Origin of the sequence: Petrimonas mucosa (assembly GCF_900095795.1) — a bacterium.
In the GTDB taxonomy this organism is placed as follows: domain Bacteria; phylum Bacteroidota; class Bacteroidia; order Bacteroidales; family Dysgonomonadaceae; genus Petrimonas; species Petrimonas mucosa.
Genome location: NZ_LT608328.1, coordinates 1,886,098 through 2,116,783, shown reverse-complemented (window position 1 = coordinate 2,116,783; position 230,686 = coordinate 1,886,098). Strand labels below are relative to the sequence as shown.

The window sequence follows — 230,686 nt, the reverse complement described above, 5'->3', positions numbered from 1 at the left end:
CGGTTGTTCGACGGGGTAGTCAGTCAATACCAGTTGCTGGTGCCCGATATGAAACCGCATATCTACGAAGGGGTTTATGCCGGACTTGAAAAACTGTCGTCGAGGTACCCCCTCTTCCTGTTGAGCAACTGCGAGAAAGGTGGTCTGGTAAACTTCATGAAGCATACCGGTACCGCACATCTCTTCACCGATTTCCTGGAACATGGTGAGAACCTGAAACCGAAGTCCTACAACATGAGGCTGCTGAAAGAGCGGAATCAGCTACAGGCTCCGTTCTACATCGGGGATACCGATTCCGACAGCAAAGCTTCGGCAGAGGCCGGACTCCCCTTTGTCTTTGTGACGTACGGATTCGGGAAGACAGAGAATTTCATTTGCAGTTTCGACTCGTTCCCGCAGCTGGTTGACTACTTTCTACATATATAATATCCATATGCAGAGCAGTTTTATTCTTGTCGTCATTGCCGCCTATTTCCTGATGCTGATGTTGATCTCCTACCTTACCAGCCGGAAAGGGAGTGACAACGATGCTTTTTTCCGGGCCAACAGATCCTCCAAGTGGTATGTCGTGGCGTTTGCGATGATCGGCACCTCCATCTCCGGCGTAACTTTTGTCTCGGTACCGGGGATGGTGCGCAATCACGACATGACCTACATGCAGATGGTATTGGGTTTCTTCTTCGGTTATCTGGTCATTGCCTATGTGCTGTTGCCGCTCTACTACAAGTTGAACCTCACCACCATCTACGGTTATCTCGGTCAGCGGTACGGCCGCAACTCCTACAAGACCGGTGCCTGGTTCTTTCTCCTTTCGAAGATTGTGGGGGCGGCCGCCCGGCTTTATCTGGTGGCCTTTATTCTGCAATCGCTGGTTTTTGATGCATGGGGTGTTCCCTTTGTCGTTACGGTTATCGGCATTATCCTGGTTATCTGGCTTTACAGCCACAAGAGCGGTATCAAGACGATTATCTGGACGGACTGGATACAGACGCTGCTCTTCCTCACTGCCCTGGTACTGATCATCTGGCAGGTTACGACGCGTCTCGGATTCGGTTGGGATGACACCTTCCGCGCGATAACCGCAAACCGGCATGCAAGGATTTTTGTCTTTGATGATTGGGCCAGCACGCAACACTTCTTCAAGCAATTTTTCAGCGGGATGTTCATTACCATCGTGATGACAGGCCTGGATCAGGATCAGATGCAGAAGAACTTGACAATCAAAAGTCTGAAGGATGCCAGGAGAAATGTGATCTCCTATGGCCTGGCCTTTGCCCCAATCAACCTGCTCTTTCTATCGCTGGGCGTTTTGCTGCTGATCTTTGCGGAGCAAAACGGCATCGCACTCCCCGACGTGTCGGACAACATTCTCCCGGTAATGGCCAGGGGGCACCTGGGGCAGGTGGTGCTGGGAATCTTCGTTACTGGAATTGTGGCGGCGGCTTTCTCAAGTGCCGATTCTGCGCTGACTGCCCTCACCACATCGTTCTGCGTGGATATCCTGGAGATGGGGAGGGCCGACAATCCCGAAGCCGAGCACCGTAACATTGCAACACGCCGCCACGTTCATCTGGCCATCAGCACTCTCTTTGTACTTATCATACTGCTGATCGAGGCTGTAGGTTCCGACAGCATCATCACGGCTATATACAAACTGGCCTCCTATACCTATGGTCCCCTGCTCGGATTGTATTTCTGCGGATTGTATACCCGGGTGAAGCCGGTCGACAAATGGGTGCCTTACGTCGCCGTTGCCGCACCGCTGCTCTGTTTCGTTTTCGAAACCGGAATGAAACTGCAGTTCGGTTACCAGGTAGGGTATGAGCTGCTGCTTGTCAATGCTGCACTTACCGTAACCGGTCTCTGGATTTTGTCGTTAAACCCCCGTAAACTCTAATCCTATGCTTATCAAATCTGCCCAGTTCATCATCAGTAACAGCGACTACCGGAAGTGTCCGCAGGACAATCGACCGGAATATGCATTTATCGGTCGCTCAAACGTTGGAAAATCATCGCTTATCAATATGCTGACCAACCGTAAAGGGTTGGCCATGACCTCCTCCACACCCGGCAAGACCATGTTGATCAACCATTTCCTGATTAACGACGAGTGGTACCTGGTAGACTTGCCGGGATATGGATACGCCCGGCGGGGAAAAGAAAACCGGGAGCGGTTGCAGCAGATTATTGAGGATTACATCCTGCAGCGTGAGTCGCTAACCTCCCTTTTTGTGCTGGTCGACAGCCGTCACGAACCACAGAAGATCGATCTGGCCTTTATGGAGTGGTTGGGCGAGAACGGAGTTCCGTTCAGCATCGTGTTTACCAAAATCGACAAGTTGGGACCGGTACGCCTGAAGCAGAACGTGGAGGAGTACAAGCAGAAGCTGTTGGAGAGATGGGAAGAGCTTCCACCTGTTTTTGTCACCTCTTCCGAAAAGCGGTCGGGCAGGGAAGAGCTGCTCGACTACATCGGGCAGATCAACGCATCCCTTCGCTGAAGGCCGTCCTCACCTTTTAATTAGAGACCTACGCTGTCGCGGTAGAAATCGAGAGACTGGAATATCAGCTCCTTGTCGACAACCTGGTTGATCTCGATCTTTCCGATGTCGGATAGAAGCGTGAAGTTTACCGACGAGGCGGTCTCGTTCTTCTTGTCGTGCCTCATGAAGTCGTAAAGCTTTTCATAATCATCACAACCGATCTCAAAAGCACCGTAGTTCCGGTGTATAAAGTGGATGGCCTGTAGCAGTTCCTCCTTCGGGAAGCCGCACAGGCGGTGTGATAGGTACAACTCCGAAATCAGTCCCCAGGCCACCGCATATCCGTGCAGAACTGGCCTGCCGCTCTCCAGGGCGAAACTTTCAAAGGCATGGCCCACCGTGTGTCCCAGATTCAACGCCTTGCGGAGATTGCGTTCAAAGGGATCTTTCTCCACAATCTCCTCCTTGATGGAGACCGAATGGAAAACCGTCTCGGTAAGCCAGTCGTAGTTGATATCTCCGGCATCGAAAGTGAGCAAGTTTTTCCACTCTTCAGTAGAGCTGATCAGGGCATGCTTCAGCATTTCGGAGTAGCCCGACAGGATATCTCCGCGTCCGAGCGTGTGGAAGAAACGGGAAGAGATCAAGACGCAAGCTGCCGGATAGAATGCACCTATCTCGTTTTTGAATCCCTCGAAATTGATGCCGGTCTTTCCGCCGACGGCGGCATCCACTGCCCCCAGCAATGTAGTGGGGATGTTGACATAGCTGATTCCGCGCTTGAATGTAGCTGCTGCAAATCCCCCGATATCGGTGATCATTCCGCCGCCGAGGTTGATCAGCAACGAATGGCGCGTGGCCCCGTTGCGGGTAAGGTGACTCCATATCCGCGCCAGGTTTTCGAGCGTTTTGCCTGTGTCGTTTGGCGGAATCACAATCTGGCCTGCCTCCTGTATCACCGGTAGTGATTCAATCAGCGGGAGACAGAGGCGGGCTGTATGTTCGTCTGTCAGCACGAAGAGCCTGTCGTGCCTGATCTCCGATATGATCGTTGCCAGGTCGGCTATCGGGTTGTTGCTTTTGATGATTCGTTGCATGGTTGACTCGATGTTTGGAGTGAAACGAGGGCCTTGTAAAGCTCGTCCTGGATTCGCTCCCTGATGTTTAGTGTGGATAATCGGTTGGGAGTACGCTCCGGATAGACCCGGTTCGACAGGAAGATATAGATCATGTTGTTGTCGGGATCGACCCAGAAGCTGGTACCGGTAAACCCTGTATGACCGTAGACGGAGAGAGGGGCAAGCGGGCTGGTGGGACTTGCATTGTTGTTCCGGGGATCGGGTTTGTCGAACCCCAGTCCACGGCGACTTTTACTACTTTTTGTCCCGGTGAAGAGGGTTACGGTCTCCTTGCTCAGGAGCCGCTCACCGCCATACTCTCCACCGTTCAGCCACATCTGGCAGAGCTTTGCCAGGTCGTTGGCGTTGGAAAAGAGTCCCGCATTACCCGATATTCCACCGAACAGTGCTGCTCCCTCATCGTGGACATATCCCCGTAGCTGCTGCTTGCGGAAGAAGGGGTCGTTCTCGGTGGGCGCAATCTTCTCCACCGGCATATGGTTTAACGGCAGAAATGTCATGTTGACCGCTCCCAGTTTCCGATAGAAGTTCTCTTTCACGTAGCTATCCAGGTCGGTTTTGGATAGTTGCTCCACCGCCTCCTTCAGCAACATGAAGTTGAGGCAGCTGTACCGGTAGGTTTTTGATCGGAGTTCAGTGGCGATGATATCTTTCAGGAGGGCCTGGTGCATCTTGTTGCTTGCGTAGAGATCGTTGGCTACGGGTCTGTGGAAGGTCTCGTCGCGCTTATCCGAGATGAAGGAGGGAATAAAGGTATAATCGGTTCTTCCCCATGCCCCGGCATAACGGGCGTGATAGAGTGACGACCTTTTCCCGAAGAGTGGTCCGTTGAAACTGTTGGGATCAATGGCCGTGTTGTAATAGGGAATATACGAAACGAGCCCCGATTCGTGAAATAGCGCTTCGCGGATGGTTATGTTTGCCTTGTTGCTCCCCCGGGTTTCAGGCACGAACTTCCCGATCGGATCCTGCAACCGGATCTTTTTTTCGTCGTACAGTTTCATGATTGCAGGAAGTGTTGCCGCGGCCTTGGTGATGGAGGCCAGGTCGTAAACGGTTTCAGCGTCGACTGCTGCCGTGGAGTTGTATTCCAGATTTCCGAATCCTCTGTCGTAGATGACCGTGCCATCTTTCACTACCAGCACATAGCACCCCGGGTAGGCCCGTTGGCGGATCCCCTCGAGCGCGATCCTCTCCACTCCCGCAAGGCTTTCAGTGGAGATTCCGACCTCTTCCGGAAATGAATAGGAGAGGCGGCACTTCCGGGTTTCGATTCCGCTGTTTGCGGCAAATCCACCGGCAGATACCGGCAGTCTACCCGAAAAGGGAATCCCGCCGAAAAGCGCCTGCGCACTACTTATCTGGGCAAAGTCGCTGTTGTCGTATGCAACCACTACAGCGCCCGCCTGGGTCACTACCGGTTTCAGCCGGTCGAGCGCATAGGGTGAGTCGAACAGCACCAGCACCGATTTCCCGGCACTGTTGATCACTTGCTGAAGTGCGGCGAGTTCACTTTTCGGTACGGCATGGAGGGAGACAATTACAGTTTCGAACTCCTTCAGTTTGGAGCTCAACAACCGGAGGCTGTCGACTGTTGCCACCTGGAAAGCGGTCACTTCGGCATATCTTTTCAACCACTGCTGGAATCTGTTCTGGTTTGAAACCCCGACGGCAACTGCGGCAATCCGGTTCCTGTCGAGTGCCGTTACCGGCAACAGGGTACTGTCGTTCTTGATCAGGGTAACCGCCTTGTCGTAGATCTTTCGTTGTACCCATTCACTTTCAGGAGTGTGTATGCTTCGGGATAGTGACCTGATATCTATCGGCTTGTTGTTGTGAACGCCGAGAATATATTTATAGGTCAGGATTTTTCTGACCTTCTCTTCAAGCATTGCCGGAGTGATAATACCCTTTTCGACAGCCTGTTTTACCTGTTGAAACTCCTTCTCCTGATTGATTACCCCCAAAATCACGTCGTTTCCTGCCAGCAGAGCTTTCACGCTCATGTCGGGCTGGTTGGATACCCCCTTCATTGCCATGCCGTCGGTGAAGGTAAGGCCCGTAAATCCCATCCGCTCTTTCAGCAATTTCTGCCCGACAGTTGCCGACAGTGAGGCAGGTAACCCGTTTGTGTTCAACGCCGGGACGTTAAGGTGACCGAGCATCATGCCGGATAGCCCTGCATTGATGAATTGTTGAAACGGATAGAGCTCCACCGAATCGAGCCGGTTCAGATTGTGTGAAAGGGTTGGCAACGTGTGGTGCGAATCTTCCGACGTGTCACCGTGACCGGGAAAGTGTTTGGCCACCGCCATCACGCCATTCTCTTCCATTCCAAGGGCAAAGGCGATTCCTTGCCTGGCTACGTTGGAGGGGAGCTCGCCGAAAGAGCGAGTGCCGATGACCGGATTGTCGGGATTGCTATGCACATCGATGGAGGGGGCAAAATTTATGTGGATCCCCATTTCACGGCATTGCCGGGCAACCTCTTTTCCGTAGAGCTTCAACGTCTCCTCGTCGTGAATGGCTCCAATGATCTGGTTTCGGGGAAAACGGGGTGCATCGTTCAGGCGCATCGATAATCCCCATTCACCGTCCAATGCCACAAATAGCGGTGTTTTGGCGATGCTCCGGATGTAGTTGGTCATTTCGGCCTGCGTTGCAAGTGAGCCCTTGGAGAAGAGCACTCCTCCGATTTTCTGGTTGTTGATATACCCTTCAATTTTTGTTTTCCAGCTGCTCTTCGATTCCACGATGGGCATGAAGAGCTGCCCTATCTTTTCATCCGGGCTCAGGCTGTTGTAGACGGAATCTACCCACTGCTCCAGTGCCTTTTTGTCGGCTTGCCGGTAAAGGTTGGTTTCGGTTTGTGCGGCAAGCGTCAGCGTAAGGAAACAATAAACAACAAGCAGCCTCTCTCTTGTTTTGAACATGATCACTCTCTTCTATTCACTTTTTCGAGTTCCACATCGATCCTCCCGATATGAGACCCTCTCCCTGCAGTTTGAAAAATCAGTACCTCCTCCTCATCGATATTTTTCACCATCTCGGGCGCCTTCATGTTGGTGTGGCTGTGACCGCCGATCACAATATCGATATTTCTTGTTTTACTCACAAATTGCTTGTCCGAGGTGTATCCCAGGTGCGACAGGCAGATGACCATGTCGCACCTGTAGACCGTTTTCAGCATCAGGGCCAGTTCGTTGGCCACCTTTTCGGGCGGGAGATACTTCATCCCATTGTAGTTGCCCGAAGCAATCAGCCCCTTGGGTTGAACATTGACGGCGATCACCCCGATCTTTACTCCATCCCTTTTAAGAATCAGGTAGGGTTTGATCAGACCCTTCAACGAGGTTTTGGAGAAGTCATAATTGCTGCTGATGATCGGAAACTTGGCACGGCGTACTACCTGTTCCAGGGTCTCCAGTCCATAGTCGAACTCGTGGTTCCCGAGCGTGGCCGCATCGTACTGCATCAGGTTCATCGCTTCGGTTTCAACCTCCCCTTTGAAGAGATTGAAGTAGGGGGTTCCCTGCAGAAAATCTCCCGCATCCAGGAGCAGAACGTTCCGGTTCTCTTTTCTTACCTGCCCGATAAAACTCATCCTGCGGACAACCCCGCCTTTATTTGCGGCATAACGGTCAGTTTCTGGAAGAGGTTCAATACGGCTATGTGTGTCGTTAGTATGGATGATGACAATCTTCTTTTGTCCAAAGAGAACGGTAACGCACGCAAAAAGGGCGAAAAACAAAAAGGTAAAATATTTTTTATTCATAGGATGTTGACGGTTATTCAATAACGGTTATTCTGCCATCTAGCCGGGAGGTGATCTCGCTCCCTTGTCGTGTCTGCTCCTTCACATAATCGATCATCACGTCGCGGAGCGTAATGCCCGTATGGGTAACTTTAATCGCGTTACGCAACGCATCCATGTCGTTATTGCCGTCGGCAAGATAGTCGAGCGTTGAAATCTTGTAAACCCTGTTTTCATCAACGGGCAAGCCGTCAACCGTAACCGAGCTGACCTTTCTCTCCTTGATCGTCAGTTTCACGTTGGAAGAGATTCCTGCTCCGCCAATCCAGGCATAGGCATCAAAGATCTTCTTCAGGTCGGAGCCTTTCAGTTCGAGAAAAGTGATGGAGTTGTCAAAAGAGTAGATCTCATAGAGGTCCCTGACCGTGATGTTCCCTTTCGGCATATTGGCCCGATGTCCGTGTACATTCATGATGGCTACGTCTACACCACCCGAAACCTGTTCGTCACCGTAGAGTTTCATCACATCGGAAGTGAGGTTGGTGAGCAGGCTTTCGGGACGGCCATAATCCAGCAACTGTGATGAAGTACCAATCACCTCGCTCATCTCGCGATCGAGTTCGGTTTTGTATTTCTGCACCAAAGCCACCATCTTTTTGTCTGGGTTGTTATCGAAACGGCTATCCATCTCCACAACGGTGCCGCTCATGTTACTTATCCTGTATTGGCGCGAACTGCATGAAATCAGCAAGGTAGCGGCAATAACTAGAGCAATGGGTTGTCTGTTCATCCTTTTGAGTAGGTTATTTTAATTTTATGTTGTCAAAAATACGCCAATTTTGTCACTTAAACAACGAGGGCAACTATTTTTACGAATAAAAAGAATCACCTCATTGTGATTTAAATAATTATTGTTACCTTTGCAACCGCTTTGCGCAATCTCTGTCGATTCGTTATCGTTATATTGCGTCCTGTGAGTTAAATATTAACATAAAGCTTTTAATAACAATGGATTTAATTAAAATTGCAGAAGAGTCTTTCGCCACGGGAAAGAAAGAATGGCCCAAGTTCAAGAGCGGCGACACCATAACGGTTGCTTACCGTATTGTGGAAGGTAACAAGGAGCGTATCCAGCAATACCGCGGAGTAGTTATCCGCATTTCTGGTCAGGGCGATAACAAGCGGTTCACGGTTCGCAAAATGTCGGATAACATCGGCGTTGAGCGTATCTTCCCCATCAACTCTCCCTTCATCGATAGTATTACGGTTAACAGCGAAGGAAAGGTCAGGAGAACCAAGCTCTACTATCTCCGTCAGTTGCGCGGAAAAGCAGCCCGCATCAAAAAGAAAACGTTTTAATAAAATTAGAACAAACACCCGAACGCTCCGAACTTTATCGGGGCGTTTTTTATCTTACTGAACTTTCTTACTGAACTTTCGCATGTTCAAAAAAATTGGGTAGAAACAGCTAAAGATGAGATCCACAAAACATTGTCACTCGATAATTTAGCTGTATACAGAGCATGCGAAACTTAAATTATCTTATCAACTTTCACCAGCATCACTGAAATGCTCTACAAGACAGAGGGCATTGTGTTGAGCAATGCCGGATATAACGACAAATATGCCATTACGCACCTCTTTACACGCGATTTTGGCCCTGTTTCCTACCTGCTGCCCAAAACACGCGGCCGGCGTTCAAAGATCAACACGGCGCTTTTTACGCCGCTCTCGATATTGAATATGGAGGTAGAACATCTTCCGCTGCGTGATATTCAGCGGCTGAAGGAGGTCGACCGGCAAACATTGCTGTTCGAAATCGGCTCAAACCCGGTCAAGGTTTCGCTGACGCTCTTCCTCTCTGAATTTTTGTCGAAAGTGTTGCGGGAGACCGACAACAATGAGGTGCTGTTCGATTACCTGAAACAGGCTATCGAGGTGCTTGAAAGGACGAAAAGGGGTCTGGCCAATTTTCATCTGACGTTTCTCTTGGGTCTTACACGGTTTTTGGGAATCTACCCCAATCTGGAAAATTATACCCGGGGGTGCTATTTTGATATGCTCAACGGGGAGTTTACCTATCGGAGCCCGACTCACCAGTATCTCCTGAACGAGCGGGAAAGTGCCTATCTCCATCTCCTTACCCGAATAAATTTCTCCAACATGCACCTCTTTCGCCTCTCGCGGAACGACAGGAACCTGATTATCGACAGGCTGCTGACCTACTACAGGTTGCACCTCTACGATTTCCAGTCGATCCGGTCGCTTGAAGTGCTCCGAGAGCTGCACTGATGCAGTCAGCAACCGAATACCTGAAAAACGATAACCTTACCGCAGCTATCCACCGTAAAACTGTCACCTAGCGATTCGTTCAACGTACCCTGCCACCAGTTGTCCAGGACCCTGTTCACTATGGGATATTTCAATCCGGTGGTGGTGATGGGTTTCCGGTCGATGGAAAAGAGGGAGACCTGCTCGCCGGCAAAACTGTGGAAGGTGGTTCTCGACCGGATAGGGGTAAAGATACCGTAATCGGTAATCATTTTCACATTGGCCTCCACCTGGTAATCGGCAAGGAGCGAGATGTTTCCCAAGGTGTGGTCTTCACGTAACCCGGTCCCCGCCACGATCACGATATTTTTTCTGCCCCGCTCCAAACAGAAACGGACCGACTTGGTCAGGTCGTTGCTCTCCTGTTCGCCGTCGGGAAATATCCGGTCTGCAAAACGGATCCTGTTTTCGAAAGAGATGGAGTCGCAATCGCCCACGATCGCATCAGGGGAGCCGCCGGCTTCTATAAAATGGTTGGCTGCCCCGTCGCAACAGACGATGTAAGGTGCCTGTTCAATTACCGATAACGGTAGAGGATGGCGTGGATAGTTGCCGTTTGCTACAATTATCGCCGTGGAACCGTCGTCTCTCTTTCCTGATCTCATTGTGGAAGGTTTGTTGCAAAGATAGCAACAGGAATCGGATTTCGGGATAAAAAAACGGCAAGAAATGTGGCTGGGAGAATAGCGGGTTGCACCTCCTACTGGTGTGAGCGGAGATACAACCCTTGGATGAAGCGGTTAATCAACTGGAGGCTTTTCTTTTCTGGTCGTCAGTTGATAAACGAACAGGAAAAGCGAAATCGAGCCGATGCCGAATATTGTGTCGCCGATAATCCGGGACCATTTGAACAGATTGACCACCGGTTGTTGCATGAATTCTGCCGAACGTGCATACCACATCCCGTGGTTTACGCTGGCAAATGTCTGCATCAACCCTACGGGCAGCAGGCTTACGACCACCATCAGCAGCAGTCCGATGTTCAGTGTCCAGAAGGTGAATCTGATCACCTTGTCGTTCCAGACCTGCTTGCGGTACATACCTCGAAGCACAAACAGCATCAATCCGATTCCCAACATGCCATAGACACCGAAGAGTGCTGCATGTCCATGAACGGGTGTCGTATTCAATCCCTGCATGTAGTAGAGTGCGATGGGAGGGTTGATGATAAAACCGAAAATGCCGGCTCCCAGGAAGTTCCAGAAGGCTACAGACAACAGGAAATAGATGGGCCATTTGTAGTCCGCCAGCCAGGCGGTCGACTTGCTCATCCGGTAATTGTGAAAGGCTTCAAACCCTATCAACACCAGCGGAATAACCTCCAACGCACTGAACGTGGCACCCAGTGCCATTACCGCCGTGGGCGTTCCGGTGAAATAGAGATGGTGGAATGTTCCCAGGATTCCTCCCGAAAGAAAGATGATGGTTGAGAAGAGCACGTTGTTGGTTGCCGATCCAATTCTTAGCAAGCCCATCCGGGTGAAGAGGAAGGCGGCAACCACAGTGGCAAATACTTCGAAAAATCCCTCAACCCACAAATGCACAACCCACCAGCGCCAATATTCGGCAATGGCCAGGTTGGTGGTCCTTCCCCACATCAAGCCTGCCGCATAAAATAGTGCGATGGCAAAACAGGAGATCAGGAAGAGTATCAGCAGCCCTCTTTCGTTTGTCCCTTTCGAGATGATAGGGATGATGGGGCGGATCATCAGTGTAAACCAGAGAAAGAGGCCCACAACAAGCAGCAATTGCCAGAATCTTCCCAGGTCGACATATTCGTAACCCTGATGTCCAAACCAGAAATTCTCTACCAGGCCCATCCGCTGCATGACGCCGAACCATTGTCCGGCCAGTGAACCGGCAACCACGATGAGCAGGGCGATAAAGAGGATATTTACCCCGAGTTTCTGGAATTTCGGATCTTTTCCGCTCAACGACGGGGCGATATAGAGACCGGTTGCCAGCCAGGCGCTGGCTATCCAGAAGATGGCAATCTGGACGTGCCAGGTACGTGTGATGGAGTAGGGAAGGAAGCCTGCAATGTTGATGCCGTATAGCGAATCACCCTCCACTCCGTAGTGGGCGGTGAGGATGCCCAACATTACCTGGACCAGTATCAGGATGTTCACCACCCAGAAATACTTTTTCGTTGCCCGCATCGATGGAGTGATAGCCAGATTCATCAAGGGGTCCTTTACCGGTTTCAACACCTCCTCCTGTTGCGAGCGCGCCTGTACGAAGACAAGAATACCGATGCCGATCAGCAGCATGATGATGCTGAATCCGGTCCAGATGATCAGATCGCCTGTCGGCACATTCCCAATCTGGGCATCGTTGGGCCAGTTGTGGGTATAGGTTATATTCTCGCCGGGTCGTTCCGTTACGCAGGCCCAGGATGCCCAGAAGAAGAATTGAACCATCCGTTCCATTCTCTTGTCGTCCCTGATGGCATTCTTGGGGATGGCATAGGCTGAACGGAGCGCGTCCAATGCAGGATCATCCATAAACAGCGAGGTGTAGTGTTGCTTGTTGTGTTCAAAGGCTTCAATCCTTTCTGCCGAAAGTGTCAGTGTTCTGGAGCGGTCGTCGTAGGTATTCCTCCGTAAAAAATTCTGGAGCCGCTTTTCCAACAGCGCTTTCTCTTCAGAACTTTTCGATTCAAAATTGCCACCCGACCACTTGTTCAGCAGGTATTGCGCTTCACGATGGAGATAGTCGGCCGTCCAGTCTGGTGCAACATAGGCTCCGTGTCCCCAGACCGTTCCCACCTCCTGTCCTCCCATACTTTGCCATACGTTCTGCCCCTCCCTGATGTTGTTTCCGGTGAAGAGAACGTTGCCAGATTCATCCAATACCTTTTCAGGGATTGGCGGCGCTTTCTGGTAGATCTGATTGCCGTAGAACAACAAGACGGCAAATGAGATCCCCACTACCAGAAAGAATGCAGTCCATAGTTTTCTGTGAGTCATAACTAAATGCGTTAAATCAACAGCTTGATCAATTTTGGATAAAAGTGCCGGAAGTTAGTTTAAAAAAACTACATCAGTAGAACCTGTAGATTCGTTTCTAGGTAGGTAACCAGTCAATATGATATCGCTCGCTCTCATTTATCGCCATTTGTTCCGGTGAAAATGAGTCAACCCCTTGAGAAAATTTGCGATGCTCTCTCTGCAAATATATCTCTCTATTTGATACAAACAAAAGAAAATATTTTTTTTTGTAAAAAACTTCACTCAACCAAGAGGAATGATAGAAGCGCCGATGATATGGCATGCCAGTCCCAAGAGAACAAAGAGATGAAATATGGCGTGAATAAACTCCCGCCCGGCCGTAGCGTAGATAATGGCACCGGCAATGTAGAAGAGCCCGCCCGATACCAGCCACCAGACCACCTCGATGCACCCTTTTTCATTTGCAGTTTCAATGAGCGGTTTAAAGGCAATTAGAATCACCAAGCCCATAATAACGTAAGATGCGGTTTTCAGGTGGCTGTTTCTCTTCAGTTGACCAAAACTGATGGCAATGCCTACAACAGCGATGCTCCAGACCAGTGCGAACAGCAACCAGCCCCAGAACTGCTCCTCACGTAGCAGAATCAGCGTAAAGGGCGAGTAGCTGGCCGCAATCAGCAGGTAGATACTTGCATGGTCGAAGTGACGATACTGCGCCTTTCGCTTAGGCTCCTTCACAAAATGGTATAAGGTGGAGGAGAGCATGCAGGCTACCATTCCGAAGCCGAAAATGGAGTAGGCGAGCATAGCCCAGCGGTTATCGGCAACGGTTGCCTTGTAGATCAGGATGATGGTTGCAACCAGCGCCATCACGACACCGGCAGCGTGGGTGAGGTAGTTTGCCTTCTCCTCTCTTGGAGTGTAGAATTTTTCGTTACTCATTGTTCGATAGTTTTACCATCTTCCTGCTCCGTTTCCAAACCCTGTTTTTCAACAGATCAGTTTCGGTTCACAAAAATAAGAAATTCGATCTCAACTCCTGCCAAATCGTCATAAATTTCTCTTTGGCAAGGTAATTGTCCTGAGCAGGTTGTAGACCGACGAGCCGACCGTAGCTGCGGTCAACCCATTATATAGAACAAATAAATATACAACATATGAACTTCAATAACTTTACAATCAAGTCGCAGGAGGCAGTGCAAAAGGCCATCGAACTGGCTCAGGCCAACAATCAGCAGATGATTGAGCCTGCGCACCTGCTAAAAGCTGTAATGCTGGTTGGTGAAAACGTTACCGGCTTTCTGTTTCAGAAACTTGGCGTGAACGTGAGAAACCTGGAGACAGCATTGAATAGGGAGATCGAATCCTATCCGCGTGTTTCGGGTGGAGATCCGATGTTGAGTCGGGAGACCAATGCGGTCTTCCAGCATTCTGTGGATGTTGCGAACAGGATGGGCGACCAGTTTGTGGCGCTGGAACATCTTTTACTGGCGATGATCAGCGAGAAGAACGGTGCATCGCAATTGATGAAAAATGCCGGAATCTCGCAGAACGGGCTTGAGACTGCAATCAGGGAGTTGCGCAAAGGCGAGAAGGTGACCAGCCCGTCGGCAGAGGACACCTATCAATCCCTGGGGAAATACGCCGTTAACCTGAACGACAGGGCCAGGAACGGCAAACTCGACCCTGTGATCGGCCGTGATGAGGAGATTCGCCGTGTACTCCAGATCCTGAGCCGCCGCACCAAGAATAACCCCATTCTTATCGGCGAACCGGGAACGGGAAAGACCGCCATCGCCGAGGGTATCGCACACCGTATCGTTCGGGGAGACGTACCCGAGAACCTCAAAAGCAAGGAGATCTATTCACTCGATATGGGAGCCCTCATTGCCGGTGCCAAATATAAGGGGGAGTTCGAAGAGCGGTTGAAATCGGTAGTGAACGAGGTGGTGAAAGCCGATGGGGAAGTTATTCTCTTTATCGACGAGATTCATACCCTTGTAGGGGCTGGAAAAAGCGAAGGAGCCATGGATGCCGCAAACATCCTGAAGCCTGCGTTGGCCAGGGGTGAGTTGCGTGCGATAGGTGCCACCACGCTCGACGAATACCAGAAATATTTCGAGAAGGACAAGGCTCTTGAACGACGTTTCCAGACCGTGATGGTGGATGAACCGTCCGAGCCTGACAGCATCTCCATACTCCGTGGTTTGAAGGAGCGGTATGAAAACCACCACAAGGTGAGAATCAAGGATGAGGCGATCATCGCGGCGGTACAGTTGTCGCACCGGTATATTACCGACCGGTTCCTGCCGGACAAGGCGATCGACCTGATGGACGAGGCTGCTGCCAAGTTGCGGATGGAGGTAGACTCGGTACCGTATGAACTGGATGAGATCATGCGCCGTATCAAGCAGTTGGAGATCGAACGTGAAGCGATCCGTCGCGAAAACGATACGGCAAAGGAGGAGATGCTCACCAGGCAGATTGAGAACCTTCGCGAAGAGGAGAGTGTGCTGAAAGCACGGTGGCAATCGGAGAAGGAGCTGATCAACCGTATTCAGCAGAACAAGATCGACATAGAGGATGCCAAGTTCCAGGCAGAAAAGGCCGAGCGTGAAGGAGACTACGGAAAGGTTGCCGAACTGCGGTATGGAAAGATCAAGGAAAAGGAGGCCGAGATTGAAGAACTGAAGAACCGGTTGCATGAAACACAGGGCGACAGTGCCATGATCAAGGAGGAGGTGGATGCTGAAGATATCGCCGGCGTGGTTTCGCGTTGGACTGGAATCCCGGTGACCCGGATGCTGCAGAGCGAACGGGAGAAGCTGCTTCACCTGGAGGAGGAGTTGCATAAGCGGGTTGTTGGACAGGAAGAGGCCATTACAGCTGTTGCCGATGCCGTGCGCCGTAACCGTGCCGGATTGAATGATCCGAAACGGCCAATCGGCTCGTTCATCTTTCTGGGGACGACCGGGGTGGGTAAGACCGAGCTGGCAAAGGCGCTGGCCGACTACCTGTTCGACGACGAGAACATGATGACCCGTATCGACATGAGCGAGTATCAGGAGAAGTTCAGTGCAACCCGGCTGATCGGGGCACCTCCCGGATATGTCGGGTATGACGAGGGTGGACAGCTGACCGAGGCGATCCGGAGAAAACCCTATTCAGTGGTACTGTTCGACGAGATCGAAAAGGCTCATCCGGATGTCTTCAACATCCTGCTGCAGGTACTGGATGATGGCCGTCTGACCGACAACAAGGGGAGGGTGGTGAACTTCAAGAACACCATCATCATCATGACCTCCAATATGGGTTCAGCCCTGATCCGGGAGAACTTCGAGAAGCTGACCGAACGGAACCGCGAGGAGGTTGTGGAGAACACCAGGAACCTGGTGTTGAGCATGCTGAAGCAGACCATCCGTCCCGAGTTCCTGAACCGGATCGACGACATCATCATGTTTGCCCCGCTCAAACAGGAGGAGATCAAACAGATCGTCCGCATCCAGCTGGATGGGGTGAAAAAGATGCTTGCCGGCAACAGCATTACGCTGGAGTATACCGATGAGGCGGTAGAGAGCATCGCGGAAGCGGGCTACGATCCCGAGTTCGGGGCACGTCCTGTGAAACGGGTCATTCAGCGGAAGGTGCTGAACCAGTTGTCGAAGGATATCCTCTCAGGCAAGGTGGACAACTCCAGGCCGATTGTGATCGACGCTATAGACGAGAATGTCTATTTCAGGAACTAAGGTTCTGCCGGACCTTTACTGGGAGACTCTTTTTCGTGTGCCAGGCTTCTGTTCGCCGATTTTTTTGTAGATTTGCGTTTTGTAAACAGTAAACAGATGATCGATCTCAGTAAAATTCCTTCCCCATGCTATGTGATGGAAGAGCAGTTGCTGCGCAACAACCTGCAACTGATAAAATCGGTAGAAGAGCGGGCGGGGGTGACCGTCATACTTGCATTCAAGGCGTTTGCCCTCTGGAAGTCATTTCCCATCGTAAGGGAGTACATTGCCCACTCCACGGCAAGTTCGGTGGCGGAGGCACAACTGGCTTTCGAAGAGATGGGGAGCCCTGCCCACACCTATGCACCATCCTATACCGATGCCGATTTTCCGCACTTTCTGAAATACAGCAGCCATATCACTTTCAATTCGCTGGCCCAGTTTCATCGGTTTTATCCGCAAGTGATGGCTTCACCCGGAACAATCAAATGCGGAATCCGTATCAACCCGGAATTTTCAGTAGTGGAGACCGACCTCTACAATCCCAGCATGCCCGGTTCACGTCTCGGTGTTACGGCAAAAAACATGGGGAATACCCTGCCGGAGGGAGTTACCGGCCTCCATCTTCACAACCTGTGTGAAAGCAACTCCTACGACCTCGAAAAGACCCTGGAGGTTGTGGAGCAGAAATTCGGGCACTTTCTGACCCGGGTGGAGTGGCTGAACCTGGGGGGAGGACATCTGATGACTCACAAGGATTACGATGTGGAGCACCTGATCGGGTTGCTGCTCCGTTTCAGGGAGAAGTATCCCAACCTGGAGATTATCCTCGAGCCCGGCAGTGCGTTCACCTGGCAGACCGGAGTATTGGTGGCGGATGTGGCAGACATCGTGGAGAACGACGGCATCCTGACCGCCATGCTTAACGTCTCCTTCGCCTGTCATATGCCCGATTGTCTCGAAATGCCCTACAAGCCGAGAATCCGTGGGGCGTACCATGAACCGGTACCCGGGAAGCCGACCTACCGGATGGGCGGAAACAGTTGTCTGAGCGGCGATTTCATGGGCGACTGGTCGTTCGATGAACCGCTGAAGGTGGGGGATAAGGTGGTGTTCGAGGATATGATCCATTACACCATCGTAAAGACCACCATGTTCAACGGAGTGTCGCATCCCTCTATCGGACTCTGGACAAAGGAGAACGAGTTTCTACTCTACCGGCGATTCGGTTATGAGGATTATAAAAACCGGATGAGTTAATATTCTGACCGATCAGGTAAAATAGTTGCACAGATTAAACAAATAGCCACATTTTTCTGTTTAGTTGTTGATGGGATCGTCTTGTCGATACAATATATCATTAACTAAAAACTGTTGCTTATGAGTTGGTTGTGGTTTATCATCGTCGGAGCAGTATCGGGCTGGCTCGCGGGAAACATTATGCGTGGAGGCGGCTTCGGGTTGCTGATGAATATCGTAGTAGGCGTTATCGGCGCACTTATCGGCGGCTGGGTCTTCGACCTGCTGGGAATAGGCGTGGGCAATGGATTGATCGGAAGCCTGATAACCGCATTGGTAGGAGCAATTCTTCTGCTTTGGATAATTTCCCTCTTGAAACGGAAGTAGTTCCACTGACAGCATAAGTGATCAGTTTGATGAAGAAAAAGCAGGTCGGCATCTTTTCAGGCTCCTTTAATCCGGTTCATACAGGCCACTTGATACTGGCAAACTATCTTTTGGAGTTTACCAGTCTCGACGAGATCTGGCTCGTGGTCTCCCCGCATAATCCAATTAAAGAGGCAGACAGCCTGCTGGATGAGAAGATCAGGCTGGAGATGGCGAGACTGGCGGTAGAGGAGTTCGACCGCCTGCTGGTTTCGGATATCGAGTTCTGCATGCCGAAGCCTTCCTATACCATCGATACGTTGACAAGATTAAGGAGTGAGAACCCGGATGTGGAGTTCACGCTTGTTATTGGCAGCGATAACTGGAGGAAATTCCCCCGGTGGAAAGAGCACCAACGGTTGATAGAGGAGTTCAGGATCCTGATCTATCCCCGACCGGGAGAGGAGGTGGGAGCAGACAGGCCGCTTCCGGAGAATGTACAGTTGATAGACGCCCCTATAGTGGAGATCTCTTCAACATTCATCCGTGAGAGCATACGGATGGGAAAAAACATGCGGGCATTTCTGCCCGCACAGGTGTATGATTATATCTTGTCCAACGGACTCTACCGGTGATGGAGGATTGTTTACTCCAGATAGGTATATCCGTACAGTCCTGAACGGTAGTTCGACAGGAACTCTTTTCCCTCTTCCACCGATATTTGACCCTTCTTCACCGAACTCATTACCCACGTCTCAACCGTACGAACCAGCTTCTTGGCGTTGTACTGTGCATATTCCAGCACTTCGGCAACTGTCTCGCCGTCGATTACCTGCTCGATTTTGTATCCGCTGTTTTCATCCGTCACGACGTGAACGACATTGGTGTCACCAAACAGGTTGTGCAGGTCGCCCAATATCTCCTGGTATGCTCCCACCAGGAATACCCCGATGTAGTAGGGCTCGTTTTTTTTGAGCGTATGGACCGGGATGAACGATCGATGGAAGCCGCCCTGTGCCGTGTAACTGGCAATCTTTCCGTCGGAATCGCAGGTGATATCCTGTAGGGTAGCCGTCCTCTCCGGCTTTTCGTCCAGCCGGTGAATGGGGATGATGGGAAATACCTGGTCGATTGCCCACGAGTCGGGCAGAGACTGGAACAACGAAAAATTACAGAAATATTTGTCGGGCAGCAGCGACGAGAGCTGGCGAAGCTCTTCAGGTGCATGTTTCGACCGGTTGATGGTGATGTTGATCTCCCGGATAATCGAGAAATAGAGCTGTTCCACCTGTGCCCTGGTCTTCAGGTCGAGCAATCCAAGGCTGAAGAGGTCTAGCGACTCCTCGCGGATCTGCTGTGCATCGTGCCACGCCTCCAACATTCGCGTCTGAGTGAGGTTGTCCCAGATCTTGTACAGCTCTTTTACCAGCTCATGGTCATTCTCCTGGATCTCCACATCCTCTTTCCATTCGGGGAGTGTGGCCGTCTCGAGCACCTCGAAGATAAGTACCGAATGGTGTGCCGTGAGAGCCCGACCCGATTCGGTAATGATTTTGGGGTGTGGTATCTCATTCTTGTTTGCAGCATCCACAAACGAGAAGATCGAGTCGTTCACATACTCCTGGATGGAGTAGTTGATACTGTTCTCGCTGTATGAAGATCGTGTTCCATCGTAATCGACGCCCAGTCCGCCGCCGATATCCACAAACTCCACGTTGAATCCCAGCAGGTGAAGCTGGACATAGAACTGCGATGCTTCCCGCAAGGCGGTCTTCACTCGGCGTATCTTTGTGATCTGGCTACCGATATGGAAATGGATCAACCGGAAACAGTCGGTCATCTTGTGCTTCTTGAGCAGATCGAGTGCCACGAGCAGTTCGCTGGAGTTCAATCCGAACTTGCTTCCATCGCCGCCCGACTCTTCCCATTTCCCGCTTCCGGAACTGGCTAGCTTGATACGGATACCGATGTTGGGCTTGACTTTCAGTCGCTTGGATATCTCAATGGTAAGTTCAAGTTCATTCAGCTTCTCAATCACGATAAAAACCTCTTTCCCCATCTTTTTCGCCAGCAAGGCCAGTTCGATGTAGCTTTCATCCTTATAGCCATTGCAGATGATGATGGAGTTCTCGCTGGTGTTGATGGCAAGAACAGCATGGAGTTCAGGTTTGGAGCCAGCCTCAAGACCTATGTTGAACCGTTTCCCGTACGTCACGATCTCTTCAACCACCTGACGCATCTGGTTAACCTTGATGGGATAGACAATGTAATTCTGCGAGGCATAGCCATACTCTTTTGCTGCAATCTCAAAACAGGTCGAGATCTTTTCGATCCGGTTGTCCAGAATTTGCGGAAACCGTACCAGAACGGGAGCTGAAACGTCGCGGAGATAGAGCTCACGCATCAGATCATTCAAATCAACAGCCCCTCCCGACGATTTGCGGGGAGTTACCTGCACGTTCCCCTTTTCATTAATTGAGAAGTATCCGTTTCCCCAACCGTCAATATTGTACAGTTCTTCCGAATCCTCAATGCGCCATTTTCTCATTATCGGTTCTGTAATTATAAAGTGGATAAATCAGGTTGCAAAAGTAATGATTTTATTTGTTATTCTGACCCTTTTCCTCAACATCCTTCTTCATCCCTCAATTACTCCTGTAAACTTAATCGAGAACGCTGCCGATCTCTTTCATTTCTGGCTCGGTTTCTGCAGGCAGATTGATCGGTTTTTTTATCGTGTAAGTTACTGATATGTATGGTAGTTCAACAAAATGGAAAACTTTTTCGACCCGGTAAAAACATAACATCTTGACAATAAATCAATTAAAAAATATTTTGGAAAACTTTTTATTTTGTTGAAAACTTTTATTTGTTTTTTATTGTTAACTCTGAAACATTTCTTAAACTTGTAGTTCCAAATTTAGACTATGAAAAAATTGCATGAGAGGAGATGTTTCATGCGTGGGAATAGTTAGTAGAATTAATTGGTCAAAAAGGTAAATAAATGAGAAAAAAGATTTATACTTTCGACGAGGCCTATAGTGCAACGTTGGAGTATTTTAAAGGAGACGAACTTGCTGCAAAGGTTTGGGTCAGCAAGTACGCCTTGAAGGACAGTGAGGGCAGGATCTACGAGAAAACACCCGAGGATATGCATTGGCGACTGGCCAACGAAGTGGGCAGAATTGAAAGGAAGTATGCCAATCCGTTGAGCGAGAAGGAACTGTTTGATCTGTTTGACCGTTTCAGGTATATCATTCCTCAGGGCAGTCCAATGACTGGGATCGGGAATGAGTTCCAGGTAGCATCTCTCTCGAACTGCTTTGTGATAGGTATGGGTAAAAACGCCGATTCATACGGGGCGATCATCCGTATCGACGAGGAGCAGGTCCAGTTGATGAAGCGGCGCGGCGGAGTGGGACACGACCTGTCTCACATCCGTCCCAAGGGTTCACCCGTAAAGAATTCCGCGCTAACCTCCACGGGGCTGGTTCCCTTTATGGAGCGCTACTCCAACTCCACCCGTGAGGTGGCTCAGGATGGCAGGCGCGGGGCACTGATGTTGAGTGTCTCCATCAAGCACCCCGATGCGGAGGACTTTATCGACGCAAAGCTGGAACAGGGAAAAGTTACCGGAGCCAATATATCGGTTAAGATCGACGATGACTTCATGAAGGCGGTCAAGGAGGGCACGGTTTACCGTCAGCAGTACCCCATCGACTCGGATAAACCGAAGTATGTCAAGGATATCGATGCCAAAAAGCTCTGGGAGAAGATCGTACACAACGCCTGGCGTTCGGCTGAACCTGGCGTACTCTTCTGGGATACGATCATCCGTGAATCGGTTCCCGATTGTTATGCCGATCTGGGTTTCCAGACGGTATCGACCAACCCCTGCGGTGAAATCCCGCTGTGTCCTTACGACAGTTGCCGTCTGCTGGCAATCAACCTCTACTCATACGTGGTGAATCCGTTCAAAAAGGATGCCTATTTCGATTTTGATCTTTTCGCAAAACATGTCCGCCTGGCACAGCGCATCATGGACGACATCATCGACCTGGAGTCGGAGAAGATCGACCAGATCCTGGAGAAGATCGACAGCGATCCCGAATCGGAAGAGGTGAAGTCGGCCGAACGCCACCTGTGGGAGAAGATTCGCAGGAAGACGCTCGAGGGCCGCCGTACAGGAGTAGGCATTACTGCCGAAGGCGATATGCTGGCCGCCCTAGGAATCCGTTACGGATCTGAAGAGGGTAACGATTTCTCGGAAAAGGTACACAAGGTGGTGGCACTCAATGCATATGCCTCTTCGGTGGAGTTGGCGAAAGAGCGCGGAGCGTTTGAAGTATACGATGCCGAGAGGGAGAAGAACAATCCGTTCATCAACAGGTTGAAGAACGAAGATCCCAAACTCTACGAGAAGATGGTGAAATATGGCCGTCGCAACATTGCCTGTCTGACGATTGCTCCAACGGGGACAACCAGTCTGATGTCGCAAACCACCTCGGGTATCGAGCCAGTCTTCATGCCGGTATACAAACGTCGGCGCAAGGTAAATCCCAGCGACAAGGATGTGAAGATCGACTTTGTAGATGAAAACGGCGATTCCTGGGAAGAGTATGTGGTTTTCCACCACAAGTTTGTGGACTGGATGGTGGCGAACGGCTATCCTACCACGAAGAAATATACCAACGAGGAGATCGATGAGCTGGTGGCAAAATCACCATACTACAAGGCTACCTCAAACGATGTGGACTGGCTCATGAAGGTGCGAATGCAGGGGCGTGTGCAGAAATGGGTGGATCACAGCATCAGTGTGACCATCAATCTGCCCTCAGACGTGACCGAGGAACTTGTGGGCGAACTCTACATGGAGGCATGGAAGAGTGGCTGTAAAGGGTGTACGGTCTATCGCGACGGCTCCCGTTCTGGCGTGCTGATCACAAATGACAATAAGGAGGAGGAGAAGAGAAACAACAACGAGGATTGTTACGAGCTGCCACCGGTGGTCACCTCCCGTCCGACCGAGCTGGATGCCGATGTGATCAAGTTCCAGAACAACAAGGAGAAGTGGATAGCCTTCATCGGACTGCTCAACGGCAGGCCCTACGAGATCTTTACCGGTCTCAACGACGAGGACGATGGCATTATTCTGCCCAAGAATGTCACCTCAGGAAAGATCATCAAGGCGTACGACAGCGACGGACGTAAACATTACGACTTCCAGTTCCAGAACCGCAAGGGCTACAAAGTGACCATCGAAGGACTGGACGGAAAGTTCAATCCCGAATACTGGAATTACGCCAAACTGATTTCGGGCGTGTTGCGCTACGGTATGCCGATCGACCAGGTGATCAAGCTGGTGTCGGGCCTCGAGCTGGACAGCGAGACCATCAACACCTGGAAGAACGGTGTGGAGCGTGCGTTGAAGCGTTATCTGCCCAACGAAACCGAAGCCAAGGGTCAGAAGTGCCCCGTCTGCGGAGTAGAGTCGCTGGTCTTCGAGGAGGGGTGTCTCAAGTGCCGCAACTGCGGAGCTTCGAAGTGCGGATAGTCCGGTAAACGTCTGGCGTTTTACAAAACCAAAAGAGCGATGCCAACCGGTATCGCTTTTTTGATGGTAATTTATTACTTTTGTCTTATGCAAGACACCTATAAAACGATCGAACAGGCGGCCGAAGGTTATATTACCGAAAAGAAGAGCAAGTTCTTTTCGTTTGTTTTTCACGTGGAATCACCTGGGGAGGTCAAGAGGATTGTGGAGGAGCATCGCAAGAGATATTACGATGCACGGCATGTCTGCTGGGCATATATGCTGGGTCCCGAGCGTGAGGAGTACCGGTCAAACGACGACGGGGAGCCTTCCGGTACTGCGGGGAAACCGATCTTGGGACAGATAAATTCGTACGGGCTTACCAACGTGTTGATTATCGTCGTCCGCTATTTTGGCGGAACGCTCCTGGGTACAAGCGGGCTGATCAAGGCCTACAGGGAGGCGGCCGAAGATGCCATCAGCCATGCGCAGATCGTTGAACGTACGGTGGAGAGTACCCTGACCATTCAATTCGGTTATCTCCTGCTCAACGATGTGATGCGTGTCCTGAAGCAATTCGAGAATGTGACTTGGGAGCAGGATTTTAAGGAGAGCTGCACGATGAAACTCCGCATCCGGAAATCGGAATTCCAGCGGTTATACGATATCCTTTCGCGAATTTACGGCGTAAAAATCGAAAAAGGGTGAAAAATTCTTTTTGCTGATGCAAAATTACTACTTTTGCTCCCGAAAATGAAGTGAAATATCCCGATGGGAGAATAAAACAAGATGAATGGCAAAAAATCTGGTAATCGTTGAGTCGCCTGCAAAGGCAAAAACAATTGAGAAATTCCTGGGCAGCGATTTTAAAGTGATGTCCAGCTACGGGCATATCCGGGATCTCAAGAAGAAAGATTTCAGTATTGATTTGGAGAACAATTTCGAACCCATTTACGAGATTCCAGCCGACAAGAAAAAGGTGGTCTCGGAGCTGAAAGCTGCTGCTCAACGTGCGGAAACCGTTTGGCTCGCTTCCGATGAGGACCGTGAAGGAGAGGCCATCTCCTGGCACCTCTATGATGTGCTGGACCTGAAGAACAAGGATACCAAACGGATTGTCTTTCATGAAATCACCAAGCCGGCCATTCAGGAAGCAGTAAAGAATCCACGGGAGATAAACCGGAACCTGGTCGATGCCCAGCAGGCACGACGCGTGCTGGACAGGATAGTCGGCTTTGAACTGTCGCCCGTTTTGTGGCGCAAGATTAAACCGGCACTTTCGGCAGGAAGGGTACAGTCGGTCGCCGTACGTCTTATTGTCGAGCGGGAACGGGAGATCCAGAATTTCCAATCTGAGGCTGCCTATCGGGTGGTAGCTATCTTTACCAAAGAGGAAAACGGGCAGCAATACGAGGTGAAAGCCGAGTACAACAAACGGCTGAAAACAAAGGAGGAGGCGCTGGCACTGCTGGAAAAACTGAAAACCTCAGTTTTCAGCGTGGAGGATATCTCCATCAAACCGGCACGGAAATCACCGGCACCCCCTTTCACCACCTCCACCTTGCAACAGGAGGCCTCACGGAAGCTCGGCTTCTCGGTAGCCCAGACGATGATGGTGGCACAACGCCTCTATGAATCGGGAAGGATCACCTATATGAGAACGGACTCGGTCAATCTCTCCTCCCTGGCCATCAATACCGCCAAAGCGGAAATTTTGGATCAGTATGGAGAAAACTATCTGAAAATCAGAAAATATACCACCAAATCTAAAGGAGCGCAAGAGGCTCACGAAGCTATACGGCCTACCTATATCAACGAGCATGAAGCGGGCGACACCGCACAGGAGAAGCGGTTGTACGACCTGATCTGGAAACGGACCATCGCTTCGCAGATGGCGGATGCCGAACTGGAGAAGACGGTGGCTACCATCGATATCTCCAATGCCGACGGAAAATTCATTGCCACGGGAGAGGTGATCAAATTCGACGGGTTCCTGCGTGTCTACCTCGAAGGGACCGACGAAGAGAACGGCGAAAATGAAGAGGGGCTGCTGCCTCCGATGAAGGTGAACGAACAGTTGTCGATGCGGGAAACGACCGCAACCGAGCGATTCACGCAACGGCCCCCCAGATACACCGAGGCTTCACTGGTACGGAAAATGGAAGAGTTGGGCATCGGGCGTCCATCTACCTATGCACCCACCATCTCCACCATCCAGAACCGGGAATATGTCGAAAAGAAAACCGTGGAGGGTGTTGAAAGGGTCTACAATATCCTTACACTTAAGAATGGGAAGATCAAGGACACCGACAAGAAGGAGACGGTAGGGACCGACAAGAACAAGCTGGTGCCCACCGATATCGGAATAGTGGTCAACGACTTTCTGGTGGAGTATTTCCCGAAGATTGTGGATTACCATTTCACTGCAAACGTAGAAAAGGATTTTGACACCATTGCCGAAGGTAAACAGCAGTGGAACAGTGCAATAAAGGATTTTTATAAAGAATTCCATCCGATTGTGGAAGAGACGATGGAGATGAGGATGGAGCATAAGGCGGGTGAGCGGGTATTGGGAACCGACCCCAAGTCGGGACGTCAGGTCTCGGTAAAAATCGGCCGTTACGGTCCGTTGGTACAGGTGGGTACTCCCGATGAAGAGGAGAAGCCGCTGTTCGCTTCACTGCAGAAAACACAGTCGATCGAAACCATAACATTGGAAGAGGCGCTCCGGCTGTTCGATCTGCCCCGTTCACTCGGTACGTTCCGCGACAAGGAGATGGTTGTCGGCGTTGGCCGCTTCGGTCCTTATATCCGTCACGACAACAAGTTTGTTTCGTTACCCAAGGGAGTCGATCCTTTGGAAATTACCGCCGAGGAGGCGATCGAGCTGATCGAGGCAAAGGAGCAGAAGGACCGCGAGAAGGTGATCAAGACCTTTACCGAAGATCCTGAAGTGCAGGTGTTGAACGGACGGTATGGCCCCTATATCGCCTATCGGAAGAAAAATTACAAGATTCCAAAATCACAGAAGCCGGAAGAGTTGACGCTTGAGCAGTGCCGGCAGATTATCGAGGGAACGACGAGTGCCGACACCCCGAAGGGGAGTGCCAGAAAAGGGTCGAAAACTGCGGCCAAGAAAACGAAAAAATAGAGATGAGGATCCGTCCTACACAGATCGATGATCTGCCGCAACTGTTGCAGATCTATGAGACCGCACGCCGTTTCATGGTGGAGACCGGCAATGGGGGACAGTGGGTGGATGGATACCCGAAAGAGGAGCTCCTGTTGGAAGATATTGCTTCGGAAAGGAGTTACGTTTGTCTCGACGGGGATAACGGAATTGTCGGGACATTTTATTTCAGGGTGGGCGAGGAGCCCACTTACCTTGAGATCTTTGATGGAGCGTGGCTCGACGATGCCCCGTACGGGGTTATTCACCGGATCGCCTCGTCCGGAAAACGGAAGGGTGTTGCGCAGGCCTGCATCGCCTGGTGCCTGGAGCAGTGCGGCAACATCCGGATCGATACCCATCGCGACAACAGGGTGATGCAGCATATCCTGAACAAGATCGGATTTAGCTATTGCGGCATCATCTACCTGGAAAACGGCGCCGAACGGCTTGCCTATCAGTACAGTATCAGGCCGGCCACCCCGGAGAACAGGATCAGCAGGATGGGATCCACCTTCTTGTAGGAGGCCAGAAAGACCGCTCCGAAAATTATCCAGCTTTTATAATCGACGAAGTTGTACCGGTTGACCAGCATCAGGGCGGCAGCCGCGATCAGTCCGATCACTGCCGGCTTGAGGATCGACAGCGAGGCGCGCATCCATGGATTGTTGTTCAGCCTGGCGAAAAAGGCGCAGACAACCGTCATGATGATCAGCGAGGGGATGCTGACTGCCAATGTACAGACAGCCGATCCGAAGATGCCTTGAAAGGAGCTAAACCCCATCTCGGTGACGGCAGTATAACCGATATAGGTGGCCGAATTGAAGGCGATGGGGCCCGGAGTGGTCTGGGAGATGGCGACAATGTCTGTAAAGTCGGCCACCGTGATCCAGTTATGGGTCTCCACCACCTCATGTTGAATGAGGGGTAGCATGGCATATCCGCCACCAAAGCCGAAAAGCCCTATCTTGAGAAAGGCGAGGAAAAGCGCCAGGTAGAGATCAAACAGTTCCATCGGTCACCCCTTCATTTTTCGTTTGAGATATGCGAACTGCACTATTCCAAGAAGAATGGCTGCCAGCACCACATAAACGGGAGAGAGGCCTGCGAGCCATACCGCAAGAGCTACTGCTAACGGAATCCAGAGCTTTTTCGCCGTGATTCCTGCCGATTTTCCCAACCCCAGCAATGGTGCCGCTATCAGTGCCACCACTGCCGGACGGATGCCCTTGAAAATGCGTTCCACAATGGGATTATCCTTGAACTGCGTAAAGAAGAAGGCGATGAGCAGAATGACCAGAAACGACGGCAGGATGATTCCCAGTCCCGAAAAGAGACTCCCCTTGAATCCCAGCCTCTTGTTGCCCACAAAGAGGGAGGTGTTGAGTGCGATCGGTCCCGGCATCGACTGGGCAACTGCAAGCATATCCATAAATGCATCTCCGTCGAGCCACTTTTTTTTCTCCACCACCTCGTTGCGAATCAATGGAACCATGGCGTATCCGCCACCAAAGGTAAATGCGCCGATTTTAAAAAAAACCAGAAAGAGTTCCCAATATTGCTTGTAAATAGATATCATAGCGGTTGTTGATCATCAGACCCGGAGAGACCCCTGCCGTGGCCTGGCGTGCTAACAGGGGCAAATTGAAAAAAGCAGACTGCAAATTGATCGGATCGTTTTGCAAATCTGCTTTCTATAGGAAGCCGCATCGGTGGAAAAAGTCGAAACTCCTTATGACAGGATTTGAGTGTCTCGGTATCTTTGTAATCCGCTGTTCCGATAAATCGGAAACCCGAAGGTTGCGGCCCGCCATTAATACCAAAAACGAGTCTCGGTTTGAAAAATGTAATTGATGAGTTTCCCAATCGACCAATGCGGCAATACTCATTCATTTTTCTATGTCAAAGATACAAAAGAGAAGTGTAACAGGCAAATTTTTTCCGCTTTTTTTTCACCAGGACCTCCTCCGGACATTTTATTCTTCCTGCAGGTTTTTCTCGATCTCCCCTTCCGGAATTTCGTAGTTCTTCAGGTCGCCCGCCAGGTATTGATCGTATGCGCTCATATCCACCAATCCATGACCCGACAGGTTGAAGAGGATCACCTTCGGTTTCCCTTCCTCCTTTGCCCTATTTGCCTCACGGATGGCTGCCGCAATGGCGTGTGTCGATTCGGGCGCCGGGATGATGCCCTCTGTCCGGGCAAAAAGAACGCCGGCTTCAAAGGTCTCCAGTTGCGGAATGGCTACCGCCTCGATCAGGTTCTCCTTCTTCAGCTGGCTGACGATGCTTCCGGCACCATGGTAACGCAATCCTCCGGCATGGATGTTGGCAGGTGAGAAGTTGTGCCCAAGCGTATACATCGGGATAAGCGGCGTAAAACCGGCTTCATCGCCGAAATCGTATCTGAATTTACCCCGGGTGAGCTTGGGACAGGAGGCCGGTTCTGCGGCAATGAACCTCATGCTTTTCTCCCCTTTTATGACGTGACGCAGGAATGGGAAGGAGATTCCGGAGAAGTTGGATCCGCCGCCAAAACACCCGATGATAATGTCGGGATACTCTTCAGCCATCTCCATCTGTTTTTCTGCTTCCAGTCCGATAATGGTCTGATGTAGCGATACATGGTTCAATACACTGCCCAGCGCATATTTGCAGTTGGGTGTCTGCATCGCCAGTTCTATCGCCTCCGAAATGGCAGTCCCCAGGCTTCCCTGGTAGTTGGGACGCTCCGTCAGTACCTTTCTACCCGACTTGGTGGACATGCTAGGCGAGGCAATCACCTGCGCACCCCAGGTCTGCATCAGCGAACGCCGGTAAGGTTTCTGTTCGTAGCTGATCTTGACCATGTATACCGCAATCTCCAGCCCGAAGGCCTTCCCGGCGAATGCCAAGGCAGTTCCCCATTGTCCGGCACCGGTCTCGGTGGTGAGGTTGGTTGTGCCGTCGATCTTGTTGTAATAGACCTGTGGAAGGGCCGAGTTGAGCTTGTGCGACCCTACGGGGCTGACACTCTCGTTCTTGAAATAGATATGGGCAGGCGTATCCAGCGCCTTTTCCAGGCCGTAGGCCCTTACCAGCGGCGATGGACGGTATATCTTGTACTTGTCGCGCACCTCTTCGGGAATCTCAATCCACCTGTCGGTCTCATTGAACTCCTGACGGGCAAGCTCTTCTGCAAACAAGGGGTAGAGGTCTTCCGGTTTCAATGGCTCCTTTGTCTGGGGGTGTATCAACCGTTGCGGTTTGTTTTGCATATCTGCCACCACATTGTACCAATGCGTGGGGATCTCTTTTTCGGGTAATAAGAATTTCTTTGTTTTCATCGGTTATCTAATTGATTTTCTGGATGCGAAAAAAAAGCCTGGAGCCATAAGGTCAGGCAGTAGTATCATCCCGATTCTGAAAGTCGGTTTTGATATGCAAAAGTATGATTATTTTTTTATTAAGCAAATAAAATGATAGTTTAATGGCGGATGGTGCGACTGCAGGAAAATTTTATTTGCCGATCATTTCATTTCTAAGAAACTTTGTGTTATTTTTGCACAAACGTATAAGAATTGTGCATATATGAGTGCTGCAATACCCAAAACTAAACGGAACCTCATTGAGATAGCCAGACAGCTTTTTGCAAAAAAAGGGGTGGACGGGACCACTATGAACGAGATTGCAGAAGCATCGGGATATGGGCGCAGAACACTTTACACCTATTTTAAAAACAAGAAGGATATCTACAAGGCGGTGATCGGGTCGGAACTCGAAAAGCTCTATGCATCGCTGGAGGATGTGATCAGGCGGGATTTGCCGGCCGACGACAAGTTGATGATCTTCACCTTTTCCAGGCTGAATGTCATCAAGGAGGTCGTTACACGCAACGGAACACTGCGGGCCGACTTCTTCCGGGATATTTGGTTGGTGGAGAATGTTCGCAAGGAGTTTGACAAGAAGGAGATCCACTACCTGGAGTCAATTCTTGACGACGGTGTAAAATCGGAGATATTTGCGGTCGCCGATATCCCCAGGACGGCAGAGATCCTCCATTTTGCGCTTAAAGGGCTGGAAGTGCCTGTTATTCGTGGGGTACTCAACCTGAGGCTCGACAGGCAGGAGGATAGAGAGATAGTATATAACCTGATATTTGAGGGATTAAACAAAAGATAGTCAACGGCAATTATTATAAACAATCCATAATTTATTTAATATGAAATTATTAGAAGGAAAAACAGCGCTCATTACCGGTGCGGCTCGCGGTATCGGAAAGGCCATTGCATTGAAATATGCTTCGGAAGGAGCAAACATTGCTTTCACCGATCTTAACATTGATGATGCCGGAAAGGCAACCGAACAGGAGATTGCCGCTTTGGGCGTGAAATGCAAGGGATATGCATCCAATGCTGCAAATTTCGACGAGACACACAGTGTGGTGGAGTCGATTCTGAATGACTTCGGGCGAATCGATATATTGGTGAACAATGCCGGAATCACCAAAGACGGACTGATGATGCGGATGACGGAACAGCAGTGGGATGCCGTGATCAATGTGAACCTGAAATCGGCGTTCAACTTCATCCATGCCGTCACTCCGGTGATGATGCGTCAGAAAACGGGAAGCATCATCAATATGAGTTCGGTCGTAGGGGTGTCCGGTAACGCCGGTCAGTCGAACTATTCGGCCTCCAAGGCAGGGATGATCGGTTTGACCAAATCGATGGCGAAAGAGGTCGGTTCGAGGGGTATCCGGGTAAATGCCATTGCTCCCGGTTTCATCATTACCGACATGACCGCCGCTCTCTCGGAGGAGGTCCGCAACGAGTGGGCAAAACAGATTCCGTTACGCCGTGGCGGCACACCCGATGATGTTGCCAACACGGCTCTCTATCTTGCATCTGAACTCTCTTCCTACGTGACTGGACAGGTAATTCACGTGTGCGGGGGAATGAACATGTAAAAAAGATGACGGTCCTATACGAAGATAACCACATCATAATAGTCAACAAGGCCCCGGGTGAAATTGTGCAGAGCGACAAGACCGGGGATAAACCACTTTCGGAAGCGGTAAAGGAGTATCTGAAAGTGAAGTACAACAAGCCCGGGAATGTTTTCTGCGGAGTAACGCATCGTCTGGACAGGCCGACAAGCGGAATTGTGGTCTTTGCCAAAACGAGCAAGGCTTTGACCCGCTTGAACGAGATGTTCAAAAAAAACGAGATCAAAAAAACCTACTGGGCAGTTGTAAAGAATCTTCCTGAAAAGATCGAGGCTACGCTGACGCATTACCTTATAAAGAACGAGCGTACCAATAAATCTAGGGCATACGACGTAGAGAAGCCCAACACGAAGAGATCGGTACTGCACTACAAGGTAATCGCGCGGTCGCAGAATTACAACCTGCTGGAGGTGGATCTCGAGACGGGCCGGCATCATCAGATCCGGTGCCAGTTGTCGAAGATTGGAAGTCCGATCAGGGGAGATGTGAAATATGGTGCAGAACGGTCCAATCCAGATGGAAGCATCAGTCTCCACTCAAGGAAGATATCATTTATTCATCCGGTTTCGAAGTTGAAGATCGAGGTTACCGCCCCAACTCCCGATGACCAGTTGTGGAAAGTACTTTCGGACGCAGCACTTGCCGAGCAGGGATGAGATAAAGGTCCAGATCACTATTGCCGGTTGTCGAGCTTCAAGGCGGACAACCGGCTTTTTATATGTAATCTTTTTTCACGCTTTCCGTTTTCATCCATCTTTTTTACGTAAATTTGTAAATCATAAATTAAACAATTTTACTTTCGTCAATGAAACCAACATTATTTGTATTGGCCGCCGGAATGGGCAGCCGTTACGGTGGCTTGAAGCAGTTAGACGGTGTGGGGCCAAGCGGTGAAACCATCATGGATTATTCTATCTATGATGCGGTGCATGCCGGATTCGGAAAACTTGTCTTTGTCATACGGAAAACGTTTGAAGAGGATTTCAGGGAAAAGATTGTCAGGAAGTATGAGAAGCTGATTCCCGTAGAGCTCGTTTTTCAGGAGCTTGACGCGCTTCCTGAAGGATTTACCGTGCCCGAAGGCCGTGTGAAACCCTGGGGTACCAACCATGCGGTGATGATGGGCAGGGATGTGATCCGTGAACCGTTCGCAGTAATCAATGCCGATGATTTCTACGGTCGCGAAAGTTATGCCATATTGGCCGACTACCTGAAGGGATTGTCAAATTCGGAGAACAGCTACTGCATGGTCGGGTATCGGGTAGGGAACACGCTTTCCGAAAGTGGTACGGTTGCCCGTGGCGTTTGTGAAACCGATGAGTCGGGAAACCTGACAGGGGTTGTGGAGCGTACTCAGGTTAAACGCATCGACGGTGCAGTTTGCTATTGCGATGAAGATGGCAAATGGGTGGCGATCGACGACAATACGCCGGTTTCGATGAATATGTGGGGGTTTACTCCCGACTATTTCAACCATTCGGACAACTATTTCGTGCAGTTCCTCAAAGAGAATGCCGGAAATATAAAAGCGGAGTATTTTATTCCGTTACTGGTCAACCACCTTATCGTTAACGGAGTGTCCAAGGTGAAGGTGCTGGATACGCCATCAAGATGGTTTGGTGTCACTTATGCGGAAGATCGCCCCGGGGTGGTCGATAAGCTGCAGCAACTTGTAAATCAGGGAACCTATCCGTCGCCATTGTGGTAGACAAACATGATTGACCTGCTGATCATACTCTTTCTGATCATCCTCAACGGCTTCTTTGCCATGTCTGAAATTGCCGTGGTATCGGCAAAAAAGACCAAGCTGGAGACGGAAAGGAGGAGAGGGAACAGGGGGGCGGAGAGGGCATTGAAATTGCAATCCGACCCCGACAGTTTTCTCTCTTCGGTACAGGTTGGGATCACACTCATCGGAATCGTTAACGGTGCCTATGGGGGTGTGACGCTTTCGGTCTACCTGACCCCATTTTTCGATCAGTTTGCCTGGAGCGGGCCATATGCGGAGACCATCTCCATGATAGTGGTGGTGGTAGGTATCACCTATCTCTCGATCGTTGTCGGCGAGCTGGTTCCCAAGACAGTTGCCTTGAACCATGCCGAGAAGGTGGCGATGGCCGTTTCCAGGCCCATGCATGCCATCAGTGTCGTCTTTTATCCCTTTGTCACCTTCCTGGCCTTCTCTACCAGCCTGGTCAACAAGCTGATCGGACTGAAACCCAAGGATGACGTGGTTTCGGAAATGGAGCTCAGGGCAATGTTGAAAACCGCATCAAAGGAGGGAGTTATCGAAAAGGAGGAGAATATCATCCATGAGCAGGTCTTCTACTTTTCCAACAAACGTGCCCGCCACCTGATGACCCACCGCACCGATGTGGAGTGGGTGGATATTTCGAAGGAGAAGAGCGCGGTGATCGACGATCTGCTGCATACCCGGCACGGGAGGGTACTCGCCTGCAACAAGACACTCGACGAGTTTGTGGGTATCATAACCATGAAGGAGCTCTTTTCGGAACTTTACCGTCAACGTGATATCAATATCCAGGCGATAGTCCAGGAGCCGCTTATCATTCCTGCTACCCTGCGTGCACGAAAGGTGCTGGAGCAGTTCCGTCAACACCATATGTACTTTGCGGTTGTTGTGGATGAATACGGCAGCCTCGATGGTATCATCACGCTTCACGACATCATTGAGAATCTGGTTGGATCGATTCCCGACGAGAATGAATCTGAAGAGCCCGACATATTCATGCGCAATGAAAATTCCGCATTGATCAATGGCGAGGCTCCCATTGAAGTGCTGACCCACTTTATCGACGACTTTATCATCGATTTTGAGGAGATCGACTACTCAACGGTAGCCGGTTTTGTATTGTCCAACATCAATAAGATTCCGCAGGTGGGCGACCTCTTCACTTACGAAAACACCACATTTGAAGTGGTGGATGTGGACGGGCACAAAATCGACAAGGTGATGGTTACCAAAAATGCAAATGGAGGGAAAGAGGTTTGATACGGTTAACCCATCAATTGTCAGGGTATTGTATTCAATTGTCGTTAAGGTATATTTCAAAAAATAAAATTTATGTCAAAAAATATGTTTTATAACACATCGCCTTTTTTACCTAATGAGTCAAAAATGTGTTATTTTTACACCAATTTTGAAAGAAAGTCCAATCTTCATCAAATCTTATATTTAAAACCTAAAAAACATGGATCATATGTATAGCAAGTCCGGTTTGCTATCAAGCGCGTTCGTTAAAGAGTTCGAAGGACAGCAAACCGGCTTATACGTTCTTGCCAATGAAAGGGGAAGTGAAATCACCATCACAAATTACGGTGCGAAGATTGTTTCACTGATGGTTCCCGATAAAAATGGGAACTTGATCGATGTTGTATTGGGCCATGCCTCAATCGATGAATATATTGCATCGGAAGAGCCCTATTTCGGGGCTGTTTGCGGCAGGACGGCCAACCGGATCGCCCGGGGCAAGTTTACTTTGGAGGGGAAAGAGTATACCCTTGCAGTCAATAACGGGCCCAACTCGCTCCATGGTGGCATTAAAGGATTCAATGCGGTTGTCTGGGACGTGGTAAAAGTGTCGGAAAACAGCATTGAGCTGCACTATCTGTCGCCCGACGGAGAGGAGGGATTTCCCGGAAACCTGGATGTATACGTTACCTATACGCTTACTGACGACAATGCACTCGATATATCATACCGGGCGGTGACCGACAAAACCACCATCTTGAATCTCACCAACCACTCCTACTTCAACCTTTCGGGTGAAGGGGATCCCTATATCGGTGATCATCAGCTGACACTGAATGCCGATTTCTACCTGCCTACCGATGAAACAGCCATTCCTTACGGTGAGGCCGAACCGGTAAAAGGTACCCCCATGGATTTTACAACTCCACACGCCATTGGTGAACGGATCAACGATGATTTCGAGCAGCTCCGTTTCGGCAGGGGGTATGACCACACCTTCGTGCTGAACAAGCAGCGTGAAGATGAATATAGCTATGCAGGCCTCTGCGAGTCCCCAAAAACCGGTATCCGGATGGAGATCTACACCACGGAACCTGGTATGCAGGTTTATACCGGAAACTGGATGACCGGGCGATTCACTGCAAAAAAGGGACACCGCTATCCCGAACGTTCCGCCGTCTGTTTCGAAACGCAGCACTATCCGGACAGCATCAACAAACCCGGATATCCTTCGGTGGTACTAAGAGCGGGAGAGAGATTCCAATCAAGGACAACATATAAATTCTCCACATAAAAACGAGATTGTTCAAAAATAGATTAACATTTTTAATAATATCAACAAGTATGAATACAACAACTAATCAGAAAAGCAACCGGATAGTGCCCATTATCATGATGATCGCACTGTTTGGAATGATCTCATTCGTAACCAATCTGGCAGCACCGATGGGACAAGTATTGAAAGAACAGTTCGGCGCCTCCAACTTCCAGGGATTGTTGGGTAATATGGCAAACTTCATCGCTTATGCCGTCATGGGTATCCCCGGTGGAATCCTTCTGCAGCGCGTGGGCTATAAGAAAACTGCGCTGATTGCGATTGCAATTGGGTTTTTGGGCGTATTTATCCAGTTTCTCTCCGGTCACGCCTCGCATACAAGCGCATTTGGTGTCTATCTGCTTGGTGCTTTTGTTGCCGGTTTCTCCATGTGTCTGCTCAATACGGTGGTCAACCCCATGTTGAACACGTTGGGAGGAGGAGGAAACAAGGGTAACCAGCTTATTCAGGTTGGCGGATCGTTCAACTCCGTGATGGCTACCTTTACTCCTGCTTTTGTAGGTATTCTGATTGGTGAAGCTGCAAAAGCAAACATCAAGGACGTATTCCCGGTAATGTACATCGCAATGGGTGTCTTTGCACTGGTCTTCTTTGTGATGCTGATTGTAAACATTCCCGAACCTCATGCTACAACCACCAAGGAGCCGTTAAAGAAGCTGATGAGCGGCGCCCTGAAATTCAAACATTTCATTCTGGGTGCCATCGCCATCTTCCTCTATGTAGGTGTTGAAGTGGGAACTCCCGGCATCTTGATTCTCTGGCTTTCCGACACCCCGGTTGGTAAGACTACGGCCGGATTTGTTGCAGGTACCTACTGGTTCCTGATGTTGGTGGGCCGTCTGCTGGGTGCTTCGCTGGGCAGCAAGATCTCCAGCAAAACCATGCTTGCCAGTGTATCTACGGTGGGGCTGATTCTCGTGCTGGCTGCCATCTTCTCGCCCACCACTACTCAGGTGGCCATCCCTGCTCTCCAGACTTCCGCTACCGGAGCCCTCTCCTTTGGCATGGCGCAGGTGCCCATTAATGCCATGTTCCTCGTAATCATTGGCCTCTGCACCTCAATCATGTGGGGAAGCATCTTCAACCTTGCTGTCGAGGGGTTGGGCAAATTCACCCCGGCCGCTTCCGGTATCTTCATGACACTGGTATGCGGTGGCGGAATCTTGCCTGCTATCCAGGGTGCCGTTGCAGATGCCGGCAACAACTACCTGGTAAGCTATTGGGTAATCTTCGCCGGTCTCGCCTATCTCTTGTACTATGCATTGATCGGATCGAAGAATGTAAACAAGAATATCTCTACCGAAGAGTAATTCTCTTCGGCGATGACGTCCGGTTTTCCGGGCAGTGAAGAAACAATTAAATAGTTGTAATAACATGACTAAAGAACAGGTTTTAAAAGTCTATCAAGAAAAATTTGGTAACGATACACCTGAAGTTTACGCGTCTCCCGGACGCGTAAACCTTATAGGTGAACATACCGATTATAACGGGAGTTTTGTATTCCCTGGCGCCATCGACAAGGGGATGGTTGCAGCGATCCGGTTAAATGGAACTGATAAGGTACGGGCTTACGCCATCGATCTGAACGAATGTTCGGAATTCGGCCTCAATGAGGAGGATTTGCCCAAGGAAGGGTGGGCAAAATATATCTTCGGGGTGTGCCGCGAGATCGTCAAACGGGGCGGAAAAGTTGCAGGATTCGACACTGTCTTCGCCGGCGATGTGCCGCTGGGTGCAGGGATGTCCTCCTCTGCGGCGCTGGAAAGCACCTACGCTTTCGCGCTGAACGATATGCTCAATCTGGGAATCGATACCTTCGAGCTGGCACGGATCGGACAGTCCACCGAGCACAACTATGTGGGGGTGAAATGTGGCATCATGGACCAGTTTGCATCGCTTTTCGGCAAGAAAGGCCATCTGATCCGTCTCGATACCAAGTCGATGGAATACCAGTACTTTCCATTCAATCCCGAAGGGTATAAACTGGTGTTGCTCGACACCGTCGTAAAGCATGAGCTGGCCTCATCGGCCTATAACAAACGGCGGGAGTCGTGCGAACATGCCGCTGCCACCATCGCCAAACGTCATCCCGAGGTGAAGTTTCTCCGTGATGCTACGATGGAGATGCTCGACGAGGTGAAGCAGGAGATTTCGGAAGAGGATTACATGCGGGCCAAATATGTGATCGAGGAGACCCAACGTGTAAGGGAGGTGAGCGATGCATTGGAACGTGGTGATTACGAAACTGTAGGTGCGAAAATGTATGAGACGCATCACGGAATGAGCAAGCTCTATGAAGTGAGCTGCGAAGAGCTAGACTTCCTGAATGGTGTGGCCAGGGAGCATGGAGTCACAGGTTCCCGTGTCATGGGAGGCGGCTTCGGAGGTTGTACCATCAATCTTGTAAAGGATGAACTGTACGACTCGTTCATCGCTGACGCCAAACGTCAATTCAAGGATAAATTCGGGCATGAGCCCAAGGTGTACGATGTCGTTATCAGCGACGGTGCACGTAAACTTTAACATAAAAACAGGTGGAGAGGGGCGGTTAGTTGACCGCCCCCCGCATCTGGAACCCTAATTAATATCTAATTAATATCTAATATTATGCCTGCCGGATTTTACCCACACGATGCGAAATTTCTTGTTGCTGTTGATTGCATCATCTTTGGATTCAAGAACCAGGAACTGAGTATTCTGTTGACCCGCAGGCCGGTTGAACCCAACAAGGGTGAATGGTCACTGATGGGCGGCTTCATGGATGAGAACGAAAGCCTCGACAAAGCCGCAGAGAAGGTGCTGTTCCGTTATACCCGTCAAAAGGGGATTTACATGGAACAGGTAGGAGCCTACGGTGAAGTTGAACGGGATCCGGGCGACCGGGTAGTTTCGGTGGCCTACTATGCATTGGTACGGCTGGAGGAGTTCGATACGACGCTGGCCAGCGCCTTCGATGCCAAGTGGGTGAATATTCATCAGCTGCCACGCCTAGTCTTCGACCATAACCGCATGGTGGACGACGCATTACAGTTGCTGAGGTTTAAAGTCTCCCTCCAGCCCATCATTTTTGAATTCTTCGAGGGAAAATTCACACTCCCGTCACTGCAAGACCTCTGGGAGGCCATTTACCAGATGCCGGTAGACAAACGTAATTTCCGGAAGAAGATTGCCGCAATGGGAATACTCGACAGGCTGGAGATTAAAGACAAATCCTCCTCCAAAAGAGGAGCATTCTACTATACCTTCAACCGGCAGAAGTACGACGAGTTTATCGCATCGGGGAACAGGTTCTCCCTCTGAATCATCACTGCTGGTACTTAAATCGCCTGATACTTCGCTTGGGTGTCTTTTCAAACTCTTCCGTCCTGAGCCTGAATGAAGCTATCTTGCTGTAATTGGGCAATTTGGTATTTATCTCCTTAATCTCCTTTTCGAAAAGAGCCTGATACTGCTCAGGTGTGATCTTTTCGGCATTCATCACCTCGGTGTCGGGAACAATCAGGGCTACAATCTTTCCGTTCTCCTCCGTGGCCAGCGACTCCAGGATATAGGGCGAGTTATTCAGCTTGTCCTCGATCTCTTCGGGATAGATGTTCTGTCCAGAAGGACCAAGAATCATATTTTTGTTACGGCCCCTGATATAGATCACGTTCTCCTTGTCCAGAATGCCCAGGTCGCCCGTCTTAAGCCAACCATCCTCCGTAAAGGTCGCCTTGGTAGCCTCCTCGTTCTTGTAATAACCGAGCATCACGTTCATCCCCCTGGTCTGTATCTCGCCGACAATCTGCTGGGGATCTTCCGAATCGATCCTGACCTCCATCCTGTCAACCACCTTTCCGCAGGAGCGCTCCTTGAACTCTTTCCAGAAAGAGTAGGAGATAAGCGGTCCGCATTCCGTCATACCGTATCCAACCGTATAGGGAAACTTTATCCTGCGCAGGAATTTCTCCACATCCGCATTGAGGGCAGCACCGCCAATCACCACCTCGACCAGGTTTCCACCGAAAACATCAATGAGTGATTTTCTCACCTTGCGGTAAACGGCGATATTCAACAGGGGTACTTTAACAAGTGTCTTGGCCGCTCCCTGCCGCAATTTCGGAAAGACATTCTTGACGACAATCTTCTCGATGATGAGCGGAACGGCCAGTACCAGTTTCGGTTTTGTCCTTGCAAACGCCTCAAGCAATACTTTCGGTGAAGGAGTTTTCCCCAGAAAATGGATGTGGCAGCCCAATGATATGGCGTTGAGAACCTCGAAGGCAAGACCGTACGCATGAGCCATGGGCAACATGCAGATGATGTTGTCTCCCGGGTAGATAAAACCGAGGTTATCGTTGGCAAACTTCGTATTCGACCACAAACTGCGGTAAGGGAGCATCACTCCCTTCGGACTGCTGGTCGTTCCAGAGGTGTAGTTGATAACGGCCAGCTCTTCCGGCTTGTCGGTCCTGAAAGCAATATCGTTGACGAAGAACCCTTTCTCATACTTCTTGTCAAAATATGAAAATGAGTTGGCTACAAATAGCTTGAGCTCTTTGGAAGTCACCTTCAACAGAGAGAAGTCGTCGAGAGAAAATACAGTTTCAGTATTGGGAATTTTGGTCTCATCGATTGTCTTCCAGATCGATTCATCCACGAAAAACATCTTGGAATCGGAATGATCCACGATATATTGGACACTCTCCCGCTCAAATTCGTGCAAAATGCTTACCGCTACCGCTCCATATGAGAGTGTGGCGAAAAAGGTGATGGCCCAATGGGTTGAATTTTTACCGCAGATGGCAATCTTGTCTCCACGTTGAACGCCGGCGGTTTTGAAAAATTCGTGCAACTTGTCTATCTCACGGGCAAAATCCTTGTAATAGAAAGTTTTGCCCTGAAGGTCGCTCATTGCAGGTAGATCCCAATGATTTCGTATACTTTGCTCGATTAATCCAAGAAAAGAGTTCTGATTCATTACAATATCTTTTTTTATGTCGTTATAAAAACAATCAACTCCACGGATTGTTTATTAAGATTCAGTGTGGATAATTGTTAATAATTATAATAAGAGTATCCAATCCATCACAAATTTACTAAACTTTATCATATTGAAAAACATCTTTCACTATTTGTTTCCTTTTTTTGACTTTTCACACGCTTCACCGGGATCAGGAACCCCATTTTTTGTCGGTCCTGTTGCTGACAACCTAAGTTCAACTTAGAAGTGCAACATCCACGTGTTGTTTTTTGAAATGATTCTTCACAACAATCATGAAAAACACCGGGGGGGTTTGCCTAACGGCCGGGGGCGCGCAAGCCCCCGAAGAGAGTCGGACAGCAACATAAAAGAAAAAGGAGACCGAAGTCTCCCTAAAATTAACTATTATGTTGCTTATGAAAAAATACAAACAGTTAACTTCAGAACAAAGGTACGCGATTTATTTAGGTTTAGAAAACGGTGACACCCAGCGGACGATCGCGAGCTTGATAGGTGTCAGTCCTTCAGCGGTGTCCAGGGAGTTGCAGCGCAACAAGGACAAGCGCGGGGGCTACTCGTGGCGACTGGCCCACGAGATGGCGATGGAGAGAAGGGAACGCCTGCCCGGCAACCGGGCCACCCCGGAATGGATCAAACAAAAGGTGATCCGGCTCGTGCGCAAGGACTGGTCGCCCGGGCAAATCAGCGGACACCTGAGAAAGAAGGAGAATATCCGGGTCTCCCACGAGACCATCTACAAGTGGATCCGGGAGGACAAGAAGGCCGGGGGCGACCTTTACAAGCATTGCCATCACAGGCTCAAGCACCGCAAGAGACCGGTGGGCTCCGTTAGAGACATCCCCAACCGCAGGAGCATCCGGGAAAGGCCCGTGGAGGCCGACGGGAAGCGCTTCGGCGACTTCGAGATGGACACGATGATAGGGGCCGACCAGTCGGAGGCGATACTGACGGTGACGGAAAGGAAGACGAACCTCGTGATGATCGGGGAACTGCCCCGCGGAAGGGACTCGAAAGGGTTGGCCAAGGTGCTGTGCCGCATGTTGCTACCCTACAAGGACGTGATAAGGACGATCACCACGGACAACGGCTTGGAGTTCGCGGCGCACGAACGGATCACGGAGATGCTGGAAGCCCCGGTGTACTTCACCGACCCCTATTCGGCATGGCAAAAAGGATCGATCGAAAACGCGAACAAGCTCATCCGGCAATACATCCCCAAGGGGGCGTCCTTCAAGGACTATCCACCCGACAGATTGAAGCGGATACAGCACAGGCTGAATGAAAGACCGAGGAAAAAATTGGACTTTAACACACCCAAAGTTGAGTTTTACAAACAATTAATGTAAATTGCACTTGCTGCTTGACTCTGCCCAACTGCTTTTTTATGCAAATAAAAGCGGTAAACCATTAAAATTTCATATATTTGCAAGCAAAACTTTTTCGTTTTTTTCTATACACAATTTTAAAACAACAATTAAACTTTCAATTAACTAATTAATAGATAGATGGCTAAATCTAAAAACATCTATGGTGATCGACACAGAAACAGCCGAAAAAAAATTCATCAACGCAAAGGTTTTATTCTGTTATTGGGCATAGTTATCGGTATAACCTTTATCGGTACACTGTACCAGACTTCGGTCTATTTCTCTACCAATGAATCGTGCATGATGTGCCATGTTCATCCTCATGCCGAGGAGAGCTGGAAGCTCTCCGTTCACGTGAACAACGGGAGTGGGGTGATGGTCAACTGTGTGGACTGCCACCTGCCTCCAAAGGATGATACGTGGGCTCACTATACAGCCAAGGCCTCTTTGGGCATCCGCGACCTTTGGGGATATCTGACCAAGGACAGTGCCGATTTCGACTGGGACAAAAAATCTGAACTGGAGCATGCAGTAAAATATATTCCGAACGCCTCTTGCGTCAAGTGTCATCAGAACCTCTTTCCGCAGGGAATAACCGACGATGGCATTACCGCGCACATGTATTATGATGAGAATCATGAGAAATTGGACCTTCAATGCATCAGTTGCCATCTCGATGTAGGACACTACAATCCGAACTATGTTCATGGACAGATGGTGGGAATACCCGGGATGAATGTGAGTGCTGTGGTAGATTCCAGCCTCTTCTATAAGGAACCGGCTACCGTTACCGCATTTGAAGACTATACGGAGCAGATTCCAGGTACGGCCATTTCTTTCAATATGAAGGCGATACCCGGAGGAACATTCATGATGGGCAGCACACCCAAGGAGCCCTTCCACAAGCCGGACGAAGCCCCCCAGCATGAGGTGGCGGTGAGTCCCTTCTTCATGGCGGAGGTTGAAACCACTTGGGACCAGTATTGGGCATTCTATGCCAGCACAATGAGCGAAGGGAGGACACCGCCCGAAGTGGTTTATGAAAACAACCTGAAGGCGATGGGAGTGGATGCTATCTCCGGTCCAACGCCTCCGTTCGGATACCCCGATCAGGGTTGGGGTTCGGGTGACAGGCCCGCTATCACGATGACCCACTACGCTGCCGAAACATTCTGCCAGTGGCTGTCACACAAGACAGGCAAGAAATATCGCCTGCCCACTGAGGCTGAATGGGAGTATGCGGCACGGGGAGGTACACAGACACCCTATTTCTTTGCAGGAAATCCCAAGGATTTTTCCGATACGGGCTTTATGCGGAAATTCTTCCCGGCAAAAACAGACAGCATAAGCGCCTTTGTCATCTACAGCAAGAACAGTGATAACCGTACGCAGGAACCCTCCATGGTGAAACCCAACCCCTTCGGATTGAAGAACATGCTTGGGAATGTTATGGAGTACTGTGCCGACAAGTATGATGAGGCTGCTTATGGAAAAAGAAGCGGAACAACCAGGGATCCGCTGGTTACTGAAGGTGAGGAGTGGGTAGTAAGAGGCGGAAATTACCTGTCGGATGCTGCCGACCTCCGGGTTGCTGCCCGTAGCCATACCAGGCATGATGACTGGTTGAAGACCGACCCGCAACAACCCAAAAGCATCTGGTGGTACTCCGACATCAAGGGTATCGGCTTCAGGGTGGTGTGTGAGCCCGACAGTTCATTGATTGCAAAATAAACATTTCTAAAACAGATTAAACGATATGAAAAGAGAAAACAATTTGACAAGAAGGGGATTTCTTAAGACTTCGGCGGTGGCCGGAGCAGCAGGCATGATCGGTACCGGCACGACCGGTTTTCTAAGCTCATGCAGTAGTGGCAAGAAGGATGCGACAACCCCCCTGAAGGAACCGGGAAGCTACTATGTACCGGAACTGGTGGATCTGGCCTCCGACGGCAAGGAACTGAAAGCCGGCGTCGTGGGATGCGGAGGCAGGGGATCGGGTGCCGCCATCAACTTCCTGAATGCGGCCAACGGCGTTACGATCGTAGCCCTGGGCGATGTTTTTGAGGACAAGGTGAACGGCCTGGCCGACAAGCTTAAGGCTGAAAAGAACATCGACATTCCGGCCGACAGGCGGTTTGTGGGGCTGGATGCCTACAAGCAGGTGATCGACAGCGGGATCGACATCCTGATCGACTGTACGCCCCCCTTCTTCCGTGCAGAGCACTTCAAGTATGCTGTTGAGCAGGGCAAGCACTGCTTCCTGGAAAAACCGATCTGCGTCGACTCGGTCGGCTACCGCACGGTGGTGGCTGCCGCCAAGCAGGCCCAGGCCAAGAACCTCTGCGTGGTTACGGGGACACAGCGTCACCACCAGCGTGCCTATGTGGAGTCCTACAAGCAGATCATGAACGGCCTTATCGGCGAGATCACCGGCGGTGTCGTCTACTGGAACCAGAGCATGCTCTGGTACCGTGAACGCCAACCGGGATGGAGCGATTTCGAATTCATGGTCCGCGACTGGGTGAACTGGAAATGGCTTTCGGGCGACCATATCGTGGAACAGCACGTGCACAACATCGACGTGTTCACCTGGTTCAGCGGTCTGAAGCCGGTGAAGGCGGTGGCCTTCGGTTCGCGCCAGCGCCGCGTGACGGGCGACCAGTACGACAACTTCAGCGTCGACTTCACCATGGAGAACGGCATACACCTGCACAGCATGTGCCGCCAGATCGACGGATGCGCCAACAACGTGAGCGAGTTCATCCAGGGGACGAAAGGATCATGGACCAGCCAGGGCGGACACGTGATCAGGGACCTGGCAGGCAACGTGATCTGGCAGTATGACGGCGAGGCGGAGAAGGCCAACTTCAAGCAGACCGACCCCTACACGCTGGAGCATGTGAACCTGATCAACTGTATCCGGAAGAATACCCCCATCGAGCAGGCCTCCGAAACGGCGATCTCCAACCTGGGCGCCATCATGGGACGCGAAGCAGCCTACACCGGCCAGGAGACAACCTGGGATGCCATCGCCGCCGCTCAGCTGGATTATACCCCGGCCGACCTGAACATCGGCAAGATGGACATGAGCCGATTTACTGTGCCTGTACCGGGAAGCGATAACAAAAAGTAAAAGTATAAATCATCATGACGATCGACAGAAGAAAATTCATCAAATCATCACTTGCCGGCGCTGCCGCGGTAGGTTTGGGTAACACCCTGGCCGCCTCTGCAGGGGAGCTTCCGGCAGGAGCTCCGCCAACTTATCCAATCAAGGCTGAGCTCAAGATCTCGTTTCAGGAAGGTACCGCCCCCGGGGCAACCTTAAACGAGAAGTTCGACTTTATGGAAGAACATGGCGTAGTGGGTTTCGAACCCCATGGTAAGGGTTTGAAGGGTCGGATGAAGGAGTTCAAGGAGGCGTTGAAGGGTCGGAATATCGGTGTGAGTGCCATCTGCGCCGGTTTTGAGGGATTTATTCTCTCCACCGATCCGGCAATTCGCAAGAAGTGTCGCGATACGATGGAAGAGTTGATTATCCTGGCGGGTGAACTTGGTTCAACGGGCGTTATCATTGTACCGGCATTCAACTCGCAGGTACCGGTCATGCCGCATACCCAGGAGACCCGTGACTTCCTCTGCGAACAGTTCAACGAGATGGGCAACATTGCCCAAAAGCACGGAACAACCGTAATTCTGGAGCCGCTGAACCGCAAAGAGGCTTTCTATCTCCGTCAAGTTGCCGATGCAGCTTCGATCTGCCGTGACATCAACAATCCCGGAGTAACCTGCCTGGGCGACTTCTGGCACATGACTTGGGAGGAGACCTGCGATATGGCCGCTTTCCTCTCTGCCGGCAAGTACCTGCAGCATGTACATATGGCCAGCCGTAAACGGCGCAGCATGCCTGGTGAAGATGGTGAGGCCGATAATTATGTAAGCGGATTCAAAGGTTTGAAGATGATCGGTTACAATAAATATGTCAGCTTTGAATGTGGTTGCCAGGGCGACCGGAAGGTGGTTGTCCCGGCAGCACTCGAGTTGTTGAGAAAACAATGGAAAGAGGCATGATATGGAAATGTGATCAATCAGAAACATTTAGCTGATATTGAAAATCCCCGGAGCATCCGTTTCGGGGATTTTTATCGTTTTATATAGTGGTTCAACCGCTTATTTTTATATTTTTGTGCGGGCTAGGGGAGTGACAACGTCACTCCGGCTCTCCGGCCGTTAAGGGCACCATCCAGGTGAAGTGCCGCGGTACCGGTTTTTCAATATCAAATAAATATGGAAAATTTAAGACAACTTCTCGCATCCTATAAAACCACACTGGTCCTGCTGCTGATTTACGCCTTCCTGATGGCGCTGGCTACCTTTGTTGAAGAGGTGATGACCACCGAAGCGGCCAAGATGATTATCTATTACTCTCCCGTTTTCTTCTTTATACAGTTCCTGCTGGTGGTAAATTTCGTTTTGATATTTATCGATCACCGGTATGCCAAAAGGGGACGGTGGGCGCTTACCGTCATCCATGCCGCACTTGTTGTTATCCTTGCAGGGGCTTTGACAACACATCTCTTTGGAAAAGAGGGAACAATCCACCTGCGCGAGGGAGAGACGAGCAATCTAATGGTCATGCATACGTCGAAAGGGGTCTTCAAGGAGGAGCTACCCTTTAAACTGGAGCTTGTCCGGTTCAGTCTGATCAGGTATCCCGGCTCCTCGAGTCCCTCTTCTTACGAAAGCGATTTGAGGATTCATATCGACGGGGAGGTGCGTGAAGCCCGAGTCTTCATGAACAATGTACTCGATCTCGACGGATACCGATTTTTCCAGGCTTCGTACGACGAGGATGAACAGGGCACGGTTTTATCTGTCAACAAGGATGTGGCTGGGCGCAACATTACCTACGCAGGCTACTTTCTGTTGATTACAGGGTTTCTCCTGATGTTTGTCACTCCAAATTCACGCTTGAGAAAACTGAACCGCCAGTTGAACGAGTTGAGACGTACGGCGATGTTGACAGCCATCTTCACGATGCTGACCATCGGCACGAGTGCACAGGACAAGGGTACATCTGCAGTCATGCAGGCCTTACAGCGAAATGCAGTCCCGACGGAACATGCGGCACAATTCGGCAAGTTGCCGGTCCAGTTCGGTGGACGGATCATGCCGATGAACACCTTCTCGTCCGATCTGCTGAGAAAGGTACACAAGCAGAACCGTATCGGCGATCTTGATTCCGACCAGTTCCTGTTGGGATTGCTCACCATGCCGCAAATCTGGATGCAGGTGCCCCTTATTGCCAATTCTAACGAAGAGCTGGCCAGGATGCTAGGGTTGCCGGAAGGGGATCTTGCCTATGCACAGCTCTTTGATCCGGAGGGCAACTACAAGCTGCTTGCCCATGTAAACGAGGCCTACCACAAACCGGAGTCGCAGCGCAACGAATTGGACAAGGATATCATCAAGCTCGACGAAAAGGTGAACATCCTTTTCCTCCTGCTGAACCATAAACTGATGGCAATCTTTCCGAATGAGAATGAGACCGGACATGACTGGTATGCTCCGGGCGATGATTTGTTGCCTTTTACCGACAACGACTCCCTCTTCGTCTCCACCATCTTTTCCAGTTACCTGTCGGAAGTGCGCCGCTCACTCGAAAATGGAGATTGGCAACAGCCACAGGCATTGCTCGATTCAATTGCCGGCTTTCAACGAAAGGGAGACCGGAGCGAACTGATCAATCCGAAGAAGATTGAGGCGGAGATCCGATACAACAGTCAGCATTTTTTTGACAAAGCCCGCAACGGATACCTCCTGTTGGGATTTCTGCTGCTTGTTGTGGCCTTTTTACGGCTCTTCAGAGAGGTAACGTGGACAAGAGTGCTCTTCAAGTTACTCGGTTTGGGAGTAGTACTGCTATTCCTTTATCACGGCTACGGGATGGCCATGCGTGGGTATATATCGGGTTACGCACCCTGGAGCAATTCGTACGAAACGATGGTCTATGTTGCCTGGGCGACATTGCTGGCAGGCCTTGTCTTTGGCCGGCGCAACGACCTCACCCTGGCTACGGCAACCCTCTTCGGTGGCATTATCCTCTTTGTTTCCAGCCTGAGCTGGATGGAACCGCAGATCACCACACTGGTGCCCGTACTGAAATCTCCCTGGCTCATGTTTCATGTGGCGGTGACCGTAGCAGCCTATGGCTTCTTCGGGATCAGCCTGTTGCTGGGGCTGACCAACATGCTGATGATGTGCATGGTGAGAAAACGTAAACAGCAACTCCTTATCAGGGAACTGACCATTATCAATAACATGTCGTTGCTGGTGGGGCTGGCACTGATGACCGTCGGCACCTTCCTGGGAGCCATCTGGGCCAACGAATCGTGGGGGCGTTACTGGAGCTGGGATCCCAAGGAGACCTGGGCACTCATTACGGTTGTCTGTTATACCGTGGTTACCCATACCCACCTGGTGAAGAGGCTGAAGAACGACTGGTTTTTCAATCTTGCATCGGTATTGGCGTTTGCCTCGGTGCTGATGACATTCTGGGGGGTAAACTACCTCCTGAGCGGATTGCACTCCTACGGGGAGAATGAGGGGGTAGCGGAGACCTTCGGTTACCTCTATGCGGCCCTGGCCGGAATAATCGCTTTGGCCACGATCTCCTTCAGAGGATATCGAAAAATGAACAGTAAAGTTGAAGAAAACAAGACAATTTAAGGTATGATTCATTGGGGATTCATCGGTTGCGGCAACGTGACGGAAAAGAAAAGCGGCCCGGCTTTCCGTAAGGTCGAGGAGTCGGATATCGTAGCAGTGATGCGTCGGGATGCCGCTCTGGCCCAGGATTATGCAACACGGCACAAGATAGCCAGATGGTATTCCGATGCCTACGCATTGATCAATGATCCCTCGGTGGATGCGGTCTATATCGCCACGCCGCCCGGATCGCATGACGAATATGCCGTGGCATCGATGAAGGCGGGAAAACCGGTCTATGTCGAAAAACCGATGGCCGCTTCATCTGAAGCTTGCATGGCCATGGCAAGAGTGGCGGAAGAGACCGGCGTCCCCTGTTTTGTGGCCTACTACCGCCGGACATTGCCCTATTTTCTGCGGGTAAGGCAGTTGCTGGAGAGTGGCGAGATAGGGGTGGCGAGTGAAGTGAGAATCGAGTTTGTCATTCCTCCCTATCCATCCGATCTGAACAGGGAGACCCTGTCATGGCGGGTAAAGAGGGAGCTGTCGGGTGCAGGCTATTTCTACGACCTGGCTTCGCATCAGCTGGATTATCTCGACTTTATTTTCGGCGAGATCACTGAAGCGCACGGAACAACCGCAAACAGGGCCGGACTGTACGATGTGGAAGATACGGTAGATGGCAGGTGGTTGCACAGCTCGGGGGTAAAGGGCCGTGGCCATTGGGAGTTTGCAGCTCCCGTGAAAGAACGTACCGATACGATCGAGATTTTGGGTTCGAAAGGTTCAATCCGCTTTTCTACCTTTCATTTTACACCCATCGTCTTGAATGGTGTCTCTGGAGAGAAGATCTTTGTGGAGGAGAATCCCGACAATATCCAGTTTTATCTGATTCAAAGCATTGTGAACTACCTGAACGGCAAGGGGCCTTACCCCGTGAGCGATTTTCGTTCCGCATTGCGTGCCAACCGGGCGATGGACATGATACTGGGTAGGATGGAGTGAAAAAACCTCCCATGCGTCACGTCTGCATATTACATATTACAGTGGCGAAACGCATGGGAGGAACTGGGCAGGAAGATATTATCAGGCCTCGGCCGATTTCTCCCTTTTCTGCTCGGGCAAGATCAGGTTCAGCACTACGCCCACCATAGCTGCCAACCCGATACCGGCAAAAGTGAAATTGCCAATCTTCAAGATTGCACCGCCAATTCCCGTGGTCAGCACAAGCGATACAATGATCAGGTTGCGTGTAACACTCATGTCGGTCTTGTTGCTAATCATGTTGTTGACACCTGTAGCTGCAATCATGCCGAACAGCAACAGCATGATCCCCCCCAGTACGGCATTGGGTATGGTTTTAAGTAAAAAGCTGACCTTTCCGATCAGGGAGAAGAGAATACCGGTAACTGCCGAAATACGGATCACGGCAGGGTCGGTAACTTTGGTCAGCACCATTGCACCGGTGACTTCAGAATAGGTGGTAACCGGAGGACCTCCAATTAATCCGGCAACGCTACAGGCGATACCGTCACCCAGCATTGTACGGTGAAGTCCCGGCTTTTTCACGAAATCCTTTTCCGCCACCTGGCTCACCGCATATACATCCCCGACGTGCTCGATTACCGGAGCAATGGCTACCGGAGCCATAAAGAGAATGGCCTGCCATGAAAATTGAGGTGTGACAAACTGCGGCAAACTGAACCAGGGTGCCTCAAGAACCGGTGTAAAATCGATCTTCCCCATAAGAAGTGCGGCTACATATCCCACAATGATTCCGCTGAAGATCGGGATCAGTTTCAATAACCCTTTGGCAAACATGCTGACGATAATGGCCGTAACAAGAGCAATAATGGCCAGCAACCAATCCTCGGACGCCATGTTTACGCCTGTCCCTGAAAGCGACAACCCGATCAGCATGATGACGGGGCCGATAACTACAGGGGGAAAGAGCCGTTGTATGATCTTTATTCCCTGCCACCTGACAAGTGCACTCATCAGGAAATAGACGGCACCGACAGCTACCAGTCCGGAGAGGGTCCCAGCCAGTCCATAAAGCTCGGTGGCTTTGATTATCGGGGCAATGAAAGCAAAACTACTGCCCAGAAAGATTGGAACCATCCCTTTTGTTACCAGATGAAAGAGCAGTGTCCCGATACCTGCAGTGAACAGTGCCGTGGAGGGATCCAAGCCAACCAAAAGGGGAACTAATACCGTGGCGCCGAATGCCACAAAGAGAAACTGAACCCCAACCACACTTTTGGATAGGGGAGTGAGCGGTTTTACATTTTCCATGTTAAAAAATCCATTTTTTTAAAATTCAAGCAAAGGTAACTCAATTGTCGGTATTTTTTGTTAAATAGGTGCAATTTGTAAAAAAAAAGATCAATAAAAGGGCGAGATGGCAAGCACTCTGAAAGTTCAGGTCTCCACTTCTGACTTTTTTTAGTTACTTTTGTAGGTTAAAAAGTCATTTATGCAGGAAGATAAAAGTCAGTTGATGAACTACGCCATGTATGGTGGTGTTTTTTTGGGTCTGTTCTGGATATTGAAGTATCTTTTTGTGATGGGTGCGACGCGCATTCCGGCATTGAATCTGTTCGGGTCATTGCTGACCCTGGGTACGCCGCTTCTCCTTTTTTACTTTCTGTTCAAGTACAAAACCTTTGTAACGGGTAATAATCTGGGATACTGGCACGGTGTTCGGTTTGGCATCCTGCTCTTCTTTTTTGCCTCGCTTCTGGAAGCAGTCATTGTCTTCATTCATATCACATGGATCGACCAGGCATATGTCGGCAAGCTCTACGAGACAATGATCGAGACCGTAAAGATGATGAATTTGAACGAACGGGTGGCTGAATCGCTGGAGGCACAGCCGTTGCCGAGTACCGTAAATTATATCTTCAGCAATGTGATCATGACCGATGTTCTGATCGGCATGATTCTCTCGCTGCTGCTTGTGCCGCTTGTCCGCAGGTACCAACCCATTAAACGTAGACCGTATTGATATGGATATTTCTGTCGTAATTCCCCTCTACAACGAGGAAGAATCGCTGCCTGAACTTTATGCGTGGATCAGGCGGGTAATGGAAGAGAACCGGTTTTCGTACGAAATCATCTTTGTTGACGATGGAAGTACCGATCGCTCCTGGGAGGTGATTACCCGATTCAGGGAGCAGTCTGATCGGGTGAAGGCGATAAAGTTTCAGCGAAACTACGGCAAATCGCCGGCCCTGCACTGTGCTTTCCGGAAAGTGAAAGGTGATGTGGTGATCACAATGGATGCCGACCTGCAGGATAGCCCCAACGAGATTCCCGAACTCTACCGGATGATCAAGGAGGAGAATTACGACCTGGTTTCGGGCTGGAAGCGGAAGCGTTACGATGCCAAGCTGACCAAGAACCTGCCGTCGAAACTTTTTAACGCCACGGCAAGGAGGGTGTCGGGCATCAAGCTACACGACTTCAATTGCGGGCTCAAGGCCTATAAACGTTCATTGGCCCAAAGCATCGAGGTCTATAACGATATGCACCGCTACATTCCCATCCTGGCAAAGGATGCCGGCTTTAAGCGCATTGGCGAGAAAGAGGTACACCATCAGGCCCGCAAATATGGAAAAAGCAAGTTCGGTGCCAACCGCTTCGTGAACGGCTATCTCGATCTGCTCACCATCTGGTTCCTGAATAAGTTCGGCAAAAAGCCGATGCACTTCTTCGGACTCCTGGGCAGCATTGTCTTCATTCTAGGTTTTGTGGCCGCCATCGTGGTGGGAGCCACCAAACTCTACGATATGCATGTAGGCAATCCTTACCGGCTGGTGACCGAGTCGCCCTACTTCTTCATCTCCCTCACGATGATGATTCTGGGCACATTGCTTTTCCTTACCGGTTTTTTGGGGGAGCTGATCTCCCGCAATTCACCGGACCGGAACAACTACAGGATTGAAGAGGAGTTTTAAAAGAGATATGAGATGAAACTCGACGAGATTATCCATTCGCGCAGATCGGTTCGAAAATTCAAGAGTCAACCTATTGAACCTGATATTATTGAGTCGATAATTGAAAGTGCACGTTTAGCTCCGTCGGCGGTAAACTTCCAACCCTGGAAGTTTTATGTCTGCGCCTCTGAAGAGGCCAAGCGGGCCATACGGGAAAGCTACCCGAGGGAGTGGTTCAACAGTGCGCCACTCTACATTCTGGCGTGCGGCGACCATCGGCAATCGTGGAAACGTCAGGTTGACGGCAAGGATCACCTCGATATCGACATAGCAATTGCAGTTGAACATATGGTGTTGAAAATCACTGATCTTGGATTGGGGACCTGCTGGGTCTGCAATTTCAATCCAGATGTCATAAAAGAGAAATTGTCTCTCGACGAGGGGGTTGAACCGATTGCGTTGCTGCCCGTCGGTTATCCGCAAACCGAAGAGGTGGCTCCAGCGGGAGAGAAGAAAAGAAAAGCGTTAAACGAGATTACCATATGGGTTTAGGAAAAATATTTTCAGGAGTGATCCTCCTGCTGCTGCTCACTTCATGCCAATCGGCACGGAAGGGCGGTAACTACTCATACCACCATAACAGTGGCGAGATCTTCCATACCTCCTACCACATCAAATATGCCTATGGAGAGTCGCTGGAAAATGAGATCCTGGCAGAACTGGAGCGATTTGAACACTCCCTGAACCCCTTCAGGGAGAATACGGTGATTACCAACATAAACAACAATCTCCCGGTGAAACCCGACCCGCTCTTTATGGAGGTTTTCTCCAAGGCGATGGAGGTGTCGAGGGTAAGTGAAGGCAAATTCGACATTACCGCTTCACCCCTTATCGATGCTTGGGGATTCGGGTTCAAGAACATCGATAAGGTTACGCCGGAAATTATCGACAGCCTGAAGCAGTTTGTAGGCTATGAGAAGATATGGATCGACAATGAAGGCAATGTGGTCAAGTCAGATCCGAGGGTACAATTAAACACCTCTGCCATTGCAAAGGGCTACTCATGCGATCTGGTTGCCCGGTTACTGGATAGCTACGGCGTTGAAAACTATATGGTTGAGATCGGAGGTGAAATAGTGGCCAAAGGGGTGAACGACAAAGGGGTATGTTGGCGCATCGGGGTGGACAGGCCGATTGACGACAATACCGGATTGCAGCATGAACTTCAGACCATCCTGTCGCTTTGCGACAAGGCGTTGGCCACATCGGGAAATTATCGTAACTACTATGTGAAGGAAGGGCGGAAGTATGCCCACACCATCGATCCACAGACCGGTTACCCGTCGGAACAGGATATCCTGGGAGCAACCGTGATTGCCGATGATTGCATGACCGCCGATGCCTACGCCACGGCATTCATGGCTTCGGGACTGGAAAAGTCGAAAGAGATCGCCAGCAAGATCCCCGGATTGCACTACTATTTCATTTATGTGAAAGCAGACAGCACCCTCGACATTGCCTATTCCGAGGGGTTCGAACAGTTTTTTGCCGATTAATCCGAAAATTTGCTTTTTTAGAAAACAAGCACCCAGTGGGTTGCAAATGTAAAACCGCTATATGGTTACAATTATTCCGATGAACAAAAAGGAGCTGAGTGGTGAAGTGATCAGCTATTCCCTTCATACAACCGGCTATGGCCAGGCAGTTATTGCCTCCACCTCGATTGGGGTCTGCTATGTGGGTTTCGGTGAAAGGGAGAAGGTGCTGAACGATCTGAAAAAGCGATATGGTGGCGCGACAGTGCAGGAAAAGTATCTTCCACTGCATCAGCATGTGTTGAACCATCTCGAAAAGGGTGATGCTTCGGACCTTACGCTCCACGTTGCGGGAACCGGTTTTCAGTTGAGTGTCTGGAATGCGCTGCTGCAGATACCTGTCGGCGAGGTCTCATCCTACAAGGCGGTAGCCCAAGCCATTGGTAAACCGAAGGCAGTTCGGGCGGTAGGATCGGCTATCGGGAATAATCCCGTATCTTGCATCATTCCCTGCCACCGTGTAGTCCGTTCCGATGGTCGTTTGGGCGGCTATTTCTGGGGAACGGAGATCAAGCGGAGCATGCTCGAGAGGGAGGCTCAGACGGCGGGAATCAGATATTAAAGTTTAAACGTTAATTTATTCATGTTAAAAAGAGAACTATTCGTTACGATTTTCATGCTCCCTTTTCTGCTTGTAGCAGCACAGGAGACCACATCGGTCCGTTATCCGACTTTCCAGGTATACGGAACAATGAAGAACAAATTTGAGTACGCCTCCGAGACGGGGAACTCCAGGTTTTCAGTCAGAAATTCCAGGTTGGGTGTGCGGGGTTACTTCACTCCCTTCGTTTCATACCGGGGACAGGTAGAACTTAGTGATAACGGCAACTTCAAGGTACTCGATCTCTATGGCTCGTTCGAACCTGTTGAAGGGTTGTCTCTTTCCGTGGGACAGATTGGCATTCCACTCTTCAACTCCTACGCGATCTCGCCCGGTAGCCTGATGTTTGCCAACCGGACATTTCTCGGCAAATATTATATTGGTACCCGTGATATCGGTTTTCTGGCCGATTACAATTTTGCCATGGCTACAGTTCCCGTCTCCATCGAATTCGGGGCCTATAACGGAAATACGATCAACGATCCGGTCTGGCGTAACGAACTGTCGTACGGAGGCCGCCTCGAGCTGGGCAACATGACCGGGTTACGGTCGACATTCAAGTTTTACGACTATCCCAACAGCTCCACAATCCATTACTTCATTTATGGGGCCGACCTGCGCTATCAGGGTGACAACTGGAAGGTTGAAACAGAATTCATGAGGCGCGACAACAGAGCGGTGGACGGGGAACAGTTGTCGGCCTATTACCTGCAGGGCGCTTATGCCTTCCCATTGAATGAGAACTATATTTTCAAGAGTGTCGTGCCGGCGGTCAGGTGGGATGCCATCGACGAACAATCGGACGAGAAGGGATACGACGTGGGACGGTTGACAGTTGGCCTTGGTTTTGGACTTACAAAGAAAATCTTCTCGTCGATACTCCGTTTCGACTACGAACACTATTTCATGAATCGCCCGCTCGATTTTCTGGATCTCAATGATGAGATGGATTCGAACAAGTTTACAGTTGAACTGCTATTGAATTTCTAGAAATCATAATCTTTTAAAAATTAATGCTATGGGTAAAATGATGTTATCCTTGCTCTCTGTTCTCATCCTTCTCATTTCGGGTTGTGGAGAACAGGAGAAGAAGAGGATCCTCTTCGACGGGGGGAATCTGGCTGGTTGGCTGACAGAAGGGACGGTTAACCTTTCCGATTCGGTAATCGGCATGGCTGATGCCGGAAAGATGACCTTGAAGAACGCGACCTTCACCGATTTTGAACTGCTAGTAACGGCAAGAACGGTGGAAAAGGGGAAGGGGGAGGTTCGCTTTCATACAGATGAAAACGGTAATGGCGGTTATGCCGTTGCCCTCGATAACGATACGGACCACCCGGAGTGGTGGACAAAAACGGGAAGTTTGTTGTCGGTCAGAAACCTTGTAAAATCGATTGTTGATGACAATGAGTGGTTCGACCTGCGTATAAGGGTAGAGGGTAAAAAGATCGAGGTGGCAGTCAACGATCAGTTGCTGGTAGAGTATATCGAACCCGCCCAACCGTACCGCACACCGGAGAACCGGTCGCAAATCCTTTCCAAGGGCACGATCTCCATTCAAGGTACCGAAGGTGTCATCGAGATACGATCTGTTGAGATGACGCCGCTGAAGGTCGAAAAGGCGTTGATCAGCAACCAGCTTGCCGAGGCGATCGACGAATCGACCGACGGGATCATCAGGTTGCACCAGGCCAATTTTCCGGTGCTCGATTATCACGTTCATCTGAAGGAGGACCTGACATTGGAGCTGGCCAAGTCTCAATCACGCCGGTACGGTATCAACTATGCGCTGGCTCCCAACTGCGGTATCGGATTTCCCATCCAAAACGATGCCGAGGTGGTGGAATATTTTGAACGGATGAAGGGAGAACCCTTTATTCAGGCTATGCAGGGAGAGGGACGCGAATGGCCGACAACCTTCTCGCCGGAGGTTCGCAACCTGTTCAATTACGTATTTACCGATGCGATGACCTTTACCGACCGCAAAGGCAACAGAACCCGCCTCTGGATCCCGGAAGAGGTATTTATCGACAATGAACAGGAGTATATGGACCTGATTGTGGAGAATATTGTAAAGGTGATGGATGAACCGATGGATGTCTATGTAAACCCCACTTTCCTGCCTGATGTGATGAACGACCGTTATGAGGAGTTCTGGACGGATGAACGTCAGGAGAGGGTGATCGAAGCCATGGTGAGAACCAATAAGGTGCTGGAGATCAACCACAGGTATAAAATCCCCAACAAGTCGTTCATTCAGAAGGCCAAAGCCGCGGGACTCAAGTTCACGTTCGGGACCAACAACTCCAACTCCGATTTTGGCAAGCTGGAATATTGCATCGAGATGATGAAAGAGTGCGGTATTACCGCTCAGGAGATGTATAAGCCCAATCTCTAGCCAATCCTCCCTCTCCGGTCTCCTTGTAGAGCGAGGGGAGGTCATGGCCGGTCTGTTTCATCACCGCCACCACACGGTCGAACGACACCAGGTGGCTGCCGTCGGTAAACGAAGAGTAGAGGTTGGCGTCGAGTGCACGGGCAGCTGCGTATGCATTCCGTTCGATACAGGGAACCTGCACCAGGCCACAAACCGGGTCGCAGGTCATTCCCAGGTGATGTTCCAGTCCCATCTCGGCTGCATACTCGATCTGTGCCGTACTGCCGCCAAAGAGCTGGCTAGCCGCGGCTGCCGCCATGGAACAGGCCACGCCCACCTCTCCCTGACAACCCACCTCGGCACCCGATATCGATGCATTCTGTTTCACTACGTTACCGAACAGACCGGCCGTGGCCAGCGCCCTCAGGATGCGTGTTTCACTGAAATTCCGGGTCTCTTCCAGATGGTAGAGGATGGCCGGCAGTACGCCACATGAACCGCAAGTGGGTGCGGTAACAATCCTGCCGCCGGCAGCGTTCTCTTCGGAGACGGCCAGTGCATAGGCAAATACCAGTCCACGCGATTGAAGCGAAGCCTTGTAGCCTTTAGCCTTGATAAAATAGGAGGCCGCCTTGCGCTGCAGATTCAGCGGGCCGGGCAATACTCCTTCGTTGTCCAGGCCGTTTCTTACTGCCGCTTTCATCACACTCCATACTTCAGACAGATGGTCCCAGATATCGGGATCCTCGTGCATTTCGACATATTCCCAGTAGGTTCTACCGTTCTGTTCGCACCAAGCCTGGATTTCGGAGATGGTGGTCATCGGATAGATATCCTTCTGGGTCTCTTCGCTGAGTCCCACGATGGCGTTGCCGTCACTCAACGCACCACCGCCGATACTGTAGACTGTCCAGCTGTCGATAAGGCTCCCCACCGCACTGAATGCTTCAAGCTTCATCGCATTGGGATGAAACGGCAGAAATGTTCTGGGTAACCATTCCACGGTAGTGGGTGCGTGCGGCTCCAACACCTTCAGGATGGCGGTGTCGGTCAAGTGTCCTTTTCCTGTGGCCGCCAAGCTTCCGTAGAGCGTAACCACGTATCTTGCAGCCTGTGGCACCCTTTCGAGAAACATCTCTGCCGCCTTTTTGGGTCCCATCGTGTGACTGCTCGAGGGACCGTTGCCGATTCTGTATAGCTCTTTTAAAGATTTCATATTGCGTATACTTTTTTTCAGTAGGTCTCTCTGATATGCTTTACAGTGACGGGGCTCTTTTCAGATGCTTTCAGCAGCGGGGAGGTAATCTCGATCACCCTCTTCTCTCCCGGAATCAGGTCGACGAAGTTATCGGAAAACCTGGCTCCCATGACGGGGATCTCTACGTAAACATCCTTTGCCAGCTTTTTGCTTCTGAGCGTGACGGTATATTTGCCATCGGCATATTTCACCGAAGTCTCCACCTTGGTCTCCGGCAGGTTCAGCTTGTTGGGCCAATGGAAGAAATAGTCCCTTGTGGAGACTCTTTTTCCGCTGCTGTCGCTCAACCAAGCACGGATCATCCTGCTTGCCCTCTCTTCTTCCGGTACCAGTTCACTGGCGTTGAAGCTCTTTACCACCTGACTGGAGTTGGCTTTCGCATCCACCTTCTCCCGGAACTCTTTCACTACGCCGCGGTTGAAATCGACCACCTGCACGGTTAACTGCAGGTTGTTCCTGTCGGTAAGGTAGTCCGACAAGGTGTAGTAGTTCAGCCGGTTATCCTTGAGCTCCACACCCAGCGCCAGCGGGGCCAACACATCACGCATCCGGTAGTGCTGCGCTTTCCAGTTACCATAATAGTCGATGCTCGACCAGGAGACTACCGGCCAGTCGTCGTTGATCTGCCAATAGAGTGCACCCATGCAGTAGGGGCGGCCACGGCGCATCGCCTCAACCGACTCCTCCATGCCGTTGCCCTGCATCACCAGGCCGATATAGACAAAATCTTCGAAATTCCGGGGTTCGTGATAATACATCTCCATATATTTCTTGATGAGCGAGTTGCCCGTTGATGCCTTCTGGTGAACTTTCATCACTTCGCTCTCCAGGCTCCATTGATCTTCGGGAGCAAAAGAGCGGATGGTTTTCATTTCGGGGAAAGACTGGAAGCCGAATTCGCTGGCAAAGCGCGGTAGCCGGTCCGCCATCCGTTCAAACGGGAGGTGTCCGTACCAGAGTCCCCAATCGTGCACGTCACTCGAGGCGAACGTTTCGGGGTTGCCCCAGTTGGAATCGTAGGGAGAGCCGTGGATATAGCTGCGGGTACCGTCGTACTCCCTTACCAGGTCCGGGATGAGTGACCGGAACAATTTGTCGTAACCGCCTAACCAGCTCTTGTGGATCTCAGCTGGGTACTGTTTCTCCCAGCCCCAGTGCTGAAGTCCTTCCTCCACCTCGTTGTTGCCGCACCAGAAGGCCAGGGAAGCCCGGTTGCGCAGCCTTTTAATATTGTAGACGATCTCCTCTTTCACATTGGCCAGGAACCAATCGTCGGACGGGTAGGGGACGCAGCCGAAAATGAAATCCTGCCACACCAGAATCCCTCTCTCGTCGGCCTGGCGGTAAAACTCATCGTTTTCGTAGATGCCACCACCCCAGACACGGACAAAGTTCATGTTAGCCGCTTCAATATTGTCGAAGAGTTTTTCATAATACTCGTTGTCCTGCTGCGAGATGAATATCTCACCGGGAATGTAGTTGGCCCCTTTGGCAAAGAATGGGATGCCATTCACCACGAAGTAGAATGATCTGCCATGTTCATCCGGCTCCTGAACCAGACGGACCGATCGTAAACCGATTCTTTCAGATTTACTGCTAACTACCTTATTGTCAATAGACACAGTGGCGGTAAATTCGTACAGGTGCTGCTCGCCCCACCCGGTCGGCATCCACCTTCTGGGATGTGGAATCTGCAATCCAATCGAAACAGTGTTGCCCCCCGGATGGAGGATCACCTCCTTCGACACCGACTTTACAGTTTCACCCGCCGTACCGTATTCAACCGTAACGGTCGCTGAAACAGCCCCGTCGGCGACAGAAATAAGGTCGACAACATTTTCGATCGTTGCCTTCTCTTCCGTAACTGATTGTTGCTTCACGTAGAGATCGTCGATGCGGACCTTGTCGTAAAATACCAGTGAAACCGGCTTCCAGATACCCATCTGTGCGATACGGATGCCCCAGTCCCAACCGAACTGATAGGGCGCTTTCCGGTTGTAGATGCTCAGTTTCTCCTCGCGATGGTCGTTTCCGGCCGGGTAGTCGTATCCTGCGGTGAGCCGTGCCGGCATAAGCGACTGGACAGGTGAATAGAAACGGATATAGAGGCTGTTTTCTCCCTCCCTGAGTATGCTCTTCACCGAAATTTTATGGCCGACAAACATGTTCTCCGAACGGAGGATACGGGTTCCGTTCAGAAATACGTCGGCTTGTGTATCCAAGCCCTCGAAGAAGATTAGGGCATCGTCATAGCTCAGTTGCTCTGACGAGACGGTAAAACTCTTTTTAAAGTCCCAGTTCTCATCCTCGACCCATTGAACCAGCTTTTCGTTGGTTCCGTAGAACGGGTCGGGCAAAATTTGATGACGGACAAGCTCTTGTTGCACCGAACCGGGTACCTGAGCTTCATACCAGCTATTCTTGCCGGTTTGCGAGAAGAACCAACCATCATTCAATGAGACGGTTTCACTGTTTCGCTGTGCAAATCCAAATATTGGCAACAGGGCCAGCAGGCCGACTGATAATTTTTTCATCTGCTTATTTTTAGAAATACAAATGTACTAAATAAACCGTTAATCGGGAAAGGTCAACAACTTTGGCGACAAATTCATCATTTTTTCTCGGAAAATTGTAATTTTACATTGTGAACCGGAAGATTGGTGACAGAATGAAAGATGACTATATTTTATTGCACCGGAAACTTTATGTCCTGTTCCGTCAGAACTGGAGCATGGAGCATACCAGCCTGCTGAAGAAGATCTGGAAGAACTCCTTGCAACGTTCAGCCGACGAGAATCTGGAGGATTTGCTGCAGGGGCTGCTGTTCGACATGAAGACGGCGACAATATTGGTCGACGAGATCGGGCTGATGCAGGCGGTTGTCTGTGCAGTATTGCTGTTCAGACCAGTGAACAGGGGAGACGCTTCGATCGACGAGATCAGGGGTGTCTTCGGTGAAGAGGTGGCATCGATCCTCCGGGGACTGAAAAAGGTGAATGACCTGACGGGAAAGAAGACCCGCGTTGAATCGGAGAACTACATCAAACTGCTGCTATCCCTGGCGGAGGATATCCGTGTGGTTTTCATACTGTTGGCAGAACAGCTGCAATCGATGCGCGAAGCGAAAGGGGCCTCGCCGGAGAGACGGCTCGACCTCTCAGTGGAATCTACCTACCTCTATGCTCCCCTGGCACACCGGCTCGGCTTGTATACCATAAAATCGGAACTGGAAGACCTTTCACTGAAGTATACCGACAGGGATACCTACGATTTTATTGCCCGTAAACTCAACGAAACCAAACGTTCACGCGACAGGTACATTGCCGAGTTTATCCAGCCTTTAAAGGAGCGGCTCGACAAGACAAACCTGAAGTATGAGATCAAGGGGCGTACCAAGTCGATCCACTCCATCAACAACAAGCTGAAAAAGCAGAAAATCGAATTCGAGAATATCTACGACCTGTTCGCCATACGCATCATTCTCGATTCCCCGCCACAACTGGAAAAGACACATTGCTGGCAGGTCTACTCCATCGTTACCGATATGTATCAGCCCAACCCCAAGCGGTTGAAGGATTGGCTCTCCATTCCCAAGAGCAACGGATACGAGTCGCTTCACATCACGGTGATGGGACCGGCCGCGAAATGGGTGGAGGTGCAGATCCGGACGCGGCGAATGGACGAGATCGCCGAGCGGGGATTCGCCGCCCACTGGAAATATAAGGGGATAAAGGAGGAGTCGACACTCGACGACTGGTTGCTTTCGATCCGGGAGTCACTCGAGAACAAGGATGCCGATATCAAGGAGAAGTTGGGCGATTTTAAACTCGACCTCTATGACGAGGAGATCTTTGTCTTCACCCCAAAAGGCGATCTCTTCAAGTTGCCCAAAGGGGCATCCGTACTCGACTTTGCCTTTGCCATCCACTCGAAACTGGGAGCTACCTGCGTCTCCGGGAAGGTGAACGGCAAGAATGTGCCCATCAAACAGGTGTTGAACAGCGGTGATCAGGTCGAAATCAACACATCATCGCATCAATCACCCAGACAGGACTGGCTCAATTATGTCGTTACCGCCAAGGCAAAGACCCGAATCCGTCAGCTGCTCAAGGAGGAGGCGGGCAAACAGGTGGATATCGCCAAGGAGATGCTGTTGCGGCGGATGAAAAATCGCAAGATCGAGCTGGATGATCCGCTGCTGATGCAGTTGATAAAAAAGTTGAAATACAAGACGGTTACCGATTTCTATATCGATATCGCCGCTGAAAAGCTGGAGGTGAACTGGGTGATCGACCGTTACCTCGAATTGGGGAACAAGGAGTTGGAACAGCGGGAGTTGCCTTCTGCTACGAGTGCAGATAATTTTGTACTCAAGCCCCATTCGCAGATAACCGGAGGTGCCGACGAGCTAATTATCGACCAGAACCTGACTGGAGTCGATTACCGTTTAGCCAAGTGCTGCAACCCCATTTACGGCGATGAGATTTTCGGCTTTGTCTCGTCGCAAGGGATCAAGATTCACCGGACAAGTTGCCCAAATGCACACGATCTATTCTCCAGGTTCGGGTACCGGATATTGAAGGCCCGCTGGTCGGGCAAATCATCCGGAACGGCCAGCTACACCTCGGTTTTGCGCATTATCGGTAACGACCAGATCAATATCGTGGCCAATCTGATGTCGATCATCTCAAAGGAGGATGGCGTACAGATGCGGTCCATCTCCATCGATTCTAACGACGGACTGTTTCAGGGCAATATCACCGTGATGCTGGCCAACACTTCGATGCTGGAGCAGCTGATTAAAAAACTGAAAGCGGTGAAAGGGGTGAAATCTGTTTCGAGATTGAATTGAAAAAATCAACAACCGGCGAGCCGGCAGGTGTGATGGGATCTGGTTTCGGTGTCGATCAACTGATCAGTTGGGTCAGTAATGACTGTACATAAGCTCTTTCGTAGTCGTCCGGGCGAACGATCTCGTCGCCGTACTGGAGCAGATCGATGTCGATGATGACCTTCCCCGCATCTTTATCCCGTGGTTGCCGTCCCATGGCAAACTCAATCATTTTCAACTTCTGTATCACCTCATCCAATGGCAGGTCACTGTGAAAAACAGCCAGCACATTCCGGAACGGGAAGGGGTATTTCCCGTCGCTTGCCGTGGTTATGATCGATTGGGTAAAAACAACGTCGGGGAAATAGTATGCAAGCATTCTTCTAGCCCTGTCAATGTTTTGTTTCGAGTAGATATTTGAACCTAAACTGACCAAGATTTTAACCATAGCAGATTTAAATTTTAAAAAAGCAAATATAATCGTTTTTTTTAAATATGACAATGAGGTTGTGAAAAACAACTATCTTTGTATAAACAAACCCCTTGAATGATGAAAACTATCAAGCAGATTTTCATTCTCTCTTTACTTCTGATTTTCACAAACCTTTATGGGCAGCAATCAAAACCCTTGATCTATAAAATCAATATTCAGGAAAATATTGGAAGCAATACCTGGGTTTACCTGCAGAACGGTCTGCACCAGGCCAAAAACCGAAACGCGACTTGCATTCTCCTTCACATGAATACCTACGGCGGTTCGGTAGTGGAGGCCGACTCTATGCGAACCGCCATTCTGAATTGCCAGCTTCCCGTCTATGTCTTTATCGACAACAATGCCGCCTCTGCCGGGGCACTTATCTCCATTGCATGCGACAGCATATTCATGCGACAGTCGGCCTCGATCGGAGCGGCAACTGTGGTCAGCGGACAGGATGGATCCAAGGCTCCCGACAAGTACCAGTCCTATATGCGAGGCATGATGCGAGCTACTGCGGAAAGCCACGGAAAGGAGAGGCTTGTCCAAGAGGGGGATACCCTGGAGAAGTGGAGACGTGATCCGAAAGTTGCCGAAGCGATGGTGGACGAACGGATTGTGATACCCGGATTTGCCGACTCCACCCAGATCCTCACATTAACGGCAAGTCAAGCCATCGAGTTGGGTTACTGCGACGGGATTGCCGAGAATATCAACCAGATCGCCGTTCAGTATCTGGGATATAGCGATTACAACATTGAAACCTACAATCCGACACTTTACGACAAGATAAAGGGGGTATTGATGAACGGGGTGCTGCAGGCGATATTGATCATGCTGATTATCGGCGGCATCTACTTCGAACTGCAGACGCCGGGAATCGGTTTTCCCACAGCGATTGCCCTGACTGCCGCCATCCTCTACTTCACGCCACTCTACCTTACCGGCTACGCACAAAACTGGGAGGTGCTGCTCTTCGTGCTGGGCTTGATCCTGATCGTCTTCGAGCTCTTTGTGATCCCCGGATTCGGGGTGACCGGCATTGCGGGAATCATTCTCGTTTTTGCCGCATTGATCCTTGCCCTGGTGGGCAACATCCGTTTCGACTTCAGCGCTCTTTCGCTCCGGCAGTTGTTCCGGGCCATGATGATTGTCACCGCAGGGGTAGGCATGGGGCTGGCAATGATCGTCTACCTGTCGAGCCGTATCGGCAAGCCGGGCATTTTCAGGCGGGTGGCGCTGGTTTCCGATCAGGAGGGATTTGTCTCCGTACCGCTGGAACCACTTACGCTGGTGGGTCAGTCGGGAGTTGCCTCTACCGTGCTTCGCCCTTCCGGAAAAGTACAGATCGGGGATCAGTTTTACGATGCGGTATCGCTGAAAGGATTTATCGAAAAGGGGGAGGAGGTTATCGTGAAGCGGTATGAAAATTTCCAACTTTACGTAACGAAGCGGGAGCACTCATAATTGCCCGTACTCCGGGATCTCCTGCAGGTAGTCGAACGACATCGTTTCGTAGTCCATCCTGCAGCAGTAGTGTGTCAATCCGTTCGATACGATCAGGTATCTCACCTTCAATACGATATTGTACCTTGCCACCTGGTCGAAAACCTGCTGGCTGATAGCCACGTCGGGTTGCTTGAACTCACAGATGACCAACGGCTGGAGGGTATTGTCATATACGACGGTATCACAGCGCCGGGTGAGCGAGTTCAACCTGATCATCGTCTCATTTGCCATCAATGAAGCCGGATACCCCTTCTCCGAGATCAGGTAATTGACAAAGTGTTGCCGTACCCACTCTTCCGGTGTAAGGGCTACATACTTCCTGCGTAACGGGTCAAAGATCTCCAGGCCTGCCGGCTTTTTTTGGATTTTCACATCATAAGATGGCAAATTTAATGCATACATATATTATCTTTGTTCATTGGGAAAGCGAACTGACAAAAGTAAATCAATTATGAGAACCAAGCAAGAGATTGTTGAAAATTGGCTTCCGCGTTATACCAAACGTTCGTTGGAAGATTTTACCAAGTTTATTCTGCTGACCAATTTTCAGAAGTATGTCGAAATATTTGCCAGCCATTTCAATGTACCCATCCTGGGACTGGATGCCAATATGCCCAATGCATCGTCCGATGGCGTTACCATCATCAATTTTGGAATGGGGAGTGCAAATGCCGCTACCATCATGGATTTACTGAGTGCAATCTCCCCGACGGCCGTCCTCTTTCTGGGAAAATGCGGCGGCATAAAGGCCCAAAATGAACTTGGCGATTATATCCTGCCCATCGCGGCCATTCGTGGTGAAGGTACCTCCAACGACTATCTTCCGCCGGAAGTGCCGTCGCTGCCGGCCTTCAGCCTGATGCGCGCCGTCTCCTCCAACATCCGCGATTTCGGTCGCGATTACTGGACCGGTACGGTTTACACTACCAACCGCCGTGTCTGGGAGTATGACGACGAGTTCAAGAATTACCTGAGAAAGCTGCGGGTCATGGCGGTTGACATGGAAACGGCAACCCTATTCACCTGCGGTTTTGCCAACCATATCCCCACAGGTGCCCTGCTGCTGGTCTCCGATCAGCCCATGATCTCATCGGGAGTGAAGACCGACAAGAGCGACAGTTTCATTACCGAAAATTTCGTGGAAGAACATGTGAAGATCGGTATCAAGTCGCTCACAACACTTATTAACAGAGGGTCGACCGTGAAGCATCTCCGGTTTGACTGGTAGCTGGGAAGTGGTGGAAGAACCGATTCCTCTGTAGTAAAAAAATCTGGAAATGAGTAACGTGACCTTTGATTCGCTAAGAAAAGATATCTCCAACCGCAAATTTGCTCCCGTTTACCTGTTGATGGGCGAGGAGGCCTATTTTATCGACCAGCTGACGGAGCTGTTGCTGGATAAAGTATTGACCGAGACGGAGAAGGATTTTAACCTGCTCACTTTTTACGGTGTCGATTCCGATGTGAATACGATCGTCTCTGCCGCCCGACGTTTTCCGATGATGTCGGAATATCAGCTTGTCGTTGTAAAGGAGGCGCAGGAACTCAGCAAGTTTGAACTGCTGGAGGCCTATGTCAAGCATCCGTTGAAGAGCACCATACTGGTTATCAACTACAAGCATGGAACAGTGGACCGGCGAAAGGCGGTGATCAAGCAGATCGAGAAGAACGGAGGGGTGGTGTTCGAGTCGAAAAAACTTTATGAAAACCAGATTCCAGCCTTTATCAAAAGCTACTTTTCAGGAAAAAAGATCCAGATCGATGAGAAGTCGGCGCAGATGATCACCGATCATGTGGGTAACGACATCAGCAATCTGGTTCAACAACTTCAAAAATTGGAGGTCTCGCTTCCGCAGGGGTCCGGCAGGATCACCTCGGAGCTGATAGAGACAAATGTTGGGATCAGCAAGGATTACAACAATTTCGAACTACTTAAAGCAATAGCTGAGAAAGATGTTGTAAAAGCCAGTAAAATAACAGATTACTTCGATAAGAATCCCAAGGAGAACCCCACGGTCGTAACCTTGTCGGTTCTCTTCAACTATTTCAGTAACTTGCTGGAGTGCTTCTGGTTGCCGCAGAAAAATGAACAGGAGGTGATGAGGGCGCTCAATTTGAGATCATCCTTTTTCGCCCGCGATTACATGTCTGGTCTACGGAATTACAATGCCGTCAAAGTAATGGAAATCATCACATGCCTGCGTATCTATGACGGAAAATCGAAAGGAATCGACAACGCCTCCGCCACACCGGGCGAGTTGCTCAAGGAGCTGGTCTACAAAATCATGCACTAATCCTTTGCCGTCAACCACTTGATAATAGCCTCGCTTTTGGGGCTCTCCTTGGGCATCACCACATCCACCAGGTTTCCATTCTCATCAATCAGGTATTTCTGGAAGTTCCAGGTGACCTCCTGATCGATCTTCCCGTTTTCAGACTTTTTGGTGAGCCATCTGTAGATCGGGGCCTGATCCTTGCCAGCCACGCTGATCTTCTCCATCATCGGAAATGTGACGCCGTAATTCTGGGTACAAAACTCCTTTATCTCGCTGTTGCTGCCCGGTTCCTGCCCCTTGAAATTGTTTGCCGGAAATCCGATGATGACCAATCCCCGGTCCTTGTACTCGTCGTACAACTCCTGAAGCAATTCGTACTGTGGCGTGAGTCCGCATTTTGAAGCAACGTTTACGATCATCACCTTTTTCCCTTTAAACTGGGAGAGGTTGCACCTCTTTCCGTCAATATCGGTAACGGTAAAATCGTAAAGGTTCTTCTGCTTGCTCTGTGCGGTGGCAAACAGGACAACCGCTGCGAGCATTATTATTGAAACTAATCCTCTCTTCATTTATTTCGTTTTACTGTTTCACATTTTTCGTTTTACTGTTTCACAAATTAAATCATTTTTCTCTGTTAATCTCATTTTTAGCCGGAAATTTTTTTCCGGGCACTTTTTTTAACATTGATTTTTTGGATTAATTCACTATCATTCAATAAATAATTCATTTTTTTAATGCGCAGGAAGCGGATATTTATCCAGTTCCCGTCCCACAGGCAAGTTTTATTCGCTGCTCGCGCTGTTTAACACTCCCGTTTGAGCCACCGATACCCGTCTCTTCGTCTTATCTTCCCGTTTATCGTAGCACCATATCATCTGGCCAGACTCTTCAGAAGCGAGACGCTTCCATCGGGTGTAACATCCCATAGAAATATATAAATGTTGAAAAAATTCTCCCAATTGTGTCTCAAAGTCGATTAACAATTGTAACATACTGAAGGAATAGGTGGATTGATATTAATGTTAACAACAATATATTTTGAAGGGGAGTGCATCTATATACATCTGTTAATAATCGGATTTAACACTTTTACTCCTTAATTATTTTATAACTTATGTGTCTATATATCATGCATATATATTGAATATCTCAACTATTTAATCAGCTTTGCAGGTTGCCGGAGTCAGATAAGTGGCTTTTTTTGTTAAAATAGTGGATTGCCAATAATTTAAATAGATATATATCAGTTATATAGCTACTAAATAAGAAGTAAATATCTATATTTTAATTCGCGATTTAAGCTGGTGATACAGATGTTGGCAATCATTACGTGAACAATTGTTGACAGTGCAATTTACTTTTGTGGTTTACAAAGATATATTGAATTTGTTTCTGATTGTGAATAATGTTTTATACATTTGTATCATCTTTGAATACCCGTTTTTATTCATTTTATGATCTCCTTCCATCATGAGAGAACGTATCAGACAGATAATGGAGAATGAGAATCTGACACCGGCCAAATTTGCCGATAAGTTACAGATTAACAGGGCCAATATTTCTCACATATTGAACGGGAGAAATAACCCCAGCCTGGATGTGGTGGCCAGGATATTGTCGGAAATGCCATACATCAACAGTGAATGGCTGATTAATGGCACCGGGGAGATGTATAAAAGGGGATTCGATGTGAACTCCATCCCGTTAGAGCACGATTTATTCCACCAGAGTCCCGCTCCATCACACCAGGAGGAGCTGCGTGTTGAAAAAAAGGAAGCATCCGAAGTTATTGAAGCGGAAAAACGGACTCAACCAGTTGAAACAAAGAGTGTTGTTGTGAATGAAAATCGTGAAAAAAAAATCAGTCAAATAATCATCTATTATAACGACAACACCTTCGAGACTTTCCTGCCCCAGTCGGCTAAATAGATCTGCCTTTTCGCAATTTCTAACCGGTGAATTTGTATCTTTGATTTTAGCGGTATCACCCCTAAACGTAGGTCAATGCATACAACCCTTGAAAGAAGAGGCAACAGCGCTGCTGCAGGCCGGAAGATCGATAGAGGCAGAAAAGGCATAGAGCCCTCTCGGACCCCGGGAGCTCCGCTGCGTACCATTGATGCGGTTGCGCTAATTATAGGCATTGTGGTAGGAGCAGGAATTTTCAGGACACCCTCGGTTGTTGCGGCAAACGTATCAGGCGAATTCTGGTTACTATGCCTGTGGGGCTTTGGAGGTATCGTTTCTCTGACCGGTGCACTCTGTTATGCGGAACTGTGCACGGCTTTTCCAAGCAGAGGAGGCGAATATTATTTTTTAAAAACTGCCTTCGGCAGAGGATTCTCCTTTTTGTATGCCTGGTCCCGCATTACGGTTATCCAGACCGGTTCCATTGCAATGCTGGCCTATATTGCGGGCGACTATATGGCACGACTCTTTCCGATCGGCGATTTTTCGGCAGCAATTTACGCGACAGCTGTTGTGGTGATACTTACGTTGGTCAATGTATCAGGCATTCACCTGGGGACAGCCCTCCAGAAACTTCTTACTGCACTGCAGTTTACCGGAATTGCAATCATAATTTCAGTGGGACTTTCTCTACCGTCCGCTTCACTCCCTATCTCCATTCCGGCCGCGGAATCAACACCTGAATTTTCATCGATCGGTCTGGCACTGCTCTTCGTGTTGCTCTCTTTTGGAGGGTGGAATGAGGCTGCCAATATCTCATCCGAGTTGAAGTCGGGCAGCAAAAGCATTGTAAAGGTCCTGGTATCCGCCATTCTTTTCATCACTCTGCTTTATCTCATGATCAATATGGTATTTCTGAAGGTGCTGGGACTGAAAGTCATGGCTGCTTCGGATGCCGTCGGAGTTGAGATGATGAAGGTCACCCTCGGCGATAAAGGTGTCATATTGATAGGAATGTTGGTGACCTTGTCGGCGCTGACATCTCTCAATACGACAATTTTTACCGGATCGAGATCCAGTTATGCGCTGGGGAGGGACTACAACCAGCTTGCCTTTTTAGGAGAATGGAGCGGTAAAAGATCCGCACCGGTGAACGCCCTCTATCTGCAAGGGACAGTTGCGGTGTTGCTCATACTCTTCGGGGCATTCACTCGAAGCGGATTTGAAGCGATGGTCGATTTTACGGCGCCGGTATTCTGGTTTTTCTTTATGTCAATCGGGTTGGCCCTGATTGTATTGAGACATAAGCGGCCCGATAATTCGAGACCATTCAGCGTTCCGCTCTATCCGGTAACCCCGCTGCTCTTCATCATAGTTTGCGGTTATTTATTCTACTCCAGCCTTTCCTACACCGGCAACGGGGCATTACTGGGTGTAGCACTTCTGCTTGCCGGACTCCTCTTTTATTTGACCTGCAGCCGAAAATGAAATGAGAGAACGTGTAGCGGCAGATGGCAAAAATTGAAAAATATAGTGTAAATTTGTACCCGATAAAGTTTTCATGATGAAAGTACTCGATTTCATAGTCCGCTCAAACGAATCGCTCAACTACCAGAACAACCTGATCAAGGTTGCCCCGATCGACAACGAACCGCTGCCTGAAATGCTTCCAGGGCAGTTTGTACAGGTGCTGGTGGACAATTCCAACGCCATATTTCTCCGTAGACCCATATCTATCAACTTCGTAGCGAGGGAGAGGAATGAGATCTGGCTGCTGGTACAGCGTGTGGGTGAAGGGACCCGAAAAATATGCGAGTCAGCCGTCGGCCAGAAACTCAATCTGGTCTTCCCGCTCGGCAACTCCTTTACAATTCCCCAGCGTGCGGGCAGCTATCTGCTTGTGGGTGGAGGTGTGGGTACGGCCCCCCTGCTTTTTCTGGGTAAAAAGCTGAGTGAAAAAGGGTTTATCCCTCAATTTCTGCTGGGTGGCCGTACCGGCAGAGATATTCTTCAACTCAGCGAATTTGAGGCGTTGGGGAGCGTCAGCTGCACCACCGAAGATGGATCATTGGGGGAAAAAGGGTATGTGACCGACCACTCCATCTTGCGTGAGAACAGATTTGATTTCATCTATACGTGCGGACCCAAGCCGATGATGGTGGAAGTAGCCCGCTATGCAAATGCAACCGGGAGCGGCTGTGAAGTATCGCTCGAAAACCTTATGGCATGCGGTTTTGGGGCCTGCCTCTGCTGCGTAGAAAAGACAACCCGGGGAAACCGTTGTGCCTGTACCGATGGTCCCGTCTTTAACATCAATGAACTCACATGGATAGATTAAGTGTAAAGATAGGTAATCTGAAGTTGCAAAACCCCGTGACCACGGCATCCGGTACTTTCGGTTACGGAGTGGAATATGCCGATTTTGTCGATCTGGACCGGCTGGGAGCAATTTTTGTGAAGGGGACCACGGTGGAGCCCAGAGAGGGGAACGATTACCCGAGGATGGCCGAAACCCCCTCCGGGATGCTCAACTCCGTCGGACTGCAAAACAGGGGGGTGGACTACTTTGTCGGGCAGATCTATCCCGGAATCAAGGACTACAATACCCATATCGTCGTCAACGTATCGGGTTCCACCCTCGAAGATTACGTGCAATGTGCCCAAAAATTGGTCGACCTGGAGAAGGTTCCCGCCATCGAACTGAACATCTCCTGCCCCAATGTAAAAGAGGGCGGAATGGCTTTCGGTACCTCCTGCCGGTCGGCCGCAGCGGTGACCAGGGCAGTGCGGGATGTCTATCCCAAAACGTTGATCGTGAAACTGTCGCCCAACGTCACCGATATTGCCGAGATTGCCCGAGCGGTTGAAGATGAAGGAGCCGACTCGGTCTCGCTGGTAAACACCTTCCTGGGAATGGCCATCGATGCAGAGAGAAGAAGACCCCGGCTCTCCACGGTGACCGGGGGATTGTCGGGTCCATGCATCAAGCCGATCGCACTGCGCATGGTATGGCAGGTCTACAATGCCGTAAAGATCCCGGTTATCGGAATGGGAGGAATCTCAAGCGCTACCGATGCCATTGAATTTATGCTGGCGGGCTCTACAGCCATACAGATCGGCACCTATAACTTTATCGACCCCGCAATTTCGATGAAGGTGATCGATGGTATTGAGGACTATCTCAAGAGGCATAAGCTGAATTCAGTCAGCGAAATAATAGGCAAACTTGAAATTTAATATTTTTTTGCTCCCGTTTGCGTGACAAAATTATCAAAATGGATATTTGCTTGGAAAATATTTTACAAATTGAATATTTGATGTATCTTTGTGGAATATTACAACAATGAACCATACAAAATGTCAAATCTGATCATTCCAAAAGGATACAAACCCCTGTTAAACCTTAGACAGACGGAGCTGGGAATCAAGAAAATCAAGGATTTTTTCCAACTGAATCTGGCATCGGAGCTTCGATTGCGCCGTGTTACTGCACCGCTTTTCGTGGCAAAAGGTACCGGTATCAACGACGATCTGAACGGGGTGGAGCGCCCGGTCAGTTTCCCCATCAAGGATATGAACGATACCGTTGCCGAGATTGTCCACTCTCTGGCCAAATGGAAACGGATGACCCTGGCCGATTATGGAATTGAAAAGGGATACGGTATCTATACCGATATGAATGCCATCCGGGCTGACGAAGAGCTCGACAATCTCCATTCATTATATGTCGACCAGTGGGATTGGGAGTTGGTTATCGACGAGAGCGAGCGGCGGGTCTCTTTCCTGAAGGATATTGTGAGACGAATCTACAGCGCCATGCTCCGGACCGAATATCTGGTGCATGAAGCCTTTCCCCGGTTGATACCCGAACTCCCGCGGGAGATCACCTTTATCTCGTCCGAAGAGCTGTTGCAGCGATATCCCGATCTCTCCCCCAAGGAGCGTGAGGATGTCATCACTAAAGCGTGCGGTGCCGTATTCATCATCGGCATTGGCGGGAAGTTGTCCAACGGGGAACCCCACGATGGCAGATCTGCCGATTACGACGACTGGACAACGCTCAACGAGGAGGGTTTTGAGGGATTGAACGGCGATCTGCTAGTCTGGAACTCGGTACTCGGAAGAGCGATGGAACTCTCCTCAATGGGAATCCGTGTAGACCGGGAGGCGTTGCTGAAGCAGTTGAAGATCAAAAATGAGGAGGGAAAACTGGAGCTCTTTTTCCATAAACGGCTGATCAACGGTGAACTGCCACTCTCCATTGGAGGAGGAATCGGGCAGTCACGCCTCTGCATGTACTACCTTCGCAAAGCGCACATTGGGGAGATCCAGGCCAGTATTTGGCCGAAAGAGATGCGGAAGGAGGCGGCCGACAACGACATTTTTCTGATTTAGTCCAGAATTGCTGCTCTATTGTCGCCCGAAATTTCCACTTTCTATCGCTTTTTTTGTATTTTTGTTTATTCAGTAAAACCGACTGCTCCAGCAGTCTATCCCCGAGTGAACCGTTATGAATGTAAAAATTGAAGAGAGCTGGAAACAACGGTTAAGTAACGAGTTTGAAAAACCCTATTTCAAGGCACTGACCGATTTTGTCCGCCAGGAGTATTCCACACGAACAGTCTATCCACCGGCAAAGCTGATTTTCAACGCATTCGACCAATGTCCGTTTGATCAGGTAAAAGTGGTCATTGTAGGTCAGGATCCCTATCACGAACCGGGCCAGGCCAATGGATTGTGTTTCTCGGTCAACGACGGAGTGGATATTCCCCCGTCGCTCGTCAATATCTACAAGGAGATCCGTGATGACCTGGGCAGGCCGGTTCCAACATCGGGTAACCTGGAGAGGTGGAGCAGGCAGGGTGTCCTCCTGCTGAATGCGACGCTCACCGTCAGGGCCCATCAGGCCGGTTCGCATCAGCATAAAGGGTGGGAGGAGTTTACCGATAACGTCATCCATCACCTGGCCACCGAGCGGGAAAATCTGGTTTTTATCCTTTGGGGGGCCTATGCCCAGAAAAAAGGGGCGGCAGTCGATACGAATAGACATCTTGTATTGAAATCTCCACACCCTTCGCCATTGTCTGCTCACCGTGGATTCTTTGGAAACAAGCATTTTAGCAAAGCAAACGCCTATTTGATATCAAAAGGCATTACTCCTATCGAGTGGTAGCTTATGAAACGTGCAGCAACCCTTCCTATACTGATATTATTCGCCTCATTGCCCTTTGTCACCACCTTTTCACAGACGGTCGACTTCAAGGCGGAGGATCGTGAGATTTTCGAGCGGTATGCGAAATATATCGCTCCCTACCGGTCGCAAACGCTGGAGATGATATTGCACCATACTGCCGTTTACTTTCTCGGCACGCCTTATGTCGGAGGGACACTGGACAGGAACAATACCGAAAAGGTAGTGATCAACCTGAGGGAGATGGACTGCGTCACTTTTGTGGAGTCGGTAATCGCCCTTGCCCTTACAGCTGCTTCCGATGACCTTTCGTTCGATCAATTTGCTGCAAGGATAGAGCGGATCAGGTACCGGAACGGAATTGCCGGCGGGTATGATTCCCGGTTGCACTATACCTCCGACTGGGTGTACGACAACGTCAGGAAGGGAATCCTGTCGGAATCGGCCAGGCAGTTGGGTGGAATCCGCGAGACGAAACCGATCGATTTCATGACCGCGCACCGGTCCGCCTACCGCGCACTGGAAAAAGATGATGAGATGCTGGGAAAGATCAGGGCGATCGAAGAGTCTATCAATGCCAGGGGTGGGTTCTACTACCTCCCCAAAGGCGAAATCGAGTCAAAAAAGGATGCTATACCGCACATGGCCATGATCGCCTTCACAACCTCCGTAGAGGGTCTCGATACGTCGCATACCGCTTTTGCCTACAAGAGCGAGGGGAGGCTGACCTTTATCCATGCCTCCAGCGCCAGGAAAAAAGTGGTGATCGACGAGACGACGTTGAGCGACTATTGTGAACGGCAGAAGTCGTGCACCGGAATCATGGTGATGCCGGTGCTGGGAGATCATTCCAACGAATGATCGTCACTGTTTTTGGTTTTCTTCTTCTTCTTTTCACCCATAAACCACCGGTCTGCCCTCTTGAACGTGGTGTTGATAAGGATGATCAACAGCGTGGAGATCAGCAGCTCCAGGTACATGCCCAGTCCCGCAAGTGACCCCAGGGCAGCGCTGCACCATATGGTGGCGGCGGTGGTAAGTCCCTGTACATTTATACCCTTGTGAAGGATAACACCGGCTCCCAGAAAACCGATTCCCGTGACGATCTGACCGATTATCCGGGTAGGATCGCCGCCATCTTGGGTTAGAATCACGTTGATCAGCACATAGATAGATGCGCCCATTGCTACCAGGGTATTGGTGCGGAATCCGGCACTCTTGTTGTTGATCTGACGTTCAAGTCCCACTGCGCCACCTGAAGCAACAGCCGCCAGCAGGCGAAAAACAAACTCCAATGTTGACATGATTAAAAAGATCCTATGAGTTGGTTCATGTCGGAGGCAAAGGCACTCATTCTTTGCCACTCATCCGGACTCATTTCCGGAATAACCTCCTTTTCATCTATCTCTACAGGGATTAACCTGTATTTCAGTCTCCCGTCTTCACTAAATTTCCTTACCCAGACCAGCGAATAATCGCAAGAGGCTATCCTGGCCGGGCTATTCTCGTTCTCCTTCACAATCACAATCTCGGCTATTGCCCCGCCGTCGGTATTTGGCCTTTGTTGATTGGAGATAAAGTTGCCGAGTGAATAGTAAACCACGCTTTCGATATTTCCATCCCGGCGGTTGGCGACAATCGGCTGAACCACGTGCGGATGGTTGCCGATAATGATAGAGACTCCATTTCTGACAAGAAAACTGGCCAGGTCACGCTGTTCGCGGCTGGGAGTTGTGCTGTACTCGTTCCCCCAGTGCATGTTGGCAATGACCATATCGGGATAATATAGCCTCGTCAGGCGGAGATCCCGCTTTATCTGCACTGTATCCATACTGTTTACGATATTGGGCGGTGCAACCACAAGCCCGTTGGTGTCGTAGGTATAGTTCAGAAAGGCCATCCGGATACCATTCCTAATGATCATCAGGGGGTAGTTCAACCCCCGGCTCTCCTTCGAACGGAATACTCCGGTATGCTTTATCCCGATCGAGTCTAACACCCTGATGGTACGCTCCAATCCTCTTTGGCCCTTGTCGACTATATGATTGTTGGCCAGAAAAAAGAGATCAAATCCGGCATCTTTCAGTGCAATGGCGAACTGATCGGGCGCGCTGAATAGCGGATATCCCGTATAGGGTTTACCGGCCAACGTGGTCTCGAAGTTGAGACAGGCGATGTCGGCCGACTCGACCCTCTCCTTCAGCAGATAGAAGCAGGAGTCGTAACTGTACCCCTCCGCTGTCCGGGCAGCTTCTATCTGCGGTAGATGCTGCATGGCATCACCGGCAAAGAGCAGCCTTACCTGTTTCTCCTGGGCTTGAGAAAGCGGAAAAATCAGGAACAGAAGCAGGATCATGGCTGTCAAACGGGTGGCCATACAGATATCGGTAATGTTATGCTCTCTCCGGCTGGGGCTGGAGTGTCCGGTCGTAGAGTTCCCTGTTCTTCAGCACCTCCCTGGCTTTCTTCAGTACAGGATCGTCGCGGAGCTCGTACATCAATACCCCCTCCTTATAGTAGTACCGTTGCATGATCTCGGTTTCGATCATCTTCCGGATCTCCTTCCCGAAAAGCTCCAGATCCCGGTCGAGATCGGGTTGCAGCTTCTTCTTCAGAGCGTTGAACTCTTCCGAGGCATTTGAAAAATATCCCTCAAACTCCATGATCTCCTTCAACGATTGCAACGAACGGTTGCTCATCTGGTCGTACTGAAAATCGCGTCCCTTCACATACTGTTTGAACTCTTCGTAGTCGGCATCCGAAAGCTGGAAACTTTCGGGTGCATCCACAGTGGGATGCTTCATTGCCCACTCGGTCACGAAATTGAAGATAATGTTGTCGGCAAGCAGATAGTATCCGATTGTACCGCTCTTTTCCTGCGGAATGACATAATCGGGGATAATGCCGCCGCCGTCACGCACTTCACGCCCGTTTCTGGTCCTGAAAACCTGGGTCAGGCTGTCGGGTACACGCGCCACCGAGCCGTCAGGATTGCGGTGTGAATAGTCGAGTGCTTGAATGCAACGTCCGCTGGGGATATAATATTTCGAAGTGGTGATCTTGATGTTTCCTCCGTACGGCAGGTCACGCGGCGTCTGCACCAGCCCCTTGCCGAAAGAGCGGTTCCCGATGATAACTGCCCGGTCCAGGTCCTGCAGCGATCCGGCAACAATCTCGGAGGCCGAGGCCGAACCTGTATCGATAAGCACCACGATCGGCATAAGCGTGTCGATCGGCTGGTATTGGGTTCGGTACGACCTGTCCCATTGCTTCACCTTTCCCCGGGTGGAGACGATCTCCACACCTTTCTTCACGAAAAGGTTTACAACATTGACAGCTTCATCCAAGATACCACCACCGTTTCCGCGAAGATCGATCACCAGCGATTCGGCACCCCTCCTCTTCAGGTCCAGAACCGTCTCCTTTACCCTGTCGGAACTGCCGTTGGTGAAACCTGAAAAGTGGAGATAGCCAACATTGTCGTTCAATACATCGGCATATGTAATGGGATCGATCTCGATTTTCTCGCGTACCAGCTTCATTTCCCGCGATTTTTTCTCGCCGGGACGGTGAATCCTCAGTTTCAGTGAGGTGCCCGGCATCCCTTTCAGCTTGTCGCTGACCTCCTTCACCGTAGCCTTTCTCATATCCGAACCATCAATCTGAAGGATGGTGTCGCCGGCTTTCAGGCCGGCCCTGTCTGCCGGAAGCCCCTTATAGGGTTCGTTGATCACCACCCGGTTGTCGTTATAGGAGATGATCGCTCCAATACCCCCATATTCGCCTGTTGTCATGAATTGAAGATCTTTGATGTTCTCTTCTGCGTAGTACTCCGTATAGGGATCCATCCGGGCGAGCATGGTCCGTATGGTACTGTTGATCAAGCTATCCACCTTCACGCTGTCTACATAGAACATATCCAGCTCCCTGATAACGGAATTGAAAATGTCGATGCTCTTGTTGATATCGAAATACCGTTTGTTCTTGTCGGCTTGCGTAGTCTGCCCCATTGCGGTTGTCGTTACCAGCAGGATCAATATAAGAAAAGGAATTTTTTTCATGTTCTAAGAAAATCCGAAAAATGTTTTTGTCCTTATTTTTCTGTTTAGCTGACAAAGAAACGAATTTTTCAGGAATTTGCGGGACTGTTTTAGTTATATGTTTTTAAAATGGAGCAGGAAGTCGACTTTTTCAACTATCTTTGAGACGTTTTTTTCACAAAGTGATGCCCCGTATGAAGAGTAACTTCCGCCATATTCTCCTTCCCGTTCTAGTCGGTTTCCTGATATTCATAGTAACTTGCCTGCTCCGGTCGGACGATGTTCCCGATCTGCCACAGGTTGTGGCGTGGGACAAAGTTGCCCATTACGGGATGTTCTTCGTCCTGTCGGCCGTCTCCCTGTTCGATTATTACCAGCTGCATGGCGGTCGCCCCAGGATGGGACGCTGGTTATTTTGGGGAGGTGTTCTGCCTGTTATCTACGGCGGGATGATCGAATTGATGCAGAAGTACTTCTTCAGCACCCGGAGTGCCGAGATGGCCGATTTTGTGGCAGATCTCCTGGGTTCGGCCACCGCCGTGCTGATCGCTCTCTTTTTATATCAACGGAGACGAAAACAGGAAAAAAAACTATCTTTGTAGGACGGATCTATCAAATACATCTGACGATATGACAAAGCAGTTACTTTATGTTCTACTGGTCGCAGCGGTATGCTTTTCCTGCAACCGGGCAGAAAAGAAGAGCAGTATTGCCTCTCACAATACCATACAGGAGAGTGACGCGCGTCAATACCTGGTAAAGGTGGGAGACCCTGCTCCCGATTTTGAGATGAGTCTCCCCGACGGCAAGAAGGTGAGGCTCTCCGATTTGCGTGGAAAAGTGGTGATGCTGCAATTTACAGCAAGCTGGTGCGGAGTCTGCCGAAAGGAGATGCCACATATCGAGCGTGATATCTGGCAGAATCACAAGGATAATCCTCAGTTTGCACTCTTTGGCATCGACCGTGAAGAACCGGCAGAGAAGATTCAGGTTCTCCGCGACGCTACGGGCGTTACTTATCCCATCGGTATGGATCCCGACGGGGGAATTTTCGGGCTGTATGCCGAGAAGGATGCCGGCATCACCCGTAATGTTATTATTGATCGGGAGGGTAAGATCGTGATGCTTACCCGGTTGTTTGAAGAAGAGGAATTCGGCCAGATGGTTTCCTTGATCGACAGGATGGTGAATGGCGGGAGTGAAGAGTGATTCTCCCGGTTGTCAACAAACCCCTTAAACCTCAAGAAAATGAAATACGAAGATTTGAAAATCCTGGATCAGCTCCGTGAAAAAGGGAGCATAACCGAAGAGGAGTACCAGCGTGAAAAGGCAAAGATACTGAACGAGAGTCCCTCTTCATCTTTTTCGGGGAGCAAGCCCCTTTTCGGAATGGCGGAAAAGAGCTACCTGATGTTGATGCATCTCTCCCAATTGCTGGGACTGGTGATTCCGTTCGCCGGTTTTGCGGTGCCCGTTCTCCTCTGGATAGCCAACAAGGAGAACAATCCCAACGTGGATCTGCATGGCAAGAACATATTGAATTTCACGATCAGTTACCTCATCTACACTGCGATACTGGCGATTACCATTATCGGTATACCACTGCTCTTCGTTCTGGGTGTGGCTTACCTGATCTTTGTCATTATGGCCTCCGTCAAAGCCAACAATGGCGAATATTGGAGATATCCATTTATTATTCAATTTTTTAAATGATGAGTGAAGGTATTTTGTTGCAATATACTGGTGTTCAACTAAACAGAGAGGAAAATATAATTTTACGCGATGTAGACCTGAAGGTTAACCGGGGAGATTTCCTGTACATTATCGGTAAAGTGGGGTCGGGGAAAAGTACCCTGCTCAAGAGCATGTATGCCGAGATACCGATCGAGAAGGGCGATGCACGTGTCTTCGATTACCGGCTTCAGGACCTGAAGAGAAAAGAGATCCCTTACCTGCGACGGAAGATCGGCATCGTTTTCCAAGATTTTCAGCTCCTGATCGACCGTACGGTTGAGAAGAACCTGGAGTTTGTACTCCGGGCCACCGGCTGGAAAGAGAAGGGAGCCATCAGTAACCGTATCAATGAGGTTCTGGTGCAGGTTGGCATGCAGAACAAGACCTACAAGATGCCTCACGAACTTTCGGGAGGTGAACAGCAGCGCATTGTAATTGCCCGGGCGTTGCTCAACTCGCCCCTGCTTATCCTCGCCGATGAACCTACCGGCAATCTCGATCCGGAGACAGGCAGCCAGATCGTCGATCTGTTACAGCAGATCTCCGCAACAGGTACTGCTGTAATCATGTCTACCCACAACTATTCCATTGTCCAGACCTTCCCGGGGCGTATCATGAAGTGCGAGGAGATGGGGCTGGTCGACTTGAACCACCCTGCCTGACAACGCCATCGGTTTACTGGTTGAGATTGAACTTCAGGCTCATCCCCGCACTGGTGTTGGCCGTGGGATATGCTGATGAAGAGACCAGCGGGAGCTGGATGGTCTTGTCGAAAAATGCACGGAGGGTAACCGACTGGCTCAGTGAATAATCGGCCGAGAGGCGGATGGCGGTACTTTTCAATCCGCTGGTTGCCTGCGTAAACCGATCCTCTATCTTGCGAATCAGTACCTCTGTAATTTTGTGCGACAGATCCGCACGAAGAATCAGATCATTCGAGAACTCCTGTCCACCGTCGCCGTTGAACGGCTGTTCAGTCCGGTAGCGGGAGCTGTTCTTGGGCCGGCGACCGCTCTTCATGGAGTTTGAGCCGAAACCGATAATACGGTTAAAAGCCGGCATCCGGTAACCCAATCCAAAGAGCAGATCGTTCTCACTGCTCTCCACGATCTGGTAGGAGGCGATGTTCAGGTTGAGAGAGCGGGTGCGGTTGATCCGGAAATTGAGCATCATGTTGTTCTCCAGTACTCCCCGAGCCTCGATGAGCGGAGAGAATGACTCGATCAGGTTGACCGCGGAAATATCGTATGGCGATGATGGTACCGGTAGACCGGTCACTATGTCGTGAACGTAACCGAGGTCGGTTCCCTCTTCCAGCGGCACCCATCCGGTGAACGACGTGAATGAGCCAACACGGTACTGCGAAAGGTATTTGTGTGTGAGAATTAGCGATTTGAAGTTTCTCCGGAGTATCGGCAGGAGTTGAGTCACATTCCAGGCAATATCCCAGTTAGGCATGGCCGAGAGACGGTCGGGGAATGGAGTCAGCCCGATCTTCCCGGCATCCCCTCCCGTGTAGGCTGCTAGAAAAGCGGGAATCAGCACATCTACCGAATTGAGGTCGACTCGCCCGGCCGGCATGTACCGCCCATACCGGTCGCGTAACCTCTCCGCCACTACCTCCCGTTTCTCCAGGAACCGGTCGAACGATGCCGACCTGTAGTTGTTTCCGGCTGAATAGTGCTCAAATGCCGAGCCCAAGGTCAACGTGCTGATTGCAAAACTGCCCCCATATGTCTCGGGCATTCCGTCCAGCATATGCTGGAATTCTGTCCGCCGATTATTCTCATAGATGGCATTCAACCCTATCCTCAAGCCCCGAACTGGTTCAAGGATCGCCTCCAGGTTCAGGTTTTCCGTCTGCTGATACAGTGCCGGTGTGATGTTGTTGCTGTTTTTCACGAGCCAACGGTTTCGATCGGCCCTTTTCAGGAAATCTTCACCACCGTCGAATCCGAACGCGAAGCCCAACCCTGGGATCAGTCCCTCTACACTGTTTCCCTGTCCAAAAAAGTCGCCGACAACAGGATCGAAGCCTGGAATATCGTTTCTCGATCTCAATCCGAGATTCAGATTTACACTCCGCAGCATCATCGCTCCTTCCGCCAGGTATCTGCCGAGTGATGTACCGGAAGCCTGACCACCATTTTTCAGGAGTCCTGCCTTGCTGTAGAGCTGCGTTAGATTAAGCCGCCCGTTCAGGGTGAACGACAGGTCGTTCTGCAGGACATTACCGATCTTCTCGTCATGAATAAAGGCACCCCGTTCCCACCGGTAGCGGGAATTGTAAGCCGTGCTCACGCCTATCCACTCCAATGCCGGAATAAGCTGAAGGGGAAGCGTGTAGGTCACCTCTGCGCTCTGTTCATAATTGAGCGGCCTGCCCAGGCTGGTGATGCTCTGAACCACCGAATCCTTCCATATCTCGTAATCGTCACGGTTGAGTTTTTTGTTCACCTGAAGATAGGGCTCTTCAATTTCAGCGATGGTGCCAGAATGGAACGAGCTCTTCAGGTTCCGGGTCATCTCCCAGTTTACCGAGAAATCCCTGTTCCAGATAAAGTATTGACTGAATGTGATATATGCTCCCTTCGGCAAAGGGATAGCCGACAGTGAGCCGCTCAGATCACGCAACTGCGTCTCCTGGTAGTTACGTATCAGTCGGCTGCCGATCCGGATCGAATTTGGAAGATAATTGAGCTGGAGCTGCTTGGAAAGTTCAAGCGGTCTCACATTGGGCGTGTATCTGTATTCTGCCTGCAACCGCTGCGAGATGGTGTTGTTGTACTCGGTATCGGGACTCCGGAAGTGACTCTTGCCATAACCGTAACTGAGACTGAAATTTGCAGGATCATACGGCATCGGGTTGCGGCTTCTTATGTTCATCTTCACGTTATTCAGGCTCAAACTGCGGCTCGTGGTCCGCGTGACGGAGAGGTTGATGATCGAATCCGGTCCCGACAGCAGGATATCGGTGTTGAACGGATCATATTTTGGGGTGACCGTCTGGCTGGAATAGGCATAATGGAGGGGGGCCGACAGCTTGACCGGCTCTGGCAGGAACCTTCCCAGCTCCATGTTCATGGTGACACTCACCAGCGAGTAGTCGTCATTCCTGCGCTCCAGCAGACTCTGGTTGAGTGCCCCGAAACCTGCCGTCTCCATCCTTCCGGAGACCGTCACCGAGCCGATATCCGACAGGGCCAGGCTCACATTTCCCTGTGCAGCCCAACCGCCGTTTTCATCGAACTCACTCAACCGCAGTTCGTTTACCCACACCTCGATCGACTCGGTGGTGGTTGTCCTGTTCCTGATACCGATCATCATCACCTTCACTTCGGCAAGCGACGGATTTCCAACAACACCCACCCTGTTGCCGGGACGCTCCGGATCAGGTCCATAATATGGAACCCGGTACAATGCACCGCCGTCATCCCTTCTCTCCTCATTGCGTCTCATTTTCAGGCTCGTCAGCAGTTCAAGCGGAAAATCGAACCGGTTCGCGGGGTCCCAGACCCTCTCCTGATGTTCGGGAATATTGGTGTTATAATGTCCGGCGGGTGTCAATTTGAGCGGAATCTCATATTCATAGTAGTTGTCACGGTAGTCTGATCCGATACGCAAGAAGATGCTCATCTCGTCATCCTGCAGGCCGGGAGTGCCGTTCACCGTCTCCTCGGCGTGCACGAAGAGCTGAAGCCGTTTATAGCGTCGCAGGTCGTACATCACATTCTTGTAGATGGCCCGTGCATCACCCGGCTCCAGGTCACTCACTTTCAGCGAGATGGACTGCTCGTTCTGTTGTCGGAGCTGTGGCTGGGCCGGGTCGATGATCCGTGTCACCCCCGGCGGAAGAACATAGTTCACCGGAGTACGGTCGCCATTCTCCTCGATGCTCACTGTAGAGATCTCCAACTCTCCAGATCCCGGGAGATTGCCATCCGTCTGCAGGCTCTGGCCATATGCCCTCCATTCACTGCGCACCAGTTCCAATGTGGCAAAGCGAAGGAATATCGGCTGCCCGAAACCGGTCAGAAAGATCCGCATGAAGCGGATATTGTTGAATCCCTGGATGTTGCCTATGCGCGACTGGTATTCGCGGAGCGGAATCTTGAACTGGTACCAGTTCACCGTCTCCCTCTTCCCGTTACGCAATTGAACGGTCGCCTCGCGTTTGTCGACAATATAGTTGCTCCCAACGGTCATCATTCCGGGCCGGAGCTCTACCTTATACTGGTAATACGACTCATTCTCGTTCAGCGTATTGTCGTTGTCGATATCCTCCACGTCGGGCGTTGTGCGCGACGCGGTTGAGTAAGGCTGCGACTCATCGGGTGCAAGGGAGTTTCCCTCGGTACCGTTATAGTATTTGTAGCGGTCCAGGATGCCCACTCCGGCACGGTCCAGCTCTTCTCCCCGGTAATGTCTGAAATTGTCGCCCGAGGGATCATTCAACGGTGAATGTCTATCCCTGGCCATCTGCTGCAAGGTCTCATCCGAAAGTTTCGGGATGATCCCGTTCAGGTAGTTGACATAGGCAGGAAAACTTTTCTCCTGCTCCGTGCTCAGCCCGTTCAGTCCCACATCCTGCAGGCGGCGCGACTCGTTCCCGTTTGAGTTGTCGAACGCGTAGACGGTGGACTGGCGCAACGGATATCTACCCCATACGCTGGTGCCGACCGCAGTTGTATCGCCGTTCACCGGCAGGCCGTTTTCGAAGAACTTTCTACCATCTTTCAACACATCTTCCGAAATTTCGCCCAGGTTGATATAGAGGTCGCCACCCTGCAGGGCTCCCGCTTTATCATTTACAAACGGATCCATCAGCCAGAACTCGACATATTCGATGTTTGCAGCTTCGAAATCTCGAACCTCCATCTTTCGGGTGATTCCTCCCCACCGCTTTTCCGGATGGAGCAACTTTCCGTTTGAATCAACCTCGGTGTCGAGATTGTAGGGACCCCGTTCATTGGGATAGAAAGAGATATTGAGCACCGGGAGTGTGGGTGGTTCACCATAAATGATCTCTTTGTCGGGGAAGATCTCCCGCTCATATATCTCGCGCACCAGATGATTCGACAGCTGCTCCTTGTCATTTTTGATATGCGAGGGTGTGAGCGAAGAGTTGCGGTGTGTAAACATCCCGTCGATATGGAACCAGGCCATGTGTGCCCGGTTTTTCCCGTAATCGATATTGTTGGTCAGTGCCGCCTCGGGAAAGAGAGCGGTGGAGGTGTCGTTAAACGGTGTTGACGCCAGCGACCAGCCGTATGGGGAGCGGAGGTCGATTCTCGATGTGGAGGTTTCAAAATCGTCCAGGTAGGAGTAACCACCCGTATACCTGTTCCTGTAGTGTCCGGGAATCATCTGGGCGAACTCCAGGTTGCCCGTCAGTTGCGATGGTGCGGTAGCCTCTACAAACGGCAGCATGTCGAGCAACCGGGTAAAGGCATGCGACTCCTTCCGGAATGAGCTGTTCAGACCCCATAGGGTATTTTTGACCGCTTCATCGCCAAAGATGGTCTTGACAATCAGCGGCTTCTCGTAATAGTGCATCAGGGTGGCGCCAACGGTCAGATTCTTCGAGAAATCATATGACAGCTCCATCCCCATCATCGTTTTGCGCTGCATGCTGAATGTCGACCGATCCTCGAGTGTTACCGAGAGCGGCGTACCCGCATCCAGGATCGCCTGATTGAGAATGGTCACCGTCCCGGAGAGATAATCTACCGTATAGTCGACTCCCTCGTTCAAGGTAACGCCGTTGGCCGTTATCCTGACGGAACCGCGTGCCACATTGGTGGCATTCAGGTTGATCTCGGCATTCGAACTGCTCCGGTATCGGCCCGAGATCCTGAACTTGTTTTTTTCCGCAAACTGCCGGGCAACCGTCAGAGTGGAGTCGTAAAGTTGCTGGAAGAGGTATCTCTCCGCAACGGCATCGTCACCGATCTCTTTCCGGAGGTGCGAACCGAACGGCTCCAGTACTGGAAAGATGATCCGTCCATTATCGGTAGAGACGGTGTAGCCCTCCACAAAATCGAATGCTCCGTCGGGGTAGGGATCGTTTTTCATGTTCAGGTTGTCGAGATTCATCACCTTCAGCAACAACCTGTCGCGGATATTGCCTTCGGGAATGTAATCGAGATAGATACCGGTAGTATCGCTCAGATAGCTGATATTGAGCGCAAACTGCTCTTTCTGGATATTGTAGGCGCCATATCCCAACGAGTAGATGTTTTTCATCATCAGGTCCCAAGTATAGGATTGCGGCGATAGGGATACCGGTTTTAACAGCTTGAGAAACAGCGCCCCGTCGGGATAGGCGGCCGTTCCGTTGTTTTCGCGACCTACATCTCCGGAGAATTCTCCCACCTGGTAGACCTTGCCGTTATACCTGTATTCGTAGGCAACGGCCAGCACCTCGTCAGCCTGCAACGGCGTCCGCAGGGAGATATAGCCCAGTTGCGGCTGTAACCTATATTCGGAGGGAGAAAGCAACCTTGCACTCTCTATCTTCTCATAATCGCGTCCGATGGCCACGGAGGGGGGAAGGACCGATGCGACCCGGCTGATATCGCGTGCCGCTGCATAGGTCGACACCAGCTGACGGTACATCGTATTGGCCTCGTTGTGCGGTATAGCCTCACTGCCCGACGGTGACCAGAGGGGGTTATGGATGGCGTTCCGCTCCGCCAGGTCGGCAAATGCCACTACGTTGCGCACCTGATCATAGTTACCCCGCTTGTTGGTTATCCAAACCTCGATCCGGGTGATCGCAACCGGCGACTCGATATATGGCAACTTTGCCAGCGCCTTGTCGTAGTTCTCCCTGAAATAGTGTCCCAGCAGGAAATGGCGGTTTTCATCATACTGATCTGCAGTTAACTCGAATGGAGTGGTCTGGGTTGCCCCGCGCGAGTTGACGGAGCGGGACTCCGATTTCTGTTGCGACAAGACGGTGCTGACACGCAACTTGCCGAACTGCAGGTCAGATTTGATACCGAAAAGCGATGTACCGCCATTGATGAGCGAGTTTCTGGAGCTCATGCTCACGTTTCCCGCCTCGATATTCCTGATGATCTCATCCTCGTCACCCTGATAGGCCAGCTTGATCTGCCGGCTGTCAAAATCGAAAACACCCTCGGTATCGTAGCTGAGTCCGAAATTGATTTTGGTGCCGACACGGGCATTTACGTCAAGCTGGATCTTCGGGTCGAGATCGAGCCTGTTCCGCTTCCTGGAGCGTTCGGGCAGGGTGGGGTTGTCGATCCGGTTGCTTACTATGCCACTGCTAAGTTCAATCGATCCGTTGGTGGTGATCCGCACTCCGCCCGGACCGAAAATATCCTCTATCGGTGAATTGCCTTTGCGCCTGTCGAGCAACTGCAACGGCTCCCTTTTCGCAGGCCGGTCCTCTCTCCTTGATCTGTTCTTCTCCTTGAAGTATTTGCTATTCAGTTCATTGAACGAATATCTCATATACTCATCGGACGTCATGACCAACGGAGTACCGATTATCTTGTCGCCGACGATGTTTCGGATGATGTAGCGGTTGATCCTGTAATCGTAAATCACTTCGGTCTTCATATTCGATGGAGCCCGGAGTAACGTGTTCCACAAAGGGGAACTTGCGCCTGTCGTATCTTGCCGCTGTGCAGGAAGGGTGATTGTCCCGCCGACCAAAAGCAGGAGGATGAAGGCAAGTTTATGTATGGCCGTGCTTTTCAATGAACCACCTCATGTTACATCCGTTTCAGCGCCTCCTTGATGATAGCCTCTACCGATAGCGACGGGGACTCCTTGGCTATCCTTGACACCGCCTTTTCAGAAGCCTGTTTGGCAAATCCCAGCATCACCAGTGCGGAAACAGCCTCCTGGGCTGCTTCAGATGAGCTTGGGGTCGCCGGAACTTTTACGGTTGCACCCTCCTCGGTGAACTTGATCTTGTCTTTTAGATCGATAATGATCCGTTGTGCCGTCTTTGCGCCGATACCTTTTACCGACTGAAGAATGGCAATATTCTCGGAGGCGATGGCAGCCTCCAGTTCACGGGAAGTGAGTGACGAGAGTATCATCCTCCCTGTGCCGGGCCCCACACCCGATACGCTGATAAGATGCAAAAAGATCTCCCGCTCATGCTTGTCGGCAAAACCGAAGAGCTGATGAGCATCTTCACGTATCGATTCAACGATGTAGAGACGGGTCGTCGCCTGTCCGTTGAGTGCGGAGTAGGTGTTGAGTGAAATGTTTGCCTGGTAACCGATCCCGTTGCACTCGACCGTAACCGATGTGGGCGTCAGTTCAGTGATCTCTCCCTTGATGTAGTCAATCATAAACTTGAAAAATAACTGTACTCGATTCAATAAATATAACGGAAGGATTCTCCAAAAAGTATATTTTACCCCAACATTTTCATCATCTGCACAATGGCCATGTTGGTCGTCCGGTTGATGTTCTCTTCGCGGGATAAGCCGAACTGGTACCTCTGCGTCATCTGTCTGTCGTGCAACCGGGTGGAGATCCATACGGTTCCTACCGGATTCAACGCTGTTCCGCCATCGGGACCGGCAACGCCGGAAACGGCGATGGAGCAGTCGCTCTCCATTTTCGCCGCCACCTGCAGCGCCATCTCCTCCACCACCTCCCGGCTGACGGCTCCGAACGACTCGATCGCGCTGCGCGACACATCCAGCATGGAGATCTTGATCCGGTTATCGTACGAAACAACCGAACCCTTATAATATTCCGATGCCCCCGGCACCAGCGTTATGCGGTGAGCAATGTAGCCTCCGGTGCAGCTCTCGGCGGTTGAGATGGTCAGTTTTCTGCCTCTCAAGGCCTTTCCCAATAACAGCTCCACCGGTTCGTCGCTCTCGGCAACCAGCCGCTCCTGCAACTCCCTCTTGAGCTGTTCTGTCTGGAGCTGCATCTCCGGTAGCCGGCTCAGGCCACGGACCGAAAGCCGCAATCTGATCAACCCATTTGCAGGGAGATAGGCCAGTGAAAAATCCTCGGGAAGCTGCCTTTCAAACTTCTCCAACTGAAGGGCGAGCGACGATTCGGTGATTCCAGATACCAGGAAGTGCGATTTCAGGTACTCATCCTGCAGGAACCGGCTCTTCAAACGCGGTATGATCTCCTCCCTCATCGCCGATTTCATTTCGAACGGAACCCCCGGCATCGAGACCAGAAGCTGATTCTCCCGTTCGAACCAGAGCAGGGGGGCGGTTCCGACCCGGTTCTGGATTACTGTGCACCCTTGCGGCACATATGCTTGATTCCTTGTAGGTTCATTCAGCGTGAAGTTCCGTTTTGTAAAGAGCCGTTCGATCTGTTGAAGCACCTCCTGGTCAAAGGTCAGGCCGGTATGAAAATAATTGCAGAGTGCCCTCTTGGTGACATCGTCGCGGGTGGGGCCCACTCCGCCCGTCATCAGCACGATATCGGCACGTGAAAATGCGAAATCGATCCCTTTCGCAATATCTTCCTCGTTGTCGCCTACAGTTATAATGTTCACGATTTCAAATCCCTCACGGGTAAGTTCAGCCACCATCCATATCGAATTGGTATCTCTAATTTCTCCGATCAGGATCTCGTCTCCCACCGTTATGATCGCTATTTTCATTGTTAAAACCGATTTTTTACAAAATTAAGCGTTTGGAACCGATTTTTCCGAAATTATTTTCATTTAATTTTTCTTTTTCAATCAATTGTTATATCTTTGCAGTCCAAAAATCCGAAGCAACAAAAACAAATCATATCACAATGAAAAAAGAAATTCATCCCAGCAATTACCGCCCGGTAGTTTTCAAAGATATGTCGAACGATGAAATCTTCATTTCCCGTTCCACTATAAATGCCAAGGAGACCATTGAAATTGATGGTGTTACTTATCCTTTGGTAAAACTTGAAATCACCAGCTCATCACATCCATTCTACACTGGAAAACAGAAATTGGTGGATACTGCCGGACGTGTCGACAAGTTCATGAGCCGTTACGGCGATCGCAAGAAAAAATAATCCCTTGGCCGGGATATAATGGAAACGCGGTGATTCTCTTTCGAAAATCACCGCGTTTTTTGTACCGGTAACACCACCACTATAGGCTATTTAGGATAACCTACCGTCTGCGCCAGCAACACCTCATGAGATGCCGGCAGCTGTAGCAGCTCCTCAACTCTCTTCTTGTCGAATGAACCGCGCACAACGGTTGCCAACCCTTCCGAAGCGCAATAGAGATAGATGTTTTGTGCCACAAAACCGCAATCGGTATAGGCGTAATTCGTTGACGCCGCCTTTGCCAGATCGGAAACGAAGAGGAGATTGACCGGCGCGTCGGCAACGTATGGCTGCGTGCCCGAAATCTCCCTGTAATCGCCTTCCTTTACCAATGTCAGCTTATGTTCCCGCGCATTGTAGAAATAGATCCCCTTTTTCATCACCACGTAAAGTTCAAGTTCCTGTTTGTTTACGGCAGTGGGGGCAGTCCGTTTATCCTCGCGGTTGAATCCGTTGGCTGCCCAAAGCAGATTGGAGAGAACCTGGGCAGGCAGCTCCTTTTCCTGAAAAGAACGGGTAGATTTGCGTTCGCTCAGTGCCAGCATCAGCGGTTTTCCTCCCTTCTTGTCGGGAGCGGGAAGCCTGATCTCCTGTGCAACCAATGGAGCTGTCAGCAATAAGATCGAAAGTGAGAGAATCAATTTGTTCATGACGTCAATTTTAGATTTACCGTATGCAAAAATAACCAAATAATGGATAACCACAACCGGTAGATCAAGCTATTCAAATTATCCGGCAGGCTTGAAAATAAACTTTTATATGTAAATTTGCAACTATAACATAAGATCAGTCGATAATGAAGAAATCCCTTTTCGCCCTCATCCTTGTCACGATGTCGTTTTCTGCACATGCCCAGGGCATATTGAGCGACAGTGCCCGGATAAGCTTGTTGACCTGCGGGCCATGGTCGGGAGCTGTATATGCTTTCTACGGTCACACCGCCCTCCGTGTACAGGACGACTCTACCGGTATTGACGTAGTTTTCAATTACGGCTACTTCGACCCTTCACAGCCCAACTTCGTCTACCGTTTCATGCGGGGTGAGACCGACTATATCCTGGGAGCGACTCCATTTGAAACATTTATCGAAGAGTATATTTTTAAGCGGGTCTCTGTCCATGAGCAGGAGCTCAACCTCTCACAGGCTGAGAAACAACGGCTCTGGGAGGCGTTATACATCAATCACCTGCCGGAAAACAGGGGGTATCGCTACAACTATTTTTACGACAACTGTGCCACCCGCCCCAGGGATATGGTGGAACAGCATGCCGGCGGCACGATACTCTATCCTCCCATGCAGAAGGAACAGACCTACCGCGATCTCCTGCACGAATGCCTCTCTCCATATCCATGGAACAAGTTTGGCGTCGATCTGGTGATAGGGGCCGAAGCCGACCGGCCGATCGACGTCCGGGCCAGGATGTTTATCCCCTCCTACCTTAAAGAGTCGTTTGAAGGGGCCACGGTAGTAAAGAGCGACTCGGTCAGCTATCCGCTCGTCAAGAGTACCACAACGCTGCTGACCGGCACAAACCAGGCAAGGAGTGATCGCGAACAGGCTCTATGTTCTCCATTAATAGCAGCATTCGCGCTTCTGCTGATCACCATCATCATATCAGCTATCCAGTATGTTAAATGGAATAAAAGCCGGATACACCGGGTGTTCGACACCATCCTTTTCGGCGTGTATGGTCTGGGTGGATTGATTATCTTCTTTCTGATCTTCTTTTCGGAACATCCGGCCACCAATCCCAACTGGAATTTTGCCTGGCTAAATATTTTCTCGCTTGTCGCGGCCGTTTTATTTTGGGTAAAAGCGATGAAAAACGTGGTAAATATCTATCATTTTATTAACTTTGCAGTCCTAACCCTCTTTCTGCTTCTCTGGTGGTTACTGCCTCAACAGTTACCGTTGGCAAGCATTCCCTTCTCCATGTGCCTTTGGCTCAGATCGGGAATGAATCTGTTCATGCAGGTGAAAGGAAGAAAAACCAACAAGCGCTACGTTTCATCCAAATATATGAAGGCAGGTTGGGGCGAGTGAAGCGAAGCAGGGCCATGGAATAAAATGAATGATATTGACATAAATGAATAGAATATTTTCCTCTCTTGTAGCTCTTTTTTCAGTAACTGCACTTTGTGCCCAGGAGACACATAACATACCAAAGCTGGTTGTGGCAATCACAATCGACCAGTTACGCGGCGATTACCTGGAGATGTTTCAACACACTTTCGGGGAAAAAGGGTTTAAGAGGCTGATGAACGAGGGGCTGGTATATACCGATCTGGAGTTTGATTTTCCCTATCTCGACAGGGCTTCGACCATCACCACCATTTTCACCGGTGCCAATCCTTCCTATCATGGCATTACCGGGGAGATGCGGTTCCTGTTGAAAGAAAACCGGGAGGTTCCCACCTTCGCGGATGAAAATTATGCCGGAACCTTTACAACCGAACGTTATTCCCCGTTGCCTGTAAAGGTATCCACCATTGCCGACGAGTTGAAGATTGCCTCCGGCGGACAGTCGGATGTTTTTGCATTTGCGCCTCATGCCTCGCAGGCGCTGGCCTCGGGAGGACATGCCGCCAGCGGTGCATACTGGGTGGAAGACATGACCGGCAACTGGGCATCCACCACTTTCTATAAAACCCGTCAACCCATTGTGGAGCAACATAACCGGACGCCGGAAGCCTTGAGCAAGAAGATCGGCTCCATTACGTGGCGACCGGCCATCGATGTCTCCAACTACAACGCTTTTCCCTATACGAAGAACCTCTATAATTTCCAGCACTATTTCGGCGCAGACAGGAAAAATCATGTGCGGCTCCTGAAACAGTCGCCTTTCGTCAACACCGAGGTGCGTGAAATCGCGGAAAAGGTACTGATCGCCAACTCACTCGGGAAACGGCAGAATCCAGACTTTCTGGCGTTGACCTTCTACGCCGGGAATTTTGAAAATTCGCTCGACAAGAACTATTCGGTTGAAGTGCAGGATACCTACTACCGGCTCGATCAGGAGATCGGAAAGTTGCTGGATGCGATCGACACGGCAGTAGGATTGGATAATGCGTTGATCTTCGTGGCATCTACCGGATATTTCAATGAACAGGAGGTAATTCCTGCCGACATGGTGACCTCGGGTGGCGATTTCTATCCCGACAGAAGCATCGCCCTGCTCAACATGTATCTTATGGCCATTTACGGCCGGGAACAGTGGGTGAGCAAATATTACAACCAGCAGCTCTTTTTCAACCGGAAACTGATCGAGGACCGGAAGATCAATTTCGTGGAATTTCAGCAGAAAGCTGCCGAGTTCCTGGTCCATTCGTCCGGTGTACAGGATGTGATCACCTCTCATCAGATGTTGCATGGAGCTTACAACCAACGGGTACAACATTACCGGAACGGCTTTTTCAAGGGGATTTCGGGCGACCTCTACCTGGAGTTGCAACCCGGCTGGAGGGTGGTGCAGGAGGAGAATCCCAACACCAATGTCCGGGTAAGGGATAATGCCGTCCATGCGCCGGTAATCTTTTTCGGAAACAATATCAAGCCGCAACGGATCGACCGTGTGATTGAAGCCACGGAGATAGCTCCCAGCGTTTCGCACCGGTTGCGGATCAGGGCGCCCAACGCAGCAAAAGCCAATATATTGAAAGAACTCTTCTAACGAGATAGTCAACAGTTAATTCAACAATTCAAATCAAGGGGATCGGAGAGATGGTTACGGGAGACCGGCCACAGTTTCCGAAACCCGCAACAAAAAATATAATATGGGATTCAATTCATTTATAAGTAAAATATTCGGCAACAAGGCACAGAGGGATCTAAACGAGATAAACCCCATTGTGAACGCAATCAAGGAGGCTTATCCGAAAATTGCCGAACTCTCCAACGACGCACTTCGTGCAAAGACCAAGGAGCTGGAAGAGAGAATCGCCCTCTCCATTGCCGACGAAAATGCCCGTATTGCAGAGCTGAAAGCCGGCCTGGAAGAGGTGGCGCTTGAAAAGCGGGAATCGGTCTGGAACGAGATCGATAAGATAGAGAAGGAGATTACGGCTAAATTGGAGAAGGTGTTGGCGGAGATCCTTCCCGAAGCCTTTTCCATTGTCAAGGAGACCGCCAGAAGGTTCAAGGAGAACCCCGAGATTGTGGTCACGGCGACAAGTTTCGACCGCGACCTGGCTGCCAAGCACGACTTCATCCGGATCGAAGGCGACAAGGCGATCTACCAGAACCATTGGATTGCCGGCGGTAACGAGATTACCTGGGATATGGTACACTACGATGTACAGCTCTTCGGCGGGGTCGTCCTGCACCAGGGCAAGATTGCCGAGATGGCGACCGGTGAAGGAAAGACGCTGGTAGCCACACTGCCGGTATTCCTGAATGCGCTCACCCACCGTGGCGTGCATGTGGTAACGGTGAACGACTACCTGTCGAAACGTGACTCGGAGTGGATGGGCCCCATCTACATGTTTCACGGACTCTCGGTCGACTGTATCGACAAGCATGAACCCAACTCCGAAGCACGACGCAAGGCTTATGAAGCCGACATCACTTTCGGAACCAACAACGAATTCGGCTTCGACTACCTGCGCGACAACATGGCCGTTTCGCCCAGGGATCTGGTACAGCGCATGCATAACTACGCCATCGTCGACGAGGTCGACTCCGTATTGATCGACGACGCGCGTACCCCTCTGATTATCTCCGGACCGGTACCGAAAGGCGACGACCAGCTATTCGACCTTTTCCGCCCGCGGGTGGAGCAGGTGGTAAAGGCCCAGCGCGAACTGACAACCAAACTGCTTGCCGATGCCAAAGTCAAGATGGCATCGCAGGACAAGAAGGAGCAGGAAGAGGGAGCCCTGTTGCTTTTCCGCTCATACAAGGGCATGCCGAAGTACAAGCCGCTGATCAAGTTCCTGAGCGAACAGGGCGTGAAGGCGGCGATGCTGAAAACCGAGGAGTTCTATATGCAGGAGCAGTCTCGCAACATGCACATCGTCACCGATCCGTTATACTTTGTGATCGACGAGAAGCAGAACAGCATCGAACTGACCGACAAGGGGATCGACCTGTTGACCGGAAAATCGGACGACCCGCAGTTCTTTGTCCTGCCCGACATCGCATCGCAATTGTCCGAACTGGATAATCTACCGCTCAGCGATGAAGAGAAGGCTGCCAAGAAAGATGAACTCCTGCAGAATTATGCCATAAAATCGGAACGGGTCCATACGGTCAACCAGCTTCTCAAGGCATACACCCTGTTTGAGAAGGATGACGAGTATGTGGTTATCGACAACAAGGTAAAGATCGTGGATGAGCAGACAGGCCGTATCATGGAGGGACGTCGCTATTCCGACGGTCTGCACCAGGCCATTGAAGCGAAGGAGCGGGTCAAGGTGGAGGCTGCAACACAGACATTTGCCACCATCACCCTGCAGAACTACTTCAGGATGTACAACAAGCTTGCCGGTATGACCGGTACGGCCGAAACCGAAGCAGGCGAGTTCTGGGACATCTACAAGCTGGATGTGGTGGTGATACCGACCAACCGGCCGGTAATCCGGAACGACATGAACGACCGCATCTATAAGACGAAGCGCGAGAAATACACGGCAGTAATCGACGAGATCGAGAGTACCATTGCAAAAGGGCGACCGGTACTGGTCGGTACCACCTCGGTGGAGATCTCCGAACTGCTGAGCAGGATGTTAACCCTCCGCAAGATCAAACACAACGTACTGAATGCCAAGCTGCACCAGCGAGAAGCCGAAATTGTGGCCAATGCCGGTCAGAAGGGCATGGTGACCATCGCAACCAACATGGCCGGTCGTGGTACCGACATCAAGCTTGCGCCCGAAGTGAAGGAGGCGGGCGGTTTGGCCATCATCGGTACGGAACGTCACGAGAGCCGCCGGGTAGACAGGCAGTTGCGCGGTCGTGCCGGTCGTCAGGGAGACCCAGGTTCATCGGTCTTTTTCGTATCGCTCGAGGATGACCTGATGCGTCTCTTCGCCACCGAACGGATTGCCGGACTGATGGACCGGATGGGATTCAAGGAGGGCGACATGCTTGAACACGACATGTTGAACAAGTCGGTAGAGCGTGCCCAGAAAAAGGTGGAGGAGAACAACTTCGGCATACGCAAGCGGTTGCTGGAGTACGACGACGTGATGAACTCGCAGCGCGAGCTGATCTACAGACGCCGCCGCAATGCGTTGATGGGCGAACGTATCGAGATCGACGTTACCAACATGATCACTGAAACGGCCAGGAATATCGTGGTGATGAACGAGGATGACTACGAAAACATGAAGCTGGATCTTTTCCGTGTGATGGCCATTGAGATTCCCTTCACTGAGAAGGAGATGAAGGATATGAAGCTCGAAGCGCAGGTGGAAAAGGTGGTCGAGAAGGCCATTTCAGATTTCAAACGCAAAACCGACCGGTTGGCGGAGATCGCCCAGCCGGTAATCAAGGATGTGTATGAAAAGCAGGGCGCCATGTATGAAAATATCCTGATACCCATTACCGACGGGAAGAGGATATATAACATCACCACCAATTTGAAGGAGGCTTACGAGTCGGGATCCAAGGCGCTGATCAAATCGTTTGAAAAGGCAATCCTGCTACACACCATCGACGAATACTGGAAGGAGCATCTCCGGGAGATGGATGAACTTCGCCATTCGGTTCAGAACGCCAGCTACGAACAGAAGGATCCGCTGCTGATCTACAAGCTCGAATCGTTCAACCTCTTCAAGGTGATGGTTAACGAGATCAATACAAAAGCCGTGTCGATCCTGATGCGTGGGCAGATACCGGTACAGGATCCGCAGAGTGTCCGCCAGGCTGCACCCGATCAGAAGACCGATTACAGCAAATACCGCACCCAGAAGGATGAAGTGGGTAGGGGATCCGCTCCCGACGGAGCTCCCAGACAGCCTGAGCAGCGAAAGTTGGAACCTGTCCGCGTGGAGAAGAAGGTGGGAAGAAACGATCCTTGTCCCTGTGGAAGCGGGAAGAAATATAAAAATTGTCACGGACAGAATGGCTGATGCCACTCCAGTAAGATAAAAATGAGACGGACCCGAAGCAAGTTGACCCTTCTTCGGGTTCTTTTTTGCTCCAGAAGTACTTTGGCGGCAAACAATAAAAAACATTAATTAGAATGTGGCGAAACCGTTTTTTGGAGCGATTTCCTTTGTTAAATGGTGAAAATTTCCTATCTTAGTACGTTATTTAAATTGGATATAAGCATACACTTATTTTATTGGTTATCAATTGATTAATAAGTGTTTTCTTAAGAAAAAATTCACATTTTAGTATGATTGACCAAGAAGACAGAGTCATTAAGATCAGTATTGAAGATGAAATGAAATCGGCCTACATCGACTATTCGATGTCCGTAATCGTTTCACGTGCACTACCTGACGTCCGAGACGGATTTAAGCCTGTTCATCGGCGTATTCTTTTCGGGATGTCCGAATTAGGGAATACATCAGACAAACCGCATAAGAAATCGGCAAGAATCGTGGGTGAAGTCCTCGGTAAATACCATCCTCACGGCGATTCATCGGTCTACAATGCCATGGTGCGCCTGGCCCAGGATTGGAGCATGCGCTACACACTGGTTGATGGCCAGGGGAACATGGGAAGCATTGACGGCGACAGTCCCGCAGCCATGCGTTACACCGAGGCCAGGATGAACAAGCTTGGCGAAGAGATGCTGCGGGATATCGACAAGGAGACGGTAGATTTTCAATTCAATTTCGACGATACATTACAGGAGCCTACCGTGTTGCCGACACGGATACCCAACCTGCTGATCAACGGTGCGTCGGGTATCGCAGTGGGTATGGCAACCAATATGGCACCGCACAACTTGACGGAGGTAATCAACGGTATTGTAGCCTATATCGATAACAACGATATCGATACCGCTGGCCTGATGCACTACATCAAGGCGCCCGATTTCCCCACCGGTGGTTACATCTACGGGTACAAGGGTGTGATAGATGCTTTCGAGACGGGTAGGGGACGCATCGTGATGCGCGGCAAGGCTGAAATTGAATCGGGAAAGACGCACGACAAGATCATCATTTCAGAGATTCCCTATCTGGTCAACAAGGCCGAGTTGATCCGCCACATCGCCGACCTGGTAGCCGACAAGAAGATCGAAGGCATCTCCAACATAAACGACGAATCGGACCGTCAGGGGATGCGGATTGTCGTCGACGTCAAACGCGACGCCAATGCCAATGTAGTACTCAACAAGCTCTACAAGCTGACCGCCATGCAGTCGTCGTTCAACGTGAACAACATTGCTTTGGTAAAGGGACGTCCGCAGCTGCTCAACCTGAAACAGCTGATCGAACTCTTTGTCGAACATCGCCATGATGTGATTGTTCGGCGCACAAAATATGAACTCCGCAAAGCGGAAGAGAGGGCACACATACTGCAGGGGCTGATCATAGCTTCCGACAATATCGACGAGGTCATCTCCATCATCCGCTCGTCAGGCACACCACAGGAGGCTATCCAGCGACTGGTTGAACGTTTTGCGCTCTCCGAAATCCAGGCACGCGCCATCGTCGAGATGCGGTTGCGCCAACTTACGGGACTTGAGCAGGATAAGCTCCGGGCCGAATTTGAAGAGATTCAACGGCTGATCGCCCACCTGAACGATGTCCTGAACAATCAGGATCTGCGCATGCAGATCATCAAGGAGGAGTTGATCGAGATCCGCGACAAATATGGTGACGAACGCCGTTCCGAGATCATCTATGCATCGGAAGAGATGAATCCCGAAGATTTCTACGCAGACGACGAGATGATCATTACCATTTCTCACCTAGGTTACATCAAACGGACTCCGCTCTCCGAATTCCGTACGCAGAACAGGGGAGGGGTAGGAACCAAAGGATCGCAGACCAGAGACGAGGATTTCGTGGAATATATCTATCCCGCCACCAATCACAACTATATGCTCTTCTTCACACAGAAGGGAAAATGCTACTGGCTCAGGGTATATGAAATTCCGGAAGGAACCAAAACATCGAAGGGAAGAGCTATCCAGAACCTGCTCAACATCGATTCGGACGACAGCATCACCGCTTTTGTACGGGTTCTCACCCTGGAGGATGAAGCGTATATCAACTCCCACTACCTGGTATTCGGAACCCGGTCTGGAATCGTGAAGAAAACATTGCTCGAGGCCTATTCCCGTCCGCGTCAGAATGGAGTGATCGCCATCGGATTGAACGAAGACGATCAGGTAATCTCCGTAAGGTTGACCGACGGCAAGAAAGATATCATCCTGGCCAACCGGAACGGCAGGGCCATTCGTTTCCACGAGTCGGATGTACGGCCAATGGGGCGTACTGCTACCGGTGTAAAGGGAATGACGCTGGACGATGATGGCGAGGATTATGTTGTCGGTATGATCTGCATGGATCCCGATTCGAAAGATACCATACTGGTAGTATCGGAACAGGGATACGGCAAGCGAACCATGCTTAACGACGAGGATGGTGAACCGGTCTACAGGATCACCCACCGTGGCGGTAAGGGGGTTAAAACCCTGAACATTACCGAAAAAACAGGTAAGCTAGTCGCCATCAAAAGTGTTACCGATGACAACGATTTAATGATTATTAACAAATCAGGAATTACAATACGTGTGAAAATTTCCGATATTCGCACCATGGGACGTGCTACTCAGGGAGTTCGGCTTATTAACCTGGAAAAACGGAACGATGAGATTGCCTCGGTATGTAAAGTAAACTCTGAAGAGGAGGAAGAGGATGTTGAGATCGTTTTGGCCGAAGAAAATGAGGAAAATCTAACCGAAGAGAATGAGGAATAGTATTGGAAGTTTAAACTTTTTGTAATTTTACAGTCAAAAGAACCAAAGTAGAGAGAGATTCCCAATTTTAGAGAGAAACTTAACTTAAAACGATGAATAAAATGAAAAAATTATTTTTCCTTACCGCAGCGGCTATTTTTGCAGCAGGTTCCTTGTTTGCGCAAAAGTCGGCTGTGAGAGATGCCAAGAGATCTTTGGGAAGCAACGACCTGAACGAGGCACGTACATTAATCAAACAAGCAATCACAAACCCCGAGACAGCCAACGATCCGGAAACCTGGAAAATATACGGCGATATCGGAAACAAGGCATTCGACAACGAACGGACCAACGAGATGCTGGGAAAACCTGCCAATCAGGAGGTGATGTTCAACGGGCTGTTGGAATCATACGAACCGTATGTAAAAGCCGATTCACTGGGTGAGTTGCCCGACGCCAAAGGCAGGGTAAAAAACAAATTTCGTAAAGATATCTCTGGAATTTTAAAGGCAAATCATCCATTCTACATCAACGGTGGGGTATTCTTCAACGAAAAACAGCAATATAGCAAAGCTGCCGATTTCTTTGAAATTTACTGGAACATACCCACGCTACCGATGTTTGACGGTCAGAAAGATGCTTTCCAGCTCGACAGCACCTATCAGACCATCAAGTATTACGCCATCATCACCGCCATCCAGGCAAAAGATCACGACCGGGCTTTGAAATTGCTAAAAAGAGCGGCCAGTGAGCCTTTTATCCCCAATAGCGCATACCAGGAAAGTGATATTTACGAACTTATTGCCAGTGAATATATCCAGCAGGGCGATACCGCCAAATATATTGAGACCCTTTACGAAGGTGCTGAAAAATTCCCGAAAAGCAAGTATTTCATTCCCAATCTGGTAAACGTATTTATTCGTCAAGGCAACAACCAGAAAGCAATGGAATACCTGGATGAAGCCATCAAGAACGATCCCACCAACGCATGCGACCTGAACAGTGTAAAGGGTGCATTGTTGGCTGAAAAGGGGGAATTTGCAGCAGCTGAAGCTGAATACAACAAGGCGTTGGCTCAGGATGCCAATTGCGAAAGGGCTCTCGAAGCGCTGGCTGTAAACTTTATCCTCCAGGCACAAAACCTGAAAGAGAAAACGGCAACGATTACCGACCGTAAAATGCAGTTGGAAAACGACAAGAAAACAGTCGAATTCTATCAGGCAGCTCTGCCGCACCTCGAAAAATTCACCCAGCTGCTGAAAGACCGGAATGCCGATAAAACTGAAATCGATGGAGCTTTGATGAAACTGAGAAACGTTTACTATAACCTGAGCATGATGGGCGTAGACAAGTCCGTACAATTGAAAGAGGTGGAAAAAGAGCTCGGATTATAATATGTGTAGAACTTTCACTACAACAACATTTATGAGAGGTGTCGAAAAATCGGCACCTCTTTTATTTTCCACATCGAACCGAAGAGAGTAGACTTTTCCGAATAGACAATTAAACATAATAGTAATTATAGGAATTTTATCTCTGTTTTTTAAGGAGCAAAAATTCGCACTTTTTTATTACTTTTGTACCGTAAGATGAATTGAGACTTACTTCGCACCCGATATGGATACAACAAACGATCAACGATACAATCTTCGCGGCGTTTCCGCATCGAAAGAAGACGTGCACAATGCCATAAAAAATATCGACAAGGGAATCTTCCCGAAAGCATTCTGCAAAATTGTCCCGGATATCCTGGGCGGCGATCCCGGCTACTGCAACATTATGCATGCCGACGGTGCGGGCACCAAATCGTCACTGGCATACGTCTACTGGCGCGAGACCGGCGATCTCTCTGTCTGGAAAGGAGTTGCACAGGATGCGCTGATCATGAATATCGACGATCTGCTGTGCGTTGGCGCGACCGACAATATACTGCTCTCGTCCACCATCGGACGCAACAAGAACCTGATACCCGGCGAAGTGGTTTCGGCCATCATCAACGGCACCAACGAGCTGTGCGAGGAGCTCTCGTCGCTTGGGGTGCATATCTATCCTACGGGCGGAGAAACGGCCGACGTTGGCGACCTGGTAAGGACGATCATTGTAGACAGCACGGTGACCTGTCGCATGAGACGTGCGGATGTCATCGACAATGCCAATATAGCAGCCGGAGATGTGATCGTGGGACTCTCCTCCTCAGGCCAGGCCACCTACGAACGCGAGTACAACGGTGGCATGGGGAGCAACGGATTGACCTCCGCCCGGCACGATGTTTTTGCCGGTTACCTGGCGGAGAAGTATCCCGAAAGCTACGATGCGGCCATTCCTGAATCGCTGATCTACTCCGGAAATATCGGGCTTACCGATCGGATCGCCAATCTGGGAGTGGATGCCGGAAAACTGGTTCTCTCCCCTACCCGCACTTACGCTCCAATCATATCGTTGATATTAAAAGAGTTACGTGATAAAATCCACGGAATGGTACACTGTTCCGGAGGGGCACAAACCAAGATCATGCATTTCCTGAACGACGGGCTGCGTGTTGTCAAGGATAACCTTTTCCCGCTCCCACCCCTGTTCGAGCTTATTCACGAACAGTCAAACACCGACTGGAAAGAGATGTACAAGGTATTCAATATGGGGCACCGGATGGAGCTCTACCTGCCAGAGAAATATGCGTCGAAGGTAATTGAGATCTCCAAGTCGTTCAATGTGGATGCACAGGTGGTTGGCCGCGTGGAAAAATCGGACGTGCGGGAACTGATCATCGAGAGTGAATTTGGGAGATTCACCTATTAACATTAAAACCTTTACTAGGACATCAGAGACAAATTATGTCAGACAACTCACTATTGGATAAACTCAATCACCTGGTTACCCGTTTCGAGGAGATTGGAACCCTGATCACCGATCCTACCGTTATCGGCGATATGAAACGGTTTGTCAAGCTCAACAAGGAATACCGGGAGCTGGAAGCGATTGTAGCTGCCCGGAACGAATATAAACTGGCATTAGACTCCATCGAGGAGGCGAAAAAGATCCTGGAGAGCGAGTCGGACAGCGACCTGCGTCAGCTGGCCAACGAGGAGCTCGCTCTCAATACCCGGAAACTGCCCGAACTGGAAGAGCAGATTAAGCTGTTGCTGATTCCGGCCGACCCCGAGGACGATAAGAATGTGATCATGGAGATCCGTGGCGGGACAGGTGGCGATGAAGCGTCGATCTTTGCCGGAGATCTATACAAGATGTATACCCGTTATTGCGAAAGCAAGGGGTGGAAGACCGAAGTCTCCAGCTATACCGAAGGAACGGCGGGAGGTTTCAAGGAGATCATCTTTACCGTCACCGGCGAAAAGGTGTACGGCACATTGAAGTATGAGTCAGGTGTCCACCGGGTACAGCGCGTTCCGGCAACCGAGACACAGGGTCGCGTACACACATCGGCCGCTACCGTTGCCGTACTTCCCGAGGCGGAAGAGTTCGAGGTGGAGCTCAACCCTGCCGATATCGACTTCCATACGGCACGTTCCAGTGGCGCTGGAGGGCAGAACGTAAACAAGGTAGAGACAAAGGTTCAGCTTACCCACAAACCCACCGGCATCGTGGTGGTCTGCCAGCAGGCACGTTCGCAACTGGCTAACCGGGAGCTGGCCATGCAGATGTTGCGTGCCAGACTCTACGATATCGAGCTCACCAAACGGCAGGGCGATATCGCTTCACGGCGAAAGACCATGGTATCCACCGGCGACCGTTCGGCCAAGATCCGCACCTATAACTACCCCCAGGGAAGAATTACCGACCACCGCATCAACTATACCGTTTACAACCTTGCAGCCTTTATGGACGGCGAGATCCAGGATCTCATCGACCGGCTCATCGTCAGCGAAAATGCCGAGCGGTTAAAGGAGGCAGAAATCTAAAGAAAAGTGATTGACGTTTCAAACAGATAAGATAATGACCAAACAACAACTTTTTGCGCAGATTCAGAAAAAGCGCTCCTTCCTCTGCGTGGGGCTGGACACCGATATCACCAAGATTCCGGAACACCTGCTGGAAAAAGAAGATCCGATCTACGCTTTCAACAAGGAGATCATCGACAAGACGGCGTCCTACTGTGTGGCCTACAAGCCCAACTTGGCATTCTATGAAAGTCAGGGATTGACCGGTTGGCTTGCGTTCGAGAAGACGGTGGCCTACATCCGGCAACGCTATCCCGACCAGTTCATCATTGCCGATGCCAAGCGGGGCGATATCGGCAATACCAGCGAGATGTATGCAAGCACCTTTTTCGATACTGCGCGGGTGGATGCCGTAACCGTAGCACCCTATATGGGAGAGGATAGCGTCACACCATTCCTGAAGTACAACGGAAAATGGGTTATTCTGCTGGCTCTCACCAGCAACAAGGGGTCGCAAGATTTCCAGTTGCTCCAGGACCAGAACGGTGAGCGGTTATTCGAAAAGGTGCTTCGCCAGTCGCAAGCATGGGCATCGGCCGAACAGATGATGTATGTGGTGGGTGCCACACAGGGAAGACTCTTTGAAGAGGTGAGAAAGATTGTTCCCGATCACTTCCTGCTCGTACCTGGCGTAGGTGCCCAGGGAGGCTCGCTGGAAGAGGTCTGCCACTACGGCATGAACCGGGAGTGTGGCCTGCTGGTCAACTCGTCACGAGCCATCATTTATGCAGACACCACCGAAACGTTTGCGGAAACAGCCGGCAAGGAGGCCAGAAAATTGCAGGAGGAGATGGCAGGAATGCTGGAGAAGTATCTATAGTCTCGTTCCTGTCACCCATATCTTTGTATCTCTTGCAACGGTCGTTGCAAAGAGATAGAGCTCCCCACCCTCTTTCAGGCCGGTTTTCCGACGGATTTCGGCTACTGACAACGGAAAATTGCGGACAGTAATGTTCGCTTTTTTTGTTTGTGAGAGGAACTGTTTCACGTTCTGCCTGTTGGGAACAAACCACTGCCGCACTTCAAACATGCGGCCGGGAAAATCGTAGACCGGTCTGTCCGAAGTATAGAGGTGACTGTTCACATGGAGTTTCTGCACTCCATACCGTTTCGCCACGCTCTTGAATCCCCCCGCCTTCAAGATAGAGGCATTGGGTTCGTAGAGATAGCTGCCAACGGCTGAGGCAAAAGGGATCTCAACATTCTGTTCCTCCTCCGGAGAGAAATAAAATCTCTCCATCTTACCGGTTCTGTAGAGATTAACGGCATGGAAGAGGGTCGCCATGGCATCGGGTGACAGCAGGAAGAGCAACTCCTTGCACTCGTTCTCTACCGAGACGACATGCACCTCGCTCACCCTGCCCAAGCTTTTGAGTGCCAACGAGATGTCGAGCATGGGCGAGAACTTGATTACAACCAGCTTCGCCTTGGCCAGCAACTGCTCCCGGATAACCGACACATCGGGCGAACACTCCTCGATGCGGACTACCTTTCGTCCCACATTGTCGCGACGCGACGGATCTAGATAAATCATCTCCGCCGGTTCCATCCTCTGCAGAAAGGCTTCACCGGGGTCGTTCACAACGGATATACCCTGCAGGCCCAATACCGAAAAATTGTGCCTGGCAATATGGCAAAGATCCTGATCCTGCTCCACATATACCGATTGCTCGAACCGTTGCGAGAGCGCCGCAAAATCTACCCCCATCCCGCCGGTCAGGTCCACCAGTCTCCCGAAGCCGCCGGGAACCAGCGAAGCCTTGTAGCCTGCGGTAATCTCTGACGATGCCTGCTCCAGTGAGAGATGAACCGGATAGATGATTCCATCGGTGTTGTACCATCTGGGGAACTTTTCTCTGGCTGTCTGCCGCCCCACGATCTGGCTCAACACCAACGCAACATCCAGGCTCCGATACTTCTCCTTGTCGAGCTTCAAGGCCAGCTCCTTCACATCGTCCTGTTCATGCTGACGGATAAAATCCTTCTGTTGCGTGGTCAGTTCCATTCGATATAAATAAAAACAACCTGACTATCGAAATAGCAGGTTGTTCTTATCAACTAAAAAAACTTGTATTTTATGGATCAAGTACTCTTGATTTTCAGACGGCTGAAGCCAATTGATTACGCTTCTGCTTTCGGAAGAACCGATACGAAAGAGCGGTTATTTCGGCGTTTGCGGAAAACCACAACTCCGTCGATCAACGCAAAAAGCGTGTGATCCTTACCGATTCCTACATTCTCTCCCGGATGGTGAACTGTTCCGCGTTGACGAACCAAGATGTTGCCTGCTTTTGCGAACTCGCCACCAAATATTTTAACGCCCAATCGTTTACTTTCCGATTCGCGGCCGTTCTTCGAACTACCTACACCTTTCTTATGTGCCATTTTCTTCTGATTTTAACTGATTAAGCAATAATCTCTTTTACTAAAACTTCTGAGAACTGTTGACGGTGACCGTTCAACTTACGGTATCCTTTTCTTCTTTTCTTCTTGAAGACAAGAACCTTGTCGCCTTTTACATGCGAAAGAATCTCAACAACCACCTTTGCTCCTTCAATAACGGGAGCCCCAACCTGTACATCGCCATCTTTGTCGACGAGCATCACTTTTTCAAACTCCACCACGCTGCCCTGTTCGGCATTGATCCGGTGAACGAACAATTTCTGGTCCTGCTGCACTTTAAATTGCTGACCTTGAATATCTACGATTACGTACATAAAAAATAACTTATCGTTACATGCCTGAGGCGAGCGGCATCGTGCCACTACTTATTGAGCCTATTGGCGAATCGAGGTGCAAAAGTACGAATATTATACGTATTTACAAAATATATTCGCGACAATTATTTCACGGCAGAGTCAAGCAGCAAGTGCAATTTACATTAATTGTTTGTAAAACTCAACTTTGGGTGTGTTAAAGTCCAATTTTTTCCTCGGTCTTTCATTCAGCCTGTGCTGTATCCGCTTCAATCTGTCGGGTGGATAGTCCTTGAAGGACGCCCCCCTTGGGGATGTATTGCCGGATGAGCTTGTTCGCGTTTTCGATCGATCCTTTTTGCCATGCCGAATAGGGGTCGGTGAAGTACACCGGGGCTTCCAGCATCTCCGTGATCCATTCCGGGGTGGCCCGGTTGCCGGGCAGGCGTTCCCTTCTCTCCATCGCCATCTCGTGGGCCAGTCGCCACGAGTAGCCCCCGCGCTTGTCCTTGTTGCGCTGCAACTCCCTGGACACCGCTGAAGGACTGACACCTATCAAGCTAGCGATCGTCCGCTGGGTGTCACCGTTTTCTAAACCTAAATAAATCGCGTACCTTTGTTCTGAAGTTAACTGTTTGTATTTTTTCATAAGCAACATAATAGTTAATTTTAGGGAGACTTCGGTCTCCTTTTTCTTTTATGTTGCTGTCCGACTCTCTTCGGGGGCTTGCGCGCCCCCGGCCGTTAGGCAAACCCCCCCGGTGTTTTTCATGATTGTTGTGAAGAATCATTTCAAAAAACAACACGTGGATGTTGCACTTCTAAGTTGAACTTAGGCACAACTAACGCTTGTACAATGACCGGAACTGCTCATCCAGTTCGGGGGAGACCGTCGCCTTCGCTTTCCAATCCTCGCTACCGATGACGCCGGCCCGGGAATAGTCGAACGGAACAAAGCCGATCTTCCGCGCAACAGCTCTTTTCCTGAACCGGAAGTCGTAATTCTCCGGATCTTCGAAAAGCGGGTCGGCCACGATAGAGTGCAGATCCCTACCCATCTTTTTCCATTCATCATATGAGTGACCGTAGAAGACGAGCTTTTCCCCCCTTCTATCCCAGTAACAGTTCCGATCGTACATGATATTGGCCTTCCGGAAGGCTTCCTCGCTGCTGAAGGAGATCAGGCTGCCCCTGTCGAAATAGATGATATTGTTGGTAAAGGAGTAAGAGAGGTGCTCTTCCGCCCTCGTGAACTGAATCTGATGATTGAGGTTGAAGGCAAAGATGTTGTTGCGGATGGTGTTCATTTTCCCGTAGTGCTGGTGGAAGCCAGAACTCTTGCAATTGTAGACCAGGTTGTTCTCCAGCAGGATGTCGTATGCACCTTCATCGGTATACAACCCCCACCCTCCATAATCGTAGGAGTAGATGTCATGAATCACATTATTGTTCACCGTTGTACCTTCTGAAGCCCCCAGCAGGTAGACGCCCCCCATGTCGCACAGCTCGCCCCAGCCCAGGTGGTGGATGTGGTTGTAGGCAATGGTATTCCGTTTGGTCGGACTGTAGGTGTAGCCCCACACCCACCCTACCGAGACGCCCGAATAGCGGAAATCGCCAATATCGTTATGGGTAATGGCGTTGTCGCTGCCATTGAAAATGATTACACCCACGCCTGGAGGAAAGATATATCCACCATGCTGGATGATGTTGTTATGCACCGTAATCTCCTTGGTCAGCCGCTCCTCGGGCGGGATGTAGGAAGTGCCGATCTTTATGCCTCCCGCTCCCAGATCATGAAGATGGCAATGTTCAACGCGCGAGCGTCGACACTGTTCCCTGAACCAGATGGCATAATTTCCCGTATGGGCAATATTGCAATTCAGGAACTCAATCTCCTGGGCAAAATCGAGCATCACCGTGGCAGGGATGGAGACTGCCGCCTGCGGATCGGTGTATCCATGCGGCGGCGTACGGTAGCCGGTCACCTCAAACCGGATATTTTCAAAACGGATATGCTCAACCGGCGAGTCCGGTTTTCCGGCAATGGTGATCAACTGCTCGGTTACCGGCATCAAGCAGCGTGTCTGCTCGGGCGTCTCCCCCGGCATCGGGATATACCACAACCAGCCAGATTTGTCCAGATACCATTCACCGGGAGCATCCATTGCCTTTCGGTAGTTCTCGACGATGTAGCGTGCGTTCTTCTTGATCCCGAAATTCCATGCCAGTCCCCTTCCTGAGATATACCAGCAACTATCCTTCAATCCCAGGAAATCGGGAACCTTGCGGGTATGGGTCCAGAGATGATTGAACCCTAAAACCACACCCTCCAGCTCATCTGGAGCTATATCCTGCAGGATGTGATAGTCGTCGGGCTGCAGGCAGATCCGTTGCAATGCAAAATCGGCCACTTTCCCGTACTGGTCGGCATCGATCTTCCCCCGGCTAAGGGTATCGGTATCGACCTTCCGGATATTCAGGAATTTCCCCCGGTTGGGCGTCTGTGCCCGAAAACGGCGTTCACCGTTGATGAACAACTGCTCGAACCGGAATCCTAACCGCGTTTCGGGCACAAATACCCGCCACAGACCCGGATTGACTACTTCAAACTGAGCCGTTTCAATGCCACCGCAGAAGAGTGGGCGTTTATCCGCTTCGGCCGAAGTGTAGATCACCGGCGACGTCGCACTACCAGCATCCTCTACTGTCAACACAAACGGTTCCATCAGCGTATAAGTGCCTGGAAGAATCCTTACAAAGAGCGTATCGGTTATAGCCCCTCGACTGCGCAGCTCCCTGATCCTGTCGCGTGCTCCTGTCAAGGTTGCCAACGGTTGTTCCCTTGTCCCGCTGTTTCCATCATCTCCTGACGGAGAAACATACAACTCCTGCCCCGCTGCTACCTGTAAGGAGAACGCCAGCATCAGAAAAAATTTTCCGATTTTCAACATATGATTCAGATTTAAGTTAGAGACGGTATCGGTTCAACGTATCCTCTTTTCAATTTCAAAATAGGCCCTGCCCAAGTTATCGATAATATCGGAAGCGATAAAGCTCCGGGGATGGATCTCCGCTGCGGTCAGGTCGGCCGTCAAACCATGCAGGAAGACGCCCGACTGGGCAGCCTCCAGCGGTGAATAACCCTGTGCAAGCAGACCTGTAATGATTCCGGTGAGCACATCCCCGCTGCCGGCTGTGGCCAATGCCGGTGTTCCAGTCCTGTTAACATATAGATGTTCTGGGGTCACAATCAAGGTGTATGCGCCTTTCAAGACGACAATCAAACGGTACTTTTTTGCGAATGCTATTGTCTTCTCTATTTTTTCGTAGTCTTCGCGCCACTCTCCTATCAGTCTGGACAACTCCTTGGGATGCGGCGTCAAAATGGTATCCGGAGGCAGTAGGGAGAGCCATTCCCTATTCTTCGACAAGATATTCAACCCGTCTGCATCGATCACCATGGGTGCCCTGTTCTGCTGTATAAAGCGGTAAAAAGCCTCCTGGGTCTCCGGTAGCAGTCCCATGCCCACACCTATCCCAACGGCATCGGGCCGGATCGTATAACCGATCGAGGTAATATGCGTTCCGTTCCGGTCCTCAATCACCATCGCTTCCGGAAAGGCAGTCTGGAGGACAGATGTGCCACAACCGGGCACGAAGGCGGTAACCAGTCCGCAACCGCTTCTCAGCGCAGCCCTGGATGCCAGGCAGACCGAACCGATCTTACCCAGACTCCCCCCAATCAGTAAACCGTGTCCCTGTGTACCCTTATGGGCAAACTTGTGAAGCGGCTTCAACAGTGCCCGTATGTTACACCTCTCCACAAGGCTCATATTGCTTGCCTCCTGCGCTATTGCCTCCTTGTTCAACCCTATCGGCACAATCGTCACTTTGTCCGTGTAGGCCTGATTATCTGGAAGATATAGCGCCAGTTTGGGGATCTCGAAAGTGATGGTCTCGGTGGCGTGCACGGCAAATGAGGTAGGCCGGTCCAAGAAAAGACCACTCGGCACATCGATGCTGATCACCGGCTTCCCACTCTCGTTGATCCGTTGAATCACCGTCGCCGCAATGCCGCTCACCTCCCTCGAGAGCCCCGTTCCGAAAATTCCGTCAATCAGCAGGTCGTAGCCCGATAGCTCCGGTATCTCCTTCTCCTCCCTCACTTTCATGTAGGAGATATTTTCCGCCTTTATCCGTCGCACATTGTGGGCACAATCCTCCGTGTAGTGGTCGCTGTACTCCACAATGCAGACCTTCACGTTGTATCCCGACTTGTTCAGGAGGCGGGCAACCACCAGTCCGTCGCCACCATTGTTTCCCACACCTGCAAAGATCAGCACCGGGCTATTCTTGTCGGGGAATCTCTCCGTAAACCTGTCGTAGAAAGCCTTTGCAGCCCGTTTCATGAGTTCGAGCGACGGAATCCCCTCCCGTTTAATCGTCTCCGCATCCACTCTCCTAATCTGCTCCGAGGTTAGAATCTTCATCTGGCTCTGTCTTTTTTTAAGATTACATTGCGAAGTTATATAATTTTATCACTACAACCAATTCACAACAAAGCAAAAATCAACAAAATTCCCCATTTTTATTCCATTTTTCTTTCCGAATGATTAAAATCGACCCACCCATGAAATTAGATTATTAAAATCCACAACCTCAATCCTGAAAAAGGTTTACAGAAAAACGCCAAATTATAAAAAAATTTACTAAACTTGCAGCGTGAAAGACAGATCAGCACTATAGACTGATTATTTATCTGATACGGGAGTTTTACATTACTTTTAGTGCATAACAAATATCACTACTGTCCGGTTTAATTTTCCCAAAGTGGCAGAAAGGGATAATCTGACTGTAGTGAGCTGAAATAATTCGTAAACATGATTATATTTACCTCAAAAGTCTGACCGATCACAAATCGTTAAACTGATAAGTATAAATAATTTATACCTTAAAAATCTCACTTAAAAATCTCATTTAAAATTCCCAACTCAAGTTAATAGTTTTCAAAGCGGAATTTCTCTTTTTTCGAGAGATACCGTTTTATTTTCTTTTCATCTTCACTGTTTCTTGCACGTTTAACGTGTTGATTTACTTTTTATGGTGGCATTTTTATATATATTAACATTACCACTCTTCCAAGGCATGGCAATTCCTTGTCATAAACCCTTTTACGACACGAAAGATGGCGATGGACGATTAAGTGAAAATCCGTCATCCGGTCATCGTTGTCGTTATTCGCTGCTCAAAATCACGCCACCCCGCTTTTCGGTAATACTCCTTTGGCATTTTTACCGTGACCTGCCTGCCGGATTTCACCACTTTTCCCGGCACTCGGATAAACCATTCTCGGAAGGTAGAGTGCTCTTGACGCCAAACCCAAAAGTCGCCCCGGTATCGCATGAGCACCGATAAACTGTAGGCAAATGACGAAAGTTGCCAAAGAATATCGTTTACCCAAAAATCATGCGTGATGGTTTTTCCCGCACAAAGCGAGTTTTTGGTTTGCTCGATCCAATTCTCACTCTCTGATCGGGATCCATAAAGGGAATGGAGCTGCAAGGCATCCAATCCTTTCAGGTTCGAGCAATAGCAAAAGTACTCATACTCGGGTACAAATTGTTTTTCGCCAAAATAATCGACTTCAACCATTTGCTTTATGATGCGCACGGCATAAAACATGCGGGGATTCCTCCAACCGCTACATTGATGTGTAAACTGACAGGTCGCCGTCCGTGGGCCAATCGGCTGCCAAGTCTGCCCGGCAAGTAAATCTTTCAGGTTTTTCAGCTTTACTTTCACCAAATATTCATGTTTGCCCTCTTCCAGCAAATCAAACAATCCACCATTGAAAAAACCGCTGTCGGCCCTGAAAAACACCTTCTCCACCTTTTGGGGAAGAGCGGCCAAGGTTTCTTTGACAAACTCACAAACTCCGTTTGAGGTGTAAGCTGAACCCGGGCGGAGCCATGAATTGACAAGCAGTTTCATCTCCGTGACAAAACATAAGATGGGGTGATAGCTTTTCGAACCCTTCTTATGCGAGTTATAACCCACTTCAGCTCCTTGTTGGTTGCCGTAAACGGTAAATGTGCTTGAGTCGCAATCAAGTGTCAAGCGGCTTAAACCGCAACGGGAAACTTGCATGCCTGTAAAACCCAACAACAGCTCGTGAAGCGAACGGGCGCCCCTTTCACCCAAACCTGTCAAATGGCGGCGTATGGTGTCCTCGTCAATGTTCTTGGGTAACTTCAACAAGCGGGCAACCAAGGCGTTAAAGGTGAAGTTTTCAATCCGCTTCAAACGGTGAACACCGCACAACGATGCCAACAGGATACTTGAGAGTATTTGGGCTGTGCTGAAACGGCTTGCATTGTGCCGGGTGGTTGGGAAAAGATGTTCCAGCCGGCGATAAATGCCACAATGGTTGATAAAATCAGAGGTTACGCTTAACCCTGAATATGATGTTAATTGTTCTGAACTGAACTCTTTCTTTACTGAACCGGCAGTAAATGAGATTTTTTCACTATTTTTGTCTTGCATGTGTCGGGTGAATGTTTGTTTTTGTATAACACTTTAAAGATAAATACTTTACCTGACATATGCAACTTTTATTTGAGACTTTTAGGTTATATTACCTTTCACAATTTCGGGATAGTAATCGAACGACATGTATAATACTGAGAACGACGCTTTTATATGGAATGAATTTCTTGCAGGCAATGATCGTGCATATGAATTCATATACAAGAAACATGCGCAGACACTTTTTACCTATGGCCTCACTTTAACGGATCATCAAGATCTGGTGAAAGATTGTATCCAAGACATTTTTGTACATATATACGAAAACAGGAAGAATCTCGGAGCGACCAGCAATATCAGGCGATACCTGACTTCAGCGTTAAAAAATTCCATCCTAATGGCTTTCCGGAAGCAAAACTCATATAACAAGTTTAAAAATTCTATCGATGAAGATGATTGGACAGATAAGGATACAGTAATTGACAAGATAATAAGTTCCGAAGAAGAAATAGCACAAAAGGCGGTTGTCGACAATATCTGGTCGATCATCACAGCCCGACAAAAAGAGATTGTCTATTACAGATATGTGGAAGGACTTTCGTTGACCGAAATTGCAGAACGACAAAATATGGATTATCAGTCTGTTGCAAACATTATCTATCGAGCCCTGAAAAAAATAAAAAAATTTTATTCAAAAAGTGATTAAAAAAATGAGGGTCATGCATTATTATAATATAAAGCGTACATCATGGAAATCGACAAACAGAATAAAGATTACAAAGATTTTACCTTTGAAGATTTTCTTCAGGACGATTTTTTTATACAGTCCGTTTTAAACCCTACAGAAGAATCAGCACGGTTTTGGGAGAAATATCGAAAAGAAAATAAAGAATACAATAAAGCAGTCAGATGCATCCAGGATTTAAATAAGGATTTACTGGATACGGAAGATATGCATACCATATGGAATCATATTCAAGCTTCCAATCAATATCGACGGACAAAGTTGAAAAGACTTTATCTTGTCATCAGTTCAGCGGTTGCCGCAGGTATCGCTTTATTGTTTTACTTCAACTTTCAGTTAACGGAGAAAAACGACAACGAAAAAGGGATAAGGGAGTTTGCCTATAACCATATACCGGTTGTTGAAACAACTGAAACACAACTATTCGTTTCGGACAATAAAATCGTATCTTTGAAAGAAACGGAATCGGTTATACAATATGATTCGGCTTCTGTAAGGGTCTCTTCAAAAACTGCATCACAGGAAACGGTACAGCATGAAATTTCAAAAAATGAAATAGCCGATTTTAATCAACTGATTATCCCAAAGGGAAAACGATCTTTCCTGACGCTGTCGGATGGCACGCAAATATGGGTCAATTCCGGCACAAGATTAGTATATCCGTCACTGTTCGCAGACGACAAAAGGGAAATATTCGTAGATGGAGAGATCTATATTGACGTTCAACCGGATCATGACAGGCCGTTCATTGTGCAGACCGGCGATATGAATGTACGGGTTCTGGGAACCCGGTTTAATGTGCAAGCTTATCATGCAGACAGGCAAAAACGGGTAATACTACAATCGGGATCTGTTAAAATCTCTTCGGATTCATCCAAAGAAGAATTTATACTGAAACCGGCTGAGATGTATGAAGCAACCAAATCAAACGTAACGATCAAACCGGTTACCGTATACAACTATATTTCCTGGATTGATGGAATATATATCTGCGACAGCGAAAGATTAGACTTTATTCTTACCCGTCTCTCCAGATATTACGGGAAAGAAATTATTGTAGATAAACAAGCAGCAGGATTAAGATGTAAGGGAAAACTGGATTTAAAGGAGAGTTTAAATGACGTATTGAACATTCTACAATATATCGTCCCTATAGACTACACGCGAGAGAACGACATATATTCTGTAACTTTTAAACCCTGAATGCCTATGGAAAAAGTAAAAATGATTATCCGCAATAGTTCCTATTGTAAATTCTTGACTTGAAATCAGGAGCATACGTTACAGCGGCTATCAACAGTCTTTCAAACTGGTTTTCCCCGAAGTAACGCCTGTTGAATTTATAACAGAACTGGTTGAGGTAATATTGCAAGTATTCTGGTTTTATCTTGTAATACACGCCCAGGAGCTGTCGTTTGGCATTGCTGATCGCGGTATGCACCCAGGGCAGCACCTTGGAAAGATCCTGGTGTGGAATAACAGATGCCGTATGTGAATGAACATGCTCTTTCAATTTAGTGTAAGATGTTGAGTCATCGGTGGTCAGATCCGCCGTGCTTTCAACGTGCTCTTTGACATTCCTTGTAATTGTACCGGACTTCAAGTCACTGATCACTTTCATTTTCAGGTATCTAACCTTCTTGGGTTTCTTACCCGGCTTGGGGTTTTCAACCGTTTTGCTTTCAGCCATTACCAGCACTTTGGTCTTTTTTTGGCTCCCGCGGCCGCGCTTCAACGGTTTGTCCCTCTCTTCAAGGGATATTTCGGTGGAAAAGAAGGCGTCGTCCAACTCGATGGCTCCCTCGAGGGTGTACTCATCATCGCGTTTGCCCATCACGTCACGCAGTTTATTGACCATTTCCCATATGGGCTGGTAACGCTTGTGCCCCAGCTGGCGCTGCAGCTCCGCCGCGGAAAAGGAGCCCTTGGTCGCCGTGAGCAGGTGCATGGCCACGAACCAGTAACGGTAAGGCAGGTTGGAGTGCTGCATGACGGTGCCTGAACGCAAGGTTTGGCGTGCGCGACAACGCTTGCATTCATAGGCCTGCTTGTTTTCCAGCCAATAATGTTCTTTACAATTACAATGACGACAGGTTACTCCCATTTGGTCTCTTTGTTCTTTGAATTTTTTCCGACAGGATTCCTCATCGGGGTAATTTATAGCAAAATCCAGGATATTCATAGTTTGAATCTTTATATCGTTAGCGATGTAAATATAATGAATATCAGTGAATTGTGCAAGTGTTTTTGAAACTTATTTATAACTTTTTCCCGTTAAATTCTTTAGGAATAACTGCGGATAATCATTAAAGTAAATTAAAAAAAGAGTGACCTGATATTGCACTATCAGGCCACTGACAAGTAATTAACAAGTCACTTCAATAACTAATTAAGAACTTAATGCAAATGTACTACATTTATAAGAAATTACATCAAAAAAATCCATTTTTGATAAGGATGAAATTTACCTTTATTTTTCTAATTCTGGGATTAAATCTCAGCTATGCCTTGAACAGTTACTCGCAATCTACCCTCTTATCTATCCATCTTGAAGATAAAAGTATGAGAGATATATTGAATGAGATTGAGAAAAACAGTGAATTTATTTTTATTTACGAAGATGCACTGGATCTAAATAAAAAAGTATCCATCAATGCGAAGAATGAAAATATACGCATTATTCTCGATAGATTGTTTGCGTCAACCGATCTGAAATACATGATTTCGGACCGACAGATCGCGATCTCTAAAAAAGCCAAATTAGTACAATCTCCTGCTCAACGGGATATCCGTATCACCGGTACGGTATCGGACAATATGGATGACCCTTTACCCGGGGTAACCATTATGATCAAGGGTAGCACACAAGGAACTACCACGGATGTGAACGGCGAGTATTCCATTTCCGTACCGAACGACACATGTGTACTGCAATTCAGCTTTATCGGATATACAACACAGGAAATCACGGTTGGAAATAAAAGAGTTATTTCCGTAAAGTTATTGGAAGAAACGGTCGGCCTTGATGAAGTGACGGTGGTTGCCTTTGGTGTACAAAAGAAAGAAAGTGTAATCGGATCTGTTGCGACTATTAATCCATCAGAACTTAAAGTACCATCCAGTAATTTAACCACTTCCCTGGCAGGAAGGATGGCTGGTATCATTTCGTACCAGAGAAGTGGAGAACCCGGACAAGATAATGCCGATTTCTTTGTCAGGGGTATTACAACATTCGGGGAGAATAAGAACCCTTTAATATTGATTGATGGAATAGAGCTCACGAAAACAGACCTGGCAAGATTACAGCCTGACGACATTGCGAGCTTCTCTGTGATGAAAGATGCAACGGCCACAGCACTATATGGTGCAAGAGGGGCAAATGGGGTAATTTTAGTTACAACAAAGCAGGGGAAAGAGGGTCCTGCTAAAATATCGGCGCGTATCGAAAACTCAATCTCTCAGCCAACCTCCAATATAAAAATTGCCGATCCGGTAACTTATATGAGACTCCATAATGAAGCGGTTCTTACCCGTGACCCGCTGGGTGAATTACCTTATAGTGAAGAAAAAATAGAAAACACGGCAGCAGGGATGAATCCGCTTATTTATCCGGCGATCAGATGGAAAGACATGTTATTTAAGGATTATACTGCCAATCAGAGGGTAAACCTTAATGTCAGCGGAGGTGGGGGTGTTGCCCGGTATTATGTGGCTGGATCATATAGCATAGATAATGGTATTTTAAATGTAGACAAAAGGAATAATTTCAACAATAATATTAAATCGGAGATCTATACGTTGCGCAGTAATATCAATATCGACCTGACAAAAACAACGAAAATGATTGTACAGCTCAACGGTAACTTTGACGATTACTCCGGCCCTATTTATACCGGAAAGGAAATGTATAATATGGTAATGCATGCCAACCCGGTACTTTTCCCGGCTTATTACCCCGTAGATGAAGAACACAAGTATGTAAACCATATTATGTTCGGCAATTACGACCACTCATATACCAATCCGTATGCAGAAATGGTAAGAGGATACCGGGAGGAAAAAAGATCCCAAATGATGGCGCATCTGGAGTTGAAACAAGACTTGAACTTCCTGACGGAAGGTCTGTCCGTGAAAGGATTAATGAACATAACAAGAGTTTCCAAATATGATGTCCGCAGGTTTTATAATCCCTATTATTATCAAATAGGCAGTTATGACCGGGTAAGTGAAAAATACCAGTTAATACAGACGAATGATAACGGCACAGAATACTTGAACTATTCAGAAGGGAGTAAAGACATAACCAGTATCATGTACTTGGAGGGAACCATAAATTACCAACGTACTTTTAACAAAAAACATAATGTCAGCGGGCTTTTGGTCTATATGTTACGGGAGCAAAGCAAGGCAAATGCCGGAGATATCCAGTTATCACTACCCTCACGCAACGTGGGCCTGTCGGGAAGATTGACCTATTCTTACGATAACCGTTTTTTTACGGAATTTAATTTCGGATACAATGGATCGGAGAGATTCTCCAAAGAAAAACGTTTCGGGTTCTTCCCTTCAGCGGGTGCGGCATGGGTTGTTTCCAATGAAAATTTCTGGGAACCTATAAAACCGATCGTATCGAACCTGAAACTAAGATACAGCTATGGTTTGGTAGGAAACGACCAGATAGGTTCTTCAAGGGATCGTTTCTTCTATCTCTCCAATGTAAATATGAATAACAGTTACTATGGTGCAACTTTTGGCACCAATGTGGACAAGTCTTTACCGGGAATTTCCATATCACGGTATTCGAACCCGGATATTGGCTGGGAAACATCCATAAAGAGCAATTATGCGCTGGAACTTGGCTTATACGATAAGATTAACATTATCGCCGAGTATTTCACGGAATACCGCAAGAACATCTTAATGAATCGCGAGGCGATCCCCACTACAATGGGACTCACAGCTCCTATACGTGCGAATGTAGGAGAAGCGTCTGGTAAAGGAATTGATATTTCGTTAGAATACCAGCAATCATGGAATAAAGATTTCTGGACATCGGCCCGGGGAAATTTCACCTACGCTACCAGTCAATATGAAGTGTTCGAAGAACCTCAATACAATGAGCCATGGCGATCAAGAGTAGGACAATCATTGAACCAGATGTATGGTTATATTGCTGAAAGATTATTTATGGACGATATCGAGGCAGAGAACTCGCCCTATCAGGAATTCGGCTCAGTCTATGGAGGAGGAGATATAAAATATACAGATGTAAACAGAGACGGAAGGATTACAGAGGCAGATAAAGTGCCAATCGGATACCCGACTGTACCTGAAATTGTCTATGGGTTTGGAATATCGTTAGGCTATAAAGGCCTTGATTTCTCCCTCTTTTTCCAGGGATCGGCGAACGAGTCTTTCTGGATCAATGCTGCGGGCACATCCCCCTTTCAAAATCAGACACAAATATTACAGGCTTATGCCGATAGCCATTGGTCAGAAGAAAATCAGAATATGTATGCAACTTGGCCGAGACTCTCGCCGAATACTAATCTGAATAATGTGCAGACAAGCACATGGTTCATGAGAGACGGCTCTTTTCTTCGGTTGAAACAAGCTGAAATCGGATATACCATTCCCGGCAATTGGCAAAAAAAATGGCATATCGGAAATCTAAGGCTCTACCTAAGTGGAACTAATTTATTGACATGGAGCAAGTTTAAATTATGGGATGTAGAAATGGCCGGAGAAGGATTGGGATACCCAATTCAACGAGTGTTTAACGTTGGATTAAATTTTACGATCAATTAAAAGTAGAAAAAATGAAAAAATATATTGTCGACAAATGTAAAACAAAGTTTTATTTGCTTTTCACAATGCTATTCGTGACAAGCATCTCCTGTTCTGATTATCTGGACATCGTCCCAGATAATATCGCGACCATTGAGATGGCTTTCAGCATGCGATCGGAAGCGAAAAAATACCTGTATACCTGCTATTCTTATTTACCGCAAGATGGCAATCTGGCTTCTGACCCTGCTATCCTGGGAGGAGACGAAATGTGGTCTCTTATCGACCCCTCACCCGCACAATTTGGACAGGATATGTTCCGTCTGGCACAAGGTTTTCAAAACTCAAATACCCCCCTAGGAAACAGCGTTTGGGTAAATCTCTATCAAGCACTCAGGCATTGTAATATTTTTCTGGAGAATGTGGATAAGGTTCCAGATCTGCCGGATTGGGAAAAAACTCTATGGAGATCGGAGGTGCTCTTTTTAAAGGCGTATTATCATTTTTACCTTGTCCGCATGTATGGCCCCATACCTCTGATAAGAGAAAACCTGCCTATTGATGCGGGGGTGGATGAGGTTAAAGTCTACAGAGATCCCATCGACGATTGTTTTAACTATATTGAAGAACTTTTAGATGAGGCTATCCCCGGCCTCCCTTTAATCATAGAGAATCCCACATCTGATTTAGGAAGGATCACGCAACCGATCGCTGCGGCATTAAAAGCAAAAGTACTCGTTTATGCTGCAAGTCCTCTCTTTAACGGAAATTCTGATCAAACGACACTGAGAAATCCAGACGGAACACTCCTTTTTCCCGCCCAGTTTGAGATATCAAAATGGGAAAAAGCAGTTTCAGCATGCCAAGAAGCGATTGATATCTGCCATAGTGTTGGAATGAAACTATACACCTATAACCCCAGTTTTCAGCAATACCAACTAACGGATACCATTGTTACCCAGTTATCCCTTCGGAATGCATTCTGCGAAAAATGGAACAGTGAAATAATCTGGGGTAACACAAAAACCGGCAGAGGGAACATCCAACAAAATCAAAGACTGGCTTCCGCGAATCTCGATGTCCAGTATATTGACAATTATCAGATGAGGGCCCAATTACAACCCCCTCTTAAAATTGCAAGAATGTTTTACACGGAGAATGGTGTACCCATCGAAGAGGATACAGAATGGGCAAACAGAGATATTCTGAAACTAAAAGTAGCAGAAAAAGCAGATAACCTCTATATTCGCGAAGGATATACAACCGTTCAATTGCACTTTAACAGAGAACCTCGGTTCTATGCCAATCTCGGTTTTGATGGGGGAGTCTGGTACGGCCAAGGAAGATATGACGATTCACAACCGGAAGAGTTGTTTTATGTAGCATGCCGTAGAAGCGGCGCACAAGGGAAAAAAGGAAGGGAATTTGGCCCGTTTACCGGATATTATTGGAAAAAATGTGTCCATTTCCAGAATGTTCAATCATCAGAGAACGGGTACGATATCGAGTATTATCCCTGGCCGATTATTCGGCTGGCCGATCTATACCTCTTATATGCCGAAGCTATCAATGAACTGGAAGGTCCAAATGGCAGCAATCAAAACTACCTTTTTGGCTATATTGACCTGATCAGGGAGCGTGCCGGATTAGAAGGGGTAAAATACTCCTGGGATAATTTTGCCCATACAAAAAAGTACCAGACACAGGAAGGCATGAGAGAGATCATACACAGAGAACGGTTGATCGAATTGGCATTGGAAGGTCAGCGTTTCTGGGATATCCGAAGGTGGAAAGCTGTTCCGGATTATTATCAAACCCCTATCGAAGGTTGGAACATAACGGAAAGCAACCCCGATTTATTTTATAATGTAGTACCAATATTTGAACAAAAATTTTCCGTAAAAGATTATTTTTGGCCAATACGCGAAGCTTATATTGAAAATAACCGCAATCTTGTCCAGAATATCGGCTGGTAAAACAATGATAAATATAAATATCAACATAAAATGAAAACTATCAATAATAACACAACCGTACTGTTTTCTTCTATATTGTGTCTGTTTTTAGTATGGGCAGGCTGCAAAGAAGAAGGGCGCATCGATCAAATTGATGAGTCTGCGCCTGCTCCGCAACCGGTAACAGTTACCAAGGTCGAAAATATACCGGGAGGGGCCATTATCCGGTATACCCTTCCTTCCGATGAGAATTTGCTGGGTGTAAAAGCCGAGTACGAAAGAATTCCCGGCCATACGGTCAAAACGGAAGCATCATTATACACAGATTCTTTAGTTATAGAAGGGCTGGGAGACACAAAACCACACGAGGTACGACTGTATAGTGTCGGAAGAAATGGTAAAACTTCGGATGCTATTTTTATAGAGGTAACCCCTTTAGATCCTCCTATCATGATCGCTACAAAAAAAATGAGTGCCACATTCGGAGGCGTAAAGGTTGAGTTCACTAATGAAGCACGTGCCAACCTGGCGCTGGTACTGATGACCGACACACTGGACACCGGGGAGTGGATCCCATTGCAAACGTTCTATACAAAAGCCCCGGAAGGCAGTTTTTACAGGAGGGGATTGGGTAATAAAGAACAAAAGTTCGCACTATATATCCGGGACCGGTGGAATCATAAATCCGATACGTTGGTGCAGATGCTTACCCCTGTGGCTGAAGAGGAGATTCCAAAAAATCAATTTCAAAACATGAAACTGCCAGGAGACAGTTGGGAATACATTCAAAGTGCACAATATGCAATAGAAGGAATGTGGGATGGTATAACCAGTAACAGAACTGGGAACGTATATGCAGGCAGAACAACCGAACCAATGCCACAACATTTTACGATTTCACTTGGGCATACCGTTTCAATCAGCCGTTTTAAAGTGCATCACCGGCTAGGTAATGAGTATACAGAGCAAAGTCCAAGAACATTTGAATTGTGGGGTTCAGAACTTCCTCCTACGGATGGTAGCTGGGAGAACTGGTACCTGTTGGGAGAATTTGAAGCATTCAAGCCTTCCGGATATAATGAAGATGGTTCTGTAGGGACAATAACAGCTGAAGATAAAAAATATGCCCAGGAGGAAGGTATTGATTGTGAATTAATAGTAACGGATAAAGTGAAAGATCCTCACAGACCGGTGAAATATATCCGGTTCAGGACCACTTCAACCTATTCTACTTATGGAACAGATGTAACTAATGGACAAATAATCATTGCCGAAATAACTTTTTGGGGACAAATCCATGACTAATATCACAAAATTATGAAGAAATATATCTGTATTACAACCACTTATATATGTTTATTATTGTTGTTTTCCTGTGAAAAAATGGATGATAACTATAAGGAATATGTTGTTCGGGATGGTATTATCTACCCGGGAAAAGCAACTTCTCCATTCGTTGCCGCAGGGGAAAAAAGAGTGCAGGTCTCATGGTTACGCAGTGCAGACCCCAAAGTAGTCAAAGCTAAGATTTACTGGAATAACTATACTGATTCAGTAGATCTGGATATAACGCCTGAGCTGGACACTATCAGGTATCTAATTGATAATCTGGAAGAAAACACCTACACTTTCATTATAAAAACATTTGACGCCAAAGGTAACGTCTCAATACCTGTGGAAGTATCGGGAAGGGCTTATGGACCGATCTACAAAGCAGGACTATTTAACAGAAATATCGCACAGGAAAAAGTATCGGAAGATGAAGGCTGGGTAATTTCCTGGGAGATGGGGGATATTACTAGAGGGGCAGCTTTCACAGAATTATCCTTCAGAAACAGCAAAAATGAGCCCATGACAGTTATTACACCAATAGAGAATATGGCTACCATTGTTACTGATTTCAAAGAAGGAGGTGAATACCAATATAGAACCGGATATATCCCGGAAATCGGGGCAATTGACACGTTCTATACCGAATACATTAGTCGCACAATGCCTCCTCAGAAAATTAATAAAGCAGAGTGGGTAGCTACCGCTAGTTCTGATGCCCGTGATACTCAGGCGCCCAATGGAGCTCCCGATAAGGCGATAGATGATGACCCGAACACTTTCTGGCACTCACGACATAGCCCCAGTTCTCCCGGTTATCCTCATTGGATTGCCATCGATATGAAAAAGGAGATTAAAGTAGAATATGTTGAATTAACTCCAAGGGCAACATATACTAACCAGAGTTTCAACAAATTCATAATTCAAGGAAGTATGGACGGAATAAATTGGACTGATTATGGTGATTTTTACCTAGAACCAGTAGGTCTAAAAGTACAACAGTTCGTATTAGAAGAAAATCCAACGATGCAACATATAAGAATATACATGACACAGGGAGGATCGGTACATGCTCATTTAGCTGAATTCTCGGTTTATGGGTCAGTCAATTAAATTTGATATTTTCGTAGAGACGTGCAGCTACGCGTCTCTACATTATCCATCTATAAAGAAAAAGAGGAAGAAAATGAAAACATTTTTACAAATTATCATGCTGATGGGAATATTTTCAATTCTTTCATTTGACCAGAATGCTCCCCATTTTATAGAAGACACACAGTTTCCACTGCCCGTCAACTCCGTTCATTTAACGGGCTATTTGGATGACTATATCAGACTTTCTATCGAGAATTGGAATAAAGGCAATTTACCCTATCGCAAATTCGTAGATTTTTATAGGAATGGAAGACCTAAGTTTGCATTAGGCGAAATGTGGGGAAAAGCGGTCCGATCCGGCTGTATGTTATATCGGTATACGCAGGATCCTGACCTTAAAAAAATTATGGATGAAACAGTAAAGGATCTGCTATCTACCCAACGCGAGAATGGAAGCATCAGTTGTGTGGAAGTCGAAAAACAACCGGAAAGCAGCGAACTGTGGGAACGAAAGTATGTTATGCTCGGGCTACAGGAGTATTACGAATGGGTAAATGCCGACCCAAAGGTCTTAGATGCTTTGAAGAAACAGGCAGATAATATCATTTCTTTGGTAGGCCATTCACCTAAAAAGGAAATTACGGATATTGGCTGGAGCGCTACCAACATCGGTTACGAACCTTGCCATATTGAATCGAGTAGTTTGCTTGAACCGTTTATGCGTTTGTACAAATGGACAGGTGAACAAAGGTATCTCGACTTTGGCACTTATATCATTGAATCGGGAGGAACAAAACAGTATGATATCTTTGAAATGGCGCTCAATAATGTGGAACCATATAAAATGGCGGGACATTATCCGAAGGCGTATGAAATGTTATCGATATTTGAAGGATTGGTCGAGTATTATCGTGTGACAGGAAAACCGGAAATCAAGCAAATGTGTCTTAATTTATATAACAATGTCAGAGAAAAAGAAATAACCATCATAGGAAATGGTGGATCTGACCAGCCTTATCACCCATCTGTGCGGGGGGAAGCCTGGGGAAATACGGCATTAGAGCAAACCAATCCTGATATAACCCGTATGATGGAAACATGCGTAGGGGTTACATGGATGAAGTTTTGCAGCCAGATACTTCGTCTCACGGGTGATCCTTCGGCAATGGATGAAATCGAAAAATATGTTTACAACGGATTGATCGGTGCCATGAAACCAACCGGGGACGGATTCAGTTATGTGAACCTGTTAAATGGGCGTAAAGTCACCAATGAAGGATGGGGGTGGAAATTCGATGAGATGCATGTTACCTGCTGTAACCTGAATGGCCCAATGGGACTGGCCTACATTCCGTATGTTGCCGCAATGAATTCGGAAAGAGGTCCGGTTATCAATCTCTATAACAAGGGAAAAGTGCAATTTCAAACGCCTAAGAATAAAGCTGGAGAAATAGACATTATAACGGATTATCCTGTTTCCGGAGATATAAAACTTAATCTTAGTTTGCAGAACCGGGAATCGTTTACGATAAAAATAAGAATTCCATCCTGGAGTAAAGAATCTTCATTGAAAATAAATGGAAAGAGTGTAAACATATTACCCGGGACATACGCTGATCTAACACGTAAATGGAAAAATGGAGATCAGATTGAACTTCAACTGGATATGAGATGTAGGGTAATGAATGCCCCACACGGCAGTAATCGTATGGGAGACAACTATCAAGCTGTAATACGAGGTCCGATAGTGCTTTCTCGTGATGAAAATATAGACAGCCTCTATAATCAACCCATTGCCCTTAAATCTGAAAATGGATATATTCAAGCGATTCAAGAAAAACCTATATGCAATGCGATTAAGCTTCAATTCTCTATTCCTACTGAAGATGGGGAAAATATCACAATGATTGATTATGCATCTGTAAATAATTGGGATAATAACATGCATATATGCACGTGGTTGCCAATAAAAGATAGAAATTAAACTCAAATTCGTCAAAATAGAATTAGTTAATAAATATTCACCAAAATATTGATTTAGTAACCATATTATAAAGTTCTTAATAATTCGGCAACTTTCGACGATACTGTTCCAAAAAGTGTGTCTGTACCTGTAAAAAAAGAACATAGTCTGAAAACTTTATTAGTTTTGCAAATAACCATAACAAACAATAAAATTCAAAGACTATGTTACTATCAAAGGAACAGCTTTCTTCCGTAATGGCCAAACATTCAGAGCGCGAAAACGGGTTACACGATTTAATGGAAATCATGCTTGAGAGTATGATGCTGGCAGAGCGTCGCGAGTTTTTAGACCAGTCAAAAGGTAACAAAGGGAATGGTTACCGTCAGGGTCGCAGTTTCGGGCATGGCCGTGTTCTGGAATTCAGGATTCCACGTGACCGTTACGGCAACTTCCATCCAAAGATTCTTGCATTGTTGCGTGACCAGGAACTGGAGTGCGAACGTTTGGCCGGCAGCCTTTATTGCAGGGGTTTGACCCAGGGGCAGGTCGGCGAGATCTTCGGTGAGATTTACGGTGAGCATTACAGCAAAGCCAGCATTTCGCGCATGATTGACTACTTGCGCTCCGATGTGCAGGAGTGGCTGAACCGTCCGTTGGAGGGTTATTACCCGATTGTATTGGTGGATGCCATCCATATCAAGATCCACCGTAAACGTTCAGTAGCCACTGAGGCTTTCTATGTGGTCCTGGGGGTGAAAGAGGACAAGAAGCGTGAGGTGCTGGGTATTTACAACCGCCCCACGGAGAGTGCCGCGGGCTGGGAAGATATCTTCCGGGATGTCCAAAGTCGTGGGGCAGGTCATATAGGACTGCTGGTAAGCGACGGGCTGACAGGCCTGGACTCGGCCCTGTCGGTCGTTTATCCGAAGACCCTGCTGCAGCGGTGCGTCACCCATTTGAAGCGCAACATGCTCTCCAAAGTGCGCCATGGTGACAAAATGGAGCTGGCGGAGGATTTACGCGAAGTGTTCCGTACGGGCCAGAAAGACTACACCAAGTGCGAAGCCTGGCAAAACTGGACGGCACTTTGCCAAAAATGGGGAAAGGATTACAGGAGCATCAAAAGGATGGGGGAGGATATTTCCTACAAATATTACTTCATTTAAGTTTCGCAAGTAAAAATATCGCAAAAATAATCGCATAAAAAAACGGCATAGATGCTTCTGTAATTCACAGATTATTAGTATATTTAAGCGTCAAAACCAAAAATACTAACAGCCCTATGCCGATATACAAAAGTAACTCTATTTTATCAGAAATCAGCGTTTTTTTCAAGAAAGATGATTCAAACAGTGCCCTTTTTACCCTGACGGATATGCTAAAAGGTTTCAACATGTCGGAGAAGGTCCTCTTCGGGAGCAGGAGCAAATGCAACAGCAAGTATTCCCTGCTGCAGGTGCTCGAGTTGCTGATTATGTTCCCCTGTTTCATGATCAAGAATCCTTACAATTATTGTCGATCATCCCTAAGCGGCTTCTTTGGCTGCGAAAAGGATGTTTTCTACCGTTTCGTAAACAACGAAATTTATGATTGGCGCAAGATACTCTACCACTTCACCATTCAAATATGGAACAAGGTTCGCGTGAGAAGTGACCACAAGCATCAAACTGTTTGCCTGATGGTGGACGATACCGACTTTCCCAAAACGGGAAGGCGTATTGAAAACATCGGTAGGGTCTATTCCCACCTGAGACACAAGACGATCCTTGGTTTCAAATCTCTCTTTCTGGGCATCACGGATGGCAAGAGCCAGTTCATCCTCGACTTCGCCATCCTCGGGGAGAAGGGCAGGAAGAACAACTTCAGCATGAGCGACAAGGAGCTCGAATCGCGGTTTACCAAGGATAGAGATGAAGCGTCCCCCGTTGTAACGCGGGCAAAAGAGTACGGGGAGAGCAAGATCCAGTTGATGATAACCATGATAAAGCGAGCCATTAGAAAGGGCATCCGCTTTGACTACCTGCTTGCCGACAGTTGGTTCACCTGCTCGGAGGTGATTCGCTTCATACGTGCCCGGCACATCAAGTGCCATTACCTGGGTATGATCAAGATCGGGAAGAAGGGAGTTACAAAATACGGTTTTGAAGGGAAGGAACTCACCGCCCGGGCACTGATCAATCTGCTTGAAGCCAGGGGTGAAGCCAGAAGGAGCCGCAAGCTTGGTTGTCAGTATATTACCGCTGACGTTCGCTTTGCGGGCACAGATGTACGTCTCTATTTTGTGAAGAGAAAAAAGGAGTCCTGGAATGGAATAATGACGACCAACCTCTCCCTGGAGTTCCTGGAAGCCTATCGGATTTATGCCATGCGTTGGTCCCTCGAGGTCTTCTTCAAGGAAACCAAGGGATTGCTGGGTATGGGCAAGTGCCAGTCCCGGAACTTCGCAGCGCAGCTTGCCGCAACCACGATCACGGCCTTGCAATACAATTTGCTTTCCCTGGCTAAAAGGTTCACCAGTTATGAGACCATTGGCGGAATCTTCAGGGATGTGCAACACTCTGGCATGGAGCTCTCCGTAACGGAGAGGATATGGGGCATTATCCTTGAAATGGTGAAAATCATGACCGGGATCTTCTCCATTGAAGAGGAAGAGATCTTCGATGCAATCATTAATAAATCGGATAATCTGGCTCACTTTATCAACTTTTATGAACTAAAATCGGCAAGTTGTAAGCCGTCGGTCATAGGCGTATTGGATTGCTTCGATTAAACCGTGATCTTTGTCAAAAAAAGATGAACACTAACAAAATGAATCGTCGTTTTACTCAACACGAAGCGTTTTCCCTGATCGAAGAGTACTTTCAAAGTGGTCAGCGGGCCACGGATTTTTACCGGTCCAAAAACATGAGTGAATGGCAGTTTTACAAATGGAGAAAATTGTATCTTGAAGTCCATCCGGAACATGAAGCCTCAAAAACACCCCCTGCAAAGGAGCCATCCCTCTTGCAGCCGGTAACTGTTATCGGCAAGCCGTCCTCCCGGCGGATGCCCCGGTTCGAGATCGCCTATCCCGGCGGGGTAACTCTTCGCGTGGACGAGGGGGTAACCGACATCACGCTACTCGGGGAACTGCTCACTTTTTAATTTCCCGGACGATGTTCTCACTTAACGAATCCCAGCGTTTTTACCTCTGCCTCTCACCCACCGACCTGCGTAAAGGATTTGACAGTTTATGCGGGCTTGTCTCATCGGAATTGGGACGCGACCCGTTAGGCGGGGAAGTGTTCATCTTTGTCAACAGGTCCAGGACGACCATCAAGCTGCTCCATTGGGAACGGGGCGGGCTCGTGCTGTACCACAAGCGCCTGGAAAGCGGCCGCTTTTCCCTTCCCCGCGTCCATTCTTCCGGCAAGGGATGCAGTATTCTTTGGCGCGATTTGGTCATGATGGTCGAGGGTATTTCCATGGAAAAAACCACCCGCCGGAAAAGATTCAATATTGCTCCAAAAACCGCGTGAATAAAGACTTTCGTGCTTGTTCATCTCATTGATAAGTTGTATCTTTACACCATGAAAACAAGCAATACGGAATTGAATGACCAGGTTGTTATTTCCCGCGGGGAATATAACGAATTGCTGTCCATCAAGTCCGATTGCGAATACCTGAGGTTTCAACTCTCCGAGCTAAAACGGATGCTTTACGGTGTGAGAAGTGAACGCTTCAGGTCGGAAAAAACCGATGACGGGCAATTGGACCTCTTTGCCGGCACGCGGGATTCACTTCGCGATATTCAGCCAAAAGCGGAAGCGAACAAGGAAACCATCACTTACGAACGCGAAAAGACACGCGAAAAGCCTGTCCGGAGCCGTCTTCCCGAGCACCTGCGACGGGAAGAGGAGGTGATTGAACCTGACCTTATCCCCGATGGAGCCGTCAAGATAGGGGAGTCTGTCACCGAGCTGCTGGAGTACAAGCCCGCCGACGTTTACGTGCGGGTTATTATCCGTCCCAAGTACGTGGTGCCGGGCACGGAAGGTGAAGGCTGCGTTACTGTAGCCCCCATGCCCTCGTTGCCCATCGTGAAAGGAAATGCCGGGGCGGGCATTCTCTCCCATATCTGCGCGAGCAAATTCATCGACCACCTCCCGTTCTATCGCCAGGCCGAGATATTCAAGCGGCAAAAGATACCGGTTGCCGAGTCGACGCTCAAGGGCTGGTACGCCGCCGTCTGCCGCTTGCTTGAGCCGTTACACGATACACTGATCCATGAAATAATGAAACGCGACTACCTTCAGGTGGACGAGTCCCCGATACCTGTTCTTACCTCGGATAAGCCCGGTGCCACGCACAAGGGGTACATGTGGGTGTTTCATGCCCCCGTGGAAGGCATGGCGTGCTTCAGGTACGGAAAATCCCGCTCGGGGGATGTCGCCGCCGGATTTCTTGACGGGTACCGCGGCGCGCTCCAAACTGACGCGTACGCGGGGTATGACCAGTATAAGGACGCGGAGCACATCACACTTTTGGCATGCATGGCCCATAGCCGGCGAAAATTTGAACACGCCAAGGAGAACTCGCCATCGAGATCGCGTCAAGCCCTTGACTTGTTCGCGAAACTCTACCGGGTAGAGAAACGGGCACGCGAAGAAAAGATGCCATTCGAGGAACGGCACCGGCTGCGCGAACAACAATCAATACCGGTGATGGAAGAGCTGAAACGATGGCTGGAAGACCAGCGGGGGCAAGTCTTGCCTAAATCTCCCATAGGAATCGCGGTTGCCTACACTCTGAAAATTTGGGACAGGTTGGAAAGGACGATGACGGACGGCAAATTCGAGATAGACAATAACGAGATTGAAAATAAAATCCGGAAACTTGCCCTGGGACGCCGTAACTATTTATTCTGCGGGAGCCACGAGGGAGCCGAGCGTAACGCGATGATGTATTCTTTCTTCGCCTGTTGTCGCGAAGCCGGCGTGAATCCAACGCGATGGATGACTGATGTCCTCAACAGAATACCCGATTATCACGCGAATAAACTGGAAGAGCTGCTCCCACACAATTGGAAAGAGAATATCCTTGGATAAGACGGATCCTTACATGCACGATACCCCCGATCAACGATCGAATACAATATTGTCATACCGCCATTGATTCAATGTGCCGGTTGAAACAGAGAATAACCATAGGAGGTGGACCGGAGAGGGATATGCTAATTTTTACCCATTCCTGCAACACGCTCATAGCCGACGGGATACGGCAAGTTAGCAACTTGCGAAACTTGAATTACTTCACCTATCTGCAATTCCACCCCCGTATCCAGTCAATGGTCTACACCACAAATTGGATAGAGCGGCTTAACAAGGACTTCCGGCGCGTATTGAAGATGCGAGGGGCAATGCCCAATGAGGAGTCGGTACTGGTACTCATCGGTAAAGTGGCGATGGACAAGGATGCTTATAACAGGGAATTACCCGGTATTGACAGGGACAAGACGTTGTTCCCCGGTGAGTGAAGGTATTTCCCGCCAACCCATGACAAAGGTCCTTAATTCCTCTTACTTGCACAAGGACAAGCAAGTTGCATGCTGCGCATGTAATCCTTGTGCAAGTATCGGAATTAAAAAATACATGTCATGGATTAGGTGAAATTAAAAAAAAGAAATAAATTTGTTATAAGACTGATAAAGCAATAGACTAGAGACACACTAAATGTAACACTACCAGAGAATGCGGTCAAACTCAGTTTAGAACGCAAGAATGTTTCCGAGCTTGCACAGGAATTGGGTATTGCCCCCTTTCTTCTATATCGTTGGCGGAAAGAATACCAGCAGAAAGGTGAAGCCAGTTTTCCCGGACACGGAGTCCAGTCATTAAGTGAGGACACCAAAAGGATTGCTGAACTGGAAAAACGTCTGGGTGAAGCTGAAACGGAGCGGGACATATTAAAAAAAGCTTTGAGCATCATCTCCAAGAGAGATCGTTGATCTATCTCTTTATAAAGGAATACAACTCGAAACAATGGACGATCGAGGTGATGTGTAAAGTACTGAAAGTGCCCAGGAGCAGTTATTACCGCTGGCTTAAAGATCCGGAGGGCGCGCGTAAGCGTAAGTATATGGAGCTGGACGAAAAGATCAGGGATGCCTATTTTGCTGCCAAGGGACGCAATGGAAGCCCCCGGCTGGCGAAGGATTTGCAGGTATCCGGAACTCCCGTCTCGAGAACCACCGTAGCATGCCATATGAGGGAAATGGGCTTGCGCAGCAAACTCTCGAGACGATTCAAAGTGACGACGGATGCCTCTCACAACTATAAGGTTGCACCAAATCTGCTGAATCGCAGGTTTAATCAGAATGAGCCTGTGAAAGCATGTGTCTCTGACCTGACCTATATTCCATGTCGGGATGGGTTTCTTTATCTGACCTGTGTGCTGGATCTTTTTGATCGCAAACTGATCGGATGGTCCATAAGCGATCATATGAATGCATCCCATACCGTAGTTCCGGCCATCAGGATGGCCAATAGGAACAGACCTTTTGGAGAAGGAATGATATTTCATTCTGACCGGGGCATACAATATGCTTGCAAACAGACTGTCAATCTGTTGAAATCCTTGAAGCTGGAACAAAGTATGAGTGGAAAGGGAAATTGTTGGGATAATGCCGTGGCTGAAAGCTTTTTCAAAACTTTCAAATCTGAATTGGTCTATGGTACCAAACTCAAAACAAGAGAGCAAAGTAAGCCGTCGGTCATAGGCGTATTGGATTGCTTCGATTAAACCGTGATCTTTGTCAAAAAAAGATGAACACTAACAAAATGAATCGTCGTTTTACTCAACACGAAGCGTTTTCCCTGATCGAAGAGTACTTTCAAAGTGGTCAGCGGGCCACGGATTTTTACCGGTCCAAAAACATGAGTGAATGGCAGTTTTACAAATGGAGAAAATTGTATCTTGAAGTCCATCCGGAACATGAAGCCTCAAAAACACCCCCTGCAAAGGAGCCATCCCTCTTGCAGCCGGTAACTGTTATCGGCAAGCCGTCCTCCCGGCGGATGCCCCGGTTCGAGATCGCCTATCCCGGCGGGGTAACTCTTCGCGTGGACGAGGGGGTAACCGACATCACGCTACTCGGGGAACTGCTCACTTTTTAATTTCCCGGACGATGTTCTCACTTAACGAATCCCAGCGTTTTTACCTCTGCCTCTCACCCACCGACCTGCGTAAAGGATTTGACAGTTTATGCGGGCTTGTCTCATCGGAATTGGGACGCGACCCGTTAGGCGGGGAAGTGTTCATCTTTGTCAACAGGTCCAGGACGACCATCAAGCTGCTCCATTGGGAACGGGGCGGGCTCGTGCTGTACCACAAGCGCCTGGAAAGCGGCCGCTTTTCCCTTCCCCGCGTCCATTCTTCCGGCAAGGGATGCAGTATTCTTTGGCGCGATTTGGTCATGATGGTCGAGGGTATTTCCATGGAAAAAACCACCCGCCGGAAAAGATTCAATATTGCTCCAAAAACCGCGTGAATAAAGACTTTCGTGCTTGTTCATCTCATTGATAAGTTGTATCTTTACACCATGAAAACAAGCAATACGGAATTGAATGACCAGGTTGTTATTTCCCGCGGGGAATATAACGAATTGCTGTCCATCAAGTCCGATTGCGAATACCTGAGGTTTCAACTCTCCGAGCTAAAACGGATGCTTTACGGTGTGAGAAGTGAACGCTTCAGGTCGGAAAAAACCGATGACGGGCAATTGGACCTCTTTGCCGGCACGCGGGATTCACTTCGCGATATTCAGCCAAAAGCGGAAGCGAACAAGGAAACCATCACTTACGAACGCGAAAAGACACGCGAAAAGCCTGTCCGGAGCCGTCTTCCCGAGCACCTGCGACGGGAAGAGGAGGTGATTGAACCTGACCTTATCCCCGATGGAGCCGTCAAGATAGGGGAGTCTGTCACCGAGCTGCTGGAGTACAAGCCCGCCGACGTTTACGTGCGGGTTATTATCCGTCCCAAGTACGTGGTGCCGGGCACGGAAGGTGAAGGCTGCGTTACTGTAGCCCCCATGCCCTCGTTGCCCATCGTGAAAGGAAATGCCGGGGCGGGCATTCTCTCCCATATCTGCGCGAGCAAATTCATCGACCACCTCCCGTTCTATCGCCAGGCCGAGATATTCAAGCGGCAAAAGATACCGGTTGCCGAGTCGACGCTCAAGGGCTGGTACGCCGCCGTCTGCCGCTTGCTTGAGCCGTTACACGATACACTGATCCATGAAATAATGAAACGCGACTACCTTCAGGTGGACGAGTCCCCGATACCTGTTCTTACCTCGGATAAGCCCGGTGCCACGCACAAGGGGTACATGTGGGTGTTTCATGCCCCCGTGGAAGGCATGGCGTGCTTCAGGTACGGAAAATCCCGCTCGGGGGATGTCGCCGCCGGATTTCTTGACGGGTACCGCGGCGCGCTCCAAACTGACGCGTACGCGGGGTATGACCAGTATAAGGACGCGGAGCACATCACACTTTTGGCATGCATGGCCCATAGCCGGCGAAAATTTGAACACGCCAAGGAGAACTCGCCATCGAGATCGCGTCAAGCCCTTGACTTGTTCGCGAAACTCTACCGGGTAGAGAAACGGGCACGCGAAGAAAAGATGCCATTCGAGGAACGGCACCGGCTGCGCGAACAACAATCAATACCGGTGATGGAAGAGCTGAAACGATGGCTGGAAGACCAGCGGGGGCAAGTCTTGCCTAAATCTCCCATAGGAATCGCGGTTGCCTACACTCTGAAAATTTGGGACAGGTTGGAAAGGACGATGACGGACGGCAAATTCGAGATAGACAATAACGAGATTGAAAATAAAATCCGGAAACTTGCCCTGGGACGCCGTAACTATTTATTCTGCGGGAGCCACGAGGGAGCCGAGCGTAACGCGATGATGTATTCTTTCTTCGCCTGTTGTCGCGAAGCCGGCGTGAATCCAACGCGATGGATGACTGATGTCCTCAACAGAATACCCGATTATCACGCGAATAAACTGGAAGAGCTGCTCCCACACAATTGGAAAGAGAATATCCTTGGATAAGACGGATCCTTACATGCACGATACCCCCGATCAACGATCGAATACAATATTGTCATACCGCCATTGATTCAATGTGCCGGTTGAAACAGAGAATAACCATAGGAGGTGGACCGGAGAGGGATATGCTAATTTTTACCCATTCCTGCAACACGCTCATAGCCGACGGGATACAGAGCAAATGCGCTTGCAGGTATTTGAATATATTGAATCCTGGTATAATCATAAAAGGAGATTCTCAGCATTGGGTAACTTAACCATTGATGAATTTTGGAATCAGTATAATCTTAAAAAAGAATCAATTAAAAATGTCGCTTAACTTTTTGTCTCAATTAAGTTTGCAAGTCCACACCCAAGTTGTTTAACTTAATTAATAGATATGAAGAATTTTACATTTTCACTCCTGTTACTGCTGATTGCCTTTACAACAGGCAACCTATATGGGCAGTCATTCTATGATTATTATGAGACCAAAAGCAAGGCTTGGGGTGTTATCGATAACTATTTTACTCCTCCTGAACGATATGAAAATCAATTTGGCGATTATCGCTCACCACTTCGGTTTTACAATGGAGAAGAGGTCGTGACAAAAGAGGATTGGCTTGAACGACGTGCTGAAATTCGAGACCGCTGGATGGAAATGATGGGGCCTTGGCCTAAATTGATCACAGATCAGGAGTTCGAATTTCTTTCTTCAGAGAAACAGGATGGTTTTACCCGACATAAGGTGCGGTTTTATTGGACACCCAACGAGCAAACGGAAGGTTATTTGCTGATTCCAGAAAAAACGGGTGCCAAGCCGGCGGTAATTACTGTCTTTTATGATCCGGAAACAGCAGTAGGCATTGGAGGCAAACCCTATCGAGATTTTGCTTATCAGCTGGTAAAAAGGGGGTTTGTTACTCTCTCCATAGGAACAACAGAAACGACCAAAAGCAAAACCTACTCCATCTATTACCCCAACCGAGAGAATGCACAATTGCAACCATTGTCGGCACTTGCCTATGCAGCTGCAAACGCTTGGGAGGTACTGGCAAAGGTTGACGATGTTGATTCTACCCGAATTGGTATCGTGGGTCACTCTTACGGGGGGAAATGGGCCATGTTCGCTTCCTGCCTATTTGATAAGTTCGCTGCTGCCACATGGATCGATCCCGGCATCGTATTCGACGAGACAAAAGGAAGTGGTGTCAACTACTGGGAACCCTGGTACTTGGGTTATTATCAGCCGCCATGGTCTGGCACTTGGAACAAGAAAGGTGGGACTGGGAAGGGGTTGTATCCACGGTTGAAAAATGATGGATATGATTTGCATGAGTTGCATGCACTGATGGCTCCCAGGCCCTTCCTCGTATCGGGAGGGTCAGGTGATCCCATAGAAAGATGGATTCCCCTAAATCATACAGTCGCCGTGAATCGATTGCTCGGTTATGAAAATAGGGTTGCAATGAGTAGTCGCCCGAAGCATTTCCCCACCCGTGAATCAAATGAGATAGTCTATTCTTTCATGGAATGGTTTTTGATGGCAAAATGAGGATTCTTAAGATCAGGATTTATCCTACCATAATTTCACGAACATGAGTAAGAGAATCACTCTTTTTTACTTTATAACGTGAGTTCGGGATAACATATTATCCCCAAATGGTTAATTGACTTGACTTTTCCACTTCAAATTTGATTGAAGGCTTTTTGGGAAAGAAACAATATGCCACCAATGCAGCAATTATGTTCATGATGAAATTATGTGTGGAACGATGCCTTGAATGTTCTATCTGGCAGATATTCTTCAGTTCATCATTGATGGACTCAATTACAGATCTTTTGCGTAAGAGAATCTTGTCGCGGAATGACATCAGGGAATTTTTCATATTTGAGCGTATACCGGTCACTAAATGAACACCCTGGTCAAACAGCATCTCGAAGAGCTTTGTGCTGATGTAACCCTTGTCTGCATATAGTTTACCGAAAAGATCTTTGGTAAGAACATTGATTACGTCAGGGTTTCTATCGTCGACATTGCCTTTTGTGAGAGAGAAATTCAGCAATTCACCCTTTTCGTTACAGACCAGATGAAGCTTGAATCCAAAAAACCAGCCCATCGTACTTTTCCCTCTTTGTGCCAGATCCCTGAATACTTTATTCGAGTGTATACGCTTGTTATGACATACTTTAATGGGAGTGCTATCCACATATGTAATGCCTGTGCATTCACCAAATCCAAAGAGTTTGAGCAAGAGCATGAAAGGTACAATCACCCTGGGTTGCAACTCGACAAAACGGTTGTAGGAAACGGCATTTGGAAAATAGCTCTTCATGTGTTTGCAAATATAAAACAGGTAATAATTCTTGAAATTATGGAAGGTTCCGCAGTGGAAACAGACCATCACGGCAATAATCTCGCTCTGGGACATTTGCGTTTTCCTGTTTCTCCTTTTAGTTGTACCCCCGGCTTGAAGTTGATGATTCTGAATTTCATTCTCATATTCTGCACAAAAATCGTCGGCAATACAAAATATTTCAATAACTTTGTCTGTTGTGATCATAGGGCTGATGTTTGTTATTTATTTGATTATCAGCTATAAATGTACAAATAATCTCCCTATATCACAACTTTTTTTATGCTTTTCTTATCCCGAACTCACGTTAATAGTTTTCAAAGCGGAATTTCTCTTTTTTTTCGAGAGATACCGTTTTATTTTCTTTTCATCTTCACTGTTTCTTGCACGTTTAACGTGTTGATTTACTTTTTATGGTGGCATTTTTATATATATTGACATTATCACTCTTCCAAGGCATGGCAATTCCTTGTCATAAACCCTTTTACGACACGAAAGATGGCGATGAACGATTAAGTGATTCAAGTTTCGCAAGTAAAAATTCAGTAAAAATAATCGCATAAAAAAACGGCACAGAGGCTTCTGTAATTCACAGATTATTAGTATATTTAAGCGTCAAAACCAAAAATACTAACAGCCCTATGCCGATATACAAAAGTAACTCCATTTTATCAGAAATCAGCGTTTTTTTCAAGAAAGATGATTCAAACAGTGCCCTTTTTACCCTGACGGATATGCTAAAAGGTTTCAACATGTCGGAGAAGGTCCTCTTCGGGAGCAGGAGCAAATGCAACAGCAAGTATTCCCTGCTGCAGGTGCTCGAGTTGCTGATTATGTTCCCCTGTTTCATGATCAAGAATCCTTACAATTATTGTCGATCATCCCTAAGCGGCTTCTTTGGCTGCGAAAAGGATGTTTTCTACCGTTTCGTAAACAACGAAATTTATGATTGGCGCAAGATACTCTACCACTTCACCATTCAAATATGGAACAAGGTTCGCGTGAGAAGTGACCACAAGCATCAAACTGTTTGCCTGATGGTGGACGATACCGACTTTCCCAAGACGGGAAGGCGTATTGAAAACATCGGCAGGGTCTATTCCCACCTGAGACACAAGACGATCCTTGGTTTCAAATCTCTCTTCCTGGGCATTACCGATGGCAAGAGCCAGTTCGTACTCGACTTCGCCATACTCGGGGAGAAAGGCAGGAAGAACAACTTCAGCATGAGCGACAAGGAGCTCGAATCGCGGTATACCAAGGATAGGGACGAAGCCTCCCCCGTTATAACGCGGGCAAAAGAGTACGGGGAGAGCAAGATCCAGTTGATGATAACCATGATAAAGCGAGCCATTAGAAAGGGCATCCGCTTTGACTACCTGCTTGCCGACAGCTGGTTCACCTGCTCGGAGGTGATTCGCTTCATACGTGCCCGGCACATCAAGTGCCATTACCTGGGTATGATCAAGATTGGGAAGAAGGGAGTTACAAAATACGGTTTTGAAGGGAAGGAACTCACCGCCCGGGCACTGATCAATCTGCTTGAAGCCAGGGGTGAAGCCAGAAGGAGCCGCAAGCTTGGTTGTCAGTATATTACCGCTGACGTTCGCTTTGCGGGCACAGATGTACGTCTCTATTTTGTGAAGAGAAAAAAGGAGTCCTGGAATGGAATAATGACGACCAACCTCTCCCTGGAGTTCCTGGAAGCCTATCGGATTTATGCCATGCGTTGGTCCCTCGAGGTCTTCTTCAAGGAAACCAAGGGGTTGCTGGGTATGGGCAAGTGTCAATCCCGGAACTTCGCGGCGCAGCTTGCCGCAACCACGATCACGGCATTGCAATACAATTTGCTTTCCCTGGCTAAAAGGTTCACCAGTTATGAGACCATTGGCGGAATCTTCAGGGATGTGCAACACTCTGGCATGGAGCTCTCCGTAACGGAGAGGATATGGGGTATTATCCTCGAAATGGTGAAAATCATGACCGGGATCTTCTCCATTGAAGAGGAAGAGATCTTCGATGCAATCATTAATAAATCGGATAATCTGGCTCACTTTATCAACTTTTATGAACTAAAATCGGCAAGTTAGCAACTTGCGAAACTTGAATTAAGTGAAAATCCGTCATCCGGTCATCGTTGTCGTTATTCGCTGCTCAAAATCACGCCACCCCGCTTTTCGGTAATACTCCTTTGGCATTTTTACCGTGACCTGCCTGCCGGATTTCACCACTTTTCCCGGCACTCGGATAAACCATTCTCGGAAGGTAGAGTGCTCTTGACGCCAAACCCAAAAGTCGCCCCGGTATCGCATGAGCACCGATAAACTGTAGGCAAATGACGAAAGTTGCCAAAGAATATCGTTTACCCAAAAATCATGCGTGATGGTTTTTCCCGCACAAAGCGAGTTTTTGGTTTGCTCGATCCAATTCTCACTCTCTGATCGGGATCCATAAAGGGTATGGAGCTGCAAGGCATCCAATCCTTTCAGGTTCGAGCAATAGCAAAAGTACTCATACTCGGGTACAAATTGTTTTTCGCCAAAATAATCGACTTCAACCATTTGCTTTATGATGCGCACGGCATAAAACATGCGGGGATTCCTCCAACCGCTACATTGATGTATAAACCGGCAGGTCGCCGTCCGTGGGTCAACCGGTTGCCATGTCTGCCCGGCAAGCAAATCTTTCAGGTTTTTCAGCTTTACTTTCACCAAATATTCATGTTTGCCCTCTTCCAGCAAATCAAACAATCCACCATTGAAAAAGCCGCTGTCTGCCCTGAAAAAAACCTTCTCCACCTTTTGGGGAAGAGCGGCCAAGGTTTCTTTGACAAATTCACAAACGCCGTTTGAGGTGTAGCTTGAACCCGGGCGGAGCCACGAATTGACAAGCAGTTTCATCTCCGTGACGAAACATAAGATGGGGTGATAGCTTTTCGCGCCCTTTTTATGCGAGTTGTAACCCACTTCAGCTCCTTGTTGGTTGCCGTAAACGGTAAATGTGCTTGAGTCGCAATCAAGCGTCACGCGTTTTAACCCGCAACGGGAAACTTGCAAGCCGGTAAAATCCAATAACAACTCGTGAAGCGAACGGGCGCCCCTTTCACCCAAACCTGTCAAATGGCGGCGTATGGTGTCCTCGTCAATGTTCTTGGGTAACTTCAACAAGCGGGAAACCAAGGCGTCAAAGGTGAAATTTTCAATCCGCTTCAAACGGTGAACACCGCACAACGAAGCCAACAGGACACTTGAGAGTATTTGGGCTGTGCTGAAACGGCTTGCATTGTGGCGGATGGTTGGAAAAAGATGTTCCAGCTTGCCATAAATACCGCAATGGTTGATAAAATCAGAGGTTACGCTTAACCCTGAATATGATGTTAATTGTTCTGAACTGAACTTTTTCTTTACTGAACAGGCAGTAAATGAGATTTTTTCACTATTTTTGTCTTGCATGTGTCGGGTGAATGTTTGTTTTTGTATAACACTTTAAAGATAAATACTTTACCTGACATATGCAACTTTTATTTGAGACTTTTAGGTATACTTTTTCACTAGTGTCCCATTAAAATTAGGACGTTATTAATAATCAAATAAACCTGGTCCATTAGGTCCAAATCGTTCTTTGTCATTTTGAAATTTAGTTTTGTCAAAAAGGTCTCTAAGATGAGTTTTATCAGTCAATGAGATGCTTAATATCTGAAGAATCTCGTACGTGCTCCTGTCAAGTTTCATATCGTGTTGAACGATTGCCACAAGGCAGTAGGCGCATATTGCAGTATAGATTTGAATTCGGACTGCGTTCTCAGTTGTACCCCAGAACTTCTTGATTTTAAGATGCTGCTTCAGCCATTTGAAGAAAAGTTCTATTTGCCATCTATTTTTGTAAAGTTCGGCAACTAGATGTGAAGAGATGTGCATTGCATTTGTCAGGAATACAAATTCACGTTTCTGCTCTTCATCCCAATATCTTACCAGGCGAAGAGGCTCAGGGTAGTATTGCTTTGGATAAAAACCCGTTAACTCAATTGTTCCATCCGAAAGCACGTTCTTTGGCAACCTTCGCTTCCATTTGATGGTCTTGTACTGCAGGTTCTTCTTTGCACGAACAACGAAGTAAGCTCCAATCTGGTGAATCCTGTACAACATCTTAAAGTTGTTGTAGGCACGGTCAAATATGTAATAAGATCCGGGCTCATAAGGAATTTCCTTCATCGCTTTTGAATCGTGTACTGCGGCATCGGTGATGTGAAAGAATGCAGGTATCTGTGTTTCCAGATCATACAGGGTGTGTACTTTGATACCACCTTTAGTCCTGCGGAACTTTGCCCACCAGAAAACAGCCAGACACAAATCAATGGTTGTTGAATCAAAAGCGAATACGCTTCCATCGAGTTTGAAGATGTCTATAACACGCTTCTTCCTTGCCTCGTTTACAAGGTGATAGGCATATTCTTCAAAGATGAGATAGTCCCTGTCTTGATTGGCTCTAGCCAGGGATGATCTTGAAACACTTCTGCCCATTCCTAAATGATAGCATTTGGAATTATGAGCCTCAAGAGCGATAATCAAATCTCTCAGACTTTCCCGATTAGACAATTGCCCAAACATCAATGCGAGGAGCTGATTCCAACAAGTGAGATGCTTCACATATTTGTCGCCATCATACTTTCGAACGATGTAATTGAATTTTTTCCTATCTAAGAAAGCGACCAGCTGAGAGAACACGAATTTATCTTTATGCATTTGCAACCCTTCATTAGGATCGCAAAGATGAGAATTCAAATCCGTTTAATCGGAAATTGTCTTCAACTAACTAAATTTCAAATATTTCAAAGAACTATTTTAGATTTTAATGGGACAGCAATGATTTATCGTTAATAATTTTAAAATAGATTTTTGAGATGCTAGGACAAACTTTAATGAGAATAGACGTTTTGCATATAAAGATATTAGGGTTATTTACTTCATGAAAAATCATTTCAAACTCTTGCTATTGATAGGAATCTTCGTCACGTTTACCTGTTGCACCGCTGGTAATAACAGCAAGAACGGCGGCACCGAGGAGGTGAAGTGGAAGAAGATCAAGGATATTGTGATCTATGAGGATCCACAGTTTTACTCCTCGTTTCCGTCTGTTGTGAAGAACGGGAAAAACGATTTTATAGTCGCCTTTCGTCGTGCTCCGGACCGAAGAATATTCAGTGAATATGGAAACAACCATGTAGATCCTAACAGTTACCTGGTGATGGTACGTTCTAAAGATGGCGAAAACTGGAGCAAAGAGCCGCAACTCATCTATTCGCATCCTTTTGGCGGTTCACAGGATCCCTGTCTGTTGAGACTGAGTGACGGCACCCTACTCTGCACCAGCTACACATGGGCCTTCTTAAGGCCCGACGGGGTTGAGAACCTGAAACAACCCGTCTTTAACATCGGAGGAGGAGTCATCTTCCTGGGGGGATACCTGGTGCGCTCAACTGATGGAGGAAAGAGGTGGGGAGAGCCAATCTATCCGCCTCACGTGGAAGATGAGATTTATCTGAGCGCCTTGGGAGAACCGCTTCCCGCATACAATAGAGGGGCATTGTGCGAGGGGAAAAATGGCCGCATCTATTGGGTTGTTGCCGTGAATGACTCCATACCGGTAAAGAAGACATCCAATCACCTGCTTGTATCGGATGACAAGGGACTCACCTGGAGCTACTCGGGACTGGTGGCAAGCGACGACAATGCCTCCTTTAACGAGGCTTCCATCTATGAAACCCCAAAAGGTGATCTGGTGGCATTTCTAAGAACGGCCAATATGGATGATCAGGCTTGTATTGCCCGATCCAAAGATGGTGGAAAGACGTTCAGATGGGAGAAGATGGGCTTTCAGGGTCATCCCCTTAATGCACTCCGGCTTCCGGATGAGAGGGTATTGCTCACTTACGGCTATCGTCACAAACCATACGGGATACGGGCCAGAATACTTAACGCCGAATGTACCGACTATGCCACCGCACCGGAGATGATTTTGCGGGAGGATGGCGGAAATAGTGATATTGGATACACATGGCCTGTGCTGCTCGATGAAAAGAGGGTTCTGATTGTCTATTACTTCAACAAAGAGAACGGAACCCGGCATATTGCCGGAACGATATTGGGAAGATGAGCAATTTACAACCATATGGCTGGAACGAGGGACTGTTTCACCAAAAGCAACAGTCAACCTATAAAGAGTTTGCACACGTACGGGTGACAGTCACCCACAAGACATGTTGCCTAGCGGTCTTTATGAGAGTTAACTGAAACTCCGTCGCGAAGCGGGACACTATACTGCAACCGCTCAAGAGAAACGGAACAGGGAGAAGTCACAATCGAAATTATTAAAGACGTATCAAGATAAATACGATATACGATAAACGATAACAAGTCCGGACAATGACTAAATTTAAGCATATCCTGGAGAGTCACTACAAATCGGAAATGATCTCCTATTTGAACAGTCATCCCGAGGATTTTGAGGAAGCAATTGAACTGGCTATTGCGGACAGACAACCCTATTCATGGAGAGCTGCATGGGTATTGAGGGGTTGCATGGAAAGGAACGACAGGCGGATCAAGGAGCACCTGGACAGGATAATTGATGCCATACCAGCCAAACGGGATGGTCATGCGAGGGAGTTGTTGATAATTGTTCAGCAAATGGAGCTGGAAGAGGATCAGGAGGGTAAAGTGTTTGACATCTGCATGAATATCTGGGAAAAGATAGGCTGCCAGCCCTCTGTCCGCTACAACGCGTTTAAGCTGATGTGCGAAATCGCAAAGAGACATCCCGATCTGACAAATGAGATAACATTCCTGACGGAATCGATCTATACCGATTCCTTATCCCCCGGAGTAAAGCGGGGTGTCATGAGAATTGCAAACAGTCAGATGTAACGGGAAAAACTGTAATCACCTGGATGTTTCCGTATGGATCGGCATGCTAGCGCCGGTTGGAGGAGACAGTTTTTGCTGCTTTCGGCCTCTTTCCATCTGCCACATTGATGGTGTACTTCCCAATGGCTACATATTGATAACGCACTTCGATCACCTTCTTTCCGGAAGTTGAGAACTGATATCCTCCGCTGCTCTGGGAGCCGGCACCTCATTTGGGGAGGGCTACATTGAAGGAGGAAATCCATCTGACAGTTCTGTTTTTCAGTTAACTCCTTCCGAAAACAGGCTGGTTTTGAATTGTAGAAATATACAAGCTCAATAAAAGAAAAAGATGAATAGAAAACTGATCATTTCACTTTTTGGGGTAATGTTTCTATCCACGTACGGATGTGATGGTGATGTAACAACAAATGGAAAAGTTGAACTCTATCTGATTCAAAGTTATACAACAGTTGATAATTCATACCAAATAGTTGAATCAAGCGTAGTTACGGCAGAGATTCCGCTGATCGAATATGATGATATTCTATCGTACGACTCAAAAGAATGCATTTTTGAATTATCGGACAGGGCAATCAATTCCATCAAGGCACTTGAGACATCAGTATATGGGTTGGCATTTGCAATAAAAGCAAATGATACATTGGTTTATACCGGATATTTTTGGCCTAGCTACTCTTCTGTCAGTTGTGACTGGGTTGTGGTCGATCCCAATATGACCGGTATTGGCAATACGATGCAAGTGAGTCTGGGTTATCCTGGGTTAATTCAAGGAAAGATTATTCAGGATAAGAGGAATGATAAAAGAATAGTTCAAATATTAAGAGAGGATAGAAAACTTAAATAATTGCAGTTTGGGGAATAAAAAAACCACCAGCAATGTGGTGGTTTATAGTGCGCAGGATGAGACTCGAACTCACACGCCGGAACCGGCACTACCCCCTCAAAGTAGCGTGTATACCAATTTCACCACCTGCGCAAGTATGGTGAAGTGCCCAGAACAGGACTCGAACCTGCACGTCGTAACCGACACTAGTCCCTGAAACTAGCGCGTCTACCAATTCCGCCATCTGGGCATGTTTCACTACCTGTAGAAGCTGCACGGCCACTGCCGCACCTTTGTTTATTTTTTGTGGGTGCAAAGTTAACGCTTTTTTGATCTCCTGCAAACATTTTCGAGGTTTTATTTACTGAAAAAAATGGTTTAGATTCACATTCAGATCAAAAAAGCGCCAACTTCAATTTTTAGAAGTCAAAATCCGATGCCGTAACGGTCAGTTTTTGCCCTGTACCGGTATGGCAGTTCTCCACGGTGAAGACCGTATCGAATGCCGGGACGGAAAAGGAGATGGTTTTTCCGGCTGGGAAGATATAGAGTTTTTTACCGCCAGTTGCCTGATAGGTGATGTCGGAGATATTGGTCACTTCAACCAGTTTCTCGTTGATGACCCGGATTTTCAGGGAGGCTTTCAGCAATCCTTTCAGGTGTTCCGGTTTGCCTGCCAGCTCACCGTTGAAGAATGCCATCGTCCGTTTGGCAAAGAGCGCCTCTTTTATGCTTGCCTCACTCCGTTCTTTGGCCAGAACAAGTGTCATGGGGCGCATCTGGTTTTCCCTGCCGTAGTTGTTACTGATGGGATCATGGCTATCTGTATTGGCCATGAATGCGAGGTTATGTTCCATGGCCCAGTCGAAACATGCCGGATAATACTCCATGTGGTTGAATACCTCCAAACCATGTATCTTTCCTGCCTTGATCAGCTCTTCGTGAACTGGGTAGAAGGTCGATTTGTCATCGGGCCATCCGGGATGATTCCACATGATAAAGGCACCTTGCCGTACAGCTTCGTCGATAGCCTTCAGGGGATCTTCCACATCCATCGGCATGACGTCATTGATAAAGAGAGCGTTCAAATGTCCCAACGGTTTGCTACGGGTAATCTCTGTCCCTTTGATGACAATGAATCCGCTGGCATCAGCCGCCTTCTTTGCAATCTTGTACGATTCGTTCAGGTCGGCCTTGATGATCTCCTTATGCGGAAGATACTCGATGTGATCGGTAATGGCTACTGCATCCAGACCCTCCTGCCAGGCTTCCATTACCCGGGTGTCGGGCCAGACCTTCCCGTCAGAAAAAACAGTGTGAGTGTGGAAATCGCACTTCAGGACCTTGTAACCATCCACGTTGGGAATACGGATCTCTCTACGTACACGCGACTGCTCCATCTCGGTCACCTCGTACACGTCATTGTTGCGAAGCTGTGCCTGAAGAGACAGTACACAACTTAACATCAGAAGAAGGGAAATTTTTTTCATGTCGGTTGATTTTTAACTTGTTCAATATAATGGTTTATCTTAAATCTATAATCAACAATAGTATCGATTTTATCGGAAAACAAAGTTACAATACTTTTTGAGCCGTACAAGTGGGAAGTGGCGAATTAGTGGCAGGGGTACAAAAAAACACTGCAAGGTTCATCTCCTGCAGTGTTTACGTTGAGCGGAAAACGAGACTCGAACTCGCGACCCTAACCTTGGCAAGGTTATGCTCTACCAACTGAGCTATTTCCGCAATATATACTATCTCACTTTCGGCAAAACTTTCCGGAATCTCTATTCCTTATCCTTGCCAAGGTTAGAAGTCTCTATACCTCTGGGGCAAGGTTATGCTCTACCAACTGAGCTATTTCCGCAATATATACTATCTCAAAAAACCACCGGCCACGCTTGCCGTTATTTTTGCAGATCCGGTATCCAGAACCGAAATCCGAGTGCAAAGATAAGTCGTTTTTTTGAAATATGGAAATTTTATTCATCAAAATTTTATCGATTCTGCAATTTTTGTGAGGAATTTTTCGTCTGTCTCATCAAAATGGTCGAGAAGTTCACTATCCACATCCAGTACTGCCGCTACATTTCCCTGGTGAAAGATTGGCACCACGATCTCCGACCTGGAGAGGGAGCTGCAGGCAATATGACCCGGGAACTTGTCAACATCGGGCACAACAATCCTCTTTTGCTCTTTCCAGGCTGTTCCGCAGACCCCTTTCCCATACCGGATGCGTGTGCAGGCGATAGGACCCTGAAAAGGACCGAGCACCAGCTGCTCTCCCTTGACGATATAGAATCCGACCCAGAAGAAGCCGAAAACCTCCTTCAAGGCGGCGGCAATGTTTGCCATATTAGCTATCACATCGGTTTCAGACTCCACCAACGATTCCAATTGCGGAATCAATGCCTCGTATCTCTCTCTTTTTGAAACTCCTTTTGGAATAACGATCTCTTCAGCCATTTTCTTTTCAATTAAAAATCGCACTGCCGATCCACGGCAATGCGATTAAATACGTTTTTAGACGATTACGAAATTAATTTGCCTGCTCCTGCGCCTCTTTCACCATCTTGGCATTCGGAAGAATGAAGATCTCCACACGACGGTTCTGGGCTCTACCTGCAGCAGTGCTGTTATCGGCAACCGGCTGGGTTGAACCGAACCCTTGCGAGATCATCCGACTTCCATCTATACCTTTAGACAACAGATAGTTATATACTGATTCCGCACGGCGTTCAGAAAGTGGATTGTTGATCGCATCGCTACCGGTACTGTCGGTATGTCCGTAGATCTTGACATCGGTATCGGGATTGTTCAACAGTGAAGTGGCAAACTTGTCCAGGGAAGCACGGGATACGCTATTGAGGGTGCTTGAGTTGGTTGCGAAAAGGATTCCAGATTCGAAAGTAACCTTGATGGCTTCACCTTCGTTGATCTTCTCCACCTGTGCCCCTTCGATCTGCGCAAGTTCAGCAGCCTGCTTATCCATCTTCTTTCCGATAATGGCACCAGCAGTTCCACCGAGGATAGCACCGATTCCGGCACCCCAGGCAGCACCCTTGCCGCCGCCGGCAATTGCACCTACACCGGCACCTACAGCCGCTCCTGCACCTGCACCGATACCGGAACCCTTAACCGTGTTGCTTGCACCGCAACCGGACAATACCAAAGCACCCCCCAAAACAAGGATGCCAAATAATTTAGAAAATTGCTTCATAGTTAATAATTTTAGGAAGTATAGTTAAATGTTAAAAATCAGTCAAACAGATTTAACGTGTCGCAATATGCCAATTCTCCAGCAACGATAGCCTCGATCTGTTCATCCGTGAACTCCCTGATCTTGTCTTTGCGGGCATTCTCAATAACATAGTCCAACAGTTCGTCTTCATCAATCTCGATGTCCTTGTCGTCATCTTCGTCCAGGAAACCCTTCTCTTCGTAAAACTCATATACCAGATCGACAATGTAGTTGATTTCGTCGTCCGAAAACTCGTTTTGCATCTCTTCGGGCAAACTCTTCCGTATAAATTTCACGGATTCGTCCTCATCGTACTCAAGAATAGCTTTGTCTTTGCTCATATAGTAAGAATTTGATGTTTACTTCTCCACTTTTACCATAAAACAACTGTCAAAAAAATAAGTTCAACAACTCGTTGCGATTTTGGTGAAATGTTGTTCTGTGACCCCGATGGGGAGTTCCATAAGGAAAACAGCCCGAACGAAACAATTCTTCCGGGCTGTTTTCTGTCGTTGAAATTATTGAAAAAAGTAAGTATTCGTTTATCTGCGGTAATTACGCTTTGCCGCCTCCTTAGCTCTTTCACGGGCCTGCTTCTCCTGCATCTTCTGGGCTTCGGCCAGTCGCGCCATGAAACCGGACTGTTTTTTCGGTTTCCGTTTGTTTGCCTCCAGCTGGGCAAGCAACTTCTCTTCGTTCAACAACTGTTTGAACAGGAGGGTGAACCCGATAGTGAACAGGGTGGAGAGGAAATAGTAGTAGTTAAGCCCTGCAGGGTATGAGTTCAGGAAAAAGAACATCATGACCGACATGAGGATCGGCATCGACTTCATGCCCGGCATCTGGGCCTGGCCAGTATCGGTTGCAGCCATATTGTACTTGGTATAGAAGACGTTTACTATCGTCATCAACAAGCAGAACAGGCTGATGTGATTACCGAGGAATTTCGAGATCAGCGGTATGTTGGCGTCCCAGTGTATGAGGGAGTCGAACGTGGAAAGGTCGCTCGCCCACAAAAAGCTCTGGTGGCGCAATTCGATTGCCGACGGGAAGAAGAAGAAGAAAGCCAGCAAAATCGGCATCTGGAGCAACATCGGAAAACAGCCGCTCATCGGGCTGGCTCCTGCCTTGCTATAGAGATCCATGGTGGCCTGTTGACGCTTAAGCATCATCTCTTTGTCCTGACCTGGATACTTCTCTTCGATCTCCTTGATCTGTGGACGCAGCACGCGCATCTTGGCAGACGATTTGAACGATTTGTAGGTGAGCGGAAGGATGATCAGCTTGATGATGAGCGTCATGATAAATATGATGAGTCCCATCCCCCAGTTAAACTTGAGGAAGTAATTGAATACCGGGATGGTGAAGTATTTGTTGATCCAGCTCAACCAGCGGTATCCCAGGTCCACCAGCTCCTCCAGATAGAGTTTCTGGCTGCTGTCGCTTATCTCCTTGTCGTAGCTCTTCAGCGTGTAGAAGTGGTTTGGACCGAAATAGTAGTTGAACGATGCTGTCAGTTCATCCCTTTGTGGATCGACAGTCACCGGCACCCAGGTCTCGGCCTTGTAGCTCTTGATATATTCGCCGGTAACGTGCGGTTGCGACGAAAGGATGGTGTTGCTGAAGGGCTTTTCGGCGATGATCACCGTACTGAAGAACTGATCCTTGAAGGCAAACCACTTGATCGGTTCGGTAAGCTCTTTCCTGTCGTTTTTGCTGTCGCTCATCTTCTGGGCATCCTGCCCCACATATCTGTAGTTGAGCCGTGCAAAACGGTTCTCGAACTGACGTCCATTCTCCTGTTGACGGATCTTCTGCTCCCAGTTGATACGGAGGTTGGTCAGGCTTTCCGAATGGAGACTGGCCTTCATGCCGACAACCCGGATATCGAAATCGAGCATGAATTCATTCTCGGGAAGTGTATAGACCAGGTCGACATGACGCTCCGGGGAACTGCCCAGTCGCATCACCACACTCTTGCCATCTGCTGTAACGATCGGAGTAAAGAGCTGATCCTCGGTGGAAAGACGGACGCTGTTGCGATTGAAAAGTTCCAGATTGAAGCGGGCTTCGTCGCCTTCGAAAAGGATGAGACTGTCGCCATTGTATCTTTTCTCACCCTTGAGCTGTACGGAGTGGATTCTGCCACCCAATGTGCTTAAGGTCACTCTTAGCTTCTCATTTTCCAGAGTGACAAGCTCCTCCCCTGTTGGCTGTATCACGTCGAGCGAATCGGGTGAAGCGGTCACTGAATCGCTGGCGAGCACCTGTCCGACAGCAAAAAAATCAGCGACACTGTTTTGTTGTTTGATCTCGGAACTCTCTCCCGAACCGCCGTTAGCCGATCGTTCCGCCTCCAGCGCTGCTTTCTGCCGTTCGACCTGCTGAAGTGAGTCGCGCATCCGCTGCTGTTGGGCCAGCTGCTCCTGGGTGGGACGGTTCAAAAAGGTAAACGCAACAATAATTGCGCCAATCAGTAAAAAGCCAATAACAGTATTTTTGTCCATGCTTTGCACAATAAAAGAGAGCGAACAGAATCACTCCCACAATTACCTAAAAATTATTTGTTATGGAAAAAACGACATCTTCGCAAAGCAGCCCGGCCAGAATTCATCCATCTCCGAATTCGATTGCCGCTGAAAGATGCCCTGGTTCAGCAAACTCATTTTTCCGAAGTTACAAAGGTACAAAAAAAAGTAAAACGAAGAGTCTATCCGCTCTTTTTTAGCAAATAAACCATTTGTTATTCACCCGGCCTGTTTGATATCGATTTAAAATTATATTTGTCATTTTGATAATAGTTTTGTAGTTTTGCGCCTGAAACAAATAAGCACTATAATTCCATGAATCCAGTTACCGAGAAAATTAAGGCGGTATGTGCCGGCAAAAACATTACGGCAGAAGATCTTGCGTCGAACGCCGGTCTCACTGTGGCGCAGATTGAATTGATCTTTAACAGTGAAAAGATTCCGTCATTGTCATCGCTTATCAAGATTTCAAGGGCGCTGGGTGTGAGACTGGGGACATTCCTCGACGACAACGAGGCGCTTGGCCCAGTAGTCAACCGGAGTCCCAAGCCATCAACGCCGGTCACCTTTACCAGCCACCTCACCCGCGACAATTCCCACATCGATTTCTTTTCGCTGGCGGCAAGCAAGTCCGGAAGACATATGGAGCCGTTTTTCATCGAGATCAAACCTTCCGGTTCATCTCCCATGAGCACCTCCTCGCACGAGGGTGAAGAGTTCCTCTATGTCCTGCAGGGAGCAATAACCGTGCAATACGGTATGGATAGATATGTTTTGAACAGTGGTGAAAGCATTTACTACGACTCGGTTGTGGAACATCTGGTAACCTCTGCAAACGATGAACCGGCACAGGTGCTTGCCGTAGTATATACCCCAAATTGATCAGTCATCCCATGCAACTTTTTGATAGAACTTTGAGCGATTGGCTCGAATATTGGGCCGAAAAAACACCTGATAGAGAACATATTGTATACTCCGATCGAAATCTTCGCTTTACCTGGAAAACATTCAACGAACGGGTAGACAACATGGCAAACGGGCTGTTGTCGATAGGTGTTACACAAGGCACACATGTCGGCATCTGGGCACAAAATGTTCCCGATTGGCTCACCCTGCTCTATGCCACCGCTAAAATCGGTGCTGTAGCGGTCACGGTCAACACCAACTACAAAAGCGAGGAGCTGGCTTTCGTGCTGAAAAATGCCGATATGCACACCCTCTGCCTGACCGAGGGAATTCCCGGCAGCGACTATATCGACATGATATATGAGCTCCTGCCGGAATTGAGGAGCACACAGCGGGGAAAGCTCAAGAGCAGCCGGTTTCCCGAGATGAGAAACGTGGTCTATATCGGACAGGAGAAGTACCGGGGGATGTACAACACGGCCGAACTGCTGCTGGCAGGCTCGAGCCGTCCGAAGGATCAATTGATGGCACTCCGGCAGCAGACCGGCTGCCACGATGTTGTCAACATGCAGTATACGTCGGGTACGACAGGCTTTCCGAAAGGGGTGATGCTGAGTCACCACAACATCACCAACAACGGCTATTTAACCGGGGTTCACATGAAGTTTACACAAGAGGACAAGTGTTGTGTCTGCGTTCCGCTGTTTCACTGTTTCGGGATCGTGCTGGCAACCATGTGCTGCCTCACCCACGGGAGCACCCTGGTGATGGTGGAGCGGTTCGATCCGTTACTGGTGCTTGCCTCGATCCACAAGGAGCGGTGTACCGTCCTCCATGGCGTGCCGACCATGTTTATCGCCGAACTGAATCACCCCATGTTCCCCATGTTCGACATGAGTTCATTGCGGACCGGGATTATGGCGGGCGCACTTTGTCCCGTTGAGCTGATGAAGCAGGTGAATGAAAAGATGTTTATGGATGTCACCAGCGTCTACGGGCTGACCGAGACTTCGCCGGGAATGACGCAGACACGTATCGAAGATCCGTTCAACGTCCGTTGTACAACTGTAGGAGGTGCCTATGAGTTTACCGAAGTCAAGGTGCTCGACCCGGTCACCGGCAAGGAGTGTCCCGTTGGTGTTGAAGGTGAAATGTGTTGCCGCGGCTACAACGTGATGAAAGGGTATTACAAAAACCCGGAAGCCACCGCCCAGGTGATCGATGCCGAGGGCTTCCTCCACTCGGGCGACCTGGGGATGAAGGACGAAAACGGCAACTTCCGCATCACGGGGCGGATAAAGGATATGATTATCCGGGGTGGCGAGAACATCTCACCGAAAGAGGTGGAAGATTTTCTCTACAAGATCCCGGAGATCAAGGATGTCCAGGTGGTGGCGGTAGCCTCGCCCAAGTACGGTGAGGAGGTGGGAGCCTTTATTATCCTCAAGGAGGGCAAAGAGCTGACCCGGGAGGATGTACGTGATTTCTGCAGAGATCACATAGCCAGGTACAAGATTCCGAAATATGTTTTCTTTGTGGATCAGTTCCCGATGACAGGAAGCGGCAAGATCCAAAAGTACAGGTTACGGCAAATGGCTCTGGAGATATGTAAGGCGGAAGGTATCGAGATAATCTGACAACCTCCTATTCACCGATGATCTCTTCCAATCTCTTTTGCTTCTCCCCATCCCAGTATTTGCAATCCAACTCAAAGAAAGTTGAAGTGTAGGGTAATGCCAGTCTGGTCTTTATAACAACTACCTGATATTTATTACTTGTGCTGTCGAGCTTGTCGATCAGATCCTCATGCTTGGTGAATATTATATTTGCAGTGGGGATAACGCGTTGATGTTCCTTGCGAAAATTTTCGATTCCCGGACAGAGCGATTCGTTCAGGTCTGAGAGCTCCCGATCTAGATAGACATGTGCATAGAGATGCGGTGAGCTATCAATTAAATCACTGACATGCGATAGTACCTCCATATAGGGTTCCTCGGCAAATAGAGTTGTAATTCCATTTCGGACCTGTAGAGGATAAGCCATGTCGGTGACGACAATCCAGTTTCTATGTCCCAAGAGCGCCATGCTTTGCTCCAATTGTTCTTGCCATGTTGTTGTATTCCCCGGGTTGACTTTCACGCGATCACATCCGGTTACCAGCGCAAGAACGACTATCAGCAGTAAAGAATTCAGTTTGACCATATTTTAAAAATTGTATTAGACATTTATCTCCTTCTCCAATTGCAAACTTCTTCAGGCGGACCTCTTTTGCTCTGCCGATCAAGATTTTATCCAGCGACAAAGCATCTTTCAGCAGCTCTATCGTGACATCGTCGGCAGCAACTTCAAAAATTCCCCAGGAGTAACAGTACTGTATTTTTTCCCCGGAATGTTCATGGTCTCCCAATCACGCAGCTCTCCCCCTCCACCAAGAGAAACAGTGCCTGTTCCAATCCCGTCCAAAGACAACGCGATTTGATAATGATTGTTGTCCAGTAAAACTGGTCTTCTCCCTGCCCCTCTCCTAAAGCAGGTATGTCGCAGCAGATAGGTACCCAGTCGCTCCTCAAAAACAATGAGTTTGTTTCGAATGCTGGATTCAATTATCTTTTCAAGCATATCCGTACTTTTGTATGGTGATGTTAAGGTACTTCTCTTACATAGATACAAATGTAAGAAATATTACTACTGATGATTATTCTCATCGATCAATTTTCTTTATGCATGTTAATGGTGGTATTTTGCAATCCCGGATGCATATAGTAGAAGGCGGCAATCTTAATGTAAATGGCCGAGCCGGTTAAAGCAGTGTTGGCTTAACGTCTTAGCGGCTTGCAGATTGCGACTGGATCAGCTCTCTCGCCTTTTCGATAATGGTATCTTTCCCTTTAGATTTGTCACTGTCGGTCATGGATACTTGCACATCGGGGTCGATGCCGAACTCGATGTGCTGTTTGTTGGCGTCATACATGGGAGATGCAGAAAAACGGACCGACCAGCCATTGGGTAATTCCGACGAGAAAGGCAACCCGCTTCCACCGCCGGTCTTATCGCCCACAATCGTAGCGTTGGGGGCATGTTTCATGGCGTTTACAAAATCATTGGTGGCACTGTAACAACTTCTGTTGGTCAGCACCATCACCGGTTTCTGATACCTGATCTTGTCGTGGCTGTTTATATACTTGGGATAAAAATCGGAAAAGTCGTTATGTCCCTTGCCGATCTTGTGAGAGATGTACCCAACCAGCGTCTTCTCGTTGAAAAATCGCGAAGCGATCCGCTCCACGTTCGTCAAACTTCCCCCTCCATTATTGCGCACATCGATGATGATGCCCTTGCAGATCGACATCTGGCTAAGTATCTGCGACATGTTTCCATCACCCACATCATTGGAGAAGCTGCCGTAATAGATGTAACCGACATTGTCTTCCAGGATTTTGTAGAACATTCCTCCTGCAATGGAGTAGTCGCGTCCGAGGTATTTTTTCTGAATATCCGCATCGAAATTGGAGGGGTAATCCTCGCTCCAGTTCCAGTAGCGCGACATGTCGTGCGAAGCTATCAGGTTTACATGTCCATCTTTCAGCTCCGAAAGCATCTCGCTCATCAGCTCGAAAAGGGCGTAATTTCCCATATCGCTTTTCACCCTTGCGCCATACTTCCGGTACACCGCATCCCAGTCGATCTGCTTATACTCAAAAAAACAGTAGTTTTCGTCGATAATCTTCCAAAGCGCATCGAAGTTACTCCGCGGATCATTATCGAAACGCATGTTGTCACATCCCGCATTAAAGGCAAGAAGGAGGGATACGATAAACAGCTGTTTTATTTTTCTGGCAATCATTGCGCTAAGGTAATAACATTTTTTTAAAGTCGTCAAAGGAATGACGGTAATAATTGAGGTCGATAATCTCTTCAACACCGGCAATTTTTCCTTTATGCGAAAATTGCCAGATTACCCAGTTCTTATAATCGCTTCCCGGTTCATTGTCCAGATCACAAATCCACAACGGATTATCCCTGAAGTTGTCTTTGATATACATCCGGTAACACTCCTTGTTGGTATAGATTACCGGACGTTTGCCATAATGCTTGAAGAGGGCATTTTCGAGGATCCTGAGCTCCCTTATCATTTTACTGTAAGACTCCTTGTCGTTACAGGGGCGGTTGAAGGGGGAGTGTTCCACGTCAATGGCCGGAATCATATCTCCCGATTCCGATGTGGAGTGCCTTATAAAGTGGGATGCCTGTTTCTGGCCATCCCGGCCGAAGGTGTAAAAATGGTAGGAGCCTACCCTCAATCCGGCCTCCCGGGCCAGACGGTAATTCTTTTTATACTCCCGGTCATTATGGCTAGTTCCTTCGGTAGATTTGAGATAGACAAATGTGATGTTCTCCTTCCGGAGCTGGGACCAGTTGATGTAGGAGTTGTGGTGCGAAACATCCACACCGCGCACTAGATACTTTTTAGAAAATAGGGGATGGTCGAAGGAGTGGATGATCTCTTCCGATGAACTGCTGAAAAAGCGATAAATGATGGTGGAGAAAAGGAGAACCAAAACAAAGGCAGTACCCCTGATTACCCGTTGTCCTTTTTTACTCAACTTCAGCCGTTTTCTCCGGTTGCTTCCTCTCCTTCTCCTTTTCGCCATCTCTTCACACACTCAACAGACCCTTTATCAGCAAGGGATCTTGTTGACTCTTCTCTCATGCCTTCCCCCTTCAAAAGGTGTATTGAGGAAAGCAACCAAAATTTCGTAAATCTCCTGCTCGGTCAACATTCTTCCGGGCAAGGCCAGCACGTTGGCATCGTTATGGGCACGGGCCAGCGTGGCTATCTCTCTGTTCCAGCAGAGTGCAGAACGGATATTACGATGTTTGTTCATTGCCATATTTATACCGTTTCCCGATCCGCAGATAGCGATTCCGGGATAACACTCCCCATTCTCCACAGCAATGGCCAGCGGGTGGGCGAAATCGGCATAATCTGAACTCTCCTCCGAATAGGCTCCAAAATCCTTGAAAGGAATTCCCTTTTCAGTCAACAACCTTATTACAACCTGCTTGGCTGCATAACCGGCATGATCGGAGGCCAATCCGATGGGTTTCTCAGTATTATCAAATAGTGACATCTTGTTCGAAGTATTGAAATTCAGGTTCAAGATCCTGAGACAGAACCTTGAACCCGAAAATTTTAGCAATCAGCACAATTTCTTTACCTGCTCATATACGTTTTTGCCCGTATAACCAAGCTTTTCGTCCAGCACCTTATAGGGAGCCGAGTAACCGAAGGAGTTCAATCCCCATACCTTGCCGTCGGCACCTACCAGTCCTTCCAAAGTTACGGGAAGTCCGGCTGTCAGACCGAATTTCGGCTTGCCCTTCGGTAAAACCGATTCCTGGTATTCAACAGATTGGCTGCGGAACAACCCTTCGGACGGTACAGATACGATCCGCGATTTGATACCGTCGGCTTTCAGCAGTTCTGCCCCCTCCACGAGCGTGGAGACTTCAGATCCGGATGCAAGCAGAATCACGTCGTAGTTCTCCTCATCCTGCACCACGTAGGCTCCTTTTTCCGACTGCAAAGCTGCCTCATAACGCGAACCTGTCGCCGGTAGATCCTTGATGTTCTGTCTCGACAGGATCAGGCCGGTAGGAGTATCTCCGTTCTCCATTGCCATCTTCCATGCAACCGTGGTTTCATGCACATCTGCGGGACGCAGGACAAGCATCGAATTTTTTCCGTGGTGGTTCTGCAGTTTCTCCAACAGTCGGATCTGTGCTTCCTGTTCAACGGGTTGATGCGTAGGACCATCCTCGCCGACGCGGAAAGCGTCGTGTGTCCAGATGAAGATGACAGGTGTTCCCATCAGGGCGGCTACACGTATCGCCGGCTTCATGTAGTCTGAAAAAGCAAAGAAGGTTCCGCAGGCAGGAATTACTCCCCCATGCAGACTCATCCCGATGCACATGGCAGCCAGGGTGAACTCGGCTACCCCAGCCTGGAAGAAGGCGCCGGAGAAGTCGTTCTTCACGAAAGCCTTGGTATGTTTCAGGAATCCATCCGTTTTATCGGAGTTGGACAGGTCGGCCGAAGCAACGATCATGTTTTCTACTTTCTGGGCCAGGACACTCAGTACGGCTGCCGATGCCGCACGTGTAGCGTTATCGGGTTTCTGTACGATTGATGCCCAATCGATCTCAGGCAATTCCCTTGCAAACCATTTCCGCTTCTTTTCGGCCAGTTCCGGGTTATTTTTAGCCCATTCATCATGTTTTGCCTTCTTGGCGGCAACGATAGCCTTGAGCTCTTCTCTTCGTTTGGCATACAGTTCCGCAACCTCGGGGAAGATAACAAACGGATCTTCCGGATCTCCTCCCAGATTCTTTACGGTTTGTGCAAAATCTGCACCTGCGGCGCTCAAGGGCTGGCCATGGGTAGAGATCTGATGTTCGAACGATGTCAAGTCTGCCTTCACGGCACCACGTCCCATTACGGTATTTCCGATGATCAGTGTAGGACGCTCCTTCTCTGCCTTGGCTTCGTTCAGTGCTCTCCGGATCTCATCCACATTATTTCCATCGATGGTGATCACTTTCCAGTTCCACGCCTCATACTTTTTGGCCACATCTTCACTGGTTACCGCATTGGTAGTAGTGGAGAGCTGGATGTTGTTGGAGTCGTAGAACATGATCAGATTATCCAGTCCGAGGTGACCAGCAATCCGGCCCACTCCCTGCGATATCTCTTCCTGGATACCTCCATCCGTGATATATGCGTATATGGTGTGATCGATAACATCGCCGAGGCGTGCTTTCAGAAATTTAGCAGCCACTGCGGCTCCGGCGCCATAGGCATGTCCCTGTCCGAGGGGGCCTGAGGTGTTTTCTATTCCACGTTCAACATCCCGTTCCGGGTGACCCGGTGTGGGGCTGCCCCATTGACGGAATGCCTTGATCTCATCAATCGAGAACTTGCCTGCCAGGCTCAAGACCGAATAGAACATAGGCGACATGTGTCCCGCATCGAGAAAGAAACGGTCACGTCCTTCCCAGCTGGGATTATCGGGATCATACTCCAGAAATTCGCTGTAAAGAACGTTGATAAAATCGGCACCACCCATGGGGCCTCCAGGATGTCCCGATTTTGCTTTTTCTACCATAGCTGCCGACAATATACGGATATTATCGGCCGCTTTCTTCATTAGTGCATTATCATTCATAAGATTAGAAAATATTAATTGTGTCAGTTTTCAACCGATTTTTCACGATGTAACTTCTGTCACAAAGATACGTTTTTTTAAAAACAAAGGGATGAGAAAATTGACATCATTTAGTGGTTATTTGACTCTTTTAATTTATTAACTACCTTTGTTCTCTCCAAGAGAGCAGAAGATGGCATTAAGCAAAAACAAGATAAAACTGATTCACTCGCTGGGCGAAAAGAAGCACCGGAATGAGCATGGCCTGTTCGTTGCCGAGGGCAGGAAACTGGTGACCGATCTGCTGGGCAACTGCCGGTGTCAATTGCTGGCCGGATTACCGGAGGTATTGAGTGATATCTCCCCTTGGTCGGCAGAAGAGATTGTTATCGCCTCTCACGAGGAGTTGAAGAAGGCCTCCAACCTGAAAACCGTACCCCAACTGATAGGGGTCTTCCATCAGCCCAGACAGGTTGTCGGCGAGATCAAGCTAGAGGGAAAGCTCCATATGGTCCTCGACGCAATCCAGGACCCCGGCAATATGGGTACCATTGTCAGGCTGTGCGACTGGTTCGGCATTGAGCATATTTTCTGTTCGCCCGACAGCGCCGACGTTTTTAATCCGAAAACCGTACAGGCGACCATGGGTGCAATCGCGCGGGTCAACGTTCACTACCTCCCCTTGAAGGAGTTCCTGGCAAAGAACCGCACACTACCCGTCTACGGCACCTTCCTGGAGGGTGAAAACATCTACAGTTCAACACTGGCCGGGAGCGGATTCATAGTAATGGGCAACGAGGGGAACGGAATCTCTCCCGATATCCGGCAACTCGTCACCCATAAACTCTTTATTCCCAATTATCCTGCCGACTCCCGCACCTCCGAATCATTGAATGTGGCCGTAGCTGCAGCCATTGTCTGTTCCGAGTTCAGAAGACGGGGTTGAACTTTCCGCTACGGTTCAATACTCCTGCCAGCTCTTTATCTTCAGCTGCTCCTCACCCATCGTGCAGAAAGCAGTGATGAAAGCCGATGCCAACCTTGCGTTGGTGATAAGCGGAACGTTAAAATCAACCGCGGTGCGCCGGATAATGTAACCGTTGGTCAGTTCACGCCGGGTAATATCCTTCGGAATATTGATAATCAGGTCGAACTTGTTGTGTGTAATCATCTCCTGGATGTTGTGCTCACCCCCTTCATCCGGCCAGTTTACATCGACCGCCTCCACACCGTTGTCGGCCAGGAATTGCCGTGTCCCGTGACTTGCGTATAATTTGTATCCCTTGGCATAAAGCAGCTTGCAGGCTTCCAGCAGATCCACTTTCGATTTCACTTCGCCCGACGAGATAAGGATGCCTCTCTTCGGAATGCGGTATCCTACCGACAGCATCGATTTCAGGATAGCCTCGTTGAAATCGTCACCGATACAGCCCACTTCACCTGTCGACGCCATATCCACACCGAGGATGGGGTCAAACTTCTGCAGACGGGAATAGGAGAATTGAGGCGATTTCACACCAATATGCTCGAGATCGAAAACCGTTTCGTCCGGTTTACTGTAGGGGGCTCCCAGCATCACACGGGTTGCCGTGTCGATAAAATTGCGCTTGATCACCTTGGATACAAACGGGAATGAGCGCGAGGCACGCAGGTTGCACTCAATCACCTTTATCTCGTTGTTCTTGGCCAGGAACTGGATATTGAACGGCCCGCTGATATTCAGCTCCCTGGCGATCTGCCGCGATATTTTCTTGATGCGGCGCATCGTCTCGAAGTAGATCTTCTGTGCCGGGAAAACCAGTGTGGCATCGCCCGAATGGACTCCGGCAAACTCCACATGTTCCGAAATGGCATATTCCACAATTTCGCCCTCCTTTGCCACGGCATCCATCTCCACCTCCTTGGCGTTCTGCATGAATACCGAAACTACCACGGGATACTCCTTGGATACGTTGGCTGCCAGTTCCAGGAAGCGGTGCATCTGCTCCTTATCGTAGCAGACGTTCATGGCAGCCCCCGAGAGCACGTAGGAGGGACGGATCAGTACGGGAAATCCTACCTCTTCCACGAACTTGTCCACCTCATCATAACTCGAAAGCTCTTTCCACCGTGGCTGGTCGATACCCAGCCGGTCGAGCATGGCAGAAAATTTGTGCCGGTTCTCTGCCCGGTCTATCGATTCGGGTGATGTCCCCAGTATGGGCACCTGCTGGCGGTGCAGTTTCATCGCCAGGTTGTTAGGGATCTGGCCACCCACCGAGACGATCACCCCTTTTGGGCTCTCCACGTCAACAACATCGAGCGTACGTTCGAACGAGAGTTCGTCGAAATAGAGCCTGTCGCACATGTCGTAATCGGTTGATACCGTTTCGGGGTTATAATTGATCATTACCGATTCATACCCCAGCTTCCGCGCAGTCTCCACCGCATTTACCGAACACCAGTCGAACTCTACCGACGACCCGATTCGGTATGCTCCGGAACCCAGTACGATGATTGTCTCCTTTTCCGACTTCACCGGCTTGTAGGAGCGCTCCGATCCGTAGGTAAAATAGAGGTAGTTGGTCTTTTCGGGGTTCTCCGACGCTACCGTGTTGATACGTTGTACCGAGGGCAACACATTGAGCTTTTTCCGCCACTCACGCACACGGATCAGTTCATGCTCCATCGTTCCTTGCGGATTCTCCACATACCGGGCGATCTGGAAATCTGAGAATCCCAGTCTTTTCGCTTCAGCCATCACCTCCCTCGGCAGCTCCTCGATCTTGTTGTAACTGGAGAGTACATGTGTATAGCTGTAGATATTCTCCAACTTCTGGAGAAACCATTTGTCGATCCTGGTAAGTGCTTCGATCTGGTCTACCGTATAGCCCTTTTCAAAAGCGTAGGCAATGGCAAAGATGCGCAGGTCGGTAGGGTTGGCGAGCGCCTCTTCTACATTGTCGAAGGTGAGGTCGCGGTTGCCGACGAAGCCGTGCATCCCCTGCCCGATCATACGCAATCCTTTCTGGATAATCTCTTCAAACGACCGCCCAATGGACATGATCTCCCCCACCGACTTCATGGATGAACCGATCTCGCGGCTCACCCCGGCAAATTTGGAGAGGTCCCAGCGGGGAATCTTCACGATCATATAGTCGACCTTCGGGGCCACATAGGCCGAATTGGGCGTGCCCATCTCGCCGATCTGGTCGAGCGAATAGCCCAGTGCCAGTTTGGTCGCCACAAAAGCCAGCGGGTATCCGGACGCTTTGGAGGCCAGAGCCGATGAACGGCTCAACCGGGCATTGATCTCGATAATGCGGTAATCGTTGGTCTCCACATTGAAGGCGTATTGGATGTTGCACTCACCCACAATGCCGATATGTCGTACCACACGGCGTGCGATATCTTCCAGCAGCGAGATCTGTTCCTTGGAGAGGGTAATGATGGGAGCCACAACGATGCTCTCCCCGGTATGGATTCCTAGCGGATCGAAATTCTCCATGGGAACCACGGTGAAACAGTGATCGTTCTTGTCGCGGATAACCTCAAACTCGATCTCTTTCCAGCCTTTCAGGCTCTCTTCCACCAGAATCTGTTTCGAGAACGAAAGGGCACTTTCGCAAAGTGCGACAAACTCCTGTTCGTTGGTGCAGATTCCCGATCCCAGTCCCCCCAACGCATAGGCCGATCGTACCATTACGGGAAAGCCTATCGCCCGGGCAGCTTTCAGTGCATCCTCCATGTTTTCCACCGCCTGCGAGACCGGTGTCTTGGCATCGATCTCATTGAGTTTCCTTACAAAAAGGTCACGATCTTCGGTAATCATGATCGCTTCTACCGAGGTGCCCAGTACCTTTACATCATACTTCTCGAGCACACCTCGCTGATAGAGTTCAGTACCGCAGTTCAGTGCCGTCTGGCCGCCAAACGCCAGCAGGATACCGTCGGGTCCCTCTTTCTTGATTACCTGTTCAACAAAGAATGGGGTGATCGGAAGGAAATAGACCCTGTCTGCCACCCCTTCAGAGGTCTGAATTGTGGCGATGTTCGGATTGATGAGAACGGTCTCTATTCCCTCCTCTCTCAATGCCTTTAACGCCTGCGATCCCGAATAGTCGAATTCACCTGCCTGTCCGATCTTCAACGCTCCCGAACCCAGCAAGATAACTTTTTTAATTGATTTGTCCATGTCTATATTTATGCTAATCTTCTGAATCTGTTTAATGCCCGATTTCACGGATCACTTTGCCAACGGGCTCCGGAGAGAGAATCCTGCAGTTTCTCCATAAAATTACGGCAATTGCAAAAATACACAAAAATAGCCTAATTCTGCCCCTTTACGGCCAATTCGTGCCAGATCGTCCCAGTTATTCCATATCCAGCGGGCGCCTTCTCAAGAAAGGGGAATAAAAAAACCGGACAGTCCAATAGCGACTGTCCGGTTCTGAAAGTATGTACATGAGTTGGTTAGAACTTGTATCCCAGCGTTAACAGTCCTCTTACCGACTTGTTCTTCAGGTCGAAAGGAGAGGCGTCGATCACCAGATCACCTCTTGTGTCACCGTTATAGGTATAGAGGTTGGGGAATGGATAGAGTTGATCCTTCTGTGTCTGGTAAACCACCGCCAGATCGGCATAGAAATTACGGTTGAAACGGTATCCCAAACCTCCGGTGACATAGTGGGTATCTCCCTCCATCCTGTAAATGGTGTTTGATCCGGAGACTGCTGCATCACCCGCCTTTGAGAATTCGGTGTTGTACGGGTTCTGCATCCATGCATAACCCAGTCTGCCGTAAAACTGCGGAGTAAAGCGGTATTCAGTTCCTAACCTGACTGTCGATGCCGTCTTGAAATCCTTCTTGATGTATCCGTTATCGATATCATACCACTCCTTGCTGCCATAGCTGACGGATGGAACACCCAGCTTCATCTGCTTGTAATTCATCACTTCGTAATCGACACTGAAGATAAAATTGCTGCCCAATACAGTGGCGCCGCTCAACACCAACTTGCCTGGAGTCTTCAGGTCGTAACGATTGGTGAACTTGGCAGAGTTGACCCACCCTTTTTCATAGTCCGGATCGTCGATGTAAGCAGCCAGGTCGTCATCGATCCTGGCCTGATAGATCTCGGACATGGAGTACCAGGTAGGAGTATGGTAGGCAAGTCCAAACCTGAATGCATTTACAGGACGGTAGATCACACCCAGCTTCGCACCTACACCGGCACCGTTTGTGACGATCTCATTGTTCAACGTATAACCGCCGCTGTTGAAATCTTCCAGAAAATCGGTGTAGAGTGAGTGGTGGATGTCGGAAATGTTCAGGGCAAGTCCAATATTCAGGACATTGTTGATGGTTGTACCTATCGTAAAATCATAACTGTCGATATAGCCCCTCTCGGACGACCTGATCTCCTGTATGGCCGTTTCCCCCCTGGTATCCAGCGGTTCATAATAGAATGTGCCATCCTCGGCCTGAAAGTCGTTAATCAACCAGGCATTGAAACCCAGCACGGAGAGCCACGGCTGATCGATGAACGGATCAGGCAGGTTATCTCCCATCTCCAACAACCTGGAGTCGACCCCGTAACTCCTGTCGGCAATGTATTCCAGCATGGTGCTGCGGGCAGTGCCAATAGCACGGGTCTCGTTGTTGAATGTTTTTTGCTTGTTGTACGAAAACCCAAAATTGATCATGGGCATCACATCATTCCTCAAGGGGAAGTAGCCGACAAAACCCATGTTATGCAGGTTGAAATCGTTTACCTTCTCGGAGATATCGCCCACCTTGGCGCTGTTTTGTTGAAATCCGAATGTGCCCACCACCTCCGAACTCCTATAAACAGCGACTCCCGCCGGATTGATGGAGAGGGCAGTGATGTCGCCTCCCAGCGCACCGAAAGCATTGCCCATCGCCATGGAGCGGGCCGTGCCGAAAAGTTCGGTCCGGGAATATTTCAAAGCCTCCACCTCACCCTGCGAAAAGGCATAGTGTGCAATAAAAGCAAATGAGAATAGAAGATATGCTATTTTTTTCATCTTATATGGTTTTTATATTGGTTTCACGAATTGACCGGACAAAAAATGACTGCCTCAAATAAACCCCTTCTGAGATTCTGTGAAGCAGTCATCATTCTTCGTTATTTCGGATTAACGGCGACCTCCACCGCTACTGCGTCCGCTGCTTCCACTGCTGGATGATCCTACAGAATAACTTCTGCTGGATGAGCTGGAGGACGGAGAGCTATATGATGAAGATCGGCTGGAGCTTGATCCGGAGCTCGAACTTCTGCTAGGCGTCGAGTAGGAGCTGCTTCGTGAAGAGCTGTTGCCCGAAGATGTGGAGTAGGTACTACTCCTGCTTGAGCTTGTAGTGCTTGACGGCCTGGTATAGGTATTGCTCCGGTTTCCGGAACTGCTTTCGTACCGGTTTAGACTACTGCTCCTGCTGTTCATATCTCTTGAGACGGTACTGGTTGTACCCAGGTTGGATGAGCGGGTTACAGATGAGCTCCGGTTGATGACCTGCCCCGAACGGGCATCGTAGACCCTACCGTTGCTATCGATAATTCTGGTCCTCGACGATGTTGATGCACCTCTGTTGTTTACCGAGGAACTTCTGGTCGAAGAACTTCTTACAGCATCGCTTGCCGACGAACGTCTTGCAGTAGCACTGGAGGCTCTACCCACACTGGCCAGGGATGACCTGCCAGAGAGGTTGGCCGAACTTGTCCTGTAGACACCGCTGCTCCTGCCTGAACGGTTTGAGCTCAACCCCGAGTAATATCCGTCGTGGAATCCCCTGTAATATCCACCACCGTACCATCCGCCGTAACCATAATACCAAGGATCGTAGAATGCGGAATAGTACCAGGGAGAGTACCAGGGCGAATGCCATCCGTAGTACCAGGGACTGTACCAGCGGCTATAATACCACGGGCTGTACCAACGGCTGTAATAGGGGTATCCCCATCCGTAGTACCAGGGATCATACCATGGGTCGTACCATGGATAGAAACTGCTCCAACCCCACCCCATGCCTAAATAGATATTGGGACCCCATGCACGGCTCTCGTAATAATCGGCATAGATATCGTCACCCACGTAGACGGTAACTTCATCCGCACCGGTGATCTTGATGCTTGATGCCGGATCGTGGTACTTGATTATCCTGTCGGTATATTCATATTGCTGGTAGTCGGTACCTTCAACATCTACTGTATCGTTTTCGGCCTGATCATACTGGCCACGACGATTGTATTCGTCGATATCACGCCCGTTGGCGCGAATCTCCATATTGTCGGCTTTCCCCTCTACAACAACAATTTTCTTTTTCTGAGGTTCCTCTTTCTTCTGAACCTGAAGGGTTGCCGTTTTCTTGGCGGGATCCGCATAGATGTCATCCCACTCCTGGGCAAAGCCTATAACAGGAGCCAGGACCAACAAGCCTGAAAGTATTACGTTTTTAGTTTTCATAGCTTTTCCCTCTATTTTTGTTTGTTTGGTTGCTTATAATCTGTTCCGCTCTATTTGACAGAAAATCATTCGTCAGGTTTAACCCGACACTCTATTGAGATCCACAAATGTAGTAAAATTAACCATCAAACCACCGGTTTGTTTACACTAAAGATGGCGTGTGGTCAAAAAACGCTGCACTCAATGTAGTTAAAAAAACCAAAAACTCCTTTTTTTTACAGTATCAACTCCAATCCGTCATAAGCGAATGCGAAGGAGGGGGGCAATTTCCGGCTGATTACCTGATGCAAGCCGATCTGGTGACTCATATGGGTAAAGTAGGTTTTTTGCGCCCCAATGGCTTTTGCAAGCGAAATGGCCTCCGCCAGTGTCTGATGCGACAGGTGTCTCTCTTCACGCAGCGCGCTCACCACCAGAATATCGAGACCTTCAAGTTTGGGGAGTTCCTCGTCGGGCAGCTGCTTCACGTCGGTAAGGTAGGCAAAATTCTTGATCCTGAAACCAACAATAGGCAGTTTGTAGTGTAGCACGCGAATGGGAATCACCTCCGTATCGTTTACCCTGAAGGGGAGAAGATTGTAGATCGTTCGTAACCGGATATCGGGAACACCTGAATAGCGGTTCTCTCCAAAACAGTATGGCATCCGCTGCATCAACGCATTCTTCACCTTAGGCTCTGCAAACACCTCAACGGTGCCAAATCGACAGAAAGGCCTCAAATCATCCAGTCCCCCCACATGATCGTAATGTTCATGGGTTATTAGCAGTCCGTCGATCTTCCGGAAAGGGAGCTCCATCATCTGCTGCCTGAAGTCGGGTGTACAGTCGATGATGATTTGCGAACCGTCCGTTTCAACCAGGACGGAGCAGCGTAACCTTTTATCCCTGGCATCGGACGACCTACAGACGCTACAGTTGCACCCGATTTGTGGTACGCCGGTAGATGTTCCCGTGCCTAAAAACCGTACTTTCATCTTATTGCTATAAATGCCACCCAACTGTCGCTCGCCTGCTAACACCCCGTCGTTGACACACAAGAACCGGAAAAGAGTTTGCAAAAGTTGAGTATCTTAAAATAAAGAGGGTGAAATCACTTTGTGATACACCCCCTCTACTGTCTGTTTATCGTAACCGGCGACCCGGTCATTCGCCTTTTATCAATACTGTCTCTCCAGAATCCAGAGGTCGTTGAAAGGCACTCCGTAAGTTTTCCTCAGATAGTCGGTATTGCCGAGGGCAGAATATTTCCTGTAGATCTCGTCACGCTTAGCGGCTGCTGCGGCCCTGTCGTCATAACTTGCAACAATAACCCTGTACATGCCCTGTTCGTTTTCGGCCAGAATCACCGGATAGCCTTCGTTCTGCATCCTGGTTTTCAACGATTCGGCATTCAGCTTAACACTTAACGATGCAATGACTACACTATATTTCTTCAAATTGGCAGCATCAGAAGCAAGAACGGGTTCAACCTTCTCTTTTCTCACCGACACTTCAACCGGAGGCAATGTGGCAGCATCTTTAACTACGGTAGGCTGTGATGCCGTCTGCTGCATTTCTCTTTCCTTGGCGGCTTCATATACCTGCTTGTAAGCACTTTGTTTCGGTTTACAGGAAATGGCTAAAACCAATGTGGCTGAAAGTGCCATCAACAAATAGATCGATCTTTTCATGTGTCTCTGTTTTATTGTTCGAATACCAAACTGAAAACAAAGATAGAAATAAGTAAATGAATATGACTCCTACAGATGTGAAAATAAATTAAAATGTTAAAAACATCTTGATGGACTGCAGTAAGTGTGCCCGAGATTATCTCTTCAGCACAATCTTCGATTTCAACTCCCGTGTCTTGCCGGTAAAGACGGTATCGACAAAAAGGGTGTCGCGGTAACCCAGGTCGGTGGTTGAATAGACCAATATTTTCCAGTCTCCCTCCTTCAATCCCTTGAAGAGAAACATCCCGTCGCTTCTTTCCGGAAGGGTAAGCAGCGTATCCTCGTCCTTTACAATGACTACTACCGGTGCAGCCTCAAGAGGCAAGGCATATCCTTTCAGCGAACCGCCGAACGTTTCGGGGAAAACCCGCAGCACCGGCTTAAAGAAATAATTTCCGTTCAGTTCGTAGAATGAGAGTGCCGCATTGATATCCACCATGATGCTGGTGACATAATTGGCGTAGAGGTTGGTATTGACCTCTACCACAACCCCATCCTTTACTTCGGGATCCAAGACAAGAGGCTTGACTCCGGTTGAGGTGGCAAGGGTGGAGTTATTTCCGAACGTGATTTTGATCTTCCGCATCACACCGGCCGGGAAGTACTGATCGGTAATCTGTTTTGACTTACCGTTAGAGAGCGGCAACACATCGAACACCCCTCCGTTGAAATCGAGCGTAGTCCATTTTTCCTCGTCGCTTGTGTTATCGGTTGTGGCAACTTCGATCTTCTGGATGTCGACATTGAACTCCGACACCACCAGGGTAGCTGCATCCGTAAGATTTATCCTTAACCGGGTGGCGTTGATACTCGGATCGTTATTCGCGCATCCCGTGAATGAGAGCACGAAAAGTAAAAGAGAGAGGAGGGTCAGAGAATCCTTCATGCGTTATTTGTTTGTCGCAAAGATAGCGAATAGTTGTTACGGATAGTTCTTTTTATTTCTCAAAATGCATACCTTTGTAAATTATGAGACATAACATATCCGCCATCATCATTTTTGCCCTGATCCTCTCATTGGGAGCAGCGTGCAACCGGAAAGCGAAAGTGTCCGACAACAACCAGGAGCAGTCGACGAGCGTCGTTGAAAAAATGGAGCAACAGTCGAGAGATCTCCACGACAAGTTAATGTCGTCCTTCAATCCCAACTGGGAAGTGGAGGAGCCTGCAGCTACCGACTATCCGGCTTACTATGGCGGCTCGTTTATCGACAACGAGGGGAGATTTGTGGTCTGCATCGTCGGAAATCCGGAACAGTACCGCCCGGTATTGGCTTCGATACTTGGAACCAACGATTTTCTGACCGAGTCGTGCACCTATTCCTACCGCGAGATGATGCAGGTGATGGATCGTATCGACCAGTTCCTGAGTAATCCGGCTGTACCTGCCGACCACCCCTTCCTGGCCCGTTTTGCCGGCGCTGGGGCCGATGTTTTTGAAAACCGGGTGGTTGTACGGCTGACAGACTTGAACAACGATGCCATCCAATCTTTCAAAAGGGATATTTCAACCTCTCCAGCAGTTAAATTTGAGCAGGGAGAGATTCCGGTCATGATGTAACAACGAATAGAATTCATATAGAGATGACAAATTACAAAAACGAAGATGCGGTTGTCCTCTTTTCGGGAGGACAGGACTCTACCACCTGTCTGTTCTGGGCAAAACAGACCTTCAGGAACGTCGAAGCATTGTGTTTTTCCTACGGTCAACGCCACTCGCTGGAGATAGAGGTTGCTAGGAACATTGCCAAGATAGCCGAAGTCTCTTTCCGGCTGCTCGATGCCTCCGTGATCTCCCAACTTTCGCCCAATTCATTGACCGACTCCTCCATCGTCATGGATGAAGAGCAGCCGGCAGGATCATACCCCAATACGTTTGTGCCCGGACGGAATATGTTGTTCATCACGTTTGCGGCGGCCATTGCCTATGCAAAAAATATCCGCCATCTGGTAACCGGCGTCTCGGAAGCCGACTACAGCGGTTATCCCGACTGCAGGGACACCTTTATCCATTCGTTGAATGCAACAGTCAACCTCGCGATGGATAAACATTTCATCATACATACCCCTTTGATGCACAAGGACAAGGTAAAAGTATGGGCGTTTGCCGACGAGCTTGGGGTTTTCGATATTGTAAGGAACGAAACGCTCACCTGCTACAACGGAATCAAGGCCGAAGGATGCGGGCACTGTCCGGCATGCAAGCTGCGCAACCGGGGATTGCAGGAGTATCTCGATCAAAGAAGTAAATCTATTTAAACAACCGAAAAGATGTCTCAAACTGAAAATTTAAGCCTTCTCGGCAAGAAAACAGCATACAGGCAGGATTATGCCCCCGAGGTACTGGAGGCATTTGAAAACAAGCACCAGGGTAACGACTACTGGGTGACTTTCGATTGTCCTGAGTTCACAAGCCTCTGTCCCATCACCGGGCAGCCCGACTTCGCAACCATCCGGATCGATTATATTCCCGATGTGAAGATGGTGGAGAGCAAGTCGCTGAAGATCTACCTGTTCAGTTTCCGCAATCACGGCGCCTTCCATGAAGATTGCGTCAACATCATCATGAAAGACCTGATTGGACTGATGGATCCGAAATATATCGAAGTAACCGGAATTTTCACCCCGCGCGGCGGCATCAGCATCTATCCCTATGCCAATTATGGCCGTCCCGGTACACGTTACGAGAAGTTCGCCGAACAAAGGCTATTCAACCATTCAATTCCCATAAATAGACCATGAATATGAAAAATTACTTGTCACGACGTAAGTTCATCCAGGCATCCGTTGCATTGGGTGTTGGTTCCATTCTGCTGCCAGAAAACACATTGGCGCAAAAAGTAGTTTCCAAACCGGAAGAAAAAACAACCTTGAAAGGAAAGAGGGTGTTGTACCTTTATGGCGGCTGGGACGGTCATGAGCCCAAGCAGTCGGTAGATATCTTCGTTCCATGGCTCCGGTCAGAAGGTGCGGAGGTGATTCTTTCAGACAGTCTCGATTCCTATACCGACAAGCAGCTGATGGATTCGCTCGATCTTATCGTTCAGATTGTCACGATGGCCAAGATCTCCGGCGAGCAGGAGAAGGGGTTATTGGAGGCCGTCACTAACGGATGTGGCTTCGCAGGCTGGCATGGAGGCATTGGAGACTCATTCCGGGAGAACACCGAATACCAGTTTATGGTAGGCGGGCAATGGGTAGCACATCCGGGAGGAGTGATCGATTACCGGGTAAGGATTACCGATCGCAAGGATGAGGTAACCCGGGGATTGAACGATTTTGACATGCACTCCGAGCAGTACTACGTGCACGTGGATCCCAACGTAAAGGTGCTTGCCACTACGGCCTTCACCGGGGAACACGCCTCCTGGATCGATGGATGCATTGTACCGGTTGTATGGAAGAAGTATTATGGGAACGGACGGATCTTCTACTCTTCACTGGGACACGTGATGGCCGATTTCAACGTCCCGCAGGCCCTGGAGATCCAAAAACGGGGAATCCGATGGGCTGCGGAAAGCAAATACCAGCCGAAAGAGAAGTGGATCACCCCCATCTATAAATGAGCACTCAATTGCCCTTGGGCTCGTAATATCGTACCCAGTCGACATAGATCTCCACTGGCAGCTCGTCGGGGTTGACAGCCCCTACCCAACTGCCGCCCAGTTGCATGTCGAGTAGCAGATAGAACTCTTGATCCGCGAATGGAAACTGTCCCTCGTGGTCGGTTTTTATTCGTGGATAGTTTTTTGTCCGGGTGTCGTTTACGTAAAAGACCAGGCTGTCGGGATACTTTTCCAGGGCATAGACGTTGTAGTTATTGGGGTTCATGCCTACGATGGAACTGGCGGGCGGGTTGAGCCGCAGGCTGTCGGTCTGGGTATACCGGGAATGTACGGTCTGGTAAATGAGCTTGTCGTGACTCAGCCGTTCCATGATGTCGATCTCACCACCGTCGGGCCACTTGGCATCATTCGGCAGCATCCAGAATGCAGGCCAGGCTCCTTTCGCCGGATTCAGCTTTGCCCTGATCTCCAGCCGGCCAAACCCGAACGTCCGTTTGCCCTTGGTGTAAACCCCGCCCGTAAGAAATGGCGCCGTATCGTTAGGCAGTACCTCATTGCGGATTCCCCTCAGCACCAGATTACCCTCTTTCACCTCGTAGAGTTTGTCGTAATCACTCATGTAGTTGTTCCAGTCGCTTTTTCCACGCGGAATCTTGGCCCACTTGGTTGTGTCGAGCTGATTTCTCTTGAAGTCGTCTTCCCAAACCAGAGTCCATTTGGCCTCCTTGGGATCGCTCTTTTTTTGTTCGGTGCAGGCAGAAAGAGTTAACAGCAGGCCCGGTACGAGAGCCAGAAGAAGAAATTTTTTCATTGTTCCGGAATTTTAATTGTGCACAAATGTAAGAAAAAAATTACAGTTCCCTGTACTTGCAACAACCGGGCAAGGCATCATAGACATCGTCAGGAGCCTTATCCCTCTCGGTGTCGTGACCTACAGCGGCGAGCGCCTTGCTTACGGCATCGACGGAGGTTTTTGATTCATCGAAATGAAAATGGAGCTGCTCCTTCTCCAGGTTATACGAAGCCGAAGTGACTCCAGGAATGGAGTTGGCCTCCTTTTCAATCCTCTCCTTGCACATTTCACAACTACCCCTTACTCCCAGCAAAGCATGCTTGTCGTGATGCGCCACCTCTTCAGACTGGGCGTTTGCCGGAGCATCCTGGCCAGATTTTGAGCGGTTTGAACTGCATGAGGCAAATGTTATAAACAGGGCTATTACCATTAAATAGAGATACTTATTCATATTTTCCGAATTAAAGATTTTTATTGATCCAAATTGTAATCGAGATGTAATTGATCTACTATTAACACGGGAAAGAGTCCTTTTGTTGTTGGACCGCCCTCATTTTAATCCGACATCGGAGTTAAAATCGAAGAGATTCTGGATACAAACAGTTAAAATAATTACCTTTGTTTCATTATCGGTAAGGAAAATGAAATCCCGGTCGCTGAAAAAATTCATCTATCTCTCCATTGCCGCGGCAGTGGTTACCATCGGTTTGAAGTTTACCGCCTATCTAAAGACCGGATCGATGGGTTTCTACTCCGATGCGTTGGAGTCTCTGGTAAACTTGTTTGCGGCAGTTATCGCCCTTGTACTGCTTCAGATCTCAGAAAAGCCCGCTGACGAAGGACATGAATATGGTCACGGCAAGGCCGAATATTTCTCCAGTGCCATTGAAGGAGCACTTATCCTGATAGCCGCCTTCAGCATTATCTACAGCTCCATCCTGCGAATTATGGATCCGAAGCCCCTGGAAAGCCTGGGCATCGGAACACTCTTCTCTCTCGCTGCTTCAGCAGTAAACCTCCTTGCCGGTTTGCTGCTGATCCGGACCGGAAAAAAAGAGCAGTCGATAGTGCTTGAAGCTGACGGGAAGCACCTGATGACCGATGTGTGGACATCGGCAGGCGTAATTGCTGGTGTGCTGGCTGTAAAGTTTACCGGATTGCTGGTTCTTGACCCCATTATCGCCATTGTCGTGGCATTGAATATCGTCTATACCGGATACCGACTCATCGGACGGTCGGCCAGTGAACTGATGGACGCCTCCATTCCGCAGGAGGAGATCAGGCAGATTACCGACTACTTCGATTCACTGAAAGGGAGAGAGATCGATTACCACTCACTGTTGACACGCCAGGCCGGCTACCGGAAATTCATATCGTTTCATCTACTGGTTCCCGGCAGATGGACGGTGAAGGAGGGTCACGATTTCGCAGAGACCATCGAACAGGAGATCGAGAAGATGTTCGACGGAACAGTCACCGTCACTACCCACATTGAACCCATCGAAGATCCGTTATCGCTCAATGATATCAATATCGACCGGAGTTTCTATTCCACACTTTCTGCAGAACGGAAATAGGAGGCTCCACCGCGGGGTAATCCTTAATGTTAAAACCTAGCAATCTCCTTTTTAAATCGCTGCAGATTGTGGCGTGGGCAATTTTTGTGGGTCTGATAGCCAGACATCTATCTTCAAGAAAGGGATAGATCTTCAAAACAAAACGATTTAACCGTTTAAGGTTCAGCACGCTCGAGGCCATTTGTGAAGCGTTGAACTGTCAACCGGGAGATACAATTGATAATTTCTTTTCAAACGTCTGTTTAGAGATAAAAGTAACCCCCAAAAGTTTTTTGTCTAACTTTTGGGGGTCCGTTCACGGCGTTATATATCACCGTTATGCAATAGCGCTTCCGATAAGGAAGGCTGCAGCAAGAGCCACAATGGCATAAAGCTCGGGGAAAACGGCAAGAATCAGCGTGTTACCGAAAGCATCGTGTCCCTGACCGATCGAAACAACTCCGTTGGCGCAAACCTGGCCTTGACGGATTGCCGATAACAACCCGATGAATCCCAAAGCCAATCCGGCTGCTAATGTAGCCATCGACTGGAAATAGGTGATTTCGGGTGTCAAGACTTTGAAAATGTTCTGAAACATGAAATATCCGGCGAAACCATACAACCCTTGCGTTCCGGGAAGAGCCGTCAACACCAGGAAGTTACCGAACTTGCCATCTACTTTCTTGGCAGCACCAATGGCTGCATTTCCCACAATTGTAACGCCATAAGCACTTCCAATGCCTGTGAGGGCCAACATAACCGCAATGCCGATATAGGCAATAAATAAATTAGTTTCCATAAATTGATTTTAGTTATTGTGTTTATTAATTTCTGAATTCTATTTGCTGAATGGGCGATACTTTTTCCCTCCGCCTTCAAATTCTGAATTTTTATAAAACTCAACAAAAGTAAGACGTACAGGGTGAACAATCGCTCCCAAAGTATTCATAAATATATTGATAGCATGACCGACAAGAAATATCAATAGATATACAATCGGTTTAGCAATAGCGTTATCTGGGCTCATGCCCGCTGCCAGGCTGTTGAAGACGCTCGCCAGTATTCCTCCCGACAACCCTAAGGCAAAGAGGCGGACATAGGAGAGGATATCACCCAGCAACCCGGTTGCCATATTGTAGCTCTCCCACAACCCGAGTCCCAGATTAACAAGGGGGTTCTTGCCGGGAGAGTTGTAGAAGAAGATCAGCAATGCGGCAGGCACCAGTACAGCCAGATGAACGGTACCGAACATCGGCACTTTTTCCGGCATCAGGGCTGCAACTATACAGCTTACCAGAAGTAAGATCCAACCGATGGTAGAGAGGGAGTATTTGAACCCTTGCTGTTTGATACGGTTGAAAACCTTCATGACCATACCGAATAGCACCTGTATGACACCGAGCACAAGCGACAAGGTAAACATCTGGTTGTTGTCGAAAAAGGCCTTTTCCTTTAACGTCTGAACAACAGGCCAGTCGAGATCATACAGGGCAAAACCGAAGAATCCGCCTGTCAAGAAACCGGTTACCACGGTAGATCCACCCAGCAGTTGAACCAACGACAGAATTGCCTTCATTGAAGAGTTCAACTTGTTTTTCTGGAGCAATTTTACCACCGTGGCTGCTACAAGGAGAAACAATCCATACCCGATATCACCGAGCGATAATCCAAAAAAGAGCATGTAGAACGGTGCGAAATAGGGTGTAAGATCAATCTCGTTATACTTTGGAAGCATATAGAGCTCGGCAATAGGTTCAAAGAGCCGTGCGAACCTGTTGTTTTTGAACTTGATGGGGACGTCGTCATCGGGTGTGGGATCGGCAACATCGAAATAGACAGTCTTCGATTCCAGGTAGTCGGAGATCTCCTGTAGGTTATCTTCAGGAGCCCAGCCCTGCAACAGCATCAGTTTGTCGTCTGCCAGCGAGGCGCCGCATCGACGCACCTTCTTGTAGTTGATCCGTTGTTCGATCTCCCTCATTGCCGCTTTCAGCGATGGCAAGTCCGCCGTAAGCGCTTTCAGTCTCTGCTCCTCTTCTTGAATCCGGTTGCGTAAAGTGGTGATCAGCTCATCCAGCTGAGCAAGCGACACCTCCGGGAGTTTCACTGCTTCCAGGTCGAGTTCGTCAGCAACATTATCGTTTTTGGAAAGGGTAATGAAATAGCTCCTGGAGGTTTCCCTTTTTACTACCACGGCATCGTAAACCGTTTCCCATTCGGGATTGTAGCGATTATCGGGAACAACAAAGAAATTCACTCTGTAACCGGCTCTCCTTAACCGTTCAATGTTTTCCGGATCGAAATTTCCCCAGGGGCGAAGCAGTTCACGCTCCTTGAGACTCACCTGCAATTGCTGGTTCAGTGTTGTGATTGCACCCTGGACAAGCTCGATCTCCCGCGGAATTGCCGATCCCCGTTCAACATCGGGCTCATTCATGGGAACCGGCGACTTTTTATCGATTTGCTTATTCAGTATCTTCTGTGCCTCCCCCAGCTGCTTCAGCCTGCTCAGGAGATCATTCAGTTCTCCGTCATCTTCAGCAAATCTGTCGGACGAAGCCACATGAATCAACCCCAGATCGCGCAACTCGTGCAGGAACGTATCGTAATCCCTGTGATAGGTAAGGAAGGTGAATTTTTTCATTCTCGCTATCATAAGCTCTCCTCCTCTCTCTTTTTCTCCAGATGGGCACGCATGATTTTTTGCGAGGATTTGGAGAGGTTCTCCTCATCCTCGAGGTACCGTTTGATTTTCCGGATGGCATCCTGATAACCGGGTATCTGCACTTTTTCGAAAAGGTTTACTTTCTGTGTCGTCTTTTTTCTTGCGTAGTCGAGCCGCTGGATCCTCAGTTCGTGAAAATCCCGCCGTATACCCAACTCAGCCAGTGTTTCGAGGGTCTTAACGCCATCCAGGTACCATTTAGGGCGATTAAAGAGACTGAACGGCTTGATGTCGAAATCTACCGAGTCGAGTATCGGGACCAGTACACCTGCAATCTTCTTTTTGGAGAGCTGGACATCTTTTACCCGAATCAAGCTGGCATCAAACTCAAGCCACATGCCCACCATCTTCTGGTAGGAAAGGATCTGCTTCTCGAGCTCCTTTTCCAGCTCTTCGATTTCATTTTTCGCCCTTTTCACCTCCATACGCAAAGCCGTCTCCTTGTTCTGTAACGTGGGAAGAGCCCGCTCGCGTATCTTCAGTTGTTTTTCCAACTGCTGGCGTGATGTTTTGTTATATTGAAATTTTATGGCCATATTTTCAGTAAACGTTACCTGTTACTGCTTCCAGTACTTCTCTACCAATTCCCGTTTCATGTTCACCTCCTGCGGGTTGAAATGTTTTGACAACAACTTCCAGGTTGTATCCAGCATCTCAACGGTATCGAGATTCACATCAATGGCAAGAATATACTCCGAGTAATCCCGAGCAAAGGATAATGCCCGCTGGTCGTAATCGGTAAGGTCGAATCCGTTTTCAAGCTTGGTCTTCGCGTTGGCAGCGTCGGCATAGAGACGTACCGCCGCGTTCATTACCTGCGGATGGTCCTCACGTGTCTTCTTGCCCTGTACCAGCTGTTTCAGACGCGAAAGTGAACGGAACGGGTCGACAATCACCTTGCCCACGTCGCTGTCACGGCGGAGGAAGAGCTGACCTTCGGTAATGTAACCGGTATTGTCTGGAACAGCATGCGTGATGTCGCCTCCGGAGAGCGTGGTAACGGCGATGATCGTGATCGATCCGCCGTCGGGAAACTGTGCCGCCTTCTCGTACACCTTGGCCAGGTCGGAATAGAGCGATCCTGGCATGGAGTCCTTCGACGGAATCTGGTCCATACGGTTCGATACGATAGAGAGTGCGTCGGCATAGGAGGTCATGTCTGAGAGGAGCACCAGTACCTGTTCATTCTTGTCCACTGCAAAGTACTCGGCTGCGGTCAACGCCATGTCGGGTACAAGCAACCGTTCAACTGCCGGGTCTTCCGTCGTGTTCATGAAACTGATGATACGGTCGAGCGCCCCTGCGTTGCTGAACACATTCTTATAATAGAGGTAGTCGTCGTTGGTCATCCCCATACCGCCAAGAATGATCTTGTCGGCCTTGGCACGAAGGGCTACCGTTGCCATTACCTGGTTGAACGGCTGGTCGGGATCGGCAAAAAACGGAATCTTCTGACCCGACACAAGGGTATTGTTCAGGTCGATTCCCGAGATTCCCGTAGCGATAAGTTCAGATGGCTGTTTACGTCTCACCGGGTTTACCGATGGTCCCCCGATCTGACGCTCCTCCCCTTCCGGAATAGGCCCTCCGTCAATGGGATCGCCATATGCATTGAAGAAACGTCCGGCAAGCTGGTCACCCACCTTCAGCGAGGGAGCCTTTCCGAGAAAGACCACCTCCGCATTGGTCGGAATCCCTTCAGTACCTTCGAAGACCTGAAGGGTAACCTCGTCGTTGATGATTTTCACTACCTGGGCCAACCGACCGTGAACTGTTGCCAGTTCTTCGTAACCCACATCGGTGGCTTTTACAGAACACGTAGCCTTGGTGATCTGTGTAATCTTGGTGTATATTTTTTGAAATGCTTTAGCCATAATCTTTCAGCTCTTGATTGATAGCAATCGGCTATCAATCGGTATAACTACTTGTTTTCCAGTTTACTTTTGATCAACTCATCCAGTTGTTTGCGATAATCGTAGAATTTTTCCGATTTGAACTCCGAGTAGTTCATCTGACGGCAGACATCGATCACTCTCTTGAAGTATTCGGCAACCTGATTGAAGTTCTCGAACTCAAATTCGGTCCGGCAAATATCCACCACCATATCCAGGATATACTTCTGCCTGTCGATCGGGGTAACCGAATCGATCTCGTCGAATGCATCCTGCTGCAGAATCACAAAGTCGATCAGTTCCGCCTTCCAGAAAGTGATATGGTAATCGACCGGAACGCCGTCGTCACCGAGGATATTGATCTGTTCGGCAATCTCCTTTCCGCGAAGCAACCTTGTTTTGATATCGTTCACTTTCGATGTCCAGTCGTCGGAGATCGCCTTGGAGATATATGCTTCAAATTCGGGATATTCAATATATTTCGAGTAGGACTCGATCGGGTTGATCGCAGGGTACCGTTTTCTGTCGGCACGGTCCTGTTCAAGCGCATAGTAACAGCGGGCCACTTTCTTGGTGTTTTCGGTAACCGGTTCCTTCAGGTTACCCCCGGCGGGCGACACCGTTCCGATAAAGGTGATGGAACCCTCCTTGCCGTTATTCAGGATAACATGTCCCGCACGCCCGTAGAAGTTCGAAATGATTGCCGACAGGTCCATCGGGAAAGCGTCGGGACCGGGAAGTTCCTCCAGACGGTTACTCATCTCGCGCAGCGCCTGTGCCCAACGGGATGTGGAGTCGGCCATCAGCAACACTTTCAAACCCATGGAGCGATAATACTCACCGATGGTCATCGCTGTGTATACCGAAGCTTCACGTGCAGCCACCGGCATGTTCGAGGTGTTGGCCACGATGATGGTACGTTCCATCAGTTTGCGGCCGGTATGCGGGTCATCCAGTTCGGGGAACTCGGTAAAGATCTCCACCACCTCATTGGCACGTTCACCACAGGCGGCAATGATCACAATATCTGCCTCGGCCTGTTTGGAGATGGCATGCTGCAGCACGGTCTTACCCGTTCCAAAAGCACCGGGGATAAACCCGGTTCCTCCTTCCACAATCGGGTTGAGCGTGTCAATCGTCCTGACGCCGGTCTCCAGCAGTCTATAAGGCCTGGGCTTCTCCTTGTAGAGGGTGATCGGCACCTTCACCGGCCATTTCTGGATCATGTTCAGTTCATGCTCCTTTCCATCCTTATCCTCTACCACCGCAATGGTCTCGCGGATGGTGTACTCCCCTTCCACAGCAATGCTTTTCAGTTTGTACTGACCGCGCATTGCGAACGGAACCATGATCTTGTGGGGCTGGAAGTTTTCATCCACTTCACCCAGCCAGGTTCCGGCGGCTACGGTATCACCAACCTGTGCAATAGGCTTAAAAGCCCATTTCTTCTCTTCGTTGAGCGGGAAGGTGTACTGTCCCCTTTTCAGAAAGATACCATCCATCTTGTCCAGGTCGTTCTCCAAACCGTCCAGGTTTCGCTCGAGAAGACCGGGGCCAAGGACTACTTCGAGCATATGTCCCTGAAACTCCACCTCGGTGCCAACCTTCAGTCCGCGTGTGCTCTCAAAAACCTGAACGTAGACGTTTTTTCCGATAACCTTGATGACCTCCGACATCAGCTGCGTACCGTCAAGGTTGATGTAGGCAATTTCATTCTGCGCAACAGGACCATCCACTTCCACGATCACCAGGTTGGAAATGATCCCCTTTACTGTTCCTTTTGTCATATTGTGTTTGTACTTTTAATTTTGTCGATAGATGTTACTCTTCCGGCATTTTTACCTCGCTTTTCAATCCAGCAATCAGTCCCCGGAAGATACGTTCACCCTCTTCTGCATTCAGTTTTACCCAACGCTCCAATATCTGGAGCTTGCACAGGTAGGCAAAAATATACTCTATATTGAAATAATCGAAAACAGTGTTCTCTTCCAGCCAGTCCCAACGGAATTTGTCCATTTTCCTCTCCCGCTCATAGATATCACTCTCCTCAGAAATCCGTACAACGGTGTCGAAAATCTCCAGTTCCTGGCTTAGACCAAAATCGCGTGCATTTGCATTCTCACGGATCAGCCTGGCCACCTGGTTGTTGCCGACCACCACCCGGGTTACATCCATGCCGTACTTTCGGGCATAGATGGCCGACAAGAGGTTGCCGATATTCAGGTTGAGTTCAAACCAGCGCGACATGAGCGAATTCTTCACCTCAATGCCATAATCCATATACAACGAGGAGATCAGGTCTTCCCACAACCGGTTTTCGTCCTGAGCCTCCTCATTCAGCCAGGTTCGGATGAACTCCTCATAAAAAGCGGGGATATTCCGGTTTTTAAGCGGCAGATCCTCCCTGATCCTCCCGATCGTCTCCTGAATCTCCTCACGGGAGATGCTTCCCATCGGATTCAGCTCGCTATCCTTGTTCTTTAACAATTGCAGGAGGTTGTCGTTGTCATACTTCAGGAAGTATTTACTTAACAACCGGTTATCATCCGGTTTCAGTTCTCCGTCCAACATCTCCTTGAACTCTTCCACCGTAAACGGAAGCTTCATGCTGTCGAAAGAGAAATCGGGCAACCCTGCTATAAAACAGTAATATTGATGTTTAAAAAGCATATGTCCTTGTGAGTTTGTAATTCAACGGTTCCGGGAAAATGCGCTGCGCTTCCATGAAATAATGTCTGATCTCAGGAAACTCCATGCGAGGAGGCCGAGCCAATGACTTCCAGATTACTCCTGAACAAATCAGTCAGAAAAGCAGCCGCTGTATCTGTGGACGAAGGAATTGACGGAAATATTCAATGAACTCCTCTTCTCCGAATTTCACCCGGTAGGTACCATCCTCCGGAGAGAGGATAAAACCGGTCTTCAGTCCATTCACCGATTCTATTTTCACTCCTTTTTCGAGCAACTCTTTTGCTTTTCCTGCAATGTATTGCTTCAACTCCTCGGAACGCTCGACCCCGATAGTTAATGTTTCATTTTTCGACCAGTTCTGCACCAATTCAGTAATCAGCTGTTGCATGAATCTCTTGTCTTCAACGGCAATCTTGACATTGGTTTCTGAAAGTTTACCGGTCACCAGGTTGGTAATTTCGCTTTTTAAAGCCTCCAGTGCCTGGGATGCAAAAAGCTTCAACTCCGATTCCGTGTTTCTTTTCCACTCTTCGGTCTCTTTCCTTGCCGATGCAAGGATCTGTTCCGCCTCTTTTTTCGCTTCAGCCACTATCTGATCACGTGTAGCCTTTGCTTCGGCAATGATCATCTCGGCTTCTTTCTTTCCTTTTTCTACCCCTTCCGAGTACAATTTAGAGGTAATTTCCTGAATCTTGTCCATAAAAATTTTTCCGTTATTGTGCAATAAGGTTAATCTCTTATTGACGCCCAAATTATGAGGACAAAGATACAAAAAAGGGAAACATGCGTTGCACAATAATTTCGTTTATTTTTCCATTCCTGCCAACGACGGCTTTTTGATTCGGTGGTTTATATTATTTTTGTGGTCATGGACAAAAAGATCTTCCGGCTGGCCCTTCCCAACATCATCACCAATATCACCGTTCCGCTGCTGGGCATGATCGATATTGCCATTGCGGGACACCTGGGTTCAGCGGTATATATCGGTGCAGTGGCGTTAGGGGCCAACATCTTCAACATGATCTACTGGAATTTCGGATTTATCAGGATGAGCAGCAGCGGTTTTGCCGCACAGGCATACGGAGCCCGGAACTTTACCGAAGCGATGAACGTGTTGATCCGATCTCTGATTGTGGGCATGGGAATCGGTCTGCTGATTCTCCTGCTGCAATATCCGATCGGAAAATTTGCCATAAGCCTGATACAGTCCGGCGAGGAGAGCAGGGCTGCCGTGGAGACCTATTTTCGCATGTGCATCTGGAGCGCTCCGGCGGTGCTCGCAACCTATGCGTTCAAGGGTTTTTTCATCGGGATGCAGAACGCGAAGACCCCGATGGTGATCGCTATTCTCAACAACCTGTTGAATATTGCTCTCAGTGCAACTTTTGTATTCGGTTTTGGCATGAAGGTCAAGGGAATCGCACTCGGGACGATGTTGTCGCAGGTAATCACGCTTGCCGTATGCATATTGATGTGGCTGAAGTTCTACGGCAGACTGAGGAGATATATCGTCGGTCCTTCCATCCTGGACGTCAAGGCCCTCCGCTCCTATTTTCGTGTCAACGGTGACGTATTTGTCCGTACCTTCCTGCTGACGCTGGTCACCACCTTTTTCACCTTTGTATCGTCTGGCATGGGCGATCTGATCCTGGCCGCCAACGCACTGCTGATGCAGTTCTTCATGTTCTTCTCCTATTTCATGGATGGATTCGCCTATGCCGGTGAGGCGCTGACCGGCAGGTATCTGGGAGCTAAAAACCGGGTATTGCTTGTCCATATGTTAAAACGACTCTTTTTCTGGGGATTTATAGTAAGTGGCTTCGCGGTTGTCGTTTACCTCTTCTTCCCCGATCCGATTCTGCGACTGCTTACCAACGACAAGGAGGTGATCGCGGTTGCCAGATCGTTCCTGTTCTGGACAGTGCTCATCCCGATAACCGGATTTGCCGCTTTCCTCTGGGATGGTGTTTTCATCGGAGCAACCGCCTCGAAAGCGATGCGCAACGCCATGATCCTGGCAGCTATCGTCTTCTTTGCCTGTTACTATCTCACCACACCATTGCTGGGGAACAACGGGCTATGGCTGGCCTTTATCCTATACCTCTCAGTACGAGGCATCACCCAGACCGTCTGGGCACGAAAATCACTGCGGTTGGGGTGAGATTGGAAGCCCCAAATTTCACAGAGAGAGTTGAAGTTAGAAAATGAACCTGAACCACTCGGGAAACCATCCGGTGAGAAATTGTTCCATGTTATCATCATAGAGGGCCTCTGCCAGGAATTCCGTTCCGTTCAGATCTCCCAAAGAGTAAGTAGTTGATAAGTAGTTTTCCCTGATATTCACAAAAAACCAAGTCGGAATTGTTGATTTTTTCAGCCATGTCGATCTTTTTTTGCAACTCTGGTGGAAGTTGATTATTGGCTATCTGTTTCTCTTCGTCAGAAGCTTTCAATACCGGATTTAAGGGAGTGGCCTCTCAATGGATCAGATCCTGCGATCTGACGACACGCATCTCATAACCCACATGTGCTTCCAGATTGAAGTTATAACACCAACCGTTCAGGTATCGCAGGCAGTGAGGAGCGGTCTACCGGTCTTTCGCATAATTGTGTTCGGGAGAGAGTATCTCCCACCATATTAGATCTTCTGAGACCACAAACAGTGCGGTGAAAGCTTTTCCTGCATAGGCAGCAGGTTTGCCAATATGGTGACGCCCATGCCTCTCTACGATCTCACATCAACAAATATATGAACATATTCAAATCAGCAATGATCAAAAACCGCCAAATCAACTCTTTTTTTTTAGTAATTATCTGTCTATCGAACGGAAGAATTATAAATTTCTGTACCTTTGAGTTCGGATCGTACCGGTTGTTGAAACCGGATATGGTCGGAGAACATTACGAACGCATGAAATTCAACAATAAAAATTCAACAATCATGAAGCAAAAAATTGGAATGATTACTCTGCTCTTCCTGTCGGTTGCTTTTTACGCAACATCACAGGAGATCATTGCACACCGCGGATATTGGAAAACCGACGGTTCAGCACAAAACTCGATAGCCTCATTGGTAAATGCCGATGCCCTGAAGGTCTACGGCTCGGAGGTCGACATCTGGCTTTCCTCTGATGGTATTCCGGTAGTCAATCACGACGCCGATATCATGCTCGACGGAAAGAAAGTGTCGGTGCAGGAGACCCCTGCCGCTACGCTCAGACAGGTGAAACTGGCGAACGGGGAACCGATGCCTACCGTGGAAGAGTATCTGGCTGCATTTGAAAAATGCGGTAATACCAGGCTGATCGTCGAATTCAAGACACACAAGAAAAAGGAGGCGGAAGACGAGTTGGCAGAGAAGGTGATCAAGATGGTACACGCCAGGGGGTTACAAAACCGGGTAGAGTACATCTCGTTTGGCATCAATCTTGTCAACCAGGTGAGGAAGCTCGATCCTGCCGCACCGGTCTATTACCTGAACGGAGATCTCTCACCCCGGGTAATCAAGTCGATGGGTGCCGCCGGCATCGACTATCACTTCAGTGTGGTGAAAAATAATCCGCATTGGGTAAAGGAGTCGCACGATCTGGGACTGAAAGTGAACGTTTGGACAGTAAATAAAGCGGAAGATATCAAGGAGATGATCGACCTGAAAGTCGACTACATCACCACCGACGAGCCATTGCTGACCAGGAAACTGATTGAAGAAGCAAAATGACACTACAAGAACAACTGATACGGGCGACCGGAATTGCAGCCGAAGCACACACGGGACAATTCGACAAGAACGGACAGCCCTACCTGGGACATGTTGTGCGGGTAATGAGTGCCGGCCATACCCTGAAAGAGAAGATTGCCGGTGTACTGCACGATGTGGTGGAGGATTCCGCCTGGACATTTGAAGCGTTGACAAATGAGGGTTTCTCTCCAGAAATTGTGGAGGCCGTGAAGGCATTGACGCACGACGAATCGGAAACATACGGGGAGTATCTGGTGCGCCTGGCGAAAAATCCGTTGGCCGTCAGGGTGAAGCTGAACGACCTGACTGACAACATGGATATCCGTCGACTGAAAGAGCTCGACGATAAAGCCGTCGCCCGTATCAGAAGATACCTGAACGCATATAAATTCCTTACAGAATCCCCTACCCTTCAAACCGAATAATGGCCGGCATCTACATCCATATCCCATTCTGCAAGACGAGGTGTATCTACTGCGACTTCTACAAGGAGACCGATGAGAGCCAGATGGATGCCTTCACGGAGGCTATCTGCAGAGAGGCCGGTTTACGGAGAGACGAAGTGAAAGAGCCGGTGAGGACCATCTATTTCGGTGGCGGTACTCCCTCTAGATTGAGCAGGGATCATTTCGAAGAAATTTTCAAGCAACTTGCAGCGCTGTTCCAGATCGATCCAGATGCCGAAATCACACTGGAGGCCAACCCGGACGATCTGACGGGAGATTATGCAAAGCTTCTGCAGGGGCTGCCCTTCAACCGGATCAGCATGGGAATCCAGAGCTTCGACGACAAAGAGTTGAAGTTCCTGAGCCGGCGCCATTCAGCCCAACAGGCGGTCAGTGCGGTAAAGCATTGTCGCGATGCAGGGTTCGGAAACATCAGCATCGACCTAATGTACGGCTTGCCTGGTCAAACGCCCGAAAAGTGGAGAGAAAACCTGATACAGGCCTGTGAACTGGATATTGAACATATTTCGGCCTATCACCTGATCTATGAGAAACAGACTAGGCTCTACACGCTACTGCAAAGGGGACGGGTGCAACCCGCGACCGACGAGACCAGCAGGGAGATGTTCTCCATGCTGATCGACATGCTTGCCCTGAACCGATTTGAGCATTACGAGATTTCCAACTTCGCCAGGAACGGAAAATACTCCGCACACAACACCTCCTACTGGAAAAACGAGAGATATCTCGGGCTGGGTCCCTCTGCCCACTCGTACGACGGGGAGAGCAGGTCGTGGAATGTGGCCTCGCTAGAGAAGTACATCACTGCAATCGGGGCAGGTGAACTCCCGCAGGAGAGGGAGCGGTTGACCCATTCGCAGCAATACAACGAGTTTGTACTGACCGGGTTACGGACAATGTGGGGAGTGGATCTGCTCCTGCTGAAGGAGCAATTCGGACAGGAGATGTACGACTACTGCCTGCAGAATGCACGGAAGTTTATCCGGGAGAATCTTTTGACCATCAAGGAGAACTCATTGATACTTAGCCGGGAAGGAATCTTCATCTCCGACGGGATCATGAGCGAACTGATGTGGGTGGAGTAGATCACCTGCGGCGATAACGGGAGAGCCAGCTATCGAGGCTGTCCAGCAGGATGGGCGACTCTTTCCGGACTGCCCACGACTCCAGTTGCGTGAAACTGATATCGGTCTCCACATCAATTTCAACCATCCTCTCTGCAAGTTCCCGGGCAGCGATCTCATCGCAAACCGTAAAATCGATATCTCCACCGGCAACCATCATTACAAGCTGCTCCGTCTCATACAGGTCGTTCTGTTCCACAAAAATGGTGTCGCCAATCTCATGGGAGAGGTTTTGCAGGCGCAGGATTACCGGCGAGTTCCGGTGTACATGGATGGTCCTCTTGGCCAGATCGAGGTGTTGACGGATAGGGGCGACTCCGTTGTTGAACTCCGCCTTCCGCTGCACCAGCACCTGCTTGTTCAGGTTGATCGACCGGGTAAAACCGAACTGCTGCCGCAACTCTGTATTTACTGGAATGTTCCGGGCAACAACATCATACTTTCCCTGCTTCAGTCCCTCGAGGCTCTTATCCAGGCCGTTTTCAAGGAAAATATTGATTTTTAAACCCCAATCCCGCTCCAGAATTTTTATAAGCTCATATTGAAATCCGGCGATGGTATCACCCGACACATGGTATCCGATTGGATCATAGCTGGTAACAATGTTGAGTTCGCCGCTTTCCACTATTTCCGGATAGTCCCTGGGCAAAACGGCACTCTTCCTGGAAAGGGAATATAGCATAACCATCAGGGCCAATACGATCCCCAGAAGTATGCTGTAAACAATAAGCATCCTTTTCGTTTTCACGGTCAAACAGTTTGTTTAATTGTGCAGGTCAACCGAAAGGCCCATTTTGAACATCATCGGATTTACCGGATAGTTGGGCAACGAGAAATATTCGCGCGGCTTCAATACGGCGGACGCAGCATTGTAGAGCATTACAAAAAAACGGGTCTGTTTCAGGTGCATGTTAGCGTATACAGTGGCAATGGGATAGTTACCAATCTCTTTCTCACGCTGGTTGTAGAACTGAAGCAAAGCCGGCTCGTAACCGGGAGAGAAATAGGTGGTATGATAATGGGCATCGACACCGAACTGAAAGGTCAACTCATTCACTATAAGCGCTTTCAAATACATATTTGAATAAACACTTAAAGAGGGCACCGGTATTACCTCCTGATTGCTCGAGGTCTGGTAGACTACCCGATTATCCCAGTTGAATACACCCAGCCTTATATTCTGATCCACACCTGCAGTCAACACCTGTACGTTAGGAGCGTGTTGGGCAACCGTTCTCTCTTGATCGAAATAGATATAGTTCTGCAGATTTTCCACGCCTGCATTCACCGTAGTGTTCGTGAACGGAATATGAAGCCTGCCGCCGACAAATGCCCTGCGCACATCTTCCAACTCTTTATCCCACCAGAAATATTTGGAGTGATAATGTTTCTGAAGGTAATTCGGGGTGATGTTCCGGAGATAGGCATGACCACTCAGCTCGGTCCGCTTTCCGGCCAGGTTGAAGGCGGTCTCCACCTCTCCCTCCAGGTTCACCTCCCCAAGATCGGCTCCCGCCATGCCCAGGTTGGCCTGCAGGTTGAAACGGAAATGCTCTCCCTGCTGTTTGTTCAGTATCCCCCCGATAAAAAGGGAGTTTTCGCGGTGTTTGCTCCGGCCGATGTTACCGCCGACCGAGTCGATCATCGAGAAGTTCCTCACTTCATGTTCTATATACCCTGTCAGACCGAATTTCACCCATGGTTTGAATCCTTCACGAAGCGACAGTGCGACACTGTTCTTGAAGGATGAAAAGGTGACACTGTCGTCAACCGCCGTATTGTAATAACGGTTCGTATAGAACTGGTCGATACGTTGCATCGCCTGGCCCTCAATCGTTACCTGTGCCGTATCATAGGAGAGAAACCGCCGGTCCTGTCCCGTATAATGCGACGTAATAACGAGGCTCGCTACAGGCACGAACTTGCCGCTGCCAAGCGAATCTGCCGACCGGTCGTTATACCCGATATTGTACTTTCCGGAAAAGAAGAGATGGTTGGTCTTCATCTTGTTCCAGGTATTGGTGAATTTCACGGGAATGTCGCCTGTCGAGAAGTTCTCGCCTACCGATTCCGGATCGAGGATGAACCGCTCATCGGTAATTCCACCATTCTCAAACTGCTTTACGGTGGAGGTCGACGCCAGAAGATGGCTCTCGAACTTGTCGCTCAGGTAGTTTCCAAAAAGAGACCAGTCGTTGTGCTTGTTCTCCTGCGACCTGTATAATCCTTTTGCACTGATCAGGTCACCCTCTATGCCCGCATTGAGACGTTTTCCAAAGTTGGTCGTCAGCAACGCTTTCAACCGTTGCTCCTTTACCGGTCGGCTACCCGCGGTCTGATAAGTGAGGTTGGCGTACGGTACCCGCGTATTGTAGAAAAGGTGTTGTTCGGGCGACTTATTGTAGGGTCTGTAAGCATCGTAAAACGGGAAATGGCTGGTTTCGTCTTGTTCGAAAAATATTTTCGAGATGAAGGGCGATCCGATCGGTCCCAAATATCCGCCTGCAACCGAATATCCGTCGGGGATCGTGGTCTGCTGGTAATTGTGCTTCAACGTGTCCATGGCTGCGACAAGGCGGTCGCCGCTTCTGGGGTGAAGATACCAGACTGTAGCAGCAGGCAGTACCAGGTTGACGGTGTCGAACGGCTCTTCCATTTCATGTTGATGATCATGTGGAGCCTGTCGGGGTGTCACTTGCAACGAATCAGGCAAAATAACACGCGCCTGAGCCATCGATTCGGAGACACAGACGGTTATCCATAAAACTATGAATATGATTTTTCTCATCGGGTGCAAACTTACATAAAATTTGCGATATATAATTTAGGAGATCCCATTTTTTGGGTCAATTGCCCCCTCTAGAAGGGTGTCGGGAGGTAGAGCGAAAAGTGAGAAACGGTGTCGACGGCAACTTTTTTTGGCCAGAGTTAAAAATAAATGGCAAATTTTGCCCCTTGTTAAAATTATTCTATTAACTTTGCGACATTAAATGAGATAAAATGAAAGTAAACAAGCTTCACCATCATCATTTTCATACTTGCTGTCAGGCGAGGTGATAAGGATATGTAGAAGCATCAATCCACAATATTGACCCGTCTGAAGATTTCAGGCGGTTTTTTTTTATTAACACCCAAGCGGTTGAAAAACGCTTGCACAAAACAGATACAGATGGAAAAGCTGAAAATAGCCATCCAGAAAACAGGGCGATTGAGTGAGAAATCGTTGCAGTTGCTGAGCGAATGCGGTATCAAGGTGTCGAACAGCGACAGGAAGCTGAGGACGGAGGCCCGCAATTTCCCCATGGAGATTCTCTTTCTGAGAGATGACGACATTCCGCAATACGTTGAAAACGGCGTTGCTGATATCGGTATTCTGGGAGAGAACGAAGTGTGGGAAAAAGAGAAGGAGGTGGACGAGATTGAGAAGCTCGGTTTTGGTAACTGCAGGCTCTCGCTGGCGATTCCCAAAGATGAGGAGTATACCGGTCTGGAATATTTCCGAGGTAAGCGGATTGCCACCAGCTATCCCAAAATCCTTGGGAAATTCTTCAGCAAGAAAGGCATCGATGTGAAGATCGAGGAGCTGGGGGGAAGTGTGGAAATTGCGACCGGAATCGGCCTGGCCGACGGGATCTTCGATATAGTAAGCACCGGTAGTACATTAATAATGAACGGATTGAAGGAGGTGGAGGCGATCATCAAGAGCGAGGCAGTGCTGATTGCAAACAAGCAGCTCACTCCTGCCCGTCGGGAACTCCTGGAGAGGCTTCTGTTCCGTATTAGGGCCTACAAGCGGGGAGTGGAAAGCAAATATATCGTGATGAACGCGCCCAATTCGTCGATTCCAAGGATCTGTGCCATTCTTCCGGGAATGAAGTCGCCCAGTATCCTGCCGCTTGCCGAGGAGGGATGGAGCAGTATCCACTCGGTGGTACAGGAAGACCAGTTCTGGGATGTGATCGATGCGCTGAAGGATGTGGAGGCCCAGGGAATCTTGGTGATGAATATTGAAAAGATGATACTCTGATCGATGAAGACGATAAATAACCCTTCAGAAAAAAGGTGGCCGAAACTGGCAGAACGGTCCGCCATCAAACAGGCCAAGCTGATGGAGCTGGTAAATACCGTTTTTTACGATATCCGGAAAAAGGGGGACAAGGCCTTGCTGAAATATGCACGGAAATTTGACGGTTTTGCGGCAGAACAGTTTACGGTGGATGCCGGGACGATTGCAGCCGCAGCCTCATCGATACCGGAACAATTGAAGGAGGCCATCGGCCTTGCAAAAAGGAATATCGAGAAGTTCCACCTTTCGCAACAGGAGCAGACCCTGAAAGTGGAGACCTCCCCCGGTGTGGTTTGCTGGCGTGAGGCACGGCCCATCGAGAAAGTGGGGATCTACGTCCCGGGAGGAACCGCACCGCTCTTCTCCACCGTCCTGATGCTGGCCGTTCCTGCCAGAATAGCCGGTTGCAGCGAGATCGTGCTCTGTACACCACCCGACAAGGATGGGACCGTTCATCCAGCCATCCTTTATGCGGCATCCCTTGCCGGCGTAACCCGTGTAGTGGTACTTGGAGGGATCCAAGCCATCGGAGCCATGTGTTTCGGTACCCATTCGGTTCCGAAGGTGGAGAAAATCTTCGGCCCGGGAAACCAGTACGTGATGACGGCAAAGCATGCAGCCCAATATTATGGCACTGCCATCGACATGCCTGCCGGTCCCAGCGAGCTGGTTGTGGTGGCGGACAGCAGCTGCCATCCGTCGTTCGTTGCCGCCGATCTGCTGTCGCAAGCCGAACATGGTCCCGACAGCGAAGTGATCCTCCTGTCGGACAATAAGCAGGTAATCCGGGAGGTGAACAGGGAACTGGAGATCCAACTGAGCAACCTGCCGCGACAAGATATTGCGGAAAAGGCGTTGAAAAACAGCCGGGCCATCCAGTTCAAGGATATCGACACCTGCATCCGATTCAGCAACCTCTATGCGCCCGAGCACCTGATTCTCGCAGTGGAGAATCCCGTACTGCGCAGCCGGGAGGTAACCAGTGCCGGTTCCGTTTTCCTGGGCAACTACAGTTGCGAAAGCGCCGGCGATTACGCCAGCGGAACCAATCACACACTTCCCACAAGTGGACATGCACGAGCATACAGCGGCGTTTCGCTGGACAGTTTTGTAAAGAAGATCACCTTTCAGCAGCTCACGGAAGAGGGGATCACAAGCATCGGAGCGGCCGTCGAAACCATGGCCGAAGCCGAAGCGCTCATTGCTCACAAGAACGCCATGACACTGCGGCTTGAGGAGGTATCGAAGCGATTTCAGAGTGAACAGTCCCAATATTAAGATGATGATAGATGATAGACGATATAACAAAATTTGTACGCCCCAATATCCTGGCGCTTAAACCCTACTCCAGCGCCCGCGACGAGTTTTCAGGCAGTGAAGGCATCTTCCTCGATGCAAACGAGAATCCCTACGGGAACCTTAACCGATATCCTGATCCTCACCAGAAGGCATTAAAGAGCAAGTTGTCGGAAATCAAGAAGATATCGGCAGATCAGATATTTATCGGCAACGGAAGCGATGAGGTGATCGACCTGATTTACCGGATCTTCTGTGAACCTGGAGAGTCGAGCGCCATCGTCTGCCCTCCCACCTATGGCATGTATGAGGTGTCGGCCAACATCAACAACGTCAGATTGCACCGGATTCCGTTGACCGACGACTTCCAGCTCGATCTGGAGAAGATTCTGCAAACGGCCGGTTCGGACAGCTCGGTAAAGCTGATTTTCATCTGCTCGCCGAACAATCCTACTGGAAACAGGTTAAACAATATCGGGAAACTGCTCGACAGGTTTAACGGGATCGTGGTGGCAGACGAAGCCTATATCGATTTTTGCCCGGAGTACAGCCTAAAAGAGAAGATCGGCAGCCATCCCAATCTTATCGTGATGCAGACGTTCAGTAAGGCGTGGGCATTGGCGGGAGTACGCATTGGAATGGCCTTTGCGGGGAAAAAGATCATCTCGTTGCTGGAGAAGACCAAACCGCCTTACAACGTCAGCGTGCTTAACCAGCAGGCGGCACTGGAAGCGCTTGCAGATGCAGATGAGTTTGAGAAGCGCCGCAACATCATCCTTCAGCAGCGCAGCCACCTTGTCGAAGAATTGGCAAAACTGAAGATCGTGAAAAGGATCTACCCATCGGATGCCAATTTCCTGCTGGTAGAGGTTTCGGATGCCGACCGGGTTTACAGGCATCTGGTGGAGAAGCAGGTGATTATCCGCAACCGCACTACTCAGGTGACAAATTGTGTACGGATAACCGTCGGCACTCCCGACGAAAACAGGCAACTGCTGAAGGAGCTCTACCTTCTGGATGGTTCTGCAAGGTGAATGAAAATAGTATATTGATCATGAAAAAAGTGTTGTTTATCGACCGTGACGGTACATTGATCATCGAGCCTCCTGTCGATTATCAGGTCGACAGCCTGGAGAAGCTGGAGTTCTACCCCAAGGTATTCCAGTACCTGTCGCGGATTGCACGGGAACTGGAGTACGAACTGGTGATGGTTACCAACCAGGATGGTCTGGGAACGGCGTCGTTTCCCGAAGAGAGTTTCTGGCCGGCACACAACAAAATGCTGCGGGCTTTTGAAAACGAGGGAATTTATTTCAGCGACATCCTGATCGACCGCTCGTTCGAGCACCAGCAGCTACCCACCCGGAAGCCGGGAACGGCAATGTTGAGCCACTACATGAAAGGGGGGTATGACCTGCAAAATTCTTACGTAATCGGCGACCGGAAAACCGATCTCCAGCTGGCCCGCAACCTCGGTTGTAAAGCGATATACCTGAACCGGGAAAAGTGCAGTGATGCCGTACTCTCAACAACCGACTGGGGGGAGATCTACGCCTTCCTGAAACAGGAGCCAAGAAGAGGTGTGGTGCGACGATCAACTTCCGAGACCGATGTTTTTGTGGAGGTAAACCTCGACGGATCGGGAAAAAGCGAGATTACGACCGGACTGGGATTCTTCGACCATATGCTGGACCAGATTGCACGCCACGGGAAGGTTGACCTGACCATACGGGTCAAGGGCGATCTGCATATCGATGAGCACCATACGGTTGAAGATACGGCCATTGCCCTCGGCGAGGCTTTCCTGCAGGCACTGGGAAAAAAGAAAGGGATTGCACGATACGGCTTCCTGCTGCCGATGGACGACTGTCTGGCGCAGGTTGCAATCGATTTCGGCGGTCGTCCCTGGCTGGTCTGGAATGTCGATCTCACCCGTGAGATGATCGGCGATGTACCTGCCGAGATGTTTCTCCACTTCTTCAAATCCTTCTCCGATAACGCCAGATGCAACCTCAATATCAAAGCTGAAGGGCATAACGACCACCACAAGGTGGAGGCGATATTCAAAGCATTTGCCAGATCGGTCCGGATGGCCGTGGAACGTGGAGAAGAGGGGGGTATCCCCAGCACCAAAGGAGTACTGTAACATGATAGCCATTGTCAAATATAACGCAGGCAATATCGCATCGGTAAAGAATGCGGTGGAACGGTTGGGATACAACTGTTCCGTTACCGATGACGAGATAGAGATCAGGCGGGCCGCGAAGGTGATCTTTCCCGGCGTAGGTGAAGCATCGTCGGCCATGGAGTACCTGAGGGAACGGAAGATGGACAGGCTTATCAGATCGCTTGAACAGCCCGTACTGGGAATATGCCTCGGACTGCAGCTGTTGTGCCGCCATTCGGAAGAGGGAAACACCAATTGCCTTGGACTCTTCGACACCTCAGTAAAGAGATTTCCGACAACCGACATCGTTCCACATATCGGATGGAACGACCTGAAGCAGACGCGATCGTTGCTGTTCGACGGCTTTGGCAGCGAAGATACGGTATATTTCGTACACAGCTACTATGCCGAAATCTGCAGCCAGACCATCGCCACGTGCGATTACATATTGCCGTTCAGTGCGGCCATGCAGCACCGGAATTTCTTTGCCACACAGTTTCATCCCGAGAAATCGGCGAGTGTCGGCGAGAGGATACTGGGCAATTTTTTGAAACTCTAAAAGCTACCCATTCAAAGGAGAGAACGCATGAGAATCATTCCAGCCATAGACATCATCGACGGGAAGTGTGTACGCCTGACCAAAGGCGACTACAGCACCCGAAAGGTATATAACGAAGATCCTGTAGAGGTGGCAAAGGCTTTTGAAGCGAGCGGAATCGGCTACCTGCACCTGGTCGACCTGGATGGAGCAAAATCGAATCACATTGTAAACAAGGATGTTCTAAGAAAAATTGCAACTGCCACTTCACTGCAGGTGGACTTCGGAGGAGGAATCAAAAGTGACGAGGATCTGCGTATTGCTTTCGAAAACGGAGCCGCACAGGTTACCGCAGGAAGCATTGCGGCCCGGAACCCCGATCTCTTTCTGAAGTGGCTGGACCAATACGGTGCCGACAAGATCATCCTGGGTGCCGACAGTCATGGCAGAAAAATTGCCACTCACGGATGGCAACAGGAATCTGACCTGGATGTGGTGGATTTCATTGCCGGTTACGAACGTAAAGGGGTTAGCTTTGTGATCTGTACGGATATATCGAAGGATGGTATGCTGCAAGGTACTTCCATCGAACTCTATGCGGAGATACTGCAGGCGACCGGCGTCAAGCTGATTGCCAGCGGCGGCATAACATCAATTGACGACCTTAAGGCGGTGAAGGCGCTGGGATGTGAAGGAGCCATCATCGGGAAAGCGTTGTACGAAGGCAAGATAGAACTGAACGAATTACGCGTTGCAGGGTTTCTGTAACGTGAGACTAAAATATCAAACGATATGCTCAGGAAAAGAATTATTCCCTGTCTCGACATCAAGGACGGGCGAACGGTGAAAGGGGTAAACTTTGTCGGACTCCGCGATGCCGGCGACGCAGTGGAACTGGCTAAACGTTATGTCAGGGAGGGGGCGGACGAACTGGTCTTTCTCGACATTACGGCCACCGTTGAGAAACGTAAGAACCTGACGGAACTGGTTGAAAAGATTGCCCGGGAGATCAACATTCCCTTTACCGTAGGGGGCGGAATCAACTCGCTGGAAGACGCACAGGCGATCATCAAGGCGGGTGCCGACAAGGTAAGCATCAACACGGCGGCGGTACAACATCCCGAACTCATCACGGAGATTGCGGCGGAATTTGGCAGCCAGTGCGTTGTTCTGGCTATCGACACGAAACTGGAACATGATGAATGGATAGTCTATATCCACGGGGGCAGAACCCCCACCCCGCTTAGGGCAGTCGACTGGGCAAGGGAGGGGGAGCGTCGTGGCGCCGGTGAGATCCTGTTGACATCGATGAATAACGATGGAACCAAAAACGGTTTTGCTCTCGATATCACGGCTACCATCTCCGCCGGGGTGAACATCCCGGTCATCGCTTCGGGCGGTGCAGGCACCATGAACCATTTTGCCGATCTCTTTCAGCAGACAAAGGCCAGTGCCGCGCTGGCGGCCAGCATTTTCCATTTTGGAGAAATTGCCATTCCCCAGTTGAAACAATTCCTGAGACAACAACAAGTTGAAGTAAGAATCCAACAAACATAAAAATCATGACAATCAATTTCGAAAAATCCGGAGGTTTGGTTCCGGTTATCATTCAGAACAGCCATACATTGCAAGTGCTGATGCTCGGCTATATGAACAAAGAGGCACTCGAAAAGACCAGATCGGAAGGCAAGGTGACATTCTTCAGCCGAAGCAAAAACCGGTTGTGGACCAAGGGGGAGAGCTCCGGTAACTATCTTGTAGTAGATGAGATTCTTGAAGATTGCGACAACGACACGCTGCTGATCAAGGCGCTTCCGCAGGGTCCCACCTGTCATACCGGCTCCACAAGCTGTTTTTCAGGTGAGATTGCCAAAGGGTTTATCTACGAACTGGAGAGTGTGATCGAGCAACGGATCGGGAGCAATGCTGAGGGGTCCTACACCAGCAGGCTTTTCAACAGCGGGGTGAACAAGGTGGCACAAAAGGTGGGGGAAGAGGCAGTAGAACTGGTTATCGAAGCGAAAGACAACAATATCGATCTCTTCAAGAACGAGGCGGCAGACCTGCTCTACCACTTCCTGATCCTGCTGAAGACCAAGTCGTTAAAGCTGGAAGATATTGAGGCTGTTTTGCAAGGACGACACAGGTAGAGATCTCGGGTTGGTGCAAAAAAAAAATCACGTATGTGAAATACGTGATTACCTAAAACAAATCTAAAAGAGAAAACACTTACTATCAGTGAATTCGGGTGGAAAACGGGACTCGAACCCGCGACCTACGGAACCACAATCCGTCGCTCTAACCAACTGAGCTATAACCACCATGTCATAAAGTGGGTGCAAAGATAATTATTTTTTTTCAAATGCAACAACAATTCTCCAAAAAATCAAAAAAAATAGTTGTGGCACCCCTTTTTCTGGTTTTAAAATTGTATTTTTGATGTTACAACCGATAAAGATCAAAAGTCGTGACTAAAAAAGTTAAACTCTCGATACTGGGTATCTCTTTCAGTCAGGTACAGGCCGGGGCTTACGCACTTATCTTTGCCGAGGAGAATGGTGTACGGCGGTTACCGATTGTGATTGGCACACCCGAAGCGCAATCCATTGCCATTGTAATGGAGAACATGACCCCTCCCCGCCCGCTGGCTCATGATCTGGTATACAACATCTTCAACTCTCTGGGCATCGAGTTGCTCGAGGTCTTTATTTACAAATTCGAAGAGGGTGCCTTCTTTGCGGAGTTGCTGTTAAGACAGGACGGCAGGGAATACCGCATCGATTCCCGCACATCCGACGCCGTGGCCATTGCATTGCGTACCCATTCGCCCATTTACACTACTGAGACCATCATGCAGAATATGGCCATTGTGTTCGATGAGCAGGAGGTGCTCTCATCTGATCTCCAGAACAGGGAGATGGAGGTGGAAGAGATCGGGGAAAAGATCGAGGAGGTGAAGATCGACACGCTTAAAAAAAGATTGGAAGAGGCTGTAAAAGCTGAGGATTACGAGTTGGCGACAAAGCTTCGCGACGAGATAAACCGCCGGCAGGGAAGAGAAAATGGCTGATACGTTTTTTTACTCACCCGGGATCCGGGTTTCACAACAGCTGCCGGAGCAGGAATCACAGCACTGTGTAAAAGTACTGCGGATGAAAGAGGGCGACAAGCTGACCGTTACCGACGGCAAGGGATTCTTCTACCCCTGCACGCTGCTTCAGGCTCATCCCAAACATTGTATTGTGAGTATCGACGAGGAGATTCCCCGCCCGAAAAGCTGGGACTTCACCTTGCACATAGCTTTTGCGCCCACCAAAAACATTGACAGGATAGAGTGGTTTGCCGAAAAGGCGACCGAATTGGGGGTGGACCGCTTCTCGCCTTTGCTTTGCCGTTTTTCAGAAAGGAAGGAGCTGAAGGGCGAAAGGGTGGAAAAGATTGTCGTTTCGGCCATGAAGCAGTCGCAACAGGCAGTCATGCCCATTATTGACCCTATGATCCCCTTTCGTCAGTTTGTAGAAAACCCGTTTACAGGTCGAAAATTCATCGCACATTGCCGCCCCGACCCCAACAAGATGGCGTTGGCCAAAACCTGCCGGAAGGGGGAGGATGCCTTGATACTTATCGGCCCTGAAGGTGATTTCAGTGAAGAAGAGGTTCAACAGGCCCTCGATCTCGGGTTTGAACCGGTAAGCCTGGGAGAGAACCGTTTAAGAACCGAAACGGCCTCTCTGTTGGCCTGCCATACCATTCACGTGTTGAATGCACGGTAGCAACATTTAATCAAACCTAAAAGTCTCAAATAAAAGTTGCATGTGCCAGATAAAGTATTTATCTTTAAGGTGTTAAATAAAAAATAACACTCACCCGACACATGCAATACAAAAATAGTAAAAAAATCTCATTTACTGCCAGTTCAGTAAAGAAAGAGTTCAGTTCAGAACAATTAACGTCATATTCAGGGTTAAGCGTAACCTCTGATTTTATCAACCATTGTGGCATTTATCGCCGGCTGGAACATCTTTTCCCAACCATCCGGCACAATGCAAGCCGTTTCAGCACAGCCCAAATACTCTCAAGTATCCTGTTGGCATCGTTGTGCGGTGTTCACCGTTTGAAGCGGATTGAAAACTTCACCTTTGACGCCTTGGTTGCCCGCTTGTTGAAGTTACCCAAGAACATTGACGAGGACACCATACGCCGCCATTTGACAGGTTTGGGTGAAAGGGGCGCCCGTTCGCTTCACGAGCTGTTGTTGGGTTTTACAGGCATGCAAGTTTCCCGTTGCGGTTTAAGCCGCTTGACACTTGATTGCGACTCAAGCACATTTACCGTTTACGGCAACCAACAAGGGGCTGAGGTGGGTTATAACTCGCATAAGAAGGGTTCGAAAAGCTATCACCCCATCTTATGTTTTGTCACGGAGATGAAACTGCTTGTCAATTCATGGCTCCGCCCGGGTTCAGCTTACACCTCAAACGGAGTTTGTGAGTTTGTCAAAGAAACCTTGGCCGCTCTTCCCCAAAAGGTGGAGAAGGTGTTTTTCAGGGCCGACAGCGGTTTTTTCAATGGTGGATTATTTAATTTGTTAGAAGACGGTAAACATGAATATTTGGTGAAAGTAAAGCTGAAAAACCTGAAAGATTTACTTGCCGGGCAGACTTGGCAGCCGATTGGCCCACGGACGGCGACCTGTCAGTTTACACATCAATGTAGCGGTTGGAGGAATCCCCGCATGTTTTATGCCGTGCGCATCATAAAGCAAATGGTTGAAGTCGATTATTTTGGCGAAAAACAATTTGTACCCGAGTATGAGTACTTTTGCTATTGCTCGAACCTGAAAGGATTGGATGCCTTGCAGCTCCATACCCTTTATGGATCCCGATCAGAGAGTGAGAATTGGATCGAGCAAACCAAAAACTCGCTTTGTGCGGGAAAAACCATCACGCATGATTTTTGGGTAAACGATATTCTTTGGCAACTTTCGTCATTTGCCTACAGTTTATCGGTGCTCATGCGATACCGGGGCGACTTTTGGGTTTGGCGTCAAGAGCACTCTACCTTCCGAGAATGGTTTATCCGAGTGCCGGGTAAAGTGGTGAAATCCGGCAGGCAGGTCACGGTAAAAATGCCTAAGGAGTATTACCGAAAAGCGGGGTGGCGTGATTTTGAGCAGCGAATAACGACAACGATGACCGGATGACGGATTTTCACTTAATCGTCCATCGCCATCTTTCGTGTCGTAAAAGGGTTTATGACAAGGAATTGCCATGCCTTGGAAGAGTGGTAATGTTAATATATATAAAAACGCCACCATAAAAAGTAAATCAACACGTTAAACGTGCAAGAAACAGTGAAGATGAAAAGAAAATAAAACGGTATCTCTCGAAAAAAAAGAGAAATTCCGCTTTGAAAACTATTAACTTGAGTTGGGAATTTTAAATGAGATTTTTAAGTCAAACAAAAAACCAAAAAGAGATGAATAAGATTTTTTCAACATTTCTCCTTGCAGCCCTGCTGTTCGCAATCATCGGTTGTGAGAGTGGCAAGAAGGAGCTCCCGAGGATTGCCATTGCCGGACTCGCCATCGAGTCGAGCACCTTTTCGCCCGCCGTTTCCAACGAGGAGGCGTTCCGGGCACGATATGGCGACAGCGTTTTCACCTACTACCCCTTCTTTGCTCCCGACTCGGGTATCATCGACCGTGCCGTATGGCTTCCCACACTGCGGGGACATGCCATGCCCGGCGGCATCGTGACCCGCGAGGCATACGAATCGCTGGTTTCAAAAACGTTGGACAGTCTAAAGGCGAAACTGCCGCTGGATGCCATCTTCTTCGATATTCACGGGGCAATGAGCGTTCAGGGTCTGGATGATCCCGAAGGGGACTTCCTGCTGCGTATCCGTGATCTGGTGGGCACCGACGTACTGATCTCCACCTCGATGGACCTGCACGGAAGTGTCTCCCCCCGCCTGATACAGAATAGCGACCTGATCACCTGTTACCGGATGGCTCCGCACGAGGATGCCATCGAATCGAAAAAACGGGCGGTAACCAACCTGCTCGATCGTCTTGAAAACGGAAAGGGGAAACCGGCATACAAGGCGTGGATTCCCGTACCCATCCTGCTCCCGGGTGAAAAGACCAGTACCCGCATCGAACCGGGCAAGAGTCTCTATGCCCAGATACCGACAGTGATCGACAAGGATAAGGTGATCGACGCTGCCATCTGGATGTCCTATCCCTGGGCGGATGAACCCCGTAACCACGGCGTGGTGGTCGCTTACGGCGACGACAAGGAGGCAGTGGGAAAAGCGGCCGAGAAGCTGGCAACCCATTTCTGGAGCGTGAGGAATGAGTTTGAATTTGTAGCGCCCACCGTCTATCTGGAAGAGGCGCTCGACAAGGCTGTGGCGAGCGACAAGAAACCGTTTATCATTAGCGATATGGGGGACAATCCCACTGCCGGTGGTGCAGGCGATGTCACCTGGACACTGCATGAGATACTGAAAAGGCCAGAGTTTCAGCGACCCAACGCCAAATCGCTGATTTATGCCTCCATACCCGATGCAAAATTTGTGAGGCTGGCAAAGGAGATCGGCGTAGGCGGCACGATCGATGCGACGGCCGGTGCCGTAGTCGACCACCGGTTCGCCCCTCCCGTCAGGATAAAGGGAACCATTACCGCCATTTATGAAGGGCACCCCAATGCCAAAACAGAGGTGGTGGTCAAGACCGGCAACATCTCGGTGATCGTTACCGAACGGCGGATGGCCTACCATATCGAAAAGGATTTCACCAAACTGGGACTGAATCCGCGGGAAACCGACATCGTGGTGGTGAAGATCGGCTATCTCGAGCCGGAACTTTACGAGATGCGGGCCGACTGGCTGATGGCGATGACCCCGGGTGGTGTGGATCAGGACCTGCTCCGTCTGGACTACAAGCGACTCAATCGCCCCATCTTTCCGCTGGATCCCGATATGGCCGATCCCGACTTGAGTGCAAGATTTATTCCCTTGTCGGATGAGATATTGAGATAATTGCGATGACTAGAAAAGAGCGCTTCACCCATGTGATCAACTGGTTTCAGGAGAATGCCGAGTCGTCTGAGACAGAACTTCATTATGGCAATAACTTCCAGTTGCTTATAGCCGTTATCCTGTCGGCACAATGTACCGACAAACGGGTAAACCAGATCACACCGGCACTCTTCGAGGCATTTCCAACCCCGGAGGTGCTGGCAGCATCATCGCCAGATGAGGTTTTCGAGTATATCAAATCCTGCTCTTATCCCAACAACAAGGCCAAAAATCTGGTCGGCATGGCAAAAAGGCTCGTTGACAATTTCAACAGCGAGATACCATCAACCCTCGACGAACTGCTCACCATTCCGGGGGTAGGCAGAAAGACGGCCAACGTGATATTGTCCGTTGCGTTCGATCTCCCTGCCATGGCGGTAGATACCCACGTATTCAGGGTCTCGAACCGGATTGGATTGACGGACAACTCGAAATCGCCGCTTGAAACCGAACGCGAGCTTGTCAAACATATCCCCGAAGAGCTGTTGTCTCGGGCTCATCACTGGCTGATCCTGCACGGCAGATATGTCTGTATTGCACGAAAACCCAAGTGTGACATCTGCGGATTGAAAAACTGGTGCAAATATTATCAGAAGGAGATTGCCGGACGGCACGGACAGGGTTAAGCCGGAGATAACTTCAAAGAAGACGGGAGTGCTGTTTTGAACAACACTCCCGTCATTTATTTCAGCCTGTCAATTACTGTCTCACCGAGAACTTGTAGATGCAACGGCTGGTATATTTCTCACCCGGCTTCAGGTATGGTGAAGGCCACTCTGGCTTGTTGGGCGAATCGGGATATTTCTGCGACTCCAGACAGATGGCACTCCGCTTGTTGTAGACAATTCCCCTCTTTCCCGTCATGGTCCCGTCGAGGAAATTACCGGTGTAAACCTGCATGCCCGGCTCGGATGTGTAGACATCCAGCTGGATTCCGGTAACCGGAGAGACTACGGTTGCAGCAAGCTGCGAGACATCTCCCTTGGCGTTCAATACCCAGTTGTGGTCATATCCCCTGCCGTACTTCAACTGAACAAAGGTGGTGTCGTTGATCCGGTCGCCGATAGCCGTCTCAACCGTAAAGTCCAGGGGTGTACCCTTAACCGGTTCAATCTTTCCGGTAGTCATGAAGGTGTCGTCAACCGGGGTATAACTATCGGCATAGATGGTCAGGAGATGATCCAGAACAGTATTGTTGGGATCACCGCTCAGGTTGAAATAGGAGTGGTTGGTCAGGTTGACAACTGTCTCCTTGTCGGTCTCCGCCTCATACTGAATGTCGATGGCGTTGTCGTCCGTCAGCTTCATCGTAATCTGCACATTCAGGTTACCGGGAAATCCGGCCTCGCCGTCTACCGAGAGGTAGGTCAGCACAACCGTCTGACTGTCGGGCTGTACTCCCTTGAACACCTTGGTATCATAACCCTCCGGACCACCGTGCAACGTATGTCCAAAATTGTTCAGCGGGAGCTGGTACTCAACCCCGGCGACTGTTATCTTACCATGTGCGATACGGTTTCCGTAACGGCCAATGGTGGCTCCCAGGTTGTTGGGAACGCTGGTATAACCCTGGATTGAGTCGAAACCCAAGACAACATCCTGCAGCGTACCGTTTTTGTCGGGCACCATCACCGACACAATACGTCCCCCGTAGTTGGTAACGGTAACCTCTACCCCGTTGGCATTTTTCAATACGTAGAGGTCGGTGGAGTCACCATTTACGACCGACTGGAAATGACTTCTCTTCAAACCCGAGAGCGTGGTGGGCTCTTCGGGGGTTCCTTTTGGATTGGGCGTACAGGCGATCATGGCGGCTACGCCTACGACCCATGCTGTTAAACGATTTAGTTTCATCATGTTATTCTCTTTTTTATATTATAATGAGTATCCGGTCTAACCAAGTAAGACAAAATTAGATCATTTCAACTACAATCTACCCTATTTTGAAAAAAATTTCTCGGCGCGACCGGGAGAGAGCAGCTCCCAGAGTGAGGCCACAGTCCAGCCCGGGGCGTAGTAGTCGTTATAAAACCCTTTCCCGTTCTTGCCGTAATCCCAGTTGGTATGTTGCACCACCTCCGGGTAATAGCCGATCTTGGATATTCCGCACATGTGTCCCTCAAACGGCAGCAGCTGGCGCATTGATGACGAGATTACCCGCACGAAATTGCTGAAGCGGGGTTCACTATATCTCTCCGATAGCCAGTTGAGGACCGACCCAAATTCGAAGATGAAGACGTCGATATGGTTGTTTTCAACCGAAACGTTGCCCCATCCCCTGGTTTTCAGTCCGATGTCACCTATCATCTGCCCCTTTGCGAACGGCACATCCCACATGTAATACCAGGAGAGGGCAAAGTAGGAGGCTTTACGACAAAGGTCGGCATACCATTGTTGTTCCTCACCCGTAGAGTTCAGTGCCAGGTAATACATTGCAGTTGCCGCATAGAGCGATGCCTCCTTATCTTCACAGTTGGCGTCGAGGGTAGAGGAAAAATAATCTGCTTTCGATATGATCTCACGTTCCAGGTAATCGGCTGTCTTCTTGGCGGCATCAAGATATTTCGGTTGCTTGAAATAGGCGTATGCCATCACCAGGGGAAGGGTGGCCGACGGGGTACTTCCGCCGCTCGCATCCTTGACGGCGAGACGGTCGTTGAACTTCCTCGGGAAACTGCCATCCTCGTTTTGCAACAGCAGGACACGGTCGAGCAAGGTTTGCAGTTTCGCTTCCCATTCCGGATGGTTCCGGCCATTCTCCTTCTCGAACTGAAGGAAATGCATCATTGCGTAGAGCCCCTCCGATTGACGCCGGATGCTTAAGTTCGCTGCCTCGGTCTCCTTGTCGTAGTAGACATGTTCACGGAAAAAACCGTTGGGGGTAAAACCATGTTGCAGGTAGCTCTCGAAAACGGTATAGCTGTTGGTGACCAGTTCCGGCCGGTTGTGCTGTAACCCATACTCAAGTGCGTTGTAAGCATTGAGCAGTACCCGACCCACGAAACCGATCTCCGCACGCGGCACGCTTTCGCTGGTTGCCACGAGAAGTCCCTCACCGGAGGTGAACTTCAGGGGATAGTCCTCCACAAAGCTCTGGGTAAAATATTGTGAAAGGATCTCCTTTACAAACGCATCGCTGAAAGATATGGTGACCGGTTCAGGACGCCAAGTGTCGTAACAGTACTCCCACGACTTGCGGATAAGCTCTGAAAAATCGGTTGCTTTACCCGATTTCACCATCCAGGTCAACCTGATCGATTTCCCTTTTTCCAGGAATTGGAATGCCTCGACTGAAGGAGCCAGTGTAAGTTTGCGGATATAGCTCTTCGGAGTCTCCTGGTATGGGTATCCGAATGAGAGCATGGCATCGCCCTCCCTGTTTTCGAAACCGGTGTAGCCGATGGAGGTGATGCCCGAAATGATCACTTCACCCTCCTTGTGGGTGGTCAGTGCATCATGCTTGAAATCGTCCTTTCGCATAACCGACGTGTAGGCACCCGACTTCTCATTAAAAATGGCGGTCATCGGCACACTCAGCCTATCCTCCCGTACCGTCCAGCTGTCGGAAGTATGGAACGATGGGGCCTCCTTGGGTGAGCGAAGGTTACGGCGATACCAGAAACCGGGCATGTAGAACTGGCAGTCGTCATGGGCATACCGGGTATCGAACCACTGCTTGAAGTTGAAGTAAAGATCTTCTTTGGCCTTGATCTCCACCTCTATCACATGTTCGGTGCCTTGAAGAGTTGAGGAGACCCGGTTCTCCTTGACCGTTCGTGTAATCACCACTGGAATCTCCCGGTCGGCCTTCAGACGGGTGGTTTTACCTCTCTCTACCCCCTGCAGGGAGTAGCGTATCGCGGGGTTACCAGGTGTTTTTATTGCGATGGATGAGCTGATTTGATTCTCTCCCACTTGGGCCGTTGCCTGTAGTGTACTCCAGATCAGTAGCGCAAACAGCACACAAAGGAATTTAGGGTATCTTTTCATTTGATATTGTTTTGATTGTTAAAAATTGGTCTTGGGGCCATAAACGATGGGCTGTTATCTACCACATAGGGCCATCCCTCTTTCCACCTGATCTGGTCCAGTATCAGACGGCGCCCCTTCGGATTCTCCACCGAGTAGGCGTGGTAGAACATCCAGTCCTGCCCCTTGCTATCCTGTACGATCTCCGAGTTATGGCCAGTACCCACAAAACGGCTGTTCCGCTGGATCAGCAGCTCATGATGGTTCTCCATCATAGAACGTCCCTGCTTGTCGGTATAGGGACCAAACAGGTTTTTTGAACGGCCGACGACGGTTGTGTAGGTACTCTTTAGCCCCTCGCAGCAGCTTCCCACCGAAGCGAACAGATAGTAGTACCCATTTCGCTTATGGATGTACACCCCCTCATAAGCCGTACCGGCAATCTGTCGCTTCTCGGCACCCGGCTTCACGCTCAATCCGTCGTCAGCAAGTTCGATGGCATAGATGCCACGGAAGCTGCCCCAGAAGAGGTACCTCTTTCCCTTCTCTTCAATGTAGAAGGGGTCGATGGAGTTCTGTACGCCAATCTCGTTGCTGCGAAACAGTTTGCCGCGATCGGTGAAGGGTCCCTCGGGGCTGTCGGCAGTTGCTACGCCAATTCCGCAGGTCCACTCACCACCCCAGACCGACATGGAGTAATAGAGTACGTAGGTGCCGTTGATATAGTTGATGTCCGGCGCCCAGATTCCCCCCTTGGGCTCAAAGCTGGGGCGGGTCTGATCGGTAAAGGCGGTACCCACGAAGGTCCAGTCCACCAGGTTCGGAGAGCGGAAAATGGGAGTATTTCGGGTATCTTCGGTGGCATAGAGGTAGAAGTTACCATCCTTTGCCCGGATTACCGTCGGATCGGGGAGGCTCCGGTCGACCACCGGATTCCGGTAGACCATGTTCTCGTCCTGGGGTGAAGGAGTCTCATTGAGTCCTCCAGCAGTTTTACATCCTGACAGGAAGAGAAGTAAAAACAGCAGTTGAATAATCTGACAACTTATTTTCATTCAATTTTTTTTATTTTCCCTTTAATCATCCAGATTCCAATTTTTCCGCCTTCGAAGTTTGTGGAAGTCAGTGCTGCAATTGTATTACCTCCTAGATCGGCCAATGAATTCCATTTGGCTTCCCTCGAAAGCGGAACAACGAAAGGTCGGGACGGATTATGGAAATCCGATGGTGTAGAGCTCACCTGCACCTCCATAGTCGATCGTTCCCAGTCTGAGCCTCTGTTGTGTGTAGTCTGATAGGAGAGAACATAAACATCACTCTCGGTTCGAATAAGATAGGGAGCTCCGGCATATACCGTATCAGGTAGCACAGACCTTAAGGCAGCATAGCGGTAAGGTGAATCTCCCGGCACGGCATTGCCCCATGGATTGTAAACAGAACTGCGAATGATGTATGGTTTGAATTGTCCCGACAGGTTATCTTCAATAGCCACATAGATATTCGTGCCGTCATGGATGGCTACAGGCATCCCATCCCGATGACCCTGCCTGAAACTGACGGTTGATGGCTTTTCACTCCATGTATGACCGTGATCTACAGATTGTATCATGGAGATTTCTTGTTCATCCGAGTTGCGGTAAGGTAATTCATTTGCGAAATAGATATGAATCGTCCCATCTGGCAAGATCAGAAAAGAGGGTTCCCAACAACCATCCCCAAAAAAAGGGGCAGCCCTATAGAGTATTTGTGCCGGACACCATGTTCTTCCCATATCGACACTTCTTTTCAACGCAATTGAAAAGGGGTAGATTCCCTCCTTCACGGGTCGTAAGTTACATGCCAGCAAAATATCTCCATTGATCAACTGAACCATTTCGGGGTTGGCAATATTAACTGTTGTAAAGGAGGAAGAGTGTGGATCCACATATTCAAACTTCTCATATGCAGTTACAGGGTCATCCCAGGTGACACCTTCATCACGGCTCTTCTTTACAACCACATCACCTCGCCTATTCTCATATGCTACCAATAACGTACCGTCGTTTAAACGGCATAAACGGGGATAACCTCCCTCCTCTGCTATGCGGAAGAGGGAGGTTTTATCCCACTCTATGTAATACTCTTCTTGATTGTCCTGTCCTGGCTGGCAGGCAGTAATTATGAGAGTGAAAACTAAAATATAGATCAGTTGTTCAATATATTGCATATCTCCTGATTAACTTTCCGAACCCGACCTTCGTCAATTTTAACTACGGCCCTGTCATAGGTCATCAGTCCATTCACTTCAACCTCCACGTCGGTGGTCTGGGTGTATACTGCTGCGGAGAATCCTTGGCGGATCAGCTGTTTCAGCTGTTCAGCATATTTAACATACTCGTTGGTCACCTCCTCCGAGCTGTTGAACTGTACATAGCCCCAGTTACGGTCGGGTTCCCACAGATGTTCCTTGTTTGCCCAACCGATGCCACCATATTCGCCGAGGACGGTTGCCCGCTGGCCGTCATAGAGGTACATCCTGGGTTGCGGATAGTTATGCAGGTCGAGCATATCCCCAACATGATAATGGTTGCCACCACTGGCCGGGTTCACCAGGCGTGAGGGATCATACTGTTTGGTCCACTCTACGATCTCCTTTGTCTTGAATTGACCCCAGGCTTCGTTGAACGGAACCCAAACACCAACTGAAGGATAGGAATAGAGGTAATCGATGATCTCTTTCCACTCTTTTCGGTAATTGGCTTCCGACTCGGGCGAACGCAATCTTTCAACACCGGTGAAATATTCGTGCATCTGCCACTCGGGACTCTTGTCGCCGTTAGGCATGTCTTGCCACACGATGATACCGAGCTGGTCGCAATGCATGTACCAACGGGCAGGCTCCACCTTCACATGTTTGCGGATCATGTTGAAGCCAAAATCCTTGGTTTTTTCGACATCATACCTCAGTGCTTCGTCGGTAGGAGCGGTGTAGAGTCCGTCGGGCCACCATCCCTGATCGAGCGGGCCAAACTGGAATAGATCCTTGTTGTTCAACTGAAGACGAACAATTCCCTTATCATCGCGCTTGGTGGAGAATTTACGCATTGCGGTGTAGCTCTTTACCTTATCCACCGTTTTTGCACCCTCAACCAAGGTCACTTCAAGGTCATAGAGGAAAGGATCGTTGGGCGACCATAACCTGGCATTGGCAGGCATGGAGACCTCAACCGGCTGATTATTGATCGATTGACCGGTGGCGACAACCTGTGAACCTGCCATCACCTTCACCACAACCTTGTCTGACGGGGCAGAACCGTTGACGCATGCCTTGACGCTGATGATGTTTTTGTCGATGTCGGGAGTAATCTTCACATTCTCGATATATTTTTCAGGAACAGGTTCCAACCATACAGTCTGCCAGATACCGCTCACCGGGGTATACCATATGCCGTGCGGGTTGTTCACCTGTTTACCTCTCGGTTGATATCCATCATCGGTTCCATCCCATACCTTTACGACAAGTTTATTGGCTCCACTCTTCAAAGCAGGTGTAATATCGAAAGAAAACGGTGTATAGCCTCCGGTGTGTTGTCCCACCTTGATATCGTTCACCCAGACATCAGCTTTCCAGTCGACAGCTCCGAAATGGAGCAGTATCCTGTTGTTTTTCCAGTTGGATGGAACGGTAAACTCGCGATGGTACCACAGTTCGTTGTCACCCCCCACTCGTTTCTGCACTCCCGATAGACTAGACTCAACGGCAAACGGAACCAGAATCTTCCCATCGAACGATGTAGGTTCCTGTTTTCCTACCGGCAGGATGGCATAATTCCATAACCCGTTCAAGTTTTGCCACTGCGAACGCTCCATGATGGGCCGGGGATATTCAGGCAATACGTTGTTCACATCAATCTCTGCTGCCCAACGTGTCTTTATCCTGTCACCCGCCGGTTTCCACTGGGCGGACAGTGAAAATGTTGCTGCAAGCAAAATAAATAGGACTAATTTTGATTTCATATTGATACTAATTTAAAAATTTATGTGTTTGGCACCACGAAAATAGTCATTTAAAAAGGAACAAATGTGAGGAAACTGCTCAAAAAGTGTAAAAACCATCTCAAAAACCCTTTTATGGCTCAAAATCCTTCGGCAAGACCCCGAATTGCTGTTGAAAGCATTTCGAAAAATAGGAAGGTGAGTTGAACCCGACCATGTAACAGATCTCATTTACCTTATATGTCTTCTCTTTTAGCAGTTGTGCCGCCCTTTTCAAACGCTCCACCCTGATATACTCGTTGGGCGTAAGATTGAGAACACCCTTGATTTTCCGGTAAAAACTGGCCCTGCTCATATTAAAATGTTCTGCGATCTCCTCCACGATAAAGCCTGAATTGTCTATATTCTCCACCACGATTGCATGCAGTTTCCGGATAAACTCCTCATCCGATTTGGTGAGCGCAACACTATTGGCCCCGATATATGGATGTTTCAGGAAAGTTTCACGCAATTTCTCCCGGTTCTGCAGCAGGTTGGCAATTTGAGCCATCAACACCTCCAGCGAAAAGGGTTTTTCTATATAGGCATCCGCACCAATCTCGAAACCTTGAACCTTCGACTCCACATTCACCTTTGCTGTGAGCAGAATTACCGGAATGTGACTGAATTCGATATCCGACTTTATCCTCCTTGTAAATTCAAAACCATCCATCCCGGGCATCATGATGTCGCAAACCACCAGATTGACGTTGTTTTCACGCAGCACATCCAGTGCCTCACTCCCGTTTCTTGCCAATAAAACATTGTAATATTCATTAAGTAGGTTGCTTTCAAAATTCAATAGCTCCAAGTCATCATCAACCAACACAATTGTTTTCTTTGTATTTGATTCAGCATCATTGTAACTTACATATAGTTCATTGCTTTCAACAATTTCGGGCTTCTTTTCCATTACGCTGATATCACCAACTGGTAAGGTCAAATGAAATCTGTTTGTTACAGAATCATTTTCCAGTCTCAAAGTTCCATTATGCAGCTGAGCCAGAGAACTTGCAAGAGCTAAACCTATACCTGTACCTGAACCATTCACTACTTCACTGGCACCAAATTGTACAAAGGGTTTAAATAACTCCTCTTCATACTCCTGAGGAATCAATTCTCCATCATTCTCAGTCAATAGATGAAATTGCTGTGTGTCATTATTTATAAAAGCCTTAACTCTGACATAACTTTCACAATACTTAATACCATTGTTTAATAGATTGCTTACAATTTTTAAAAAAGCATCCTTATCAATTTGAACGTACATATCTGAGTCAGGCAGTATAAATTCAAACTCTACTCCTTTTTGTATGGCTAGAGGGGTAAAACGCAGCTGCGACTCCTTAATCAATTCAGTTACGTTATGAGCTTTAAGACTAAGAACAAATGAGTCCGATTCCGTTTTACGAAAGTCTAGCAGCTGATTTGTCAAGTATAGCAATCTATCAGTATTTTTTTGCATAATCAGCAGATTATCTTTTATACTATCAGAAACTGACTCTTTCATAAGGACATGATCAAGAGGAGCCTTTATCAATGTGAGTGGAGTTCTTATTTCATGAGCAACGTTTGTAAAGAAGTTGATCTTTGAGCGAAACAACTCTCTCTCCTTCAATTGCTCAAAGTCTCTCATCTCTTTTACACGTTTTAGTTTGACACGATTGTGCAAGTATCTATATGACAGAAACAAGCCACCAAGTATTATTAGAGAATAAATAAGATATGCCCAACCTGTTAACCAATATGGCGGCTTTATTATTATTGATAAAGTCCTATTTACTGTTATTTGCTCATTACTGTCATAACCACCGGACGCAAGATGCAGTTTATATTTACCTGGCTTCAAGTTAGAGTATATTAACTGTTGTCCGGCGGTTGACTTTATCCAATCTTCATCAAAACCTTCAAGTTTATAGTATATGTTGTTTTTACTTAAACCTGAATAGTCTAAGATGGTATAATTGAAACTAACTGAATTTTGATTATATGGTAGTTGAATCTCATCAGTGTAAATTATGCTTTGCTTCAGAATGGAATTGTTAACAGAGGGACTTATTCTTCGATTGTTTATAAAAAGATCTGTGAAGAGTGCTTCACTCTTTATATTAAAAGATAACAATTCAGTAGGATTGAAGCGAATGAATCCATCTAATGAGCCAAAATATATATTATCACTTGAATCCTTAAAACTTGACTTATAGTTAAATTGATTTGATTTAAGACCATTATCTACTGTATAGTTCACAAAAAATTCTTTTTCCGGATCAAATCTAACCAGACCTTGATTAGTAGATAACCATAGCTTACCTTCAACATCTTCCTGAATTTGATAGACCACATCATTATTAAGTCCATTTGATGTATTATAGGTTGTAAATTTCTCCGTTTTATAATCGAACTGTCCAAATCCCCCTCCCTGTGTTGTTACCCACAGTCTCCTCTTGCTATCTTCAAATATAGAAGTCGGTTTGTTATATGGTAATGAACCATCTAGCGAAGCATCATGAAGAAATATCTTCCATTCGTTATTAGATGGGTCAAATCTATATACACCATCTAAAAATGTAGATATCCAAATATAACCCTTACTATCTTCAAAAATATCCTGGATAGAGATCCCTTTAAGTATCTCAACTCTATTAAATTGATCTTTTTCTTCATCATAAATATCAACTCCCGATAAAGTACCAATCCATAAGTGCCCCTGTCTGTCCTTACACATTGCAAATGTACTGTTGTGTGATATTGAGTGAGGGTCATCCGACTTAACGTAAGTAACCAATTCCCCTGTTACAGTATTGTATTTGTTCAACCCTTTAGAGTATGTGGAAATCCATAATAAATCACCATCCTGAAACAATGTATGGATATTGGAGTATAAAGATCTTAAAGTTTGCGGTAAAGGAAGAAAGGAGTTGTTTTTGGGATCAAACAGATTAAGACCTCCATCTTCTGTACCTATCCAGATATTTCCATCAGGTGCATTACAAAACTCTCTTACTCTTTTTCCCTTTAGGCTCTGTTCATTTAATACAGGGTAGAACAATTCAAAATTTCTGTTCACATTTGAGTAGTAATCTACACCTCCAAAATAAGAACCGACCCAAACACCCCCATCTTTGTCTCTATATATTGAATAGATGGCATTGTCAGAAATAGAATTGGGAATAGCGGGATTATGACGTAAATTTATTACTTCACCACTGTTTGATTTAATAATAAAAATACCTGACTCTGTTCCAATCCAAAGTGTATTTGGATCAACTCTCTCAATTGTCCTGACAAATATTGGTTGTCCATTAGCATCTTTATCCAAAATTACATTGTGAGTCTTATTAACCGTATTAATAGCAACCAGCCCTTTTTGCGAAGTAGCGACAAGTAAAATGTTGCTTTGATCTGAATAAACATCAAGCACTTCACCTGTTTGCAATAATAGCTCAGGGTCATCTTCCAGATTGAATTCAGTAATCTCCTCTTTATTTTTATCAATATGCAGAATAATAGATGAGTATCTGAATACCCATACACCTTTGTTTTTGGAAGGATAAAGGCTTACCATTTTCAATCCATCTTCTACAATTGGTATTGTATAAAATTTAAGAACATCTTCTTCAAGGTTATAGTGGAAGATGCCCTTACTTTCAACCGACATCCAGATATCTCCACTATCATCAATAACCATATCTGTAACAACTCCATTTACAGATAAATTATCGGTTGTTTTTTTATCAAATACATGAAAGACCTCCTTAATAACATCATATGTATACACCCCATTTTCAGTTGATACCCAGATATTGTTATTTCTGTCCTGAATTATTCTGTGGAAAACATTATCACATAGCTCTCCATCAGGAGAAAACTTAAAGAGTTTGAATGTGGTACCGTCAAACCTATTTAGTCCATCTTTCGTGCCAAACCACATAAATCCCATGTTGTCCTGCATTATGGTTCTTACGGTATTTTGCGACAACCCGTTATCAGTATTGTAATGTTTAAAAGAGTAGCCGGCATTTGCTACTGATGCCAGGCTACTGCTTGAAACTGCTAAAAAGAACACTATAAAAAGCAGATGTACCAACCTAATCATTTTTTAAAAAAATCGATATAGTATTATATATTAATTGCTTTTGCCGGTCAATTCCTTGATTAAATCAACCTCCTCCCGACTATAGGGAGTACCATCATTACGAAAAATATCATGAAACCAAACAGTTGGTTCAGATCCGTCTGGCATAGGAGTATCCCAGGCATATATCGTATTGGTTTTACCTGCTACCAAACCCCAGTTATATGCACCGATATTCTCAGATTTCAATATAGGCATCGTATTCTGAAATGTGCTGTTTCTTGTACGAGCCATATACTCTGTACATATCAACGGTTTTTCCGTTAATGTTCTTAATGTATCTATCATGCTCTGATGATTTTCAGCACTCCCATAATTGTGATATGTTATTACATCTGAATTATTCAACTGATACTCAGATATTTCTTCTAAATTCCAGCTCCATACTCCGGAGGATAAAGGCTGTGAAGGATTCACTTCCCTACCCCAAGTAAAAACTTTTTCCAATAGTGGCATGCTTTTATTACCATATCCTGAGTTACCCGGTTCATTATATAGGTCCCACAAAACAATTCGCTCATCATCACCAAAAGTGGTCAGTATATCTTTGACATATAACTCTAGATTAGTAATCATATCCGGATTGATATAAATTGAATCACCAGGATCCCTTAACCATCCTGAATTATGAATACCTGGTTTAGGCCCAGGTTGCACCCCTGCTTCATATGTAGGATTCCAGCAGTCATCAAAAATAACAAACATTGTAGATATTCCATGACTCTCTGCAATTTCAAGATAATCATTAATTCTGTTTTTAAAACCATCCGGATCAATCTGCCAAGCCAAATGATGCAGATAAACACGCATAGAATTAAACCCTATGCTTTCTGCAAAACCTAACTCTCTGTCTATTGTCTCAGGATCAAATGTATCCTCCTGCCACATCTCTAATTGATTAATTGCAGTGCTGGGAATGAAATTTGAACCTCTCAACCATTGTTGTTGCGCATACCATTCATTGGCTTTCTGTGCATTCCATACTTCTCTTACTGTTATATCTTCCGTATTTTCATTATTAGCCTGATTGCAGGAGTAGATAATGTTTATCGAAAATATAAGTATTGCTACATAAAGGACTCTTTTCATACTCTGTTTTTTATTGGGTTACTTCAATCAATATCTATTCATCAAATATACCATTATATTATTCGATCTTTTTTAAGTATACAGGGAAGGCAGATATTCTTAACCTTGCTGCACCCATAGGAATTAGTGTAATAGTATCAGTCTCCTTTTCAAATTTAATATTCTCCTTTATGGGCAATTCAGCTGTAAGTCCATACTGATCTATTCCCCAGCCTATAACTCTCTTCCCTTTTGCAATTATCTGAATAGGCGGACTCTCTGTGGTGAATGGATAATGATCAGCAGGCCATGTTGTTTTTACAACCTTGAAGTTCTTTTCAATAGGTAACAAATCATCTATTTCCAGGGCATAATTCCATTCACTTCCCGGATATATTTCATAACTAGGCCACTTCTCCTGATCAGCATCTTTCTGCCATTTTGAATCACCAATTGCAGTTTCAATGCTGCTTACTTTCTCATAGTTTTCCTTGATCTTCAATGAAAAGGTCAATGGTCCATAATTTATGCTTCTACTATTCTGGTTTACATGCCATACCGATTGAGATAATTTCATCGGAATATTAAATACAACTTCATCTCCATTTTGCCACTCCTTCTCAATTCGTGCATACTTCCCATTTTCAAGTAATAGATCCAACTTAACACCATTCACAGTAATTGAAGGGTTATCAGTCCATGTAGGAATTCTTAGATAGAGAGGAAAAGCAACTTTTACATTGGTTTGAATTGTAAATTTAACCGATTCTTCAAAAGGATAATTTGTATCTTCAATGATCTTCACCTCTTTTCCATCGGCAACTTTTACATTTGCTGTACAAGGTCCATACATTGCAACCGCAATTCCATTATCTGGTGATGCTAATACAAGATGTTCAATATAGTATGGCCAGCCCTGTCCATGATTATGCTGACAACATCTGCTACTGAATGGGTTCATTGCCAGGAATGGTCCTCTGTTATCTATACCCGGATGATGATTTCTGGAGTCACTTATAGTGTGATTTGGCGAGGTTATGTAACGTAATGATTTCAGATCTGGCATCATCGATGCAGGATAAGAATTAAATGCTACATTTTCACAATGCTCTGCCCAGAAAGGATCGCCTGTTAATCTCAACAATATTTCGTCCGATGCCATCTGTTCAACAAAACCGCAGGTTTCTGTTCCCTGTCGCGGATCAATATACCCCATTCTAGCATTTTCATCTGCTCCAAACATCCCTCCCGGCACTTGACCGAATATGTTACGTATCAAATGGTGTACATTATAGGTGGATATTAGATCTGCCGAGTCTGCCGATAACATATAATAAGTGGCAGGCTCTCTGAAACTTTGTGCAATATTTACATTGTGCCAATTAGGCAATGTAGATCTCTGACGCCAGTTTGCTGTGTTTTTGTGAGTTTTCTCTGCCAGTTCAATTAAAAAATCATCACCTGTTATGTTATAAAGCCAGTAAATACTAAGGAGATTATCGCCCCCGCGACTATTTTCCCAATAATCTTTCAAAAACATATCTTCCGGAAGATTAAGCTGCCATTTGAAATAATTGGTTAATAGATCAATTACTCTTTCGTCCCCTGAGAACTCATAATATGATTGCAGACACCAGGTCATAATCATATTTCCCCAAAGGTCAGGTCTACCATTTTTCTCGATGTAAGGTCCAAAATAACCATCTTCTCTCTGACTCTTGAAAACTGCTTCCAACCAAGTTTTTGTTTCTTCTATCATCTCTTTGTCATTGAGAATATAAGCCATATTACCATACCCCTTAAGCCAATATGGCACCTCTTCCCAACCATAATCACTGCCTGTTCCTAGCCATGCATTGTTTTCCTTGTCAAGCCATGCACTAATTTCACCAAGGTGGCCGTTTAAACCATCTTTTTGGAGTTCAAGCAGCTTTAATGTCCAACCCTCCGGTTTTATATCACCAACAGGAAGCTTGATGAAACTTAACGGCTGCAGTGGGGCCCTATTAGTGATATAATTGTTATTCTCTCTACTTTTATCAGGCCTGTCCACTATTGTAACTTTCATATTGTTCTGTGCTGTTGTGTGCAGTGAAAACATCACTGTTAAGATGGTAAATAGTAAATTTACTTTTTTCATTCTTGGAATTTTTAAGGGATTGACTGATGATCTGTATCTCTGATTCGATAAAGATCAACCAGTTTATCTTTAGATGGTAAATTAAATAATAATTCAGATGCAGTTTGCTGATACCAGTATGCAGTAGAAGAATACTTAAACTCCCTTGTATGTTCCGGTGGACGCGGTGATTGAAACAACATAGTAAAACATTCATCAAAAAAGATAGCATCAGTTTCATGAAAACGATACATTGATATCATTGATCGTAAAGAGTCTTTCAACGGCACCCCGTGAAGTGGTGCATTGAACTCTCCATCTCTGAAATACCACCCACCATTAAAATAGTCCTCTAACCCTGTACCAACAATTGTCGGATTTTTCTCTTCAAACCCATCATCAATATAAATATATTCAGGTGCTTCAAGATATCCCAGGTAGTTTGGAAGCCAGCTCTGCATTGATACACAACAACCTACGAAATGACCTTTACCATTAGTTTTCATTATATACTGAGGTTCAGAACCTGCATTGGTACCGGAGTTATACATACAGTGAAAACGACCCGCATCTGCAGGTAAAACATTGTATGAGGTGTAGTTGGCATTTAGAAAAACATGTGGAACTGATTTATCATGCAGATTCTCTACCTCTATCTTTACTTTATTATATGGCATAGGGAAATAGCAATAAAAACCACCACTTGACATACCTAAATATTTGGAAACAAAGTGCTTGTATTCGCAGTGACCTACCCCAAAAAAGTCTCCAATTGGAGCTTCCACTGATGGAAATTTATTGTCATCCCAATAAATTCTCAGAATAAGTTTTTTCAGGATAGTTGCATCAGGCCACTTTTCTTCTCTCACATCCCAATTTTCCCAAAACCACCCGGATGTGGTCATCCAAAGCCGGGTGATTATACCGGGTGAATCATGTTGTACCAATACTTTTTTTTCACCAGGTTGTATAGGAAAAGCTTTTTGTTTGGTCTCATTGTTAAATGTAGTGAGTTGTCCCGACTTCATATCTCTGATAGAAAAAAGAGGCAAATTCTCTTTATTTAATATTTGGTCCTCATATCTGGAGTATGAATTACCAATTACTCCTAAAGTAGATGTTCCGGCAATAGCACCTAAAGTCATTAATGCTTTTCGTCGGGACTGCCTGTTTATCTCTTTTCTATTACGCATCTTACCGCTATTTATTTAATAAATTATCTCACTACTGTCCACTTAAAATAAATTGAGCGTCAGTTGATTATCATTTCGATCTTTGACATCATTGATATCTATATTGGTAAATAGTTCATTTACAGGAGTTCTATCTAAAAGAGAGATTCCTAAAATTTGCAAAATCTCGTAAGTTGTTCGCTTGATTTGTAAATCGTGTCCTACAATCGCAACCAAACAATATGCGATAATTGCGCTGTATATTTGGATTCTAACCGCATTCCGGGAAGTTCCCCAAAAAGATTTGATCTTTAGATGCTGTTTGATCCATTTGAAGAACAGTTCTATTTGCCAACGGTTCTTATAAAGCATTGCAACCTGATCGGCTGTGAGTTCAAAATTATTTGTAAGGAATATGAGCGTCGTGTTCTTATCCCTGTCATAAAATGCAACTCTCCTGAGGCTTTCAGGATAATCTTTAGATGTGTAGAATCCTTTCAAGAAACCTGTCTGATCGGTCATGACACCTGTAGTTTCATCTACCGGATTATGAGACTTAACTTCAAACTTCAGGTTCTTTTTGGCTCTGACTACAAATGAAGATTCCAGTTTTGTAATCCTATAAAGACGGGTGTAATCAACATATCCTCTGTCGAAGATATAATAGGCACCCACCTCATATGGAATTACATCCATTGCATTCATGTCATTAACCGAAGCAGTTGTAATATGCACAAAAACCGGTATTTGTGTGGTTATATCCAGAAGAGTGTGGATTTTTACTTCACCCTTATTCTTGCGAAACTTAGCCCTCCAGAATACTGACAAGCATAAATCGACGGTTGTGGAATCGAAAGCATAGACTTTACCTTTTATCTCAAAATCATTGTTTTCCAGCTTTTGTCTGGCAACTCCGATGAGATAATAAGCAAATTCTTCAAAGATCCTATAATCGCGATTTTCATTTGCTTTTGAAAGATTACTACGGGTAACACTTTTTCCAAAACCGAGATGGTAACTTTTTCTGCTGTGGGCTTCAATTGCCACAATCAAATCACGTAAACTGTCACGGTTGGTAAGTTGCCCGAACACCATTACAAGAAGTTGATTCCAACATGTAAAATGTTTTACATATCTGTTACCATCATACTTTAAGACAATGGTGTCAAAAACTCGCTGAGGTAAGAATTCTACAATCTGAGCATACACGAATTTGCCTTTGTTCATTGTTCCTTCATAATAAAAAGAACAAAAATAAAAATTCAAATCGTCACGCCGAAAAAAGTCCTGTAAAGTATAGTATATCAATAATTTCAAAGAACATTTTCTAATTTTTAGTGGACACTAATGAAATTATCTTTTCAATAAATCCTCTAATAGTTTCATATAGTAACCACCTACCACTGAACGTGCTTTAAAGTTCATTCTCACAGCAGTATGCGTATCATGCCAGTCACTGATGGGCACACGGGATGTTGTTTCATTCGCATACTTATAAACCGGATCTATTAATGCATCAAAATCAGATCTGTCTCCTGAAAGAGTAGCTGTCCACATTATCCAGTCAGTTTTAGTGTATGTCGCCCTATTATCTAAAGGCAGTCCATATTCGTTCTGTAATGTTTTATACAGAGCCATCTCTTTTTTAATAATCTTAGGATTAAAGATATTGAACTTCAATAACTTATCCCAAACAATATTATACTTTTGGCTCCAGGTACCAGGCCTGTCAAAGGTTAACCTGTAATGATTACCATCATCTGCCATCGTTTCCCACTGAGTTGCCATATCTTTTGCAATCTGCATATACTCTTCAGCAACATCTGTCTTTCCTAACATGCCGGCAAGTTTTCCATAAGATGCTATTCCCATTATCGCCTTAATCGATAGGTTTGTGTTATGCGCTAAATGTCCTGCAAAATCATCAGTACAGAGTTGATTTTCCGGATCTAGACCATATTCTTTAAGATATTGAGTCCAAGTTGTCAATGTTTCCCAGTGCTGGGCTGCATAATCAGCATTTCCTTCAATCTCAGAAATTGCTGCAGTTAATATCAAAACGTTCCCCGACTCTTCTATAGGCATATCACCACCATAAGTCTGCCCATTCGCAATAGGATATGTACCTACATCATGTGCGGCAAATGGTTTTGTCCATTTTCCACTTTCACTGTAATAGAAAATTGGATTAAGCATTGCTTTTACCAAATCTGGATTATAGATCAGGAATAAGGGTGATGATGGATAAGTAATATCTACTGTACCAATGGATCCATTACTATTGTTCTCCTTAGAAAAGAATAGCAGGTTTCCTTCTTTATCCTTTACCAATTTATGCGCTGCAATTGCTTGTCTATATACTAATGAGACAAGCTCTGCATATTTGCGACCACCTACCCTCTCTGCATCTGAGAACAGATTGTGATTAAACTCATCACACCTTTTCATTATTGAAGAATACTCATCTACAGCATCATCAAAAACAGTGAATATATCAACAGTACCATCTTTAGTCCAATAACCTTTTAAGTCCTCATCGAAATATCTGACTGAGAATATATCATCATATCCAAGCATGATATAACCTGTTGTCATATTATTTGTGACCTTTCCCAAATCTTTACTATATGCCAATACTGTCATATTTTCACTATTCATTTTTTCTGACAAACTTTCTGTTTCAGTTCCAGAAACGGCTCCTGTACTACTAAACTCTTGTTTGACTTTCCAGTAGTCACCAAATTTCATGTTGGTTGACTTATCATTATGGCCTACCATGTAAAAATATCCCCAGTCAATTCTTACATCATCACCTTTTTTCTCTAAGATTGGTTGTTCCACTGTACCCGTTTTAAGAAATTTGAGTCTATTATTTTCAATCTCTTCGAAAGTTACAGCCTGACTGATATTGTGAACAGCCCACTGTGGCGTTGTTTCAAAATATATCTGAACTTCATGAGGCTGATTGGTTTTTGATCGTAGCTGATAGGAAATATAACTTATAGGACGAGAGACCAATTCCAGATCATCAAGTAGTAGTGGGGATGTAAAAATTAAATCCAATTCTATATCTCCACAATCAAATTTATATACTGTTTGCGTTGGCAGTACACTTACCGATTTTTGTAAAGCTGTATTAGCCAAGGTTGATTTGTTTGATTCCAGTTCGTAAAGACCAAAATCAACATAGGCACCACCTGTTCTATTGTGGCAGTGTGCGGTAATAATATTTTCACCCTCTTTTAGCGTAGCTTTAACTTCCTCGCCAAGTTCAGTCTGCACATCATATTTCCATGAATAACCGGTATTTGCGACCTCTATTCCATTTACATATAGTTCAAAAATATCATCGTGTGAATAGTGTAGGAAAATATCTCTGTCCTTAAGATCATCATCCAGATTAAAAGTTCTGCGTATCCAGATGTCTTTTGTTTGCCAAAGTGTTGATAGATTAGGTTCGTTTTCTGTTCCAAAGGCTGATTGTCCGGTTTTCCATGAGCTATCATCATAGTCTAATGATTTCCATCCTTCTCCGGTAGGTTGTTGAAATGTATACTTACCCTCCCACTTTTCTTCGTGTGATGTAGGTAAAATTGCTTTTAAGGGTGTTTTTTCAATACCCATGAATCTGTATATCGTTCCGTCTACTCTAAGTGCACCTATAAGAGGAAACTCTTTTTCAGTCCAGTGCCTTACCTGATCATCATATAAGTTGTTGACGTTTGACCATGCATTAAAATATGGGTCAACTGTCACCAATGGATAAGATGGAGCACGAAGTTCTGTGGTCAGATCTGTTGCAATAATTATACTGTTTTTAGCAGGCTTGCCGCAGGATAGCAATGCAATAAACGATATCAAAGTAAGGAGTAAACCATTCTTTTTCATTTTTTTTGATTTGATTAATTAAATTCTAATTAGGGTCTGCTTATTAATTCCCAATCAGGCACACAATTTCATTTGTGGCCCGAGTGGATAGAGGTTTATTTCAGCAGTTTCTTCATCCTTCGTATCTTGGTCAACCTCTTCTTGATTTGCCCCGGCTTTTAGCTTTAATCCCTTTCTTATCAAATCATCTATTAATGATTCAAGGAGATCGAGATCGATTCGCTTTATGATGGAGATCAGCAGTGACGGTGTCATCACCTGTTCATACGTGAAGGCTTCAAGACCAAGAAAATACTGCATGTAGGGATTCTCCCGTATCATCTCGATCACTCCACGGTCGTCACTCTTCATGATGTGCTTGATGATAATCACTCCAGGCAAAAGCCTGGCATCCTTCGTGGGTGCACCCCGGTTGCTTTTGAAGTCCCTGAAATAAATCCGGGCGAACTCTTCCCAGTGTACTATTTTGGTTCTATATGATATTGTATGGGTAAATTAAAATTGAATTAACTTTGTGGAATGAATTCAATAGCACTTTTCACTTTAGCATTAGGTTTGGAAAAACCGTGGATCATTACCAAAATAGATATTGATCCAAGCATATCACAGTTGGATATCCACATAGACTTTGAGCGAGGCTCAAAGTTTTTAATGCCCGACGGAGCTTATTATACAGCTTATGACAGTAGCGATCATACATGGCAACATCTGAATTTTTTCCAGTATCGCTGCTATTTGCATGCGCGCATACCCCGGGTAAAACAATCTGACGGCAAGACGGAGGTTCAAAGTGTACCTTGGGCACGAAAAGGAAGTGGTTTCACTTTATTGTTTGAAGCGTTCTCTATGTTGCTGATAGAGAAAGAAATGCCTGTAAGCAGCGTTGCTTCCACGTTAAAGGTTTACGCACAACGTATCTGGGGAATTTTCAATTATTGGGTAGAACGTGCACATAAAAAAGATATCCCTGAAAACTTAACTCAAATCGGTTTTGATGAAACTTCACAGAAGAAGGGGCATAACTACATCACACATTTGGTCGATTTGAACGAACGGCGTGTACTTTACGCCTGTCAGGGCAAAGGTTCTGATTGTATCGAAGAGAGCGTAAAGTATTTAGAAAGCAAACATGTAGATACCACTCAAATCGAAGATGTTTGTATAGATATGTCACCCTCTTTTATCGCGGGTTGCACAGCGTATCTTCCAGAGAGTCAAATAACATTTGATAAGTTTCACGTGGTAAAAGAGGTCAATAAGGCGATGGATGAACTCCGTAAATTAGAACGAACAGGAAATGAGCTGCTGAAAGGACATAAGTATACTTTTCTGAAAAAGAAATTGAGCGACAAACTACAAACAGAGAAGGATATACTACTCGAGATGTATCCAAAGCTAGGGCAGGGATATTGGCTTAAAGAAATGTTTGAGGACTTTTGGCAGATAAAGGACACGGAAGAAGCAGAAAGCTATTTGGCCTTTTGGTGTGACTTTGCCATGGAATCTAAAATACAACCTTTTATCCGATTGGTAAATACCATTAAAGCCCACTGGAGAGGCATTGTGAGATATATAAAGAGTAAAATCTCAAATGGCATACTCGAAGGAATAAACTCAAAAATTCAATTGGCTAAAAAAAGAGCAAGGGGTTATAGAAACTCCCGGAATTTTATTAACATGATTTACTTTACCTGTGGCAAACTCAAATTTGACTACCCACAGTATTTCATATAGAACCACTATTTTTGAAAGAACAACCCACCGGTTATTCTCATCCAGTTTTTGCCTCGAAGGGCATCTTGAACTCTGAAATTGAAAACTGCCCGGAGCTCCTGTATCGTATCATAAAATGCAAGGTTTATAAAGTAAAAATACTCAATTTCTTGCAGTTATACAAATATTATGTCGATTAATTTATTGATTTTCAGTACAAATATCTAATATTCAGTTGACCCGAATCATACTGTTCTTTAAAAATAAAATATGGAGGGGGCTATAGATAGCCCCTACTCCATACATAGCATTCTTTTTGTTTTTTGATTATTTGTTATCTCAATCTTACTACATCTGAATAAATAGCCTGGTCGGCACCCACAGTTCTTACACCTACTCTTCCAAAAAGAGCTTTGGCACTTGCAACCTGCTGATTGCCGGAAAGATTCATTGATAAATTTAATGCACCTGTTCCAACATCCCTGAAATCCTCACGAGCAATATAAGAAACATCATCAACGAAATGGGTTTTACTAACAAGCAACATCACATAATCGATATTTGCTGTTTCTACAATTTGATTTACTGTAAATGTTCCATTCAACTGCGAACCATTTAGTGTAATATTTGCATCTGAAATCGTAAAGTAAGGTGTTACCTGAATATCAACCGTAGTCGTTCCATTCACTTTAATCACTGTTGTATCACGTGAATTTACCCATGGTCCGTTCTGATTTCTGGTCACCAGTTTATATTCTCCATCGAACAACTTGGCACTAAAAGTTCCATCCTGTCCAACATATACAGGGATGTGATCTCTTAATTCATAGCCATCCTGATAGAGTTGCAGTTGAACAGCCTCGCCGGTTCCGCGTAAACCAAGAGTCTGTCCGTTATATGTGATTCTACCATGCAGCTCAGATTGAGGAGCATCATAGTTATCCAGACCACAGGCAGTAAACATCATTACTGACAGTAATGCTATTACAAGGTACTTAAAAATCTCATTTAAAATTCCCAACTCAAGTTAATAGTTTTCAAAGCGGAATTTCTCTTTTTTTTCGAGAGATACCGTTTTATTTTCTTTTCATCTTCACTGTTTCTTGCACGTTTAACGTGTTGATTTACTTTTTATGGTGGCGTTTTTATATATATTAACATTACCACTCTTCCAAGGCATGGCAATTCCTTGTCATAAACCCTTTTACGACACGAAAGATGGCGATGGACGATTAAGTGAAAATCCGTCATCCGGTCATCGTTGTCGTTATTCGCTGCTCAAAATCACGCCACCCCGCTTTTCGGTAATACTCCTTAGGCATTTTTACCGTGACCTGCCTGCCGGATTTCACCACTTTACCCGGCACTCGGATAAACCATTCTCGGAAGGTAGAGTGCTCTTGACGCCAAACCCAAAAGTCGCCCCGGTATCGCATGAGCACCGATAAACTGTAGGCAAATGACGAAAGTTGCCAAAGAATATCGTTTACCCAAAAATCATGCGTGATGGTTTTTCCCGCACAAAGCGAGTTTTTGGTTTGCTCGATCCAATTCTCACTCTCTGATCGGGATCCATAAAGGGTATGGAGCTGCAAGGCATCCAATCCTTTCAGGTTCGAGCAATAGCAAAAGTACTCATACTCGGGTACAAATTGTTTTTCGCCAAAATAATCGACTTCAACCATTTGCTTTATGATGCGCACGGCATAAAACATGCGGGGATTCCTCCAACCGCTACATTGATGTGTAAACTGACAGGTCGCCGTCCGTGGGCCAATCGGCTGCCAAGTCTGCCCGGCAAGTAAATCTTTCAGGTTTTTCAGCTTTACTTTCACCAAATATTCATGTTTACCGTCTTCTAACAAATTAAATAATCCACCATTGAAAAAACCGCTGTCGGCCCTGAAAAACACCTTCTCCACCTTTTGGGGAAGAGCGGCCAAGGTTTCTTTGACAAACTCACAAACTCCGTTTGAGGTGTAAGCTGAACCCGGGCGGAGCCATGAATTGACAAGCAGTTTCATCTCCGTGACAAAACATAAGATGGGGTGATAGCTTTTCGAACCCTTCTTATGCGAGTTATAACCCACCTCAGCCCCTTGTTGGTTGCCGTAAACGGTAAATGTGCTTGAGTCGCAATCAAGTGTCAAGCGGCTTAAACCGCAACGGGAAACTTGCATGCCTGTAAAACCCAACAACAGCTCGTGAAGCGAACGGGCGCCCCTTTCACCCAAACCTGTCAAATGGCGGCGTATGGTGTCCTCGTCAATGTTCTTGGGTAACTTCAACAAGCGGGCAACCAAGGCGTCAAAGGTGAAGTTTTCAATCCGCTTCAAACGGTGAACACCGCACAACGATGCCAACAGGATACTTGAGAGTATTTGGGCTGTGCTGAAACGGCTTGCATTGTGCCGGATGGTTGGGAAAAGATGTTCCAGCCGGCGATAAATGCCACAATGGTTGATAAAATCAGAGGTTACGCTTAACCCTGAATATGACGTTAATTGTTCTGAACTGAACTCTTTCTTTACTGAACTGGCAGTAAATGAGATTTTTTTACTATTTTTGTATTGCATGTGTCGGGTGAGTGTTATTTTTTATTTAACACCTTAAAGATAAATACTTTATCTGGCACATGCAACTTTTATTTGAGACTTTTAGGAGGTATTTATATTGTATCATAATTGTTTATTTTTTCGAAATTAGACATTTTTATTGATAAGGATTCTTAACCAACTTAGGATTATTATTTATCCATCCCTGATCAATGAAATTATAATAATTTCTCATTTGGAAGTCTCTTGGAAATGGTGACATATGAATTTTCACTTTATCAAATACCCATTTTCCGTGATTAGGATTACCCGGGTCATTTACAAGATAAGGAAATAATCCCCATTGCTGAGCTTTTGGATCATCCTGTATACCATTCCATACTTTATCTGCAATTCTCCAACGTTTTAAATCCCAATATCTGTGATCTTCAAATGCAAACTCGACTCTTCTTTCCCGCACAATATCATCAAATGTCATAGAAGCAAGTGGCTGAATACCTGCTCTTTCCCTAATCATATTCAAATATGTTAGGGCTTTGCCGGTCTGACCTAATTCAAATGCTGCTTCTGATGCAATCATTACAGCTTCTGCAAACCTGAATCTTGGGAACCACATTTCACTTCTTCTACCACGAGTTGAAGCACTAGGAGTTTCATCTAAAAATTTGCGGAAGAAGAATCCTGACTTGTTTACATATTGGTCATTAGATTGATTTGGACCATTTATTGATGTTATAAGAACATCATTTTCGTCAGTAGCACCTGGTGTACTTGTTCTTACTCTCCACTCTCCGTTTTCAAGATATTTCTGACCTGCCTGAAGTACTACAGGTGAACCCTTAAAGATAGCACCTGGATAAATTACTGTTCCCCATAATCTTGGATCCTTGTTTGCAAATGCATCCTCTGCTCTGTCATAAAAGATATAGTTTCCTTCATTGTCTCTGATTTTGATTTCACCATCTCTATTATCAATGTATTCAAAATCTTCAACAAGATTCAGTATCGGACCAGCATATGCACGGTCAATATCTTCAGCATGCGAAGCAGGAATATTTATTTGTGTGAACCCATTAGTCTGTCCAGGATATTTATAATCACGTGCCCAAATCACCTCTTTATTGTTTTCCTTTACAGATAAAGCCTCATAAAAGTTTCTTCCTCTGTCATCCGGTTTATTAAGCTGTAATTCATATTTACCGCTGTTTATTACCTCTTCTGCAGCTGAAAGGGCTGTTTGATAATATCCCTGTGCAAGGTTGGCATCGATTCCAACTTCACCACCCGGAGTTTTAATCGGGTTTGGCATTTTGTTATTGTAGTTTGCGATTGATCCTGCATAAACAGCTGCTCTTGCCTTAAGCATCAATGCTGCCCATTTGGTAGCTCTTGCCCCATTGATACTTGGGTTTTCAGGAAGGAAATTCTTGATTGCTTCGCATTCTGAAATTATATAGTTGTAAATTTCAGCTTCTGTAGATCTTGGATACTGAAGTGTGGTAATATCCATACCAGGCGTATAATCAAATACTTCATCTCCAATAATAGGCATACCACCCATTCCACGAGCCATATTAAAATATAACCATGCTCTGATAAAACGGGCTTCACCTTCTAACATTTTCTGTGTATCAGCATCTAACACATCCGTTTCACGTACACCTTTCAAAAACTGATTGAGGTTTCTCATCAAAGTGTAATCATATACTCTCCATCTGTTATCCTCAAAACCTTGTCTGGTGTCGGGGCCGCTATCTGACCTTGATGCCTCATCCAAAATTGTATATGAGTATGAATCATCAATATGTTGCCCCCATGTAATTCTGCCGTAGAAGTTAGAAAGAACTGACTTGATCATAACTTCGTCACCGAAAACCTGATCATCAGATAATATTGTATCCGGTTCTCTCTCCAAAAAATCGGAGCAGCTTGTGAATGCAAAAAGCACTAAAGCAAATGCTATATATATATTTTTTAATTTCATATCTTTTTAGAATTTTACAGTTAAACCAATATTCACGATTCTGGTTGTAGGATAAGCCAACCCATTAGTCTCCTGAATTTCAGGATCGACTCCAATTAAATTGGATAGACCAGCAAGATTCTGACCAGAGAGATATAGTCTTAAACCAGAAAGTGTGGCTTTCTCCACAATAGATTTTGGGAAATTATATCCAAACTCTAAGTTTCTTAATTTTAAATCACTGTTGTCCGATAAAAACTTTTTAGAAAAAGTACGCGGGCAAATTTGAGTTTTGCCCGTCGTACTAATAATTGTAGCTTTGTATTCATCACAAAACAAGTCTACAATGAACAAAAGTACTTATTTTTTTGGACAATCGGTATTCGGACAGCTCATATCTATGGTAGATACAAGGATTATCGCCCGAAACAGCAAACGGTACAAGGCCGATCATTACGTGAAACGTTTCACGGCTAAGGATCACCTTATAAGCATGTTGTTTTGCGTCTTCGCCAAATGCTCCTCCCTGCGCGAGGTGGCGGGTGCAATGCTCGGTCTTTCAGGCAAGACCAGGCATTTCCAGCTCGGCCACATACCCTACCGGAGCACCTTGTCGGACGCCAACAAGCGCAGGAGCGTTGATTTCTTCTCGGGCGTGTACCACGACCTGCTTCGCGAGTACCAACACGTGATCTCGGACACCCGCTTTAAAGATGTGTTGAACAAGCAGGTCGAGATCTTCGACAGCACGGTTATCAGTTTGTTCCAGGACATCTTGAAGTGCGTCGGCAGAACACCCTCGAACGGTAAACGCAAAGGGGGGATCAAGGTGCACACCGTTATCAATGTCGACGAGCCCGTTCCCAAGATGATATGGTTCTCATCCGCTGCCACGAACGATCACCTGCTGTTGAGGAAACTGGAACCGGATGACAACACTATTTACGTCTTCGACAAGGGATACAACGATTATAAAGCCTTCAAGCTGTTTTGTGAAAAGGGAGCCGGATTCGTTACCCGCATCAAGGAGAACGCCGTTTACAAGGTGGAGCAAGAACTTTACATCGATGAATGCATCCACAGCGGCGTGCTGGAAGACACTATCATCGAGGTGACCGTGAAGGAAGATGATGGCGGGAGCAAGCTGAAGTTGCGCAAGGTGGTGTTCTACGACAGGGTGTTGAAAAGGAAGTTCGAGTTCCTCACCAACCTGTTCGAGATGCGGCCCGACATGATAGCGGCCTTGTATAAAATAAGATGGAAAATAGAGCTGTTATTCAAGCAGTTAAAATCAAACTTCCCCCTGAAGTACTTCCTCGGGGATAACGAGAACGCGATAAAAATACAGGTATATTGCGCTTTGATCGTGAACCTCTT

Annotated in this window: 188 protein-coding genes, 4 tRNA genes and 5 pseudogenes (2 of these 197 running past the window's edge); 111 read left to right on the top strand and 86 right to left on the bottom strand. The window is 48.1% G+C overall.

The annotated features are described in order from the left end of the window. The 3 genes in view from ING2E5A_RS08515 to yihA are tightly spaced (at most 7 nt apart) and all read left to right on the top strand, a layout consistent with a single transcriptional unit that may run on beyond the window. Positions 1–426 carry the 3' portion of an HAD family hydrolase gene (locus tag ING2E5A_RS08515; RefSeq protein WP_071137036.1) on the top strand. It extends 207 nt beyond the left edge of the window, so only the last 426 of its 633 coding nucleotides appear in the window; its start codon lies off the left edge, out of view; its stop codon occupies positions 424–426. Between the two features lie 7 nt (positions 427–433). Further along, complete coding sequence (locus ING2E5A_RS08510) at positions 434–1,897, top strand: sodium:solute symporter (protein WP_071138284.1); 1,464 nt, start codon at positions 434–436, stop codon at positions 1,895–1,897. Positions 1,898–1,901: 4 nt separating this feature from the next. Next, entirely contained in the window at positions 1,902–2,501 is a 600-nt protein-coding gene (gene yihA / locus ING2E5A_RS08505) for a ribosome biogenesis GTP-binding protein YihA/YsxC (protein ID WP_071137035.1), read from the top strand. A gap of 20 nt (positions 2,502–2,521) precedes the next feature. Here yihA and aroB read toward each other — a convergent pair whose 3' ends face one another. From aroB to ING2E5A_RS08485, 4 genes are read right to left on the bottom strand one after another with little or no spacing between them, the layout of a single operon-like run. Next, positions 2,522–3,580, bottom strand: a complete 1,059-nt coding sequence (gene aroB / locus ING2E5A_RS08500; RefSeq protein WP_071137034.1) for a 3-dehydroquinate synthase — start codon at positions 3,578–3,580, stop codon at positions 2,522–2,524. Continuing rightward, the gene (locus ING2E5A_RS08495) at positions 3,547–6,555 is read right to left on the bottom strand and encodes a glycoside hydrolase family 3 N-terminal domain-containing protein (protein ID WP_071137033.1); all 3,009 of its coding nucleotides are present in this window, start codon (positions 6,553–6,555) and stop codon (positions 3,547–3,549) included. Before ING2E5A_RS08495 ends, aroB begins: the two co-directional genes overlap by 34 nt. Before the next feature lie 2 nt (positions 6,556–6,557). Beyond that, the gene (locus ING2E5A_RS08490; protein WP_071137032.1) at positions 6,558–7,397 is read right to left on the bottom strand and encodes a bifunctional metallophosphatase/5'-nucleotidase; all 840 of its coding nucleotides are present in this window, start codon (positions 7,395–7,397) and stop codon (positions 6,558–6,560) included. Positions 7,398–7,410: 13 nt separating this feature from the next. Further along, positions 7,411–8,166, bottom strand: coding sequence for a 5'-nucleotidase C-terminal domain-containing protein (locus tag ING2E5A_RS08485; RefSeq protein ID WP_071137031.1), 756 nt, complete (start codon positions 8,164–8,166; stop codon positions 7,411–7,413). A gap of 218 nt (positions 8,167–8,384) precedes the next feature. Here ING2E5A_RS08485 and rplS point away from each other — a divergent pair, with 218 nt between their 5' ends. Both rplS and recO read left to right on the top strand, forming a co-directional pair. Further along, positions 8,385–8,735, top strand: coding sequence for a 50S ribosomal protein L19 (gene rplS / locus ING2E5A_RS08480; protein WP_071137030.1), 351 nt, complete (start codon positions 8,385–8,387; stop codon positions 8,733–8,735). A gap of 210 nt (positions 8,736–8,945) precedes the next feature. Beyond that, a complete protein-coding gene (gene recO, locus ING2E5A_RS08475; protein ID WP_071137029.1) occupies positions 8,946–9,668 on the top strand; it encodes a DNA repair protein RecO in 723 nt (240 codons plus the stop codon). Between the two features lie 5 nt (positions 9,669–9,673). On the opposite strand, the gene ING2E5A_RS08470 is transcribed toward recO, so the two are convergent. The 3 genes from ING2E5A_RS08470 to trhA all read right to left on the bottom strand — a co-directional run bounded on the left by ING2E5A_RS08470 (position 9,674) and on the right by trhA (position 13,600). Next, complete coding sequence (locus tag ING2E5A_RS08470; RefSeq protein ID WP_071137028.1) at positions 9,674–10,312, bottom strand: thiamine diphosphokinase; 639 nt, start codon at positions 10,310–10,312, stop codon at positions 9,674–9,676. Between the two features lie 135 nt (positions 10,313–10,447). Beyond that, positions 10,448–12,676: a nitric-oxide reductase large subunit gene (locus ING2E5A_RS08465; protein ID WP_071137027.1), complete on the bottom strand. Its 2,229-nt coding sequence runs from the start codon at positions 12,674–12,676 to the stop codon at positions 10,448–10,450. A gap of 264 nt (positions 12,677–12,940) precedes the next feature. Continuing rightward, on the bottom strand, positions 12,941–13,600 hold the full coding sequence (gene trhA, locus ING2E5A_RS08460; protein WP_071137026.1) for a PAQR family membrane homeostasis protein TrhA: 660 nt from the start codon (positions 13,598–13,600) through the stop codon (positions 12,941–12,943). A gap of 215 nt (positions 13,601–13,815) precedes the next feature. Here trhA and clpB point away from each other — a divergent pair, with 215 nt between their 5' ends. From clpB to nadD, 4 genes are all read left to right on the top strand, one after another. Then, a complete protein-coding gene (gene clpB / locus ING2E5A_RS08455) occupies positions 13,816–16,404 on the top strand; it encodes an ATP-dependent chaperone ClpB (RefSeq protein ID WP_071137025.1) in 2,589 nt (862 codons plus the stop codon). A 96-nt stretch (positions 16,405–16,500) separates the two neighbouring features. After that, the gene (nspC, locus tag ING2E5A_RS08450) at positions 16,501–17,643 is read left to right on the top strand and encodes a carboxynorspermidine decarboxylase (protein ID WP_071138283.1); all 1,143 of its coding nucleotides are present in this window, start codon (positions 16,501–16,503) and stop codon (positions 17,641–17,643) included. 120 nt (positions 17,644–17,763) lie between these two features. Further along, a complete protein-coding gene (locus tag ING2E5A_RS08445; RefSeq protein WP_071137024.1) occupies positions 17,764–18,009 on the top strand; it encodes a GlsB/YeaQ/YmgE family stress response membrane protein in 246 nt (81 codons plus the stop codon). Positions 18,010–18,038: 29 nt separating this feature from the next. Further along, complete coding sequence (gene nadD, locus ING2E5A_RS08440; protein ID WP_071137023.1) at positions 18,039–18,623, top strand: nicotinate (nicotinamide) nucleotide adenylyltransferase; 585 nt, start codon at positions 18,039–18,041, stop codon at positions 18,621–18,623. An 11-nt stretch (positions 18,624–18,634) separates the two neighbouring features. Here nadD and speA read toward each other — a convergent pair whose 3' ends face one another. Further along, a complete protein-coding gene (gene speA, locus ING2E5A_RS08435) occupies positions 18,635–20,536 on the bottom strand; it encodes a biosynthetic arginine decarboxylase (RefSeq protein WP_071137022.1) in 1,902 nt (633 codons plus the stop codon). A 456-nt stretch (positions 20,537–20,992) separates the two neighbouring features. On the opposite strand from speA, the gene ING2E5A_RS08425 reads away from it, so the two are divergent. The 4 genes from ING2E5A_RS08425 (at position 20,993) to ING2E5A_RS08410 (ending at position 27,214) form a co-directional block, all read left to right on the top strand. Then, positions 20,993–23,542, top strand: coding sequence for an adenosylcobalamin-dependent ribonucleoside-diphosphate reductase (locus tag ING2E5A_RS08425; protein ID WP_071137020.1), 2,550 nt, complete (start codon positions 20,993–20,995; stop codon positions 23,540–23,542). A gap of 87 nt (positions 23,543–23,629) precedes the next feature. Continuing rightward, positions 23,630–24,229: an IMPACT family protein gene (locus ING2E5A_RS08420; protein ID WP_071137019.1), complete on the top strand. Its 600-nt coding sequence runs from the start codon at positions 23,630–23,632 to the stop codon at positions 24,227–24,229. Between the two features lie 85 nt (positions 24,230–24,314). Continuing rightward, a complete protein-coding gene (topA, locus tag ING2E5A_RS08415) occupies positions 24,315–26,672 on the top strand; it encodes a type I DNA topoisomerase (protein WP_071137018.1) in 2,358 nt (785 codons plus the stop codon). 2 nt (positions 26,673–26,674) lie between these two features. Continuing rightward, positions 26,675–27,214, top strand: a complete 540-nt coding sequence (locus tag ING2E5A_RS08410) for a GNAT family N-acetyltransferase (RefSeq protein ID WP_071137017.1) — start codon at positions 26,675–26,677, stop codon at positions 27,212–27,214. Here the strand turns inward: ING2E5A_RS08410 and ING2E5A_RS08405 are convergent. From ING2E5A_RS08405 to ING2E5A_RS08390, 3 genes are all read right to left on the bottom strand, one after another. After that, positions 27,148–27,705, bottom strand: coding sequence for a chromate transporter (locus ING2E5A_RS08405; protein WP_071137016.1), 558 nt, complete (start codon positions 27,703–27,705; stop codon positions 27,148–27,150). The two genes, ING2E5A_RS08410 and ING2E5A_RS08405, sit on opposite strands and share 67 nt — an antisense overlap. A gap of 3 nt (positions 27,706–27,708) precedes the next feature. Next, a complete protein-coding gene (locus ING2E5A_RS08400; protein WP_071137015.1) occupies positions 27,709–28,269 on the bottom strand; it encodes a chromate transporter in 561 nt (186 codons plus the stop codon). 397 nt (positions 28,270–28,666) lie between these two features. Beyond that, positions 28,667–30,016: a TrpB-like pyridoxal phosphate-dependent enzyme gene (locus ING2E5A_RS08390; protein WP_071137013.1), complete on the bottom strand. Its 1,350-nt coding sequence runs from the start codon at positions 30,014–30,016 to the stop codon at positions 28,667–28,669. Positions 30,017–30,260: 244 nt separating this feature from the next. Between ING2E5A_RS08390 and ING2E5A_RS08385 the strand changes: the two genes are divergently transcribed. From ING2E5A_RS08385 to ING2E5A_RS08345, 9 genes are all read left to right on the top strand, one after another. Continuing rightward, positions 30,261–30,851 carry a TetR/AcrR family transcriptional regulator gene (locus tag ING2E5A_RS08385; protein ID WP_071137012.1) on the top strand — a complete coding sequence of 197 codons (591 nt, stop codon included), beginning with the start codon at positions 30,261–30,263 and terminating at the stop codon, positions 30,849–30,851. A gap of 40 nt (positions 30,852–30,891) precedes the next feature. Further along, positions 30,892–31,638 (top strand): 3-oxoacyl-[acyl-carrier-protein] reductase, encoded by a 747-nt coding sequence (fabG, locus tag ING2E5A_RS08380; protein WP_071137011.1) that lies wholly within the window; start codon positions 30,892–30,894, stop codon positions 31,636–31,638. Positions 31,639–31,643: 5 nt separating this feature from the next. Then, positions 31,644–32,333 carry an RluA family pseudouridine synthase gene (locus ING2E5A_RS08375; protein WP_071138282.1) on the top strand — a complete coding sequence of 230 codons (690 nt, stop codon included), beginning with the start codon at positions 31,644–31,646 and terminating at the stop codon, positions 32,331–32,333. A 149-nt stretch (positions 32,334–32,482) separates the two neighbouring features. Beyond that, positions 32,483–33,385 (top strand): glycosyltransferase family protein, encoded by a 903-nt coding sequence (locus ING2E5A_RS08370; RefSeq protein WP_071137010.1) that lies wholly within the window; start codon positions 32,483–32,485, stop codon positions 33,383–33,385. A gap of 6 nt (positions 33,386–33,391) precedes the next feature. Beyond that, positions 33,392–34,690, top strand: coding sequence for a hemolysin family protein (locus tag ING2E5A_RS08365; protein WP_083373266.1), 1,299 nt, complete (start codon positions 33,392–33,394; stop codon positions 34,688–34,690). A 199-nt stretch (positions 34,691–34,889) separates the two neighbouring features. Further along, positions 34,890–35,963 carry an aldose epimerase family protein gene (locus ING2E5A_RS08360; protein WP_071137009.1) on the top strand — a complete coding sequence of 358 codons (1,074 nt, stop codon included), beginning with the start codon at positions 34,890–34,892 and terminating at the stop codon, positions 35,961–35,963. Positions 35,964–36,013: 50 nt separating this feature from the next. Then, positions 36,014–37,315: an MFS transporter gene (locus tag ING2E5A_RS08355; protein WP_071137008.1), complete on the top strand. Its 1,302-nt coding sequence runs from the start codon at positions 36,014–36,016 to the stop codon at positions 37,313–37,315. A gap of 64 nt (positions 37,316–37,379) precedes the next feature. Beyond that, positions 37,380–38,528 carry a galactokinase gene (galK, locus tag ING2E5A_RS08350; RefSeq protein WP_071137007.1) on the top strand — a complete coding sequence of 383 codons (1,149 nt, stop codon included), beginning with the start codon at positions 37,380–37,382 and terminating at the stop codon, positions 38,526–38,528. Between the two features lie 84 nt (positions 38,529–38,612). Continuing rightward, positions 38,613–39,305 (top strand): NUDIX hydrolase, encoded by a 693-nt coding sequence (locus ING2E5A_RS08345; protein WP_071137006.1) that lies wholly within the window; start codon positions 38,613–38,615, stop codon positions 39,303–39,305. Positions 39,306–39,309: 4 nt separating this feature from the next. Here ING2E5A_RS08345 and ING2E5A_RS08340 read toward each other — a convergent pair whose 3' ends face one another. Continuing rightward, positions 39,310–40,965 (bottom strand): AMP-binding protein, encoded by a 1,656-nt coding sequence (locus ING2E5A_RS08340; RefSeq protein WP_071137005.1) that lies wholly within the window; start codon positions 40,963–40,965, stop codon positions 39,310–39,312. Between the two features lie 419 nt (positions 40,966–41,384). On the opposite strand from ING2E5A_RS08340, the gene ING2E5A_RS08335 reads away from it, so the two are divergent. The 6 genes from ING2E5A_RS08335 to ING2E5A_RS08310 all read left to right on the top strand — a co-directional run bounded on the left by ING2E5A_RS08335 (position 41,385) and on the right by ING2E5A_RS08310 (position 50,069). Further along, entirely contained in the window at positions 41,385–42,335 is a 951-nt protein-coding gene (locus ING2E5A_RS08335) for an IS30 family transposase (RefSeq protein ID WP_071137004.1), read from the top strand. Between the two features lie 159 nt (positions 42,336–42,494). Next, a complete protein-coding gene (locus tag ING2E5A_RS08330; protein ID WP_071137003.1) occupies positions 42,495–44,087 on the top strand; it encodes an SUMF1/EgtB/PvdO family nonheme iron enzyme in 1,593 nt (530 codons plus the stop codon). A gap of 25 nt (positions 44,088–44,112) precedes the next feature. Next, complete coding sequence (locus ING2E5A_RS08325; protein WP_071137002.1) at positions 44,113–45,489, top strand: Gfo/Idh/MocA family oxidoreductase; 1,377 nt, start codon at positions 44,113–44,115, stop codon at positions 45,487–45,489. A 14-nt stretch (positions 45,490–45,503) separates the two neighbouring features. Further along, positions 45,504–46,427: a sugar phosphate isomerase/epimerase family protein gene (locus tag ING2E5A_RS08320; protein ID WP_071137001.1), complete on the top strand. Its 924-nt coding sequence runs from the start codon at positions 45,504–45,506 to the stop codon at positions 46,425–46,427. A gap of 216 nt (positions 46,428–46,643) precedes the next feature. Further along, complete coding sequence (gene ccsA, locus ING2E5A_RS08315; protein ID WP_071137000.1) at positions 46,644–49,085, top strand: cytochrome c biogenesis protein CcsA; 2,442 nt, start codon at positions 46,644–46,646, stop codon at positions 49,083–49,085. A 3-nt stretch (positions 49,086–49,088) separates the two neighbouring features. Continuing rightward, positions 49,089–50,069, top strand: coding sequence for a Gfo/Idh/MocA family protein (locus ING2E5A_RS08310; protein ID WP_071136999.1), 981 nt, complete (start codon positions 49,089–49,091; stop codon positions 50,067–50,069). An 81-nt stretch (positions 50,070–50,150) separates the two neighbouring features. Here ING2E5A_RS08310 and ING2E5A_RS08305 read toward each other — a convergent pair whose 3' ends face one another. Then, complete coding sequence (locus ING2E5A_RS08305) at positions 50,151–51,359, bottom strand: uracil-xanthine permease family protein (protein WP_071136998.1); 1,209 nt, start codon at positions 51,357–51,359, stop codon at positions 50,151–50,153. Between the two features lie 181 nt (positions 51,360–51,540). On the opposite strand from ING2E5A_RS08305, the gene ING2E5A_RS08300 reads away from it, so the two are divergent. The 7 genes from ING2E5A_RS08300 to ING2E5A_RS08270 all read left to right on the top strand — a co-directional run bounded on the left by ING2E5A_RS08300 (position 51,541) and on the right by ING2E5A_RS08270 (position 57,596). Next, a complete protein-coding gene (locus ING2E5A_RS08300) occupies positions 51,541–52,071 on the top strand; it encodes a DUF4199 domain-containing protein (protein ID WP_071136997.1) in 531 nt (176 codons plus the stop codon). A gap of 1 nt (position 52,072) precedes the next feature. Next, positions 52,073–53,023, top strand: a complete 951-nt coding sequence (locus tag ING2E5A_RS08295; RefSeq protein ID WP_071136996.1) for a glycosyltransferase family 2 protein — start codon at positions 52,073–52,075, stop codon at positions 53,021–53,023. A gap of 12 nt (positions 53,024–53,035) precedes the next feature. Then, a complete protein-coding gene (locus tag ING2E5A_RS08290) occupies positions 53,036–53,554 on the top strand; it encodes a nitroreductase family protein (RefSeq protein ID WP_071136995.1) in 519 nt (172 codons plus the stop codon). After that, the gene (locus ING2E5A_RS08285; protein ID WP_071136994.1) at positions 53,545–54,558 is read left to right on the top strand and encodes an FAD:protein FMN transferase; all 1,014 of its coding nucleotides are present in this window, start codon (positions 53,545–53,547) and stop codon (positions 54,556–54,558) included. The genes ING2E5A_RS08290 and ING2E5A_RS08285 overlap by 10 nt, the downstream gene beginning before the upstream one ends. A 61-nt stretch (positions 54,559–54,619) precedes the next feature. Beyond that, positions 54,620–55,159 (top strand): methylated-DNA--[protein]-cysteine S-methyltransferase, encoded by a 540-nt coding sequence (locus ING2E5A_RS08280; RefSeq protein WP_071136993.1) that lies wholly within the window; start codon positions 54,620–54,622, stop codon positions 55,157–55,159. A gap of 21 nt (positions 55,160–55,180) precedes the next feature. Further along, positions 55,181–56,188 carry a hypothetical protein gene (locus ING2E5A_RS08275; protein ID WP_154670065.1) on the top strand — a complete coding sequence of 336 codons (1,008 nt, stop codon included), beginning with the start codon at positions 55,181–55,183 and terminating at the stop codon, positions 56,186–56,188. Between the two features lie 28 nt (positions 56,189–56,216). Beyond that, on the top strand, positions 56,217–57,596 hold the full coding sequence (locus tag ING2E5A_RS08270) for a family 16 glycoside hydrolase (RefSeq protein WP_071136991.1): 1,380 nt from the start codon (positions 56,217–56,219) through the stop codon (positions 57,594–57,596). On the opposite strand, the gene ING2E5A_RS08265 is transcribed toward ING2E5A_RS08270, so the two are convergent. After that, positions 57,562–58,791: an L-serine ammonia-lyase gene (locus ING2E5A_RS08265; RefSeq protein ID WP_071136990.1), complete on the bottom strand. Its 1,230-nt coding sequence runs from the start codon at positions 58,789–58,791 to the stop codon at positions 57,562–57,564. The two genes, ING2E5A_RS08270 and ING2E5A_RS08265, sit on opposite strands and share 35 nt — an antisense overlap. 17 nt (positions 58,792–58,808) lie before the next feature. Continuing rightward, positions 58,809–61,367 (bottom strand): beta-mannosidase, encoded by a 2,559-nt coding sequence (locus ING2E5A_RS08260; protein ID WP_071136989.1) that lies wholly within the window; start codon positions 61,365–61,367, stop codon positions 58,809–58,811. Between the two features lie 134 nt (positions 61,368–61,501). On the opposite strand from ING2E5A_RS08260, the gene ING2E5A_RS08255 reads away from it, so the two are divergent. Next, entirely contained in the window at positions 61,502–63,685 is a 2,184-nt protein-coding gene (locus ING2E5A_RS08255) for a RelA/SpoT family protein (protein WP_071138280.1), read from the top strand. Between the two features lie 55 nt (positions 63,686–63,740). Here the strand turns inward: ING2E5A_RS08255 and ING2E5A_RS08250 are convergent, their stop codons facing one another. Beyond that, positions 63,741–64,112: a 2-amino-4-hydroxy-6-hydroxymethyldihydropteridine diphosphokinase gene (locus tag ING2E5A_RS08250; RefSeq protein WP_083373265.1), complete on the bottom strand. Its 372-nt coding sequence runs from the start codon at positions 64,110–64,112 to the stop codon at positions 63,741–63,743. 180 nt (positions 64,113–64,292) lie between these two features. On the opposite strand from ING2E5A_RS08250, the gene ING2E5A_RS08245 reads away from it, so the two are divergent. After that, entirely contained in the window at positions 64,293–65,606 is a 1,314-nt protein-coding gene (locus ING2E5A_RS08245) for an NfeD family protein (protein WP_231960362.1), read from the top strand. Here the strand turns inward: ING2E5A_RS08245 and ING2E5A_RS08240 are convergent. Then, complete coding sequence (locus ING2E5A_RS08240; protein WP_071136988.1) at positions 65,601–66,050, bottom strand: type I restriction enzyme HsdR N-terminal domain-containing protein; 450 nt, start codon at positions 66,048–66,050, stop codon at positions 65,601–65,603. The two genes, ING2E5A_RS08245 and ING2E5A_RS08240, sit on opposite strands and share 6 nt — an antisense overlap. A gap of 49 nt (positions 66,051–66,099) precedes the next feature. Between ING2E5A_RS08240 and ING2E5A_RS08235 the strand changes: the two genes are divergently transcribed. Both ING2E5A_RS08235 and holA read left to right on the top strand, forming a co-directional pair. Continuing rightward, positions 66,100–66,876, top strand: coding sequence for an AMP nucleosidase (locus ING2E5A_RS08235; RefSeq protein WP_071138277.1), 777 nt, complete (start codon positions 66,100–66,102; stop codon positions 66,874–66,876). A gap of 43 nt (positions 66,877–66,919) precedes the next feature. Next, positions 66,920–67,942 carry a DNA polymerase III subunit delta gene (gene holA, locus ING2E5A_RS08230; protein WP_394332603.1) on the top strand — a complete coding sequence of 341 codons (1,023 nt, stop codon included), beginning with the start codon at positions 66,920–66,922 and terminating at the stop codon, positions 67,940–67,942. Here the strand turns inward: holA and ING2E5A_RS08225 are convergent. Continuing rightward, positions 67,939–68,466, bottom strand: coding sequence for a glutathione peroxidase (locus ING2E5A_RS08225; protein ID WP_071136986.1), 528 nt, complete (start codon positions 68,464–68,466; stop codon positions 67,939–67,941). The two genes, holA and ING2E5A_RS08225, sit on opposite strands and share 4 nt — an antisense overlap. Before the next feature lie 240 nt (positions 68,467–68,706). Further along, the gene (locus tag ING2E5A_RS08220; RefSeq protein ID WP_154670064.1) at positions 68,707–68,850 is read right to left on the bottom strand and encodes a hypothetical protein; all 144 of its coding nucleotides are present in this window, start codon (positions 68,848–68,850) and stop codon (positions 68,707–68,709) included. Positions 68,851–69,394: 544 nt separating this feature from the next. Here ING2E5A_RS08220 and ING2E5A_RS08215 point away from each other — a divergent pair. The 7 genes from ING2E5A_RS08215 to ING2E5A_RS08185 all read left to right on the top strand — a co-directional run bounded on the left by ING2E5A_RS08215 (position 69,395) and on the right by ING2E5A_RS08185 (position 75,884). Further along, entirely contained in the window at positions 69,395–69,853 is a 459-nt protein-coding gene (locus ING2E5A_RS08215; RefSeq protein WP_071136984.1) for a helix-turn-helix domain-containing protein, read from the top strand. A gap of 75 nt (positions 69,854–69,928) precedes the next feature. Continuing rightward, positions 69,929–71,320 carry an APC family permease gene (locus ING2E5A_RS08210; RefSeq protein ID WP_083373263.1) on the top strand — a complete coding sequence of 464 codons (1,392 nt, stop codon included), beginning with the start codon at positions 69,929–69,931 and terminating at the stop codon, positions 71,318–71,320. A 73-nt stretch (positions 71,321–71,393) separates the two neighbouring features. Then, entirely contained in the window at positions 71,394–72,170 is a 777-nt protein-coding gene (locus tag ING2E5A_RS08205; RefSeq protein WP_071136983.1) for a dihydroorotate dehydrogenase electron transfer subunit, read from the top strand. Next, a complete protein-coding gene (locus ING2E5A_RS08200) occupies positions 72,158–73,069 on the top strand; it encodes a dihydroorotate dehydrogenase (protein WP_071136982.1) in 912 nt (303 codons plus the stop codon). The genes ING2E5A_RS08205 and ING2E5A_RS08200 overlap by 13 nt, the downstream gene beginning before the upstream one ends. Positions 73,070–73,189: 120 nt before the next feature. Then, the gene (gene asnA, locus ING2E5A_RS08195; RefSeq protein WP_071136981.1) at positions 73,190–74,227 is read left to right on the top strand and encodes an aspartate--ammonia ligase; all 1,038 of its coding nucleotides are present in this window, start codon (positions 73,190–73,192) and stop codon (positions 74,225–74,227) included. A gap of 115 nt (positions 74,228–74,342) precedes the next feature. Continuing rightward, positions 74,343–75,005, top strand: a complete 663-nt coding sequence (gene ung, locus ING2E5A_RS08190; RefSeq protein ID WP_071136980.1) for a uracil-DNA glycosylase — start codon at positions 74,343–74,345, stop codon at positions 75,003–75,005. Between the two features lie 3 nt (positions 75,006–75,008). Then, the gene (locus tag ING2E5A_RS08185; protein ID WP_071136979.1) at positions 75,009–75,884 is read left to right on the top strand and encodes an N-acetylmuramoyl-L-alanine amidase-like domain-containing protein; all 876 of its coding nucleotides are present in this window, start codon (positions 75,009–75,011) and stop codon (positions 75,882–75,884) included. Here the strand turns inward: ING2E5A_RS08185 and ING2E5A_RS08180 are convergent. From ING2E5A_RS08180 to ING2E5A_RS08170, 3 genes are read right to left on the bottom strand one after another with little or no spacing between them, the layout of a single operon-like run. Then, complete coding sequence (locus tag ING2E5A_RS08180) at positions 75,869–76,327, bottom strand: MgtC/SapB family protein (RefSeq protein ID WP_071136978.1); 459 nt, start codon at positions 76,325–76,327, stop codon at positions 75,869–75,871. The two genes, ING2E5A_RS08185 and ING2E5A_RS08180, sit on opposite strands and share 16 nt — an antisense overlap. A 2-nt stretch (positions 76,328–76,329) precedes the next feature. Beyond that, the gene (locus ING2E5A_RS08175) at positions 76,330–77,400 is read right to left on the bottom strand and encodes a CapA family protein (RefSeq protein ID WP_071136977.1); all 1,071 of its coding nucleotides are present in this window, start codon (positions 77,398–77,400) and stop codon (positions 76,330–76,332) included. A gap of 16 nt (positions 77,401–77,416) precedes the next feature. Further along, on the bottom strand, positions 77,417–79,084 hold the full coding sequence (locus tag ING2E5A_RS08170) for a S41 family peptidase (RefSeq protein ID WP_071136976.1): 1,668 nt from the start codon (positions 79,082–79,084) through the stop codon (positions 77,417–77,419). A gap of 173 nt (positions 79,085–79,257) precedes the next feature. Between ING2E5A_RS08170 and ING2E5A_RS08165 the strand changes: the two genes are divergently transcribed. The 4 genes from ING2E5A_RS08165 to ING2E5A_RS08150 are packed head-to-tail and all read left to right on the top strand — an operon-like array spanning position 79,258 to position 81,459. After that, positions 79,258–79,665, top strand: coding sequence for a VanZ family protein (locus tag ING2E5A_RS08165; RefSeq protein WP_143102526.1), 408 nt, complete (start codon positions 79,258–79,260; stop codon positions 79,663–79,665). Positions 79,666–79,693: 28 nt separating this feature from the next. After that, positions 79,694–80,272 (top strand): TlpA family protein disulfide reductase, encoded by a 579-nt coding sequence (locus ING2E5A_RS08160; RefSeq protein ID WP_083373262.1) that lies wholly within the window; start codon positions 79,694–79,696, stop codon positions 80,270–80,272. A gap of 39 nt (positions 80,273–80,311) precedes the next feature. Then, the gene (locus ING2E5A_RS08155) at positions 80,312–80,776 is read left to right on the top strand and encodes a DUF4870 domain-containing protein (protein WP_071136974.1); all 465 of its coding nucleotides are present in this window, start codon (positions 80,312–80,314) and stop codon (positions 80,774–80,776) included. Beyond that, a complete protein-coding gene (locus tag ING2E5A_RS08150) occupies positions 80,776–81,459 on the top strand; it encodes a cell division ATP-binding protein FtsE (RefSeq protein ID WP_071138274.1) in 684 nt (227 codons plus the stop codon). The genes ING2E5A_RS08155 and ING2E5A_RS08150 overlap by 1 nt, the downstream gene beginning before the upstream one ends. 13 nt (positions 81,460–81,472) lie before the next feature. Here the strand turns inward: ING2E5A_RS08150 and sov are convergent, their stop codons facing one another. From sov to ING2E5A_RS08135, 3 genes are all read right to left on the bottom strand, one after another. Beyond that, entirely contained in the window at positions 81,473–88,420 is a 6,948-nt protein-coding gene (sov, locus tag ING2E5A_RS08145; RefSeq protein ID WP_323726909.1) for a T9SS outer membrane translocon Sov/SprA, read from the bottom strand. A gap of 122 nt (positions 88,421–88,542) precedes the next feature. Next, positions 88,543–89,133, bottom strand: coding sequence for a Holliday junction branch migration protein RuvA (gene ruvA, locus ING2E5A_RS08140; protein WP_071136972.1), 591 nt, complete (start codon positions 89,131–89,133; stop codon positions 88,543–88,545). Positions 89,134–89,198: 65 nt separating this feature from the next. Further along, positions 89,199–90,425 (bottom strand): CinA family nicotinamide mononucleotide deamidase-related protein, encoded by a 1,227-nt coding sequence (locus ING2E5A_RS08135; RefSeq protein WP_071136971.1) that lies wholly within the window; start codon positions 90,423–90,425, stop codon positions 89,199–89,201. A gap of 140 nt (positions 90,426–90,565) precedes the next feature. Between ING2E5A_RS08135 and ING2E5A_RS08130 the strand changes: the two genes are divergently transcribed. After that, on the top strand, positions 90,566–90,820 hold the full coding sequence (locus ING2E5A_RS08130) for a type B 50S ribosomal protein L31 (protein ID WP_071138273.1): 255 nt from the start codon (positions 90,566–90,568) through the stop codon (positions 90,818–90,820). Positions 90,821–90,906: 86 nt separating this feature from the next. Here the strand turns inward: ING2E5A_RS08130 and ING2E5A_RS08125 are convergent, their stop codons facing one another. Further along, positions 90,907–91,509, bottom strand: a complete 603-nt coding sequence (locus ING2E5A_RS08125; RefSeq protein ID WP_071136970.1) for a SagB/ThcOx family dehydrogenase — start codon at positions 91,507–91,509, stop codon at positions 90,907–90,909. A 146-nt stretch (positions 91,510–91,655) separates the two neighbouring features. Here ING2E5A_RS08125 and ING2E5A_RS08120 point away from each other — a divergent pair, with 146 nt between their 5' ends. The 8 genes from ING2E5A_RS08120 to pyrF all read left to right on the top strand — a co-directional run bounded on the left by ING2E5A_RS08120 (position 91,656) and on the right by pyrF (position 105,495). Then, entirely contained in the window at positions 91,656–92,903 is a 1,248-nt protein-coding gene (locus ING2E5A_RS08120) for an Lnb N-terminal periplasmic domain-containing protein (protein WP_071136969.1), read from the top strand. Between the two features lie 43 nt (positions 92,904–92,946). Further along, on the top strand, positions 92,947–94,530 hold the full coding sequence (locus tag ING2E5A_RS08115) for an alkaline phosphatase family protein (protein WP_071136968.1): 1,584 nt from the start codon (positions 92,947–92,949) through the stop codon (positions 94,528–94,530). A gap of 103 nt (positions 94,531–94,633) precedes the next feature. Then, positions 94,634–97,930, top strand: a complete 3,297-nt coding sequence (gene secA, locus ING2E5A_RS08110) for a preprotein translocase subunit SecA (protein ID WP_071136967.1) — start codon at positions 94,634–94,636, stop codon at positions 97,928–97,930. Positions 97,931–98,199: 269 nt separating this feature from the next. Further along, the gene (gyrA, locus tag ING2E5A_RS08105) at positions 98,200–100,740 is read left to right on the top strand and encodes a DNA gyrase subunit A (protein WP_071136966.1); all 2,541 of its coding nucleotides are present in this window, start codon (positions 98,200–98,202) and stop codon (positions 100,738–100,740) included. Positions 100,741–100,841: 101 nt separating this feature from the next. Continuing rightward, positions 100,842–102,113, top strand: coding sequence for a tetratricopeptide repeat protein (locus ING2E5A_RS08100; RefSeq protein WP_071136965.1), 1,272 nt, complete (start codon positions 100,842–100,844; stop codon positions 102,111–102,113). A gap of 223 nt (positions 102,114–102,336) precedes the next feature. Then, the gene (locus tag ING2E5A_RS08095; RefSeq protein ID WP_071136964.1) at positions 102,337–103,515 is read left to right on the top strand and encodes an AIR synthase related protein; all 1,179 of its coding nucleotides are present in this window, start codon (positions 102,337–102,339) and stop codon (positions 103,513–103,515) included. A gap of 35 nt (positions 103,516–103,550) precedes the next feature. After that, positions 103,551–104,636, top strand: coding sequence for a peptide chain release factor 1 (prfA, locus tag ING2E5A_RS08090; protein ID WP_071136963.1), 1,086 nt, complete (start codon positions 103,551–103,553; stop codon positions 104,634–104,636). A 34-nt stretch (positions 104,637–104,670) separates the two neighbouring features. Continuing rightward, the gene (gene pyrF / locus ING2E5A_RS08085; RefSeq protein ID WP_071136962.1) at positions 104,671–105,495 is read left to right on the top strand and encodes an orotidine-5'-phosphate decarboxylase; all 825 of its coding nucleotides are present in this window, start codon (positions 104,671–104,673) and stop codon (positions 105,493–105,495) included. On the opposite strand, the gene ING2E5A_RS08080 is transcribed toward pyrF, so the two are convergent. From ING2E5A_RS08080 to ING2E5A_RS08050, 7 genes and pseudogenes are all read right to left on the bottom strand, one after another. Further along, complete coding sequence (locus ING2E5A_RS08080) at positions 105,490–106,680, bottom strand: class I SAM-dependent methyltransferase (protein ID WP_071136961.1); 1,191 nt, start codon at positions 106,678–106,680, stop codon at positions 105,490–105,492. The two genes, pyrF and ING2E5A_RS08080, sit on opposite strands and share 6 nt — an antisense overlap. Before the next feature lie 116 nt (positions 106,681–106,796). Then, the gene (gene rpmA / locus ING2E5A_RS08075) at positions 106,797–107,060 is read right to left on the bottom strand and encodes a 50S ribosomal protein L27 (protein WP_071136960.1); all 264 of its coding nucleotides are present in this window, start codon (positions 107,058–107,060) and stop codon (positions 106,797–106,799) included. Between the two features lie 20 nt (positions 107,061–107,080). Continuing rightward, positions 107,081–107,392: a 50S ribosomal protein L21 gene (gene rplU, locus ING2E5A_RS08070; RefSeq protein ID WP_071136959.1), complete on the bottom strand. Its 312-nt coding sequence runs from the start codon at positions 107,390–107,392 to the stop codon at positions 107,081–107,083. A 159-nt stretch (positions 107,393–107,551) separates the two neighbouring features. Next, a pseudogene (locus tag ING2E5A_RS08065) lies at positions 107,552–108,020 on the bottom strand (transposase). A gap of 193 nt (positions 108,021–108,213) precedes the next feature. After that, positions 108,214–110,325 carry a right-handed parallel beta-helix repeat-containing protein gene (locus tag ING2E5A_RS08060; RefSeq protein ID WP_071136957.1) on the bottom strand — a complete coding sequence of 704 codons (2,112 nt, stop codon included), beginning with the start codon at positions 110,323–110,325 and terminating at the stop codon, positions 108,214–108,216. A 33-nt stretch (positions 110,326–110,358) separates the two neighbouring features. Then, on the bottom strand, positions 110,359–111,864 hold the full coding sequence (locus ING2E5A_RS08055; RefSeq protein WP_071136956.1) for a bifunctional ADP-dependent NAD(P)H-hydrate dehydratase/NAD(P)H-hydrate epimerase: 1,506 nt from the start codon (positions 111,862–111,864) through the stop codon (positions 110,359–110,361). 724 nt (positions 111,865–112,588) lie between these two features. Next, entirely contained in the window at positions 112,589–113,917 is a 1,329-nt protein-coding gene (locus tag ING2E5A_RS08050; protein ID WP_071136955.1) for an IS1380 family transposase, read from the bottom strand. 127 nt (positions 113,918–114,044) lie between these two features. Here ING2E5A_RS08050 and ING2E5A_RS08045 point away from each other — a divergent pair, with 127 nt between their 5' ends. Both ING2E5A_RS08045 and ING2E5A_RS08040 read left to right on the top strand, forming a co-directional pair. Then, positions 114,045–114,605, top strand: coding sequence for an RNA polymerase sigma factor (locus ING2E5A_RS08045; RefSeq protein ID WP_071136954.1), 561 nt, complete (start codon positions 114,045–114,047; stop codon positions 114,603–114,605). A gap of 42 nt (positions 114,606–114,647) precedes the next feature. Then, complete coding sequence (locus ING2E5A_RS08040; RefSeq protein WP_071136953.1) at positions 114,648–115,847, top strand: FecR family protein; 1,200 nt, start codon at positions 114,648–114,650, stop codon at positions 115,845–115,847. 25 nt (positions 115,848–115,872) lie between these two features. Here the strand turns inward: ING2E5A_RS08040 and ING2E5A_RS08035 are convergent, their stop codons facing one another. Then, positions 115,873–116,826: an IS1595 family transposase gene (locus ING2E5A_RS08035; protein ID WP_071136336.1), complete on the bottom strand. Its 954-nt coding sequence runs from the start codon at positions 116,824–116,826 to the stop codon at positions 115,873–115,875. Between the two features lie 224 nt (positions 116,827–117,050). On the opposite strand from ING2E5A_RS08035, the gene ING2E5A_RS08030 reads away from it, so the two are divergent. The 18 genes and pseudogenes from ING2E5A_RS08030 to ING2E5A_RS07950 all read left to right on the top strand — a co-directional run bounded on the left by ING2E5A_RS08030 (position 117,051) and on the right by ING2E5A_RS07950 (position 137,404). Then, positions 117,051–120,452 carry a SusC/RagA family TonB-linked outer membrane protein gene (locus ING2E5A_RS08030; RefSeq protein ID WP_071136952.1) on the top strand — a complete coding sequence of 1,134 codons (3,402 nt, stop codon included), beginning with the start codon at positions 117,051–117,053 and terminating at the stop codon, positions 120,450–120,452. An 11-nt stretch (positions 120,453–120,463) separates the two neighbouring features. Then, a complete protein-coding gene (locus tag ING2E5A_RS08025; RefSeq protein ID WP_071136951.1) occupies positions 120,464–122,407 on the top strand; it encodes a RagB/SusD family nutrient uptake outer membrane protein in 1,944 nt (647 codons plus the stop codon). A 30-nt stretch (positions 122,408–122,437) separates the two neighbouring features. Next, positions 122,438–123,691: a DUF4959 domain-containing protein gene (locus ING2E5A_RS08020; protein WP_071136950.1), complete on the top strand. Its 1,254-nt coding sequence runs from the start codon at positions 122,438–122,440 to the stop codon at positions 123,689–123,691. A 12-nt stretch (positions 123,692–123,703) separates the two neighbouring features. Further along, positions 123,704–124,828: a DUF4998 domain-containing protein gene (locus ING2E5A_RS08015; protein WP_083373261.1), complete on the top strand. Its 1,125-nt coding sequence runs from the start codon at positions 123,704–123,706 to the stop codon at positions 124,826–124,828. Between the two features lie 73 nt (positions 124,829–124,901). Next, on the top strand, positions 124,902–126,794 hold the full coding sequence (locus ING2E5A_RS08010; RefSeq protein WP_161941971.1) for a glycoside hydrolase family 127 protein: 1,893 nt from the start codon (positions 124,902–124,904) through the stop codon (positions 126,792–126,794). A 203-nt stretch (positions 126,795–126,997) separates the two neighbouring features. Further along, positions 126,998–127,936: pseudogene (locus ING2E5A_RS08005) on the top strand (IS256 family transposase); the annotation flags it as partial. 122 nt (positions 127,937–128,058) lie between these two features. After that, positions 128,059–129,546 (top strand): IS4 family transposase, encoded by a 1,488-nt coding sequence (locus ING2E5A_RS08000; protein ID WP_083373260.1) that lies wholly within the window; start codon positions 128,059–128,061, stop codon positions 129,544–129,546. A 23-nt stretch (positions 129,547–129,569) separates the two neighbouring features. Next, entirely contained in the window at positions 129,570–129,920 is a 351-nt protein-coding gene (gene tnpA / locus ING2E5A_RS07995; protein WP_083373258.1) for an IS66 family insertion sequence element accessory protein TnpA, read from the top strand. Between the two features lie 11 nt (positions 129,921–129,931). Next, positions 129,932–130,294, top strand: coding sequence for an IS66 family insertion sequence element accessory protein TnpB (tnpB, locus tag ING2E5A_RS07990; RefSeq protein ID WP_071136645.1), 363 nt, complete (start codon positions 129,932–129,934; stop codon positions 130,292–130,294). A gap of 51 nt (positions 130,295–130,345) precedes the next feature. Then, positions 130,346–131,863 carry an IS66 family transposase gene (tnpC, locus tag ING2E5A_RS07985; RefSeq protein ID WP_071136646.1) on the top strand — a complete coding sequence of 506 codons (1,518 nt, stop codon included), beginning with the start codon at positions 130,346–130,348 and terminating at the stop codon, positions 131,861–131,863. A 200-nt stretch (positions 131,864–132,063) separates the two neighbouring features. Next, positions 132,064–132,291: pseudogene (locus tag ING2E5A_RS15330) on the top strand (transposase); the annotation flags it as partial. A 225-nt stretch (positions 132,292–132,516) separates the two neighbouring features. Beyond that, positions 132,517–132,762, top strand: a pseudogene (locus ING2E5A_RS15925) (transposase); the annotation flags it as partial. Next, the gene (locus ING2E5A_RS07970; RefSeq protein WP_154670062.1) at positions 132,720–133,556 is read left to right on the top strand and encodes an IS3 family transposase; all 837 of its coding nucleotides are present in this window, start codon (positions 132,720–132,722) and stop codon (positions 133,554–133,556) included. The pseudogene ING2E5A_RS15925 and the gene ING2E5A_RS07970, both read left to right, overlap by 43 nt. 23 nt (positions 133,557–133,579) lie before the next feature. Beyond that, positions 133,580–133,930, top strand: coding sequence for an IS66 family insertion sequence element accessory protein TnpA (gene tnpA / locus ING2E5A_RS07965; RefSeq protein ID WP_083373258.1), 351 nt, complete (start codon positions 133,580–133,582; stop codon positions 133,928–133,930). Between the two features lie 11 nt (positions 133,931–133,941). Further along, on the top strand, positions 133,942–134,304 hold the full coding sequence (gene tnpB, locus ING2E5A_RS07960; RefSeq protein ID WP_071136645.1) for an IS66 family insertion sequence element accessory protein TnpB: 363 nt from the start codon (positions 133,942–133,944) through the stop codon (positions 134,302–134,304). Between the two features lie 51 nt (positions 134,305–134,355). Next, entirely contained in the window at positions 134,356–135,873 is a 1,518-nt protein-coding gene (tnpC, locus tag ING2E5A_RS07955; protein ID WP_071136646.1) for an IS66 family transposase, read from the top strand. A 178-nt stretch (positions 135,874–136,051) separates the two neighbouring features. Then, positions 136,052–136,189 carry a hypothetical protein gene (locus ING2E5A_RS15920; RefSeq protein WP_394332602.1) on the top strand — a complete coding sequence of 46 codons (138 nt, stop codon included), beginning with the start codon at positions 136,052–136,054 and terminating at the stop codon, positions 136,187–136,189. Positions 136,190–136,249: 60 nt separating this feature from the next. Next, the gene (locus tag ING2E5A_RS07950) at positions 136,250–137,404 is read left to right on the top strand and encodes a S9 family peptidase (protein WP_231960359.1); all 1,155 of its coding nucleotides are present in this window, start codon (positions 136,250–136,252) and stop codon (positions 137,402–137,404) included. Between the two features lie 97 nt (positions 137,405–137,501). Here the strand turns inward: ING2E5A_RS07950 and ING2E5A_RS07945 are convergent, their stop codons facing one another. Beyond that, on the bottom strand, positions 137,502–138,413 hold the full coding sequence (locus tag ING2E5A_RS07945) for an IS982 family transposase (RefSeq protein WP_071136943.1): 912 nt from the start codon (positions 138,411–138,413) through the stop codon (positions 137,502–137,504). A gap of 434 nt (positions 138,414–138,847) precedes the next feature. Between ING2E5A_RS07945 and ING2E5A_RS07940 the strand changes: the two genes are divergently transcribed. Continuing rightward, positions 138,848–140,296, top strand: a complete 1,449-nt coding sequence (locus ING2E5A_RS07940) for an IS4 family transposase (protein WP_083373257.1) — start codon at positions 138,848–138,850, stop codon at positions 140,294–140,296. Between the two features lie 33 nt (positions 140,297–140,329). On the opposite strand, the gene ING2E5A_RS07935 is transcribed toward ING2E5A_RS07940, so the two are convergent. Both ING2E5A_RS07935 and ING2E5A_RS07930 read right to left on the bottom strand, forming a co-directional pair. Next, positions 140,330–141,658 carry an IS1380 family transposase gene (locus ING2E5A_RS07935; protein ID WP_071136942.1) on the bottom strand — a complete coding sequence of 443 codons (1,329 nt, stop codon included), beginning with the start codon at positions 141,656–141,658 and terminating at the stop codon, positions 140,330–140,332. A 126-nt stretch (positions 141,659–141,784) separates the two neighbouring features. Beyond that, entirely contained in the window at positions 141,785–142,948 is a 1,164-nt protein-coding gene (locus ING2E5A_RS07930) for an IS4 family transposase (RefSeq protein WP_071136941.1), read from the bottom strand. 223 nt (positions 142,949–143,171) lie between these two features. Here ING2E5A_RS07930 and ING2E5A_RS07925 point away from each other — a divergent pair, with 223 nt between their 5' ends. The 3 genes from ING2E5A_RS07925 (at position 143,172) to ING2E5A_RS07915 (ending at position 145,976) form a co-directional block, all read left to right on the top strand. After that, positions 143,172–144,359: a sialidase family protein gene (locus ING2E5A_RS07925; protein WP_083373256.1), complete on the top strand. Its 1,188-nt coding sequence runs from the start codon at positions 143,172–143,174 to the stop codon at positions 144,357–144,359. 269 nt (positions 144,360–144,628) lie between these two features. Then, positions 144,629–145,129, top strand: coding sequence for a hypothetical protein (locus ING2E5A_RS07920; protein ID WP_154670060.1), 501 nt, complete (start codon positions 144,629–144,631; stop codon positions 145,127–145,129). A 331-nt stretch (positions 145,130–145,460) separates the two neighbouring features. Further along, on the top strand, positions 145,461–145,976 hold the full coding sequence (locus ING2E5A_RS07915) for a hypothetical protein (RefSeq protein ID WP_071136939.1): 516 nt from the start codon (positions 145,461–145,463) through the stop codon (positions 145,974–145,976). Positions 145,977–146,024: 48 nt separating this feature from the next. Here the strand turns inward: ING2E5A_RS07915 and ING2E5A_RS07910 are convergent. From ING2E5A_RS07910 to yidC, 8 genes are all read right to left on the bottom strand, one after another. Then, positions 146,025–146,108: transfer RNA gene (locus ING2E5A_RS07910), tRNA-Leu, on the bottom strand. A gap of 13 nt (positions 146,109–146,121) precedes the next feature. After that, positions 146,122–146,205 (bottom strand) — tRNA-Leu (locus ING2E5A_RS07905). 169 nt (positions 146,206–146,374) lie between these two features. Then, positions 146,375–147,445, bottom strand: a complete 1,071-nt coding sequence (locus tag ING2E5A_RS07900) for a PHP domain-containing protein (protein ID WP_092034155.1) — start codon at positions 147,443–147,445, stop codon at positions 146,375–146,377. Between the two features lie 183 nt (positions 147,446–147,628). Beyond that, a tRNA-Gly gene (locus ING2E5A_RS07895) sits at positions 147,629–147,701 on the bottom strand. 243 nt (positions 147,702–147,944) lie between these two features. Continuing rightward, on the bottom strand, positions 147,945–148,421 hold the full coding sequence (locus ING2E5A_RS07890; protein ID WP_071136938.1) for a GAF domain-containing protein: 477 nt from the start codon (positions 148,419–148,421) through the stop codon (positions 147,945–147,947). 73 nt (positions 148,422–148,494) lie between these two features. Further along, on the bottom strand, positions 148,495–149,175 hold the full coding sequence (locus ING2E5A_RS07885) for an OmpA family protein (RefSeq protein ID WP_071136937.1): 681 nt from the start codon (positions 149,173–149,175) through the stop codon (positions 148,495–148,497). Between the two features lie 38 nt (positions 149,176–149,213). Further along, entirely contained in the window at positions 149,214–149,537 is a 324-nt protein-coding gene (locus ING2E5A_RS07880; protein WP_071136936.1) for a hypothetical protein, read from the bottom strand. 201 nt (positions 149,538–149,738) lie between these two features. Next, a complete protein-coding gene (yidC, locus tag ING2E5A_RS07875; protein ID WP_071136935.1) occupies positions 149,739–151,703 on the bottom strand; it encodes a membrane protein insertase YidC in 1,965 nt (654 codons plus the stop codon). A gap of 336 nt (positions 151,704–152,039) precedes the next feature. Here yidC and ING2E5A_RS07870 point away from each other — a divergent pair, with 336 nt between their 5' ends. Further along, positions 152,040–152,606 carry a helix-turn-helix domain-containing protein gene (locus tag ING2E5A_RS07870; RefSeq protein WP_071136934.1) on the top strand — a complete coding sequence of 189 codons (567 nt, stop codon included), beginning with the start codon at positions 152,040–152,042 and terminating at the stop codon, positions 152,604–152,606. Positions 152,607–152,617: 11 nt separating this feature from the next. Then, on the top strand, positions 152,618–154,267 hold the full coding sequence (locus tag ING2E5A_RS07865; protein WP_071136933.1) for an AMP-binding protein: 1,650 nt from the start codon (positions 152,618–152,620) through the stop codon (positions 154,265–154,267). A gap of 7 nt (positions 154,268–154,274) precedes the next feature. Here ING2E5A_RS07865 and ING2E5A_RS07860 read toward each other — a convergent pair whose 3' ends face one another. The 6 genes and pseudogenes from ING2E5A_RS07860 to ING2E5A_RS07840 all read right to left on the bottom strand — a co-directional run bounded on the left by ING2E5A_RS07860 (position 154,275) and on the right by ING2E5A_RS07840 (position 159,856). Beyond that, positions 154,275–154,832 carry a hypothetical protein gene (locus ING2E5A_RS07860; protein ID WP_071136932.1) on the bottom strand — a complete coding sequence of 186 codons (558 nt, stop codon included), beginning with the start codon at positions 154,830–154,832 and terminating at the stop codon, positions 154,275–154,277. A gap of 153 nt (positions 154,833–154,985) precedes the next feature. Beyond that, positions 154,986–155,177, bottom strand: a pseudogene (locus ING2E5A_RS15915) (hypothetical protein); the annotation flags it as partial. Between the two features lie 277 nt (positions 155,178–155,454). Next, complete coding sequence (locus tag ING2E5A_RS07855) at positions 155,455–156,474, bottom strand: S41 family peptidase (RefSeq protein ID WP_071136931.1); 1,020 nt, start codon at positions 156,472–156,474, stop codon at positions 155,455–155,457. Positions 156,475–156,478: 4 nt separating this feature from the next. Continuing rightward, complete coding sequence (locus ING2E5A_RS07850) at positions 156,479–157,282, bottom strand: glycoside hydrolase family 25 protein (RefSeq protein ID WP_231960358.1); 804 nt, start codon at positions 157,280–157,282, stop codon at positions 156,479–156,481. Positions 157,283–157,309: 27 nt separating this feature from the next. Further along, entirely contained in the window at positions 157,310–157,762 is a 453-nt protein-coding gene (locus ING2E5A_RS07845; protein WP_071138268.1) for an RpiB/LacA/LacB family sugar-phosphate isomerase, read from the bottom strand. Between the two features lie 69 nt (positions 157,763–157,831). After that, a complete protein-coding gene (locus ING2E5A_RS07840; protein WP_071136929.1) occupies positions 157,832–159,856 on the bottom strand; it encodes a transketolase family protein in 2,025 nt (674 codons plus the stop codon). A gap of 172 nt (positions 159,857–160,028) precedes the next feature. On the opposite strand from ING2E5A_RS07840, the gene ING2E5A_RS07835 reads away from it, so the two are divergent. Continuing rightward, positions 160,029–160,781: an RNA methyltransferase gene (locus ING2E5A_RS07835; protein ID WP_071136928.1), complete on the top strand. Its 753-nt coding sequence runs from the start codon at positions 160,029–160,031 to the stop codon at positions 160,779–160,781. Between the two features lie 15 nt (positions 160,782–160,796). Here the strand turns inward: ING2E5A_RS07835 and carB are convergent, their stop codons facing one another. The 6 genes from carB to ING2E5A_RS07805 all read right to left on the bottom strand — a co-directional run bounded on the left by carB (position 160,797) and on the right by ING2E5A_RS07805 (position 169,897). Further along, positions 160,797–164,009, bottom strand: a complete 3,213-nt coding sequence (gene carB, locus ING2E5A_RS07830) for a carbamoyl-phosphate synthase (glutamine-hydrolyzing) large subunit (RefSeq protein WP_071136927.1) — start codon at positions 164,007–164,009, stop codon at positions 160,797–160,799. Positions 164,010–164,287: 278 nt separating this feature from the next. Beyond that, on the bottom strand, positions 164,288–165,862 hold the full coding sequence (locus tag ING2E5A_RS07825; protein ID WP_071136926.1) for an OmpP1/FadL family transporter: 1,575 nt from the start codon (positions 165,860–165,862) through the stop codon (positions 164,288–164,290). Between the two features lie 111 nt (positions 165,863–165,973). Beyond that, positions 165,974–167,299: a hypothetical protein gene (locus ING2E5A_RS07820; protein WP_071136925.1), complete on the bottom strand. Its 1,326-nt coding sequence runs from the start codon at positions 167,297–167,299 to the stop codon at positions 165,974–165,976. A 215-nt stretch (positions 167,300–167,514) separates the two neighbouring features. After that, positions 167,515–168,273, bottom strand: a complete 759-nt coding sequence (locus ING2E5A_RS07815; protein WP_071138267.1) for an MBL fold metallo-hydrolase — start codon at positions 168,271–168,273, stop codon at positions 167,515–167,517. A gap of 183 nt (positions 168,274–168,456) precedes the next feature. After that, on the bottom strand, positions 168,457–168,969 hold the full coding sequence (locus ING2E5A_RS07810; RefSeq protein ID WP_071136924.1) for an SPOR domain-containing protein: 513 nt from the start codon (positions 168,967–168,969) through the stop codon (positions 168,457–168,459). Positions 168,970–169,105: 136 nt separating this feature from the next. Then, the gene (locus ING2E5A_RS07805) at positions 169,106–169,897 is read right to left on the bottom strand and encodes a DUF4382 domain-containing protein (RefSeq protein WP_071136923.1); all 792 of its coding nucleotides are present in this window, start codon (positions 169,895–169,897) and stop codon (positions 169,106–169,108) included. An 83-nt stretch (positions 169,898–169,980) separates the two neighbouring features. On the opposite strand from ING2E5A_RS07805, the gene ING2E5A_RS07800 reads away from it, so the two are divergent. Genes ING2E5A_RS07800 through ING2E5A_RS07785 form a run of 4 tightly spaced genes read left to right on the top strand, consistent with a single transcriptional unit; the run spans position 169,981 to position 172,576 of the window. After that, the gene (locus tag ING2E5A_RS07800; protein WP_071136922.1) at positions 169,981–170,571 is read left to right on the top strand and encodes a hypothetical protein; all 591 of its coding nucleotides are present in this window, start codon (positions 169,981–169,983) and stop codon (positions 170,569–170,571) included. Positions 170,572–170,594: 23 nt separating this feature from the next. Continuing rightward, positions 170,595–171,269, top strand: a complete 675-nt coding sequence (gene queC / locus ING2E5A_RS07795) for a 7-cyano-7-deazaguanine synthase QueC (RefSeq protein WP_071136921.1) — start codon at positions 170,595–170,597, stop codon at positions 171,267–171,269. A 12-nt stretch (positions 171,270–171,281) separates the two neighbouring features. Next, a complete protein-coding gene (queF, locus tag ING2E5A_RS07790; RefSeq protein WP_071136920.1) occupies positions 171,282–171,752 on the top strand; it encodes a preQ(1) synthase in 471 nt (156 codons plus the stop codon). A 2-nt stretch (positions 171,753–171,754) separates the two neighbouring features. Then, entirely contained in the window at positions 171,755–172,576 is an 822-nt protein-coding gene (locus ING2E5A_RS07785) for a ThuA domain-containing protein (RefSeq protein ID WP_083373422.1), read from the top strand. A gap of 4 nt (positions 172,577–172,580) precedes the next feature. Here the strand turns inward: ING2E5A_RS07785 and ING2E5A_RS07780 are convergent, their stop codons facing one another. Further along, positions 172,581–173,387 (bottom strand): glycoside hydrolase family 16 protein, encoded by an 807-nt coding sequence (locus ING2E5A_RS07780; protein WP_071136919.1) that lies wholly within the window; start codon positions 173,385–173,387, stop codon positions 172,581–172,583. 40 nt (positions 173,388–173,427) lie between these two features. Next, positions 173,428–173,820 (bottom strand): heavy-metal-associated domain-containing protein, encoded by a 393-nt coding sequence (locus ING2E5A_RS07775; RefSeq protein ID WP_071136918.1) that lies wholly within the window; start codon positions 173,818–173,820, stop codon positions 173,428–173,430. A 190-nt stretch (positions 173,821–174,010) separates the two neighbouring features. Here ING2E5A_RS07775 and ING2E5A_RS07770 point away from each other — a divergent pair, with 190 nt between their 5' ends. Together ING2E5A_RS07770 and ING2E5A_RS15910 are read left to right on the top strand one after the other, a co-directional pair. Next, complete coding sequence (locus ING2E5A_RS07770) at positions 174,011–174,946, top strand: cation diffusion facilitator family transporter (protein ID WP_071136917.1); 936 nt, start codon at positions 174,011–174,013, stop codon at positions 174,944–174,946. A gap of 128 nt (positions 174,947–175,074) precedes the next feature. Then, positions 175,075–175,317, top strand: coding sequence for a helix-turn-helix domain-containing protein (locus ING2E5A_RS15910; RefSeq protein ID WP_083373254.1), 243 nt, complete (start codon positions 175,075–175,077; stop codon positions 175,315–175,317). Here the strand turns inward: ING2E5A_RS15910 and ING2E5A_RS07765 are convergent. The 7 genes from ING2E5A_RS07765 to ING2E5A_RS07735 form a co-directional block, all read right to left on the bottom strand. Next, entirely contained in the window at positions 175,263–175,724 is a 462-nt protein-coding gene (locus tag ING2E5A_RS07765) for a V-type ATP synthase subunit K (RefSeq protein WP_071136916.1), read from the bottom strand. The two genes, ING2E5A_RS15910 and ING2E5A_RS07765, sit on opposite strands and share 55 nt — an antisense overlap. 39 nt (positions 175,725–175,763) lie before the next feature. Beyond that, entirely contained in the window at positions 175,764–177,581 is a 1,818-nt protein-coding gene (locus ING2E5A_RS07760; RefSeq protein ID WP_071136915.1) for a V-type ATP synthase subunit I, read from the bottom strand. Beyond that, complete coding sequence (locus ING2E5A_RS07755; protein ID WP_071136914.1) at positions 177,578–178,186, bottom strand: V-type ATP synthase subunit D; 609 nt, start codon at positions 178,184–178,186, stop codon at positions 177,578–177,580. The genes ING2E5A_RS07760 and ING2E5A_RS07755 overlap by 4 nt, the downstream gene beginning before the upstream one ends. 21 nt (positions 178,187–178,207) lie before the next feature. Continuing rightward, positions 178,208–179,527 (bottom strand): V-type ATP synthase subunit B, encoded by a 1,320-nt coding sequence (locus tag ING2E5A_RS07750; protein WP_092032959.1) that lies wholly within the window; start codon positions 179,525–179,527, stop codon positions 178,208–178,210. A 44-nt stretch (positions 179,528–179,571) separates the two neighbouring features. Next, positions 179,572–181,329, bottom strand: coding sequence for a V-type ATP synthase subunit A (locus ING2E5A_RS07745; protein WP_071136912.1), 1,758 nt, complete (start codon positions 181,327–181,329; stop codon positions 179,572–179,574). A 34-nt stretch (positions 181,330–181,363) separates the two neighbouring features. Then, a complete protein-coding gene (locus tag ING2E5A_RS07740; RefSeq protein ID WP_071136911.1) occupies positions 181,364–182,212 on the bottom strand; it encodes a DUF2764 family protein in 849 nt (282 codons plus the stop codon). A 133-nt stretch (positions 182,213–182,345) separates the two neighbouring features. Beyond that, positions 182,346–182,933, bottom strand: coding sequence for a V-type ATP synthase subunit E family protein (locus tag ING2E5A_RS07735; RefSeq protein ID WP_071136910.1), 588 nt, complete (start codon positions 182,931–182,933; stop codon positions 182,346–182,348). 168 nt (positions 182,934–183,101) lie between these two features. Between ING2E5A_RS07735 and ING2E5A_RS07730 the strand changes: the two genes are divergently transcribed. Further along, a complete protein-coding gene (locus ING2E5A_RS07730; RefSeq protein ID WP_071136909.1) occupies positions 183,102–184,394 on the top strand; it encodes an MATE family efflux transporter in 1,293 nt (430 codons plus the stop codon). A gap of 36 nt (positions 184,395–184,430) precedes the next feature. Here ING2E5A_RS07730 and ING2E5A_RS15315 read toward each other — a convergent pair whose 3' ends face one another. Beyond that, the gene (locus ING2E5A_RS15315; RefSeq protein ID WP_154670059.1) at positions 184,431–184,577 is read right to left on the bottom strand and encodes a hypothetical protein; all 147 of its coding nucleotides are present in this window, start codon (positions 184,575–184,577) and stop codon (positions 184,431–184,433) included. Between the two features lie 597 nt (positions 184,578–185,174). Here ING2E5A_RS15315 and ING2E5A_RS07725 point away from each other — a divergent pair. From ING2E5A_RS07725 to hemW, 3 genes are read left to right on the top strand one after another with little or no spacing between them, the layout of a single operon-like run. After that, positions 185,175–185,951: a glycerophosphodiester phosphodiesterase family protein gene (locus tag ING2E5A_RS07725; RefSeq protein ID WP_071138265.1), complete on the top strand. Its 777-nt coding sequence runs from the start codon at positions 185,175–185,177 to the stop codon at positions 185,949–185,951. Continuing rightward, positions 185,948–186,397, top strand: coding sequence for an HD domain-containing protein (locus ING2E5A_RS07720; protein WP_071136908.1), 450 nt, complete (start codon positions 185,948–185,950; stop codon positions 186,395–186,397). Before ING2E5A_RS07725 ends, ING2E5A_RS07720 begins: the two co-directional genes overlap by 4 nt. Then, positions 186,397–187,524, top strand: coding sequence for a radical SAM family heme chaperone HemW (gene hemW / locus ING2E5A_RS07715; protein ID WP_071136907.1), 1,128 nt, complete (start codon positions 186,397–186,399; stop codon positions 187,522–187,524). Before ING2E5A_RS07720 ends, hemW begins: the two co-directional genes overlap by 1 nt. Before the next feature lies 1 nt (position 187,525). Here the strand turns inward: hemW and ING2E5A_RS07710 are convergent, their stop codons facing one another. After that, positions 187,526–188,311, bottom strand: a complete 786-nt coding sequence (locus tag ING2E5A_RS07710; RefSeq protein ID WP_071138264.1) for a transporter substrate-binding domain-containing protein — start codon at positions 188,309–188,311, stop codon at positions 187,526–187,528. A gap of 15 nt (positions 188,312–188,326) precedes the next feature. Next, entirely contained in the window at positions 188,327–190,351 is a 2,025-nt protein-coding gene (locus ING2E5A_RS07705; RefSeq protein WP_083373253.1) for a putative porin, read from the bottom strand. 381 nt (positions 190,352–190,732) lie between these two features. Between ING2E5A_RS07705 and hisG the strand changes: the two genes are divergently transcribed. Genes hisG through hisIE form a run of 8 tightly spaced genes read left to right on the top strand, consistent with a single transcriptional unit; the run spans position 190,733 to position 197,780 of the window. Continuing rightward, on the top strand, positions 190,733–191,590 hold the full coding sequence (gene hisG / locus ING2E5A_RS07700) for an ATP phosphoribosyltransferase (RefSeq protein ID WP_071138263.1): 858 nt from the start codon (positions 190,733–190,735) through the stop codon (positions 191,588–191,590). A 3-nt stretch (positions 191,591–191,593) separates the two neighbouring features. Continuing rightward, on the top strand, positions 191,594–192,907 hold the full coding sequence (hisD, locus tag ING2E5A_RS07695) for a histidinol dehydrogenase (protein WP_071136905.1): 1,314 nt from the start codon (positions 191,594–191,596) through the stop codon (positions 192,905–192,907). 14 nt (positions 192,908–192,921) lie between these two features. Next, positions 192,922–193,959, top strand: a complete 1,038-nt coding sequence (gene hisC, locus ING2E5A_RS07690) for a histidinol-phosphate transaminase (RefSeq protein WP_394332601.1) — start codon at positions 192,922–192,924, stop codon at positions 193,957–193,959. Positions 193,960–193,979: 20 nt separating this feature from the next. After that, positions 193,980–195,071, top strand: coding sequence for a bifunctional histidinol-phosphatase/imidazoleglycerol-phosphate dehydratase HisB (hisB, locus tag ING2E5A_RS07685; protein ID WP_071136903.1), 1,092 nt, complete (start codon positions 193,980–193,982; stop codon positions 195,069–195,071). 1 nt (position 195,072) lies between these two features. Continuing rightward, positions 195,073–195,651, top strand: coding sequence for an imidazole glycerol phosphate synthase subunit HisH (hisH, locus tag ING2E5A_RS07680; protein WP_071136902.1), 579 nt, complete (start codon positions 195,073–195,075; stop codon positions 195,649–195,651). A gap of 27 nt (positions 195,652–195,678) precedes the next feature. Continuing rightward, positions 195,679–196,398 (top strand): 1-(5-phosphoribosyl)-5-[(5-phosphoribosylamino)methylideneamino]imidazole-4-carboxamide isomerase, encoded by a 720-nt coding sequence (hisA, locus tag ING2E5A_RS07675; RefSeq protein WP_071136901.1) that lies wholly within the window; start codon positions 195,679–195,681, stop codon positions 196,396–196,398. A gap of 24 nt (positions 196,399–196,422) precedes the next feature. Continuing rightward, entirely contained in the window at positions 196,423–197,187 is a 765-nt protein-coding gene (gene hisF / locus ING2E5A_RS07670) for an imidazole glycerol phosphate synthase subunit HisF (protein ID WP_071136900.1), read from the top strand. Positions 197,188–197,192: 5 nt separating this feature from the next. Beyond that, the gene (hisIE, locus tag ING2E5A_RS07665; RefSeq protein ID WP_071136899.1) at positions 197,193–197,780 is read left to right on the top strand and encodes a bifunctional phosphoribosyl-AMP cyclohydrolase/phosphoribosyl-ATP diphosphatase HisIE; all 588 of its coding nucleotides are present in this window, start codon (positions 197,193–197,195) and stop codon (positions 197,778–197,780) included. A 96-nt stretch (positions 197,781–197,876) separates the two neighbouring features. On the opposite strand, the gene ING2E5A_RS07660 is transcribed toward hisIE, so the two are convergent. Further along, positions 197,877–197,952: transfer RNA gene (locus ING2E5A_RS07660), tRNA-His, on the bottom strand. Positions 197,953–198,097: 145 nt separating this feature from the next. Here ING2E5A_RS07660 and ING2E5A_RS07655 point away from each other — a divergent pair. The 5 genes from ING2E5A_RS07655 (at position 198,098) to nth (ending at position 203,339) form a co-directional block, all read left to right on the top strand. Beyond that, complete coding sequence (locus ING2E5A_RS07655) at positions 198,098–198,700, top strand: bifunctional nuclease family protein (RefSeq protein ID WP_071136898.1); 603 nt, start codon at positions 198,098–198,100, stop codon at positions 198,698–198,700. Then, positions 198,693–199,403 carry a 16S rRNA (uracil(1498)-N(3))-methyltransferase gene (locus ING2E5A_RS07650; RefSeq protein WP_071136897.1) on the top strand — a complete coding sequence of 237 codons (711 nt, stop codon included), beginning with the start codon at positions 198,693–198,695 and terminating at the stop codon, positions 199,401–199,403. Before ING2E5A_RS07655 ends, ING2E5A_RS07650 begins: the two co-directional genes overlap by 8 nt. A 101-nt stretch (positions 199,404–199,504) precedes the next feature. After that, entirely contained in the window at positions 199,505–200,833 is a 1,329-nt protein-coding gene (locus ING2E5A_RS07645) for an IS1380 family transposase (protein WP_071135938.1), read from the top strand. A gap of 275 nt (positions 200,834–201,108) precedes the next feature. Then, positions 201,109–202,674 carry a M81 family metallopeptidase gene (locus ING2E5A_RS07640; RefSeq protein ID WP_071136896.1) on the top strand — a complete coding sequence of 522 codons (1,566 nt, stop codon included), beginning with the start codon at positions 201,109–201,111 and terminating at the stop codon, positions 202,672–202,674. 5 nt (positions 202,675–202,679) lie between these two features. After that, positions 202,680–203,339 carry an endonuclease III gene (gene nth, locus ING2E5A_RS07635; RefSeq protein WP_071136895.1) on the top strand — a complete coding sequence of 220 codons (660 nt, stop codon included), beginning with the start codon at positions 202,680–202,682 and terminating at the stop codon, positions 203,337–203,339. Positions 203,340–203,412: 73 nt separating this feature from the next. Here the strand turns inward: nth and ING2E5A_RS07630 are convergent, their stop codons facing one another. From ING2E5A_RS07630 to ING2E5A_RS07575, 12 genes are all read right to left on the bottom strand, one after another. Further along, complete coding sequence (locus ING2E5A_RS07630) at positions 203,413–204,570, bottom strand: aldose epimerase family protein (RefSeq protein WP_083373252.1); 1,158 nt, start codon at positions 204,568–204,570, stop codon at positions 203,413–203,415. Positions 204,571–204,651: 81 nt separating this feature from the next. After that, complete coding sequence (locus tag ING2E5A_RS07625; protein ID WP_071136893.1) at positions 204,652–206,703, bottom strand: glycoside hydrolase family protein; 2,052 nt, start codon at positions 206,701–206,703, stop codon at positions 204,652–204,654. Next, entirely contained in the window at positions 206,700–207,629 is a 930-nt protein-coding gene (locus ING2E5A_RS07620; protein ID WP_231960467.1) for a family 43 glycosylhydrolase, read from the bottom strand. The genes ING2E5A_RS07625 and ING2E5A_RS07620 overlap by 4 nt, the downstream gene beginning before the upstream one ends. A gap of 104 nt (positions 207,630–207,733) precedes the next feature. Beyond that, positions 207,734–208,888 (bottom strand): sialidase family protein, encoded by a 1,155-nt coding sequence (locus tag ING2E5A_RS07615; RefSeq protein ID WP_071136891.1) that lies wholly within the window; start codon positions 208,886–208,888, stop codon positions 207,734–207,736. Continuing rightward, on the bottom strand, positions 208,867–210,678 hold the full coding sequence (locus ING2E5A_RS07610; RefSeq protein WP_071136890.1) for a glycoside hydrolase family 2 protein: 1,812 nt from the start codon (positions 210,676–210,678) through the stop codon (positions 208,867–208,869). The genes ING2E5A_RS07615 and ING2E5A_RS07610 overlap by 22 nt, the downstream gene beginning before the upstream one ends. Before the next feature lie 112 nt (positions 210,679–210,790). Continuing rightward, entirely contained in the window at positions 210,791–214,792 is a 4,002-nt protein-coding gene (locus ING2E5A_RS07605; RefSeq protein WP_071136889.1) for a hybrid sensor histidine kinase/response regulator transcription factor, read from the bottom strand. Positions 214,793–214,822: 30 nt separating this feature from the next. Then, positions 214,823–215,920: a glycoside hydrolase family 2 TIM barrel-domain containing protein gene (locus ING2E5A_RS07600; RefSeq protein WP_071136888.1), complete on the bottom strand. Its 1,098-nt coding sequence runs from the start codon at positions 215,918–215,920 to the stop codon at positions 214,823–214,825. Positions 215,921–215,978: 58 nt separating this feature from the next. After that, on the bottom strand, positions 215,979–218,039 hold the full coding sequence (locus ING2E5A_RS07595) for a beta-L-arabinofuranosidase domain-containing protein (protein WP_071136887.1): 2,061 nt from the start codon (positions 218,037–218,039) through the stop codon (positions 215,979–215,981). Between the two features lie 11 nt (positions 218,040–218,050). Continuing rightward, positions 218,051–219,211: a glycoside hydrolase family 172 protein gene (locus ING2E5A_RS07590; RefSeq protein ID WP_071136886.1), complete on the bottom strand. Its 1,161-nt coding sequence runs from the start codon at positions 219,209–219,211 to the stop codon at positions 218,051–218,053. 42 nt (positions 219,212–219,253) lie between these two features. Further along, entirely contained in the window at positions 219,254–220,417 is a 1,164-nt protein-coding gene (locus ING2E5A_RS07585; RefSeq protein WP_071136885.1) for an IS4 family transposase, read from the bottom strand. A 126-nt stretch (positions 220,418–220,543) separates the two neighbouring features. After that, positions 220,544–223,078, bottom strand: coding sequence for a glutaminase family protein (locus ING2E5A_RS07580; protein ID WP_071136884.1), 2,535 nt, complete (start codon positions 223,076–223,078; stop codon positions 220,544–220,546). Positions 223,079–223,132: 54 nt separating this feature from the next. Further along, a complete protein-coding gene (locus ING2E5A_RS07575; RefSeq protein WP_394332600.1) occupies positions 223,133–223,516 on the bottom strand; it encodes a transposase in 384 nt (127 codons plus the stop codon). A gap of 81 nt (positions 223,517–223,597) precedes the next feature. Here ING2E5A_RS07575 and ING2E5A_RS07570 point away from each other — a divergent pair, with 81 nt between their 5' ends. Beyond that, complete coding sequence (locus ING2E5A_RS07570; RefSeq protein ID WP_071135804.1) at positions 223,598–224,812, top strand: ISL3 family transposase; 1,215 nt, start codon at positions 223,598–223,600, stop codon at positions 224,810–224,812. Positions 224,813–225,125: 313 nt separating this feature from the next. On the opposite strand, the gene ING2E5A_RS07565 is transcribed toward ING2E5A_RS07570, so the two are convergent. From ING2E5A_RS07565 to ING2E5A_RS07550, 4 genes are all read right to left on the bottom strand, one after another. Beyond that, entirely contained in the window at positions 225,126–225,812 is a 687-nt protein-coding gene (locus tag ING2E5A_RS07565) for a DUF3823 domain-containing protein (RefSeq protein ID WP_083373250.1), read from the bottom strand. Positions 225,813–226,038: 226 nt separating this feature from the next. Continuing rightward, on the bottom strand, positions 226,039–227,367 hold the full coding sequence (locus ING2E5A_RS07560; RefSeq protein WP_071135938.1) for an IS1380 family transposase: 1,329 nt from the start codon (positions 227,365–227,367) through the stop codon (positions 226,039–226,041). A 136-nt stretch (positions 227,368–227,503) separates the two neighbouring features. Next, entirely contained in the window at positions 227,504–229,330 is a 1,827-nt protein-coding gene (locus ING2E5A_RS07555) for a RagB/SusD family nutrient uptake outer membrane protein (RefSeq protein ID WP_071136881.1), read from the bottom strand. Between the two features lie 6 nt (positions 229,331–229,336). Beyond that, positions 229,337–229,663 carry a hypothetical protein gene (locus tag ING2E5A_RS07550; RefSeq protein ID WP_154670058.1) on the bottom strand — a complete coding sequence of 109 codons (327 nt, stop codon included), beginning with the start codon at positions 229,661–229,663 and terminating at the stop codon, positions 229,337–229,339. Here ING2E5A_RS07550 and ING2E5A_RS07545 point away from each other — a divergent pair. Beyond that, positions 229,656–230,686, top strand: partial view of an IS4 family transposase gene (locus ING2E5A_RS07545; RefSeq protein WP_071136879.1) — the 5' portion only. The gene runs 184 nt beyond the window's last position; the window shows 1,031 of its 1,215 coding nt (coding positions 1–1,031); the start codon lies at positions 229,656–229,658; the stop codon falls past the right edge of the window. The genes ING2E5A_RS07550 and ING2E5A_RS07545 overlap by 8 nt on opposite strands.

What these genes read in the sequence shown, in the direction of transcription:
- ING2E5A_RS08510 (WP_071138284.1), top strand. Translation starts at nt 434, where the DNA reads ATGCAGAGCAGTTTTATTCTTGTCGTCATTGCCGCCTATTTCCTGATG.
- yihA (WP_071137035.1), top strand. Translation starts at nt 1,902, where the DNA reads ATGCTTATCAAATCTGCCCAGTTCATCATCAGTAACAGCGACTACCGG.
- aroB (WP_071137034.1), bottom strand. Translation starts at nt 3,580, where the DNA reads ATGCAACGAATCATCAAAAGCAACAACCCGATAGCCGACCTGGCAACG.
- ING2E5A_RS08495 (WP_071137033.1), bottom strand. Translation starts at nt 6,555, where the DNA reads ATGTTCAAAACAAGAGAGAGGCTGCTTGTTGTTTATTGTTTCCTTACG.
- ING2E5A_RS08490 (WP_071137032.1), bottom strand. Translation starts at nt 7,397, where the DNA reads ATGAATAAAAAATATTTTACCTTTTTGTTTTTCGCCCTTTTTGCGTGC.
- ING2E5A_RS08485 (WP_071137031.1), bottom strand. Translation starts at nt 8,166, where the DNA reads ATGAACAGACAACCCATTGCTCTAGTTATTGCCGCTACCTTGCTGATT.
- rplS (WP_071137030.1), top strand. Translation starts at nt 8,385, where the DNA reads ATGGATTTAATTAAAATTGCAGAAGAGTCTTTCGCCACGGGAAAGAAA.
- recO (WP_071137029.1), top strand. Translation starts at nt 8,946, where the DNA reads ATGCTCTACAAGACAGAGGGCATTGTGTTGAGCAATGCCGGATATAAC.
- ING2E5A_RS08470 (WP_071137028.1), bottom strand. Translation starts at nt 10,312, where the DNA reads ATGAGATCAGGAAAGAGAGACGACGGTTCCACGGCGATAATTGTAGCA.
- ING2E5A_RS08465 (WP_071137027.1), bottom strand. Translation starts at nt 12,676, where the DNA reads ATGACTCACAGAAAACTATGGACTGCATTCTTTCTGGTAGTGGGGATC.
- trhA (WP_071137026.1), bottom strand. Translation starts at nt 13,600, where the DNA reads ATGAGTAACGAAAAATTCTACACTCCAAGAGAGGAGAAGGCAAACTAC.
- clpB (WP_071137025.1), top strand. Translation starts at nt 13,816, where the DNA reads ATGAACTTCAATAACTTTACAATCAAGTCGCAGGAGGCAGTGCAAAAG.
- nspC (WP_071138283.1), top strand. Translation starts at nt 16,501, where the DNA reads ATGATCGATCTCAGTAAAATTCCTTCCCCATGCTATGTGATGGAAGAG.
- ING2E5A_RS08445 (WP_071137024.1), top strand. Translation starts at nt 17,764, where the DNA reads ATGAGTTGGTTGTGGTTTATCATCGTCGGAGCAGTATCGGGCTGGCTC.
- nadD (WP_071137023.1), top strand. Translation starts at nt 18,039, where the DNA reads ATGAAGAAAAAGCAGGTCGGCATCTTTTCAGGCTCCTTTAATCCGGTT.
- speA (WP_071137022.1), bottom strand. Translation starts at nt 20,536, where the DNA reads ATGAGAAAATGGCGCATTGAGGATTCGGAAGAACTGTACAATATTGAC.
- ING2E5A_RS08425 (WP_071137020.1), top strand. Translation starts at nt 20,993, where the DNA reads ATGAGAAAAAAGATTTATACTTTCGACGAGGCCTATAGTGCAACGTTG.
- ING2E5A_RS08420 (WP_071137019.1), top strand. Translation starts at nt 23,630, where the DNA reads ATGCAAGACACCTATAAAACGATCGAACAGGCGGCCGAAGGTTATATT.
- topA (WP_071137018.1), top strand. Translation starts at nt 24,315, where the DNA reads ATGGCAAAAAATCTGGTAATCGTTGAGTCGCCTGCAAAGGCAAAAACA.
- ING2E5A_RS08410 (WP_071137017.1), top strand. Translation starts at nt 26,675, where the DNA reads ATGAGGATCCGTCCTACACAGATCGATGATCTGCCGCAACTGTTGCAG.
- ING2E5A_RS08405 (WP_071137016.1), bottom strand. Translation starts at nt 27,705, where the DNA reads ATGGAACTGTTTGATCTCTACCTGGCGCTTTTCCTCGCCTTTCTCAAG.
- ING2E5A_RS08400 (WP_071137015.1), bottom strand. Translation starts at nt 28,269, where the DNA reads ATGATATCTATTTACAAGCAATATTGGGAACTCTTTCTGGTTTTTTTT.
- ING2E5A_RS08390 (WP_071137013.1), bottom strand. Translation starts at nt 30,016, where the DNA reads ATGAAAACAAAGAAATTCTTATTACCCGAAAAAGAGATCCCCACGCAT.
- ING2E5A_RS08385 (WP_071137012.1), top strand. Translation starts at nt 30,261, where the DNA reads ATGAGTGCTGCAATACCCAAAACTAAACGGAACCTCATTGAGATAGCC.
- fabG (WP_071137011.1), top strand. Translation starts at nt 30,892, where the DNA reads ATGAAATTATTAGAAGGAAAAACAGCGCTCATTACCGGTGCGGCTCGC.
- ING2E5A_RS08375 (WP_071138282.1), top strand. Translation starts at nt 31,644, where the DNA reads ATGACGGTCCTATACGAAGATAACCACATCATAATAGTCAACAAGGCC.
- ING2E5A_RS08370 (WP_071137010.1), top strand. Translation starts at nt 32,483, where the DNA reads ATGAAACCAACATTATTTGTATTGGCCGCCGGAATGGGCAGCCGTTAC.
- ING2E5A_RS08365 (WP_083373266.1), top strand. Translation starts at nt 33,392, where the DNA reads ATGATTGACCTGCTGATCATACTCTTTCTGATCATCCTCAACGGCTTC.
- ING2E5A_RS08360 (WP_071137009.1), top strand. Translation starts at nt 34,890, where the DNA reads ATGGATCATATGTATAGCAAGTCCGGTTTGCTATCAAGCGCGTTCGTT.
- ING2E5A_RS08355 (WP_071137008.1), top strand. Translation starts at nt 36,014, where the DNA reads ATGAATACAACAACTAATCAGAAAAGCAACCGGATAGTGCCCATTATC.
- galK (WP_071137007.1), top strand. Translation starts at nt 37,380, where the DNA reads ATGACTAAAGAACAGGTTTTAAAAGTCTATCAAGAAAAATTTGGTAAC.
- ING2E5A_RS08345 (WP_071137006.1), top strand. Translation starts at nt 38,613, where the DNA reads ATGCCTGCCGGATTTTACCCACACGATGCGAAATTTCTTGTTGCTGTT.
- ING2E5A_RS08340 (WP_071137005.1), bottom strand. Translation starts at nt 40,965, where the DNA reads ATGAATCAGAACTCTTTTCTTGGATTAATCGAGCAAAGTATACGAAAT.
- ING2E5A_RS08335 (WP_071137004.1), top strand. Translation starts at nt 41,385, where the DNA reads ATGAAAAAATACAAACAGTTAACTTCAGAACAAAGGTACGCGATTTAT.
- ING2E5A_RS08330 (WP_071137003.1), top strand. Translation starts at nt 42,495, where the DNA reads ATGGCTAAATCTAAAAACATCTATGGTGATCGACACAGAAACAGCCGA.
- ING2E5A_RS08325 (WP_071137002.1), top strand. Translation starts at nt 44,113, where the DNA reads ATGAAAAGAGAAAACAATTTGACAAGAAGGGGATTTCTTAAGACTTCG.
- ING2E5A_RS08320 (WP_071137001.1), top strand. Translation starts at nt 45,504, where the DNA reads ATGACGATCGACAGAAGAAAATTCATCAAATCATCACTTGCCGGCGCT.
- ccsA (WP_071137000.1), top strand. Translation starts at nt 46,644, where the DNA reads ATGGAAAATTTAAGACAACTTCTCGCATCCTATAAAACCACACTGGTC.
- ING2E5A_RS08310 (WP_071136999.1), top strand. Translation starts at nt 49,089, where the DNA reads ATGATTCATTGGGGATTCATCGGTTGCGGCAACGTGACGGAAAAGAAA.
- ING2E5A_RS08305 (WP_071136998.1), bottom strand. Translation starts at nt 51,359, where the DNA reads ATGGAAAATGTAAAACCGCTCACTCCCCTATCCAAAAGTGTGGTTGGG.
- ING2E5A_RS08300 (WP_071136997.1), top strand. Translation starts at nt 51,541, where the DNA reads ATGCAGGAAGATAAAAGTCAGTTGATGAACTACGCCATGTATGGTGGT.
- ING2E5A_RS08295 (WP_071136996.1), top strand. Translation starts at nt 52,073, where the DNA reads ATGGATATTTCTGTCGTAATTCCCCTCTACAACGAGGAAGAATCGCTG.
- ING2E5A_RS08290 (WP_071136995.1), top strand. Translation starts at nt 53,036, where the DNA reads ATGAAACTCGACGAGATTATCCATTCGCGCAGATCGGTTCGAAAATTC.
- ING2E5A_RS08285 (WP_071136994.1), top strand. Translation starts at nt 53,545, where the DNA reads ATGGGTTTAGGAAAAATATTTTCAGGAGTGATCCTCCTGCTGCTGCTC.
- ING2E5A_RS08280 (WP_071136993.1), top strand. Translation starts at nt 54,620, where the DNA reads ATGGTTACAATTATTCCGATGAACAAAAAGGAGCTGAGTGGTGAAGTG.
- ING2E5A_RS08275 (WP_154670065.1), top strand. Translation starts at nt 55,181, where the DNA reads ATGTTAAAAAGAGAACTATTCGTTACGATTTTCATGCTCCCTTTTCTG.
- ING2E5A_RS08270 (WP_071136991.1), top strand. Translation starts at nt 56,217, where the DNA reads ATGGGTAAAATGATGTTATCCTTGCTCTCTGTTCTCATCCTTCTCATT.
- ING2E5A_RS08265 (WP_071136990.1), bottom strand. Translation starts at nt 58,791, where the DNA reads ATGAAATCTTTAAAAGAGCTATACAGAATCGGCAACGGTCCCTCGAGC.
- ING2E5A_RS08260 (WP_071136989.1), bottom strand. Translation starts at nt 61,367, where the DNA reads ATGAAAAAATTATCAGTCGGCCTGCTGGCCCTGTTGCCAATATTTGGA.
- ING2E5A_RS08255 (WP_071138280.1), top strand. Translation starts at nt 61,502, where the DNA reads ATGAAAGATGACTATATTTTATTGCACCGGAAACTTTATGTCCTGTTC.
- ING2E5A_RS08250 (WP_083373265.1), bottom strand. Translation starts at nt 64,112, where the DNA reads ATGGTTAAAATCTTGGTCAGTTTAGGTTCAAATATCTACTCGAAACAA.
- ING2E5A_RS08240 (WP_071136988.1), bottom strand. Translation starts at nt 66,050, where the DNA reads ATGTATGCATTAAATTTGCCATCTTATGATGTGAAAATCCAAAAAAAG.
- ING2E5A_RS08235 (WP_071138277.1), top strand. Translation starts at nt 66,100, where the DNA reads ATGAGAACCAAGCAAGAGATTGTTGAAAATTGGCTTCCGCGTTATACC.
- ING2E5A_RS08225 (WP_071136986.1), bottom strand. Translation starts at nt 68,466, where the DNA reads ATGCTCGCAGCGGTTGTCCTGTTTGCCACCGCACAGAGCAAGCAGAAG.
- ING2E5A_RS08220 (WP_154670064.1), bottom strand. Translation starts at nt 68,850, where the DNA reads ATGGGATGTTACACCCGATGGAAGCGTCTCGCTTCTGAAGAGTCTGGC.
- ING2E5A_RS08215 (WP_071136984.1), top strand. Translation starts at nt 69,395, where the DNA reads ATGAGAGAACGTATCAGACAGATAATGGAGAATGAGAATCTGACACCG.
- ING2E5A_RS08210 (WP_083373263.1), top strand. Translation starts at nt 69,929, where the DNA reads ATGCATACAACCCTTGAAAGAAGAGGCAACAGCGCTGCTGCAGGCCGG.
- ING2E5A_RS08205 (WP_071136983.1), top strand. Translation starts at nt 71,394, where the DNA reads ATGATGAAAGTACTCGATTTCATAGTCCGCTCAAACGAATCGCTCAAC.
- ING2E5A_RS08200 (WP_071136982.1), top strand. Translation starts at nt 72,158, where the DNA reads ATGGATAGATTAAGTGTAAAGATAGGTAATCTGAAGTTGCAAAACCCC.
- asnA (WP_071136981.1), top strand. Translation starts at nt 73,190, where the DNA reads ATGTCAAATCTGATCATTCCAAAAGGATACAAACCCCTGTTAAACCTT.
- ung (WP_071136980.1), top strand. Translation starts at nt 74,343, where the DNA reads ATGAATGTAAAAATTGAAGAGAGCTGGAAACAACGGTTAAGTAACGAG.
- ING2E5A_RS08185 (WP_071136979.1), top strand. Translation starts at nt 75,009, where the DNA reads ATGAAACGTGCAGCAACCCTTCCTATACTGATATTATTCGCCTCATTG.
- ING2E5A_RS08180 (WP_071136978.1), bottom strand. Translation starts at nt 76,327, where the DNA reads ATGTCAACATTGGAGTTTGTTTTTCGCCTGCTGGCGGCTGTTGCTTCA.
- ING2E5A_RS08175 (WP_071136977.1), bottom strand. Translation starts at nt 77,400, where the DNA reads ATGGCCACCCGTTTGACAGCCATGATCCTGCTTCTGTTCCTGATTTTT.
- ING2E5A_RS08170 (WP_071136976.1), bottom strand. Translation starts at nt 79,084, where the DNA reads ATGAAAAAAATTCCTTTTCTTATATTGATCCTGCTGGTAACGACAACC.
- ING2E5A_RS08165 (WP_143102526.1), top strand. Translation starts at nt 79,258, where the DNA reads ATGAAGAGTAACTTCCGCCATATTCTCCTTCCCGTTCTAGTCGGTTTC.
- ING2E5A_RS08160 (WP_083373262.1), top strand. Translation starts at nt 79,694, where the DNA reads ATGACAAAGCAGTTACTTTATGTTCTACTGGTCGCAGCGGTATGCTTT.
- ING2E5A_RS08155 (WP_071136974.1), top strand. Translation starts at nt 80,312, where the DNA reads ATGAAATACGAAGATTTGAAAATCCTGGATCAGCTCCGTGAAAAAGGG.
- ING2E5A_RS08150 (WP_071138274.1), top strand. Translation starts at nt 80,776, where the DNA reads ATGAGTGAAGGTATTTTGTTGCAATATACTGGTGTTCAACTAAACAGA.
- ruvA (WP_071136972.1), bottom strand. Translation starts at nt 89,133, where the DNA reads ATGATTGACTACATCAAGGGAGAGATCACTGAACTGACGCCCACATCG.
- ING2E5A_RS08135 (WP_071136971.1), bottom strand. Translation starts at nt 90,425, where the DNA reads ATGAAAATAGCGATCATAACGGTGGGAGACGAGATCCTGATCGGAGAA.
- ING2E5A_RS08130 (WP_071138273.1), top strand. Translation starts at nt 90,566, where the DNA reads ATGAAAAAAGAAATTCATCCCAGCAATTACCGCCCGGTAGTTTTCAAA.
- ING2E5A_RS08125 (WP_071136970.1), bottom strand. Translation starts at nt 91,509, where the DNA reads ATGAACAAATTGATTCTCTCACTTTCGATCTTATTGCTGACAGCTCCA.
- ING2E5A_RS08120 (WP_071136969.1), top strand. Translation starts at nt 91,656, where the DNA reads ATGAAGAAATCCCTTTTCGCCCTCATCCTTGTCACGATGTCGTTTTCT.
- ING2E5A_RS08115 (WP_071136968.1), top strand. Translation starts at nt 92,947, where the DNA reads ATGAATAGAATATTTTCCTCTCTTGTAGCTCTTTTTTCAGTAACTGCA.
- secA (WP_071136967.1), top strand. Translation starts at nt 94,634, where the DNA reads ATGGGATTCAATTCATTTATAAGTAAAATATTCGGCAACAAGGCACAG.
- gyrA (WP_071136966.1), top strand. Translation starts at nt 98,200, where the DNA reads ATGATTGACCAAGAAGACAGAGTCATTAAGATCAGTATTGAAGATGAA.
- ING2E5A_RS08100 (WP_071136965.1), top strand. Translation starts at nt 100,842, where the DNA reads ATGAAAAAATTATTTTTCCTTACCGCAGCGGCTATTTTTGCAGCAGGT.
- ING2E5A_RS08095 (WP_071136964.1), top strand. Translation starts at nt 102,337, where the DNA reads ATGGATACAACAAACGATCAACGATACAATCTTCGCGGCGTTTCCGCA.
- prfA (WP_071136963.1), top strand. Translation starts at nt 103,551, where the DNA reads ATGTCAGACAACTCACTATTGGATAAACTCAATCACCTGGTTACCCGT.
- pyrF (WP_071136962.1), top strand. Translation starts at nt 104,671, where the DNA reads ATGACCAAACAACAACTTTTTGCGCAGATTCAGAAAAAGCGCTCCTTC.
- ING2E5A_RS08080 (WP_071136961.1), bottom strand. Translation starts at nt 106,680, where the DNA reads ATGGAACTGACCACGCAACAGAAGGATTTTATCCGTCAGCATGAACAG.
- rpmA (WP_071136960.1), bottom strand. Translation starts at nt 107,060, where the DNA reads ATGGCACATAAGAAAGGTGTAGGTAGTTCGAAGAACGGCCGCGAATCG.
- rplU (WP_071136959.1), bottom strand. Translation starts at nt 107,392, where the DNA reads ATGTACGTAATCGTAGATATTCAAGGTCAGCAATTTAAAGTGCAGCAG.
- ING2E5A_RS08060 (WP_071136957.1), bottom strand. Translation starts at nt 110,325, where the DNA reads ATGTTGAAAATCGGAAAATTTTTTCTGATGCTGGCGTTCTCCTTACAG.
- ING2E5A_RS08055 (WP_071136956.1), bottom strand. Translation starts at nt 111,864, where the DNA reads ATGAAGATTCTAACCTCGGAGCAGATTAGGAGAGTGGATGCGGAGACG.
- ING2E5A_RS08050 (WP_071136955.1), bottom strand. Translation starts at nt 113,917, where the DNA reads ATGCAAGACAAAAATAGTGAAAAAATCTCATTTACTGCCGGTTCAGTA.
- ING2E5A_RS08045 (WP_071136954.1), top strand. Translation starts at nt 114,045, where the DNA reads ATGTATAATACTGAGAACGACGCTTTTATATGGAATGAATTTCTTGCA.
- ING2E5A_RS08040 (WP_071136953.1), top strand. Translation starts at nt 114,648, where the DNA reads ATGGAAATCGACAAACAGAATAAAGATTACAAAGATTTTACCTTTGAA.
- ING2E5A_RS08035 (WP_071136336.1), bottom strand. Translation starts at nt 116,826, where the DNA reads ATGAATATCCTGGATTTTGCTATAAATTACCCCGATGAGGAATCCTGT.
- ING2E5A_RS08030 (WP_071136952.1), top strand. Translation starts at nt 117,051, where the DNA reads ATGTACTACATTTATAAGAAATTACATCAAAAAAATCCATTTTTGATA.
- ING2E5A_RS08025 (WP_071136951.1), top strand. Translation starts at nt 120,464, where the DNA reads ATGAAAAAATATATTGTCGACAAATGTAAAACAAAGTTTTATTTGCTT.
- ING2E5A_RS08020 (WP_071136950.1), top strand. Translation starts at nt 122,438, where the DNA reads ATGAAAACTATCAATAATAACACAACCGTACTGTTTTCTTCTATATTG.
- ING2E5A_RS08015 (WP_083373261.1), top strand. Translation starts at nt 123,704, where the DNA reads ATGAAGAAATATATCTGTATTACAACCACTTATATATGTTTATTATTG.
- ING2E5A_RS08010 (WP_161941971.1), top strand. Translation starts at nt 124,902, where the DNA reads ATGAAAACATTTTTACAAATTATCATGCTGATGGGAATATTTTCAATT.
- ING2E5A_RS08000 (WP_083373260.1), top strand. Translation starts at nt 128,059, where the DNA reads ATGCCGATATACAAAAGTAACTCTATTTTATCAGAAATCAGCGTTTTT.
- tnpA (WP_083373258.1), top strand. Translation starts at nt 129,570, where the DNA reads ATGAACACTAACAAAATGAATCGTCGTTTTACTCAACACGAAGCGTTT.
- tnpB (WP_071136645.1), top strand. Translation starts at nt 129,932, where the DNA reads ATGTTCTCACTTAACGAATCCCAGCGTTTTTACCTCTGCCTCTCACCC.
- tnpC (WP_071136646.1), top strand. Translation starts at nt 130,346, where the DNA reads ATGAAAACAAGCAATACGGAATTGAATGACCAGGTTGTTATTTCCCGC.
- tnpA (WP_083373258.1), top strand. Translation starts at nt 133,580, where the DNA reads ATGAACACTAACAAAATGAATCGTCGTTTTACTCAACACGAAGCGTTT.
- tnpB (WP_071136645.1), top strand. Translation starts at nt 133,942, where the DNA reads ATGTTCTCACTTAACGAATCCCAGCGTTTTTACCTCTGCCTCTCACCC.
- tnpC (WP_071136646.1), top strand. Translation starts at nt 134,356, where the DNA reads ATGAAAACAAGCAATACGGAATTGAATGACCAGGTTGTTATTTCCCGC.
- ING2E5A_RS15920 (WP_394332602.1), top strand. Translation starts at nt 136,052, where the DNA reads ATGCGCTTGCAGGTATTTGAATATATTGAATCCTGGTATAATCATAAA.
- ING2E5A_RS07950 (WP_231960359.1), top strand. Translation starts at nt 136,250, where the DNA reads ATGAAGAATTTTACATTTTCACTCCTGTTACTGCTGATTGCCTTTACA.
- ING2E5A_RS07945 (WP_071136943.1), bottom strand. Translation starts at nt 138,413, where the DNA reads ATGATCACAACAGACAAAGTTATTGAAATATTTTGTATTGCCGACGAT.
- ING2E5A_RS07940 (WP_083373257.1), top strand. Translation starts at nt 138,848, where the DNA reads ATGCCGATATACAAAAGTAACTCCATTTTATCAGAAATCAGCGTTTTT.
- ING2E5A_RS07935 (WP_071136942.1), bottom strand. Translation starts at nt 141,658, where the DNA reads ATGCAAGACAAAAATAGTGAAAAAATCTCATTTACTGCCTGTTCAGTA.
- ING2E5A_RS07930 (WP_071136941.1), bottom strand. Translation starts at nt 142,948, where the DNA reads ATGCATAAAGATAAATTCGTGTTCTCTCAGCTGGTCGCTTTCTTAGAT.
- ING2E5A_RS07925 (WP_083373256.1), top strand. Translation starts at nt 143,172, where the DNA reads ATGAAAAATCATTTCAAACTCTTGCTATTGATAGGAATCTTCGTCACG.
- ING2E5A_RS07920 (WP_154670060.1), top strand. Translation starts at nt 144,629, where the DNA reads ATGACTAAATTTAAGCATATCCTGGAGAGTCACTACAAATCGGAAATG.
- ING2E5A_RS07915 (WP_071136939.1), top strand. Translation starts at nt 145,461, where the DNA reads ATGAATAGAAAACTGATCATTTCACTTTTTGGGGTAATGTTTCTATCC.
- ING2E5A_RS07900 (WP_092034155.1), bottom strand. Translation starts at nt 147,445, where the DNA reads ATGAAAAAAATTTCCCTTCTTCTGATGTTAAGTTGTGTACTGTCTCTT.
- ING2E5A_RS07890 (WP_071136938.1), bottom strand. Translation starts at nt 148,421, where the DNA reads ATGGCTGAAGAGATCGTTATTCCAAAAGGAGTTTCAAAAAGAGAGAGA.
- ING2E5A_RS07885 (WP_071136937.1), bottom strand. Translation starts at nt 149,175, where the DNA reads ATGAAGCAATTTTCTAAATTATTTGGCATCCTTGTTTTGGGGGGTGCT.
- ING2E5A_RS07880 (WP_071136936.1), bottom strand. Translation starts at nt 149,537, where the DNA reads ATGAGCAAAGACAAAGCTATTCTTGAGTACGATGAGGACGAATCCGTG.
- yidC (WP_071136935.1), bottom strand. Translation starts at nt 151,703, where the DNA reads ATGGACAAAAATACTGTTATTGGCTTTTTACTGATTGGCGCAATTATT.
- ING2E5A_RS07870 (WP_071136934.1), top strand. Translation starts at nt 152,040, where the DNA reads ATGAATCCAGTTACCGAGAAAATTAAGGCGGTATGTGCCGGCAAAAAC.
- ING2E5A_RS07865 (WP_071136933.1), top strand. Translation starts at nt 152,618, where the DNA reads ATGCAACTTTTTGATAGAACTTTGAGCGATTGGCTCGAATATTGGGCC.
- ING2E5A_RS07860 (WP_071136932.1), bottom strand. Translation starts at nt 154,832, where the DNA reads ATGGTCAAACTGAATTCTTTACTGCTGATAGTCGTTCTTGCGCTGGTA.
- ING2E5A_RS07855 (WP_071136931.1), bottom strand. Translation starts at nt 156,474, where the DNA reads ATGATTGCCAGAAAAATAAAACAGCTGTTTATCGTATCCCTCCTTCTT.
- ING2E5A_RS07850 (WP_231960358.1), bottom strand. Translation starts at nt 157,282, where the DNA reads ATGGCGAAAAGGAGAAGGAGAGGAAGCAACCGGAGAAAACGGCTGAAG.
- ING2E5A_RS07845 (WP_071138268.1), bottom strand. Translation starts at nt 157,762, where the DNA reads ATGTCACTATTTGATAATACTGAGAAACCCATCGGATTGGCCTCCGAT.
- ING2E5A_RS07840 (WP_071136929.1), bottom strand. Translation starts at nt 159,856, where the DNA reads ATGAATGATAATGCACTAATGAAGAAAGCGGCCGATAATATCCGTATA.
- ING2E5A_RS07835 (WP_071136928.1), top strand. Translation starts at nt 160,029, where the DNA reads ATGGCATTAAGCAAAAACAAGATAAAACTGATTCACTCGCTGGGCGAA.
- carB (WP_071136927.1), bottom strand. Translation starts at nt 164,009, where the DNA reads ATGGACAAATCAATTAAAAAAGTTATCTTGCTGGGTTCGGGAGCGTTG.
- ING2E5A_RS07825 (WP_071136926.1), bottom strand. Translation starts at nt 165,862, where the DNA reads ATGAAAAAAATAGCATATCTTCTATTCTCATTTGCTTTTATTGCACAC.
- ING2E5A_RS07820 (WP_071136925.1), bottom strand. Translation starts at nt 167,299, where the DNA reads ATGAAAACTAAAAACGTAATACTTTCAGGCTTGTTGGTCCTGGCTCCT.
- ING2E5A_RS07815 (WP_071138267.1), bottom strand. Translation starts at nt 168,273, where the DNA reads ATGAAAGTACGGTTTTTAGGCACGGGAACATCTACCGGCGTACCACAA.
- ING2E5A_RS07810 (WP_071136924.1), bottom strand. Translation starts at nt 168,969, where the DNA reads ATGAAAAGATCGATCTATTTGTTGATGGCACTTTCAGCCACATTGGTT.
- ING2E5A_RS07805 (WP_071136923.1), bottom strand. Translation starts at nt 169,897, where the DNA reads ATGAAGGATTCTCTGACCCTCCTCTCTCTTTTACTTTTCGTGCTCTCA.
- ING2E5A_RS07800 (WP_071136922.1), top strand. Translation starts at nt 169,981, where the DNA reads ATGAGACATAACATATCCGCCATCATCATTTTTGCCCTGATCCTCTCA.
- queC (WP_071136921.1), top strand. Translation starts at nt 170,595, where the DNA reads ATGACAAATTACAAAAACGAAGATGCGGTTGTCCTCTTTTCGGGAGGA.
- queF (WP_071136920.1), top strand. Translation starts at nt 171,282, where the DNA reads ATGTCTCAAACTGAAAATTTAAGCCTTCTCGGCAAGAAAACAGCATAC.
- ING2E5A_RS07785 (WP_083373422.1), top strand. Translation starts at nt 171,755, where the DNA reads ATGAAAAATTACTTGTCACGACGTAAGTTCATCCAGGCATCCGTTGCA.
- ING2E5A_RS07780 (WP_071136919.1), bottom strand. Translation starts at nt 173,387, where the DNA reads ATGAAAAAATTTCTTCTTCTGGCTCTCGTACCGGGCCTGCTGTTAACT.
- ING2E5A_RS07775 (WP_071136918.1), bottom strand. Translation starts at nt 173,820, where the DNA reads ATGAATAAGTATCTCTATTTAATGGTAATAGCCCTGTTTATAACATTT.
- ING2E5A_RS07770 (WP_071136917.1), top strand. Translation starts at nt 174,011, where the DNA reads ATGAAATCCCGGTCGCTGAAAAAATTCATCTATCTCTCCATTGCCGCG.
- ING2E5A_RS07765 (WP_071136916.1), bottom strand. Translation starts at nt 175,724, where the DNA reads ATGGAAACTAATTTATTTATTGCCTATATCGGCATTGCGGTTATGTTG.
- ING2E5A_RS07760 (WP_071136915.1), bottom strand. Translation starts at nt 177,581, where the DNA reads ATGATAGCGAGAATGAAAAAATTCACCTTCCTTACCTATCACAGGGAT.
- ING2E5A_RS07755 (WP_071136914.1), bottom strand. Translation starts at nt 178,186, where the DNA reads ATGGCCATAAAATTTCAATATAACAAAACATCACGCCAGCAGTTGGAA.
- ING2E5A_RS07745 (WP_071136912.1), bottom strand. Translation starts at nt 181,329, where the DNA reads ATGACAAAAGGAACAGTAAAGGGGATCATTTCCAACCTGGTGATCGTG.
- ING2E5A_RS07740 (WP_071136911.1), bottom strand. Translation starts at nt 182,212, where the DNA reads ATGCTTTTTAAACATCAATATTACTGTTTTATAGCAGGGTTGCCCGAT.
- ING2E5A_RS07735 (WP_071136910.1), bottom strand. Translation starts at nt 182,933, where the DNA reads ATGGACAAGATTCAGGAAATTACCTCTAAATTGTACTCGGAAGGGGTA.
- ING2E5A_RS07730 (WP_071136909.1), top strand. Translation starts at nt 183,102, where the DNA reads ATGGACAAAAAGATCTTCCGGCTGGCCCTTCCCAACATCATCACCAAT.
- ING2E5A_RS07725 (WP_071138265.1), top strand. Translation starts at nt 185,175, where the DNA reads ATGAAGCAAAAAATTGGAATGATTACTCTGCTCTTCCTGTCGGTTGCT.
- ING2E5A_RS07720 (WP_071136908.1), top strand. Translation starts at nt 185,948, where the DNA reads ATGACACTACAAGAACAACTGATACGGGCGACCGGAATTGCAGCCGAA.
- hemW (WP_071136907.1), top strand. Translation starts at nt 186,397, where the DNA reads ATGGCCGGCATCTACATCCATATCCCATTCTGCAAGACGAGGTGTATC.
- ING2E5A_RS07705 (WP_083373253.1), bottom strand. Translation starts at nt 190,351, where the DNA reads ATGAGAAAAATCATATTCATAGTTTTATGGATAACCGTCTGTGTCTCC.
- hisG (WP_071138263.1), top strand. Translation starts at nt 190,733, where the DNA reads ATGGAAAAGCTGAAAATAGCCATCCAGAAAACAGGGCGATTGAGTGAG.
- hisD (WP_071136905.1), top strand. Translation starts at nt 191,594, where the DNA reads ATGAAGACGATAAATAACCCTTCAGAAAAAAGGTGGCCGAAACTGGCA.
- hisB (WP_071136903.1), top strand. Translation starts at nt 193,980, where the DNA reads ATGAAAAAAGTGTTGTTTATCGACCGTGACGGTACATTGATCATCGAG.
- hisH (WP_071136902.1), top strand. Translation starts at nt 195,073, where the DNA reads ATGATAGCCATTGTCAAATATAACGCAGGCAATATCGCATCGGTAAAG.
- hisA (WP_071136901.1), top strand. Translation starts at nt 195,679, where the DNA reads ATGAGAATCATTCCAGCCATAGACATCATCGACGGGAAGTGTGTACGC.
- hisF (WP_071136900.1), top strand. Translation starts at nt 196,423, where the DNA reads ATGCTCAGGAAAAGAATTATTCCCTGTCTCGACATCAAGGACGGGCGA.
- hisIE (WP_071136899.1), top strand. Translation starts at nt 197,193, where the DNA reads ATGACAATCAATTTCGAAAAATCCGGAGGTTTGGTTCCGGTTATCATT.
- ING2E5A_RS07650 (WP_071136897.1), top strand. Translation starts at nt 198,693, where the DNA reads ATGGCTGATACGTTTTTTTACTCACCCGGGATCCGGGTTTCACAACAG.
- ING2E5A_RS07645 (WP_071135938.1), top strand. Translation starts at nt 199,505, where the DNA reads ATGCAATACAAAAATAGTAAAAAAATCTCATTTACTGCCAGTTCAGTA.
- ING2E5A_RS07640 (WP_071136896.1), top strand. Translation starts at nt 201,109, where the DNA reads ATGAATAAGATTTTTTCAACATTTCTCCTTGCAGCCCTGCTGTTCGCA.
- nth (WP_071136895.1), top strand. Translation starts at nt 202,680, where the DNA reads ATGACTAGAAAAGAGCGCTTCACCCATGTGATCAACTGGTTTCAGGAG.
- ING2E5A_RS07630 (WP_083373252.1), bottom strand. Translation starts at nt 204,570, where the DNA reads ATGATGAAACTAAATCGTTTAACAGCATGGGTCGTAGGCGTAGCCGCC.
- ING2E5A_RS07625 (WP_071136893.1), bottom strand. Translation starts at nt 206,703, where the DNA reads ATGAAAAGATACCCTAAATTCCTTTGTGTGCTGTTTGCGCTACTGATC.
- ING2E5A_RS07620 (WP_231960467.1), bottom strand. Translation starts at nt 207,629, where the DNA reads ATGGTCTACCGGAATCCGGTGGTCGACCGGAGCCTCCCCGATCCGACG.
- ING2E5A_RS07615 (WP_071136891.1), bottom strand. Translation starts at nt 208,888, where the DNA reads ATGCAATATATTGAACAACTGATCTATATTTTAGTTTTCACTCTCATA.
- ING2E5A_RS07610 (WP_071136890.1), bottom strand. Translation starts at nt 210,678, where the DNA reads ATGAAATCAAAATTAGTCCTATTTATTTTGCTTGCAGCAACATTTTCA.
- ING2E5A_RS07605 (WP_071136889.1), bottom strand. Translation starts at nt 214,792, where the DNA reads ATGATTAGGTTGGTACATCTGCTTTTTATAGTGTTCTTTTTAGCAGTT.
- ING2E5A_RS07600 (WP_071136888.1), bottom strand. Translation starts at nt 215,920, where the DNA reads ATGAAAAGAGTCCTTTATGTAGCAATACTTATATTTTCGATAAACATT.
- ING2E5A_RS07595 (WP_071136887.1), bottom strand. Translation starts at nt 218,039, where the DNA reads ATGAAAAAAGTAAATTTACTATTTACCATCTTAACAGTGATGTTTTCA.
- ING2E5A_RS07590 (WP_071136886.1), bottom strand. Translation starts at nt 219,211, where the DNA reads ATGCGTAATAGAAAAGAGATAAACAGGCAGTCCCGACGAAAAGCATTA.
- ING2E5A_RS07585 (WP_071136885.1), bottom strand. Translation starts at nt 220,417, where the DNA reads ATGAACAAAGGCAAATTCGTGTATGCTCAGATTGTAGAATTCTTACCT.
- ING2E5A_RS07580 (WP_071136884.1), bottom strand. Translation starts at nt 223,078, where the DNA reads ATGAAAAAGAATGGTTTACTCCTTACTTTGATATCGTTTATTGCATTG.
- ING2E5A_RS07570 (WP_071135804.1), top strand. Translation starts at nt 223,598, where the DNA reads ATGAATTCAATAGCACTTTTCACTTTAGCATTAGGTTTGGAAAAACCG.
- ING2E5A_RS07560 (WP_071135938.1), bottom strand. Translation starts at nt 227,367, where the DNA reads ATGCAATACAAAAATAGTAAAAAAATCTCATTTACTGCCAGTTCAGTA.
- ING2E5A_RS07555 (WP_071136881.1), bottom strand. Translation starts at nt 229,330, where the DNA reads ATGAAATTAAAAAATATATATATAGCATTTGCTTTAGTGCTTTTTGCA.